Genomic DNA, 199,474 nt, shown 5'->3' with positions numbered 1-199,474 from the left:
CTTCTACCACTAACTTGGATACATATTCTTTGTACTCTTGTGAAAAGTGCTTCCCCATCTTGAACACGTCCTTTTAAATGATATTTATATTATAAATAAAATCTCATTTTCACGTGTCCACTTTTTAGACTAACTTTAAACCTCCGCTTATTTTATCGATCACTGGTTAATGACTTAAGATAGGAAAGAATGTTTTTATTTATCGGCCTCTCTGTATACCATTTACAGCATAAACGCCAAATCGTAGTTAAATATCATTTTTAACAAAATCCATAAAAATAAGCAGCCTAATTCAATTGGGAATAGAAAGGCTAATTGGTGTGCTAATTTAGCTTTTGTATTCGAAAACCGATCCCGTAGGTATGGGGGGCGGCCTTTTCTTCACATAAACCGGACTATTAAGGGGGATTATGTAACTAATACATTGCTTGAGGTGAAAATTTATGACAAGAACGTTAGAATCGGTAAGCGAATACTTGAAATCCCTTGTCTTCATGTTGGTGAAGTAATGAGCCTGTGGACAGCTTTGACTTCTTTCCAGGAAGCCAGGGGACTTTATCAGGCCGCCTTAAATACTACTGAGGATGCTGATCTGATTCATGCTTTAAAAAATGCTATTAAAGCATACAAAAATGACTACGACATGATAAAACAATTTATGATAAAAGAGGGTATCCCTCTTCCTGCAATAAATGAAGATAAACCAAAGTCTGACCCAATGGCAGTCCCTGAGGGAGTTAAACTGACAGATGACGAAATTGCTAACTTAATTTCCGTAAAGGTGGCCTTTGCAATCACTTTTTGTGCGCAATCCTTATCTCAGAGTGTTCGTAATGATGTCGGGATATTATTCTTTGAGATTCAAGTCCAACTAATGAAATTTGCCGCACCTCTTAAAAACCTAATGAATTCAAGGGGGTGGCTAAAATTACCTCCTCCCTATCTTCCTCCGGGTAAGCCTGAACAATAAGTCTGATATCACAACCTACTCTTACTTCCATAGGTTATCATTTATGAAAGCTGCTGTTTTTGCAAGCAGTTTTTTTGTTTTATGGTTATATCGGTACTCTATGATAGGTTAATTTCTTTAATCTATCTCTCAAAAACCATCTAAAATCAAAAACTCTACGTTTCTACTCTATTTCTGGAGGGTAGTTAGTAACTGTGAGCAAAAAAAGGAGGTTATATAAAATGGAAAAACGTATAATTGGTGGAGTATTTGAAAATGAAGAAAATGCTATTCGTGCAATTGAAGATTTAAGAAAAATGGGATATGACAAGGATTCAATTTCAGTTTTCGCTAAAAGTCATGATGATGTTGAAAACCTTGAGGATGCGACTGGTTCAGATGTTGAAACAGGTAACGACGCTGAACGCGGCAAAGCAGCAGGAAAAGGAGCCGCAATTGGCGCCGGATCAGGTGGAATCCTAGGTGGTATTGTCGGACTGATCGCCGAAGTCGGGCTTCTTGCTATCCCTGGCATCGGACCACTTGCAGCTGCAGGCCCGTTAGCAACTACACTTAGCGGTGCAGCAATTGGCGCTGGCGGTGGTGGTATCGTTGGTGCATTAACTGGAGCAGGAATTCCGGAGGATGACGCTAAAGAATACGAACGCTATATCAAAGAAGGAAATATCCTCTTACTAGTAGAAGCAGACGACACAAAAGAACGTGACGTTTACCAAACCTTCACTACCAACCGTACCCTTAACACAAATATGTATCCAACCCACTAAGATTGAGTAGGGTGACAGGCACCATCCATTTTTGGGATGGTGCTTTCTTCTTTTATACAAAAAGAAAAAACCCTTTCATTTTTGAAAGAGTTTCGTCCACTATAAAATAGTTCGTTTTTCTGTTTTCAATACATATTCCAAACCATCCTGTGTTGTCGATAAGGTTGGATAGTTAAATTGGTAATGCGCAAAGGCGATCGCTAGCTCAGGGGACATTCCCACAAAAATACACTCTGAACCAATGATTTTTAAACTATCGGCAAGCTTCTTTAAATAAGAGGCAGTTTCTTCCGTCCATTCTGTTAAGCCTGTGACATCAAGCAGGACATACTCCATACCCTGGTCCGTGCAATATTCGAGCACTTTCGTGAGGAGAAGCTCACCCCGATCGAGATCAAAACCTCCAAACAGCGGGATCGCAATTGTTTTATCCCATATTTTTAAAATTGGGACTGAAAGAGCCTCAATTAATTTTTCCCTCCGGCTCTCTTCTTCTGCTTTTGTTGTCACGTCCATTAGCATGACAACATATCCTTTTATTTCATTGCTATTATAAATGGGATTTATGATAATATCCGTTACAAACTCATCCTTAATATTAATACGGGCTCGGTGGCTTTTTTCTAACTGGCCCATAATACGATTCTGATGATCTGGGTTCTGATGAAAATGATTCATGTTCATACCGATAATCTCGCTGGCATTATTCATGCCAAATAAGGGAGCAATATTGGTTAATAGACTAGCTGCTGTTGGGTTTACCCAGGCTACATTATAGTCTTTATCTGCTACAATAATATTTTCGCCGATACTATTTATTATATTTAATTCAGGAATGCTAGCCGGAATTTTACCTATTGCGTCCATATTATCTTCCTCTCTTATCATGTTTTTCGTATTATAGCATAGTTCCCTTTCTTCATGGAGATATAACACCTTCAACTTATTTCCGTATATTAATCTTTAAAAAACAAAAGAATAAGGATTAGGAAAGGAATGATTACCGCTATGCCTTTAAAACGCCCTGATTTTATGAAAACTGCATACTTTGTTGACGAACCTGGCAACTGGCATCTGAAGCCTGGCGCTCCAAAAAAGCTTCAAGAAGAGTTCCAGCAATACATGGAAAGCCTTCAAGAAGACAAAACCGAACCAGGAACCATTCAAGGAGTACATATCTCATACCCTGAATAACCTAAAGGGTGACAGGCACCATCCAGTTTTCTGGATGGTGCCTGTCACCTTTTTAGCAATATGTTTCGCTATCTTCATTGGTGGATATATATATAAGACATGGAGAGTGTTGGAGTAAGCATACTATCTTTCACTACTATATAAACATGAAAAGAAAGGATTTTGTTTTATGGTTGAAGTAACAGTTGTTGTAAATTTTTCAGGAAGAAGTTATCGAACGAACGTGATAGCACCTAGGGAAGCATCTAAGGATGAAATTATGCGTCAGGCCCATCAGCAAGTGAGAAAACAATGGATTTCATATATCTGATTCACACACCAAAGCCGCTCTGGACATCCAGAACGGCTTTTTTAATTAATGGTTTTTCACAAAAAAATAAAAACCTCCAAAAAGGAGGTTTAAAAGTTTACTAGATTGGTTATATTAATAATAACTTATATTATAGTGCGGTTTTGGCGCCTAAATAACGTGGCTTCCAGTAAGAATTGTTCATGTCACTAATTTCTACTCCACGAGAAGATCCTGCATGGATAAATTTATTATCGCCAAGATAGATACCTGCATGAGATGGACCTGGTTTATATGTTTCAAAGAAAACGAGATCTCCTACTTTTGGAGAAGAAACTGATTTAGAAGCATTCCAGATATCAGAAACAGTTCTTGGAATAGAAACTCCAGCCTTGTTAAATACAAATTGTAAATAACCGCTGCAATCAAAGCCTGCAGTTGTGCTTCCGCCCCATACATATGGAGTACCAATGTGTTTTTTGGCTTCAGATACTAACGCACTCACCTTATTGGAAGTCGGATAAGTAGCCATGACTGTTGTTGAATTATTAGATACGTTTGTTGGTGCTGGTGCAGATGACGCTGTTCCAGTCACTTTTAAAACTTGTCCAGGATGAATAACATTTGAGTTTAATCCATTAAGAGATTTTAGGTTTGAAACCGATATTTTATGGCGACTAGCAATAACTGATAAAGAGTCTCCGCTTTTAACAGTATAACTTCCTGTGCTAGTATTGCTTACTGGTGCAGCCACAGCTTTAGTAGCTGTTCCTTTCACCTGTAATTTTTTCCCCGGATGGATAATGTCGGACTTTAATCCATTAAGAGACTTTAATGTATTAATAGTTACTCCGTAGCTTTTTGATATTCCCCATAAAGTATCGCCAGATTTCACTGTATAAGTTGTTGTGCCAGAAGCAGGTGCAGCAGCAGTAGTTGTCGAATGGCTATGTGGTGCAAGAACGGATAATTTCTGATTTACATATATAGTTGAGCCAGATAAACCGTTCCAAGATTGAATATTATTGATTGATACATTATATGATTTAGAAAGTGCCCATAAAGAATCACCAGATTTCACCGTGTGTACTTTATCATGTGCACTTGCAGCTCCGTTGAATGATGTGAAAAAGATACCGGCTGTTGCAGCCACTGTAAGTAATTGTTTTTTCATGTATGTTTGCAACTCCCTTTTTATTCGCTGTTTACAAGCTTAATAGTAGAGTTAATTTTACTAGAAGAAAATCTATAAAAAATGGGTATGAAGGTAATAGTTACCAGCATGTTTACGCTTACCCTGGAAAGAGAAAAAGCCTGAATCCCTACTGCTACAAGGGATTCAGGCCTTTTTTTTCGAAAAATTTGATTTTTGTGTAACACTCCTGAAATATAAGCTTAAACATGCTGTAACTTTGGAGCGAAACTGTAAAACTACCTACTCAAATTAGGTATATAGACTCTGTTCAGGATTGTCAGTTTGCTAACTTACTAGATATAAACCTGATTAAACATGGATTCTTTTATTTGTTGTATAAATGGCATACTTGAAATCCTCCACCAAACACAGTTCTTAATACCTATGTTTTTTTCAAAATCTCACGAAACTAATTCCTATATAAATCTTTTAACTTTCCCCATCATGCAGTTTTAAACTTTTATTCCTCTTAAATAAGTGTTCAGCAGATGCCTCAAACTTTCATTTACATCTAGAGTAAGGTTAAAACCTCCCCCCCATTGCTCTAAAGATGAAAATCCATGCACAATGCTTCTTAATCCTCTAACTGTGTGGAGTGCTTCTACTTCATTCAAGTTAAAAGGTTTTAAAACTTTAAGCAATAGATTAACAATATCTTCTCCTGCGGCTTTTATGTCACTGCTCGCATCGGGCCCAGCAGCCATTGCTGCTTCGTAAAGCCCTGGGTGCAACCGAACAAACTCCACATAACACTGCCCAATTTCCAGAATCGCTTCCTCTCCTTTACTGCCAACTGCTGCATCCGTCATTCTATCTCTTAGTTTTATCAGTCCATGTAATGCCAATCGATTTCGAAGGTGATCAAGACTTTCAATATGGTTATAGAGGGAAGGCGTTTTTATATTGAGCTTTTGTGCAAGACTTGCCATAGTGAGGCTCCTAAACCCAATTCGATCTATGATTTCAATTGCTGCCTGTAAAATCGCCAGTTGATCGAGACCACGTCTTGCCATCTAAACCACGCCCTCTTCTGTTTCCTTAATTGCTAATTCCATTGCCCGCTGTGGACTCACTAGAACATTTCCATGTCCAACCGCAAGAAGAGACGGCGACAAGTCTAACAGTTTTTTTGCGCTGAGGGCAGCATCCTTCCTGCTCCATGTTGCAAGAGCAGGAAACGGAAATAATAACTTCATTCTTCCTGACACCGCTACGCCTCCTCTCGTTTGGTACGCATCACCGGCAATAAGCGCTCTGCTTCGGCTATCTAAAAAAGACATTGATCCAGGTGTATGGCCAGGTGACAAAAAGGCTGTTAAAGATCCAATTTGGTCACCCTCTTTTACAAGGATATCAGGACGGGTGTGAACCTTTTTAGGAACCCCTCCCCTAATCGGCAGCTGTGTTTCTCCCGGCTCTAGGGTTTTGTCCCCCGCTAAAAGCTTTGCGTCACGGCTTGATATATATACCTTGGCCTCTGGCAGTACTACTTTCAAACGGTCTAACGCTCCTACATGATCATCATGTGCATGCGTTAAAAGGATTCGTGTAATTGGCTTTCCAATCATCGCTGCCGTCTTTAAAATTCCATTCATGCTATATGGCAAAGCCGCATCAATTAGTGTTAATTCACTGTCTTCTTCTATTAAATAGCAATTCACAGGAAAAAAATTAGCTAAAAAAGAAATCTGGTGTACCTGGCCATAGCTTTGAACTTTCATTATCATCCCTCCAGAAAACTAATACTATTAGTATTATAACTAATAACATTAGTTTTTACAACCACGTTTTTCCGATTTTTCCCATCAGACAAACAAATCGCAGCCATTTTATGTAAAGGAGATGTGTTTTTAGCATGCATAGCAGCTAAAATAACCTGAATGTGGGGACAGGCTGAAAGATTACCATTACTCCGGTACCAGAATCCTTGCATGATAAAGAACATAACCTTCTGCCCATTTTGCTCGTACTTCTATTGCATAGTCACCCGGGCTCACATTCCATTGTTCAAACTGTAATGTTCTTTCATTTAACCCGCCACTGTATACTACTTCACCAGTATCCATTTCCCACAAATAACAATCAATTGAGGCAGGCACAGAATCAAAGGTGAATTCGAGCGTGTCGGTTGTTTCAACAATCAGTGGCTCATTGTCTCGAACCACTCCAGTTGGATCACCCAAAAAATTAGCCGTTGCCGACCGCCCCCACCGCTCCCAAGAATAAGTGCCAGACTCCATCACTACTTTATCTTCCACGGTTGCCAACCGACCATTGGGGGGTTTAGGTGTATATTGATTGTACAGGCTCCAACTTAAGCCAAAAGCAGCCAACAAAAACAACCCTGCCCCAAAAACATGAGATTTTACCACCTGAGCACTCCCCCATTCGTTCATCCTATGTATCAAAGATTAATCAAGTGATCCTGTGTAATTAGACGATGCTCAGGCGATTTATGTTTCAGAATCGAAATTTTTTTCTGACTATTTAAATTAAAGAAGCTCCTGCATAGATAACCAGTCCTATCAATAGCACACTTGCTGGTAAACAACCGCAACCCATACATCCGATATCAAAAGGTAAGCTAGCCTTCAAAACTCCATCCACCTTGCTTTCAGTTTTGCTTCTTTTACTTTTCATTTTTCACCCCTCGATCAATCCTATCATCGCGGTTTAACGTCATAATATCGTCGGCCTTTTGTAGATTAATTGTAACATTCAAAGACTCCAGATCTGTCTTCTAATTTTATAATAAACCTATACAAACTAGTTAACAGCAGGATTGTTTGTATGTAAAAAACAAAAAGATTGGTGATGAAGATACAAATGCATCCACATGGAAATGGACACCCTCATACCGGAGGGCACCCTGGAAGTTTAATCGACTATAACGAAAATCCTTACATTGTGATTTGGGAAGTGACACGAGCTTGTCAGCTAAAATGTATACATTGCCGTGCAGATGCCCAAATATCACCTGATCCCCGCGAACTGACTCATGAAGAAGGCTTAACATTAATTGACCAGATTTACAAAATGAATAATCCCATGCTTGTTTTTACAGGTGGAGACTGCATGATGAGGGAAGATCTTTTTGAACTAGCAGACTATGCTGTAAAAAAAGGAATGCGGGTTTCAATGACACCTAGTGCAACAGAAAATGTGACAAAGGAACGAATGAAGAGAGCTAAACAAGCCGGCTTGTCACGATGGGCATTTAGCCTCGACGGCCCGACACCAGAAATTCATGATCATTTCCGGGGCACACCCGGATCATTCGATTTAACACTGGAAAAAGTTAAATATCTAAATGAACTAAACATGCCACTTCAGCTTAATACAGTCATTTCACGTTATAATTATCATCATCTTGAAGAAATGGCTGAGCTAATGAAGGAACTCAAGGTAGTCATGTGGTACATATTTCTGCTTGTGCCAACAGGCCGGGGACAAATGGATGATTGTTTAACACCTGCTGAGCATGAAAAAGTATTCCGCTGGCTATATAAGCTCAGCAAAACAGCTCCTTATGATATCAAAACAACGGCTGCCCAGCATTACCGCCGCGTCGTTTTTCAACAGAAGGCAAAAGAACACATTGTCGACCGCGGAGAAATTCGGTATGAGGACACCCTCACAAAGGATATGGCTTCAGTCATAGACGGTTTAAAGCGGGCCCCTAAAGGTGTTAACGACGGAAATGGGTTTATCTTTGTTTCACATGTGGGAGATGTTCTTCCAAGCGGTTTATTGCCAATCAAGGCTGGGAATGTCCGAGAAGCTTCCCTAGCTGAAATTTACCGTGAGGCTCCTGTTTTAAAAGAACTGCGTAACCCTAATCTTTATAAAGGAAAATGCGGAGTTTGCGAATATCGATTTGTATGCGGCGGCTCTCGTTCCCGCACTTATGCAGTAACTGGAGATTATTTAGAGAGCGAACCTTTCTGCGTTTACATACCGGAAGCAATGAGGAAAATAGAAGCAACGGTTTGAACAGATGTTTAAGCAGACCCCAAACGGCTCTGCTTTTTTTGTGTGATTTAAGCGAGAGTACTTTTGGCAATTTTATGACACTTTAAACCTGCTCCCCTTTTCTGTGATAACAAACACAGACAATTGCTTATGAAAAAATTAAACTTAAACTATGAAAGGGTGGTGCAATAAAATGATTTTAATAGAAAATAACGCATACAAATGGTTCGAAAATGAATTTCAATCGCAAAAGCCTTTTTATATCCGGTTATACCCGCAATATGCAGGTTTTGGTAAAAAAAATAAAGGTTACTCCCTCGCATTTTCAAAGGAAACTCCGCATGTATTAGGTGAAGAGCAGGAAATCGAAGGAATCACTTTTTATGTGGAATCCAATGATGCCTGGTTCTTTAATGATACCGATGTAGAAATCAAATACAGTACAGAAGCTCAAGAAATTTTCGCATTCTACAAGGAAAGCCAATAAGTAAGTCCAGACTTCCACGCTCTTGGGAAGCTATGCAATCCCGATCATTGGACAAACGGAGATCAGAAACTACTAATTAGTCATAAGAGATACCAGGTGTTAAATCGCCCGGTCTCTTTTTTCGTTTTTTCTTGTACGAGTTGTACTTGATCCTTCAGGCGTTGGAGAAAGTATTAGACTTAATTTAAATGATTTCAGATAAATTTATTGGCCATTAGATTACTGATTTGCATCTTTTTGAAAGGCTCTTTTCTAAAAGACTGTTGTTCTTGCATGAGTTTTGAAAACTAAAGTTGATTGGAGCGGAAGGTGCGAGACTCCAGCGGGAGCTGCGGGACAGGTGAGACCCCACAGACGCTAATGCGTCGAGGAGGCTCACCGCCCGCCCCGCGGAAAGCGAGCATCTGAAGCGGAAATCAACGACTGCATTTTTTAAATAGCAACAAAGTTCACGAAACCAGGCCTTTTTAAAACATCAGGTATTGTTTGAAGGAGCTCAAGCCTAGTTTATAATTATATTCCATAAAAAAACAATATATTCCTTAACGATAATTATTCTAAGTTGTACCATAACCAACCGCGTTAATCCTTTACGATGGTTGGTCCTCATCCAAAAACAATCCAAACCTCAAAGGAATAGCTAATCATAAACCCGTTCCTTAAGGGCACAATATGTAACAGTGAAAGGAGGGTGAATTCGATGGATTTCGATATTGAGCATCTCGTTGACGATATGCCGATTTTCAAAAATCATGAGGAAGCACAAAATTGGTTTAAAGATAGATACCATGACCGTTTTGTACGTATGACCACGAACGATGAAGAGGGTAAAATGGTTTATTTTTATCATTTAGTTAAAGACCCGGATGCCTATCAGAGCTATATAGCTAGCCTGGAGGACCCAGATACAGATATCACAACAACAGAGCCCTTTTACAGTTATTCAACCATTGAAATTAATGAAGATGGCGAAATTAGCGTAACGCTTTAGTTAATCCCTTAGATCGAGGTTCCCCAGGAGCCCGATTTTTTTGTCTTTTCACTGGGCTTCTTAAAAAGAGATCTCTTCAAAAAACATTTGGCTGCTAGCTGTTAGTGTTTCTATGTTTTTAACTATCTTAGTACTATAGGTATAGTCTCCATAGCAATACGGATAAAGATAACTTGTTTTATCTCCTCTGCAGTTATAGACCTCCGGCTTCTTTTGTACCTGTTTATGTGAATACTCTTTAGCGAGTTCCTCACTGTGCTTACCTCCATGCTGCTCAACATAATCTATGTAACCAATCCCCATATTGTAGGCCTGAATTACTGTTTGAAAATCCACCTGTTTTTTACTGCCATAGGTTACAGCATGTTCAAAATGCTTTACTCCCTGTCTAATACTTTGCTCTGGATCAGAAATACTGTTGGGAGCCAGTCCGAGAGATTCAGAGGACTGCATGGGATCACCTCCCTGGCCATTACTTTCTTGCTGCATGATCGCTGCTAACACAACAGTGTATTCCTCTAGCTGAACCTTTTGCAGTTCTCGCCGAATCGTCGGTGTATGTTTTTGAACCTCTTCAGATGTATTGTTGACCACGGAATGGCTGCCGCGTTCATGGAAAAAATGATCAGCTATTACAAAAGACACACAAAGAAAAAATAGCAGAATGGCGATATTAAAGTTTCGCTGGATTTTTTTCTTGCTTTGCTTGCGTCTCATATGGTCCCCCACTTTTATGCTTTTATCACATGGTTGTTTGACAAGAATATAATCTAATCTTCTATTACTATATCAGATTACGCATAAATAGTGGTCCTTCTCAACCGCATTCAAAATAGCGTGGGATGATTTTCATCTGTGTCCTGCCATTAAGACTCCGGGATTTACCCATCAAAAAAAAGCAGCACAACAAGACTATTTGCATCTCATTGTATTGCTTTTTTAAGATTAATTAGTTCTGCCAGATACGCTTATTTTCAATCCTCTTTGTAAAGCCTTTGGCATCGAGCCGCTCTAAAAATGGAATCATGTATTTTCGTGACAGGTCGAGAACTCCTTTGGCATCAGGCACTTCAAATTCAGTGCTTGTCCCTTTCCTGAGCTGAGCGACAGCAATATTGAAAACATCGCTATGCCAGTAATATTGATCATCAAGCGGTTCAATGAGGTTTTGTTCTTCTAAATAATGCTTTAGGTCGATTGCCAATGTGTCAGGTAAACCGGCGTTTTTAAAATAATCTTTAAGATATTGTACCTTCATGCCATCCTTTTTTAACGCTGCTAGCATATTTTCAGTCCGTTTTTCCCAGCTTTTAGGGACATGGGGATAAAAATCAGCAGATGCCACAAACTGGCCTCTTCTTGCAAGAAGCCCCGAATTGATCCCTTGTTCAACTGCATAATCAAGCAGCGAACGAGAGTATAATTCAGCTAAAGACTGCAGCAGCTCGGCTTTATTTAAGCCTTGCCTCATAGGCGTGTTTGAGTGGAAGCTTGCCAAGCGGCTGTTCATTTTATCAATTATTGCCTCAACGATTCCTGACAAAGAGTATTCTTTCCCGTTATAACAGACAAATGGATCATTCCCAAGAGCAGTTTTCAACGTGTTTTCGTCGAGAGCAGTGCGCTTAATCAGCTCATTCAAGGGAAGGCTTTTGGCCTCTTGGAGTGCAGCAATAATCCGCTCCTCAGGCGTCCCTTCCTTTTTCTTTTCAAGTTCGACTATGGTCTGTTTCCCAAACCGGTATTTATTAGCGCGCGGGTCAATGACCCAGCCGCCTCCGATTGTTTCCGCTGGGCTCGGCCTTCTGATAATAAAACGATCTCCTCGCTTTGTAACAATCTCCTCATCCAGCCGGAGCTGACACAGAATTTCTCCAGACTCTTCCTTCAGTTCATTCCGGTCAAAAAAGACAATCCGCCCCATAACTTCTGCGGTACCAATATGGCATTTAATTGGAGTCCGCTGCTTAACCAGGTAATCCAAATCCCCTGCAATCCGGATTGCGACATCTATTGTATTGGTAACGATAAAATGCTCAGACGATACTAAGACATCACCCCGCTCCAGATCTTCCTTTGATATTCCCGATATATTAATGGCAGCTCTTTGTCCCGCAAATGCCTGAGTCGCCTGCTTATGGTGTACCTGAAGCTGTCTGGCCCGGACTTCAATTCCTTCAGGCATGACCTTTAATGTCTGGCCTTCCTCAACCATCCCCTCATACACCGTACCGCGGACAACTGTTCCTTGGCCTTTCACTGTGAAAACCTGGTCAATCGGGAGCCGAAATGCCCCTTTGCTATCTCTGGTTTCCTGCTCTTTCAGCGTGTCGATAATCAAATTTTTAAGTTCATCAATACCCTTTTTCGATAAGCTGTCCACGACTACAAATGGAGAGTTCTCGAAAACAGTCCCATCTAACTCGCCAAGTATATCATCCTTTACAAGTTCGGCAAATTCCTCTTCGACCCGGTCGATCTTGGTTATGGCCACTATCCCATTTTTAATCCCGAGAAAACCCAAGATATCGAGGTGTTCACGTGTTTGCGGCATAACCCCTTCATCTGCTGCCACGACAAGAACGACTAGGTCAATCCCAGCCACCCCTGCAATCATTTGGCGAATAAATCGTTCATGTCCAGGAACATCAACAACAGAAATTTGCAGCTCGTCACTTTCGTATAACGGTGCAAACCCGAGTTCAATCGAGATTTGGCGTTCCTTTTCTTCTTTAAGCCGGTCAGTATCGACATTGGTTAACGCTTTTGTCAGCGTCGTTTTCCCATGGTCAATATGCCCAGCCATTCCAATAGTAAAATATCTCTTACTCAAAGCTGCCACCTACTTTATGGTATCTCTCTTTTTTACTGTAGCTCGAAAAAGGAAAATGATCAAGCAACACGAAATGCAGAGCCGACCGCTTAGAAACGAGCAAACTGCAAGCTTCGACTAAGAAGCGTTCCTTGCTTCTGCCGGAGGAGCTGAAGTTTGCCGAGTTTCTCGGAGGCAAAGCTGGACAATCGAATGCGGAGCCGACCGCTTGCTCTGGATATGAATCAAAGTGCTTAAGGGATTTTCCTATTACTTATCATCTAGCATCAGGGCACCGACAGCACCACTATACTCACCATTTGGAATAAAAATTGATTGAAGTCCAGTCATCTGGGCGAAATGCTTTAAAGCGTTTTTCATTGGAAGATTCGCAGACAGAGTGCTTCCAATAAAAGCCACATGTTTTGTTTTGTGAAGCGAAGCTGTCTGGACACCGAGCAAAATTAAAGTCTCTGCGATCATGTTGATTAAGGAAGCAGCCCGGTCACCTGCAGAACTGCCCTTAATATTACTATTCGCAAAATTAGCTGCTGTTAAGTTCCCGTCGATTGGCGGCTCTGCAGGGGTGTAAACATCTTTCACCAGCAAATCTGCGTTTCCCTTTTCACCGGCTGTTGCCAGCTGTACAAGCTTTGCAAACTCGCTTTCTCCCGTTAACAGGCATCCAAGACCCAAGAACGAGCCCCCTCCCAATCCACTTCCAAGAACCCGTTCATGCTTGTAGCCATCTACAATATAAAAGGATGTCCCTGTACCAATATTAACGAGCAAGTACTTACCTTCAATTAGAGCTTTCGATTGCTTTTGCAAAAAATCTGCACCAGTACACGAAGCAGCGAACTCAGGTACGACACGGGCGGACGAAAAAAAATGGCGTTTAAGCAATTCAGCTTTTCCCCCAGTCAGAGTTACGCTAGCATCTGGCTGGGACATTTTTATCCAAGTGACAGCGCCACCTGCCTCTACTGTTGGAAACTTTTTAAAATGAAGGCGTCCACCTTCCTCGTAAGCAATCTTGAGCAATGTGCCTCCAGCATCAATTCCTAGCTTTATTCTTGACATATAGAACCCCCTTTTACAAACCATGCTGTTTCTCTTTTCCCTTTAGGAAAAATGGTAAATACAGCAGATAAAAAAGTATTAACGCCATAACTTCAAGAACTAGAATATATGCCGGGTATGGTCCGAGATAATCGAGCAGAGATGGATTAACAGGCTTAAAGGCTAAAAACATGTAGTTGCCACCCGTCCATATGTTTACTAAATAGGCCATTCCGGCAAATAGATTTAACCATCCAAACGAAATCCATAGCCCTCTTTGTGTCGGCCGAAAGCCTTTGGCTGAGATGTAAAAAAGACTGGACCAAATGATAAGCATATGTGTTATAAAAAATTGCCAATAGCGAAAATGAGGAAAACCTAGAAACAATTCTGGTGTTATTAAAGCCTGAATTGCTCCCGAAATCCCTATAAAATATACCATTTGAAATAGAAGGTTTGAATTGCCGGCAAGCAAGGCCAACGCCAAAATCAGGCTTATCGAACAAAGTTGAAAAGGCAGGGAATACGCAAGCTCCCACGCTTCCCCTTGCAGGAGCCAGTAGTGATACAAGGCCTCCAATAAGAACAAGCCAAGAAAGAAGGAAACCCTGACCTGATTTTCGTAAAACTTAAAAGTTTTTTTCCAACGAAACAAGATGTAACAGACTAGCCCGAAAACAAATAGCATTAACATATGACCGAGCGAGAACAGCGTGAAAGGATATGCATTATAATTGTGTCCGAAAAATTCTCTTATGACAATCCCTCCCTTCAGCATTTTTACTTATGTACCAAGCACCCGCTTGTTAACTCCAGACGTTTTTCGTTCCCATGAGAAATTACATTACCCGTTTCGACCTCGATGCGTTTCCTGAACAAGGGCCCATCCATCACGAATGTGTGATATTCACCTGACTCTCCCAATGGACAAATTTCCAGCTTGCCAATGTTTCTGCTGAATTCAACATCGATCACCCGGCCTAGCCAGGAAAGATCCAATTTCTCCTCGTTTGCCTTGATCACCATTGCCTTGTAGCCTGACTCAATCAATTCATCTAAAGCAGCTTTTACCTGGCTCTTCGGCATCCATAAAGGGTAGAGGGGCACGAGACCTGCTATTTCTGCCACCCTTTCGCCCCAGTCACGATGCTCTTGAAGATATAAATCACCAAAGGCTATTCCTTCTATTCTTTCTTTCTCTTTCAAATCAGCCAGAGCCCCAACAAAACGTTCTGTATAATGCTTAAACTCACTTTCAACAAAGCGAACAGGAATTCCAAGAGCCTCTCCTTGAAGCTGTATAAACTCGACCTTTTCTTCATGAGCAAAGGTTTTCCCTTCATGTGAAGGTACAGTTGTTACAAGGAAAGCCACCTCATATCCTTGGCTCGTCAGTCGGTCAAGGGCAAGGCATGCATCCTTTCCCCCACTCCAGGACAGCGCAATCCTTTTCATCCGAACACCTCTCCCCTAAAATCTTAGTAATAACCATATCGTATCACAACACAGTTAGCTGGGTAATAAATTCGAAAGTTATGCTAGGCTAAAACCTTTAACACTGATCAAAAGCTTAATTGAAAGATATTCTATTATGATTGTAATGATGTTTTTATTAAACACAAAAACCACTCAAAACATCATTTGAATGGTTTATCCTTAGAATTTCCCTGTTGTGTATGTTACCTCTTATCAATTGGAATATGGACAGGAACCTCAAAAAACCAAAGCCAAAATATTGTCATTGGAACACTTAAAGCTAAGGTTAATAACGGCTTTTTATAATGGAGACGCAAAAAGGGAAACATGATGCAATCGAATAAGGCGGACCACCAAATACCCCAGCCGTATTTATATAGAATCGTACCTTGAAATTTTAAAATAATCTCAATTGCTACATACAATCCAATCCAAAAAAGGTAATGCCGAAAAATTCTCGAGACACTCTTTCCTTCCGGATATCGGGACAAAAACATTAGTGCTGTAAGCGGAAATGTTATAAACGTATATGACATTTCTAACAATGAATGATTGAACCAGTCTATATCAGGCGATAACTGCCAAAGCCAATGAGATGTACACAGAAAATTATAGGTGAGGTTTCCAAGGGCAACGTACTGCATTGTTGAATAATAAATGCGCCAATTTTTATAATCTCTTCTTACCCATACCGCTATGATGCTGATAAATGCTAGAAAAAGATGCATAATCCCTACCTCATGGTTTTTCTTTTTTCTCTTTAATATTGTAAAAAATTTCAATACAAGAGACTGTTAGTTTTCTACTTGTTTAATGAGACTATTCTCCTGGAACGAAATCTTCTACTTTCATTTATGCATTTGAATTTTAATTTCCAAATGCCTCTCCTCATCGACTCTTTCCAAACATATAAAAAAAACAGGCTAGAAGAAATAAGTCTCCTAGCCTGTCTTTACGAAAAATCTTTTATGCATTCAACAAGACAAATTGTGTTTTACTTCCAGTCTGGGTTGCGATAACCTCTAGCCGGGCATCAATTCGTTCTCTGAGTTCTGGTACGTGTGAAATGACTCCAACAAGGCGGCCGCTGCTTTGAATATCAATGAGTGCTTCAATAGCCTGATCTAAGGATTCTGGATCCAGAGTTCCGAACCCTTCGTCGATAAACATGGTTTCAAGGGATACCCCTCCAGCATAATTTTGGACAACATCAGCAAGGCCAAGCGCGAGTGAAAGGGCAGCTTTAAAGCTTTCGCCGCCCGACAGGGTTTTAACGTGTCGTTCCTGGCCAGTATACTGGTCAAACACCAGCAATTCCAGACCGCTTTGGACATTGCCCTTTGAACGGTCGGTTTTACGGTGCAGCCTATAGCGTCCGCCTGTCATTTTAGCCAAACGGACATTTGCTTCCATTAAAATTGCATCTAGAAAAGCAGCCAAGACGAAACGTTCAAATGTAATTCGATATGTGTTCTGTCCCTTGGATATCTCATACAAATGACCGATAAGCTTGTACCGTTCTTCAAGTTCCTTCATATCTGCATTCATATTTTCGACAGTGTCGATGATTTGCTTATTATCTCGCATTTTCATAAATAAATTTTGGTAGGCATCATCTTGATTTCTTATTTTTAGTTCAATTTCATTGAAAGCTTCACGAATGGATTTTAAGTCTGGCGTTTTCACTCCAGATAAGAGCTCAGTGAGCTCGGTAAAACGGTCAGTCACTGAGCGAAGCTCTTCACGGTAAAATCTTATCTGCTCATCGAGCTGCTGGATTTCTCGATCAGTCCGTTTCCCTTGCATGTATACTTGGTAAGTTTCAAAGCCTTGTTCATGCATACTCGTTTTAAATGCCTCTCGTTCTGCTCTCAGCTTCTCCTCCGTCACCTTGACCTGAGTTTCCACTGTTTCAAAGCGAGCTGTTTCAGTCCCAAGTTTTTCTCGTGTTTCCTGATATTTTTGCTGGGCCGTCTCCAGTTGCTTTTGCATTTCTGCCTGTTTCCCTAGAGCGAGCTGATAGTATTTTTCAAAGGATGCAATGGTTCGCAGCTGTTCAGGAATAGAAGCTTTCATTCTTTCAAAAGTCGTTTTCTTTTCTGTAAATGAAATAGTCAGTGCTGATTTTCGTTCCTCTTGCTTACGACTTTCAGCAACAAGCTTTTCCTTATCCTTTTCAAGTTTCATCAGCTGTTCTTTTATTGATTTAAGCTTAACCTGTTTCTGCTGAAGGCTTCTTTGTTCAGCATCTAGATGCTGTTTATCCGTTTTTAAAATGGATAGAACAGTATTCAGTTCCTTAGGATCAAACTCGTTATTGTATTTTTTTATATCCGTTAGCAGCTCCTCTTCTGTTTGGAACAGAGCGCGAACTGTTGTCTGGATTTCAATAAAACGTTTTTCTGCAGCTGTTTTTTCCTTTTCCAATGAGTTTAGCTGTTCACGGGCTGATTGAATATCCGCTTCAGATGGTATCTCTTCAACAGTAGAAAGAGCCGGCTTTGGATGATGATCAGAGCCGCATACAGGGCAGGCCTCGCCCTCTTTAAGGGCGGCTGATAAAACCGATGCTTGAGAATGCAGCCACTTCTGCTCAAGATTGCTAACCAATTCCTTGCCGTCCTCCAGCCATGATTCTGCTTTTTCCAGATTTTGTTTCTGTTTCTGTTCCTCTGTACCAGCTGATTTCAGGCGGCTGAGGTGCAGTTCGTACTTAACAAGCTTGTCCACCTGGTTATTAAGCATTTCAATCTTACGTTCGTTCTCATAGAAAGCAAGCTGGCTTGTTTCGATTTCTTCTTTCTCAAGAGAAAAAGCCTTTGTCTGTTCTTCCATGTTTTTAGAGAGAACCTCAGCCTCCTCTTTTAGCTTGACCGTCTTGTTAAGGTCTGATAAAAGGGCAGCCGTTTCTTTTTCAATGTCTTCAAAAGCATGAACATCTTCTTTTATATGAACGAGGCGGTTTACTTCCTCAGCAGCAGCTTTTCGCTCGGGCTCCCGCTCCTGTTCCTCCTTGAAGGCTTTTTCACTGGTCTTTAACGCCTCTGACAAATTTGCGATTTTATTTCCAAGCAGCTTCAACTGACCTGTGTATTCATCCAGATCCTTTTTCAGCCTGTGGCAGAGCTCTTCCTGGCGTGCAAGCAAGGCTGCTTTCTTTGCGAGAACAGCCGTCTCCTCTTTTGTTTTAAATAAATCTTTTTGGTTTTCCAACTGTTCTTTTTTCTGGCGGAGATCTTCTTTTGCTGACAGTTGTTTTAACACAGACTCAGCCTCGAAGATTTGTTGTTGGAGTTTGTCTCGTTCGGCCTGAAATGCTTCTTTCTCGTGAAGCATTACTTTCAGCTTAGCAGTCATAAATTCTATTTCATTATGGAGCAACGGCAGCAATATCGAGTCATTTACACTGCCAGCCTTAACGTATTCAATCAGTTCCTCATTATTAACGGCAGAAATCCTCTTGAGTGCCTGGCCTCGCTCTTCGACCTGCTTTTCGACAGCTTTCTTCAGCTCCACTGCATCTTCCTTGAGCTTCTCTTCAACTCGCTTATAAATCTCTGTATGGAAAAGCCGCTGCAAAATTAATTCTTTGTCCTTGCTGTCTGAAGTAAGCAGCTTTCTGAATTCACCCTGCGGGATCATCAAGATCTGACGAAATTGGTTGCTGTCGATAATCATAATTTCCTTAATCTTTTCATCTACATCACGAACATTTGAGGCTAGCAACAGCCTTTCACCGTCATCAGATAAGATATAAAGTTCAGCTTTGGCACCGATTGTTGTATATCCGTCTCCCCTAGCTTTCTTTTTATCCTGCTGAGGGGAGCGTGTAATAAAATAGGTTTTTTGGCGCAATGAAAATTCAAGTGAGATTTCAGTTACGATATCATCGTGCGCAAACTGGCTCCGCAGATCTGTCCCGTTTCGATCCTCACCACTTGCTTTGCCGTAGATGGCATAACTGATCCCGTCAAAGATCGTCGTTTTTCCGGCTCCTGTTTTTCCTGAAATAACAAACATCGTTCTGTGCCCAAGCTGGGTAAAATCAACCGTTTCCGTATTGGCATAAGGTCCGAACGCCTGCATCGTTAGTTTTAACGGCTTCATTTGCGGCTCTCCTCCTTTAACACCTTATCTATCACGCTGCTTATCACATCTCGTTTAGGTTTGGAAAATTCTGCAGTTGTCATTTCACTGTAAAATTGTTCAAACAGTTCGATTTCGGATTTCTTGTCATCACGAATGCTGGTGAAGTTTTGCTTTGCCTTCATGTCTGCTCTTTCAAGCTTTCGTTCAAGATGAAGGACATTCGGATAGATTTGGCGGAGCTTGCCGATCGGATCAATTAATCCGCCCTCGTCCAATAGCGTTACTTTCAAATAATCCATTGTGTTTTCTTTTTCATAAAAAGAAGGGTCCAGTAACTCTTCAATATGGCCTTCAAGTTCCCTTAAGTCCTGCTTAGGTATTAGTGAACGGTAACGGACCTCAAAGCTTCCATCCTCGTCCATTTCAATGATTGAAACGGACTTTCGCTGTTTAGCTTCCGAAAAAGAATATTTTAATAGGGACCCGGAATATTTTATAGTGTCATGCCGAATCGCATCCGGGCTATGAAGATGTCCGAGTGCAGTATAGGAAAAGGGCGCAAATAAGTCAGAGGTTACACAGCCTGAGCCACCCACAGATAACGTTCTTTCTGAATCGGATGTTTCCCCGCCAAGAACAAAGGCATGGCCTACAAACACATTGGGTTGATTTGGATTCAGATTTTCTTCCATTTTACCAACAATAGCTTTCATTGCATCCTGATGGGAGTGGATTGACGAATCATCAAGTAAATGACGGATCATTCCCGGTTCTGCAAAAGGAGCCAAATGAAAATTGACGCCTTTTATATGTACAGGCTTAAAATCATTAGTCAGCTTTCCAGTCAGGTAAAAATGGTTATGGCGATACCAGGAGGTCCCAAAGGACAAGCGTTCTGCACTGTCGTGATTCCCGGCAATAGCGACGATAGGTGTATTTTGCTCTACATTTATTTTATATAATACTTCATCCAACAGCTCGACCGCTTCTGTTGGGGGCACAGAACGATCATAAAGATCACCGGCAATAACAACAGCATCTGGCTGCTCCTCAGCCACAAGTTCTACAAACTGCCTTAAGGCCTCACGCTGGTCTTCGGTCATATACACACCATGAACAAGCTTTCCCAAATGCCAGTCAGCTGTATGAATAAATTTCATGCTTATCCCTCTTTCTTTAACGCTTATTCTATATATTGATAGTTTGAAATGATCATTTAAGATACTTAGCTAAGTTATAATTATAGCAGACATATTTCTAAACCGTTTCTCTCAATTTAAGGAAATTAAGAACATTTGTTCCTGTTTATTTTACCAATTAATAATGGAAACTTCTACCTTTAGTATTGGCATTCACAAAGTGTTCATAATCCACCTGGAATTTTATATGTAGATCCGAATACGGGATTACTCGGAGAATTAAGAGGAATTGACTTAGAAGAATTCGAACACAAAGGTTCCTTACAATATAATTAGCTGGAAATAGCAAAAAAATAATACAGCCTGACTCAAAGAGCCAGGCTGTTAATAGCAATCTATTATTTTTTTACGACGTTAGCAGCTTGAGGTCCGCGAGCACCTTCGACAACTTCGAATGAAACTTCTTGACCTTCATCAAGAGATTTGAAACCTTCAGATTGGATTGCAGAGTAATGAACGAATACGTCGTTTCCGTCTTCAGCTTCAATAAATCCGAAACCTTTTTCAGCATTAAACCATTTTACTTTACCGTTTGTCATAAAAGAAAATCCTCCTATTGGCTAACCAAGCCATGTGTAAAATTTAACCTATTTACAACGATCAGCTGCTTCAATTACTCATCCAATCTTTTGGTGCAGTAGCAGTTTGCACAAATCTACGATGCAAAAAGGCTTACTTAAATTTAGCATTGTTACCTAAAAATGTCAAGTGAAAGCGCTTACGTTAAGTTAGCTATTCATCCGTTCGGGCAGGCTGTGAATGGACTGTACGACCGTATCCAGCTTAGCTTCGATCCGGTGAAGAAGGTAAAGTGTGACCACGATCGGAAACCCAACATCGCTTATAAACGGAATGAGCTGTTCCATTTCCCAAACCTCCTTTTTTTAGTTATATGACTTTCAAAATGCCCCCTTTAATTTGCACTCAAACTAGTAAACTAGAATGAGCGTGGCCTGCATTAATTCAGTAGGTTTCGTATCTTAGTGCCAAGCTTTCGCTAATTATAGACTGCCCGCTTTCGCATAAAAAGCCGGCTTCCTAAGAAACCGGCTAGTCCCATTAAATCAATTCATATTCCACTACATTCCGTTCGACCACTCTAGCTCCTTTGGCACTAACAAGGTTTCCATTAACTGAATAGAATGCATTAGAGGCAATAACCTGCTCCATTGCCAGTTTTACATGAGCAGGGTCAATTGGTTCCTTCGGGCTGTCTACCGTTACATTTGCGGATTTTCCAGTATCTGTAATAAAGTTCAATTCCAGTGTTTTCGCCAATTTGTTCACCTCCTATCAATTATTTTTAAAAATATTTGCCATTAAGCGTTTCTAAGCTTAAATAATATCAAAGCTGTCATTTCGCTCAATGGAGCCTAACTGGTAGCTGCTTAGGCCTGCTAATGCTGTTGCAGCCTGATGAAACTGGTCAGCAGTCGCTTCTCTTTTCACATTGCTGTAGGTTTTCGCCTTGTAAATTGGCTGCCCCTTTTCGTCCAGCCCAATTTCAAAAAACATTCTTAGATTTGTACTTTTTATCATTGCTTGTGCCATTTTGTTTCACCCCCTTTCACCTTCTATATATAAGGTAAGGGATGAAAAGGACAGGCAGCAGAAAAAATTCTATTAAACACGAAAAAGAGCCCAGAGGAATTCTAGGCTCCATTTAAATAGTGAGTGGGCTCCGAGTTGTAAGCTCCTTATAAACTCCGTCCCATAAAGGTGCAAATATTTTCAAAGCCAAATTTCTTATACAAGGCTATTGCTTTTTCATTAAAGCTATAGACGTTTAAGCGTACTTCCGTATGGCCAAGCTGGCGAAGATCTTCTAAAGCTGCTTCCATAAGCCACGATGACAGACCTTGTCCGCGATAATCTTTCTTTACATAGACATCGTTGATCCAGCCAATCTCTTCTCCATTCAGCCAATCAAAGCTTTTATCAACCATAATCCACCCAAGCAAGCTGTCCCCTTCTTTTACACATAAAAAGTAGGCATCGTGCTTAAGAGAATGTTCATAAGCCTCAATCATGTTTATCCGGCTATCAGGTGAGGCGGTTCCAGTAGCTTCCTCCCGATTTATGCCTGCATAATCAAAAATTTCGTCTCTTTCTATTTCACCTGCTACTGCTATTTTTCTTTCCATAGAAAAACCTCCAATCCTTAAGCCGCTTTGATTGAGCTTATCGCTATTATGAATTTTTCACAAGACCTATATTGAACTCAAACTGCTCAGCAAAATCCTGAAGGTCTGCGAGCGTAGAAATATCGTGGTCCAGCAATGGCATATGAATTCTTTTCTTGCCGTTAAATATCTCAGAAATCCGCTCTAAATATCCTTTTTCGTTTTTCCGCCGTTTGGCCATAAAACTTCCGTCTGCCTGATCTGGGATAACTCTATTTACGACAATTGTCTCAACTTCTATACCATTGGAACTTAAATGTTTGAGAGCTTTTTCTGTTTCTAGTATTGGCAGTCTTTCTGGGTTAATAACGAAAAGGTAGCTTGTTGCTGTTTTGCTGAGGAGCAGTTCCCTGACTTTGCTGAAGCGCAATCTCCGCTCATTTAGCTTTTCATACAAAGGATCCTCAACTGGCTCTCCATCGTTCATCCAATTTGAATAATTTTCATTTGATTTCTTTCTCCTTTCAAGGAGCCCGTCCATCCAGGCTCCCATTAATTCGGGGAGAGTCAGCAGCCGTATCGTATGGCCGGTTGGGGCTGTATCAAATACAATTGACTGATAACGAGGTGATTCTTCCAGGATAATTTGGGTCATTCGATCAAACAAGGCGGCTTCCTCTGAACCAGGTGAAAAGGCAGCTAGATCGATCTGCCGGTGAACCTCTCCGAGCATCTCAGCCTTAACAAGGCCAGCCAGATTTTCCTTGACACTATTTATATAACGATTGGATTCTATTTCTGAATTAATCTCCAAAACATCAAGATTCGGTAAAACATTAGCGATCTTTCCATGATCAAGCTTTTTATGAAAAAGATCTCCCGTGTTATGAGCTGGATCGGTCGAAACCAGCAGCACTTTTTTTCCCTGTTTAGCCAGCACTAAGGCTAAGGCACTGGAAGTTGTACTTTTACCGACTCCACCCTTCCCGCCAATAAAATAAATCTTTTTATTTAAAAATTCCAATTTACTTTCCTCCTAACAGCACCTAAAACCAGTGAGCGGTGATTTTTCCATACCCATTCTTAAGTGCCAGTCATGGAATTTCTCAATAATAACTGGATAAAGTTCGAGTGTATAATAAAAGGCCGGGTTTGGCAGGCCGACAACTTCGGAAAAACAAAGAAGCATAAATAAATCATCTTCATCTCTTAACTCACGGGCAATCTCGGCCCGGTGAGGATTTTTTAAAATTTCATCATAAAGGTCTATTATTTTTTTCATTTTATCAAATAGAGACATTCCAGCCCTCCTCTCTCGAATAAAAGCACAAACGCCCGTTAGCAGGATATGGACTGGAGCACACCAACTGAGATAAAGGAAACACGAAGAGCAGGAGCGATTCGATGTTGACTTATCGTAGGGAGGTGGGCAAAGTACACTAGTCTCTGGGCGCTGGAGCTAGACGGGAGTCAATGTTCAAATATTATACTTATCTTTTTAAAAAGAGACCGGGAAAAAACCCGGCCTTCTCCTGCCTACATATCCTGTGAGATCGGCGGTGTTTCATCCCTGTTAAAGGCTGAAACTGCTTCTACAATTATCCAAAGCACGAACACTAGGATCACACCTCCAAATAAAAACAGAAGCACACTCGGATTTGTTCCTGAAAAAACGTTCCATTGAAAAACCACCTGTTGGACCATTGCCCACAAGGTCACGAAGAAGAGAAATACCATCGGAATAAAGGTGACCAGGTAATTTCTGCCCTGACGCTTCAGCCAAATCGATATTAACAAGAGGCTGACACCAGCTAACAGCTGATTGCTCGTTCCAAACAATGGCCACAGCAAGTAACCGCCTGATCCAAAGCCATTAGGACCTTTCGGGAGCAAGACTAGACAGGCACTTGCCACAACGGCCATGGAAGTTGCTACATGTGTTTTCGTTAACGGCTTAAGATTGTATTCGCTTCCAATTTCAGCAATGATATACCTCATTAATCGGACAGAAGTATCCAAAGTCGTAGCAGCAAAACTCACGACAATAACAGAAACAATGGTACTCGCGATATCAGCTGGAATCCATATTCCTGTTGCCAGCTGGGCTGCGCCGTTTATGAAGTTTCCAAGGCCTCCAGCACTAGCTGCCGCAAAACTTCCGTAGGCAGCAACGAACTCCCCTTTTGTAGCAAACAAGGTAACGACAGCAATAATAGCAATTAACGCTAAAATCCCTTCTCCCACAGCCCCTAAGTAGCCAACAAATCTTGCATCCGTTTCTTTATCCAATTGTTTGGAAGATGTTCCAGAAGAAACTAGCCCGTGGAAGCCTGAAATTGCTCCACATGCTATCGTAATAAACAACAGCGGGAACCATGACACATCAGAAGCTGCACCATTAAGAGCTGGAGCTGTAATTTTCGGCTGCAGGAAAACAAGTCCGGCATATAAGATGAATAGCCCGACAACAAGCTGGTGGGAGTTAATATAATCCCGCGGCTGCAGGAGCTTCCAAACCGGCAGAGTTGAAGCTATATAGCAATAAACCATCAAGATAATAATCCATACAAAGAAGGCCATCGAAACGCCGTTTAAACCAAACATCACCGTGCTATCTGCTCCCCCAAAGTACCTCACAAGATCAATTTGCAAGGCAGGCACCCTGCTGGCTAAAACGGCCGCTCCATACATTACTGCTAAAGCAATCAAGGACGGAAATAACATATTCGTTTTCCGTTTGTATACAGCGTATCCAATCCAGACTGCTAACGGAATCTGAATAAACACAGACAGAACACTTGCTGGAAACTTTACAAATAAATTGGCAATAACCCAGGCAAATACAGCGTTTACCATAAGGACGAGAATTAAGATTATGAATAAGAACATAATTTTTGCGCGTTTACCTATTAATTTGCTTGTGATCGTTCCTACAGACTGGCCTTTATTTCTTACTGATAAAACGAGAGTTCCGAAATCATGTACACCTGCTGCAAATACGGTCCCAAGAATTACCCACAAAAATGCAGGGAGCCATCCCCAATACACAGCGATAGCTGGACCAACAATTGGTGCAGCCCCTGCTACAGATGTAAAATGGTGGCCCCATAGAACATATTTGTTTGTCGGGACAAAATCTACACCATCTTTATACCTGTGAGCCGGTGTCACGTAATTCGGATCAAGCCTGTAAATTTTCTCAGCTACCCATTTCGAATAAAAGCGATAACCAATAGCAAATACACTCATTCCAATGACTGCAAGCCATATAGAATTCATCCTTTTCCCTCCTTTTTCAATTTAGGAACTGAGCATACACTTACACCACAATGCAAAGTTTTTACCGAGTTCCTCAAAAGTAGAGTGAGTTTGTCATTAAGTGAATTTTGGGAAGGTTTGTTGTTGAAATGGTTAGAACCAAAATTTACGCCTAGATAAGTGATTAAACTTTGGCTGGATCATCTTACTCCCTCTTAGAAAATTTCACTCCAAATAGAACCACACCTCCTTATTTAATGGCACTGTTAAAGAAAAAACATTGTTGATTTATAGCAGTGTTGATTAGAGTGATGGCGATCGACTCCGGCGGGAGCAGCGGTACAGGGGAAACCCCACAGGTGCTTCAGCGCCGAGGAGGTAACTTTTTCACGATAGGGAAAAAAATCCTTCCCGACCGCCCCGCGGAAAGCGAGTGTCTGAAACGAAAAAAATCAACAGCCAAGTTTAACAGAGCCTTTTTAAAAGATATTTTTGATTTTCTTCTCCAATGGCCATACTGTAAGAGCCGCGTAATGCCGCTGATGAACATGCTTAATTTGAGAAGGGGGATTCTAATGAGTGATAAGATTATTGAGTTCAAAAACACCAAACTAAAGTCAGGCCCTGAAGAGATTTCTTCCAAACTCCAGTTCACCAAAAACTTTCGTTCAGCCACTGCAGAAGAATGGTACATTTTTTTACCTGGCCTTTCTGAACCCGGGGCAATTGGAAAAGTGTTTGTTCATTATAATCTATATGGGAATCGGGACGTATTTATTAACACAACAATTATCTTTGATGATCCTGATCTCCACGACCCAGAGCAGGCTAAGCTTGTCCTAGCTATGGCAGATGAAATTATTAACCGCCTTGTAGGATTTGCAGATACACTTTTATCCGTGCATTCCGGGGAAAATTCCTACGATGCAGAGTACATAAATCGAGATACCGACTAAGTATAGGATAAGTAACTAAAACTGGAGCCAACACGAAGAATGAAAGCGATTCGATGCTGACTCATCTCAGGGAGGTGGGCAGATCATCCTAGTCGCTTTTGGCGTGGAGCTGGATGCGAACAACGCATGCGATTACAGTAGAATCTCTTTTCCTAACCAAAACAAAGGCGGAGTCATTCTCCGCCTTTGCTTATTTAGACTTTTCAAGTTCGCCTTTGATTTTGGCTGGCTGTGGCTGTTCATCTTCCGTTATTCCGCTAATAATTTGTCTATTAAATTTTGACTGGTCATCTCCCATCCCAGGAAGTGTATTGGCCATCGGCAGCTGCTCTAGCTCTTTGCCTCTAGGCATAACGAATCCCCCCTTTATCTTATTATTGGAAGTTTTAGCAAAGATAATTTCAAAAAATCGAACGCAGCTTTTTTGATTTATGGTATATTTGGAAAAACAAGGATAATTTCTTTAAAGGTTCACCTGCGAACCGATCTGAAACTTCAAATAAAGATAAGGAATCGAAGGGGGTTGGATAGTGAAGCGGAAATGGTTTTCACCTAAGACTGGAAACTTTATTCAGCTAGCTCTAATCATACTAATATTTATGGATGAGACTCTCTTAAACGATACAAACTGGATGCTTCCGTATACAGTAGGGATCTTGGTTACTGCAGTTTTCGTCAACTTACTAACAAGGAAACCGTCGAATATTGAAAAAGAAGATAATGATATCTTTTCCATAAGGTTCATATTTATAATCCTCGTAACTATGGTTTCGCACGGAAGCATTCAAGAGTTATACTTTTCGCATCCTCCTGTACCAATAGTAGAAGTAAATGGGGAAACTGCCCCTTCACAAACCGGCCGCTATAAATGGAATCAAAAGGTATCCACCCACCCCGCTCCAGTCACTGTGCACAGAAGCCGAACAGATGGGACACAAGTTCAGCATCCTGTAAACATTACCGTCAAATTCAAACATGAACCTGATGTGATAACCTTTGCTGTATGGAACCCTTCCTACTACCATCCGGAAATTCTCTCGAGCGGAAGTACCAGTTTCTTAAACCTGCCCGCTAAATACACGGGGGAGAAGATTATCTTGGTTACCGCAGAATGGGACAAAAATTCTGCAGAATATATTTTAAAGTTAGATATTACGGACTAAAGATCGCCTTTATAGCATTCCCAGACATTTAGTCTTCCAAATCCATGCCACTCTCTCTTAGGTAAAATGTTCATTCTTTCACACTTGTTTGTTATTTGTCGAATAAGGTAGTATAATTTTTATAACACTAGTTCAATTCTGACAATAGGATGATGAATTTGAAAGAGCGAAAGCAACAAGTCATCGAAAAAGCACATAGGCTATTTATTGATAAAGGATACCAGGCCACAAGCATTCAGGATATTTTAGATGCAAGTGCAATTTCTAAAGGTACGTTTTATAACTACTTCCCCTCTAAAAGTGAGCTCTTCAAGGCTGTGTTTACCTCCATTCGCAACAAGCATGAAGAAGGCCGCAATGAGTTATTAATTGGAGAGGACCTAGCAAACATTGAAATCTTTATAAAACAGATTGATTTAGTGATGGAATCTAATAAGAGAAATCAGCTGTTTACCTTAATTGAAGAAGCTTTTGCCTCAAACGACCCAGATCTAAAGAAGTTTGTAAAGAGGGCTCAAATTTTATTAATTCAGTGGATTAATCAACGCTTCATCGATTTATTTGGTGAGGACAAACGGCCTTACTTATTAGATTGTGCAATCCTCTTTCTTGGAATGCTTCAGCAAACAACCAACTTTCATTACACAGCAAAAGGACCAAACACCCATCAGCTTGAGATCATTCGGTACTGTGTAGAACGATTAAAGGTGATTGTAAATGATGTCAGTAAAACAGGAATCCAGCTGTTGCCTCCAGAGTTATTAAAAAGCTGGCTGCCAGAGACGACAGATTCCGATACTAGTTTTGTGAATGACCTTCTACACAAGTCATCCGACTTTAAGAAAATGATTGTTCAGACTCTTAAAAAAGAACCAGAACGAATGAAGTATCTGCAAACACTCGATTTTATTCAAGAGGAACTGTTGAACAATAAAACACCGCGTACCTTTTTGATAGAGAGTTCACTTCTTTCGTTAAAAATGTGTCCAGAGCTTCAGGGAACTGAGGAACTACGGGAATTTCAGATGCTTGTTACCAGTCATTTACAAAGAATAGCTAAACCTGTTTGAAAAACTCCTTGATTCTGGGGGTTTTTTATTTCGTTTTTTCATATAAGCCAAGTTATGGTATAATTATTCTGAATGTTATGACTTTAAAGGGGTTGAGAACAAGTGAATGGCTATGATGAAAAAACGAATCAAGTCTTAGAGGAAATTAGAGAATATTACGGTTCCATTCCCAAGACCTATTATGCAACAGCAGATGCTGGAGTATTGCCGAGGCTTTGGGCATTAGCAGGAGTTACTTTTAAAACCGGAGCAGCTGAACATGAGGATAAAAGGATCTGTGCATCAGTGCTTGCGCATACTCTTGGTATTCAGGAATTACTTGCAGCCCATTTAATGATTCTAAAACGCCATATGGGCTGGAACCGTGAACAATTTGAAGCCCTTTTACAGGAAAAATATCCTGATCGGATGAATGAGAGACAAATTCTATTTGCAAAGTTGGCCAAAACACTTGCTGCTAACCCAATGGATGTCGACAGAGATATACTGACGCAGCTAAAGGAACAAGGCACCTCAAAGGAAGCGATTGCAGAGGTGGTGGCCTTACATGGGTTTGTCCGCTACATGGCAACCTTTGTAAGTGTATATGATATAGCCTAATTTTGATTGGACTGGGCTTGATTGAATTTTTTTATTCAATTAAGCCTTTAGGCTATTTAATAAAACATTGAGCCTTTTACACCCCCCTCTTTTCTATAACCTCCCCTATACAAAAAAATCACGCCTGCTCTTTAAGCGGCGTGCTGCAAGGGACTCTACATTAAATTCCTACTTTTATTAAACTTTGATAATGTTTTGATGTTCGAACTTCGATGATAAGCGATCCTTTCCCCATTACTGCTTTTAACAATAACGGGACACCGACTGTATTCTGGAATCTAAAATCTTTTCCGCCATAAGATACAGTTGCATCTCTTCCCTTTGGCACATAGCCAACCGTTACTGAATGGTGGTGTTTTTCCACATAGGTTACACCTAATTGATCCACAGCATTAAAAAGCGTGGAAGAAGTCTGGCAAATTCCACCGCCAATTCCCATGACTAATTTCCCGTTAATTGCTTCTTCTGCGGGCTGATAACCGTGGGCTGCATCACTCGGACCGAGAGTTGTGTTAAAAGAAAAGTAGTCTCCTGTCCCAAGAATGATATTATTGATAGCTTCTGCTGAGAGTTCAATATTTTTCGTTCTGCCCGCAACACCACTATTAAAATAGGTTGTGTATGAAGCAACGACTACTTCATCCAAGTGGGATACATCCTCCATTTTATATCCGCTTGCTGTTACATACAAAGGCAACTCGATGGTTCCACCCTTTTCAGAAGCCTTCATCACCTTGTCAACCAGCTCGGCTTCCTCCAGAATGACACCTGGTTTCCCTTTAATCACTTGGCCATTGGAATCCAGCTTATCAAGAATCATTCTCTGATCATATCCTGGCGTGGTGTCCGTGCCCCTCGCTATATCTTTTGCCCACTTTTCAATTTGGGCTTTGTATTTTTCGTTATCTTTACCATAACCCATCTCTTTAGTATTGAATGTTGCTAGAACTTCCTTGGTCTCCGGGTCCAGAACATTAACAAAAACAGGTCTTAACTCTTCCAGTCTTTTTTGTTCCGCTTTCTTTCTCTCCTCTTCCTTCAATCTTTCTTCTTTTAAATCTTCTTCTTTTTTATGCTCAAGTTCTGCCACTTTTTTCTCCAGCTCTTCTTCCTTTGCTGTTTTGCCCGAACAGCCAGCCAGCACTGAAAAACTTAGTACTAGTAAAAAAACGAACCCCATTGTGCGTTTCCCCATTATCCCCAACCTTATCTTTTAATTATTTTACGTTCTTCATGGCACCAGCATGCAGAACCGTTTAGGAACTCTTTTCCAATTCCCATTGTATTCCTTGATAATCCCCTATATTCCTGCATAAAAGATAGATTTTTTATTTAGTTTTCAAGTGAAATCCTGTTCACTAATCTGACGATTGCGCCAGTGGTTTGGTTACAAAGATAAAATGTAAACACCTTGAAAGTACACAATTCGATGGGGGCAGAAACATTGCAAAACTCATAAAGGATATAAAAACCAGGTCCTGTCATGATAATTGGGTTCGGCTTTCGGATGCTTCTTTTTAAAAGAAGAAGAATTAACGACTTCATTATTTTGATGGACAAAAGTATTGTACAAATAGAAAAGAGGGACACAACTTCTGTCATTTGCAGCGACGTTAAAGCTGATGATTCCACCATCCAGGATCATGAGGGACTGCACTTTTCAGCTCGGGGATAAGGTTAAGCACCTGATTTGACTCCCGATCTAATAAATAGCCGGAAAAATTCCCCTTAATTATTAAATAGCTCTGAAAATAGGATTAAATAGACGGAGAAATTCCTCTTATTTGATTTGAAAAACGAGGGAATAGGTGATTTTACATAGTATAGGTGGAAAAACCCCCCCTATTTACCCCCAAACGAGCTCTAATCTGCATCTAACGGAAAAATATCCGCTTATTTTAATTTTGCTGATTACTCGATTAAGGACAAGACATTTTATTTAAAAGGGAATGCGTTTTATCTCAAAAAAGAGGACCCCATTTTCAAGCATTGCAGTGAACCGTATCACAAGTAAGTGAGGATTTATATAAATAAGGTTCCTGTTTTCCTAATTAAGAAACTCGCCAAAATACTATGGCGAATTTTACTTTTTACTAACTAAGACAGAAGGAGTCTAAAGACCTTTATTTTTCAAGAAAAACTCTGAATTTATTGAACATTCATTGAGAATCACTTTCATATTCAGCTTTTGAAATGATCCAATTTCAACCAAGCAATGCCTTAAGGCCCAGGTATCCAAAATACAAGCCGAAACCGATTAATGAGACACCTGAAAATATAGAAATGCTAATCAGGCTTTTAACATTTAGAACCCTTCGGAAACCCGATGTCATCGCTGCTACCAATATATCCCATAAAGTTAATCCGAGAAAAATCATACTGCTATAGATGAGGAGTGAGCCGGTTCCATTCGTCTGGGCAGTTTTAGCTAAAACGGATCCATAAATCCCCAGCCAAAAAAGAATCGACAATGGACTAGTAATTGACATTACAAATCCAGTAATAAAACATTTAAATAAGGATTCCCGGCCTCTCCCATATGTAAGTGTAACGGCATTCGCTTTTGCTATACTTTCTACCCCGGAATATATGAGAATAAATCCGCCAAAAAGCCATAAGAAAATTTGGACAATCGGAATTTCTAAAAAGTGGATCATCCCCAAATAAACCATCAGCATAAAACACGCATCTGCAATCATCGAGCCAGCCCCAACTATCCAGGCGTGCCAGAAACCATTCTTAAGACCTTTATCAAGCCGCGCTGAATTAACAGGACCAATTGGAGCTGCCAAAGTAAAGCCCAAAATTATATAACTGATTAAAATACTTATATTCAAGAACATCCTCTCCACTCATACGATAGTGATAACTTGTACATTCTATGTGGAAAGTTTCTGGCTAAGACTTTTTGTCCCAAAGTTTATAAATATGTCTAAGAGTGAGGAGTTTTCCGAAGGTATTTCGATTATCCGGGCATATATCTCCCCTGTTAATTTAATAGTTTGAGACACTTAAGCTCATTTGCCAGCATGTTGGAATAAATTTTATCGGAAAGGTCATTCTAAATATAAAGTGAAATGTTCTTGGAGGTGCCATCATGTCTATATATGTGTATCAGACGTTTGAGTTCAAGCAGGATAAATTCAAGGATGGAATTGAAAATTTGAAGAAAATGAAAGACTACCGGAATGAAAAATATGAGCATAAGGTCGAAATATTGGCTCCAATTTCAGGGCCTGACCATACCTATTCCCTTCTGGCAACTTACGATGGCCTCGCTGAAATGGAGATGCAAGACAAGAAAATGTTTGATGATGAGGAATTTAAGAAGCTTATCAGTGAATTCTTTCTTGAAATGATCGAGCAAGGAAGCATGTATACTCAGATTCTTCGGTCTATCAAATAGGGAAACTCCGTTAGATTCAAAAAACACGCCGCTACTCTACAACATTTAGGTTCGATTGGCGAGGAGAAATAGTCTTTTAAAAACATTATAAAAAGCCGTTGATTCGTATATGAATTACGGCTCTTTTTTTAGATCCATTTTATATATTGTGGCGTCATAGCAGCATTTATCTACATGTAGCGATTAAACTTGTATAAAACTGATATAACAATAAAAAGAAACGCGTTATGTTAAAAATTATAAAATCGGTGACAGCAGTCTTGATATTGACTCTTTAAAACGAATGAATTTTGGCCGTTGCTGATACTCTTCCAGGGTGAGCAGCTGGGACACCTTAATATCCTCTTTGAAGATATCGGTTAGCCGCTGAGAAAAACCTTCATCATATAAAAAGGCATTTACCTCGAAATTCAACCTAAAGCTTCTCACATCAATATTAGCTGTTCCTACAGAAGAGATCTCCTCATCTACTACAATTGTTTTTGCATGGAGAAAGCCATTATCATAAATATAGATATTCGCTCCAAGCTTCAGCATTTCACCAATGTGGGACATTGTTGCCCAATAAACGAAAAGATGATCTGGCTTATTGGGAATCATAATATTTACTTCAACGCCAGATAAACAGGCGATCCGAAGCGCATCAAGCAAGCTTGCATCCGGGATGAAATATGGAGTCTGTATATACACGGAACGCTTCGCTGAAGCAATCATTTTAATATAACCGTTTTTTATCTGTTCAAATTCCGAATCAGGTCCACTCGTAACAATCTGAATTCCGATTGTATCAGTCCCATGAACCTCTGGAAAAAGATTTGGTGCGTACGTGACATCATAATGTCTTGATGCCTGGTTCCAATCCAGAATAAACCGAGTTTGCAGCGCATAGACAGCGGTCCCCTGGATTCGAAGGTGGGTGTCTCGCCAATACCCGAACCTGGAATTCAGCCCCAGATATTCATCTCCAACATTAAATCCGCCCACATAACCAATTTTCCCATCAATAATCACCAGCTTACGATGATTGCGGTAGTTCATTCGAAGATTGATAAACCGAAACTTGGATGGAAAAAAAACTTCTACCTGACCGCCAGCTGCACGAAATTCTTTAAAAAAACCTTTCGTTAATTTTCGTGATCCTAGCTCGTCGTATAAAACTCTTACCTTTACTCCTTCTTTCGCTTTTTCCGTTAATGCCTCTACAAGCCTTCTGCCAAGTTTGTCCCGCTTAATTATGTAATACTGGATATGGATAAATTCCTTGGCCGCTTTGATATCTTCAAATAATCGATTAAATTTATCTTCTCCATCGGTAAATAAATCGATCGAATTATCCTCTGTTAAAATAGCCTGGTTGTTCATTAAATGCATATAAATTAAATCTCTGCTGTCTCTTGTCGCATGGTTCTTAAATTGAAATCGATCAGACCGAAGCTTCGTTAATTGAGTTTCCAGTCTCTCTTCAAGGCCAACCTTTTCAAAATCTTCCCATTGGAAAAGGCGATTTCTGCTTAAATTTTGACCCAAAAGCAAATACATAATAAACCCCAGAACAGGGATAAAAAACAACACTAGCAGCCACGCCCAGGTAGAGCCAATATCCCTTCGTTCCTGGAAGATGACAATAATGGCAAAAATGAAGTTTAAAATAAAAACTAAACTAAGTAAAACAGAGGTAATATTCATATTAAAATCCATAATAGAGCCCTCACTAATCCAAGATACTGTTGATTACGAAGCTAATGTTATCACTTTTTAGACATAATTGTAAAAGTTAAACTGACAAGGGACCCTTGCTGGTTTAACCAGATAATTTTGCGGTTATATATTGAAAGGGCTAGGACTTATAGATTATTCACTAGAATATATTGTGATATAGTGAACATAAAGGGAGCGATTGCTGTATGTATAAGAGACAAGAACGCAAATTAATTTGGTTAGCTTTTATCGTTGCCACGATTATGGGGCTGTCATTATTAGGCCGCGTTTTTTCTGGATGAAATAGGGGGTCGGTATTATGGGGAATGAAGAATCTGTATTTTTCAGCCGTGTACTAACAGAATTAACGTTATCTTTTCACATCATCTATGCAACAATAGGTGTCGGAATCCCGCTAATGATTATGATTGCCCAGTGGGTTGGTATTAAAAAGCAAGATGAACATTACATACTATTAGCTAGGCGGTGGGCACGCGGGTTTGTCATTACGGTAGCTATTGGTGTCGTCACCGGAACAGCAATAGGTCTTCAGCTCTCCCTGCTGTGGCCAAACTTTATGGAACTAGCCGGACAAGTGATTGCGTTGCCATTGTTTATGGAAACATTCGCTTTCTTTTTTGAAGCGATTTTTTTAGGTATCTATTTGTATACATGGGACAGATTTGAGAATCAGAAGAAACATTTGCTGCTCTTGATTCCTGTTGCAATCGGTGCCTCATTTTCAGCGATTTTCATTACAATTGTCAATGCTTTTATGAACGCACCTCAAGGCTTTGACTTAGTAAATGGAGAATTGATTAACATTAATCCCATTCTGGCAATGTTAAACCCTGCGATGCCCACAAAGGTCTCCCATGTGCTTGTCACAGCCTACATGACTTCAGCCTTTGTGCTCGCTTCAATCGCGGCTTACCGTCTGCTTAAAGGGTCTGATCATGTATATCACAAAAAAGCACTTTTCTTAACTATGAAACTCGGATTAATTTTTTCCATAGCAACAGCAGTGATTGGTGACTTTTCCGGTAAGTACCTGGCTGAATACCAGCCGGAAAAACTAGCCGCTGCTGAATGGCATTTTGAAACAGAAGAAGGAGCTCCACTGATTTTATACGGGGTTCTTGATAATGGTGAAGTTAAATACGCCATAAAAATCCCTTATGCTCTAAGCATTCTAGCCCACAGCAAACCCAATGCAGAGGTAATTGGTCTTGAGGAATTTCCAGCAGACGAGATACCACCTCTTTATATTCACTATCTGTTTGATATTATGGTCACAATTGGGATGTGGTTGACATTATTATCATTTGTTTACTGGATTGGGACGATGAGGAATTGGAGTTTCATCCAATCAAAATGGTATCGCTGGCTAATTGTGCTGGGCGGGCCGCTTGCGATTATTGCAATTGAGGCCGGCTGGTGGCTTGCAGAAGTTGGCAGACAGCCCTGGGTGCTGCGTGGAATCATGAAAACGCAGGATGCTGCAACAACTAGCGGACATGTTGACACAATGCTTGTCCTGTTTGCCGGATTATACCTTGCACTCGGAATTGGAAGTATTATCGTTTTAACTCGTATGTTCCGCAAAAATACAGTGGAGCAGGAATTAATAGACCGAGAGATCGAGAAGGCTGGTGACAAATTATGACCCTTGAACTAATCGGAATTTCAGTATTGTGGCTGTTTCTGTTTGGGTACTTGATTGTCGCATCCATTGATTTCGGAGCAGGTTTTTTTAACGCCTACAGTATCTTCAGAGGGAAGCAGCATATATTGAACAAGATTATTAAACGCTATTTGTCCCCTGTCTGGGAAGTGACGAATGTTTTCCTTGTCTTCTTTTTTGTAGGAATTGTCGGCTTTTTCCCGAAAACAGCATACTATTTCGGAACCACCTTGCTTATCCCTGGAAGTATCGCCATCATTTTGCTTGCGATTCGCGGCTCGTACTACGCATTTGCCACTTACGGTGAACTTAAGCAAAAGCGATTCGCGTTCCTTTATGGCATGTCAGGGCTGTTTATTCCGGCCTCGCTGTCCATTGTCCTGACAATTTCCGAAGGCGGCTTTGTCACTATGGAAGACACGGGCCCTGTGCTCCATTATTGGACTCTCTTCACAAGCCCTTTAACCTGGAGCATTGTTGTCCTTAGCTTAACGGCCGTCCTCTATATTTCAGCGGTATTTTTGACCTGGTACGCTTATAAAGCAAAGGATAAACCTGCAACAGAACTGATGCGCAAATATGCACTTATTTGGGCAGCTCCTTTAATAATCACAGCCGCAGGTATTATCGTTGAAATGCGGTATCATAACCCTGAGCATTTTGAGCGTTTAATTGATTTATGGTGGCTGTTTGGCCTTTCTTTTCTTCTGTTTGCCGGCACTGTCTATTTAATTTCCAAACGGAAGCGATACGGATTAGCATTTGGGTTATTATCAGGCCAGTTTTTCCTGGCTTTCTTCGCCTATGGCATGTCTCATCTACCTTATTTGCTCTATCCATTTCTGACTATTTATGACAGCTTTACAAATGAAGCGATGGCTATAGCTCTAATCATCGCCTTCATTGCAGGTCTCGGTTTGCTTATTCCATCACTATTTCTTCTGTTAAAACTGTTCTTGTTCAACAAGGACTATGTAGAAGGAAAACGAAATGATTTTGCATAGGAGGAAACACAATGAACGATTTCCTGATTTTTTACGCACCTATTCTCACAGTCATTGCCTCGATCGCAGCTGCCTTTTGGCTGGCACCAAAGGATAACTCTGTAAAATAACAGCTAGAGCACAAATTAGAGCCTCTTCCACTTGGAAGGGCTCTTTTTGATACTGATTAATTCTCTTCGTCTCTTTCATGATTACTGCTTCCCAATGCTTTCATAAAATAAGCTGACGGAAGCAAAACCCCAATAGCTGATTCCATAATAGCAAAGAATCTTACCCCGCCAACAGGTACATAATCTCCATATCCGATCGACAATAGCGTTACTCCGCTAAAATAAAGTAAATTTGAAACTGTTGGTTCCACAGGCTCTCCCGTAGGGGAACTTACTCTTAAGATAACATTGTTCAAAGACAGCAAATAATATAGAAACGCAAACCCTAAACCAATCCCAACTAAATTGATAAAGAGCTGTAAAAAAAGCGAAGAGTTAAAGCTGCTCTTCTTATAAGAACCATTCGTAAAAAAAGAATAAAGATTGGCCAAAATAAATAAAATAGTTAAAACAATTAATATCGTGGATATCATTCTAGTTTTGAGTACTCTCCCTTCCTCACTTCTTGTTGTCTCTTCCCCCTCCTTAAAAAGCTAACCGTAAAAAATTCTTCCACTTATTAGAAATCTTCCTGGTTTGCAGCGTCCTATGGTATGTTTGTCTGAAAAAAAGTCAAACTAATTAAAAAGGAGGTGAAGATGATGCGGCATCTGTTAGCATTTTCCGTAAAGCTTTTCTCTACATTTATTGTTTTAGGTTTCATTCTTGGGCTAATTTATAATTTTGGTTTCGCTGAGGTCCTGTTAATCACCGCCGTCTTAAGCATGCTTGGCTATGTAGTTGGTGATCTATTTATTTTGCCGAAAACGAATAATATGACTGCTTCCGCAGCTGACCTTGGATTAGCATTTTTAGTTATCTGGTTTATGGGCAGCAATCTAGCCTTTATTGATAATCTTTTCTCAGTTACCCTTCTTGGAGCAATAGGGATAACCGTGTTTGAAGCTTTGTATCATCCATTCGTTCGAGATACAAATCCTGTTGAAACAGGCTATCAGCAGCGCCAAAGACTTAGGCATGACTTCCTGACCGAACTTTCGGAAGAATTAAGGCCGGTCAAACCAGACGTTAGAAGTCCTAAAGACCATGAATAGATAGACGCTGAGCTACCCAAAAGAAAAATCACATATATAAATAAAAGGGAAAGCGCACATAAAATGTACGCTTTCTCTTTTTTACCGATACATATGATCTTTTAGTATGCTAAGCATTTAATTAACGTTAAGAGAAAATTCCTCGACTTGAATAACTCGATTATCGCTGGTAGAGGCTAATTGAACAAGGCTAATTATAAGAGGAGCCACGTTTGCAGGATCATCGCCTATCGTCGCTAAGTTGGTTTTCATAACTCCCGGATTAAACACATCCACTTTAATCCCATTTTTATGTTCTTCATCCTTTACACTAAATGATAAAGCTTCAATTGCGGCCTTACTTGCTGCATAAGCACCAAACCCAGCCGCACCTTCTCTGGCTAAACCAGAGGTTATATTAATGATATGACCAGATTTTTGCTTTCTCATAATCGGAAGACATTCCCTTATCATTAAAAATACGCTAGTGGCGTTATTATTGAATTGGTATTCCCATGAATCCAATGGACTGTCTATTAAGTTATATTGCTGAAAAACAGCTGCATTGTTAATTAAAAGATCAACTCTCTGGAATTTTGTAAAAGCAGTCTTGAAGATCATTTTGACGTCAGATTCTGTTGATACATCTGCACCAATGGAGAGAACCTGGACACCAAATTCACTTTTAATAATAGCTTCAACTGGTTCAAGGCTTTTATAAGATCGTTCGCATAAGACTAGACTCGCTCCTGCCTTTGCAAAAACCAAAGCCATTTCCTTCCCCAGTCCGCTTCCAGCCCCGGTAATAATGACTACCTTCTCTTTTACGATGCTCATCTATACTCCCCCTCCATCCTTATCTTGGGCTCCCTGCATCAACTGCTTCCTCATGCCCAGCTGATCGAGCTCTCGCCATTTTTCCAATTGGGCTTCAGCATCTAATCGATACTTTTCGTCTAGCAAACTCCCTATAAGTTCATTTTTTTTATCAAAGGGGATCTCTAGTTTCTTTATCCTATCTCGGCATCGGCTAAGGAATAACGTATAGGAATCCCACGATTCATCAAACTGTCTTTCAAGTTCAAGCTTTAGCTTTCGAGTCAGCTTTGGACTTGAAGCATTGGAAGTTATAGCAATTTGCAGATGTCCTCTGCGGACAGTCGCCGGAAATGTCACATTACCTTCTCCTGATTCATCCACGACACAGACAAGCTGATTATCTGGAAGTGCTTGGGCTAGCGTACCGTTTGCTGCACGGTCATTTGTTGCGAGAATAACGAGCATGGCGCTCGTAAAATCAGCTGGCTCTGCATACCGTTTTATAAGAATGTAACCTTTTTCCCGGGTCAGCTTGAGGACCTCTTCTGAGAATTCTGGAGCAACAAAAGTAATTTTAGCTTGTTCTGCTTCCAGTACTTTCGCTTTTCTGGCTGCAATCCGACCGCCGCCGGCAATAACCACCCTTTTTCCAGCTAGGTTAATTATGAGCGGCTGCATACTCGGCCTCCTTTTTGGTCACTCGCTGGATTAGAATATCTTCAAAGACTGTTTGCTCGCTGAGCGGTCCTGTATGAATAATTTCCTGACCCTGACTCTTGCGTTTTTGAACCATTTGGCTTACTTCATTTAAAAGAACGCCTGGAAATAACAAGTAAGGAATGACGATAACCCGATTAGCTGCTTTTTCTGAAATTTTTTCTAAACCTTCAGTGAGCTTTGGTTCTGCTGCTGCTAAATAGCAAACCGAAATATGTTCCATTCCCAGCCGGCTTTGGATGCCTTTAGCAATTTTTGCGAAGTCACGATGAATAGCTTGATCACTGCTTCCTCTCCCTACAATTAAAAGAGAATCCTTCAAGTTAAAACCCGCCGGATTACTCTGGACCATTTCGGTTAATCCATCAATAATTCTTTCATCGGTACCATATGGGTTTTCGACCGTTACTTTAATATGAGGATACCTTTTACAAACTGACTCCAGAATTCGCGGAATATCATGTTTTATATGGCCTGCGGCCAGCAGAAACAAAGGAATAACGGTAATCTCCAATGCTCCTTTTTTCACACATCTATTGAAGCCTTCCTCAATAAGCGGGTCGGCTAGTTCCAGAAAACTAAGCTCCTGGATTGGGACATCGATTCGTTTCTTGACTCTTTGGAAAAAGGATCTTGCCTCATTTGCACCCTTTTTCGAACGGCTACCATGGCCAATAAAAAGGACCGCTCTCATGTTGGACTCCCTCCTATTCAATTATCCATGGACAACTGGAAGCTGCGGGACAATTTCTTTATCAAACCAATTTAGCTTATGGTGCAGGCTTACAACCTCTCCGATTACAATCATACTAGGATTCGAAATGTTCGCTTTACGCACTATTGCTTCAATCGTTTCGAGCGTACCAACAACTGTTTTTTGCTCACTTAAGGTTCCCCACTGGACCAAAGCAATTGGTGTACTTGAAGGTTTGCCACTTTGAATTAAATTCTTCGTGATGTTTGGCAAATGAGACACTCCCATATAGACACAAATGGTATCAACCGCTTTAGCCAAATGGGCCCATTGATGATCAGCCGCTTCGTCGCCTGCCTGGTGTCCAGTTATAAAAGCAAAGCTCTTGCTCAACGTCCGGTGAGTAACTGGAATTCCAGCATAGGCGCTAGCCGCAATTCCAGCTGTGATTCCTGGGACAATTTCAAATGGGATATCGTGTTTAGCACACTCCTCAGCCTCTTCTCCCCCTCGTCCAAACACGAACGGGTCTCCACCTTTTAACCTGACGACCGTATGGCCCTTTTTTGCATATTTAACAAGGAAATGATTAATCGTTTCTTGCTTCATTGTGTGGTAATGGGGAAGCTTGCCGCAGTATACTAGCTGAGTGCCTTCTTTAGCGTGCTCCAACAGCTCTGGGTTGACCAGCCTATCATAAAGAATAACATCGGCTTGCTTCAAGTATCGTAATGCTTTTACTGTTATTAAATCTGGATCACCAGGACCTGCTCCTACCAAGTAGACTTTGCCAACCATTGCGCTACCACCCTTTCTCATCTTCATCAATGATAAATCCGCTATTTTTTACAACCCGCTTTTTCTCGCGTAAAGTTGTTTCTTTTATATCCGGCTTTTGGAGATAGAACTTTTCCAGTTCCACATCCAAATGATTGAAGGCTAAATCATCATTGTCCGCATAAACCACTGCTGTAATCTCCTTGTTAGTGAGAGTCACTTCAAATCTATATAGATACGCCATGTGCATCTCTTTCCAGAAAAGAATTCACAGCAATTTGAAGGGGTTCCAGCCCAGTACGCTCGACAAACTGAAAGAATGACTCTCCAGTTATTTTTTCAGCTTTAAAATAGACCAGTACGTTTTCAAGAATATCGGTCAGCCTTTCTGCTGGGATTTTCCCTTTCAACTTCTGATTGAACTGGCCTCCATTGTTCAATGTGCCGCCCACATAAATTTCATAAGCTTCAATCATTTCCTTATTTTTGTTTCGAACCTGAATCCCCTGTAAGCCGATGTCAGCAATTTGCCTCTGTCCGCAGGAATTTGGGCATCCGACCATATGCATGCGGACCGGCACATCCAAGCTAATTCTTTTATCAAGATCCTCGGCAATCACCCTCATCCGCTGTTTTGTTTCTACTAGGGCGAGATTGCAATATTCGATTCCTGTGCAGGACACCGCATGGCCAAGGAAGGAGTTAGGGTTAATAGTAATTCGCTCAAATATTGGCTCGAAGAGAAGTGCCTCAACATTTTCCTTAGGGACATTCGGGATGATAAGATTCTGAGAATTGCACGTTCGCAGCTCACCGTTTCCATATTTGGCCGAAATCCGAGCGAGTTCAAACACCTCATCAGCATCCAGCCGGCCAACTGGGACATTAAAGCCAAGGAAATTCAGCCCTGCTTGCTTTTGGTTATGAACACCGTAAAAGTAACCTGCATTCCATTCACCTTCTGGCTCTTCGCCTTTTGTGGGAAGAGTTCCAGTATATTCCTCAAGCTGTTCTTTGAACTTTTCTACACCCCAATCAGCGATAAGGAATTTAAGCCGTGCAAGATGCCGCTTTTCACGATACCCAAAATCCCGGAATATTGTTGTCACCGCAATAGCGATCTCCAATGTGCGTTCTGGCTCGATAAAAACATCAACTGTCTGGGCTAGGAAGGGACGAGCCGATAAACCGCCGCCAACCTTCAAATGAAATCCATTCTTTCGTTCTCCATCGATATTCTTTGTTGCAGGAGTAAACGAGACACAGTTTATCTCCGCATTGGAAGCATTATGAATATTAGCACTGATGGAAACCTTATATTTTCTTGGCAAATTTGAAAAGTCTTCATTTCTTTGAAAATAGTCGTACACCTCTTTCACGATAGGGGAGGTGTCGAACAATTCGTTTGGATCGAGACCAGCAATCGGGTTGCCGACGATTGTGCGGGTAATATCCCCACATGCCCCAGCACTAGAAAGCCCCACAGCTTCCAAGCGGTTAAAAATGTCAGGAATCTGGTGAATTTCAAGCCAATGGAACTGGATTGCCTGGCGGGTAGTAATGTCAAACACTCCGCGTCCATAATCCTTCGCGATACCAGCAAGAACTCTTACCTGCGGATTGGTTAAAATGCCGGATGGAATATTCACGCGCATCATAAAATAGCCAGCCTCTTTGGGCCGCTGCAGGTACAGTCCTGCCCATTTAAAAAGGTCCCATTGATCTTGTGGAATCGAGTCAAATCCGTGTTCAGCATAATATGGAATATCCTCGATAACACGAAGGCCATCTTTAACCAACTTCGCTTTTTCAGTTTTGTTCAGTTTCTCATTATTGGCCCAGTGCTTTACATATGCCATGTTAACCCCCCTAAATTATGTTTTTATTTCGAAGATACTCAAAAACCTTTTCGACTGCTTCTTCAACAGTCAGCAAATCAGTCTGAATGGTGATTTCCGGGCTTGTCGGCCGTTCATACGGTGAATCTATGCCTGTAAAATTTTTTATTTCACCGCGGCGAGCTTTTTGATAAAGCTGTTTTGGATCACGCCGTTCACATTCTTCGAGAGGGCAGCTGACGAATACTTCTATAAACTCCCCCTCTTCGAACAAGTCTCTCACCTTTTCTCGATCTGAGCTGAAAGGTGAGATAAACGCTGTAGTTATCACTTTACCGCTGTCGACAAACAGTTTGGCTACTTCTCCGATCCGCCGGATATTTTCAGTCCGCTCATATTCAGAAAAGCCCAGATCCCCATTTAAACCATGGCGGATGTTATCCCCGTCAAGTACATATTCGTTGATCCCCTGCCTATACAATTCATTTGAAACGGCATTTGCTATCGTCGATTTCCCCGAGCCAGACAAACCTGTAAACCATAGCGTGCAGCTTCCGTGTCCATTCTGCAAACGTCGGTCGAGCTTTGAAATTGTTGATTCATGCCAGGTAATATTGGCTTCTTTTGTCATACAACTTCCTCCTTCACAAATAATCCAAGTATGCTGCATGCTTCCTTCTATCAGGGAGTGCTTTCGCCCTTGATAACGTGGTTCTCGTTACCTACCTAATTCCTGGTGCCACTGTCTCCCGCACTCCTTCAATTAGTACTTCAACAACTTCCTTCCTGCTAAAGGTTGAAGGCGGCAGCTCACCTGCGCGCAGCAATTCTCTTACCTTTGTTCCTGACAGGATTACCCGGTCCGACTTGCCATGCGGGCAAGTTTTAGCAGAGGCCATTCCTTCACATTTATTGCAATAAAAGCTGTGTTCAAAAAACAGCGGCTTAATGCCCAGCTCCTCTTCGGTAAACTCGCTAAAAATGTATTGGGCATCGTAGGTTCCATAGTAGTTTCCAACACCTGCATGATCCCGGCCCACAATAAAATGAGTGCAGCCAAAGTTTTTCCGGGCAATCGCATGAAAGATGGCTTCTCTTGGTCCCGCATAGCGCATCGCTGCAGGATACACCCCAAGCTGCACATGTTCCGCAGGATAGTAGTTTTCCAGTAAAACCTGATAGCTTTTCAGCCTGACATCGGCAGGAATATCATCTGCCTTTGTTTCCCCAATAAGAGGGTTGACGAACAAACCATCCACAGTCTCCAAAGCTGCCTTTTGAATGTACTCATGGGCTCTGTGGATTGGATTTCGAGTTTGAAAACCAACGACTGTTTTCCAGCCCTTCGCCTCAAAAATAGACCGTGTTTTACTGGGCTCAAACCATACAGCTCCGAAAATTCCTTTTTCAGGTCTTTTTACAAGAGTTACTTCTCCAGCTACATAAACTGGCCCCCTCTCATAAAGCCGCTTCACCCCAGGATGAGCAAGATCTTGAGTTTTATAGACTTCAGCCGCTTCTTTATCCAGATCTGGTTCGTACCATTCCGAAACTGTGATCACCCCGTAAACCTGGTTCTTGTGGGCGAGCTTAATTTTCTCCCCTTTCCTAAGGCCCGCAGCGGTTTCAAATGAAACTGGCAGAGTCACAGGAATGGGCCATACTGTGTTATCCGATAAGCGCATGCTTGATACAACAGTCTCATAATCGGATTTTCCTAGAAATCCAGTCAGCGGGCTGAATAGTCCAACACCGATCAGTTCCAGATCGCTTAAAGCAATCGCATCAATTTCCAGCTCTTTTTCAATTTCGCTAATATCGTAAATAGGGTCAAAAGCGTTGATGAGCTTTCCTCCATGTGGAGCTGGTAAAAATGTCAACAGAATCAAACCTTTCTTTAATAAATTTTATTTAGTTTTTGCTGGTTCGGCCGGCATTGGAACCGCCGGTGCCTGCCTTTTCATCAATGACAGAACTCCGAAGGTAGAAACCAGGACGCCGGCCATAGCGACGATGGGGTATCCATTTTGTTCAACAAGCAAATGGATAAGCGTGTAAGACAGCACCATTGATAAAACCGGTGAAACAATCCAAACAGTAAGAAGCTGAATAACGATGTCTTTTTTCAATACCGATATGCCATTCTTGGCAAAGCCTAATCCAATAATCGATGAGGTCGTGATTTGCGTTAACGGAACAGGTATACCAAAAACAGACGCCAGCGTAACTATCCCTGCCCCTGTCCCCGAGATCACGCAACCTTCTTCGAGCTTGAAGCTAGTAATCTTCTTGCCGTTTGTTTCAAGCACACGCCCCCCCAGCATGATCGCCCCCAAAGCCACGAACAGACCGCCCCAGAAAATACCGGTTCCGGTTGAAACGATTCCTGCTCCAACAAGCGGACCAACAGCATTGGCGACATTGTTCATTCCAGCGGAAAAAGCTTCAAACACCCCCATAAGTACGACGAGTACCGACAAGACTGGCACTGCCTTTGGAGCATCAATAATGGCTTTAAGCTTTTTATTTTTTAAAAGCAGGGATGCACAAACCGCAATCCCAAAAGCAAGGATAGGAGTAATCAGCCAGAAAGCCATAATCCAGACGAGCTTACCTAGAAATACCGACTGATAAACGATCCCTGCTCCCACGACAGATCCAACAGCTACCTCACTGGTAGAAAGCGGGATGCCAAAGATATTGGCCAGAAATAATGACAATGCTGCAGCTGCCAGAACAATCAGAGCAATGGAAACAGTAAATGTACTGCTTGGAACAATGCCGCTGCCAATTGTTTTAACCACTTCCCCTCCGCCAAGCCAGGCGCCGAGGAATACGGCTATCCCGCACAGGAGTAAGGCCAGCCGTGCCTTAACTACACCAGACCCGTAGGCAATGCCCATCGAGGCAGCTGCACCGCTTGCCCCGATATTCATGGCAAAGAATAAACCAATTACAATTGCAGTGATTGTGAGCAAAAGAAATGCCTCCTTTAACGAGTATGCAGCCCACACTCCGTCTTGCTGCTTCCGGACCAGCGGCCTTCCCGAGAGTCTTTATTCCCCGCTGCAGGTTTCGTGCATGGTAAGCAGCCTATACTCGGATACTGCTGGTCATGGAGCCTGTTATATGGAAGGTCTCTTTCCTTGATGTACATCCAAACATCTTCCCAAGTCCAGTGAATAAGCGGACAAATTTTGATGTTTTTAAACTTCTCATCCTTGTTGATGAATTCAGTGTCTGCCCGAAGCGGGGACTGCTCCTTTCTTAGCCCAGAAATCCAAGCCTCCTTTGTGTTTAAGGCTTCCTGCAGCGGAATTACCTTTCTAATTTGGCAGCATCGGCTTGAATCTCTGTTCCATAAGACGGATCCATACTCTTTTGTCTGTTCATCTAAGCTGAGCTTAGGAACTATTCTCTCGATTTTAAGTGAATGGAATCTTGTTTCGATCTTGTCAATTACCTCGTACGTTTCAGGAAAATGTAGACCAGTATCGAGAAAAACGATGTGAGCGTCATGTTGAACCTCGTAAATTAGATCGATTAAAACGATAGCTTCAGCGCCAAAGCTTGATGCATAAACAAGTTTTTCGGATGGGTAATGGTGATATGCCCACTCCAACACTTTTCTCGCTCCCTTTGTCTGGTCATCGCAAGAAAAAGCTTCAGAGTTTGATTTCCAATACTGATACGTTACCGCAGTTGTCATAAAAACAACCTCCTTTCTTTAATGAGAAAAGCGCAAACGTCTAGAACCCTCCCTACATGCACTCGCTGACCTGGGTTAGCTGGAGTTAGGACGCTGTGCAATTCCAAGGCCTAGGTTAAGGAGTAAGCAGAAATAAGCGCAAACCCCTTGTGGTTTTTAGACAACAAAAAAGGCAGCCATCACCTTGTATTACAAGGGAAGACCGCCTCTAGTTTGTCTAGTCAGCGAAACTTATTAGGTTGAAGACGAACCTTTTCATTTTTCTCAATTTGAATGATTTTCCCATCTTGAACTACTAATGTGATGGATCCAAATTTCATAGTCTCGAGCATTTTCTCAAGATGTCCGACAATCTCTTGCCGTTCTGATGGATTCAGCTTGATTCGCCCCCTTTACACAAAAACGCCTTTCCGAATTAGGAAAGGCGTTAAAAAAATTCAACACCTTATCTCCCAAAATGATAATCATTTTGCTGGAATTGGCACCTTGCTGCGCAGGTTGCCGGGCTTCATCGGGCCAGTCCCTCAGCCGCTCTTGATAAGCGTTATGTGATTGATGAGATTAATCCTACCATACCAATAGGATTTGTCAATAAGTTAATTTAAAATTTTTAAAATTAACAGATTATTGATTTAATAAAAAATTCTTGTTTCTAATTTTCTATGATTTAGCCTTTCCTCTCTCTAATACCGACATAAGTATAAAATTTATTTCCCTCTTTCCTCAAAACTGATTGACAGCCACCTTGTAAATATTGTAAGGTTTAGAAAATTAAATAAAAATTTCTTATCCAGAGAGACAGAGGGGCTGGCCCGATGACGTCTCAGCAACCTTCAATTGTAATGATTGAAAAGGTGCTAATTCCAGCAAGTTTTTTAACTTGGCAGATAAGAAGAATGACTCCTGTCTGTCCAAAAGTCTTCTTCTTATAGAAGACTTTTTTTTATGTTCTAAACAACCTGGAATGTTAGAGCAATTCCAATTAAGGAGTGATCAGGATGGAAAAAGCAGCTACAAAACTAGCGCAAATTGGAAATCGAAGTGATACAACCACAGGAACGGTAAGTCCTCCTGTCTACTTAACAACTGCCTATAGACATGAAGGTATTGGCCAATCAACTGGCTACGATTATGTCAGAACTGGAAACCCGACACGTAATATTTTAGAGAAAGCCATTGCTGATCTCGAAGGAGGGGATCGAGGTTTCGCCTGCAGTTCTGGAATGGGAGCGATCTTTACAATCCTGTCGCTGTTTGAGTCTGGCGATGAATGGCTCGTCTCAAGGGACTTATACGGAGGAACCTATCGCCTCCTAGAGAGTGGCTTTAAAAAATGGGGACTTACCTGCCACTATATTGACATGTCCAATCTTGATGAAGTATCCGCCGCAATAAGCAGCCAGACAAAAGCTATTTTCATCGAAACTCCTACCAATCCGCTTATGGAACAAGCTGATATAGAAGCCATTGCTACTCTAATAAAAAATAAGAACATCTTGCTGGTTGTCGACAACACATTTTATACTCCCCTGCTCCAGCAGCCAATCCTCCTAGGTGCAGATATTGTTGTTCATAGTGCAACTAAATATCTTGGGGGACATAATGATGTGCTCGCAGGTTTAATTGTTTCACGAGGTGAGGTGCTGGGCCAGTCCTTAGCCTTTCACCATAATTCAGCAGGCGCAGTTTTAAGCCCGTTTGATTCCTGGCTCCTAATTCGCGGAATGAAAACTCTTGCCCTTAGAATGGAACGGCACGAACAGAATGCCTCCCGGCTGGCCGATTTCCTTAATGATAATGAGGCAGTTGAAACGGTTCTCTATCCGGGAAGAGGCGGGATGTTATCATTCCGGGTAAAGCGAGCAGAATGGGTCAATCCTTTTCTAAAGAGCTTAAAGTTGATTACCTTCGCAGAAAGCCTTGGCGGAGTTGAAAGCTTTATCACTTACCCAGCAACCCAAACACATGCGGATATCCCTGTAGAAATTCGCGAAGCAAACGGGATTTGTTCCAAGCTTCTCCGCTTCTCTGTCGGAATTGAGGATCCCAGTGATTTAATCGAAGATTTATCGCAGGCTTTTATTAAGGCCCAGAAGGAGGCGATCTAATGAGTGACCGTCCATTTTCTTTTGAAACAAGACTATTGCATAATAATCAGAAATTCGATCCGGTAACCGGAGGTGTCTCAGTACCGCTGCAGCATGCGTCCACCTTTCATCAAACATCCTCTGGGGAATTTGGCAAATATGATTACAGCCGCAGTTTAAATCCGACACGGGAAGCGCTAGAGGAAATTATTGCTGAAATGGAAAGTGGAACTCGGGGCTTCGCCTTTTCCTCCGGCATGGCTGCGATTTCCACTGCATTCTTGCTCCTTTCCCAAGGCGACCACGTCGTGATCAGCGAAGATGTTTATGGTGGAACCTACAGAATGGTAACGGAGGTGCTAAATCGGTTCGGGATAGAGCACACCTTTACGGATATGACGGATTTAAATGCAATCAAGCAGGCGATCCGCCCAAATACAAGGGTTTTCTATATTGAAACACCCTCCAATCCCTTATTGAAAGTGACCGATATTAGGGCAGTCAGCACGTTAGCAAAACAGCACGGAGCCTATACGTTCGTTGATAACACATTCATGACTCCCTACTTGCAGAAGCCGCTTCTGCTGGGAGCAGATGTCGTCCTGCACAGCGCCACTAAGTTTTTGTCCGGACATAGCGATACCCTTGCAGGCCTCGCCGTTGTAAAAAATAAAAAGCTTGCCGAAAAACTGTATTTCCTGCAAAACTCTTTCGGGGCTGTATTGGGAGTGCAGGATTGCTGGCTAGTTATGAGAGGCATCAAAACCTTATCAGTCAGGCTTAGGCAATCCCAATTAAATGCTGCTAGATTGGCAGATTACTTGTCCGGGCATCCCTCCGTAATAGCCGTTCACTATCCTGGTTTGAAAAGTCACCCTCAATACGATTTGCAGAACCAGCAAGCCGAGGGTGCTGGTGCAGTCCTGTCATTTGAACTGGAAAGTGAACAGCTGCTAAAAGATTTTATCCAGCATGTCAAAATTCCTGTATTTGCTGTAAGCCTTGGCGCAGTTGAATCGATTTTGTCTTATCCTGCAAAAATGTCCCATGCTGCTATGCCATCGGCGGAGCGAGAAAGCCGGGGTATTAGCAGCTGTTTGCTTCGTCTTTCAGCAGGACTTGAAGATCCTGAAGATTTAATCCAAGATTTTGCTGCAGCATTTGACTATGCACTTCTGCCTGTCCAGCAAGGAGGGTTAAAATGAGTTTCCTGGATAAAATGAAGAATGAAATTTTAATCGCTGATGGAGCAATCGGCACCCTCCTTTATTCATATGGAACCGACTGTTGTTTCGAGGAATTGAATCTTTCCCATCCTGAAGATATCAGTAAAATTCACCGAGCCTATATCCAAGCAGGTGCCGATATTATCCAGACCAATACTTATGCAGCCAATTATTTAAAATTACAGCGTTATGGGCTTGAGGATTCTGTCAAAGAGATTAATAGTCGCGCCGTCAAACTCGCACGCCAGGCGGCAGACACTAGCACGTATATACTCGGGACAATTGGCGGCAGCCGCGGAATTAATCCGAATAAAATTTCAATGGAAGAAATCAAACGGAGTTTTCGAGAGCAGCTCTACTGCCTTTTGCTTGAAGGTGTAGACGGCCTCCTATTAGAAACCTACTATGACCTCGAAGAAATCGAGACTATATTAGAGATCGCCCGCAAAGAAACTGATTTACCGATCGTTGCTCAAATATCTTTGCAGGAACCTGGAATTACCCAGGATCAGACTCCAGTGGATGAGGCATTGAAACGGCTGGAGGTGCTTGGCGCTAATGTGGTCGGACTTAACTGCCGCCTCGGACCCCACCATATGATCGCATCCCTTGAAGAAGTGGAACTGCCATCCAAGGCTTTCTTATCTGCTTACCCAAATGCTGGACTGCCCTCTTTTACAGATGGAAAATACCATTATGAAGGTTCCGCAGACTATTTTCGCAAATCTGCCCGAAGCTTTAGAGACCAGGGTATCCGGCTTATTGGAGGGTGCTGCGGGACCACACCGGAACATATACGTGCTTTTTCCAGTGTCCTTAAAGGAGCCGTTCCTGTCACAAGCAAAAAGGTGATATATAAAAAGCAAAGAATTCTTGCGGGCTCTTCTTCAGTCAAACGGATCGAACTTCCATTACAGGAGATTGTCAAGAAACGCCCGTCTATTATTGTGGAGCTTGACCCGCCTCGCAAGCTTGGTACAAACCGTTTTTTTGAAGGCGCTAAAGCTTTAAAGGCAGCGGGCATCGACGCTCTGACCCTTGCTGATAACTCCCTTGCCTCGCCGCGTATATCAAACTCGGCAATCGGCCATTTAGTCAAAACAGAAATCGGCATGCGCCCGCTCGTTCATATCACGTGTCGGGATCGTAATGTGATAGGTCTTCAATCGCATTTGATGGGTTTACATACTCTCGGGCTGCACGACATTCTTGCTATAACCGGGGATCCGGCCCGGGTCGGTGACTTCCCAGGGGCTTCATCGGTATTTGACGTCTCCTCTTTTGAGCTAATTGAAATGATTAAACAATTTAACGAGGGCTTATCTTATTCTGGAAAAGATTTAGGCCAGAAGGGAGTCTTTTCAGTCGGGGCGGCGTTTAATCCAAATGTGCGCTCACTGGAAAAAGCCGTAAAAAGAATGGAAAAGAAAATCAGCTGTGGTGCGGATTATTTTATAACCCAGCCAGTCTATTCTGAGAAACTTCTCCTTGAAATACATGAAGCAACAAAGCATATAAGTGCGCCGATCTATATTGGCCTCATGCCTTTGACTGGAAGCAGGAATGCGGAATTTCTTCATAATGAAGTACCAGGCATCAAGATCTCTCAAGATATCCTCGATCGGATGGAAACCCTGAAAGGTGATCCAGTCCAGTCCAAACGTGAAGGAATTGCGATTACAAAATCACTGATCGAAGCGGCAGCAAACCTTTTTAACGGTATCTACTTAATTACCCCTTTTATGAATTATGAGATGACAGTAGAACTTGCCAAATATGCCCGCATCTACAATGAACGCCTTTTGAGGAGGAAACAGCATGCCGAAATTATCATTAAATGAGCAGTTACACAAAAAAATTCTGATTATGGACGGAGCCATGGGCACCATGCTCCAGCAGGCCGACTTAACTGCTGAAGATTTTGGCGGAGAGGAATATGAAGGCTGCAATGAAATTCTTAACCATACTGCCCCGCATATTATCGAGCGTATTCACCATGAATACTTTAAAGCAGGTGCCGACATCGTCGAAACAAATACGTTCGGCGGAGCAAGCTTTGTTCTGGATGAGTACGGCCTTGGAAAAGACGCTTATGAAATCAATAAAGCTGGCGCCTTAATTGCCAGGAAAGCCGCCGATCAGGCCTCAACCCTAGAATGGCCGAGGTTTGTAGCGGGATCCCTCGGACCAACGACAAAAACGCTAAGCGTGACAGGGGGTGCCACATTCGATCAGCTGGCGGCAGCCTACGAGGAACAGGCACTTGGTCTACTTGATGGAGATGTCGACCTCCTCCTTCTCGAAACGAGTCAGGACCTCTTGAATGTAAAAGCAGGATACATTGGAATCCGTCAGGCATTTGTAAAACGAAATAAAGAAGTGCCACTTATGATTTCAGCGACCATTGAACCAATGGGCACGACATTGGCTGGCCAATCGATCGAAGCGTTTTATATTTCGATCAAGCATATGAACCCTATTGCTGTCGGGCTGAATTGTGCAACAGGACCTGAATTTATGCAGGATCATTTGCGTTCCCTTTCTAGCCTGGCTACTTGTGCTGTAAGCTGTTATCCCAATGCAGGACTTCCTGATGAAGAAGGAAACTATCATGAGACACCCGAGTCACTCGCCCAAAAACTTTCAGGCTTTGCAAATGAAGGCTGGCTGAACATTGTGGGCGGCTGCTGTGGGACTACTCCTGACCATATAAAGGCAATTACTGAAAAAATGAAGCACTTCACACCAAGGAAAACACAGCCAGAAACCCATCATATGGTTTCTGGAATTGAACCCTTTATCTATGATGATCCAACATTACGGCCGATTATGGTTGGTGAACGAACGAATGTAATCGGCTCAAGAAAATTCAAAAGGCTCATATCCGAAGCAAAATATGAGGAAGCAGCTGAAGTAGCAAGAGCTCAAGTGAAAAATGGAGCCCATGTCATCGATATTTGCCTTGCCGATCCAGACCGCGATGAATTGCAGGATATGGAAGAGTTTATAAAAGAGGCTGTTAAAAAAGTGAAAGTCCCGCTTGTCATAGATTCTACAGATGATGCCGTCATTGAAATAGCATTGAAATATTCCCAGGGCAAAGCGGTCATAAATTCTATCAATCTGGAAGATGGGGAAGCTAAATTCGAATCCGTTTCGCGGCTTATCCACCAGTATGGGGGTGCTATTGTTGTTGGAACGATAGATGAAATCGGGATGGGCGTCACTGCTGAACGAAAGCTGGAAGTCACTAAACGTTCGTATGAGCTGCTCGTGAATAAATACAAAATTCCGCCCCAGGACCTTATCTTTGACCCACTCGTTTTCCCAGTTGGGACTGGTGATGAACAGTACATCGGGTCAGCCAAGGCAACTGTGGAAGGAATCAAGCTGATCAAGAGAGCATTTCCTGAAACTCAGACAATTCTTGGAATTAGCAATGTTTCGTTCGGCCTCCCTCCTGTCGGCAGAGAAATTTTAAATTCTGTTTTCCTGTACCATTGCACGCTGGCTGGTCTGGATTATGCAATCGTAAATACAGAAAAGCTGGAACGGTTTGCCTCAATCTCAGCGGAAGAAGTCGCCATGGCGGAGAATCTCCTTTTTGATACAACAGATGCATCATTAGCTAAATTCACAGAGTTTTACCGCGGGAAAAAGAAAGAAGCAAAAAGCACGGGTCTCAATTTATCCCTTGAAGAGCGGCTCGCCTACTATGTTGTCGAGGGAACGAAAGAAGGACTCCTTCCAGACCTTGATCTAGCTTTGGCTAGTTATCCGGCCCCGCTTGATATTATTAATGGTCCGCTCATGACAGGAATGAAAGAAGTCGGCCGGCTTTTCAATGACAATCAGCTTATTGTTGCAGAGGTACTTCAAAGTGCAGAAGTTATGAAAGCAGCTGTTTCCCATCTCGAACCCCATATGCAGAAAAATGAAACGTCCTCTTCAAAAGGAAAAGTTCTGTTGGCAACTGTTAAGGGGGATGTCCACGATATCGGGAAAAACCTTGTTGAGATTATCCTAAGCAACAACGGCTATCAAGTTATCGACTTAGGAATCAAAGTCAATCCAATTAGTTTGATTGAAGCTGTTAAAAAGGAAAAGCCTGATATCGTTGGACTATCAGGACTACTGGTAAAGTCAGCACAGCAAATGGTCATTACAGCTCACGATATGAAACAGGCTGGAATTGAAATCCCTATTTTAGTCGGTGGTGCTGCCCTCACCCGGAAATTCACAGAAAATAAAATTGCCCAGGAATACAGCGGTTTAGTTTTATATGCGAAAGACGCCATGAACGGGTTGGATCTTGCCAACCAGCTTCGCGATCCTGTTCAACAGAAAAAAATCATTGCTGAGAAAAAGGAAAAACTGGCAGCCAGTATTGAGCTGCGTGAAGTTACCCCGCAGAGACGCAGTGCTACAGCTGTGCTTGAACGGCAGCGGACACCAGCGATTGCCTCTGTATATGTACCTGAAGATACAAAGCGCCATCTGTTAAAATCCTACTCGCTGGCACATATCGAACCTTATATTAACCAGCAAATGCTCATTGGGCACCATCTGGGGGTAAAAGGAAAAATCGATCGGCTTCTAGCAGAGGGAAATGAAAAAGCTATACAAGTCCATGAGACCGTACAATCTCTAATCAAGGAAGCCAAAGCTAACAAATGGATATCCCCTGCTGCCGTGTATCAGTTTTTCCCGGCAAAGTCACAGGGAAATACAATTTATATTTATGATCCTTGCGACCATGGAAAAGTTATCGAAACCTTTGACTTTCCCCGTCAAGAATCGAACCAGGGGCTTTGTCTCGCGGACTATTTACGTCCGGTCGAAGATGAACAAATAGACTATGTAGGATTGTTCGCAGTAACTGCTGGAAAGGGAGTTCGCCAAATTGCCGATCAGCTTAAAAAGGAAGGCCGTTTTCTTGAGAGTCACGCCTTGCAGGCACTTGCCCTGGAAACTGCTGAAGGTTTAGCAGAGCTTATACATCGCCAAATGCGCGACCGTTGGGGGTTTCCAGACCCTGTGAGCATGACAATGAAAGATCGTTTCTCTGCCAAATACATGGGACAGCGCTTTTCCTTTGGTTACCCGGCCTGTCCAGAGCTTGAAGATCAACAAAAGCTATTTCAGCTCATCGCTCCTGAAGACATCGGCATCCAGCTGACCGACGGATTCATGATGGAGCCTGAAGCATCCGTAACCGCAATCGTATTCTCCCACCCTGAAGCACGGTATTTCAACGTTTTGCAGAGTGAATAATACAAAAACACACTAGGCAATTGGACTAGTGTGTTTTTTATATTATGTAAAATCTCAATTAATGATGTAAGGAGAGCTTCGCCATAGACTCCCCATTAATAGTAAGTTGATTTCGGTCAATCACTGGCCTTCAAGTGTTATTTTACAATCATAACCGGGCAGTTCGCCCGCTTAGCTACTTTATGACTTACACTTCCTAACATAAGTTCCTGAAGCGAATTAAGCCCACGGCTACCAATTACAGCTACATCAAACTGATTTTTATTTGTGAATTCCACAATCGCGGGACCAGGTTCACCATGGAGAATTTTTATCTCAAACTGCACACCCGACTCTCTTGCTTGGGCCTCAATGTCCTTAAGGCGCTCTTTGCGCTTATCATTAATATTCGCAGAATTCCAATTGCTCAGTACATCTGATTTAGAACTGTCTCCGTCTACTGCATAAACAATGAAAATTTTTGAGCCTTCCTGGCACTTTGCCATTGTAATTGCATGTTCGGCTGCTCGCTTTGAATGGTCAGAGCCATCTGCTGCAAGAAGAATTTTTTTATACATTCCCAATCACCTCTTCATTAATGAGAACCTAATTTGTTGGCCAGTTTTGCAGAAAGCTCTGAGCTTTCCTCGTTCATTCCTGTTACAAGCACTTTTATTCCGTTCTCTTCAAATTTATTCACAATTTTATCAATAGCTGCGACAGCAGAATCATCCCAAAGATGCGACCGACTTAAATTTAATTCTACAGAATCAACTTCCTCTTTGTAATCAAATTTTTTCATCAATTCTGTGACAGATGCGAAAAACAGCTCGCCTCTCAGCTTATAGACACGTGTGTTATCAACCATCGTGCTCGTTACTTCAACTTGAGATATTTTTGACACAAAGAAAATGGCACTCAAGAGGATTCCGGTAAAAACTCCTATAGCTAAGTTATGGGTAAAAATAACAGTCAATACAGTTACTACCATAACAATTGCATCTGTTTTTGGCAATAGGTGGAGTGTTCTTATTGAGTTCCAGTCAAAGGTGCTGATCGATACCATAATCATAACCCCAGCAAGAACAGCCATTGGAATCTGAACCACGATATCACCAAACATCACAATCAACAACATTAAGAATACGCCAGCAACTAAAGCGGAAAGCCGTCTGCTTCCACCCGATTTTACGTTAATGACCGATTGGCCAATCATGGCACATCCGGCCATGCCGCCAAAAAATCCTGTTACAACATTGGCGATCCCTTGTCCTTTACTTTCCGTATCCTTATTGCTCTCTGAATCCGTCATATCATCGACGATCGTCGCTGTTAAAAGTGATTCAAGCAAACCGACCAGCGCTAGAGCAAGTGAATAAGGGAGAATAATTCCTATCGTCTCCAGTGTTAAAGGGATATCCGGAAGAAGAAAAATGGGAAGCGTTTGGCTTAAGTTCCCCATATCGCCAACTGTCATTACTCCAATGTTCATAAAGATTGCAATCCCAGTCATAAAAACAATCGCGATTAAAGTGGAAGGAACCGCCTTAGTTATGTAAGGAAACAGATAAATTATTGCTAATGTGACAGCCGCTAGTAAATACACATGCCACGTAGCCCCTGCGAAAACGCCCAGCTGTGAGGTAAATATTAGTATAGCTAGTGCATTAACAAACCCTACCATTACGGATCTAGGGATAAACTTCATATAACGGGCTAGCTTGAACACGCCAAATAGAATCTGCAGGACACCTGTTAAAATGGTTGCCGCTAACAGATACTCAAGTCCATGCCTGGCCACTAAATCAACAAAGAGAAGAGCCATTGCGCCGGTGGCAGCGGAAATCATCCCTGGCCTGCCTCCGACAAATGCAATAACGACTGAGATTGTAAATGATGCATATAAGCCAACCATCGGATCCACCCCGGCAATAATCGAAAACGCAATCGCTTCTGGGATTAAAGCAATAGCAACAACCAAACCTGAGAGGATGTCCCCTTTTATATTGCCAAACCATGATTCGGAATAAGTCATATCTTCCAAAATAGATCCCCCCTTTATAGGTTTAATGTGTACAGCTTAAGAAAAACCATGAATTTTTTCTTCAAGAAAACCAAACAATTCACCTTACCTCTTTAACTCGAAATTAAATCCCTAAACATCTTTTCAATAAAAAGACCGTATAATCCAGATTAGGCGAAAAAATACTCTATTTAACGAATCTTTACTATAGTACAGCAATATACATCTTTAAATGAGGTACCTAAAAAAACTCTAACTTCCCCGTATTAACGAACATATAATAAATCGGTGGATCCTCTTTAGCCCCTCGAATGACAGCTGTTTTTTCATTTATTGTAAAGCATTAATTGCTTCAAACGGATTAATTTCAGACATTTTTACCCCGTTTCTTCCCCATATTAGAAACGACAGATGGAGGGATAGAATGTCCTTTAAGTTAGTTTGCCTAAATTGCAAAGGGCTTGGTGAAATGCCTTTAATTAAAGGTTTGCGCTGGAATAAAAAATGCAAGAGATGCAGTGGAAAAGGCAATATCATGGAAGGCCGTTCCCAGCATTCTCTCCACCGCATCAGCAAGGATTTAAGATCTTAACCCCAATCACCAATTCCCGCAATCGTTTTGCAGACTAAAAGAGAGGCCCAGATGGATAAGATAACACTTAAATAGAAAGGATATAAAGTAACGGTTCTATTTTTGCTTCGGAGTAAACAGTAAGGAGGAGATAATATGTCTGCAGAACAAACATGTTCGAATTGCTCTGGAAAAGGATATTTGCTTATTCGTTTTCCTAATGTAAAAGAGGCTTGCTTCCACTGTCAGGGGAGCGGAATCATCAAGGGCAAAAGTCTTGACCAGGTCTAAGATTTAGCTATATTAAAAAGGTACTTCCCCGATTAAAATAATTAGACAACCGAAAAACCTTTTTGCTATGCTTAGCAGGGAGGTACGATCTATGAGAGCACAAGCACAAGCGGCAGTCCCGTTGCAGACACCCTTTTATTATGGGTGGGTTATCGTTTTTATTTCAGGTCTAGGAATGTTTTTTTCCGGCCCCGGACAGACCTATTCTGTCTCCGTCTTTATTGATTCCTATATTAAAGACTTTGGCTGGAGCCGTTCACAAGTTTCAGGTATTTATTCTGCCGCAACTCTTGCAGCAGGTCTATGCATGTTTTTTGTGGGCCGGTTTATCGACTTTCATGGCCAAAGAAAAATGGCTGTTTTTGTAGGCCTTGGCCTGGCTCTTGCCTGCTTCTGGAACAGCATTGTAACAAACATCGCTATGTTATTTATTGGATTTTTCTTACTTCGATTATTAGGCCAAGGCTCCATGACACTTATTCCCAATACACTTGTTCCTCAATGGTTTATCGTAAAACGGGGGAAAGCACTAAGCTTAATGGCGATCGGCGGATTTGCCAGCTCTGCGGCCTTCCCACCGCTGAATGCATGGCTGGTTACTGAATGGGGCTGGAGTTTCTCCTGGAGGCTTTGGGGAATATTGCTTCTTGTCATTTTCGTTCCATTAGCATTCTTCCTGATTCGCAACAAACCTGAAGACGTGGGACTGCTTCCAGATGGAGATCAAACACACCCAGCTGATACTCAGTTTCCTGGTTTTCAGCCAAAGGCTTTGGAAATTAACTGGACGCTTGAAGAAGCAAAAAAGACGAGCGCCTTTTGGCTCCTGCTTGTTTGTGTCAGCATTCCAGCATTAGTTAACACAGGGTTGACGTTTCACCTTATTTCAATATTTAAGGAAACCGGGTTAACGGCCGGAACAGCTGCAATTGTCCTTAGTTTGATGGCAATTGTAGGCTTCCCCATTTCCCTGGCGGCTGGATTTATTCTAGACCGTGTAAAAGTAAATTACATATTGGCAGGGATTTTTGCAGGCGAAATTATTTTTGTTGTATTTTTATTGTTTATAAACTCAACCTTTATGGCTATCATTTTCGGAATTCTTTGGGGAGTAAGCAATGGGTTTGAACGGATCGCCCTGAACTATGTTTGGCCCAGTTATTTTGGGAGAATGGCTCTAGGAAGTATAAAAGGAAGTGCTATGACAGTAATGGTACTTGGGTCAGCGTTAGGACCTCTTCCTTTTGGGTTTGCTTTTGATCTATTTGGAGGATATCAGGAAATTTTGCTTGCTACACTCCTGTTTCCGGCACTAGGAATCTTATGCTCGTTGCTTGCGAAGAAGCCTGTTAAAATAGAAAGCTAGTCTAACATCAACAGCCATAAGGCACCGGGATTATTCTCGGTGCCTTTTTTATTAATCAGGATAATTATATATTTACCTATCTACTAAAAAATCCGTTCTTGATTCTTCTGCGGAAAGCGTCCCCCTGTATGGAAAATCTAATTCCCTGTTCTTAACGTCTTATATTATTCAAAAAATGTTAATGTGTAGGAATTAGCCATTCAACATCTTATTAATAATTTCCATCTCAATAATTAGACCAGGGAGAAAGTTCTGAAAATAAGAGACTAATCCCATAATCCCCGCCATTTGAGAGGGAATAGCAGCTTTGGTTAGATTGCTGCTGAATTTGACAGGATAAGGCATCTGCTGATGGACTAGTGATACGGATTTATTTAGCAGATTTCTTTTAAGAATGATATATTCATCACTTTTAATATATACTTTCAAATACGACCATACGATTTCTAGAAACCTGGGATAACGCGCCAATGCCCGGTAATCACTGGCAACGTCATAAGAGTGATGTTCTTTTGCAATATCATAAAAGAGAGCTTTCAAATATAGAGGAGCATTGGGAACATGAATTAGCTCAATTGAAGGCATCTCCTCATAAACACCTGGACTAATCATTCCAAAGCTTTCTTTTTGCGGAATAATAGGCCGATTACCTAAACTTTCTCCCCATGTACTTGCAATAAGAAGTAATTTGGGATTAACATACCTGAACACAGCTAATATATTCTTAATGGACTGAAGTGTCTGTTGGCCATAGTCCCTGCTAAAATCAATTTTAGGGATGCTGGTATCTATATTTGGTGCACGTAAAAGCTGTGAGGCTGATTCCATATTAACCGTCAGCATATTTGGCCTAACCTGCTCCCATGCATACGCTAAGAACTGGGGATAATGAGCCAGTGCACGAAAAATAAAATTCACAACAGGTACCTTTAATACAAGCTTTATATCTTCATAAATTTCTTTAACGATTCCTTGAGCATCTTGCTCAAATATCTCTGGAATGCCGAATTGGTTCATAACTCCCCCTGCCTCTCCAAAAATAGAACCTCCAGCTGTATGTTACTTAACTACTATATTGGATCCTCGGGATGATTAATCCTTTTTAGGAAAAAAGATAAAAGGAATTTATCTGGCATTTCAAATCAAAATTTCCTATGTAGATCTTGAGGGGCATCTCTAATTTCGAATAATACTGTTCCGTTCACGTTATAGCTGCTCATCAATTCGGTTTAATGTCTCGCCAATCTGCTCTTGGATCACAATTGAATCATGATCAGAATCGTACGGTGTATCCCCCTTGTTTATAATGATAAGCGGGACCCCGTCTGTTTTGTAACTTGGGAACAGGGAGAATGGCGTGACCAGTAAACTCGTACCCAGTACTAGAATGCAATCAGCTTCGCGGATCATGGCAATAATGGACTGAAAGCCTTCTTCCGTAAACCAATCCCCTGCATCACCAAACAGGACCACATCTGGCTTAATGTACCGATCCCTCTCCCGTTCAGTATCACAGTGGCCGCACACATAGAAGTTTTCCATTGAGGCCATCCGCTTGACCATCTCCTCAGTCGAGTACACCTGACCACAATTCACACAGCTTGCTGTCCGAATCGTCCCATGAAACTCGATCACATTTCTGCTCCCTGCTTTGTTATGGAGAGCATCAATATTCTGCGTAATAATCGTCTGAACTTTTCCCTCTGCTTCCCACTTGGCAAGAATTTCATGGCCTCGATTCGGTTTAGCTTCTGGATGGTAAAGATTGTCCACTGCAAACTGATAAAATTCTTTTGGATACTCCAAAAAATACCCTAGTGACAAAATGTATTCCGGGGCCAATTTGTAAATACCTGTCCGTGATCTGAAGTCCATAATCCCAGACTCCGTACTAATTCCGGCTCCGGTAAGGACTAATATACGGCGTGAGCCTTTAATGATATTTGTACATTTGCCGATTGGTTCTTTTTCCATTAAAAATCCACCCTTCAATCCAAACTTCTCATTTCTTCCTAATATGCCCATGAAAAGCACGTAAGAATCAGCTTTCTGTCACCATAACAAAAGCGGCCATTCCACCCATGGAAGCCGCTTCTCCGTTTTCAGACTCAGTTTGCTGATCCCCCGTTTTCCGCCAGCCAATCTTTCAGTGCTTTTCTTTTATTAAGCTGGTTTTTATACTCTTCGCTTGCAATTCCTTTTAATAATTCGAGTTTTCGGGGTTGGCTGAGGCAGGATTGCAGAATCGCCAGGCGGGTTTGATATAAATACTCCGTGTATTCAACATAAGAGTCATTGTATTTTTCAGAAAGATCGTTGCGAATTTTGCGGGTAAGGGTGGGACTGGCACCGCCAGTTGATATACTGATCACAAGCCTCCCCCTTTTCAGATAAGCTGGAATATGAATGTTTCCAGCCTGATGGCCACTTGCAACATTGACCAGTTGGTGCGGCTTGGCATTTGCTGAAATCAACTGATTAACCTCAGTTGAGTTTGTCGCTGCAATAATGAGGAAGCTATCTTGAAAGTCGGCTGGATCTGCTTCTTTTAATATAATCTCCACTAATGATCTGTTCCCAAGCTCCAGTAGTTCATCGCAAACTTCTGGGCTGACAACCGCGACAGTTGCCCCGAAATCCAGTAGTGCCAACGTCTTCCGGCAGGCTACCTCCCCTCCCCCTATGACCACGCATTTCTTACCTTTTAACTGCACCATTACAGGAAACATGGGTGTTGCTTTATTCAGCAAGCTCCATCAGCCTCTCTTCCATAATCAATTGGATGGATGGGTGATATCCTAAGTAGTTGCATAGAATAAAGCTTTTATTTGTCTCCCGTGCCGCCCTGTTTATTGCCTTGCCAAGCGAATTCATTAAAATTCCTGTAAACAAAAGATACGGGATGATAAAGATAGTAGTTGCAGACGAAGTTTTTGAAAGCTCTAATTCTTCTTCAAAATAGGGCCCATTCCCTGTTAAATAACAATCCTTCACCCATACCGACTCAAGTTTCCGTTCAAGCATTTCGGCAATTTTCCCAAGATCGTTCTTTACATCAGGGTCACTGCTCCCTCTGCCGACCAAAAGCAACAGCGAATCCTTCGCTAACGTTTTTTCAGATTCGTTTATCCGTTCCTTTAAAATTTCAACCATTCCAGGATGAACCCCAATTGGGCGTCCGTACAGGATTTTAACGTACGGAAACTTCACTTTCATCTCAGCAAGCTTCTCCGGAATATCCTTTTTAGCGTGCGCGGCTGTAAGCAGCAACACTGGGATAACTTTTACTGTTTTAGCTCCGCGGCTAACGCAGCGCTTAAAAGCTTCTTCAATGGTTGGCTCCGAAAGTTCGAGAAACCCATACTCCTGGATGTTCGCATTATTGTTTCTCATGCATTTATTTATAAAATTAGCAGCCTCCTCACTTGCTTTAGGCAGCCTGCTTCCATGCCCAATAAAAAGAATAGCTTCCATATAACTCCTCCCATCAACGCAATTTCAGATGTCAATCCCTCGTAAGTGCGGAAATTCTTTTAAAATTCGGATAAGCTTCAAACGATTTGGAGCAGCAGGCATGATATCTGGCTCCATACCGTACTCTCTCAGCCGGCTTCTCGAACTTTTCCCCATACAGCAAATCTGAGCTTCTTTTAAAAGACCCATTCCCTTCGACCCTAGAAGTTCACCGTTTTGCATGATGATATCAACGGATCGGCTGCTAGGAAAAAGAACAGTATCTATCACTCCTTCTCCCAACATTTCCTCGAAACCATGATTTGATTTTTCATCAAGAATTGCTTCGCTTGTTTGAAAAAACTCGTATTCGCCGTAAAAATATTGGAAGGATTTTTCTTCGTTGACGCCCACGATCAACAGCTCACCGCGCAGGTCCATTTCTGCTGCCAGCGAGGTTTCCTGCCCCCTTCTGTTTACTGCTTTTTGTGACCTGACTGATAAGCTATAAAGGTCAGCCTGAATCTGAAATATATCCAAGTTTCTTTCTGCCAATAGCTCAAAGAAATCGTTCACACATTCAGGAGAGGCAAATAAGATCCTGGTGTACGAATAAATTCGTTCAAGTATGTCTTCCTTGACTGGCACATCCCTTTTAATCCACTTGGGAAATTCGATTACGTTGGCACCTTGCGCTTTTAAGGCGTTAGCTAGTTTACTTTTTTCTGTTCCAGTCCTGGCTAATAAAATCTGCCTGCCATGGAGCGGCTGTTTTTCAAACCAGTTCTGGGCTTTACAGCCTGGATTAGCTCCAACCTGATCTGCCATACCATTTTCCATTTCAGCTCCTCTCCTCCTTTTTTGCTAAGACTGTAACAGAGGCTCTTGTTTGGAAAGCTCGACAAGGGCACTGCCAATCCGTTCTTTCTCAGGGTAGACTACCCGTTCAATTCCTTCATCATACAAAACCTGGGCTGTTACCTTACCCACAGCGAGGGCAATCGTATTTTTAGAAAAGACGAGCTTTAGTTCCGCTACTGTTTCGTGTTTACGAGCGAAACCAAAGAGGTTCCGAACTTGTGGGGTACTTGTAAAAAAAACAGCATCAAATTCATCAGCGAGCAGCTCATTCAGCAATTGTTTCATAGCACCTTCTGCTGGAGGAGTATGGACATATGGCAATATTTCAGAGTGTTCGGCCTTCTGAACTCCCAGCCAATCTCTTAAGACTGGTGCAGGATCACCATGCAATTGAAGTGCAACAGTAAGGTTTTCGAGCGAGTGCTCTGACAGGACGCGAATGAGTCCTGCTGTGCTCCCATCATCATCACGTACGAGCGGCGTGAGGCCAAACTTTTTGAGCATATTCACAGTTTTATAGCCGCGAGCAGCTATTTTCATATTTTCAAGGGCAGATAGAAACTCGTTTCTTAGCCCTATTTTTAATGCTGTATCATACAGGGTTTCTACACCGACACCCGTAGTAAAAATGACCCAATCAAATTTTCGGTTTGCAATAGCTTCGACATCTTCATTTAGCTTTACATCATTTAATACAACCGTACCCTGTGCCGGCCTGCTGACAGCCGTCCCGCCAAGGTTTTCAACAAGCTTAGCCATGTCCTCTACCTTTCGCGAACCAAGTAAAGCAATCCGTTTACCTGAAAGCTTTTTCATCTAAAGACCTCCTGTTCATCAGTTTCGTGCAGTTAGGTTGCCTTAACATAATGATGGCAATATTCTGGTTAACGTAATCTCACCATCTATTATCATGCTAATCTAGACAACTAAACTTACCCTTTTACAAGTATTAATCCTTATAATCAAAAGAAGGCTTAAACTGATTCGACTCTAACTGAGCACAGCTTAAACCCAGGCATCCGGCACGCAGGATCAAGATCATCAGAGATTAGCTTATTGACATTTTGACCCTCTGCCCAATGAAACGGGACAAAAACGGTATCCTCCCTAATTTCCTCTGTCCATCTGCTGCGAACAATGATACTGCCTCTTTTTGACTCAATTTTGATGAGTGACTGATCCTCGATTCCATATCTTTGAGCAGCTTTTGGATGGATTTCCATAAACGATTCGAAGTTTCTTGCGGCAAGTACAGGACTGCGTCTCGTTTGTACTCCCGTTAAATAGTGAGACATCACTCTGCCTGTCGTTAAAAGTAAAGGATAGTCTTGATTCGGGATTTCTTTTGGCACTTCAGCATCATTCGAGACAGGAATCATTTCGGCTTTTTGATCCTTACGATGAAAGGAATTCTCAAATAATCTTTCAGTCCCAGGATGATTAAGGTCAGGACATGGCCAAAAAATGCCGGTCCCTTCACGCAAACGCTCATAAGTGATCCCATAATAATCTGCAGCACCTCCACGGCTCGCTACCCTAAGCTCATTAAAAATTTCTTCTGCCGAGGAGAACGAAAAAAATTGCCCTCTTCCTATTAAACTGGCAATCTCGCAAAGAACCTCCCAGTCATGCTTAGCTTCATCAGGGCGAGGCCTGCTTGCCTGGCGAAGCATAACTCTTCCTTCCAAATTGGTCATTGTCCCCTCATTTTCTAGATAGGAAGTAACAGGTAAAATCAAATCAGCCAATTTGGCTGTTTCTGAAATAAACATATCCGCTGTGACGAGAAATTCCAGCTTTTGAAAAGCCTGTTTCACGAAATCCGCATTCGGATTAGATACGATTGGGTTAGATCCCATTAAAAGCATTCCTTTAATTTCTCCGGTGTCTATTTTTTCAATCATTTCGTATGCAGAAACACCTTTACGAGGCAGTTCTTGTTCAGGTATTCCCCAAACGCTAGCTGTATGCCTCCGATGCTCTAGATTTTCAATTGACCGATAACCTGGAAGCTGGTCTGCCTTCAGGCCATGCTCTCTTCCACCCTGTCCGTTCCCTTGCCCGGTTACAGCACCATAACCACAGCTTGGTCTGCCAACTTTCCCGGTAATTAAAAGAATATTTAAAAAGTTCCGGACGGCTTTATATCCATCTGTCTGCTGCTCTACACCTCTTGCCGTAAAGATCATCCCTGTATTCGCTTTGCCAAACATCAAAGCCGCTTTACGAATTTGGGCAATCGGGACACCTGTTCGTTCTTCTATTTCTTCCATAGTAATAGAGGACAGATGAGCTTTTACCTCATCAAATCCATTTGTCCTGTTCTCCATAAACGGTTTATCAAGACAGTTTTCTTCAATCAACATCTTCAGCAGGCCGTTAGCCAGAGCAGCATCTGCTCCAGGTTTTACTTTAATATGAAGATCAGCCATTTTGGCAGTTGCAGTTTCTCTCGGATCGATCACAATAATATGAGAACCATTTTCCTTTGCCTGCTCAAAGTACGGCAGCATAGTCGGCTGGCACTCGGCTATATTTGTCCCCACAAGAATAATACACTGTGCTCCTGAAATTTCCGGCAGGCTATTTGTTAATCCGCGGTCAATTCCAAAAGTCTGATTTGCTGCTGATGCAGCAGACGACATGCAGAACCGTCCATTATAATCGATATATTTCGTTTTTAATCCGACTCTGGCAAACTTGCCAAGCAAGTAGGCAGCTTCATTTGTAAGCGAACCTCCACCATAGACAGACATTGCATCCGTTCCATAATCTGATTGAATCTTTCCTAGCTTTTGCTTTATAATCTCTAACGCTTCCTCCCAAGAAATCCGTTTAAATTCTCCATCTACTTTAAGGAGCGGATATTTGACCCGGTCAGGGTGGAATGCGTGCTGATGGGCATTCAACCCTTTAACACAAAGACGGCCCTGGGAGGTTGGGTTATCTCTTCCAACTGCTCTATATGTTTTTCTAGTGACAACTGATTGTTCAATTAGGCGCATTTTACACTGCATGCTGCAGAATGGGCATTGAGTATCATATAGTTTCTCAGTTTCAGCTTCCCGCTGTTTCGTGCGAAAATACTTTAGTAAAAGTTCTGTCATATCCATTCCTCTCCGTTACAACTATTATTGGACTGTGGTAATTTCTAAGATTACTGGACAGTTGTTCTGCCCAGCTGTTTCATCCGAGCGGTTTCTTCTGATGATCGCTGGTACAGCACCTTGCTCAGTTCACTGTCAAACAAGACTTCTCTAATGTGGATCAATCCTACTCTTTCTCCCCACTTCCAGACAGATTCTCGGTGCTTGGCGGTTTCACGATAATATTGAATGAATCCGCAAATGAGCTTGATTGCTTCCGTTGAAGAAGCAGCAACTGTAAGCAATTCTCCACCCTTTATGCCTGGAGCCCTGCTTCCGCCAACATAGACTTCCCAGCCCCTGCCTGATTTAAGGATTTCAATATCTTTATAGAATTCCGAATCCTTGTACCTGCATGGCGAAAGTCCAATTTCAACTTTGAAAGGAGCTCGAAGCAGTTCCATTGCTTGTTCAAGCTCGAAAGCTAGCTGTAAGTGATCTTGTGAGTCACATTGACAATCTTCATGATCATAGGCAAATACATTTATCCGGCTATTTGGCTGAAAAGGGATCAGCTTCATTTTCAAATCATTCCAAATGTCTGGCAGATGATCCTCACTTATTCCTGTTACCTGAATCCGCTGATCTTCTGTAATTATTATTTTTTCATAACGATATTTTTTAACTACTTCGGCAATTTTACCCAACTGCTCGGCATCGGTTATTCCTCCATACATTTGCGGAACCAAGGAGTATTTGCCATCTTTCTGTCTGAACGCATTCATTTTTTCACCGATAAATATCGACTCGCCTGCACCCGCAAATCCTGGATCAATCATCCCGAGGTAATAGTCCATGGCAGGCCTGCAAATTTTACAGCCTTCTGGGTTTTTCCACCCCAATGCCTTTCTCGCCTCCAGAGCTGACCTTATTTCTAGGTGTTGGATCCCATCTATTGCTTCATCTTCTGTCAGATCCGTACAGGAACAAAGTGCCTCTTTTATTGTTTCCCCGCTTAGTTTTCCACTCTTCAGTCCAGTTAGCAGTTCAATAAGCAGCGGTTTACAGCCGCCGCAGGAACTTGAGGCGCGGGTTCTTGTTCTTATTTGATCGACAGTTGTCAGGCCTTCGTTTGCAGCTGTTTCAATAATGTATTTTTTTGATACACCATTGCACTGGCAGACCATTGCACCAGCAGGCAGATCAGCAGCAGACTGGACTGCATCCTTTGATGAATCAAGCAGCTGGAGCTTTTCTGAATCGGTGAATTCCTTTTTCTTAGCTATCATATCCAGCAAGGTTAAATGCCGGCTAGTGTCTCCATATAAAAGTGCTCCGATGATTTTGTTATGCTGAAAAACCACTTTTTTATAGGCTTTCTCAGATTCATCATAAAGAGTTATCGCTTTTGTAAAAGGTCCGTTATCCAGTTTGCCTGCCGAAAACACATTCACACCAGATATTTTTAGCTTTGCAGATAAAACAGTACCCCTATAGCCATCCGAGTTTTTCCCGCAAATATGCTTTGCAAGCACCTTCCCCTGCTCATATAGTGGTTTGACTAAACCATATACAACACCCTTGTGTTCTGCACATTCCCCCACTGCATAAACTCCAGGCCAATTGGTTTGCATAAAATCATCGACAAGAATGGCCCTGTTAGTTTTAATACCACTTTCCAAAGCAAGTGAAGTATTGGGCCTGACTCCCACCGCCATAATCACTAGGTCTGCATCTGTCTCAGTTCCATCCTTAAAGAGGACTTTTTCAACACGGCCGCCCCCTGCCAATCGTTCAGTCTGTTTATTCAAGAGGAAGTTCATCCCCTGCTTTTCAAGTTCCTTTTGTAACAATGTTGACGAAATACTGTCCAGTTGCCTATCCATAATTTGGTTTGTATTATGGATGATTGTTGCTTCCATACCCGAATTGAGCAGGCCGCGAGCTGCTTCCAGTCCTAAAAGGCCGCCCCCTATTACAGCAGCTTTTTTATATTTTCTGGATACTTCGACAATCTTAAGGCAATCATCTATTGTCCTGAACCCGATTACTCCATTAAGCTCAGAACCTGGCACTGGCAGGATAAAAGGGGATGACCCTGTAGCCAAAATAATCTTGTCATAGGAGAGTTCCCTATTTTTATCTGTTGTAACTGTTTTAGCTGCAGGATCAAGCCGAACCACCGTTTCACCTGAACACAATTGAATATTATGCTCTTTATACCAATCAGGCCGGTGGATATGAATATCCTCAATGGAGGTTTCCCCTTGCAGCACAGAGGAGAGCAAGATTCGGTTGTAGGTTACATGCCGTTCACTCCCGATAACAGTAACTTCAAATTTATCGGCATCTTGCTTTAAGATTTCTTCAATGCATCTTCCGCCTGCCATTCCGTTTCCAACAACCACTAATTTTTCCTTCACTCAGTCTACCTCCTTTAGCGTGTTAGATAATCTGACATTACTTTCAAAAAATTCAGTGTTTTTTAATTTACGTTAGATTTTATCACATCGAAATCTAAAAAAACATCTTTTTCACTTAATAAATTTTTCTTTATAGCTTTTAACCAACGAAGCTAAAAAGAATTAAGTCTGCCAAAAGAACTATTTTTACTACTATTGTAAACGCTTAACCTATTATCCCTTATGTAACAGAGGTTTTTAGTTCACCCACTACCTGTGTTAGATAACCTTACAAACAAGTTACAAGAAGAAAAATAATATGTCATACTTTTTTAAAATATCTGTTTTTAAAATAGGAGGTTTTAACTTTGAAAGTTGCTGATCTTTTCAAGTACAAGGACGAACGGATGAAAGTGCTGCATTTCACCTGGCTGGCCTTTTTCATCTCATTCTTCACCTGGTATAACATGGCCCCAATGGCTTCAACTATGCTTCAGGATATGGACTGGCTCACTCCGCAGCATATCGCTGCCCTGGGAATCCTAAATGTAGCCTTAACTATTCCTGCCAGGATTATCATTGGGACCCTTCTTGACCGGTTCGGTCCTAGAATTGTCTATTCAGGACTTTTAATTATCATGTCCATACCCGCAATAGTGTTTGCTTTTGCTGATACATGGCTGCAGTTAATGATATCGCGTCTCATTTTGGGAAGCATCGGTGCAAGCTTCGTAATTGGTATCCGCATGGTTTCCGAATGGTTCCCTCCTAAAGATGTTGGCTTTGCCGAGGGAATTTATGGGGGCTGGGGAAATTTCGGTTCAGCAGCCGCTGCGATGATCTTACCCTATATGGGACTGACACTCTTTGGGGGAGAAGACGGCTGGAGATATGCAATTGCCCTGACAGGTGTCATATGTTTTTTGTATGGTTTTATTTATTATTTTGCAGTGAAAGACACACCGGAAGGAAAAACGCTAATCAAAGCAAAAGGTGCCGGGGCAATGGAGGTCAGCTCTTGGGGAGATATGTTCCGCCTGATTCTGTGGTCAATTCCGCTTGGTGGTGCACTCGCTGTCTGCGCCTGGAGAATTGAGAATCTTGGTTTTATTTCAGAAGGTGCCCTTTATGTAATCTGGACCATAATAGCAGCTGTTTTTATCATCCAGGTTTATAAGATACTTGAAGTTAATATACCTATATTAACAGCCGGCGTACCTGAGGAAGATAAATATAATTTTAAAAACGTGGCAGCATTGAATAGCACCTATTTTGCTAATTTTGGCGCTGAACTTGCGATCGTCTCAATGCTGCCCCTATTCTTTCAGCTTACCTTCTCACTTACACCAGCAACAGCAGGGCTGCTTGCAGCGTCCTTTGCATTTATTAACCTTATCGCTCGGCCTTTAGGCGGACTTTTATCCGACCGGATGGGAAGCAGAAAAAAAGTCATGCTCGTCTACATGTTTGGAATTTCACTCGGCCTTTTGGGGATGGGCTTTATCGATTCTAGCTGGCCGTTAATCGCTGCCCTTCTGGTCACTGTTATGACCTCAATGTTTATCCAGGGGGCAGAAGGTGCTACCTTCGCCGTCATACCGCTGATCAAAAAGCGGATTACTGGTCAAATTGCCGGAATGGCCGGAGCATATGGCAATGTTGGCGCAACCATCTACTTAACGTTGTACACATTTGTTACGCCACAGCAATTCTTCTTCGTCCTTGCAACTGGCGCCATCACTAGCTTTGTGATTTGCTGCTTCTGGATGGAAGAGCCAAAAAACTCTTTCAGCTCCGAATATTATTTAACTGACCAAGACAGGCAAGTATCCGGAGCACCATCTAAAAAAGTGCTGCCACGAACACAAAGTGTTGTCCGTGAAAGATAGTTACAGGATATAGGACAGACTACCGAGGATGGATTACAATCGCATAGGCGAAAATTGCTCGGAAAGCAACAAAGCGGCTGCCTAGAAACGGCAGCGGCTTTGTTATGCTCTACCCTTCAATCACCCATGCTCCTTCAGCCTGAACGATTCACGGTGGAAGGCTTGGATATCTCTGAAAAGCTGCTTCCCGTTTTGAAGCTTTTCTCTGTCTCCCCTAAGATTAAGCCACATTGCCTGATAAGGCTCAGGGACCCAGATATATTGGTGGACATAATCGTTGGCAAGCGTAAAGCCACAGCTCTCCCAAAAGCGTATTCTCTGCCGGTTGTGCTGATCGGGGTCACTTTCGACTTCAATAATGATCTTGCCATAATTACCATCAGCCGCAGCCAACTTCTTTATATAATTACAAAGTTCCTTCCCAATGCCCTGCTGTCTCATTTCCTGATGGACGGCCAAGTAATCAATTATAAGAGATCCCCGAACCGAACCAGTCAAAGCCATCGCAAAAACCTGATCACCAATTTTTGCTGTATGAAAAGAACACATATCTTTCGCAAACATATTACGGATAATTTTTTCAGGTTTGGCGCCATGTAAAAACGCCATTTTATAGATTCCCTTCACCTTATCCCATAAAGCTTCGTCCCAATGATCTGTTGTCGTAAATTCCATATTTGAGAGCCTCCTTCATCCTATAGACGGATAACCTGCCCAAGGCGGACTACTTAGATGTTAGCTTATCCACTTAAAGAAAAAAACAGTAAAGTAATCTTTCTCTCCCAACAATTCTCTTTGCCTCCCCCTCCCTTGTGAAGATGAACAGATTACTATTTTAAAAATATTTAATTTTCTAAAAAAATAGTATATAATTATTACATACCGAATGGTTAGTATGTGATTGAAATCTTACTAGTTATTAAGGAGGAAACGAGAACAAAAATGTAAGCGTGTACAACTTGATTATCCAAAACTTAGGAGGAAGCTATATGTTACCTGAAAAGCAGCTTGACGTTCACACAAAACTGACAGATTCAGTGAAACCTGGCCACAAAGAAATGTTGAATTACGGAATTGGTTTTTTTGGCATTATCTTAGTGTGGACATTGGTAGGAACCTTTCTAACATTCTATTATACCGATGTAGCTGGGATTTCAGCTGGCGTGGTTGGTACACTTATGCTTGTTGTCCGCCTTTTCGATGGTGTAACAGATATAGGGATGGGAACACTAGTTGACCGGACTAAATCCAAGCATGGCAAAGCACGGCCATGGATCCTTTGGATGGGAATTCCACTTGGCGTTACAACGATTTTGCTTTTTTCCGTTCCGGATATCGGAACAACAGGAAAAATCGTTTATGCCTATGTTACTTATATTATGCTGATATTGATATACACTGCAATGTCAATCCCGTTTAAAACACTCCTGGGGTTAATGACCCAAGATCCTCAGGGACGGTCATTAACCAATATTTACACCGGAATTTTCACAATGTTAAGCACCCTGCTCATAACCATATTTGCACAGCCGGTTGCGGGTGCAATTGGCGGGAAGATGGGCTGGACCGTTGTGGCTGTTTTTTGTGGTATTGTTATTTCTGTCACTAGCTTTCTAGCTTTTCGAGCTACTAAGGAAAGAGTCGGCACTTCTGCAGACGGCAAAGAGAAAAGGGACCTGCCCTTTAAAACTGGTTTAAAATCTTTATTTTCAAACAAGTATTGGCTTATCATTACTGGCTATTGTGTGATTGCTTATACTCTTAATGCTCTGCTTGCAGGAGCGGGACTCTATTATGCTACCTATATACTAGGTAACACATCTTATTTTTCACTGATTGGCTTGTTGCTATTCTTACCAACAATCATCGGGTTCTTCTTTATGGCGAAACTGGTAGGAAGGTTTGGAAAACGCAATATCGCTTTGTTTGTTTCCTTTTTGGGAATTTTCGGATCGATTATTAAAGTAATTGACCCATCAAGTCTCCCCATTTTCCTGATCGGAACAGTTACACAAGGATTTGGACTAATTCCTGTCATCATGTTTTTATATGCAATGATCAACGATACGGCCGAATATGGAGAATGGAAGTTCGGATTTCGAACAGAAGGTATGATCAATAGTGCTGCGAGCTTTGGAATGAAAGTGGGAGCTGGTCTTGGCGGAGCCCTAATTGGATGGATGCTTGCCTTTGGCGGCTACGTTGGTGCCGCAGAAGAACAAACGGCAGCTGCTACCACCATGATTTTAGCTTTGAATATCTACATTCCTTTCGTTCTATCTGTATTGCAAACGATTCTTATGTGGATGTATAAGCTTGATAAGCAATATCCGCAGATTTTAGCCGAGCTTAAACAAGGAAAAGTTTAAGTATTTATATAATCCCGAGAGGCGTCCTTATAGATGCCTTTCTTTTTTATGTCTATGTTATAAAATGCGGCACGGCATCAATGCATTTGCTAGAAACTATAAACCTCCCTTCCGACGGCAATTCTACTATCAGCAGCAAGTCCAAGAAAAAACTTCCCAGTACTTGCCCCCTACCTAGTCTAAAATTTTTCTATTGCTAGATTTTTCATACTATTTTATGATTTTAGTAACGATGAAATAAAGGAGACCTCTTATGCAATCTTACCTAGACCAACAAAATGGTGTTTTCCCCTCCGTCTGCTCATTGGATTGCCCGGATCAATGCGGTCTGCTTGTTCATAAGCAAGACGGAAAAATAGTAAGAATACAGGGTGATCCGAGCCATCCTGTTACAAAAGGCAATATATGCAATAAGGTTCGAAATATACCGGCACGGCTTTATGACCCTAAACGCCTGAAGTACCCAATGAAACGAATTGGTGCAAAAGGTGAAGGGCAATTTGAGCGAATCAGCTGGAGTGAAGCGATTGAGACGATCGCTTGCAAGTGGAAAGATCTCACCGAAACCTGCGGCCCAGAAAGCATCCTGCCCTATAGCTTTTATGGGAATATGGGGAACCTTAGTGCTGAAGGGATGGACCGCCGCTTTTTCCATCGCCTGGGTGCCACCCTGCTCGATCGGTCGATTTGTTCTTCAGCGGGTTCTGTTGGCTATAAGTATACGATGGGCGGCAGCTTTGGTATCGACCCGGAGGATACGATTCACTCAAAACTTATCATCTTTTGGGGAATTAATGCCGTCAGCACAAATATGCATCAGGTCGCCCTGGCGATGAAAGCACGAAAAAACGGGGCAAAAATTATTGTCATTGATGTACACAAAAACCAAACAAGCCGCATGGCCGACTGGTTTATTCCGATTCTGCCCGGGACGGATAGCGCCCTCGCGCTCGGAGTCATGCATATTTTATTCGCTGAAAATATGGCGGACTCCGCTTTTCTGAAAGAACATACTGTCGGTCATGAGGAACTGCAAGAACATGTAAAACAATACGATCCTGACACGGTTTCTGCCATAACTGGAGTACCTGTGGAAGACATTTTTAAACTAGCAAGGCTGTATGGAAAAACGTCCCCATCCTTTATTAGGATAGGAAATGGACCACAGCATCATGATAATGGAGGCATGTGTATCCGTACAATCTCCTGCCTTCCAGCCTTAACCGGACAATGGCTTAAAAAAGGCGGCGGGGCTATCAAGGGGAATGGCGGGTATCTCGCCCATAATTCTGTTAAATTGCAGCGGCCTGAGTTGCTGGAAAACAAAAACACCCGCATCATCAATATGAACCTGCTGGGCCAAGCCCTTCTTGAAGTTGATCGGCCAGTTCGTTCGCTATTTGTTTATGGAACTAACCCAGCTGTTGTTACTCCTGAAGGAAATAAGGTCAGAACAGGTTTGGCACGGGAGGATCTTTTTACAGTAGTGCATGATTTATTTTTAACCGAAACGGCGCAATACGCGGATATTGTTCTTCCTGCGGCAAGTTCATTTGAGAATACGGATTTCTACACATCTTACTGGCATCATTATCTCCAGATTCAGCAGCCAGTTATTGAAAAATATGGGGAATCCAAATCGAATGTAGAGGTATTCCGTCTGCTTGCAAAAGCCATGGACTTCAAGGAAGAAGCCCTATATGAAACAGAATCAGAAATGATTGACCAGGCACTCGACCATCCAAGATTAGAAGGCATGGATTATGAAAAATTGGCTGAACATCAATATTTAAAAGCGGAAGTAAGACCGCTGCTTTCTGAAAAACTTTCGACACCAAGCGGAAAAATTGAGCTATATTCAAAACAAATGGAACGGGACGGGTATCCCGCATTGCCGACTTATACACCGCTTGAGAATGATGGAGATCTTCCATTCCTGTTTGTGGCAGGCCCGAATCATAACTTTTTAAATTCTACTTTTTCAAATAATGAAAAGCATGTCACTCTTGAAAAAGAACCACGTTTGCATATGCATGCTAAGGACGCAGCAGCTCTTGGAATTATGGATGGAGATTGGATTCGGGTATGGAACCATAGGGGAGAATGCGAACTGAGAGCAGCTGTTGGAGAAAGTGTTCTTCCAGGAGTTGCCGTTACACAGGGGCTATATGCCGATATACCCGGAACCAAACAACTTATTAATTCGCTGACTCCTGATCGGATTGCCGACATGGGTGGTGGAGCAACATTTTTTTCAGGAAGGGTAAATGTGGAGCCTAGTGTGTCCTAACTAAAATTTCTTGCACTATTAACAAATTTAAACCGCACAGACGAAAAGTACTGTGCGGATGTTGGGAGTGCTACCTTCCTTTGCAGAACTCTTCCCCTTCATAAGGTTATTCTTTTACTGTGATCGGCTGCATTTTCATTTTCCGGCGAAAAACCACTTTCGACAAAATTACACTGCTTTCATATAGAAAAATCAACGGGATTATCACCAATACGTCTGATAGGAAGTCAGGTGGAGTAATGAGGACTGCAGTCAAAATTAAAACAAAGTAGGCATATTTTCTTATTTTCTTCAAACGATAGGGGTTTAGCACACCTAGACTTGTTAAAAACATGATAAGGACAGGAAGTTCAAACAAAAATCCAAATGGAAGAGTCATATGAATTAAAAACTGAAAATATTTTTCGGCTGTAAAAAACTCCATGAACATATCTCCAGTTAACGAGACCAGAAATTTAAATACAATAGGAAAAATGACGTAATAACCGAAACTAACTCCACAAATAAACAGCAAAAATAACGCTGGGATATAGGCCAGGGTAATCTTGCGCTCAGTTTCTTTTAAAGCAGGACAGATAAACAGCCAAATTTGGTATGCAGCAATGGGGATCGTCCCGGCAACCGCAATTACACTTGCCAAAATTAAATATACCCATAAGATATCACTGGGACCAAGAATCGCAAGCTTTACCGTTAAGTCCCTTACTATCCATTGATAAATATCCTGAACATAAACAAAGGATAAAATAAATAGGAAAATAAATGTACCCAGAATGTAAATAAGCCGCATTCGCAATTCTTCAAAGTGACCAATTAAGTCCATCTCAATTTTTTTCATAATAAGCTCCTTTATAAAAAGAAGGTGCAAGCGTCACACCTGCTTACACCTTTTAAATATTTCCCTGTCTAAATCCCCTTATCTTCTCTGTCATTCCCGTTTTTTTGTTCCTTGTCTGGCTCTTCAAACGAAACTAGTTCTCTAGTTGATTTCTTAAATTCCTTTAAGGTGGATCCGACTGCGCGTCCAAGTTCGGGCAATTTAGAAGGCCCAAAAATGATTAAAGCTATGACGAGAACAAGTATTAACCCTGGTATGCCTATATTTTGAAGCATCGAACTTAACCCCCTATTGATATCGGTTCTCTCTTCCTTTTTGGCTGAAAGGAGTAATTAAAAAGCTGGTAGATTGGCTTTTCACTGCAGATTTTACATAAATCCTTTTTTTCAATAATATCTTGCTCTGAGAGCGACTGAACATGAGGGAGATCGATTATCTTTAAAGCGGCCTTCACATGTTTTTGACAAACGAGAATCATGCAAATTGCTCCTTCCCTGCATATAATCAAAGGCGGAAAACAAGCTACACCTTTCGAACATAAGACGGCGTTATGATTTACTTACTAAAGCTACCGCCCTGTACTGCAACTAAACAAGAACGACCGAATTCATAGCCAGGGTAAGGATTCCATGTATCCGGATGCTGGACGTCCAAAAACAGGGTTCGCTCATCTGGAGTTAACCAAGGACCAGTCACTTCACAACCTTTGGGACCTGAAGCAAATTGGAAGGTTTCCCCGTAATTTTTGCCATCAGTTGGGATCATGAACACCCCGCAGTTTTTAAACGCTGCATACACATTATCTTCCGTTGCACCAAAATCCTCTACTACCCAAAGGTTTCCTTTACTGTCAAAGTGAAGGTTATCAGGGCACGTAATACCACTTTGCTGTCCCCCTGCAACAAACACTTCAAACGTAAATGAATCACTAGCATGGTCACCGTTTGCTGGCATAAACCTCACGATTTGACCATGAAAATTTCCGTGAGCTGAATTATTCGTTAATGCTAAGAATACACTCCCGTCGTGCGGATGGATTTCTACATCTTCTGGACGATCCAGTAAAGTTCCTCCAACAACACGTCCTGCATCGCGTGCATTAGTAAGTACATCAGCCTGGTCGGTAAATTTATTCTTCAAAGAAGAGTTGGATGCATAATCAAGGGCAACCCATTTTTGCTTGCCAAGATTTGCAACATATAATGTTCCCTCTTCCAAAAGTCCGAAATTTTGTTCGCGGCTATTTGGATTAAACTTTTTATTGCTGATAAATTTGTAAAAGCACTCATCCCTTTTATCGTCACCCATGTAAACGACCACTCTTCCGTCCTCTGTTAATCCCATAGCTGTATTTTCATGTGCGAATCGCCCTAGTGCTGTATGCTTTCGAACAGGTTTTTTTGGATCAAACACATCAACTTCAACCACCCAGCCGTAATGAGTATCGTCAAAATTTGGCCAACCATATGAGCTTCCATAGAAAGTATTTTCTTCACAGGATAGAGCGGTATTCCAGAGGGTTTGTCCACCACTGCAATTTCCTAAAGAGCCCTCGACAGTTACAGCACCATTGACTGCTTTGCTTCCGCGAGCAGGACCAGTTAACTCGATAGAAGTAGTTCCATCTACACGGCGGTTGTATGTATCATTCTTTACTAGCTGCCATTCTCCCTTTTCTTTTTTTACGTGGATTACTGAGCCGCCAACAGCTTCCTTTTGCATTTGCAGCAGCTTAGGGTAATTAGCAAGATTCTCTTTTTTAAAAGAGGCTTCGTTAATATCCAACAGTTTTAAGTAGTTTCCCGGTTCTGGAAATTCATGGTTAACCCAGATGAGTCCTTCTTCTGAATTATTACCGCCTTCTAAACTATCAATTGGGAAATATACAGTAAGATCAGCTGAATCTCCAAATATTTCGCCTTCTGAATTAATGACATCACCATATGAGGCAATAATGTTGTACTTGTAACCTTCAGGTAAAACTAATTCATTTTCCCAAGAACGCCCTACGGGTTTGAATGGAACAGTAAGTGGCTTTCCTTTGCCAGATGGTTGTCCATTCATTAAATGATTTGCTGTCATAGCTTTTCCTGTTAATGCTCCAATCCCTGATGATGCAGCAACTAATGCCGCTGTCGTGCTTCCTGCATAAGTTAAGAATAAACGACGATCCATTGATTGTTAGCTCCCTTACAAGTTTTATAGTAGAACAATTAGAGTATAATTAATTAAAGGGAAGAAATGAATTAAGCTAGTGTAAAAGATTGTAAAATGATTGTTAATAGTGTAAATTTTGTAAATTGATTAAGAAAGCAAATCAGCAAACCTTTTAGATTAAAAGAATCTTCTCCATGTTTAAAATGCTTATAATAATTATTATTGCTCTTATCCCCATCGCTATGATAACAACATAAGCCAAAAACCGCCTTTTAAACAGCGGCAGTATGCTGACACACCCGGAAGCAACCAGCTTGTTAAATCGCTTAATCACAATCGCATAGATATATGAGCGGCGGAGCTACCCTTTTCTTAGGAATGATAAATGTAGGGAGATTCCAGATTTAAAGTTTTAATTAAAGTAGCACAAAAAAAAACGATTTCCTTTTACTAAGGAAATCGTTCTTACCTTATATCTTTCTGAAAAACATAATATGCTGGAATCGAACATGATAGGCAACTTTGTCTATATTAAGCTGTAAATGATCAACTGCAACGCCTGCCAGCTTACCTTTTAGAGTGCCGTTTGTCAGAGTAACTTCGATGTCTTCTTCCAGGTGTATTAACAAATGGTCCATGAACACAGGTTCCGCCACAATAGAATAACTTGGAGACATGCTATTCATCATCGGCGGAAGCTTTTCTGAATGGGAATAATAGCCTGGAGGCACGGGGACCGGATAATTCCAATTAGCATGAGGATTAGTTGAATACAAATACTTTCCCTCCCTTTGCATTAATTGCTCCATCCTATTTCTATGCCTGAGAGTTCATTTTTAGACATACCCAGAAAGCGCTCACTTTCAAAACTTTTAAAGATCAGCCACAGAAAGGATTGAAATGAAATGATTGTATTTGAGCGGGAACAAGACTTTGTCATGGTAACTCAGCATGATCATGCAAATGTATCAGGTGAAGTGGCGGAGTACTGGAATGAAGAAGACTTTCCAGGTCTGCATCGGAAAAATGAAGTAGTTCTTGCTGTCCGGCAGCATGATCGTGGCTGGATTAATCTAGACGCATCCCCATTATGGAATTCCCATGATCGAAAACCATATTCTTTCATGGACTATCCGCTAGAGCCTAAAATCTCTTCTTATAAAAAAGGCATTGATGAGGTAGTCGAAATTAGTGGGTATGCAGGCCTTTTGTGCAGCTTACATTATGCGTCCTTTCTAGAAAACTCAACAGATCCTGCAGGCAAGCAATATTGGAAAGAAGAAATACAGCGCCAACAGATGCTCTTAAAAGAATTAGAGATAGAAGAAAATACAATTCAGAAAAAAGAACTCAATGAGCACCTAGATCTATTAAAATTTTGCGATAATATTAGTTTATATATTTGTCTTAACAAACCTGGAGTTGATAAAGCAAACGAACATCCCTTTTATCGCAACGGCTTTCCGCAGAAATTCGCTTTTGCTCAATTCCATCGCATAATCCCAGAGTGGACAAATCAAGAAACTATTAAACTTTCCACTTTCCCTTTAACAACTGATCTACATGTCTCCCTGCCCTTTAAAGCTGTACAAAAAGAGGAGATTATGAAACATGGACTGACACAAGCCTATCAAGAGGCCAAGGTAGAAACAAGACGGGTAAAGTTTGTATGAAACCCCCTGCAGACCTCTCCCACTTTTGGTCTACTGATTTGTATGCCAGCCTTTTCTTCGGTAGCTTCATCTGCTTTAAGCAACAGAAGGTATAAAAAGGGATTTGGGTTTAATTGTCGAAATAGTAAATAAATAAAAAATGGAGGTAGACCAATGCCAATAATAAGAACTCCTGAGGAGCGTTTTGCTAACCTTAAAGGATTTCCATTCAAACCCAATTTCCTAGAAATCAATGATACTCGGGTTCACTATATTGATGAAGGTGAAGGAGAAGTGATCCTTTGCCTTCATGGGGAACCTACATGGTCCTATTTATATCGTCATATGATTCCGCCTTTGTCTAAACAATTCAGGGTAATTGCACCCGATTTTATTGGGTTTGGCCGGTCTGATAAGTACACCGAACAGGATGAGTATTCCTTTGAAATGCATATGAATACTCTTAAAGAATTTATCAGCAGGTTGGATCTTGACCGTATAACGCTAGTTGTACAAGATTGGGGAGGACTAATCGGACTAGGAGTGCTCGCCGATTTGCCAGACCGTATTTCTCGTTTGGTGATTATGAATACAGGTTTGCCAACAGGTGAAACCCCTCCTACTAAAGGTTTTTTAACTTGGAGAAGGTATGCAGAGCGTACTCCTGACCTCCCCATAGGACAACTCATCGGCCGGAGCCTGGCACCTGGCAACCAACTTGATGCACAAGTGATTTCGGCCTATGAAGCGCCATTCCCATCCAAGGAATACAAGGCTGGTGTCCAAGTATGGCCGCTTCTCGTTCCAATGAGTTTCGACGATCCTGGAGCTGAGCAAATGAGAAAAGCTAAGGATGTCCTTAAAGACTGGAAAAAGCCAACACTTGTAGCCTTTTCTGATTCAGATCCCATTACACGTGGAGGAGATCGTTTCTTCCGAAAAATCATCCCTGCTGCTTCCAATGAACCTGAAATAACCATTGAAGGTGCAGGTCATTTTCTCCAAGAAGAAAAAGGTTCAGAAATCGCACAGCATATTATTGATTTTACTGGCAAGCATCCTCTTTAGTCCCAGACCCAAAAGTATACAGTACTATACTTTAAAAGGCTCCAGAATAATACTTCGGGAGCCTTTTGAATTATAGTAAACTGTTTTTATGAGACTCACTTAAAACTTATCTTTATTAAATTTATTAAGCAAATGCAGTTAGTCAATTTTAATTCCACCTAAAAACCCCCTGCTGTATACAGCAAGGGGATTAATTTTAACCTTGTAATTTAATTCCTTCTTCCGTCTTTCGTCAAGCTGCCTTGGCCTGTAAGCTTTTTAGGATCTGTCTTTACAAGCTCTTTCATTGAATTTAACTTTGAGCTAAGCTCAAAGAACCATTCTTTGTCTCCTGTTAATAAGGCCAGATCAACTAAGTAGAGGAGCTGTTCCTTATTGCTTACATTGGAATCAGGAATTACTTTTACCGCTCTATTGCCCATAAGAATTTTTTTACCAACCGTTTCTTCATTATCACTTTTAACAACAGACACTCTTACCGCTCCGTTTAAAATATCAAGTGATTCGATAAAGCCTATGATTAGTTCACCATTTTCTGACTTTCCCTTGACCCAATCCCCAGTTTTTAAGATGGAATTATTATCAGACTTCATTCGTTTTCACCTCTTTAAAAGTTTTTTTGCTCATAGAACCCTTTATTAAAATGATTATTGTATATTAATAAAAAGATAATTATTATAGAGGGACTATTCATCTATTCCCTCAATTCGTAAGAATATAGCCAAAATGATCAATTGATCTGTAATTAATTTTATTACAATTGGGTTAAGAAGCTGCCATTTTATTGTCCTTGTTTGATAAGGTCAGCCATTTCTTTAATGGTATATCCCTTTAAATACTCACCCAAGTGATTTTCTGCACCTAGAAATATTAAAAATAAAACCCTGTGCATATTTGCCCCGACAATACATTTTTCATTTGACACAGGACATTTAGGCTGCAGTGTCCCTTCAGAAGTAACCTTATATATCTCCCACAGACTAACCTCACCAGGATCTAATGCAAAAATAAATCCTCCGCCATTTCCTTCTTTGGATTTAATAATGCCGCTTCTTTTCAACAAGCTTAATACTTTCCTAATCCGAACTGGGTGAACCCCAGCGCTCTCTGAAATAGCATCACTTGTTGACATCCTGTCAGGCTGCAGTGCGAGCAGGGTTAAACTATGAATGGCAAGAGTAAAATCACTATTCATGGCTTGCCTCCTAAAGAATCATCATATCTACGTTTAAAAGGTGTTCTACTGTAATTATATCTATTACAGTATACTTTGTCAAACTATCACTCTTTCGATGTAGCCTGTTTCAATCATAATATGCTCAATAAAAAAAACCGCAACTATTGCGGTTTTTAAAAAATCCAACTGGCCAAGTGCCAGACTTATTTCACCTTCATATCTTCCAATATCGGAAATAACTCTTCAAGGTGTTTGATTTCGTAGGTTGGAATAACATCATTTGGTTCTTTATCATGCCTGTTTATCCAAACCGTCTTTATTCCAGCTCTGTTTGCACCAAGAATGTCAGTCATTAGATTGTCGCCAACCATGATAACTTCATCTTTGTTCATATTCATTAGTGATAATGCATGCTCAAAAATGGTTGGATCAGGTTTCCCTCTTCCAAAATCTCCAGATATGACAATCTTATCAAAGTAAGGGACTAATTCGGAGGTAATCTCCAGCTTTGTCTTTTGAAGGTCTGGTGAACCATTTGTTAAAAGCAACAGCTGATAGGTCTCCTTAAGGCCATCCAGCGTTTCAAACGTTTCTTCATAAACAAACGGAAGCTTTCTTCTTTCTTGCGGAAAGCGCTCAGCCAGCTCTGCTCCGAACACAGCATCATCAATGCCCAAAGTTTTTAGACCAGTTGTCCATGCTTCTTTACGGTATGTAGGTACAATCTCTTTCATCTTTTTAAAATCTTCCTGATCATCTAAAAAATTACCCCAAAGTCCTTCAAACGGGTTAATTCCAATCATTTGCGTAAATGGGTAGGTTTCGTATGAAGAGTACAAAGCTCTCGCAGCGTCCCTTACTGCTTCTTCAAGCTTTTCATGGTCAGTACCAACACGCTCTTCAGCTACCTTACATGTAGCAACAAATGCTTCCTTTACACTTTTTTGATCCCATAGAAGTGTATCATCTAAATCGAAAAAAACTGCTTTGATCATATTAGCCCCCACTTGTCTTCTTTTTCTATAGTTTATCATTTATTTGGAATTGAAAGAATATAAAATTGCATAGATAATTTTCTGCCATTTTAAATTAATCATTAGAACGCCGAAAAGTTTTTCAAGATCGACCTCATGTCTGTTCATAGCCATTCCTTCTTATATTTTATGGGCTTCCTAAGAATCCCCATTTGCAGCCCGATGGAACTGGAGCTATTCATAGACATTTTATACTGTTGGCTCACTTTGCTTGGGGTAGCCGCTCTTTTCAAGCGGGTAAGTATATGTTGTTGGCAAATTCCTTATGACTCTCTCAAAAGCTGCATAAAAAAGCTGCCTGAGAAGGTTCTCAGACAGCTTTCATACTTATTCCGCAGGAACAATTATCTCTGCATCTTCTAGAGGCTGATTAGACTCTTGTTGCTTTGGTTTACTGTAGTCATATTTTGAACGGTCAACTGGTGTGAAGTTTTCTGGTGTGTAGAATCGCAACAAATCACCATTAACAACTTTATCAGAGAGGGCCAGTTTTTGCTCGGCATTTTCTAAATACCTGTTCGCTTCAGGCAATCGTTCTTCCTCCAGAAGCTCCCCAGTTGATGAATCGTAAAATTTACCGCCAACATATGAAATATCTGAACTCATGAAGTCTCCGTTCCGGAAAGGAACCAGATCATCATGCTGTTCTGACAATAGATCTGTTCCAAAGTGAATATACTCGTCTGTTTCCATTCCTAACAAGTGAAGAAGCGTTGGGAATAAATCGATTTGTCCGCCATACTCATGAACCACTCCACCATTGATTCCTGGAACATGAATTAATAACGGAGTACGCTGTAAACCAGCACTTTCAAATGGTGTTACTTCTTTGCCAATTACTTCAGACATCGCTTTATTATGATTTTCAGAAATTCCGTAATGGTCTCCGTACATAATGACAATCGTATTATCATAGAGTCCGGATTCCTTTAGATAATCAAAGAACTGCTTCATTGCCTCATCTGCATAACGGGCAGTCTGGAAGTAATTATCCACCGTTTTATTGCCAGTAGTATGCGGTGCAATGGTCGCTTCGTCTTGATTCATCGTAAACGGAAAATGGTGTGTAACCGTGATGAAATTCGCGTAAAAAGGTTCAGGCAATGCTTCCAAATAAGGAATGGATTGCTCGAAAAACGGCTTATCCATTAACCCGTATTCAGCCATATCTTCCGTATTCAAATCATAATAATTAGCATCATAAAAATGGTCATAACCAAGTGATTTATAAATTTCGTTTCGGTTCCAGAAGCTTCCTGCGTTACCGTGGAATACCGCGGAAGTGTATCCGCCTTGCTGGCTCAAAATAGCGGGTGCAGCCTGATAGGTATTTAACCCTTTCGTTGTAAAAGCTGCCCCTTGAGGTAATCCGTACAATGAATTTGCCACCATATATTCAGCATCAGCCGTCTTGCCCTGTGCTGTTTGATGGAAGAAGTTATCAAAATACAGAGTATTCTTGTCTCTTGTCATGCTATTTAAAAACGGCATGACTTCTTCCCCGTGCAGCTCGTAATCAATCAGGAAGTTCTGAATAGATTCCATATGCATATAAACAACATTCATTCCTTCTCCTGCTCCAAAGTATTCTGGATTAGGATCAGCCTGATTGGATTTAGTATAGTTAATAACTTCAGTTAAATCACTGCCGTCCGCCATAACCCTTTGGACCGATGCCTTCGTGCTAAGAACAGCATCATATATCGTATAGTTATACATACCCAAATATTTAACAATATAATTTCGGTCAAATCCTCTTGTCAATAATTGCGGGCGATCCTTTTCAGCAATAGCTAAATTCAAGAATGAGACACCTAAAGCAAAGAACATTAACGCTGCCACGTAGCGGCGTTTCATATCAATTTTCTCAATTTTGACAGCTTTAAAAGAAAGTAAGCCAATCAAAATAAGCACATCAATAAAAAACAGAATATCATATGGCTTTAAAAGAGTCACAATACTGCCGCTGACATCGCCAAAGTTTTGAGTCTGAGTCAATGTAGGGAGTGTAATGAAATCATTGAAAAACCGGTGGTAGACCACATTAGCAAACACTAGGAATGATAAAAATAAATCTAGTACAATTAGGGCAATATATTTTCCTTTGCCTTTAAAAAACAGCGCAAGCCCTAAGAATAGGAGCGCAGATCCCAAGGGATTCATAAATACCAGTAAGGATTGTAGTGAATTATCAACACCCAGATTAAACTGAGTTACTTGAACAACATATGTTTTGATCCAAAGCATGAACACCGCAAAAAAGAAAAAGGCAATATATTTATTGGAAATCCCCTGCAATTTTTGAATTAGGTTATTCATTTTATGGCACCTCTCTCTAACTTCTTATTATAACACACTTCATTTATAAACGATATCAATCTACCATCCTAGCAATTCTATGCGATTTTCGCTGGTAGTAGAACAAGCTGTAAAAAAAGAATTATTTACCGCACAGATACATTATTATACTCCAAACCCGAAATAAATCAAGACACTTAAGACCTAATTTACGGCTGTAAACGCTGTCATCTCAACATAATTGATTGATACTCAATTAAGCATTTCATGGACAACAATAAAACCGGGCAAATGCAGCCCGGCTCATTTCATGGACATATTAACAATAATTCCAGCCTTCTAGTGGTTGATCTTACTCGTTTCATACCGTAGCAATAAATTTCTTGGAAATTGGTTATCTAGCATCCATTAATCCTGTCATTTATTCAATATTAATTTGTTATATTCCATAAAAATCGATTATATTTCATGACTAGAATTCTTCTTAATTAAACCACGCTGTTAAATATAGTAAAGAACAACAGGAACTCCATTAAGCCTTCAGAGCCATGCTAACCAATACAAAGCATAACGGCCAAAACGCAAGACAGGCCTGCTGCTTCTGTCTAGCGGCAAGCCTGTCCAGTTAGTATCCTTATTGCTCTTTGAAAAATTCGTCCATAATTCTTTCAGCTATTCTCTTATTGATCGAATGGGTATTGTCACTCAGCCAGGGAACAACTACTGAGAAAGCCACCTTTGGCTCATCATACGGAGCAAAGCCGATAAAGGAAAAATTAAACGTATTGTGCAAAGTATCTGTTTCTTTTTCTAAATAATAAGATTCGCCAGTACCTGTTTTACCTGCAGGAGCATAGCTTTTATTCCTAAAATTTTCCGAAGCAGTGCCATTTGGTGAGTCCATCACTCTTTTAAAGCCTCTCCGAACCCTTTCAAGCCAATCCTTTTCTATATCAATTGTGTTCAGTACTTTGGGCTGACTAACTTCTAGCACCGGCCCGACACCTTGATTAGTCGGCAGTCCCCTAATTTCTTTTAACAGTTGAGGCTCTATTCTTTTACCGCCGTTCGCGATCGACGATACGTATTGAACAAGCTGCATCGGCGTATACGTATCATATTGACCTATCGCAAGATCCAGCAGGAAGCCTGGATTATATTTGTTGCCTTCGTAGCCATCCGATTCGTTCGGTAAATCAATTCCTGTCTTTTGGCCCAAACCAAATTGTTCAAACAACCTGCGCATTTCATTAAAAGCTTCCGGCTTATATGGAAGAGACATATCTTTTTCATATTCGGCCCCAAGCATTCCAAGGGCAAGTTTAAACATATACACATTTGAAGACATCTCGATTGCCTCTAAATCATTAACAAGCCCCATATCTCTGTAAGATTTTTTTACAGGAGTATCCTTGAGGAACAGCGGTTCATCTATCAGTTTATCGCCTGGTTGTACCACCCCTGCTTCATAACCAGCTAACAGGGTTGCCCCTTTTACAACTGACCCTGCCACATAGGCCGAGGTCACTGTTCCTAAAGATATGTCCTTAAATTTCTGGCGTCCATCCTTTTCAACAATCTTTTTTCCAGCCATTGTAAGTATTTCTCCATTATTCGGGTCCATCATCACCACATAAGCACGATCTAAAAATTCTGTATCTGGCAGCTTCTTTGTTTTTTTCAACTCGTCCATTATGATTTGTTCGACCTTCTTTTGTAATTCTAAATCGATAGATAAGACAATATCATTGCCTCTTTTACCATCAAACGTATTAACAATATTTCTAATGCTTCCATTATCTTTAAGTGAATATTGGAAGATGGGGTTCTCTCCTTGAAGAACTTCCTCATACATAAGCTCCAATTGACTAAGGCCGACTCGATCACTCAATCCGTATCCTCTAGAAAGATAATGTTTCTTCTTCTCCTTAGGAAGACCTTGATCTGCTGAGGAAACACGGCCTAGGGCAGAACGAAAAATCTTGTCATTAGGATAAATTCGATCCCAATCAGCTCCGAGCATAATTCCTGGAAGTTTATCAAGCCGAGCACCAACTTTTGCAAACTCCTCCTCGGTCACTCCTCTTATTACAAAAGAAGGAGTTAGCATTGGCGCGCTATCAAGCTGCCCCTTAATGTGAATGACTTCTTTCTCATTAGCTGTGATACTGTTCAGTTCAGCTTCTGTTACTTTATCCATTTGAAGGAGAAGAAGGTCTTTTTCAGAAAGCTTCCCTTTCTTTACAGCCTGTACCTCTTCATGATTGAGTTTAGCCATTGCCTGCTCGGGTTTCTCCAAAACCAGGTATTCCTTGATCTGCTCCGGCTTTGGGTCTGGCACATCCAAATCGATTAATTTTGCCAGATTTTGAGCCAGCATTAGCCGTTCTTCTATTGTCGTCTTTGGAGTTTTCATATAAAGAAGCGAATCTTGCGGTTCATTGCCTATAATGGTTTGATGATTCCGATCCAAAATATGACCTCGCGGGGCAGACGGACCCGACACAGTTACCTCCTTTTTTACAACGATCTTTGCAAATACTTCACTGTTGAACAACTGAATATAAGCAAGACGAAACAGGAGTGTTAGGAAAACAGCAAAAATAACAATAAACAAAATGAGAATACGTTTTCTCGATGTTTTATGGTGTTCTTCTTTGGACATAGACTGGCTCCTTATAGATATTTTTTAACTAAGATGTTTATTGTGCTTTATGTAATACTTAAACTTTCAGTGTGTCAGCAGGTACTTAATTCACTTGCCCTGTTACAACGTAAATACCACCAAGAGGTTTAACGAAAACTTATTAGCAGTTTTTTGCACACACTTAGCAAAAAAAGAACAACTAAGTATGAAAATAGCTTCTTTCAGGGTTCCCAACTAGATTAAATTCTTTGGTTATACTATATTTTAGATAGGTTTTGATTTTTATATGAGGTGTCTCTAATGAAGAAATCATTGAATGATGAATTAGATAGGTTGAAAATTGAGAATGGAGTGCTAAAAGAGAGGCTCTCGCAGCTGTCTCAATCCTTTAACGACCAAAATTCAAGATATGGTCCTCCGGTGACAAAGCTAGAGTCAAAGTATTCCTCAGTTGAAAAAGCAGCTGGAGATAAATCCAATTTAGATGTTAAGGAATTATCAAGTTTTAATCTATCTGAAGCTCTTCTTGCTGAAATGATGGACCTCATTCCCCATCATATTGTTTCTATTAATAAAGATGGAATTATTACAATGTGCAATCTTCAGGCAGCTCAGGATTTATCAGTAAATCGAGATGATATAATCGGCAGGCATATCAGGGAGCTTTTACACCTGCCTGATGAAAAAATATTAATGCTTGATGCCATCAGGACGGGAAATGAAACAATTAACGAGGAAATTATGGACAAAAATTATGGGATTATAAGCACAAAAATCATCCGCGATGAAGAAGGTGTGATCAAAAGAGTCTTCGGAGTCTTTTATTTCTTAAACCGCTTTAAAGATTTTGAAAAGCAAGCACTGGCTGGCAGAATCGCAGCTGGGATCGCTCATGAAATACGAAATCCTCTGACGACCGTGAGAGGCTATCTTCAACTGCTCCAGAGCAGAGAGGACCATGATACTTCTGAGCTTTTTGGTTCCTTGTTGATTCCTGAGATTGACCGTGCAAATAAAATTATTACAGACTTTCTTAGATTAGCCAGACCTTCACAGGCGAGAGTTGAATACATTAAGGTTAGAGATTTCATCACAGAACAGCTTGGCAAGATCCTAAACAGCGAGTCTCTTCTATATAATATAGAAGTCGACTACGAGCTAAGTCCAGAGTCATCTGAAAGAATGATCGAAATCGACAGAGATGAGCTTATGCAAGTATTTATAAATCTATTCCGAAATTCACTGCAGGCCAGAGAGTCAATGGAGTTGACCATTAAAATTGCAACAGACATCAAGAATGATAAGCTTGAAATTAGATTCAGCGATAATGGTCCTGGTATAGCTTATTCAGTGCTCGAATACATCTTCGACCCATTTTTCACAACAAAAAGTGAAGGAACCGGACTTGGACTATCTGTTTCTAAGAAAATCATAGAAAACCATGGAGGAACAATGAAAGTCAGCACACACCCATCCGGAACCATATTCACCATTCTGCTGCCAATCGTCCACTAAACCCGAAAAGGTGACAGGCACCATCCAGTTTTCTGGATGGTGCCTGTCACCTTATTTTTTATGCTGGTGCATCGATTTCATCGTCTGCAATGCGTTTTTCTTGGAATTCAACGTCTTTGCGGGCGTTGAAACGGTCTGCTTTTTCAAGTGTTACAGTGATGTTGTAATCTGGAATGCCAGCAAATTTTTCGTAGCGGCCTCTAGGAAGCAAGAAGTTACCTTCTGGGAAGTGCACTTCTACATTTTCTCGTGCGATTTCAACGAACTTGGCTCTTCCCTGGAAGACGCCAAAGCCATTGTATAAGACAATGCCTTCTCCTTCAGCAATGCTTAACTTATGGGCATCCTCTGCATTCATCAATACATCATAACGTCCAGCTCCATTTAGCGGATCGACCTCGCTGTATACCATGGAGTTGAACTGTTTGCCACGGCGGGATGTCACAATAAACTGCCCTTCTTTTTTACCTAGATCGGGAATTTCGACAGGAATCAAATTTCCTTTACCATCCGGTGTTGGACAAATACCATCCTCGCATAACCAGGCACCGCCCCATTGGAAAACATCGCCGGCTTTCTTAAGGTCCTGAATTCCATCATAGTTTGGATTTGCTTTAGCTATTTCATCACGAATCTCCTGGCCATCTTTGAAATCAACCAAGTGAGCTGTTTCAGGCTTGACTCGTTTGGCCAGATCTACATAAATTTTCCACTCAGCACGAGCTTCTTCAACCATATTCTTGTTGCCTTCGATTTCAGGACTGAAGTAGACCATCCGCTCTGTAGAAGTCGATGTCCCGCCACCTTCTTGCTCATAGCGAGTTTTAGCAGGAAGAACGATAACGGCTTCTTTTGCATCAACAAGTGTTGATGTATTCAGGATGATATCCTGATGCACTCGAATTTCAAGCTCAGATAAAGCTTTTTCGATAAAGTCAGGATCTGGCATCGTTTCAAGAAAATTACCGCCTGACATGTAATACATTTTAATCTTTCGTTCGTGGTCTTCTGGCAGCACGATATTTTCCAAGGTAACTCCTACAATATCTCCTTGCCATTTTTCCAATTCAAATCCCCATAATTTTTCAATACGCTCGATATTCTCACCATAAAAATCCCCGCCTGGCAATACAAATGGGTCTGCACCCATCTCACCGCTTCCCTGAACAGAAGAGTGTCCGCGGAATGGCATAAGGCCGGCATGCTCTCTGCCAAGGTGTCCACGCAGCAAGGCAAGGTTGGCTACTTGAGAGATATTATCTGTTGCAAACGAATGCATGGTTAATCCCAAGGCCCAAGCGTAGACTGCATTTTTACTATTAGCGAGCAGCTCAGCCAGTTCAATAATTCGTTCCTTTGGCACGCCGGATGATTTTACAATATCTTCCCATGCTTGTTCCTGAACGGTAGCTTTTAGTTCATCATAGCCATTCACGTGTTCGTTCACAAACTGGTGATTGATTGCAGCTCCGTACTGCTTTTCTTCCATATCAAACCAGTGCTTCATAATTCCATGCATAAACGCAATGTCTCCACCAATATTAACCTGGTAAAAATCATCTGCTATCTTTGTCCCGAATAGGGCAGATTCTGGGTTTGATGGAATCCAATATTCATCCATTGCTGGCTCTTTATAAGGGTTTACAACGATGATTTTAGTTCCCTTTTTCTTCGCCTCAAGCATATATTTTGTGGAAACAGGAGAACTGTTGGATGCCACACTTCCCCAGAATAACAGGACATCTGTTCCAATCCAGTCCAGGTAGTTTGAGGTCGAAGCACCAACGCCAATTGAGCGCTTTAACGCTGTTTTAGAAGGTGAGTGGCAAATACGGCTCGCGTTATCGATATTATTTGTCCCAAGAAACCGGGCTACCTTGCCTGCTACATAGTAGGATTCATTTGTAATTCCCCGGCTAGTTAAGTAAAACGCGTACTGCTTTGGATCCAGCTTTTTCATTTTTTCAGCGATCATGTCCATCGCATCATCCCAAGTGATCCGAGAGAATTTACGCTCCCCTTTCCGGCGAATCATCGGGTAAGGAATACGTCCTAGCTTTCGCAGCTGGGTGCTGTCATATTTTCTCAGCTCGTCGATATCTGCATGGAGAATATCTGATTTTACTGCACCAGCTGTATTTAAACGAAGAACATTCATTCTTGTCGTACAAATATGCGGTCCAGTTAAAGTTTGGTCATAGAGTCCTGAAACACCAAGCGCACATCCATCACAAACACCTTTTGTAAGGATATTTGTCGCATATCCGATATTATCTTTGTTGTCCCAAAGTATTTTCATAGTGTCTCTTATATGTTTAGGCTTAACCTTTGTCAGTCCAAATGGAATTGGGCTAACCCAATGCTTTGGTGACGGCATAGCCGCTTTTTTCTGAGGTCCTGGATGTTTAGTTTTTCCCATAATAAACACTCCCAATTCAATCTGCTATTTTAATATATGATAGAAAAGCAAAAAACTACCGCTTTTCTTAAATGCCAATTTGATAAATAAAAGCGAAGCCGACCGTCTAGAAACGAGCAAACTGGAGGATCCGACAAAGAAGCGGTTTGTGCTTTTGAAGGAGGAACCGAAGTTTGCCGAGTTTCTGGGAGGCGCAGCTGGATAAAATAAAAGCGAAGCCGACCGTCTAGAAACGAGCAAACTGGAGGATCCGACAAAGAAGCGGTTTGTGCTTCTGAAGGAGGAACCGAAGTTTGCCGAGTTTCTGGGAGGCGCAGCAGGATAAAATAAAAGCGAAGCCGACTGTCTAGAAACGAGCAAACTGGAGGATCCGACAAAGAAGCGGTTTGTGCTTCTGAAGGAGGAACCGAAGTTTGCCGAGTTTCTGGGAGGCGCAGCTGGATAAATAAAAGCGAAGCCGACCGTCTAGAAACGAGCAAACTGGAGGATCCGGCAAAGAAGCGGTTTGTGCTTCTGCCGGAGGAGCCGAAGTTTGCCGAGTTTCTGGGAGGCGCAGCTGGATAAAAAAAGCGAAGCCGACCGCTTGTTAAGTAGCAATTAAGTTTAATAAACAAAAGAAAAACCACCGTTAACTCGTTCGCTTTAGCTGGTGAGTTTCATCGGTGGTTAGTCTTTTGCAGGGTCGCTACCAAGTGCCATACCTATTTATTAAACTTAGCTTGCAGGTCTTCGTCGAACACGAAGATCGACATTCCAAAATCACGGTCAATATCTATATCTACAAAAAGTTCCTTAAACTTACATCCTAAGAACTCTTCCATCTCTGTTGGCGGATGTTTTCGATACATATCTTTTACCATTTCTGTTCTGGCAGATCTCAGTGCCTGCTTGCCTTCAATGGCAGAAGCCATAAATTTCTCTACAGGAGAGAGGTTGCCTTCCATCTCACAAATAGCCCAATTTTTACAAAAGGTAGTTGTAATTTTGCTAGGACCTTTCCCCATGTGTTTTTTCCGAAAAGAACGTACTATATTACTAAATTCTGCTTCGTATTTATTCACGATATCTCCTGCCATCTATTGTGGTTATAACTTGATTGGTATTTTACCACACTAATGATAGATGAACAAAGTAATTAGCCAGCCAATTTTGTTTCATTCGCTGTATTCATTTTACGCAGCTTACTAATATCACGGCGAATCAGTAAGGAAACGATCAGCGCTATAACGAATAATCCAGCGAAGAAAGTTAAGCTTGATGCATAGCTTCCTGTAGTATCCTTCATCCAAGCTGCGAACATTGGACCTGCAAGTCCAGCAGCAGCCCAAGCAGTTAAAATGTAACCATGGATAGCACCTAACTGTTTTGTACCAAACATGTCACCGATAAAGGCAGGAATCGCGGCAAACCCTCCACCATACATTGTGTAAACAACCGCAAGCATAACCTGGAAAAGAATCGCTTCTTTTGTCATCGGCAATAATGTAAACAAAATAATTTGTGATGCAAAGAAGATCGTATACGTGTTTGGACGGCCAATATAGTCGGAAATTGACGCCCAGGCAATCCGGCCTAAACCGTTGAATAAACCTAACACACCAACAAGCGCAGCAGCTTCAGCAGTAGTAAGTCCAATACTTTCTTCCGCCAAAGGCTTTGCTGCAGATAGAATTGCAATTCCGCACGTTACGTTAATAAATAGCATAATCCATAAATAATAGAAGCGTGATGTTTTAATTGCTTCATTGGCAGTAAGTTGAGATAAGTCTTGCTTAACATTTACTTTGCCAGACTTGATTTTTTCCTTAAAGCCTTCTGGTGCCCAATCAGCCGGCGGCCTTTCGAGATAAAGGGATGATAATGTCATAATAATGAAATAAGCAGCACCTAAAATATAAAACGTATTAGCTGTACCAACAGATTTTATTAAAGTATCCATGATCGGACTGCTAATTGCTGCCGCGAACCCAAATCCCATAATCGCAAGCCCTGTAGCCAGGCCGCGGCGGTCAGGGAACCATTTAACCAAAGTTGAGACAGGAGCAATATAACCAACTCCTAAACCAATTCCGCCTAGAACCCCATAGGTAATATACAATAATGGCAATGATCCGAGGTTAACAGCTAGTCCAGAGCCTAAGATACCTGCTCCGAAAAAGGCTGCTGCGAGAAGGCCTGATTTTTTCGGTCCGTGTTTCTCAACAAAATGACCCATAAAAGCTGCAGATAATCCCAAAAATAATATTGCTAAACTGAACGTTAACTGAACTTGCTTTGAGCTCCAGCCGAATTCCTCGATAAGTGGGTTCGTGAAGTTACTCCAGGCATACACCGAACCAATGGAAATGTGAATTCCCACTGCCGACGCGGCAATAAGCCAGCGGTTTTTTGTCTTTTTCATTTGTCTTCCCCCTAAGTCATGGGTTCTGACTCAATACCTTGTTGCTTTTTAAGAATCCGATTGTTATTAAGCGCGCTGGATTCCAATCACAGACTATGCAACAGAACTGAAATCAAGAACCTTCTAAAAAGTTCTTTTTATTTTCCCGTCCTTTTGAAAGTTCCCTGGTATGTATAAATTTCTGGAAGCCTCACACGGATTCGGAATTGAAAAAAGAAACGAAAAACAGAAAACCGCCAATTTTTCTGTATCAGCCTAGACTTCGGGCTGCAGAGGAAAATTGACGGTTAGTATCAAGCAGGTTTCGCTACTATCGGACCAACAGTTAATCGCTTTCACTACAAGTTACACTTTAACCGACGACAGGATCGCTATCTCGAATCAAAATGTGACAGTTTTATGAACAAAAAAATAATATCACTTTATAAAAACATGTGCAACTACTTTTAAAAACTTTGTTATATCAATTTTACACTATCACCATGTAGTTTATTTTTCTTGTGAAAAGACTAAGAATGTGGTTAGCTTTTTATATTCTAAAAAACAGGTGATTACAATGCTAGAGAGTATGAGCGAAAAATACAAAATCAAAAAATATAACGAAGGTAAATTCACTGAAATTGAAGATGATATTGTAAACGAATTTCCTCTGACAGTTTATGTTAATGACCTCGAATTCGCAACAATGGTTTGTACACCAACCGACTTTGAGGAAATGGTGGTAGGCTTTCTGGCGTCTGAGGGTGTCATTCGTTTTTATAAAGACATTCATTCAATTAACATCGACGAAAGCCGCGGCTATGCTTATGTTATGTTAAAAGCAAACACAATTACGAGCCAAGAATACTATTCGAAACGGTTTATTGGATCCTGCTGTGGAAAAAGCCGGCAATTTTACTTTCACAATGACGCAAAGACGGCAAAAACATCTACATCTACAACAACAATCACTGCAGCTCAATGTATTGAGCTCATGAATCAAATGCAGAACAGTTCGCAGGTTTTTCAAGAAACAGGCGGAGTTCACAATGCCGCTCTATGCACTGCTGAAGAGACTATTGCAGTCCGTACTGACATCGGCCGCCATAATGCCTTGGATAAGCTACTAGGATTCAGTCTTTTGAATCGGGTGCCTGTCCGTGATAAGATAATAGTATTTAGTGGACGTATTTCTTCCGAAGTTTTGTTAAAAGCAGCGAAAATTGGTGTAGGGATCGTCCTGTCAAAATCAGCTCCGACTGACCTGGCCATCAAACTGGCCAGAGACCTAAACATCACAGCAGTCGGGTTTATCCGCGGAAAGTCATTTAATGTGTATTCATGTTCAGAAAGAATCACAGAATAGGATTTTAAAGGGAGGGAAACGCAATGACATCAGAAAAAACGGTATATGATTATTTTAACCGCCCTCTTCGCGATTTGAGAATTTCAGTTACAGATAAATGTAACTTTAGATGCACCTATTGCATGCCTGCTGAAATATTTGGTCCGGACTATCCCTTTTTGAAAAGAGATGAACTCCTCTCTTTCGAAGAAATAGAACGATTGACAAGGATTTCCGTCAATTCGCTAGGCGTCAAAAAAATCCGTATTACCGGCGGAGAGCCATTGATGCGGAGGAGTTTGCCCGAGCTTATTGAAAAGTTAAATAATATTAAGGGAGTAGAAGATATTGCCATGACAACAAACGGCTCCCTTCTTCCCAAATACGCCAAAGAGTTAAAAGCGGCTGGCTTGGAACGTGTTTCCATTAGCCTTGATTCGCTTAAGGACGAGATCTTTGGAAAAATTAATGGCCGAGGCGTCACTGTAAAAACCGTGCTCGACGGTATAGATGCAGCTAGTGAGGCTGGCTTGAAAGTGAAAATTAATATGGTTGTCAAACGAGGCATGAATGATTCTGAAATTTTGCCAATGGCCAGGTTTTTCCGGGAGAAAGGCCATATACTCCGTTTTATTGAATATATGGATGTAGGCAATACAAACGAGTGGAAACTTGACGATGTCTATCCTAAAAAGAAAATCGTAGAAGACATCCATCAAGTTATGGCACTTGAACCAGTTGATCCTAATTACACAGGCGAAGTCGCAAGCCGCTATCGCTATGTTGGTTCAAACGATGAAATTGGGGTCATTTCATCTGTCTCCGATGCGTTTTGTTCGTCATGTAACAGGGCTCGCCTGTCCGCAAGCGGGATGCTCTACACCTGCCTGTTCGCCTCTAAGGGCCATGACATCAAATCCCCGCTTCGGGGAAATTTGACAGATGACCAGCTGACCACCCTGCTTTCAGACATCTGGAACGGTCGCCGGGATCGATATTCTGAAGAACGAAGCACAGCTAGCACCACTAGGAAAAAGATTGAAATGAGCCATATTGGCGGATAAGCTTGTTTAACCCCCGTACTTTTTCGTGTGGGGGTTTTTTGATTGCCTGCTTGAGTTGTGGGATGAGGAATTACCCATTTGGAGAACCTGATAGCCCAATGAAAGACACCGGTTTAGAAAAATTAAAATTTAATGCTAATAAAATTAAGTTAATACCCAATTTAACTTTGGATAAATCATACTCTTTACTAGATACCTAAATTGAAAAATGTCCCAAAAGCTGTACTTTTGGGACATTTTTTGTAGTCTATTTAGTAAAAATGATTCTTTATCGCCTCTCCATGTTTATAGGAGTGATTTAACTCCACCCTGAGGATAAACTCCCGTATAGTACGTTTCACTCCTCTATAGGAGGCACTACACCAGATTGGGCTATATTTACACTAAACATAGCCTCATAGTCAGACTTTGAAGCTATGTTCCCACTTTACACCCAGCCCCTAAAACGAGAGGCTTCAGACATTTTCCTGACACCTACCATATAGGCGGCCAAGCGCATGTTCAACTTACGCGCCACCGCTGTGTCATAAACATTGTTAAACGATTTCACAATCACCTTGCGCAGCTTTTCGCTGACTTCTTCCTCACTCCAGTAATAGCCCTGGTTGTTTTGGACCCATTCAAAATAGGAAACAGTCACGCCGCCTGAACTTGCCAGCACGTCTGGAACGAGCAGGATACCTCGCTCGGACAGAATTTTGGTTGCTTCAAATGTGGTAGGCCCATTCGCCGCTTCGACGACAATCGATGCTTTGATATTATCCGCATTTTTGACGGTAATTTGGTTCGATATCGCAGCAGGAACAAGAATATCACAATCAAGCTCCAGAAGCTCCTGATTCGTTATTGTATGATCAAATAAGTTTGTTACCGTTCCGAAACTGTCACGTCGATCCAGTAAATAGTCAATATCAAGGCCGTCGGGGTCATGCAGTGCACCGTTGGCATCTGAAATACCGATTACTTTTGCACCGGCATCATGTAAGAATTTCGCCAGGAAGCTTCCTGCATTTCCAAACCCTTGAATTACAACACGGGCACCTTTAATTTCAATGCCCCGCTTCTTAGCTGCTTCCTCAATACAAATGACAACTCCTTCGGCGGTTGCCTTTTCCCGTCCGTGTGAACCTCCGAGAACAAGCGGTTTTCCGGTAATGAAGCCTGGCGAATCGTATTCACGCAGACGGCTGTACTCATCCATCATCCATGCCATTATTTGTGAGTTCGTATAGACATCCGGAGCTGGTATATCTTTAGTAGGTCCTACAATCTGGCTGATTGCCCTGACATAACCTCTGCTCAAGCGCTCCAGCTCACCAAGTGACATGTTGCGCGGATCGCAAATAATTCCGCCTTTTCCTCCCCCATAAGGAAGATCAACGATCCCGCATTTCAGGCTCATCCACATGGACAAAGCTTTTACTTCATTCTCGTCGACCTCCGGGTGGAAGCGGACGCCTCCTTTTGTGGGACCCACTGCATCATTATGCTGTGCCCGGTATCCGGTGAAAATCTCGACGTGACCATCGTCCATTCGGACCGGAATCCGAACAGTCAGCATCCTCAACGGTTCTTTTAAAAGTTCGTACATTTCCTCTTGATACCCTAACTTAGCTAAGGCTTCCTTAACGACTATCTGTGTTGAAGTCAGCATATTTAACGACTCTTCCACTTGCTGTTTAGCTTCTGCTGCAGCTATTCCCTGCGTTCCCATGCTTGGCACCTCATTCGTTCCCTAATGATTTTCAAAAGTTAGCTTTCTTTTATGCTAAAACTTGCTGGATCCGTTCAATCGCCCAGTCAAGTTCCTCTTTTGTAATGACAAGAGGCGGAGCAAAGCGGATAACAGTGTCATGTGTTTCTTTACAAAGTAAGCCTTTTCCCTTTAATGCCTCACAATATTTACGAGCAGGCTCGTTCAGCTCGACACCAATGAATAATCCGCGTCCCCGTACATCTTTTATAAGCGGGTTGTTGATTTCTTTCAGCTTGTTCATAAAATAGTTTCCAAGTTCAAGTGAACGCTCTGCCAGTTTTTCGTCAACAAGAACATCAAGAGCTGCAATGGAAACTGCACAAGCCATGGGATTGCCGCCAAACGTCGAGCCATGGGATCCTGGATTGAAAACACTTAAAACCTCTTTATTAGCTACTACGCATGAAATCGGGAAAACTCCTCCGCCGAGTGCCTTGCCAAGAATGTACATGTCAGGATCAACGTTCTCCCATTCACAGGCAAACATTTTACCTGAGCGAGCAAGACCTGCCTGAATTTCGTCTGCGATGAACAAAACATTCTGCTCCTTACAAAGCTCAGAAGCTTCTTTTAAGAAGCCTTCACGAGGTATGACAATCCCTGCTTCCCCTTGAATCGGTTCAAACAGGAATGCAGCTGTATTAGGAGTGATAGCCGCTTTTAAAGCCTCAATGTCTCCGTACGGTATAAGTTTAATTCCCGGAAGCATTGGTCCAAACCCGCGCTTATATTCTTCCTCTGAGGAAAGCGACACAGCGGTCATGGTGCGGCCGTGAAAGTTACCAATACAGGCAATGATTTCTGCCTGGTTTTCTTCGACACCTTTAATTTCATAGGCCCAGCGGCGTGCAGCTTTAACAGCCGTTTCCACAGCTTCCGCTCCTGTATTCATTGGCAGAGCCATATCTTTATTTGTTAGCTTACAAACTTTTTCATACCATGGTCCAAGCTGATCATTATGAAATGCTCTTGATGTTAACGTAACTTGATCGGCTTGATCTTTTAAAGCCTGAATGATTTTTGGATGGCGATGCCCTTGGTTTACAGCTGAGTAGGCACTGAGCATATCCATATACTTGCCGCCTTCAGGGTCCTCAACCCAAACTCCCTCAGCTTTTGAGATAACAATTGGCAGCGGATGATAGTTAGGTGCCCCATATTTTTCAGTTTTTTCAATCAAAGCTTCAGATGAAGTTAGATTTGTCGTCATGTGAGTTCCTCCTTGAGATGGTGTCAGGCACGAATTATAGCCTGGCTTTTATTTAAAAGATAAAGAATATATAAAATTCAGCGCCCAGCTACTCATGTACATCTGCCTCCTCCCTAGACAAGTCAACATCGAATCGTTCCGGTATTCGTGTTTCCTTTATCCTAGTCGGTGTCCTCCAGTCCATCCGTCGCTTAACGGGCGCTTATGCTTTTGTTCTTCCAGCTTCAGCGCCTAGCCCCTCGAGGTCGCTTCGGTCCAGCTGATGATGTCAAAGAACGACTTCACCTTCTGTCCTCCAGCGCTTGTCTGGGCTGTTCAAGGCGCTTGCGCTTATGTTCTTTAATACATTTCGGAGGTTGTTTTTGCTTGCATATGGAGCAGCAAGTAATCAGGGCCTCCTGCTTTCGAATCAGTTCCAGACATATTGAAGCCGCCGAATGGCTGATAGCCGACGATGGCACCTGTACAGTTACGGTTAAAATAAAGGTTTCCAACATGGAAGTTTTCACGAGCCTGCTGGATTTTGCGGCGATTTGTTGTAATAACAGCACCCGTAAGGCCGTATTCTGTGTTATTGGCAATTTCCAAGGCATGGTCAAAATCCTTAGCCTTGCTGAAGCCGACAACCGGCCCGAAAATTTCTTCTTGCATAATGCGAGATTTCGGATCAAGATCTGCAATTACGGTTGGCTGGATGAAATAGCCTTTTGAGCTATCCCCTTCTCCTCCGGCAACAAGCTTGCCTTCCTCTTTGCCAATTTCAATATAGTTCATAATTTTATTAAAAGCGCTCTGATCAATAACAGGGCCCATATTTATGTTTTGATCTTCAGGATTTCCGAGACTAAGCTTACCAGTCAGCTCAACAACGCGGTTTAAAACCTGGTCGTATACATCTTCAACTACTACAGCGCGGGAGCCTGCAGAACATTTTTGCCCTGAGAATCCGAAAGCGGAAGCAACAATCGATTGTGCTGCGAGCTCAAGGTCTGCCTCGCTGTCAACAACGATTGTATCTTTGCCGCCCATTTCAGCAATCACACGCTTCAGCCAAATTTGGCCTTCGTTCAGCTTAGATGCGCGTTCGAAAATGCGCAAGCCTACATCGCGTGAGCCGGTGAAAGAAATAAAACGAGTATCCTTGTGGTCAACAAGATAGTCGCCAACTTCTGCTCCGCTGCCTGGTACAAAGTTTAGCACGCCTTTTGGCAGGCCAGCCTGTTCCATCACTTCCACAAATTTCGCTGCGACGACTGGTGTTGTTGAAGCAGGCTTTAAAAGAACTGTATTACCCGAAACAATCGCTGCAACAGTAGTTCCAGCCATAATCGCTAGCGGGAAATTCCATGGAGAAATGATGATTCCAACTCCAAGCGGGATATAGTCATACCGATTAAATTCATTTGGACGGCTTTGTACCGGCACGCCATCTTTTAACGCAAGAGCCTGACGGGCGTAAAATTCCAAAAAGTCAATCGCTTCTGCTGTGTCAGCATCAGCTTCATTCCATGGCTTGCCTGCTTCTTTTGTTAAAAGTGCTGAAAACTCATGCTTGCGGCGGCGAATGATCGCTGCTGCCTTGAAAAGTACATCTGCACGGGTTTCCGGCTTCACTTTTCTCCATGTCTTAAATGCTTCAACAGCAGCCACCAAAGCTTTTTCAGCTAGATCCTGATTTGCTTTTGAAACGCGTCCGATCACTTCTTCTTTATTGGAAGGATTGTAGGAAACAATTTTTTCATCAGTTGCAATGCGTTCCCCATCAATCAATAAATCATAATCTTGGCCAAGGTAGCTTTCTACTGTTTTTAAACCGGTAATGTAATCTCTTTTGTTATCTTCTTCTTTAAAATTACTAAAAGGTTCGTGTTTGTATGGCTGTACCATGTAAATCCCTCCTGATTTATAAATCTCAATTTTACATATGCAACTTCCGTGCCAAGTTTATATATGTTGATAATAGTGGTTTTATAGAATGCAAACCGCAAAATATTTTTGCAGTTCACCCTTATTCGCCAAATTATTTTGCGCAAAAAACGTTTGCACTACTGTGAATCATTCATTAAAATAAAGCTGTATAAAGGAAGCAGGTGGTTTAATTGAAGGAAGCAGATTTAGAAGACATCCAACAACTGAATAAAATCTATCAACAAATTTTAGATAAAATAGAAGTAGGAATTCATGTAGTCAATCAAGAAGGAAAAACAATCATCTACAATCGGAAAATGAGAGACATGGAAGACATGAGTGTCGAGGATGTGCTCGATAAAAGTCTGCTGGACGTTTTCTCATTTGATACGAACGAAAACAGCACCTTATTGGAAGCTCTCCACCATGGGAAAGTCATTCAGAATGCAAAACAAACTTACTATAATAATAGAGGCCAAGAAATTACGACAATTAATAATACCTTCCCTCTATTAGAAAATGGCACTCGAATTGGGGCTATTGAAATGGCCCGCGACGTCACAAAGTACGAGCGCCTAATCCGTGAAAATCTCTTAAAAAAAGGCGATACCCGATATACCTTCGATAGCATTATTGGCAGCAGCTACCGGATCCAAGAAGTAATCGAAGCCAGCAAACGGGCAACTAGAACTGCTTCTTCCGTCCTTATCGTTGGTGAGACTGGAACTGGTAAAGAATTATTTGCCCAGAGCATCCATAACGGCAGCCCCCGTTCAGATAAACCGTTTATTTCTCAGAACTGTGCTGCTCTGCCTGATAGTTTAATAGAGGGACTTTTATTTGGAACAAATAAAGGGGCCTTCACAGGAGCAATTGAGCGGCCGGGCCTTTTTGAACAAGCCGAGGGAGGAACCCTGCTGCTGGACGAAATAAATTCCCTGGCCCCTTCTCTTCAGGCTAAGCTGCTTAGAGCTATCCAGGAAAAAACAATTCGCAGAGTCGGCGGGACCCGCGACCTCGCAGTAGATGTCCGGATTATCGCCACGATTAATGAAGACCCTGTTAACGCTATTTCAGACGGACGGCTGCGAAAGGATTTATTTTATCGATTAAGTGTTGTTTCGCTTTTTATTCCGCCTCTTAAAGAACGTAAACCCGATATTAAGGATTTAGCTTCCTTCTTTATTGAAAAATACAACAGCCTGTTTGGAATGAACGTCAAGAAACTAGACGATAAAGTTCTTGAACTGTTTTACTCATACGAATGGCCGGGAAATGTCCGGGAACTCGAACACATAATTGAGGGCTCTATGAACCTTATGGAGCAAGAAGAAACCCTAGATTATCCTCATCTGCCGATCCAGTTTAGAAACAAACCTCAGCTAAACAGTGAAAAAGCTTTAAATATTGAGGCAGACGAGCTTCTTATTCAAAAGGGCAGGCTAATAAAGCCGCTTGATGAGTACATCGAGGAAGCTGAAACCTACTATTTAAAAAAAGTACTCCACCACAACCGATTTAATATCACCAAAACCGCCGAAGCACTTGGAATAAGCCGGCAAAGCCTCCAGTACAGGCTGAAAAAATGGGACCTCAATAAAAATAATTAGGTGACAGGCACCATCCAGAAAATGGATGGTGCCTGTCACTTTTCACGTCACCTTTCACCAGCTTAGCACACCATACCCGAGTATTAGCACCGGGTCTATGATGAACACGTAAAGATGGGTACCTTCTTCTCGAACAAGCAAAACACCTGCTTCTCGCTTTTAACTAAACGGGCTGATAAATAACAAAAATCAAAGCAAAAAGGACTAGCAGAACAATGAGCTGATTCAACCCATTAGTCTGCTAGTTTTTTTATTTTTTAGGATGTGGTAAAGGTCATTGTTAATTTTTAAGTATGTTGATAGAAGTGAAAGTCGCGAGACTCCTCGAAAATGAAAAACGCATTTTCTCGTGCGTGGGCCCTTTTCGGGGAAGTCTTTCAGTGTCCTGCGGGATCAGCGTGGCTGGCGAGACCCCACAGGCGCATGCGCCGAGGAGGCTTGCCGCACGCCCCGCGGAAAGCGAGCGGCTGCAACGCAAATCAACAGTAAGTTTAACAGAGCTATTTTTTAAAAAACCTTGTTATATAATCTCACACTTCTCAAGTTATCTTGCCAGTTAGATAGTATAATAATAAAATTAAGAGGTAATAAATGCTTGTTTTATTATGCAAGTCATTAACCCATGGCAGAGCTAAACAGGCTCGTAGTTCGTCAAAGAGATCTTGCCGAATGGTTTTATCAAATTATGTTTTTTCAGACCTAAAATAATAAAAAAGCATTCAAAGCAGTCGGGCTAGGCCCTCTGCCTTGAATGCTTCTTATTCACTCAGTAGTCTTCAACACTATATGTTCGACTCACCTATTTAACTGTCTCAGTCACCGGAGCTGTTAAGCTTTTCTTTTTCAGGGCAACCAAGGTAATCATTTCAAAGGCAACAGCTGAGGCAAGTGCTGCTGTTATTTCACCATGGTCAAAGGCTGGAAGGACTTCAACTAAATCAAAGCCTACCGTGTTCAATCCTTTTAGCCCGCGAACATACTCGAGAGCTTCGTGGCTTGTAGGTCCAGCCACCTCAGGAGTACCTGTCCCAGGTGCATAAGCAGGATCCACAAAGTCAATATCAAAACTAACAAATACAGGGCGGTCATCTCCAACACGCTTATGGATGCGTTTCAAGACTTCCTCTTGGCCCAGTTTTCTCGCTTCACTCATCGGAATGACTTCAAAACCTAAATCACGGGCATCTTCAATATCCTCTGGACCATATAAGGGTCCACGCATTCCGACTTGAATGGAATGGTCAACATCCAATAGTCCTTCCTCTACTGCTCTTCTAAAAGGCGTTCCATGCATATACTTTTCACCATAATAATTATCCCATGTATCCCCGTGAGCATCGAAATGAACAAGGGAGATCGGACCGTATTTTTCATGGAATGCACGCAAGTTCCCCAGTGAAATGGAATGGTCTCCCCCGATAATAATGGGAGTTACATCATCTGCTAATATCGGCCTTAATCCTTCAACCATATTATGATATGTGCGATGGACATTTCCAGGAACGATATCAATATCCCCATAATCAACCCCAGAGCAATAATCAAAAATATTAATCTCCTGATCTGGGTTGTAAGGGCGCAATAGAACAGAAAAATTACGGACATGCTGCGGGCCGTAGCGAGCACCCACGCGATTTGAAGCTGCTGTATCAAACGGAACGCCGACTACGACGAAATCTACATTTTCAGTTGTTTGTATATTTTCCAGTCTCATAAAGGTTCTTACACCAGTGAAGCGCGGAGACTTAGATGAATCCTTTGGCTGGTACATTCATTGACCTCCTCATATTATAAAAGCTTAGTTTCTATTGAAAATGACTAGCTTCATTTCCGTCATTTCCTCAATTGCGTATTTAAGGCCTTCGCGCCCAGTTCCGCTTTCTTTTACTCCGCCATATGGCATATGATCCACTCTGAATGTCGGAATATCGTTGATGAGTACACCGCCAACATGAAGCTGGTCGGCTGCATCAAATGCTGTATGCACATTTTCTGTATAAATGCCGGCCTGCAAGCCGTAATCTGAGTCGTTCACATAATCGATTGCTTCTTTAATGGAAGAGACCTTATTAATGAGAACAATAGGAGCAAAAACTTCCTGGCAGGAAACCTTTGACTCGTTTGCTACATTCAATAAAACCGTGGGATGCAGGATATTACCAGTTGTTTCTCCTCCCGCAGCCAGTGTAGCCCCATTGCTTACCGCTTCTTGTATCCATTGTTTCGCACGATCAACATCACCTTCAGAAATCAAGGCAGACACATCTGTCTTTTCATCCAATGGATCACCGAGATTAAGCTTCTTCGTTCCATCAACGAATTTCTCAACAAACTCGTCATAAAGGTCTTCATGGACATAGATTCGCTGCAAGGAAATGCAAACCTGACCCTGATAGGCAAACGCCCCAGTGATACAGCGTGAAATAATTTTTTCAGTAGATACACCCTTATCGACGATTAAAGCGGAATTGGAGCCAAGCTCTAGGGTTGTTCTTTTAAGTCCGGCCTTATTTCGCAGCGCAATACCGACTGCTGGGCTGCCTGTAAAAGTAACCATTTTAACAAGCGGATGCTTAACAAGCGCATCTCCAATGATACTTCCTTTTCCGGTTACCACGTTCAGTGCCCCTTTAGGGAGTCCAGCCTCCTCTGCAATTTTAGCCAAAAAGAAAGCAGATAATGGTGTTTGTGAAGCTGGCTTCAGAACAACAGGATTTCCGGCTGCGATCGCAGGACCTACCTTATGGGCTACAAGATTCAACGGGAAGTTAAATGGGGTAATTGCAGCAACCACACCAATTGGTTCCCTGACTGTATAAGCAACCCGATTTTCTCCGCCTGGAGCCGCATTTAAAGGAATCGTTTCACCATGAATCCGTTTTGCCTCTTCAGCAGCAAACTTGTAAGTTGCAACGGTTCTTGCTACTTCCCCTTTTGCGGTAGTGAACGGTTTACCAGCTTCCAAGGCAAGGATTCTTGCTGCTTCTTCCGTCCGCTCTTCAAATAGTGATGCCATTTTTTCCAGAATCGCTGCCCGTTCGTGAGCAGGCAGTTTTCTTAAGGTTTCTCTGGCATTGTCAGCTTCCCGGACAGCTTTGTCGATCTCCTCCAACTGGGCTAATGGGATTTCACCCAAGGCTTCTCCACTATAAGGAGAGGTTAAAGTCGTATATTCAGACGCTTCTAACCATTCTCCGCCAATAAAGAGCTTTTCTTTTTTCACTTGTTTTGTGGTCATAGCAGTTTCACCTTCCAATCAATTTGTTAGTTCTGCAAAAACATCATCAATTACCGTTAATGCTTCCTCTAGCTGGGAATCTTCAATGACGAGCGGGCTAAGTATTCTGATGACATTTCCATAAATACCCGCACTCAAGATAATAACGCCTCTTTTATTGCATTCGGCGATAATTTTCCCTGTCAGCTCTTTATCAGGCTCTTTCGTAGACTGGTCTTTAACAAGCTCGATGGCACACATGGCACCCAAGCTCCGGATATCTCCGATCGCTGAGTATTTTTGCTGCATTTCTTGGAATTTAGTGGTGATGGTATTTCCAATTTTATTAGCCCGTTCAATTAATCCCTCTTCTTCGATCATCTTGATCACTTCAAGAGCAGCAACACATCCTAGCGGACTTCCGCCGTATGTTCCGCCAATCTCACCTGGAGCTGGAGCATCCATGATTTCTGCTCTTCCTGTTACAGCACTAATCGGGATCCCTGCAGCAATCGATTTTGACATGGTGATTAAATCCGGCTCTAATCCGAAATGCTCACTAGCAAACATTTTTCCGGTTCTGCCAAACCCTGTCTGCACCTCATCAGCAATCAGCAAAATGCCATATTTTTCACAAATCTCTTTAATTCCTTTTATGAAACGGGCTGAAGGGACAATGAATCCTCCCTCACCCTGCACGGGCTCTAAAATAAACGCAGCAATATCCTCCTGGGGTACTTCGCCAATAAAGAAATCATCAATCTGTTTTAGTAAATAATCATCTAAAACTTCGTCCGTCATTCCTTCAGGCTTCCGGTAGTAATATGGATAGCGCAGCTTGTAGGTTTCGGAAGCCAATGGCCCAAAACCATTCTTATACGGTTTTACTTTACTCGTTAATGACATGGTCAGAAGGGTACGGCCATGGTAGCCGCGGTCAAACGAAACGATCCCTCTTCTGCCTGTGTATTTTCTCGCTATTTTTACGGCATTTTCAACTGCTTCTGCCCCTGAATTTAAAAAGAATGTTTTCTTTTCGAAATTACCTGGTGTAATTTCGTTTAATTTCTCAGCCAGTTTAATGTACGACTCATACATTAGAACATTGAATCCTGGGTGGATAAATTTATCCAGCTGCGCCTTAATCGCCTCTACTACTCTAGCAGGACTGTGGCCAACATTTAGGGAACCAATCGCTCCCGCGAGGTCAATAATTTGATTTCCATCAACATCGGTGACGAGTGCTCCCTCTGCTTTATCTATGAAAGCAGGCGAAGTGTTAAATGGGCCTCTCGGTACATGTTTGTTCCGTAATTCCGTTAACTCTAGGGACTTTTCCCCCGGTAAACTCGTTTGTAAATGGATGCCGCCTTTTCCAGTAATCGTCATAAGTGACACAACCTTTCCTCTGTAAAATGTATCTGTATGTAGTATTGCAAGTTTTGTGCCAACTTTTAAAAACTAGCGACCAACCAGGATCAACAAGCACTAAAGACCAGACGGTGGAAGTCGATTTTTGACTCCAACACCTGGACAGAAGCAGTCATGCCGCTTTGGCTTATTAGATAGACAATAGCCAAGCTAAGATAAATTTATTTTTCTCCTTATCCAAACGCTGCGTAAAAACAAGGTTTTAAGGGCTAGGATTATTCATAAACGAATAACTTTATCTATTTTTAAATTAATTATCCAAAAGTGAATAACCTTCCCCTACCTAAACTTTACAGCCACAGCTCTAACAGAAGATCCATCCAATCCTTGGTAGGATAGTGGAAGCGTAATAATAAATGGATTTTCAAAATCAATTAAATCTAAGTTAGTATAGTTTTCACCGATAATTCCATTTACGGCTGTAATCAGCTCATGTCCTATAAAGGACGAGCCGTCTGGCGGGTCGATATTTAAAGCGTCAATTAAGAAAACCTTGATTCCTTTTTCAAGAAGATACCTGACTGCTTCTTCAGCTATATAGGGATGTTGAAAATATTTTTCGTCACCAGCATATTGGGACCATCCTGTATGAAATAAGACAATTTTATCTGGACCGAGTTTTTCTTCATAAAGTTCCACATCAGCCAGCACAATTGCTTCTCTTTCCAATTTATGCGAAACATCAATGATAATTCCCTCACCCATGAACTGCTCTAGCGGAACTTCTTCAATTTTAGATCCTTTTGGATTAAAGTGAAATGGAGCATCTACATGAGTACCGGTATGTGACCCCATTGACACAAGGCTAACATTATAGCCGTCCGCGTCAATGGTGGCTGCCGGCTTTATTTTCGGCTTAGGGTCTCCAGGATAAACCGGCGTTTCCTCTGTAATTGGCATTGATAAATCGACAACTTTCTCGATGATCATGAGCCGTCGCCCCCTTAGTAAATATCTAGTCTTCTTTCTTCTAACATTGAGAAAAATTCATCCTTTAGTTTCTGCCTGTTGTCTATCAAAATATCGGCGGTAATGATTTCATCCTTGTAAGCCTCTGCTCTTGCAAGAACCTCTCCATCAGGACCATAGATGGAGGATTGTCCAAAGAATTCAAGACTGCCTGATGACCCGATATGATTGCTTGAAGCAAGGTATACAGTATTATCGATCGCACGTGCCATACCGAAATTCAAAAACGGTTTGTTATAGGGATCTTCCCAGGCAGTCGGGGCCAGAAGCAAATCTGCTCCCTCGACTGCCAACATTCTGGCTAGTTCAGGAAAGGCAAGATCCCAGCAAATCATCAGTCCAATCCGTCCGAGGGACGTATCAACCACAACCGCCTTATCTCCAGCTTGGAAATAATCTCTTTCAAGAGGGGTAAGGTGTATTTTTCGATAGTTTGCTAATGACTTGCCATTTGGGTCAATCAATTGGACAGAATTATAGATATTTCCTGACTCCCCTTGTTCAACATATCCATAAACAAGGTAGATCTTATGCTTCTCTGCTAGTGCAGATAGTTTTTGAAACGAAAAGCCATCTTTTTTCTGAGCGACCTTCCTTAACGACGGTGATAAAAAATAGCCTGTTGCTGATAGTTCAGGGAATAGAATAATAGGAATGTTCGGAAACTTGCGGGCGCAAGATTCCGTCAGGTGTTCCATTTTTTCTAGATTTTGTTCAACCTGTTCAGGTTCGAAAGTCGACTGAACTACCGCTAACTTAAATGATTTCATAAACTAAGCTCCTATTGTTGTTGGTTTATCACTAGATGCAGTAGTTTGTTTTGTGAGAGTCATAATCCCCCAGTAGATCAATCCTGATACAAAGAAGGTTAAAATGGTTGAACCCATTGATAACGGTTTTACATAAGTGAAATAGTAAGCAAAAACAGCACCAAGAATGTAGGCTGCATAAGCTGATATATTGTACCCGGCCTGGTAATTATAAGTCTTTTTCACTCCTGCTGCGATTTCTTCAGAATCGTAGTTGCCTTTTTTCAAAATAAAATAGTCAACTAGAATGATTGAAAATACAGGGATAAACATGGTTGCAATTAACAAAATGAAATCAAAGAAGTTGGTCATTAATGTTTCCTTCAGCATCGCACCAATTGTTGTAATAATCCCTAAAATTAAGCCTGGCTTCCAAAATCCGAAATTTGGCATGATATTCATGAATGACATCGTTGCACTGTACAATGCCATTACGTTTGTAGATACAACTGAGAAGAAGACAACTATAGCAGCAACAAATCCAAATCCATACTGCGCCAGCAAAACTGTTGGATCATAAGTTTGTTCCATGCCGTTCAGGATACTAAAACCGCTTACAACAGCCCCCATACCCATTGCAATTACCGAGGCTACAATATAGCCAAAATATGTTCCAATCATTCCGCCCTTACCTGTTTTAGCATAGCGGTTAAAGTCACATACAGATGACATCCAAGAAAAGGCTGTTGCTACCACGATATCAAAAGCAATGATTGCCGTAATTCCAGGATTTTCACTTAGCTGCATGGTTACTAATGAACCTGCGTCAAACCTGGTAAATAAGCTGTAAAACACGACTGCCGATAAAATTAGCATCCCGACAGAAACATACTTTTCAATACTTTCAACCCCGCGGTGACCATAGATGGTGATCCCTACGACAAGTACTTGAGTCAAAATAACGAATAAATTAATATTGCTGTAGCCTGTTGCATATTCAATCGCATAATTCAAACTTAAACCTGCCATGTATGCCTGAATCCAACTCCAGCCGATCAATACGACCGTGTTAACAACTGCAGGAAGGACGGCTCCATTTTGACCAAACGCCCCTCTAGCCATAACCATTGTGGATAAACCAGTTTTCGTGCCGATCAACCCTGTCAAGGCTAGTGGTATCGCCCCCAGCGCAGACCCGATCACAATCGCTAGAATCGCCTCTTTGATCGATATATCAGGAATAAACATCATCCCTGTTAATACAGACGTGATAACCACGTTTGCAGCCAGCCATAAAGCAAAGGTTCCAAACAACCCCATCGTTCGATCCTTTTCTGTAACCGGCTTGATACTGTCCTGTCCAAACTGACTCATTAAATTTGACATATATTTCAGCTCCTAATTTTTAAATGTATACCAATTTAGCGGTTCTAAATGTTCTTTTTTATTAATATGCTTTGTCTCCATAAAACCATCTAACCCTTGCGGACCAAGTTCCCTGCCAATCCCGCTTTGCTTGTAGCCACCCCATGGGGCTTCTACATAAGGGGTATGGTAGCTGTTAATCCAAATCGTTCCCGCCTTGATTTGCGATGCAATTCTGTCTGCTTTTTCTGCATCCGCCGATAAAACACCAGCAGCCAAGCCGAATCTTGTTCCATTTGCCAATTCAATTGCTTCCTGTTCAGTATTAAACGTTTGAATGGTAACAACAGGACCAAAGATTTCTTCCTGAACGATTCTCATATTTTGGTTTACGTTGCTAAATATGACCGGTGTGATATAAAGCCCCTTACTGCCAACCCGTTCCCCGCCATACAGGCATTCGGCTCCTTCTGCTTTACCAATCTTTATATAATCCTCAATTTTTCTTAAGTGCTGTTCACTGATAACAGGGCCAAAATCAGTCTCTTCTTTAAGCGGGTCACCAATTTTCAGATTCTTGACCTTCTCAAGAAGCTCAGCTATAAATTCCTCATAAATATTTTCATGGACGAGCAAACGGGAAGAAGCTACACAAACCTCGCCTTGATTAAAGAACGATCCAAAGATTGCCCATTCTGCAGCAAGCTTAATATCTGCATCCTCTAACACAATTAAAGGTGATTTTCCACCTAGCTCGAGCGACACTCTTTTAAAGCTTCCCGCACACTCCTGATTTATTTTTCTGCCTGTTTCAGATCCGCCTGTAAAAGAAACCTTGTCAACCTTTTCACTGCTCACGAGCGTCTGGCCTATAGGGTCTCCCTCACCCAAAACGAGATTGAACACCCCTGCCGGAACTCCAGATTTTTCCAAAATTTCTGTGAATTTAAGCGCTGTTACTGGTGTGATCTCAGACGGTTTGTAAATCACTGTATTTCCAGCTGCAAGTGCGGGGGCGATTTTCCACATTCCGAGTAACAACGGAAAGTTCCATGGAACAATAAGAGAGCAAACACCGATTGGTTCCTTACGTACTTCACTGACAGTGCCATCTTCCATCTCTTTTTTCCAGAATTCCGCCTGAGACATTAAATCAGCGTAATACCTTAAGCATGCTGCTGAATCATAAATATCTAAGATGGCTTCCCTAATTGGTTTACCTGTGTTAAGTGTTTCAAGTCTCGCTACTTCGTCTGCAGATTCTTCAAGCAGTCCGGCCGCCGTCTTTAAAACTTTAATCCGTTTCTCTTTATTAACTGCCCAATCTGTTTGCTGAAATGCCTGAGCCGCATATGTAACCGCATCTTCTGCTTGTTCTTTCGATGCTTCTTTAATCGTTGTTAAGATCTCTTCTGTTGCAGGATTAATAATTTGTCTAGTTAGGCCTTCGCCGTTCACCCATTGTCCATTTAAATATAAGTGTTTATCTTGGTGCATTTCATTTCCTCTCCTTTTACATCTTGTCGCTTTCGCAAAACCTTTGGTCCAGCCACCCCCAGATCAAAAGCCTTTGTAATTACTAATGCAAGTTCCGTGCCAAGTTTACTTAATTTTGTATTTTTGCAGTTTTCTTACAACAGATGGCTGGCTGATTCCGAGGGCTTTTGCCATTTCGGTAGTTGTCTTATAATCTGCTTTGGCTTTATCAAAAACCTCACGTTCAACTCGCTCCATGATATCCTTTAATTTATGCTGGCCAGACACTAATTCACCGAGTTGTGATTCAGGCTGATAATATTTTTCAGGTAGGTTTTCCATTTTCACGATCGTTGAGGGCGTAGTTACAACAAGGCGCTCAATTAGGTTCATCAACTCTCTGACATTTCCTTTCCAATCATGGTTTAAGAGATGTTGCATAACGGATTCATCAATTTCACGTTTTCGGTTATACTTCTTATTAAAATCCTCTAGAAAATAAAGGATCAGCGGGATAATGTCAGCTGTTCGCTTCCTTAAAGAAGGAATCACAATTGGAACTACATTCAAGCGAAAGAATAAATCCTCCCGGAAAAGCTTTTCTTCAACCATCTTCTCCAGGTTTTGATTTGTAGCAGAAATCAGTCTAAAATCAAGCGTTCGCATCTTTGTGCCACCAACACGGTAAAAGGTTTTTTCCTGAATAAACTTAAGCAATTTAACTTGATGTTCAAGTGACAATTCCCCCACTTCATCGAGGAACAGCGTACCACCATCGGCTAATTCAACCAGCCCTACCTTCCCTTGTTTACTTGCACCTGTAAAAGAGCCAGGTTCATAGCCAAAAAACTCTGCTTCAAATAAGGAATCTGGAATCGCACCACAGTTAACTTCAATAAATGGCTTAGCCATTCGAGGACTCTCATTATGGATATATTTAGCGATGAGACTTTTGCCAACACCTGATTCGCCTAGCAGCAATACATTAACATCCACCTCAGATACCTGTTTGGCAATTGATATGCTTCTTTTCATTTCGGGATCATTTGCAATTAGCCCCTCCGAAATGAAAGTCTGTTCTCTTAAATTCTTAAGCTCCTTTTTTACGCGCTGCATTTCGTCTTCCATTTCGGACATATATGTCTGCATTTTTAAAAGATCGGTAATTTCATGTGAATAGCTTACGACCCGCCAAAGCTCGCCTTCCTCTGTAAACACCGGGACACCAGTAACAAGCAGTTTCTTACCATCTTTTGTGGTTTGAACAATCGTTGCCTTTTGTTGTGTTTTTATTACAATCGGCGTTACTATTGGCGTTAAAATCCCTTCCTTTTCTAGATCATAGATACTTCTGCCAACTAGTGTGTTTAAACTTAGCCCATAAATACTTTTTGTTGTTTCAGTTACCTTTAGAATCATACCGCTGACATCTGTAATTAATAAATCGTCCTTCAAGGAGCGAACAATCGCTTCCATTTCAATTAATTGCTTATTATTATTAATCAATGTTTACTCCTCCCTATTTACCAAACCGTCGTAAATATTCATTTTTGAATAACGAAGCACCCAGAAACCTTGATATATCAACGTTTTTAAATATTTAAACAATTATTTATATTTGAATAATCTGATTATAACACAAAAACCTAGGTATATAGGCGGAAAAAAACAAAAAAACCAGCTCTCCTTTAAAGGAATTGCTGGATTTATTTTTAAATACTTATTCATTTATTGATAATCGCTAAAGTAAATCCGGGCAGATAACCCTCTCAATTCCTTTGTATGAGTCCTTTTTTCCTAAAATAGGGCTAGCAATTTTCATAAAGAAGGAAAAGTTGCCAAGGCTTTTTACATATACTGTCATAGCGTTATTAAAATGAGGGGGCAGAATAATGAGACAAACCTCAACTCAGCCAATAATTGGGCATCCATGGACCGGTAAACATGTAATCCTCTTGCATTGCACACAAAACAACCAATTTATTCAATGGTATAAAAGCTACCACGCACCCATTGAACCACCGCGGCCCCATTGTGCCGAAACATTAGCTCAGCTGTTAAGCATTGGCTACACCCTTCAAGCAGTCACTTCTATTTACCCTAACCAGATCCAATACTTCTTGTTGCTTGAATAAGGAAAAACAGTGCTCCGACAGTATACATGCAACTTGCTGCCTCTTATCGGCTTGAAAGACTTTTGGCAAAAGGGCTAATTTTGATAAGTTCATTATAATCCAAACCCGTTTGGCAGCCCATTCGCGTGAGCATGTTTACCAGTTCCTCTGTCGCTACATTGCCTGTGGCTCCCGGAGAGTATGGACAGCCGCCAAGACCGCCGATTGAGCTGTCAAACTTGCTAATTCCTGCCTGCATAGCGGCATAAACATTAGCTAAGGCCAATTTTTCAGTATCATGAAAATGTCCGACAAAGGTTGTCTCGGGATATAAGTCTCTTAATCTTGAAATTCGCTCATAAACTATTTTTGGGTCTGCTTTACCGTTTGTATCTCCCAAGTCAATTTCATCTGCACCCAATTCTATAAAACGCTGACATACAGTATTGACTTCTTCAAATGAAACCTCACCTTGAAAGGGGCAGTTGAAAACCATCGATATATAAGCACGGATAAACATTCCACGTTTTTTTGCTTTGTCGAACATTGGTTCACATTCAATAAGTGACTCGGCCGTAGTTTTGTTTATATTCTTTAAATTAAATGTAGAACTCGCCCCAACAAATACAGCAATCTGCGGCACATTCGCTGCAATGGCCCGTTCCAATGCTTTAAAATTGGGAGTCAATGCAATGTAAGTAATGCCAAGCTCATTGCAGAATTGGGTAATTTCTTCCGAATCTGCCATTTGCGGCACCCACCTTGGATGAACGAAAGAAGCTGTCTCCATTCGTGAAAAGCCTGCTTTTGCAAGCTGAGTTATTAACTCCTTTTTCTTTTCAAGCGGAATGGCTGAAGGTTCATTCTGCAAACCATCCCGTGGTCCGACTTCGATGATTTCAATTTCATTAGGAAGAAACAATATGACCACTCCTTTTTATTTATCCAAACCCTCACCCATTCCAAATCTTTCTGCAGTTGTATTCATTTCCCAAAAGATAAAAAGAATCCCCGCACCATTGAGGTTTATGTATTACCTTGTAACTTCATTATTAAAAAATAAATAAGCTTAATGTAAACCCTTTAAATTTATATTATCAAACTTTTCTGAATTATCAAAGCGGTTTCAAGCAGCTCTTCACTTCATCCTTATGTTCTTAGGTAATTAATCTTTTATACACACGTAAAAACTCCCTCAGTTAATCCCGCAACAAAACCTGAGTGCTGGAACAAAAAACAGACAACCCTACTATTACCTTTACCTGGAACTTCCCTATGTTCCTAAACGACAGCAAAAACCCCAGCAGTTAGTCGCTGGGGTTTTTGTATTTAATCTTTTACTCTACTACTTTAGCATCCTTCGTCATTTCTTCTGTTAAAGTGATGCCCTCTAGTTCAGCTGCTGTTTTATTAATATAAAGCTGAAGGTTTTCTGGAACACCAACAGGAATTTCGCTTGGCTTTTTCTTGCCTTCAAGGATCTCTACTGCCATATTGCCTGTAGAATAGCCAAGATCTTTGTATTCAAATCCGTAGGAAGCAAATGTTCCGCGCTTAACAGAGTCACCTTCGCCAACAAAAGTTGGGATCTTGTGCTCGTTTGCTACCCCAATGACAGACTCAAGGGCAGATACAACCGTATTATCCTTAGGAATGTATAATACATCAGCTCGGCCCACTAATGATTCAGTTGCTTCTTTAACTTCAGTACTAGTAGATACGGACGTTTCAACATATTTTAAACCTGCTGCATCAAGTGCTTCTTTCGCTTTTTCTACGTTTACTACAGAGTTAGGCTCTCCTGCATTGTAAACCATTCCTACATTTTTAGCGTCTGGGAAAAACTCTTTTATTTTGTTAATAGTATTTTTAATTGCATCTGGATGTGTATCGCTCGTTCCAGTTACATTACCGCCTGGAGCCTCCATGCTTTCAACAAGCTCTGCACCAACAGGATCCGTTATGGCCGTGAACAGAACAGGAATATCTGATGTTGCCTGGGCAACCGCCTGAGCACTTGATGTAGCAATCGCTAAAATCAAATCAACTTCGTCACTGACGAACTTTTGTGCAATCGCCATGTTATTATTCATATCACCTTGAGCATTTTGATAATCGATCGTTAAATTTTTTCCATCTTCATAGCCAGCATCCTCTAAAGCTGAAATAAACCCTTCTCTTGCTGCATCGAGTGATGGATGCTCAACAAGCTGAATAATCCCAACTTTAAAATCTTCCTTTTCTTCCGCATTGGTAGCCGTTTCCTTGACGTCTGACCCGCAGGCAGTAAGCATTAACAACGCTCCGCATAGCAACGCACTCAATCTCTTTTTCATCTCTCTTTTCTCCCCTGTCTAATTAGCTTTGCCATCTCTATTTTTTTGCATAAGCAATAAATAAAGAGTCTATCATTTTACCAAACACCCGGGTTACAACGCTCACTTAATTGCATAACCGCGTTAAAGTAATTTAGTATGTAATTTCTGTAATCTTACCTATTAATTGAAAGTTTGTCAATTAATTTTTAGAAAATTTAGAAGAGATTAAAAAGTAGCTTCCTAATCGTATGCGTTGTCTCCGCCCAGCTCCAGCCCAGCGACTAGTGTACTCCGCCCAACTCCCTATGATAAGTGAAGCACGAATGCGCTTGCGCTTTGGGTCCACAAAAAAATCAGCAGTATAACCTGCTGATCTACCAATTACTTATTATTTCTATAAAATCTGTCCCTAACTCTTTTCAAGCGAGCGTGATATCTTAGAATATCCAAGCGTGCCTTCTCTGCTTCTGGGGCAATTGGCCTTAATTTTTCAAGTTCCCAATAATCAACAATAACATCAAGAACCTGATCAAAATATTCAAGCGGTCCATAATTTGCCTCTTTTGCGATAATCGACATTCGATCTTCAAAATCAGGCATGACCGTACCTGGCATTTGGAAGTTCATAATGACATTAGCTAAATGGTAGCAATAGTTTGGTTCCAACTGCAGATGAAATTTAATAACATCACGGTAAAAAGCATAATGCAAGGTTTCATCCTTTGCGAGACGGCGGAGCAGGCTGGACAAATCTTTGTCATGCTGGCCGGCTACTTTCGCGACATTATTATAAAACACCATCGTGGCCAACTCTTGCATAGAAGTATAAACCATCGTTTCAAAAGGCGTTTGATAGTCAGGATTCCAGCCATTTTCAACTGTGTCTTTATGCAGCTGGTGAAGCCTCTTTGGATCTACATTTCGGGTAAGTAAAAGGTACGTCTCAATTAGGTTAGAATGCTGATCTTCCTCGGCTGTCCATGTATGGACAAAATCTTTTATAACCGTTAATGAACCTTTAAAGGTCTGATCCAGGTGAGAAGTAAACCATGGTAAATTCACTTCAGTTAAAAGAGCTGTTTCCACCGCGGTGATAACGGCTGGCGGAAGTGTCACCTGACTTTTATCCCAAGGCACACGCCGAAAATCCATACCCTTGTCCCACGGCAAAAAGTCGTGATAGCCCCAGTCAATTTTTTCTGACCGTTTTTTATGCTCTTCATATAACTCTATAAGTTTTGGTTCCAGCCTAAAGTCTAAATCATTTGTTAACAAAGCCGCCCCTCCATTGATAAAAAAGTTTTTTCTTAAAGCTAATACCGTACACTAAACATGACGGATTATTTCATAGCTTGGTATTATGACCTGTTACTAAGGTTAGTATACCATATTTATCTTAACAATAATGAATATAAACTCTTATTAACACCATAAAAATACTATTTATGCTCATTTCTTTATTTAAAAAAGGAGCCTCTAGCCCTAAAATAAAGTGCTGACGCCCGTTAAACACGATGTTACTGATGTAGACCGACTGAGAGTAAACACTATGAGATAGACGTGGTTTTTGCAGTTATTTTCGAAGGGACAATAGAGAAGTACACTAAGGAATTAGATGCAGTTGATATAGTACGATTGTTGATAGCACCTTTTTTAAGAAAAACGAAAAAAAAGCCCCAAAAGAAACAATCTCCTGGGGCCTTTCTATGAAACTACTCTCGGTTTTCTGCTGTGTTTACGAGACGGTCACTTTGAGCTCCTGAGCTAAACGGTTCAGGAATATGCGGACGGTCTACTTCAAACGGAATGGCTGGTGCAACACTTGGCTGGCCAAGCTGCGACCACATTCTTAGCTTGCTTCCATCGAATGTTCCTGTTGAGACTGAACCCATTCCTCTTCCATTCAGTTCATACTGAGCATCAATCCAATAGACTGGCTCCTCGCCATCCTGATCTTCAGAGATTTTAACAAGATCTTGAGGATTTAGCTTGCCAGTCTTCTCATTTAAAAGATCAGTTGCACGCTCAAGCCGTTCTTCAGTTGAAATGTACCAGCTCCAACGTTCTCTTTCAGCAGGGTCATCATCCAATGCCTCGTACTGCTCCATCTCTGGAAGAATGTAATGGTTTGTATGAGCCATTGCTTCGTCAACAACCCACTTAACCGCATAAGCGGAATGGGTTGTTTCAAGGAATGCGCCTTCTTCTTTATCTGCTATCCCGTATACGGAACCAGATGATCTTGGTAAATCTTGAATATAGGATACAGCTTCCTGAGCATTTTCTGCATTTTCAAGAGCCATTCGGATAACCGTCAGATTTCCGTATCCCGATCCTCTATCCCATGTATGCAAAACATTATTCCCAACAGAAACGCCATGTTCATTAATACCCATCGCAATTCCGGAAGACCCTGCACTAGTAATCCCAAGGAACTTATTTCCATCTTCAGGAACAATTTGCAGGACAACCTGCTTGTACCCTCGGGAAGCATCACGGTTTTTATGATAGTAGGCCTTATCTCCCTGGGTAGCGGATCCTGTGGCAATAATCGTCGTACAGCCATCACCAACTACCTGTTCTTCCAGCACATTAAAGGCTAGTAGATCTTCCAGCTCAACACCAGAGCCTTCAGCCATTGCCTTATATTGTTCTAACAATTCCGGACTTTCTTCTAGTAAAAATGCTTGATAGTCAGCTGCCGTGCTTTCAAGGTCCTCTTTTGTAAAATCAGCTGCCTGTGCAGCCACCTTAAAAAGGTCAATATTTTGAGCAATAGCCCACTTAGCCTGTTCTCCGTACTGCTTTCCGATTTCGGCTGCAGTTCCTTCAGCATACACAGAAGCTTCACCTTGTTTTTCACTGGCATTTACTGGACCATTAAAAGAGCCTAAAGTTAAAACAGCAGCTATAACAGACAAACTTAAAATTTTTGTTATTCTCAATGTGCACTCTCCTTATATTTAGTTTTCAATCGAAAATACCCGTTAATAAACCTAAGTTCACAACGGGTATTCTGAGCGTTACCGCTTTTTATTCGTCAGCCTCTTCACCAGGCAGATTACTTTGCTCAGGAAGCGTATCCCAGAAAGTTGTATCAGCAGTTTCAATCGATCCATCAGAAATCGCTCTGACTGCAGAATCCAATGTAAGGACTGTTTGCTTAATTAAATAGCCATTGCTCTTTTGGCCCAGGGCATAAGACTCATAAAAATGGTCGGACATTCCGCGCATTTCAAAAAGAAGCGTTGAAATATCATAGCGTACAGCAGCCCCATTACGGCCGATATTTTCACCTGTTCCGCCGCGGTATTTACCGATATGTCCCCACCCAGTCGGCTCAAGAGTATTATAGACAATAGAGCCGAGCTTCTTGGAGCCTTCCAAAACCGCTGGATCCACATTTTCATTCGTTGGGTACAAAATCGATCCGGATACTAGTTCACCATCTGTCGCACTGCGCGTTCCCTGGTGATGCAGATCGATCATATAATCAATATCATATTTTTCAAAGACATTTTCATGAAGAGCTTTTGCTTCAGGCTCCATTTCAACAGTCGCTTTTGCATGTTCACGGTTTAAATCTACTTCGTTTGCATTGTAGCGAGTCAGGTGGCGGTCACCATCAGCCAGGTAGTTATCAAGAGAGAAATTCACATCGCCCATAGCACCATCAGCGTTTAACATCGGAATCACGAGTACATTGACATTATCGAGAACACCTTTTGTTTTTCCAGTGCCAAGATGCTTGATAAATTCAAGCGCACCTTCAGTTGTCAGCTGCTCATTGCCGTGCTGCTGAGTCAAGAATAAAATGGTTGGGTTTTCAGGATTTGAAATATACTTAGCCATGTAAATGTCACGGCCTTTAACTGTTTCGCCAATAACTTCAAGCTCTAATGCTTCCTGTTTCGCGTCTTGGACTTTAAGATAATCGACCAAGCTCTCGTATGTATGTAGCATTGATGTCTGGATGGATCCTGTCCCCGCATTTGGGCCATTCCCAACAGCACCTACCGGAAGAGAAACCGCTGTTACTGCTCCTAAAGCCATTAAGCCAGACAATGAAACAGAAAGTACTTTCTTTTTTACATTCATGAACATAACCTCCATTTTATTTTTGATCCCTTTAAAGGAACCTTCATCTATTATTCTAGTGGTACAATTCGATAGTGTTAATAGAGTAAGCTACCTATCATTTAGACAAATTTCGATAACCGAAATAAGTATTAAATAACTAGTTAAAAAACAAAAAACAGACCTTACTACGTAAAAGTAGGTCCTTCATAGCCTATTCCCTTAAAAATCTTAGGCTGCTAAACAACACAGCAGCCTATTACAATAGGAGAAAGGATACACATTTTTAAAGTGACTATAAAAACAACGAAAAAAAACGCCAAAAGAACTATCATAATGGCTATTTTCACAAAAACGCTGCTGAATGCTGCAATTTGTTTATCTCTGTCTATGCCATCTAACCTAGGCCTAAAATTTTTTCTCGCCATACTCCAAATATAGAGAGCAGAGTAATTACTTCACTTCCGTTGTAAGCCTTTTTATTGTCGAAGCAGACCGATTTACTTGCTTGGTATGCGCAACTTTTCATGGAATTCATATTAATCGGCAAATAATGTCATACTTCTTCCTCATATAGCCAATACTATTTTGTAATTCTGACAATAATTAATAGGTGGGGTAAGATGGAACAAACAAAGATTACATTTTCAATTGACAACAATGAAATCCAAGCAATTCCAGGGCAATCAATCTTTGAGGCTGCAAGAGACAGCGATTTTTTCCTGCCAGGCATATGCTCCACCCAGCCTGACTTGGGCGTGGGGGTTATTCAAACTTGCGACACATGCTATGTTGAAATTGATGGAGAGTTAAAACGCTCCTGTACCACCAAGGCTGCACCTGACATGAAGGTAAGCTCCGGCTCTGAAAAGGCAAAAGCAGCACAGCTTGAGGGAATGTCGCGAATACTTAAAAATCATGAATTATATTGCACCGTTTGCGATAATAACAATGGCAACTGTACGGTTCATAATACTGCAGAACACTTGCAGCTGAATCATCAAAAATATGAATTCACTCCAAAGCCATATCCACCAGACAACTCTCATCCGTTTTATCGGTATGAGCCTGACCAATGCATATTATGCGGCCTTTGTGTCGAGGCTTGCCAGGATCTCCAGGTTAGCGAAGTGTTGAGCATTGATTGGGAACGGCAACAGCCCAGAGTTATTTGGGATAATGATGTCCCCATTAATGAATCTTCATGTGTATCATGCGGACATTGTGTAACCGTCTGCCCCTGCAACGCTCTGATGGAAAAATCAATGCTTGGTAATGCAGGCTATTTGACTGGCATTCCAAAAAGTGTTCTTGAACCAATGATTGATCTAACAAAAGAAGTTGAGCCGGGCTTTAAAGAGATTTTCGCCATTTCAAATGTGGAAGCGGCCATGCGTGAAGCGCGTATTAACCGGACAAAAACGGTTTGTACTTATTGCGGGGTAGGCTGCACCTTTGAGGTTTGGACAAAGGATCGGGAAATTTTGAAAATCCAGCCACAAGCCGATGCACCTGTCAACGGAGTATCTACATGTGTGAAAGGTAAATTCGGTTGGGATTTTGTAAATAGCGAGGAGCGTTTAACAACACCTTTAATTAGAAAAGGCGAAAAGTTTGTAGAAGCAACATGGGAGGAAGCTCTCTCCCTAATCGGTGAAAAATTCCTCAGCATCAAAGAAAAAGACGGGGCTGATGCTCTCGGATTTATTGCATCCTCTAAATGTTCAAACGAGGAAAACTATCTGTTTCAAAAATTGGCGAGAACTGTCTTTAAAACGAATAACATTGATAACTGTTCAAGATACTGCCAGACCCCCGCTTCAGCCGGCCTGATGCGCACAGTCGGAATCGGAGGAGATTCAGGTACATTAGAGGATATTGCCAGCTCAGAATTAATCCTTGTCGTCGGCGCAAATCCGGCTGAGTCTCATCCTGTATTGGCTACAAGAGTGAAAAGGGCAAATAAATTAGCAGAGCAAAAACTAATTGTTGCAGACCTCAGAAAGAATGACCTGGCCGAAAGAGCTGATTTGCATATCCATCCCAAACCGGGAACAGATCTTGTCTGGCTGTCTGCAATAACCAAATATATTGTCGATCAAGGCTGGGAGGATCGTGAGTTTTTGAACAGCCGTGTGAACCGCGTGGAGGATTATATACAATCGCTAAATAAATTCACACTTGAATATGCGGAGGATATTACAGGCATATCCAAAGAGACATTAAAAACAATTGCCACTATGATCCATGAAGCTAAAGGAACCTGTATTCTATGGGCAATGGGCGTTACCCAGCATATGGGCGGTACTGATACAAGCACTGCAATTGGAAACCTCCTCCTTATTACAGGTAACTTTGCAAAGCCAGGTGCCGGTGCTTTTCCATTACGCGGACATAATAATGTACAGGGTGCAAGTGATTTCGGAACAATGCCTGCATGGCTTCCAGGTTATCAGCCAGTGGAAAATGATGAAGTCCGAGCTCGTTTTGAAAAAGCATGGGGAACGGATATCCCTAAACAACCCGGATTGAACAACCATCAAATTGTCGCGGCTATTCAAGCCGAAAAAGTAAAAGGCATGTACTTGTTTGGAGAAGAAATGGGCCTGGTGGATTCAAATATCAATTTCGTTCATGAAGCGTTTGAGAAACTAGAATTTTTTGTTGTTCAAGATATCTTTTTTTCAAAAACAGCTCAGTTTGCGGATGTAGTCCTTCCTGCAGCACCAAGCCTGGAAAAAGACGGGACGTTTACCAATACAGAACGGCGCATCCAAAGATTTTACAAAGTGTTTGATCCGCTTGGAGACAGCAAGCCTGACTGGGAAATCTTTCAGGATCTGGCAAATCACCTTGGAGCAAACTGGAACTATTCACATCCTGGTGAAATCATGGATGAGGCAGCCAAACTAGCCCCTCATTTTGCCGGAGTCAGCTACGAGCGACTGGAAGGCTGGGAAAGCCAAGTATGGCCGGTCGATATATCTGGAAAAGATACTCCATTATTATATAAAGACAAATTCCAGTTCCCAGATGGAAAAGCACGGCTTATTACTGTGGATTGGACGCCTCCGTTCGAGGCTGGCGCGGATTATGACCTGCACCTTAATAATGGCAGGATACTGGAGCATTTTCACGAAGGAAACATGACCTATAAATCTGAAGGCATCACTTCTAAAGTTCCTGAGTTATGGCTCGAAGTTTCACCTGAGCTCGCCGAAGAACGGAACATTCAGACAGGTTCACTTGTCCGCCTTACCTCCCCCTACGGCCATATCTCTGTCCGTGTATGGGTTACTGACCAAGTCAAAGGAAAAGAATTATATTTGCCGATGCATACAACTGAGGGGAAAGGCGCTGTAAACAAGCTGACCAGCAGTTATCATGACAAAATTACACATACCCCGAATTACAAAGAAATGCAAGTAAAAATGGACGTGCTTGAAAAAGATGGTGAATCACCGCTTCCGCACCATAATTTCCGGTTTGGAAATCCGCAGCCGCATATTGGCGTTGAAACGGAGAAAAAATGGAAACGGTCTGATTTTATCTCCATTCCAGAATTGGTTGAAAGGGAGGGACTGATTGATGGCGAAAGCAATCAGGCAAATTGAGAAGACTACACCAAGCTCTGAAGAATTACACGATCAAGATATTACCGCATTGCTGAAGCAAATTGTCGAAAACCGTCAAGCTATCTCAACGAGCCTTAATATTTTAAATGAACTCCAGCAGACAGGAGTGCTCGATACACTTAACGGGTTGCTAAAAACGAGGGTAAAGGTTGCGTCCATTGCGATGGAACAAGTCAATCAGCCAAGCATGCATAATATCATAAAAAACGGGTTCAATACAATTGAATTTCTAGGAGCCCTTGATCCGGAAAAATTGAAAGTCATTTTGAACGCTGTCAGTAAAGGGCTCGATGAAACATCAGAAAGAATCGGGCAAAATGAACCTATCGGCCTTTGGGGCATGATGAAAACAATCCGGGACCCTGATGTCAATACGGCTCTTTCCTCTATGTTAGGCTTTTTGAATGGCATGGGAAAGGAAATGGGAAAAGGAAGAACTCATTAATTCGGGACGGTGAACATGAATTGATTACACGGACAATTACGATCTCAGAAATGAGTAAAGCAGATGAGGAAAAAATCAATGAAGCCCTACATGATGTTTGGGGTGTTCGAAATATAAAGCTTAACCCTACTAAAGGAGAAGCAGTCATTTCATTTGACGAACAGGCAGCTTCCTTTATTGACTTTAAACAAGCAGTGATTGATTGTGGATTTCAAATAACTGAAACAGGAGAACAAAGCAGCTAAAGGAGGCAATCATATGTACAGAGTTTGTGAAGTTTGCGGCCGGCAGGAAGAGATCGAACAAGAAAATAATGAATTTGAGATTCTTGACGTGTGCCCGGAATGCTCTAACGACCGAATGGTAATACCAACCATAGAGCAATTATAGGCTACAAAGTAAAAAGCTCTTACATCTGCTGTATAGATGTAAGAGCTTTTTTAATCCAAAAGACATTTACTCTGTAGCCAGTTTTGAATGAGGAAGCCCTTTTTTCTCTTCTCTGACATTTTTTATGTTGCGTTTCATTAATAACGACACAAAAAGTGCCACTACGAGCATGACGGCAAAAATATAAAAAGTAGTCGTGTAGCTTAAGGTTGTCTCATAAATGTATGAAACAAGCATTGGTCCCACAACACCGGCCAATGACCAGGATGTCAGCAGATAGCCATGAATCGCACCCAATTGTTTTGTTCCAAATAAATCGCCAATGAAAGCTGGTAGGCAAGCAAATCCGCCGCCGTAGCAAGAAACAATAATAAACAGCAAAGCGGAAAACAGTATGACATTTGTTATAAACGGAAGCATGAAGAAGGTGATCAGCTGGATACCAAAAAAGGCTATATAGGTATTCGAGCGTCCCATATAGTCTGACCCTGTCGCCCACCCTATCCTTCCAAGGCCATTAAACAGTCCCATAAGACCGACGATATTAGCAGCAACAATTGCTGTCGCTCCAGTGATTTCTTGTGACATAGGAGAGGCCACAGATAAGATCATTATACCTGCCGATATATTGATAAACATCATAATCCAAAGGAGCCAAAAACGTGTCGTTTTTACCGCTTCATTTGCAGTAAGCTGTGCAAGATCCACCCTTCTCTTGTCTTCCTCTTTTTGTTCTTGCATGCCCTTGGGCGCCCATCCTTCTGGCGGCTTAGCAATATAAAGTGCTCCGGAAATCATTAAAATCAGGTAGGTAATCCCCAGAATATAAAAGGTGAGCGGGATGGATGTTGTTGCCATTAACTGTCCTGCCACAGGACTCGTAATTAGAGACCCTGCTCCAAAACCCATCACTGCCATTCCAGTTGCCAGCCCTCTGCGATCAGGAAACCATTTTACCAAGGTAGAGACAGGAGCAATATATCCGAACCCAAGACCCAAACCCCCGATTACACCATAAAAGAGCAAAAACAATAGGTAACTTGAGTTTTGTACCGCAAATCCAGCCCCAATGGTCCCTACCCCAAAGAAGGTTGCAGCAATTAAAGCCGATATGCGTGGCCCCCTCTTTTCAACAAACCGTCCAAAGAAAGCGGCAGCAATCCCTAGGATAAAGATTGCGATCGTAAACGCGAGCGACACGTCTGTTTTTTCCCACCCTAATGCGTTATACAGTGGGAGCTGGTAGACACTATAAGCATAAACAGATCCAATCGACAAGTGGATCGCAATCGCAGAAAGAGCAATTAGCCATCTATTTTTTTCAGCCATTATAAAATCTCCTTTCACAGATCTATCTTCTTATTAATGCCCCAAAAATCTACATTTTTCACTGTAAGTCTTTGCCTTTGGGAGAAAGAAGGTGAAGGTAAACAAATATTATGAATCAAAATAGCAAAACAATTATGATGGAAGTGTACTGGATATGAAGAAAAAAACCTTGGAGAGATATTTCCGGAGTCAAGTGAGCACGGTCGATATCAAGCAAAGTGTATTAAACGTCCATCTGAATGGTTAAGCCTGTGCCTTTGACTAACTATGAAGCATTTAAAAATGATAAAGCACATGAAGACTCCCCCCATAGTGGAAAAGACCGTTGCAATATTTCGAAGCAGTTATATGCCAAAAAATCAGAAGTAAAGGTCAAAAGCCACTCACTTTATAACGAGTGGCTTTGAAAACTAAATTGGAAGCAAAAATGATATTGTAATTCTTTTCCTGAAAATCCTCCCAACTAAATTTATTAGGCCATATGGGCACAACAAACCAGACTGTTCCTACAGCAAACCAGCATAAAGGATGGATGAATGAGAGAATCCTGCTTATACTATGATCATCACGTTTTATGCGGAGTAGTTTTATTTGGCTGAAAAAAATATAGCATCTGAACAGAAACCATTAACACGCAACCACTTGTTAGCGATGGAATGAACTAAGCTGGCAAATGAAAGAACAATACTAGCCTATATTCGTACAGCATTAACTGCTCTAGCTACCGCAGCCAGCCTGATCCAATTTTTTGAAAGTAAAGTCTTCAGAATAACGGGATACATTCTGGTGCCGATTGGGTTCATCCTTCTAGCAATCGGTTATTACAGTTTTTATAAAGTTAGAAAACAGATAAAGGATATAGTGGTTCAAAAGTAGAGATTAACCTGCAAGCCCATTTCAAGCGGCTTCAACAAGCGCAATCCCAGAATCAATTCCCTCTTTTTATCTAGTTCAAGAGTAGAGGAATCCTAACGAAAAGATCACAGCTGTAAACAAGCCTATAAGAAAGATCAAAATACGTTTAATGAGAGTTGGTGCGATTTTAAAGGTTATATCAAAAATTAATTCAACTATGCTGGATGAGAACCCTACATCAAACCCATCTACATCCTTCTTCTTTCCAAACAGAGCAAACCACATAACTGCATAACCCAGTAAAGCTAGTATTCCTAAAAAAATTTTGAGCCACATTCTATTATCCCCTCATGCGTTTTTTATTTAGATTTTATTCAAACAAGCATTTTTTAGCTATCGTTTAAAATCTTCCAATAAGATTTCTAGTCTGCCAAAATATGTGCCTTAGATAACCTTCAAGCCTCTATCGTAGGACAGCTCTCCTCTGCATACTATGTAAAAAAACTGTAACCATGGAGGAGAATAAAATGCAGATACACGTAGTGCAGCCTGGGGAATCCTTATGGCGCATAACACAAAGCTATAACACCGATATCAACCAAACTATATTATTGAATGAACTCGATAATCCAAATCTGCTTGTAGCCGGTCAAACACTGGTCATTCCGGAAATTAGCCGAGAGTATGTTATACAGCCAGGTGACAACCTTTGGTCCATTGCTTCACGTTATGGGGTAACCTTACAAGAGCTGGCGAGCTTTAATAATATCAATAATCCATCATTAATTTACGCAGGCCAAATGCTTGAAATGCCTTACTTCTCTTATACGATTCAAGCAGGAGAAAACCTTTGGTCGATCGCTTCACGCCATGGGGTAACAGTCAATCAGATTGTTCAAGCCAACAATATTGCCAACCCTGCTTTGATTTATTCCGGCCAGGTCATTCGGATTCCGGCAGCAAAGAAACCTCTGATTGAAGTCAATGCTTATATCACCAGAATGAATGAGCAAGGCAGACGGGAAGTTCTCACCAAGGGAAATCTTTTCACATATCTTTCCCCTTTTTCCTATGGCGTCGGCGAGGATGGCTCACTTTTATCCCTCCTCGATACCTTAGTACTCCAAGGAGCCCAAACCACCAACTCCTCACCATTGCTGACAATCACCAACACGGTCGCAGGAACGTTTAGTTCCGACAGGGCTGCAGCTGTACTGAGAGACACTGAGGCCCAGGAAACCTTGCTGACAAATATTTTAACTGTGATGCGTGAAAAAGGATATACAGGATTGAATATTGATTTCGAATATGTCTATCCTGAGGATCGTGAAAACTTCAATGCCTTTTTACGCAGAGCGGTTGCCAGTTTGCATCCCGAGGGGTATTCGGTTTCGACAGCTCTAGCTCCGAAAATAAGCGCTGACCAGCCAGGATTGCTTTATGAGGCACATGATTATGAAGCACACGGCGAAATTGTCGATTTTGTAGTTTTGATGACTTACGAATGGGGATGGTCGGGCGGCAGGCCATGGGCGATTGCACCAATAAGTGAGGTAAGGAAAGTGCTCGATTATGCTGTCACAGCTATTCCTCCAGAAAAAATCCTGATGGGTGTGCCGTTGTATGGAAGAGACTGGCGCATCCCGTGGGTACAGGGTACGACTGCACGAACAGTCAATCCGAAAGCGGCTATAAGCTTGGCTGCACAGTATGGAGTCTCTATTCAATATCATGAAACATATCAGTCCCCATTTTTCCGCTATACAGACGAGGAAGGCCAGCAGCATGAAGTATGGTTTGAGGATGCGCGAAGCGTGCAGGCGAAGTATGACACCGTTAAGGAATATGGGTTAAGAGGAGTAAGCTATTGGGTACTCGGAGTCCCATTTCCACAAAACTGGCCAGTACTGCAAAATAATTTTACAATCAGGAAGGATTAATCCATCTTCCCTGCAGGCCATCAGCTTGTGGGGTTTTCTTTTGACCATGCACTTTACTGGTATATAAATAGTGAGTTATACGTTTGTTTAGCCTTTCCATCTAAATAATGGAACCTTTCACCTATTTTATGAATAAAATACCTCCATTTCATTCAAAATAAGGAAAAAGTGCTCGAGGTGAAAAATGGGATTATTAAATGCATTTAACGAGTGGAGAGATTTGAGGATACAAAACCATGTGTCACGAATGAAGGATGAAAATAAATGCCCTGATTGCACCGGCAGAGGGTTTTCAATTTATCCAGGAAGTGAATTTGCTTATCATGCCAGTCACTTTGAGTGTCCAGGCTGTAATGGCACCGGCCTTTACACCGAATGGAATAGTCTTTCTTAATTTAACTCAATTGACCTATCATAACTAAGCTATAAAGGTAAAAGCTTGGGGCTCCCCCAAGCTTTTAATTTAGATGGATTTAGTTTAATTCCATATGCTTAGCAGGAAACCTAAGCTTCAACCTTTATCTTACCTCTGGCTACTCCCGTGTCTATTGCTGCTTTTGAGACAGCCTTTGCTACACTTGCAGCCACTCTTTTGTCAAATGGATGAGGGATTATATAATCAGGCTTTAATTCAGTTGCTAAAATCAAATCTGCAATTGCATACACGGCGGCTATCTTCATTTCCTCATTAATACAGCTTGCCTGAACGTCTAATGCACCTCGAAAAATACCCGGAAACGCCAAAACGTTATTAACTTGGTTTGGAAAATCTGAACGCCCTGTTCCCACTACTTTTGCTCCCGCTTCTAAGGCTTCTCCCGGCATAATTTCAGGTATCGGGTTGGCCATCGCAAAAATGATCGCATCCTCATTCATCGTTTTTACCATCTCTGAAGATAAAGCACCAGCAGCTGATACTCCAATAAATACATCAGCGTCATCGATAGCATCTGCTAAGCTTCCAGACTTAAGACCGTGATTTGTTATTTTGGCAATCTCCTCTTTAAGTGAATTCATTCCTTCACTTCTTCCTTCATAAATAATCCCTTTCGTATCACATAAAAGGATCTCTTTAACTCCGAGGTGAACCAATAATTTTATAATTGCTATTCCAGCTGCCCCTGCTCCATTCACTACAACCCGAATTGCTTCCATTGATTTACCGACTAATTTTAAGGCATTGACCAAACCTGCAGTTGTAACGATTGCTGTTCCATGCTGATCATCATGAAAAACGGGAATGCCGCACTCATTCTTCAATCTCTCTTCAATTTCAAAACAACGGGGAGATGATATATCCTCTAGGTTAACTCCTCCAAAATTAGGTTCCAGCAGCTTAACTGTTTCCACAATTTTATCTACATCTGTCGTATTAAGGCAGATAGGGAACGCATCTACGTCAGCAAACACTTTAAATAAAATTGCTTTCCCGTCCATTACCGGAATAGCTGCTTTTGGACCTATATCCCCCAGCCCCAACACTGCAGTACCGTCAGAAATAACAGCAACTAAATTTCCTTTATTGGTATAATCATAGACAGCCTTTTCATCATTATAAATTTCCATACACGGCTCCGCTACACCAGGAGAATACGCTAAACTTAAATCTTCAGCATTTTGTACGGGGACTTTTGAGTAAAAACCAAGCTTCCCTTTATTCTTTCTGTGTAAATCAAGCGATCTTTGTCGAATATCAGACATATATACTTCTCTCCTTAACTAGTCTTTTCACAGTATCGAAGTCCGCCCTGCCAAATACTGAATATTTAGATATATATCAATAAAACCAGGCCCATGAGCAGTGCCTGAGAATATATCGCTTCTATTTTATTGATTTAAGAGTCATATCTCTCTAGTAATTCAATGATAACCTTGAATGTTGAGACAGTATCCATATAAGCATATCTTCCTTTACCATTCCAGAAGTTTCCTGTTTGGATAACTGGATAACCCATATCCTCTAACAATTTAATCTTTTCTTCCATGTTCTCGATTACAAAAGATATATGATGAATACCTTCACCATGTTCCTCAAGGTGGGTTTTCCAAGTACTTGGAGAATCACCCGGCTCAATTAATTCAATTTGAACCAATGGTGTGTTAATAAACATGTACTTAGATTTTCCTTCAGTTGGTTTTCCTTCGTAAATCACATTAGTAAGTTCACTTGGACCAGACTGAATCACTGGAGGCTTTTCCATTCCCAACAAATTACAGTAGGCTTCTGCAGCAGCGTCTATATCCTTGACAACAATTGCAAGTTGTTCCAATTTATTTGTTCCCAGTAATGGGTTAAAAGTATCCACAGCTGGAGCAGTGTCTCTTGGCCCTGCACTTTCAAGAATCTCTACAAGAGTTTTTAAGGCGCCCTGCGTATCGGCATATACATATCGGCCATCACTCGAAGTGAACTCTCCGCTTTGAAGCAGAGGATAGCCACTTTCCTCAAAGGCTGGCATGCTTTCTTTTATAGAATCCACATCAAAGGCAATATGATGAATGCCTTCCCCTACAGTATCTAAAAACTCCCGCATAGTACCTGGTGCTTTGTCTGGCTCTATCAATTCAAATTGAACAGTCGGGGTGTTCATAAACACCAATTTGCTACGTGACGGGGTTGGCTTCCCACGAAATACTACCTTCGATACTTCCTGATCCCCGGTTAAAAACCAATCAGGCTTGGGAATTCCAAGAAGTTTGGCAAAGGCCTCAGAAGCTGCTTCTATATCATGGACAACAAATGCCAGCTGATTGATAACATTGTTGCCCGCCAGTGGTTTTTTTTCGGTAGAATTTTTAGTCAATGATATTCCTCCTCTAGGGTTTAAAAATTATGAAAGCCCTCTAACCCCTAATCCCCCATCGCTTGAGATAACTTCCCCTGTAATCGCACGAGATTTGTTTGATGCAAGGAGCGTATACGCTGCTACATGATCCTCAGAGCTCATGGCAATTCTAAGCGGGTTTCTTAATTTAATGCTGTTTGCTTTGGTCTCATTATCTACTGATTTTACAAAAGGCTGAAGAGGCGGAATCACGTTGAGCGCAGTTAATGTGCCTCCTGGAGCAACAGCATTCACCCTAATATCAGGTGCTAATTCAAAGGCCAGCTGGCGCATTAGCCCGATTTGGGCATGCTTGCTTGCTGTATACCATACTCCTCCACCGTCAGGATAAAAACCCGATCCAGATACTGTGAAAATCATATTTCCAGCCGTCTTTTTCAGTTCATCAACCGAAGCTTTAGCCCCATTGAAATAACCTTTTACATTAATATTAAATAACAGGTCATATGCGCTCGACATTGCTTCAGCTGTAACATGATTAAATTTTGCAAAACCGTCAAACACTCCTGCATTCGCAACGAAAACGTCAAGCTTTCCATATGTCTCGACAGCTTTATTTACCGCTTTTTCATGATCTTCATAATTAGTAACATCGCCTTCGATACACTGGACAGCTTCTCCAAACTGCTCCTTTAGCAGGTTCAGCCCATCAACTGATTTATCTAGGATTGTGATAACTGCACCTTCCTGTATAAACTCTTCGGCTACCGCTTTCCCAATACCCGAAGCGCCTCCGGTTAGATAAATCGATTTCCCGCTTAATTGTGCCATCATTGGTGCTCCTTCCTGCTCTTTTGGCATTTATACAAATATTGCTAAGTTCCTTGTATTAATGGTCGTCTGATCAACAATGAAAGACCGTTTCGAGAGCTTCCATACTCCATCTTCATAAAGGAACTCATCGCGGCGTTCGCCAGAAATTAAGTCGTGATGTATATCTGTGCTTCGGCTCCGGTAAATAAGTAAATAACTATTAACGGATGCTTTTTCATCAGGTACATAGTTTACTAATTTCACATTGCTCACATAACGGCGTGTACGCGAAGGTGGTATTTCAGCCCAGGCATAATCAGTCTTCAGCCGGTCAAGGCGAATTTTCAACAAATCTATATCATCATTAAATGAAAACATTTCCTCGGAATAATCAGGACGCTCGGTCCCTTCCTTATTCACACGAACAGGCATTTGATAGACCAGACTCTTATGCATAAGACCGAACCAGCCGTCGAAATCTATATCATCAAGCAACTGTGCTTCTCGATACAGCCATTGTTCAAACTCATAATTTGCTAACATCTTCTCCAAACTCATAAATAATCCCCTCCATTGCCGACTTCAATTACTCAAACAAGAATAAAAACCTCAGAAATTTTAAGCTTTCATCAGATCAAGCCAGTAACGGTAGAAATTCCTTTGGTTTGCTTCTGAAAATTTGTCATCATAGACTACTCCTGGTCCAGCAAAATCTTTTACTGGTTCACGGTGCATTCCCATTGTATAGTTATAAGTTAATTCCTTCATGTATGGCATCGGCCCTGAGGCAGCTGCAGTAATATCAGTAAACACTTCTGTGTCATCTTGCTCAAATATGCCAGAAGGGCTGAAAGTCAAGATATAGGAGTCTCTAGAGCGATTTTTCCAATCTTGCGAAGCATTCTTCTCTACAAGGAACCACGAGATAACCTCCATTTTGTCCACGCCTACAGGACGCCACATCCTCATTGTTGTGTTGGAGATCAGCTTGTCTTTCACCTTTGTATGAGAAATCAAGAAGCTTATGTTCGGAAATATATTGCCGATCATATTTTTGAGGTTGGATAATACATCAAACTGTTCTTCGGACAAATTGGACTTATACTCCGGAATAAGTTCCTCAGGGAATGCAAAATCAGGATTAGGTGTACCCAGGTTGAGTCCGTGTCCGTTTTCAGTATGAATTTGATATCCTTTTTTAGAATATGTAGCACTTGGAACCATGCCTAATTTAACGATTGAGCCATGGGTAACCATCGTGTGATAGGAGTCCCCAACAAAGTTATCTGCTCCTACTTTCCAGTTTGAGTGAATAATAAATCTTTGCGGTGGTCCGACTACTTCCATTTCAGCCCTGCCTACCAAAATATCTAAATACCATTTGAAATCACCCAAGAACTCGGTTAAAGGTTCTGCATCTTCGTTCCAAGTTCCAAATAGAAGCCCTTTATATGACTCAATCCTTACTTTATGCAATCCAAGGGTTGACTTATCCAAATCTGTACCGTAAATATCCTTCTGAAGAGGCACACCGACAAGGTCACCATTATTTTTAAAATTAAACCCATGATAGGGACAAGTAAACGAAGATTTATTCCCCTTGTCTGCACGGCACAGCTTCATGCCCCTGTGTGTGCACATATTGTAAAAGCCGCGTATTACACCATCCGCACTTCTTGTAATAATCACTGAATACCCGCCTAGATCTCTTAACATATAATCATTCTTATTTGGTATTTCTGACTCATGGCCGATAAATAACCATGTCTTTAAGAAAAGCTTTTTATGCTCAAGATCGTATACATTTGCATCTCCAAGAATATAAGCAGGAATTGATCCTTCTTCAGGTCTAACTGTCTCGTCCAAATATTCAATCATTTCAGTTTGAGACATTTCTTTCAAATCCTTGATCGTTTTGCCCACCATTTAAATATCCCCCTTATAGTAAAAATGGGTATCTTATATTTCCAAGGAGAACGCCCTAACCTTCTTTCAGAGTTTACTCCTGTTTATTCTAATTAAATAAAAGCTAAATTCATTGCTCAACCTACTTGAACCATCGCATCTCTATTTTTTAAAGCTGCTAGTACACTCAGCGCGGCTAAATAACTAGTTTTTGGATTATTGGGCATTGGAGCATTTTCCACTTTCAAGGTTAATTTCCCGAATGACCCTTTTGCTTCAATTAAGTGGCTGTTAGTTTTAACTGTTGGATCGGATATGATTTTTACAGATGTTTTATCTGGTCCCAAACCTGCTAATGACAAAATAATCGATACATTAATATTTTTAGGGAATAGCTTAATTGCCTCAGTAGCTGTTCCCTCAAACAATACGTGTTCTTTATCAAGTGGAGCACCAGGCAACGCCTGGGGTGGCTTTCTTGTAGTAATCGAAACGGCTTCAAGCTCCCCTGTTGATTTGGCTGCTTTTAAAACATCCAAGCCTCCTATTGCACCTGAAGGTAAATAGATTTTTGAAGAGTTCGACTTACAGATCCCTTCTATCCTCTTGTAAAAGTCCGATTCAGCCAAGGCTCCAACGCTGCTTAAAACTAAATCTTTCTGGCTTTCTAATATAGCAGCAGCGTGATCCTTGACCACTTGGACGGTGGCTGCTTCAATAACCATATCCGCATCGGATTCTATAATAGAGTGTATATCTTTAAAGACCTCTGCATCAAATTCTGCACCTAGCTGTTCTGCTGCCTGCTGGTTTCGTGTATAGATCGAGACAATTTTCGCTTCAGGTATGAGACCGTCAATATTGATGCTCTTAAGCAGGAATTTGCCAATGTTCCCGCCACCGATTAATGCTAATTTCATACGGAACCCTCCTTCCTAATCTGCAAAGCCATAAGAATCTGCAAAGAATTCCAGTCCGCAGTGTCTTGTTTCTCGGGATAGCCCGCTTTCTTTCAGGCCAGGAAAATCTAGATGAAGATCCTGGAAGACTGTATGGTTATTATGGAAGACTGCTCCCGCTTCCAGCCGGTCAGCAAGCTGCACAGCCACTGATTCATCTTCTGTCCATACCGAAGCCCTAAGTCCAAACTCGCTGTCATTCGCAAGCTTAACTGCTTCTTTCACGTCTGTAAACCTCAAAATCGGGATAACAGGTCCAAATTGTTCAGCTTGAACGATTTCACTTGATTGTCCTGCTCCAGTAATAATAGTTGGCAAAATATAAAATCCCTTATCCCAAGATTCTGGATCAAGCTGAATGCCTCCTGTAAACACCGTTGCACCAGTTTCTCCGGCCCGCTCGATAAGGCCTTTTACATAGTCATATTGAGATTTATTGTTTAAAGGTCCCATATCTACGTCTGGCTGAATTCCATTTCCTACCCGTAAATGTTGAAATTCCTTTTTAAGCTTTTGTACTAATTCCTCATATCTGGATTCATGAACATAGATTCGTTTGACTGCCGAGCAAACTTGGCCAGCTGCACGAAGAACTCCTAAACGAAGACGCTTAATGGCTTCTTCATCTAAGTTAGCATCTTCAAGTACAATTGCTGCATCATTCCCGCCAAGTTCCATATATATATTCTTTACGGTGCCTGATGCCGCCCGCATAATCTCTTTACCCGTTTGAGTGCTACCAACGAAAGCGATCGTCCGAACCGTAGGATTGGCACAAAGAGCATCCCCTATAATTTTGCCGGATCCGGTTACAACGTTTATAACCCCTTTAGGAAAGTAAGAAGCAACTACCTTTAAAAAGGTCATAATGGTTAATGGACAGCTTGTTGCTGGTTTTACCACAACTGTATTCCCAGCAAGAACGGCGGGAATAACCCGCTTAAACGTTAGGATCATTGGTGAGTTCCAGGGGGAAATGACTGCAGTTACTCCCCGAGACCGCTTGCGGATTTGAACCTTTTGATTACCAGGCAAAACTTCTGGCTTCCACCATTCGAGTAATTCATCCGCAGCTTCTCTCATTATATCCACACAGCGCAGCAGGTCTTTTTTTGCTTCTACTAACACTTTACCATTCTCACGAACTAGCAGAGTTACATTCTCTTCAACTAAGGTTTTTATTTCGTTAGCAGCCTGCCTCATTCGATCTGCCCGGTCTTTTATTTCACTTTGGGACCACTCTTCATATGCTAGAGCAGCCGTTTCAACGGCTTTGCTTATATGTTCTTTGGAGCATAAGGCCACTTCACCAACAACCTCATTATGGTCGGCTGGATTTATGACATTTGCAGTTTTATCAGCAGCAATCCAATCACCGCCAATTAAGTATTTCCCAGATACAAATGGATTTGTCGAAATCATTTTCATCCTCCTTATAACTTCTTTGGTTTAAACGCATCTGCAGCTCCTGGAGGTCCACCAAATGGCTTTGCCATTGGACCTACTGCATCCATGTCAACGACGATCATTGTCGGTTTGTTACTATCAACTGCTGTTTCCATGGCAGCTATGAACTCTTCTGGTGAACCTATGCGTGTTGCATCAAACCCCATGGACTGCCCAAGCTGAACAAAATCCGGGCTCAAAAGATCGACAGCAACTTGTCGGCCATAAGCAGCATCCTGGATGTTGCGAAGGACACCATAACCAGCATCGTCGAACAAAACAACAATCAAAGGAAGATTTTCTTGGGCAGCTGTCGCCATTTCGCCCACATTAACCATAAATCCACCATCCCCGGCCATTAACACTACTTTCCGGTCTTTGAAAGCCATTTGCGCCCCAATTGCTGTTGGCAAGCCTTGACCAATTCCTCCGCCTGATGCATGTATGGATGTTCTCGGTTCGTAAATTTCAAATAGCCGGCTTCCCCAAACATTTGCCTGAACGGTTACGTCCCGTACTAAAATCGCATTCCGTGGCAGCACTCTGCGCATCCCATCCATAATTTGCTCATATGGGCCAAGTGTTGCTCTTAGCTGCGTCCTGACTTCATCTCGTACGGACTTTACTTCTTCTAAGTACAGAGGATCAGCTTGAATTTGTTTTCTAACTAACCATTCATTAATCTTATTTAAAATTAATTTAGCGTCACCCACTAAGCCATAAGTAGCTTCATAGTTACGGTTGATTGCCTGCCAATCGGCATCAATGGATACATGTTCTTTTGGAACGGGTACTTTCCAATTCGCCGTTTCATTTCCTCTGAATCTTACACCAATACTAATAAGCAAATCTGAATCAGCCAATAACTTTTTTGTTGCTTCATACGCTGCAAAGTGCCCGATACACTGAGGATGGTCCTCAGGGATACTCCCTTTACCGGACTGGCTGGTAATAACGGCTGCACCAATTAATTCCGCAAGCTCTTGAACTTGTCTTGAGGCAGCTGAGGAAATGACACCGCCTCCTGCCCAAATGACTGGACGCTTGGCACTGCTGATTTTTGTTACTACCTCTTCAGGAAGGTATGGAATTGTATTATTTTCTGGAGCTAACATTCTGATTTCTTCTATAGAATGGTTAGGGATGATCGCAGATTGAAAATCAATGGGGATCTCAAGTGTTACTGGCCCTGAAGGTGCAGAGAAAGCATCCTGAATCGCCTGCCTGACAATCGCAGAGGTCTGTTCTGGCTTCCTTAAACGGATTGCTTTTTTACATGCCCCCTCCATCATCGAAAGCTGATCTTTACATTCGTGAATGTACCCTCTGCCAGTCCCTAAATATGGGGATGCTACCTCTCCAGTAAGATGCAATAGAGGAACACCGGCAGCCCAAGCCTCAATAAGCGAACCTGCTGCATTTCCGCTCCCTGTACCTGTGCTTGTTATGACTACTCCAAGGGTTCCTGTAGAACGAGCATATCCGTCTGCCATGTTAACAGCACCGCTTTCACCGCGTGAACAAACTAAATGAATGCTTCCTTCTCTTAAAATAGCATCGTAAATTGGCATATTATGAATGCTAACAACCCCAAATGCTACCTCTACACCAGCGCGGACTAACTCTTGTACAAGAGCATCTGCGGTGGTAAATTCCATTTCCATCTTATTTAATTCTGAAGGCTTTGTTTTTACTTGTTCTTGTTGGCTCATAGTTTATATTCCTGCCTTTATCTAGTATTAAAGCGCCTTGCCGAGCGCTCCCGCCGTTTCAATTGTGGAACCTGAGACATAACTTGCCTGACTTGATGCTAAAAACAGAATAACGCTCGCTACTTCCTCAGCTTCTCCAACACGCCCTAAAGGAATATTTCTCTTTTTTGCCAAATCTGCATAATATTCTTCAGGGTCCATTTCTGGTGCGTTCTTTTGTCTTCGACGCTCCCACTGGTCAGTACGGATCAACCCAAGACTAACTGAATTTACTAATATATTATCCGATGCTAGTTCTTGGGAGAGCGTCTTACTTAGATTCAGTAACCCTGCTCTAGTTGCTGCAGTAGCAATCATATGTCTTTCCGGCTCTTTGGCCAAGGTAGCATTGATATTAATAATTCTTCCGCTGCCTTGTTTAACGAGATGCTTGTGCACAGCACGCACAGCATAAATGATAGCAAAGTATTTCAGCTGAATCTGTTGCTCCCATTGTTCATCTGTAACATCAAAAAAGTGCCCCATTACACTTTGGCCAGCCGCATTTACCAGGATATCGATTTGATGGAAACGAGCCGCCGTTCCTTCTATAAATGCATTGACTTCTTCCTTATTCGTTACATCACATGTAGCGGCATAAATTGATTCAGCCTGCCCGTATTTTAAGAGGTGATCATTTGCTTTATTTTTACGTCCCTGGTCTCTTCCACACACAGCAACTTTAGCACCCTCCTGAAGGAACATCTCTGCTGTCTTTAAGCCAACTCCTGATGTTCCCCCCATAATGACTGCTACCTTGCCTTTTAGTCCTAAATCCATCTTGACACCCCCTCTTGTTAAGCCCTTTAAAGTATTGCTTTTACGTTAACCCAGCCTGGGTCTGCTGCCCCGCCCATTGCTGCGCGGGCTTCAGGTGTTGGCGGTCCTGCAATGCCCCACTGATCCATTAAATGAGGAACTCGCTTCCAAACTCTGGCTCTCCATTCATTTTCATCTTCAATTGTTTCGAGGTAACAAGTATATTCCATAACAAAATTTGACGGATCTTGAAAATAACAGAAAATGTTGTCTCCAGGTCCATGGCGTCCAGGTCCCCAAAGCTCTTTATAACCTGCTTTTCTTACATTGCTGATCCCTCTCATAACTTCATCAACCGTATCAACTTCATAGGCAATATGGTTAACCGAAGCATGAACATCTTGATTAAAGGCAATTGAATGATGTTTTCGATTACAGCGTAAGAACGACATTTGATGCTCGCTCCAATCAGTGACTTTAAACCCAAGAACGTTTGTATAAAAGTCAGTAATCATATCAATATCTTTTGTATTCATTACCACATGATTAAGCTTAACTGGATCAACATTTTTCTTATTCCAAAACGAAGTATGGATTTCCACCCATGCCGATAACTCAATACAGCGATTTTCAGGGTCAACAAATCGTAATCCGTATCCTTTTCCCTCTTCATCCAAATATCCTGGTGGTGAAACAATTTTCACACCCTTAGAAGCCAGTATTTCGGCTGCCCGATCTACAGCATTTTTATCAACCATTCCAAAGGCAATATGATGGAGCCCTCTTGTTTCCCCAGCATGTAGACTTAGAATATGGTTCTCAGGGCCTGCACCTCTAAAATAAACAGAATCATTATCTTGAGCAACTTTATCTAAACCCCAAATATTCTCATAAAATCTAGATTGCTCTTCTAATATAGGAGTGATCAAACTAATATGCCTTAGATGAGTTATTCCTAACATAGCTACACCTCCACTTTACTTTTAAAAGTAACAAGGATGATCCCGTGATCAATTAAGAGATCATCCCTGCCCAATCTCAAACATTTACCTTAGCTTCAAGCAGTCACCTTTGCGGATTATTTTCCGATAATAGCGTTTCTTTCTTTAGCCCGCTGGATACGAAGTTCTTCAAGTGCACTGCCTTCAGGGTACGTAGGCAAGTTCGGTTTAACAGCACCGAGCATAACAAGCATCAAAGCTTCTTCGTCTCCGTCGTTATGGATTCCACGGTGCACTCCTGGAGGGGAACTGATGCAATCTCTTTCATTTAACCGAATTTCATGAATCTCATCCTTGCCTACTTCTTGAATTAACGCTTTTACACTTCCCTTAAGAATAAAGAAAACTTCTTCAACGTCATCATGGAGATGAAGCGGTCCAACACACCCTGGAGGAAGTACCATTGTGCTTAATGTGAAGTGTTCAGCAGCAATAACATTTGAATCATTATTAGCCGTTGCACCGCGGCCAATATACCTCATTTGAGCTCTTTTGTATTTTGGATCCACTTCTTCCTGAAACTTTAAAACATTCCAATCAAGAGTACGATCTTGTAACCTAGCAACATATTTTTTTTCAAATGATTGTAAATCGAATTTTTCTTCTGACATGAAAATCACTCCCAATTTTTGTTTTGTTTTATATATAAAACAATGTTTTTCTTACATGTTAATTTTAATTCCCAATACTATAATTGTCAATTATAAATATTGAGAATATTTTAAAAACGACACATATTAAAGTTTAATAAGAAAATAAACCGGCCGCACAACCTTGCTTAGATCAGTTAAACACCAAGCTCCTCAAGGGGCGCTTTTCCAATGCGAATATCCCCTGCCTCTTTTTTTAGTGCGAATAAATAAGCAATAAACCCAAGACCTGCAGCAAATATCAGCATAATAATGGAGGGTCCAAAATCTCCTCCAGCTGTATCCCGCATCCATCCCATGATATAACTGGAAAAACCGCCGAGAATATTCGTAAAGCCCATTAAGCCTGCAGCACGTCCTGATGTTTCAGGTGTTGAGTATTTAACAATAAATAAATTACTTAAATGAAAGACTCCGCCCTGAGCACCCATAGCCAATCCCATGGAAATCCCTGCAATAACTGGATGCGGGACGACTATGGCAATAGCTAAAAACAATGCTGTCAGGCTAAATAAAATGGTGGCAAGCAAGCTTGGACGCTTTGTTTTATCTGCTAAAAATCCGCAAGCCAGTACAAATCCAAGTGCAAAAAGCCAGGATAAAGAAGTGATTCCAGTCATCGCTTCCCTTGAGAAACTCTTAGCTTCTACTAAATAAGTAGGCAGCCAAATGCTGATTCCAAAAAACAAAAACGAGGACATCAGCATACCAAACCAGACAATCCAATAGCGATAATCCTGGGTGAAATTTTGTTTTGGTTTAGCCTCGTCCTTGGGATCAATTTGACGGATATAAGCTAACTCCTGTTTATCCAGTCCTGAGTGTTCTTCAGGTGTATCTCGAGTCAGAAATAAAAACATAGGGAGCACAATAACAAGATTAAAAGCAGCAAGAGCAAAGAAAGCAGCTTCCCAGTGCACAGCAGCAATAATCAAAGTTAATAAAACAGCACCAATAGCAGGGCCTAAATAGTTTCCTGAGAGCCAAGAAGCTTGAGCTCTGCCAAGTTCACGATGGTTAAACCAGCTAGAGATAAATTTGCCGCAAACTGGAATCATCATTCCTTCGCCAAACCCTAGAATGACACGACTCACCACAAACATTTCATAGGTAGTTGATAATCCAGCTAGGATCATCGTACTCGTCCAAATGAACAGTCCGATAATTGCGGTCTTTCTAGCTCCAAGTTTGTCTATAATGTAACCCCAAAACAGATTAGAAATGGCGTAGGAAATTGTAAAGATAAAAGTTATAAAGCCAATTTTTGCGTTCTTATCTGCACCAGTTAAACCTAGGTCTGTCAAGAACCCCGGGTCGGTCTGGATAATCGAGATGCCCAGTTTGTCAATTTGTCCAAAAAACCAAAAGAAAAAAATAGGAACTGCTATATAAAGCCATCTTTTATTGTCTTTAAGCATACTCAGCCACCCCGTGTTTTTGTTTTATATGTACCCCTATGCTTAACTCTTCCTCCTTTTAATTTGTAGGGATGTTTTATATAAAAAACATATTTTCTAAAATTTTATAATCTTTAGATAACTACGTCAACACTAAAATTTTAATTTCACCTTACCTAGTTCTATCAATTCTTTCTTCTTTAGATAGAAGTTCGCACCTTACTATCTAATCGCTTCAACCGAGTTTCTTCTTTATGCAATGAAACATTTGAAAATTATCAGCCACTAACGATCTAATCGTTGAGTAAATGGCAAAAATAAAGAACACCCTGGATTTCTTACATCTACAGGCGGGTGTTCTTGTACTTAACTGTTAAATTAAAGTTTATATCTGATTTTATCTCCGATTAAAAGAGTGACCCATAAAACCAGAAAGTTTATTAGAGGTTTCTAATACTTTCGGAAGAGCAACATTTTCAATAAATTCCTGATGAAATGTTTCTTCTGTTGCCACGACATTAATAGCAGCCATCACTTTACCACTGCTGTCGAAAATAGGTGCAGCAACAGACTGGATGCCGTGGTGAAACTCACCTTTGGAAATCGAATATCCTTGTTCTCGGATAGTATTTAATTCTTCCAAAAAAGCAGCCATGTCGGTCTGTGTTTTTTCTGTATATGACTTTAATTGAGATCCATAAATAATATGATTTAATTTATCGACTGGCAGAAAAGCAAGCAATAGTTTACCGTTTGCTACAGCATGTGCAGGAATTCTAAGTCCAATATTCACATTTATTGCAGATACTCCTCTTACTGGAGCACTCCCAACATAGACCACTTCATGATCATCTAATATGGATAAGTGACATGATGCTCCAGTTATATCTCTTAATTCTTCTAGGTAAGGCTGCGTTATTTCTGGCAGTTTTAAGCTGCTCAAGAATGCAAAGCCCAATTCAAGAACCTTGGGAGTTAGATTATAACGCTTCGTGTCTTCATCCTGATGCAAGTATCCCATTGTTTGGAGAGTATATAATAACCGGTATGGAACGGTCCGGCTAACATCAAGTTCTTTTGCGATTTCTACTAATGATAATGTCGGTTTCTCTTCATTAAACAGTTTTAATATTTCTAATCCTCTTACAAGAGAGTTTGCATTATATCGTTCATTTTCAGCTTTTGCCAATGTTTACACGTCCTTACTGCTACTATCATCCACATTACAAATCTTATATTATTTTAGTATGATTTTCTATGCCTAAATAAAGTTTTCCTTCTTTTTATTCAAAATTATTCAGAAATTCTGTAATTGAGGAGTTAAAAGTAGCAGGGTCTTCCTGGTAGCACAAATGGCCAGTCTTTGGAATAACTACAAGCTGCGAATTAGGCAAATGCTCGTGAAAGATTTGTGACTCACTTACCGGTGTTGCCTTATCAAGCTCACCACAAATAATTAGAGTAGGTATTTTAATAGAAGAAAGAGAATTCATATTATCCAAATGGAACAGCGAATAAGCAACCGAGCGGTATCCCATTGGTCTTATCTGGGACATAATCCTTTCTGCTTCAGCCTTTACTTCAGCATCAGGATTCGGAGCAAGTAGTTCCTTTACTCTTAACTTTGCGATTTCTTCAGGTTTCAATGTCTCAATATTGTTCAAACGATTTCTTAGTTTTCTTTCATTTTCCTCATTACTATATCCAGCAGCCCCTCTAGTTGCATCTGCGATAATTAATGAATTCACCTTTTGCGGGTAACGGGAACAATAGTTTATAGCAATAGCAGAACCCATGGAGTGGCCCAATAGATTAACAGACTGATAGCCAAGCTGCTCTATAAACCCGTCTAAAACATCCGCAAATTGGCTAAAGTCCTTATACTCTTCCTTTGGGTCAGAACTATGGCCATATCCCGGGGCATCCCATGCAATTACTGTAAACTTACTTTTCAATCCTTCTAATTGTTTCTTCCATGATTGTGAGTTGTTCCCTAAGCCATGGAGTATGATAAGAGGCTTTCCTACCCCCTTGAGTTCGTAATAAATACTTAAGTCATTAACTTTGACAACTGGCATCTTCCCCCCCCTAACTTCTCTTTTTTATCGAAATAACATTTTAATACTACAACTTAATCGCCTAATACTGGCAGTTTTAAGGCACTTTCTCTATATCGGTAGCTGCAAAATATTTTACAGGTTAATCATTTCCAAAAAATAAACTTGTTTTGGATAAAGTCTAAAGAGCTACTAAGTATATATCCAACAATTCCTATTAACAAGACCATTGCCAAAACGTTCTCCTGAACAAGTGAGGAAGATAAATATACTAATTGGTACCCGATCCCCTCAGTAGAACTAATCATTTCAGTCAAAACAGCGATAATTAACGCTAATGGAATAGCCATTCGCAGCCCTGTGAAAATTGCAGGCGTTGTAGCTGGCAATAATACTTTCCAAAACATTTTACGATCGTTAGCCCCCATATTTTGAGAAGCCCAGATAAACAAATGATTAACTCGCATTGCCCCATAGTATGTACTTATAACAATAGGAAATAAGCATTCAAGAGTGATTAATAAAATCTTCGAGCCTGATCCGATTCCTAGTATAAAAACCAAAATAGGGTATAGAGCAACCCTTGGAATAGGATACCCAATCGAAAGCATTGGCTGGACCAATGTGTTCAAGAAATTGTATCTGCTCATCATTAACCCTAAAGGAACACCCAAAGCCGCAGCAATTAAAAAGCCAACAATTACTCGGTACATTGTAATTGATAGATTATCCCAAAAAATCGCTGAAACTACAATTTCAAGTAACACCCCAAACACGGAAAATAATGAAGGGAATAGCCTTTCAGGTAAAACTCCTACAAACGCAATAATTTCCCATAATAGAAAAAAAACTAAAATTGACTGATACTTGACCACTTTATCTACTACTTTTTTCAACATATTTTCACCTCTTTACTTTGGTGCTTAGGTAAGGAAACTAAGCCTGATTCAAATCCCACCACAATAATTTACTGCGAACTTTTAAGAGAATCCGGTCAAAAATAAAACCCAATACCGCGATAAAAGCTACTGCAGCAAACATGATATCTGTTCTGCCAACCAAATCAGCATTTAAGATTAAAAATCCAAGTCCAGCTCCATTAGATGCACCAATTATTTCTGAGGAAAACATCATAACAAACGTTAATCCGAGAGAAACTCTTAACCCATCAAAAATTTTGGGAAGTGTTCCTGGAAACACAACTTTATACAATAGTTGTAGCTGGGAGGCCCCCATGTTTTCGGCTGCCCATAAATGCACTTGTTTCATAGAACGTACTCCGTCTCTTGTTGCTACAAAAGTCGGGAAAAATGCTGTTAAGAAAATAATTAAAATTCGAGTCGTATCCGTCATCCCAAACCAGACCATTAAAATCGGCAGTAATGCAATTTTGGGAATGGGATTGATAGCATTTATGATAGGATCGAAGAAATTGCCAATTTTTTTGTAGTAACCCGCTAGAATACCCAGGCCTACCCCAATAATAATGACGACAACGAACCCGAACATTGATCGGTAAAGACTAGCTCCCATATGAGAAATAATCTCTCCGCTTTTTATTAAGTCCCACATAGCAGCTAAGATAATAGTTGGACTAGAAAGGTAAGTGGGAATCAATTGAAAATAGGCTAATCCTTCCCATAATAACATCACTACAATTATTTCGATGGCAGCTATTTTTTGAAATTTCTTATCCATTGACGACCTCCGACGTACTGGTTACTGGCTTATGGTGCTCCTCATGAAGAAGATCCCAAATATGATTTCGATAATCTCTAAATTGACTTGATTTATATAAACTCAAATCTCGTGGCCTATCAAACTTTATATCAATAATTTCAGTAATAGTTGCCGGCCTTCCGGAGAATACAATCACTCGATCACTTAAAAAGACAGCTTCCTCGATATCATGTGTGACAAACAAAACACTCTTTTGTGATTCACTCCAAATCCTTTGCAATTCGACTTGCATTTCCTCTCTAGTTTGAGCATCTAAAGCCCCGAACGGCTCATCCATTAATAATACATCTGGATTAAATGCCAGCACTCTTGCCAAGGAGACCCTTTGTCTCATACCACCCGATAATTGTGATGGTAGATGATTTCTAAATTCCCATAAACGCACTAGCTTTAAGAACCCCTCAACTATCTCTTTTCTTTTGGCTTTTGGAACTCCCTGAACCTCTAAGCCCCATGCCACATTATCAAACACGTTCTTCCATGGGAACAGAGCGGATTCTTGAAACATCATTCCCCGATCGGGACCGGGTTTTTCAACTTCTTTCCCTCTAATTCTTACAGTCCCAGCTGTTTTTTGAATAAAGCCTCCGACAATATGTAAAAAAGTACTCTTTCCACAACCACTTGGTCCGACAATGCTAACAAATTTCCCTTCTGGTATATCTAAACTAACATCTTGAATAGCCAGAACATCTTCATTTCCTGATGAATAAACTTTTCTGAGATTTTCAATTTGGATTGCAGGCATTTTGTTTTTCATATTAGTTAACCTCCTTGAAAGGATATATCAATTATTTATTTTTGGGAGGAAGCAGAGCTCCCTCCCAAAATTTTGTTTATTCAGCTGGCAGATAAGACTCATCCAGAAGTTCATTTAAATCAAGTTTAGACTTTAACCAGCCGTCTTCCACCATTATTTCTTGAATAGCTTTCCATCCCTCTTCATCTAAATAAGCAGAGTGGTTATAATCTGTCATCTCTACGTAAACCTCAGGTGTTGCTTGAATCTTTCCAGCATCGATTAGCTTTTGTCTAGCTTCTTCACCATTTTCTAAGTAGTAATCTACAGCAGCCTTATAATCAGCCAAGAAGTCTTTAACTGCCTTTTCATTAGCACTAATAAACTTAGGGTCCATGAATAAAACTAGAAAATCTTCATCTACTGGTACCCCAGTTTTTGAAGTGAAAACTGTAGTAAATTCCCCACTTGCTTCCGCTTCTGCAAAGAATGGCTGCGGGAACATCCCTACATCAATTCTTTTAGACTTAACTGCCTCTGTCATAGCGGGGATTGGAGTGATTGCAAACTTAACATCTTTATCTGGATCTAATCCTGCAGATCGTAAGGCATTTCTTGCCCATAAGTCAGCTGGTGCTTTGAAATCAGAAATACCAATCGTTTTCCCCTTAAGATCCTTTATATCCTTAATACCTGAATCCTTCAAAGCCATAAATGCAGTATTAAACCCTACATTTGGTGTGTCTTTTGTAACAACGGAAACAACCTTTAGGTCAATTCCTTGTTCGTGAGCTAGCATTGCAGCCCCTTGACCAAGAGATCCTGCATCAAGCTGTCCCGCTTGATATGCATTAAGTCGATCCGCATTTGCTCTAAATTGAGAAACATTTAATGTATAACTTTTTCCTTTGTTAGGAGCTATATTTTCATCTGCTATTTCAAGGAGCCAAAGTGTTTCTTCAGCCGCATATCCGCCGCCTAAGCGAATTTCAACAGGTCCTTCGCTGCCTCCACCTGATGAATCCTTTTCTTCTGTACTGCCTGATTGACTACAGGCTATTAAAAATCCGGAAATAAACAAAACTAGCAAACTTAACAGTGCATTTTTCCTCATAAAACATCATCCCCCATTATTCTGCAATTAATTTTTATTAAAGACTTGTTTTATCATGTGAGTAAAGGCCTATATTTGTTCGATCTGAACATAGTATCTTAGTCTAGTTTTAAAACAGCCTCCTTTAGTTATGTTTTGTATAGGTAACAGTGTTTCTTATATACATTGTAATTAAGTTGCATCAAAAAAGTCAACAGTACTTTTTAAATTTTTAAAAAATTAAGTTAAATTAATTTCTCATAGTTTGAGATTTTCATGATACTTAATGAGAATCTTTTTTACCTGTATAGGATCTGGTAATAAAACTACTAGATTAGTTATATCAATATAATAGCTTCATAAAACACACTTTAAATTTGATAAATAGAAACATTAGTAAGTATGATACTTTATTAAGCTCTTCTTTTGTTCCATAGATAAAAGCGCAAACGACTTCAGAACTAGAAAACCAGCTTGTTCGTGCGAAATATTTTTCTCATTATCGCCCTAAGTGTCCATAATGTAGTAAATTTTGATTGAGAAGCCGTCCTTTGACTTCATCCGTTTGGCACCATCCTAAATGGGTTCTTAGCAAGATAGTTACGGAAGTATTTTCTAGAAAAGACTAGCTTGGAAATGGGACTATACAGTAATCAATACTAAATTTTCATCTTTCTTATCCATAAAAAAAACACCCAGTCGGGTGCCTGAACCTATCCTTCTTCCTCTTCTAAAGCATCTGGATAAACAATTTCATTAAAAACCTCTCCCGATGCTGCATCCTCTACCAAGATTTTAACTTCTAAGCGATCTGGACTTGCTCCGTCAAAAAGCTGATAGAACATTCCTGAAAAGCCTAGCCCAAACGCAGCAAAGCCATCAAAGCTATTTTCATAAGCCGCTTTATCTACTACCAATCTAAATTCTGAAAAAGAATTATTATGCGTGATATTTTGAATTGATGTAAATTCCTCACTGTTTTTCATTTCTTCAACAGTTGTTTTGAGATCAGTTTCCATCTCCTGGAGCATTTGCTTGTGCTTGGATTTGGACATGTTATAGGTTAGTGAGCCATCATCATTCTTAGTTACCTCTATCCCATCTTCCTCTGCACTCGCAATGGTACTTTCGATATCTTCTCCCTCAAACATGGATGCTGGCAAAGTTACCTCTACACTCAACAGACCTTTATCTACCTCGATTGACTCACTGTTTTCTTCTTCAACATCAGTTTGACTTTTGGCAGGTTCTGCTTCACCCGAAGACGAGCATGCCGAAAGGGCCGTAATCATTAAGGATAAAAGCAGCAACGTAATGTTTTTAATAAGAAATCTCTCCCTTCTAATTTAATAGCCTGTTCCAATTATGGCATCCAATCCTTTAGCCAGCTCATCCTGGTCCCAGTTCAATAAAGAAGATGGTCATGCAAATCAGCTGTCTCTGTATCCGCTGGCGGTGCCTGAACATTAGCTGCAGTTTCAGGTGCTGGATCACTCTCGCAAGTGGTGATAATGATTAAAAGCAATACTATTAGCAGTTTACTTAAAAATTTACCTCTATTCACTAGATTATTATTCTCATAAAAAACTACAAAACAATATTCAAAAATAACTTTTTTTGCTTATGTATGGACCCTGTTAATATTACCATAAAATTTCCACTCTATATACACCGTTCCATGTTTCCCTTTGTCTTTAAACCGCCGAAGCCTAGATTATGTCCGAGCCTGTGTATTTATATGAAAAAATATATTGCAATTGAATTATTACTAGGCTATTTATTTTATATTACAAAATAAAAAGCCTTCAATGGTTTCAAAGGCCTTACCTGCTAATTTCCTGTACCTCCTAAAATTAGTCCTCCATAGTTACTTTAAACCCTTTCTGTTTCAGTACTTTAAAAAGCTGCTCAATGTGATCATGGTTCTTTGTTTCAACTGAAATAACAAGTTGCGCATATCCAGGATAAATATGCTTGCCAATGTGATGAAGATTGACGGATTGAATGTTTGCATCTAAGGCAGAAATTGAACCCAAAGCTTTTTCTAATTCGCCTGGTTTATCTTTTAAAGTGAAAGCGAAAACCGCATACCTTCCTGACTCGACCAGTCCACGCTCAATAATCCTCGAAATAAAATTCACATCCACGTTTCCGCCGGTTAAAACAGCTGCAACCTTTTTGCCTTTTAGCTTTAGTTTTTTATAAAGCAGTGCGGCAAGGGGGCTTGCACCCGATCCCTCCACCAAGAGCTTATTCCTCTCTAAAATCATCAGCATGGTCCGGGCAATTTCCATTTCATCAACACAATAAATATCATCAACATAATCTTTAATAATTTCAAAAGTTTTCAATCCGGGTTTTTTGACAGCAATTCCATCAGCCATCGTCGGCGCAGCCTCAATCATAACAGCTTTATTTTCTAATAAAGACTGTTTCATACTAGGGCACGCGATAGTTTGTACACCATATACTGAAATATGAGGGTTTTTTTCCTTAACAGCCATAGCAATTCCAGCAATGAGGCCTCCCCCTCCCACAGGACATATAATGGCCTCTACATCTGGGAGCTGATCCAAAATTTCTAATCCGACTGTTCCCTGTCCTGCAATAACAGCTTCATCATCAAATGCATGGATAAACGCCGCACCCATTTGATCCTTTAGCTTTAAAGCGTATGCTAGCGCCTCATCAAATACATTGCCTTCCAATATTACCTCTGCCCCATATTGCCTGGTTGCGAGCACTTTGCTTAAGGGTGCCCCCTTTGGCATGACAATCGTACATTGGATTCCAAGCATTTGACTGGAATACGCAACTCCCTGGGCATGGTTTCCGGCAGAAGCAGCGACAACTCCCTTTTTCAGCTCTTCCTCCGACAAATTAATAAGCTTATTATAAGACCCTCTGACCTTAAAAGACCCTGTCTTTTGAAGGTTTTCAAGTTTTAAATACACTTCATTTTGAGACAGATTACTAAATGTTTTTGAATAATCAAGAGGAGTCGTGTGAACAACTTCCTTCATCTTCTCTCGAGCAATAATAACTTCATCCAAGTTCACATTGACTCCTCCTGTATAAACTCATTTTGCTTTTAGGATATACAGTAGCAGGTAAACTATGTAAAAGTAGATTTAAACAAAGCAAAACTGTTTTGTGAGAGAAAGGTCTCTAGTAGGAATATATTACTAATACAAAATGATCCATATATAATGGAAAATAGGAACCAAAGGTGATATACAAGTAAGCAATCAAACAGTAACATGGAAAAGTACATAAAATTGCAACTAAACAGAATTAAAAGTTAGGAGAAAACATGAAGTATTTAGGAAGATTAACCGCAACACTGCCATTTTTAATTATGAGTGTATGGCATTTACAGCATATCTTTCAAGAAGAAACTGTGTCCAATATTGTCATTAGTCTTATTCTATCGATTCTAACCGTAATTGTAGCTTGGTTTATGGGCGGACAGTATGATCAAGCACAATTTTATTACAAAGAATTATTAAAAAACAAAAAAGATTTACAAGTAAAACAAGAAGAATTTAAGGATATTTTTGATAGTGTAGATGCGACCATTTGGTCAAATGACCTCATTAATGAACGGATTTACGTTTCTAAAGGAATTGAGAAGTTGTCTGGATATACCGTGAAGCAATTTTTCGATGATTTCTCGTTTTGGACTAAGATTTCCCACCCAGCGGATACCCCATTACTATTTAAATTTTATGAAAAGGTATTAGCTGGTGTGTCAGATAATTTTGAGGCTCGTTTCTTAGATGCACAGGGAGAACCCATTTGGGTCTATATGTCTGGGACACCTATTTTCGGGGAAAATAATGAGGTTATAAAAATAAATGGTGTAGTGGTCGATATTAGAGAAAGAAAAAAGACTGAGGCCATGCTACAGGAGAGCGAAAGCCGTTATCGTAATGTTGTCGAGCTTTCACCGAACATTATCCTGATTCACCAGAACGACAGGATCGTCTATGTTAACCCTGCAACAACAAATATGCTAGGCTTAAATGCTACAGAAATTCTAGGAAAAACAGTATTCGATTTTATTGATCCATCAGACAAAGAAACGATTATGTCTAGTAATAGAGAAATCTATGAGAAAAAAAGGCCTAATGAATACAGAGAATATAAGATCATCAAACCAGATGGCAGCTTTGTTTATCTGGAAATGCTAGGGAAAGAAATCAACTATAACGGAGTGCCAGCTATTATGGTTGTAGCGATTGACGTAACCGCTAAAAAGGCCTATCAAGAAAAAGTTCAATTTATGGCCTTTCACGATGCTCTAACCGGACTGCCGAACCGCCATATGTACAATGAATTCTTGGAAACAGCAATGGCACGCAGCAAAAAACATAATCAAGTATTGGCTGTTATGTTTCTAGACTTAGATCGATTTAAATTCATAAATGACACGATGGGTCATGAAGCCGGTGACGACTTGTTAAAAAAAGTTTCGGAACAGCTTCTTAAAAGTGTGCGCAAAGGAGATATGGTATCACGTCAAGGCGGAGATGAATTTGCGATAATATTGGAGGATGTTGACGAATTAATTGTCAGGGAAATTTCTGATAGAATCATCGAGGCCTTTTCAACCCCTTTCATGATTAAAAACAAAGAATTTTACACCTCAGCCAGTATCGGGATAAGCTTATATCCTTTAGATGGACAAGATAAAGAGACAATCAGCTCTAAAGCAGATACAGCTATGTATCTAGCAAAAAAAAGAGGTAAAAATAATTATCAATTTTTCATTCATGAACAGGGTGATATCCTTGATCGGAAAATCAAATTGGAACAAAATTTAAGAAGAGCACTTAAAAATAATGAGTTTTATCTTGAATATCAGCCAAAACTCGAACTTGAGACAGGAGAAATTTATGGAGTTGAGGCTTTAGTACGCTGGAAACATCCTGAACTGGGGATTATTGCTCCAACAGAGTTTATTCCTATTGTAGAAGAAAGCGGGCTGATTTCTAACTTTGGCAGTTGGATTCTTAATGAGGCATGTAAACAAAATAAAAAATGGCACGAATCTGGAATTCGAATAAAAATGGCTGTAAATGTTTCAGCTCTACAGTTTGAAGATGCAAACTTTGTTGAGACAGTCCGTCAGGTTCTTTCAAGACATCAATTGCCGCCACAATCTCTTGGGCTTGAAATAACGGAAAGTGTCATGCAAAATATCGAACGATCTTCCATCATTATTCATGAATTGAAGCTGTTGGGTGTCAAAATATCAGTTGATGATTTTGGGACTGGATATTCTTCATTAAGCGTACTAAGTAACTTGCCGATTGACTTAGTAAAAATTGATAAGTCGTTTATAAATGAAATTCTAATCAATGCAAACACAGCATCCTTGGTAAAAACCATGATAGAGATGGGGCAAAATTTAGGTTTTCAATTGGTTGCTGAAGGAATTGAGAAAAAGCAGCAAGCCGAATTTTTAATGAATCATGGCTGCCGTTTTGGACAGGGTTATTATTATAGTCCGCCACTTGCTGCAGCCGAAGTAGAAAAAATGCTCAAAGCACCCTTAGTCAAATCTTCCGAATTGGTACGACGATAATCTTATAATCATTCCCATATAAAAAATCCAGCTGTCAAAAACTAAGCTGGATTTTTTATTAGTTTGAAATCCTCAAGCAAAAAGTTATACATCCAGGTTTTACTCACTTAACTTTTATTTAACAGGTGATGAATCATTCTATCTTTATCATCAAAAAACTGTTGCATGATCCTGTAATGATTGGTTTCCTCCAGCTTTCTTTCCGATATTCCTTCTTCGCTGAATTCATAGATGAGTGCATCGGGATAAGCCATAATGATGGGTGAATGGGTAGCAATAATAAATTGCGAGTTTTCATTAACCAAATCATCAATCCTTGTCAGCATTGACATTTGCCTTAACGGGGAAAGTGCTGCTTCCGGCTCGTCCAATATGTAAATTCCATTCCCGCGGAATCGATGCAGGAATGTGGAAAAGAAGGCCTCTCCATGTGACTGTTCATGAAGAGACAATCCGCCAAAAGAATCAACCACCCGGGGTCCGCTACCTTCCTGATCCATCTCTTCTATATTAGAAGCCACATTGTAAAAACTCTCCGCCCTCAGGAAAAACCCATCCTTGGGCCTATCTGAACCCCTAATAAGCTTAATATACTCAGCAAGGGTGGAATGGGACTCAAAGGTAGAAAAATTAAAATTAAAAGAACCCCCTTCAGCATTAAATCCTAGAGCGATTGCTACGGCTTCCAGTAAAGTCGATTTCCCCATACCATTTTCACCTATAAGGAATGTGACCTTTGGATGAAAACTTAGTTTGTCTAATGTCTTTAAACTAGTAAGATTAAACGGGTATTCCTTAAATGAAGATATTTCGTCTCTTTTAAGACTCACTTTTCTTACATATTGTGTATTAAGCATACTCATATCAACTGCCTCAGATCGTTTCTTCTTATTTTAACACCTGTTGCGGAACCATTAAACAGCTGGTGCAATACCAATATCTTAATTTCAACCTTGTCTATCTTTAAATCCATTTTTCCTTAAAATCCTTAACATACTGTTGTATTTTTATAGGTTTCTTATTTGTAATTTTTTCAAAATCATATCTAATTCCCTTAGCGAGCCCTATCTTTGTCGGAAAATGAACACCGATAATAACATTAAAACGTTTACTATTTAATTATCCAACTCCCTCAAAATCGAACCAATCTTCTCTCCATTAATCACTAAGTCTGCCTCTGGATCCAGTGCTGTTTCTTCTTTATTAATAATAACTAGCTTAGCTCCATTCCTTTTTGCTTCAATCGGGAAATAGTTGGCTGGTGACACACTGAGAGATGATCCTAAAACAATGAACAAGTCTGCAGCTTCAGATTCCTCAGCTGCTTGATTTAATGCTTTTTCAGGCAGTGATTCTCCAAACAATACGACAGAAGGACGGATAAAGCCGCCGCAGCTGCATGTTAAATCTTCTCCCATAAATCGTTCAATAGGATAGCTTCTTCCACAATTATGACAATGGCAACTTCTAAGTGTGCCATGAAGTTCTTCTATTCTATGGTTTCCAGCAGTATGGTGAAACCCGTCAACATTCTGCGTAATAATTGATTGAATCTTTCCAGCTGCTTCCCATTTGGAAAGTATCCGATGTCCCGTGTGCGGCTGGCAAGATTGCAAACCTTCAACCCTATGGCGATAAAAGTCAATAAATTGCTGCCTGTTGTGTTCCATTGCTTCAGTGCTTGCCAGTTCGAGCGGGTTAATGTTATTCCACATACCGGAAGACGCAGAGCGAAAGTCTGGCAGGCCTGCCTCCGTACTCATTCCAGCCCCAGTGAAAATCACTGTCTGATCCGCTTGTTTCAACCACTTTTTTAAAAGATTAAGCTTCTCCTGTACTTTATTAGAAAATACGTTTTCCTGCTTTCGCCGTTTCATTTGGCGGTACTTTTGCTGGTGTAATTCTTTCCGTTTTTGTTTGGTGTACTCAAAATTTTCCAACTGGCTGAAAATAACCTGTGATTCAGCTAATAATTCCAAATCGTTATGTGCCTGTGCTTTTTCTGCCATACTGGAAGCCTGCATAAAGAGGAGTTCCTTTCCAGATTCGATATTACCTTCGTCAAATAACCGCATTGCTTCTTCAAGTTTTTGCGCCGACTTTGTTATTTCGATCTGTTTATCAACATGGGCATTAACATCAATCGAGAGCATATCCAGATCAGTAGTGATTTCAGCCGGTATATTCAGTGTTGATCTGCAATCCTTTACACCATTCTTCACATCAACAAAAGACCATTCGATGTCAAATAAATCATGCACTCCCGATGGCATTCCTGGAACCGTGAATTCAACTAGAATGGATTTCACCTCATTTGTGAACATGTCACCCAAAGAAATTTCGATACTATTATCACGGGTTTCAGTCATATATCCATACACTTTTTCAATACGCACACCCATTTTAGGATTTAGTTTAAAATTCACATCCTGGGCCACTACTGATAATAACCCTTCAAGCTCCTGTGCAAAGATGTCCGGGATCTGCTCAGCATCATTAATAAAATAGTAATTCCCTTTGCCATGCTCAGCGATGCCTTCCATCAGCTCTTCGTTAAAATGGTCACTGACCCCCATCGTACTGATCACAGCGCCTGCTGTTTGGTAATCGTCCACCACTTTCATAAGATGATCAAAATCAGTAACTCCCGCATTCGCTTGTCCATCAGACAATAGGATTACTCGGTTAACAAACAGATCTGTATTCTGGTTCAGAATGTGCTGGCAGCCTTTGATGAGCCCTCCAGACAAATTCGTGATCCCGCCTGTATCAATTTCATCAATTTTCTTTTTTAAGAGGTCCTTATGCTTTACTTCCTGAGGAGGCAGTATCGTTTTAATCTGATCATCAAAAACCACCACATTCAGCAGGTCTTTTTCCTGAAGCTGGTTGACGATGAACTTTGTTGCTTCTTTACAGTAATAGAGGGGCTTTCCGCTCATCGAGCCTGACCTGTCTAAAACGACTGATAAATTGATTGGTGATCGTTTTGATAACTCACCCTTTCCGTTAAGTTCAAACAGAATAAACGTTTTTTCCACACCAGCTGCAGGCAAGTATTTTTGTAAAAATGAGTACGATAACGAAATAAATTGGTCCATGCAATTCTCCCCTTTTCATTTGAGTTTCCATCGGTTGGCTGGAGGCAAACTGATGAGAGCCGTAACATCTATATAAATCTGATTATGATATAATTATAAATGAATTTATCCATATTTTGGTCGCCTTAAAAGCGACAATTTCGGGGGTAGCAGAATGTTAGATAAACAATTATTAGAAGAGCTGAAGGAGTTCGTCCAATTTCAGTTGAAAGACTTTGTATTTTATGCTGAAACTTCCGATAACATGGTATTAAACTCTAATATGATTATCGAACCAAGTGATCTCGATGAATTTATTAAAACAAACCTCAAACCAACACTTAAAGATGTACTGTTTAGTTTTATTGATGAAAAAGGATGCAGTGACGCAGAGATCTATAAAAGAGCAGCTATTGACCGCAGACACTTTTCAAAAATCCGTTCCAATCCAAGGTACCAGCCTAGAAAAACGACGATCGTTGCCCTAGCCCTAGCCCTCCAGCTGGATAGAAAAGAAACCGACAAGCTATTAAGCTCAGCCGGTTTCTCATTATCGAATAGTGATACTTACGATTTAGTTATTCAGTTCTGTATCGAAAGAAAAATCTATGATGTTAATCAAGTCAACCATGCATTAGATCATTTTAAATTGCGGCCGTTAACTGGAGCTTAATTACCGAAAAGCCTTACACCTAAATGCATAGGTTAAATGTCCCCATTTTTACATACCCTATTGTGCAGGAGGTGTCATTTATTATGGTGAGATTTTTTAATCCAGTAAAGAAAAGTGAAAGAAACAAAGTAGGAGCTGATAATCAATTGCATGGGGGAACATTAGAGCCTTTTGATCAGTTTTCTAATGCAATTTCTGAATCTGTCAGCAACGTAGGAGACGGCAATAATCAAGAGGGCCCAAAACAAGCTAAAAAGTAGCTCCTAACGCCATTTCGACGTTTGTGTGATCATATCCCACCCTAAGTGGATCTTCTTAGCCAAGTTTAAACAAAAAAGAGGAATCGGGAAATCCCTGACTCCTCTTGTCTTTACTATTATAATAACATTCCAGCAATTGCAGCACTTAACAGCGATGCTAACGCTCCTGCAGCAACAGCACGCATGCCCATTTTCGCAATATCCGGACGTCTGCTTGGAGCAAGCCTGCCCAATCCACCAAGCAGGATTGCTAATGAGCTAAGATTCGCAAACCCGCATAGTGCGAAGCTAACCACAATGTTTGTTTTTGCTGTTAAATTAGCCATTTCCGGGGCAAATGCCGCGTATGCAACAAATTCATTCAAAATAAGCTTTTGGCCGATGAAGCTTCCCGCCTGCAATGCTTCAGACCAAGGAACCCCAACCATAAAGGCAATTGGTGCAAACAGCCAGCCGAGCACTAGTTCAAGCGATAGAGCTTCAAAGCCAAACCAGCCGCCAATTCCGCCCAAGATTCCATTAACAAGAGCAATTAAGGCAATAAACGCTAAGAGCATCGCACCTACGTTAAGAGCAAGTCCTAAACCGTCGGAAGCTCCGCGGGCTGCAGCATCGACAACATTCTCAGGCTGTTCTTCTTCAATCACTTCTACTCCCTCAGAAACCGTTTTGGCCTCCTCAGTCTCTGGCACCATAATCTTTGCAATAATCAAACCAGCTGGTGCTGCCATGAAGCTCGCCGCCAACAGATACTCGAGCGGTACCCCTAGCAGCGAATAACCGATCAGGACCGAACCTGCGACAGAAGCAAGTCCGCCAGTCATAACAGCAAAGAGCTCTGACTTAGTCATTGAGGCAATATATGGCCGTATGACAAGAGGTGCTTCGGTTTGTCCAACGAAAATATTTGCTGCTGCTGACATCGATTCTGGCTGGCTTGTCCCAAGAAGTTTGGAAAGCCCCCCACCAATAATCTTGATAAACCACTGCATGACTCCAAGGTAATAAAGAACAGAAATGAGTGAAGAAAAGAAGATGATAACGGTTAATACCTGAAAAGCAAAAATAAAACCAATTTCTTCATTCCCAATTAAACCGCCAAATAAAAAGTCAATTCCCACATTCGTATAATTGATAATATCCTGGATTTTTAGAGATAACCATTCTAAAGCTGATTGCCCAACCTCCCATTTCAGGACGATAAAGGCAAAGAAAATTTGAATGGCAAGGCCGCCAATAACCGTTCGGATATTAATATGCTTTCTATTGTTTGATAATAATAAGGCTAACCCTAGAATAAAAACAATCCCCATTACTCCCCATAGAAAATTCATGATGATAACCCCCGTTAGTTTTTTTGCTGCGTAAGCCTTTTCATTTAAACATAAAAGATGGCTTCCACAACATTTTTTTAGAATAGTAATAAAGTAGGTTAATTGAAAACGGTTACCACTTAATGAGTAACTACTTAATAGATTACAATATCCTTTAGTTATCTGTCAAACAGATTATCAGGCTGGTAAGTTATACCTGAGAACTGCTTGGTCAAAACACACAATAAATTATTTTAAAATTAAAAAATCAATAATATTATTGGAATTATTGAACTTTTCATTTATTATTATGCTAAATATACTTTGTCAGAAAAAATCTTTTACTTACACGCAAGCTAGGAGGACGTCATGCTGCAGAAATTCGGTTTTTCACAATATGAAAGTAAAGTGTTTGAGGTTCTAGCTTCAAGTGAGGAACCCTTGGATGCATCAAGTATTGTTAAATATTCGGGTGTTCCAAAATCCAAAATATATGAAGTCATCACCCGCTTAACAGAAAAAGGTGTAGTATTGGATTCGGTTTCAGAAAAAAAGAAACGCTATACTGCCCTTCCTTTAGCGCTCGTGATTGAAAAATTAACAAATGAGTTCCAGGAGCATGTCAACGAGCTAAAAAGCAATAAATTTAAAAGAACATTTTATGATGAGCATGTTTGGAGTCTTAAGGTTGATTCATCCATCCGCGCCCAAAGTAAACACCTGATCCAAACAGCCAAGAAGTCTATTTTTGTTTCAGCCTGGAAGGACGATTTTATTGAATACCTTCCGTTGCTAAAGGAAAAAGAAGAGCACGGAGTCAGTGTAGAGGCCCTTGTTGTTGGTGATTTGGAAACAGGCTTGTCTAATGTTCATACCCTTATTCCTGCAAAGGAACATCAGTCTCTAGAACGATTCCGTTTACTAGTAGTCGATGATAAAGAGGTCATTTTTGCAGGAATGGAAAACCAATCCTGGCAAGCTTTAAAAACAATGTCTAAACCCTTCGTGAAAATTTTCACTGAGTTCTTCTACCATGATGTTGCATTAGCTAAGATAAATGAAAAACACTATGATTTACTGATGGATGATGAAGAGATACGAAACATTCTTATGAAGCTGCGCTATTAAATTCGGAGGCTGAACCAGAGCACAAGAGCCCGGAGAATTTTATGGTTTTTATGTCAAAAAAGGAGGCTGGCCAGGGTCAATTGCGACCTTGCCAGTCTCCTTTTTAAGTTTACCAAATCGTTTTTACCGTGTTGGCTTTAATGACGGAGAAGCGATAGATTTTGTATTTACTATTGAAATAAAGGCCGTCACCAAGGCTAAAAGAATAAATAACCCTCCAATGGTTGGGTTAACCTCAACAGATGCCCTTTCGATTACAATACCGCCAACCATTGACCCAAACGCGATCCCAAAATGAAGCGCTGAATTATTTAAGCTCTGCTGAATATCAGAAGATTCAGGAGCAGATTCAATAAGATAGCTTTGCAAAGCAGGTGTAATTGCCCAGCTCAGCATACTCCAGACTACCATTACCGTGATAAATAGCGGGAATGAAAAAGTCGTATATGGAATCAAAAAGATCGATACCCCAAATGCAATCACAACAGAAATAATCGTTGGCTTTGCGCCAAATCGATCGGCTAGTATGCCTCCTAGTCCCCCGCCTGCTACGGCTGCAATTCCGAAAATTAAATAAACGATACTAACCCATGTTCCATTTAAACCCATAGTTAATTTTAAGAATGGAGTTAAATAACCGTACAACGTTAAATGGCCAGCAAGAAACAAGAAAGATGTTAACTGAGTGAATAGGATTTTTCTATCTTTTAACGTACGAAGCTGTTTAAGCAGTGGGATTGGCGGTTTAGGCTCTAGTCTTCCCATAAAGAAATATACGCCTGCCATGGAAACAAGACTCAAGACAGAAATTAACATAAATGGTGCTCGCCAGCCAAGGGCATTTCCTAGCATCAGGCCAATAGGCACACCTAGTACAAGTGATGCACTGATCCCCATAAATACGATCCCGATAGCACGGGCACGGTATTCCTTCGATACAATATTTGAAGCCATTGTTATACATAGTACTACCAATAGGGACCCACTTGATGCAGTAATAATACGAGAGATTAAGAGAACGCTATAGGTTGGACTCATAAAAGCAAGAACGTTTCCTAAAAAGAATACAAATAAAGAAACAATCGTCAACCGTTTTCGTTCCATTCCAGAAGTCATCGTTAGTAAAAGAGGAGCTGAAATAGCAAAAACCACCGAGAAAATGGTAATAAGAAAGCCAACCTGTCCGAGAGTTACCCCCAGATCAGATGAAATAACATCCAATAACCCGCCGATAATTAATTCGACCATACCGACAACAAAAGAAACAATCGTTAATAAATAGACACGTTTATCCATGTAGTTCCCCTTCTTTTTCTTAAAAGTTACCTCTACAATGGTAACCTATTATCACTTATTAATCAATAACAAATTTCCCAAAAAGGAAGGGGTTATTAACCTAGACATCTTTTTTACACAGGCTTAGAAAGTTAATAAAACGGAACCAGCGGAAGGACTGATTCCGTTCTTATTTTTCTTTTTCTTTGATTTTCACACGAATACTTTCTAATTCTTCCAAACTCAGCTCACCCAGTGATTTTTTAATTTCCTCCTCAATCTGTTTTCTATTTGTTTCCCGGTATTGATCCCACCACTCTCGCAATCCCTCTGTATTAGTCAGAAGGTATTCGATATCAATTTCCTCTACTTCATCATCTGACAGATAATTCAATACAGCGGCTAGCAAGCGATTAAGTTTGCTTACCTCATCCTGGTTCTTGTCTGCTTTGGGTAATTCCACTACATTATCCGTTTCTCTACTAGCTGGGACAGGTTTTTTGGGCATTGAATGGCCTCCTAAAACTTTTTAAATATATTTTTAGTATTTCCAAAAAGATGAAAAGCACTATAGAAGAGAAAATTCCTGATCTCTCAACCCGAACAAATGCGCAAATACCAGTTAAGCGACGTATGTACTGGGGTAAACCGACTTGATATTAAGGAAACATGAAGAGCGAAGGCTATTTGAGGTTGTTTTATCGCAGGGAGACGGGCGAAGTACACGAGTGCTGGGCGCTGGGACTGAATGAAAATGGTCAACCATATAAATTCCGATAGTAAAAAAAGCACCCGGACATGGATGCCTTTAAGTACCCCATTTTATTTATAAATATCATCAGCATGCTCATAGCGAACCTTTTCAGAATTTAGTTTAGTATCTTTTCTATTCCTTTGTTCGGATGCAATTTCATTACAGTCATTACTAGTCTTTCTTTTTTCAGATGAATTATCATTAGACGACATTTTCTCACTCCTACTATTTTTGCGGTTATTTTGCCCGAATTTTTGCGAGGTCATCCCTTTTTGCAAACCCTTCTCATCAAAGAAACACTAATTAGGGTAATCTAAACCAACCAACCAAATTTTTCCTAACACGTATATAGGAAAACAGATGTACCCTTACCATAAGGTGGCTGTTTAGATACATCTATAAGATGTAACGGAAAGCATTTGTCCCGAATGCTTAAGCAAATTACTGTAACAACCCAAGGTGAAATAATCGCTGTTTACAATTCAATCGTATAAGATTAAATCGTACACAATATAAATGAGGCAATAATCAAATGAGGAGGAATGAAAGTGAAAACGATTTATGACTTTACTGTAAAAATGACAAATGGTGAGGAAAAGGCCTTAAAGGATTATGAAGGAAAGACCTTGTTAATTGTAAATACTGCGAGTAAATGTGGGTTAACTCCTCAGTTTGAAGGCCTGCAAAAATTATATGATGAATACAAAGACCAGGGTGTCGAAGTTCTTGGCTTCCCCTGCGATCAATTTAATCACCAAGAATTTGACAATATCGAAGAAACTACTGAATTTTGCCAAATAAATTATGGTGTGAAATTTCCTATTTTTGCAAAAATCGATGTGAACGGAGTAAATGAAGATCCACTCTTTACTTACCTAAAAGACCAAAAAATTGGTGTCCTCTCAAAAAAGATAAAGTGGAACTTCACTAAATTTCTGGTAGACAAAAACGGTCAAGTAGTTGAACGCTATGCTCCAACGACTGTACCAGATAAAATTAAGAATGATCTTCAACAAATTTTGTTATAGAAGAATGGAATGAATTCGAAAAGGGTGGACAGCTTGGAGGATTTTTTAACATTAGAAAACCAGCTTTGCTTTACAATCTATCAGACAGCAAGCGAGTTTAACAAACTATATACGGAGGCACTACAGCCATTTGGAATTACTTATCCTCAATATTTAGTCCTCTTAGCCTTATGGGAACACAAAGCAGTTACAGTAAAAGAGTTAGGAGAAATACTAAATCTGGGCACGGGGACATTAACCCCAATGATTAAAAGAATGGAAGCAAACGGCTGGGTGAAAAAGGAGCGATCCACAACAGACGAACGAAACGTTTGGATTACCTTACAACCAAAGGCTGTCGAACAAAAACAAGCAATAACAGAAAAAATCACTAAAGAAGTACAATCCTGCCACATTGGGTTAGAGGAATACCAGCTGCTTATGAAGCAATTGGATAGTCTGCGTCAGAAATTAAAAACAAGAAAATAATCCTGGTGCGCTGGCACTCTCAGTTGGTTTTACAGCCCTTATGATCGGGAGTGCCCCGTTCCAACCATGTCAGTGGAAAGTTACTCCTCTTGAACATCAAGGTTTTTATAGAAATCATCGACTATTGGGTGAATATCTGGTTTTGTATAATAATAATGATCATTTACTTCTGTTAGGCCAAAATGAAAGGCTGCTTCTCCCCCTTTAAAAAGAATAATGGAATATCGCCACCCATCCCTTTGCTCCTGGTTTACCTCTGGAATAAACCTTATATCTTTCAGCTCGGCCAAAAACCCCTCTATTACCCGAATATCTGTAATTGTTTTCTTATAGCCTGTACTTCCATCCACTATCGTTATCTTATTTACTTCATTAAAGTCTCCCTCAAAAAATTGAGATAATGTTTTTGCCTCTAAATTACATCCTGCCAAAGTAAACACAAATAGTATAAGCAGACCGCTTAGTCCTTTCATAATACATCACCCCCATATTTAGTTACAAACTCCTTTCTCTTCGTAAGGTTTTCACAATCCAAGGGATCCTCAGAAACATCCTTATACATTAATTTCGCTATCCCCTTTAAATCATCCTTGATTAATCTTGTTTTTTCAAGAAACCAAAACATAGAATCAAATTCTTCTTTTTGTACACTCCGTTCCTATACTACCTTTAGCCTATTGCAGATAGTAAGTTTATCGTATTTAATAACAATCGAAATATACGTATCATTATAATGTAAGCATTTACAGAATATTAGGAGGTAACTAGTATGCATTGGAGAAATTTTCGAGTTGTTATTTCACTTCTTATATTGGTCAGTCTATTGACAGATCTTGCTCTAGTTAATGCTGCCTCGGCAAAAAGCAACTCTAAGAAGCCCACAGTGGAGACGCAAGTCCAGGAATGGGAAGCAGCTGCCTATGAGCGTCCAGAACAGTACTCAAGCTATATCACCGAAAAAGATATCTTTATTACGATGAGAGACGGAGTCATTTTGGCGGCCGATGTACACAGGCCTGATGGACCAGGGCCGTTCCCTGTCATCCTGACTCAAACACCTTATAATAAAAACCAAAACGGCAGTGAGAACCTTAACGAATATTTTATTAAACGAGGGTATGCCCATATGGTCGTCGATGTGCGCGGAACCGGAACCTCTCAAGGAACCTGGGATTCATTTGGGGAAGCGGAACAGCGCGATGGCAAAGAGTTAGTTGAATGGGCCGCCAGGCAGCCTTGGAGTACTGGAAAGGTTGGATTGTACGGCTCTTCCTACCGGGCAATCAATCAGCTGTTTACAGCTGCCCAGCAGCCTGAAGGCTTGGAAGCCATATTTCCGGTTGTCCCAATGGCAGATGTATATCGGGATATCATTATGTCTGGAGGATTAGTCAATACTGGGTTTATTCCCCTTTGGCTAGGCCTGGTCACAGGAAGCGGTTTACTGCCTCCTACTTATACACTCTCAGAACCGATCATGGCAGCAAACGTATTGCTAAGCCACGCTGGGCAAACAACTGGCTATCAAACAAATACACTTAGTTCAGCTATTACAGGTGGAGACTTTGCCTACGATGGACCAGCTTCATGGCTTCGCTCCCCTATTACGGTCGCTGATGAAATTAACGTGCCAGCCTTCTTTTCAGGGGGATTGCATGATTTATTTCAAAGAGGTACTCCTCTCCTATATGAAAAATTAAAAGTAAACGGAGTCGAGGCTAAGCTTTTAATGGGCAACTGGACTCACGGCGATTACGGCAGCGGATTGCCTGCAAATAATGTCCCTGTACTCGACCAAATCGCGTTAAGATGGTTCGACCAATATTTAATGGGGATCGAAACAAACACAGAGAAGATTCCCGATGTTACCCAATTTGTGATTGGCCAAGATGAGTTTCAGGTACAGCCAGGCTGGCCGCACCAACAGGCCGAGGCAGACAGGTATTATCTTCGTGCTGGAAATCTGCTGACAAAGGAAACTCCATCAGCAATTGAGCCTTCAAAGACGATGCTCCAGCAGCCATTCAACGGGATATGCTCTGGCAGTACTAATCAATGGACCGCTGGCATCCCAAGTGCCCTTCCTTGTACAAAGGATAATCGTTTAACTGAAGCAACAGAAGTCACCTATACAACCGCACCAGTTAATTCTGATTTAAAAATATCGGGGCCAATAGCCGCTAAGATTTTTGCAAAAACAACAGCTAAAGAGCTTGTTCTATCCGTACGTATAACAGATGTTGCACCGGACGGAAGTTCTAGCGAGATTACCGCCGGCTGGCTCGCAGCTTCTCATCGGGCTATTGATGAGACGAAAAGCAGATACTTAAATGGGGAAAATATTCAGCCTTGGCACCCTTTCACAAAGGTTGCTGCAATGGATGTAATCCCAAATGAGGTAATGGAGTTAGATATTGAAATATTTCCTACTAATGTTGTCATAAAAGAGGGCCATAGACTGCGTGTGGCCATTGGTCCAAGCGACTTCCCGCACTCCATGTCGCCAGCCCCTCAGCTGCTGAATCAACTCGGAGGAATAGCAACTATTTTAAGCAACAAAGCTTATCCATCTTCTATCGTTTTACCAGTAGTAGAGAATTAACATGGAAAAAAACCGGACTGATGGCTTAGGGAAGTCCGAATAATTGCCTTGTTCGGCCAACTCTAGATGGACCTTGCTCCATGCTGTCTGAATAACAGGCTAATTCGAAACCCTATAACCAAAACCGAGGAATTCAGCCCTATAGTCCAAGGAATATGAACAGACCAAATCAAATATGATTTGGTCTGTTCTTTTAAGGCTATTATAGACTTCGAGAAACGGATCCATCAGTCCCTTTTCTTGTTTTTAAGATTGATCATCAAAACCCGTTAATGGAACGACAGCATCCTCGGGTACCCCGCCTTCCCGTTCCATCAAATGATTGACGGTAAGGCTTTGTTTCTCTGGGTGAAGGATCTCAGAAGACAGGACATTGCCAATCACAAGCAGAAAATCGCAGTTATCAATGATTTGTGCTACCTCACAGTCAAAATAGGCTTGTGAGTTTTTTAAAATTGGACATCCCGTTTCTTTATAAATAAACTCTTCTTCACCCATCGATGCTATATCCTGATCTCCTTTAAAGAAACGATCCATTAGAGGCTCTTGGTCCTCAGCAGTCATGCTAAGCGCAAATTTCCGTCCACGTGTGACTATTTCTGCACCCTCCATCTCCTTAGGGAAGCAAACAAGCATCTGCGGCGGCTCGTGTGAACATTGAGTCACCCAGCACCCATTATGGAAATGGGTTCTCTCTCCATCTCTGGTTGAAATAAAGAACCCGCCTCGTAATCGCCTATTATAGACTTCTTCTACAGGGTCTAATTTTGACTTTGTATCCATTTTTTAAAACCTCCATATATTTCAAGTTGATATTCCAAATCCAACAGGGTTCCCGTCAATCTTTCGGACATGTCCCCTCGTTCTCAAAATGACCGGAACGTTTGACTTTTGTCTGCAAATAGCTCGCGTTAAATTCAGAAACATCTCCCCAAAGCTGCACCCGGTCAGTAACTTCCAAACCAGAGTTTTTTAAGGCTTCGAGCTTCTTTGGATTATTTGTCATAAGAGTTACAGGCTTAGATCTTAATGCTTTTAAAACTTTAATTGCATCTTCATAGTTTCTTGAATCATCAACGAAACCGAGTCCCTCATTTGCTTCCACCGTATCAAAGCCGTTCTCCTGAAGCACGTAGGCCATTGCCTTGCTAAACAGGCCAATACCCCTTCCTTCATGGTTCGCCAAGTAAAATAGTGCACCTGTTCCGTGCTCTGTAATCATTTTCATAGACTGCTTTAACTGGTAGCCGCAATCGCACCGCTTGCTGCCAAATATATCACCGGTGTGGCAAATTGAATGCATCCTAATAATCGCTTCTTCTCCATATGAAAAATCACCATACGCAAGAACACTTGATTGCTGAAATTCAGCTAAGTTAGCAGACGACAATTTTTCAATAATTTCCCCTAGGTCATCGGTTTCTTCTTCACAATTCAGCCAGCAATACCATTGGAATTCAACCGTCTCACCATACAGGTTAACGGGCAGCCGGATCGGACCAACCAAATAAATTGCTCCATTATCGGTATCAATGTATTGAATTTTATCTTCCAGAACAGAAAGAACTTTTGAATCAAACCCTACTGATGTCATTTTGATTACCTCGTTTTTTCTTAGTTTGAATAGAAATGAAGTTTATTATTTGTTCTGGACAAAATTCCTTGGGAACACAACAAGTATAAAGGAATTAATGCTATTTTAAAAATAGGCAGCAAAGTGGAAGACAAAAGGTGAACTGGTGCTTTTTAAGCACCTAGATTACTCCCGGACTGCCCCGCCTGGAGAGAAATCAACCGGCAATTTTATAGAAGCGAAAAAAATAAAAAATTCCGCTTGGAACTTTCTTTGTTCAAATAAAATTCAAAATTTATATTTTGGCCGTAGCCTGGCAGGCGAGCCTTATGCCTTGTGTCTCTCTTCCAGCTAATTTTTGTTGTTCCTGAGCAGTTGGCCCCGATAACAATTGTCCCCCTGACAGAACGGCAAGTTCACAGCGTCCGCAGGTCCCTTTTTTGCATTTGAATTCAATTGGAATGTTTTCGCTCAAGGCTGAATCTAGAAGGGTACTGTGTTTAACCAGTTTTATATCAAATTTTTTTCCGTGTTGCTGTACTTTGATAACCGTTCCTGCAGCTTGGTTTTGAGCTACCTTCCGCTTCGATCCATCTACTCTAAGCTTGCCTTGTTCTGGCTCCATTATTGCCGGAGATTCACGACCAGGAATCAGCGAGCCGACAGTTAATTTCTTCATATTCTCCTCCCACTTTGAATAATAGACACAATTTTTTCAAGAGTTTTCTGTGAATTCACTTGAATTTTTAAACCAATCACTTTACAATGATAATGAGAATTATTTTCAATAACAGTTTCTTTCCAGGAGGTTAATCAGTATGGCACACCAAGTAAAAGGCTTAAAAGACATCTATGCGATTCTTGCGAATGAACGGAAATTGGGAGGCGTTATTGAGACTGCCTTTATTCGCTTGCGATCCGGGGAAGAGTATCCCAATGCCGTTATTACGAATGTTGATGTAATGGGCTCTGCCTTTTATTCAATTAGCTTTGTAAGTCAAGATGGTATGCATATGATTGTCAATGTTGCTGAAATAGGAATGATTTCTGCCCCTGTTCATAAAAAAATCGTTGATCTGGAAAACCAGGCTTATAGAAAAATAAGAACAGCTGAAAAACTTAGATACTTAATGCGTCTTTACGAAGTCAATGAAGGCAGCAAAAATCCATTTTTCCTTGAAGAAGCTAAAATGCTGATTCAAGATATAGGCACAGACGCTGCAAAACAAAAAGTCGATATCACTTATATAGAGGAATCCCCTAAACTATACTCAATCGCATAATCATAAAAAAGGGTCTGCATCACGCAGACCCTTTTATTTTTACTCATTTCCCTCAGGATCTTCTAAGGTACAGATCGCACTTGGGCGTTTAACCCGAAGTACTGCTGCTTCATAAACACGGAAAATAAAATTCATGTTTTCATCATCGAGAAAGGCTGTCTCAAAATCCTGGCCGATTGCAAGATCAAGATTTTGTCTGCCTGCATCAACAACAACCCCGCGCTTGCCCTGAATCATTGGTGACTGATACACTCCAGCAGCCATCAATTCTCGGACATGCTGAATTTCAAGGACATTCGTTCCCTGATGGACACGGTGCAGCAAAGCATACAGCTCTGGAGACAGGACAAGTGCATAAGGGCCTGTATGTCCCATCGTGAGCAGCTTGTTTCGCGCCTCAACTACATCTGCAAACGCATTCCCGGATTGCATCCAATCACTGCGAATGTGGGTTAGCTTACCTTTCGTATTCATGAGTCCCTCTAATCCGAATCGATCCGAACCATTAAAAATTAAGTCATCTTCCAACAATGCGCATTGCTGAGCTGCATTCGCAGCTGGTGAAAAGTCAATCGGGTTATCGAGTGCCCTGGCAAATTCAATATCCCGGCGGTACAGGATAAAATCCTTATACAAAAGTGGTACAGTCAGATTCACTCTCCTAGTTGGAGTAGACAGCTCCGTTTCCTCACCGTGAAGGCTAACTCCGCCTAGCTCTGGTTTTTCGTAAACATCATTAGTTACCGTTTGAACTCCTTCGCCTAGCGGACCGTATAAATCGATAAAACGGCGTCCAACAAGCTGTGAGGCTGCCGTTTTCACCACCATTTCATCCAGCTCGTTCCATTGCTGATGGCTAAGCGGTGCGTCATGATAAATCGTAGCTTTATTCATATTTTCCCCTTCCCTATATGTTTTTTAAGCTTCCAACTGTAAGTCCTCTCTTTGGGACTCTTGCAGAGCTCTCAAGCTCCTTTTGATTGGAATTTCTCTGATACTTATCAATTTTCAAATTGCCAGTCACATGTTCCTTTTCGTCGGTCGGAGTACCTGCACTGAGGTTAATGCCCTCATAATCATCATTTAGGTCCTGGACCATTTGTTTAATTTCCTGATAATCTGCATCAGTCATATTCCGCATTCCCTGTATGGCCTCTTCATGTTCTGTGTCTTTGAAACTGAATAACGACAAGTCCAAATGTTCTAAAAAGTTATGTAATCCAAACTTTTCAAGGCTGATATCCTGAAGCAGGCGGATAAACTCTCCCTGATTCGGATCAAGTGGCTCCTTCAGTGCCGCTTCAATTTTCGGAAGCAAAATATTTATCCGATCAAGCCGGTGTTCTTCTTCCTCGTATATATGGTGCCAGTAAAGGCGTTCATGGTCATCCTTTGAATTCTCGATAACAGGCGTTATAATCCCCATAAAATCATGGATACCCTGCCTCGTGCTTTCCAAAATTTTTTGCAGACCGGGAAATACATTTTCCAACCGATTCCCTCCCTTTTTTAAAATCCTGTTTATACCATAATATCCCACCCTGGACAGGTTAAACCTTTTTACAGGTTATTTTGTTAAAAAAGAGATTGGGAACGAAGAGAAGTAAACGAGAAGTTTCCATGAGTCCTTTCGATACCCTTTTTTAGCTTTCTTAGACGGCTAGCTCATAATGATTCTAATAGAGAGTAGGCTTACTGCGGTAATTTGACAATTTACCTGTTTTTATTACGTTTATTTCATTTTGTTTAAAAAGCATGTACCGCCCTCATAAAAATCAATTTCACCTCTAATAGTGTAAGTGAACAAACTAAAACTAACTTAAGGGTGATCAAAAATGTTATATGGTCTAACTACCAAGTCACGAGATAAACTGACAGAAGTTTATATCAATAACCTCACAGATACCACCATTATTATTGCGATACCGGAAATTCACTGGTCTATAATAATCTCAGCGGTAGAATCGGAGGCAATCCAATATGAAAGCATTCTGCGTTCTCTAGTGTTTCAGCTTTTTCAAGGAAATGCAGAAGAACTTACTAAGGAAATTACCTTGTTGTTAAAAGCAAGAAGATAAGCAGATCAGCCTTGCAGATATTTTAAGGTCTAGAGATGCTTTGTTAACTTTCATACGTTTAAAAGATTTGAAAGTGGTTGTAGCATAACTTTTTTATTTAAGGTTACTATTACTATTCCTTATAGAGAATCTAGTATATGTCAATTTGACACCATTCACCGTCAATTCAACTGACTTTGAGCACCGTATGGTCGTAATACAAATTAAGCTGCCAAATCGGCAGCTTGAATGGATTTATTAAACTTTAACTTGTTACCCTTTAAACTTATAAGCAGGAAGCCCTTTTACTCCAGGTTTGATTTTAAAAACTCCTCCTGTGTTTGGATAAATCGCAAGGTCTTTGTCTGCCAACCCGGTTCTGGCGGTTGTAATGTATAACTCACTTAAATCTGAACCGCCGAAGGTACAGGAGGTTACATTTAAGGCCGGGATAGGTATAACCGTTAATTGCTCTCCTGTTGACGGATTCCATCTCGAAACTCTGGCGCCGCCCCAATGAGCGATCCACAGCATTCCTTCTTCATCAATCGTCATGCCATCAGGGTTTCCTTCCCCTTTTGAAAAACGGACAATTTCTAAAGGATTCTCAATTCGTCCGGTTTCAAGACCATAGTTAAACCTGACTACTTTTTTAGTAGGTGTATCAATAAAATACATATATTTATGGTCCGGTGACCAGGCTAATCCATTTGAAATGCTGATATCAGTTAGTTTTTTAGATACGTTTAAATCTGTTTCCACACAGTATAATGCGCCCTTTTCTTTCTTGCCTGCTACATCCATTGTCCCAGCCCAAAAACGTCCAGAAGGATCACACTTTCCATCATTGAAACGATTTTCTTGCATATGTTCTTCTGGGTTGAAGATCGGGCTAACTTCTTCGGTGTCAAAGTTTAGAAAATGAAAGCCTTTTTCCAGCGCAACTACGGCACCGCCAGATTTTCTTGGCACAATCGCCCCTACAGATTGGTCCAAGGGAATGACACGATTATCACCGGTAGCTGGATTGTATAAGTTCACCTTTTTCTCTAAAATATCAACCCAGTATAAAAGTTGATTTGTATTATCCCAACAAGACCCCTCTCCTAAGGAAGCCTTTGCATCAATAACCAATTCTAAAGTTCTCAGCACTAAAAAAACCTCCTATTATTATCCAGATTATCCCCCTGAAAAATATTTGTCTATACTAATCTCACATTCTCGAAAAAACGTTTAAAATTAATGTCTCTGGATACAACTATGTACATTACACCGCTATAAGAAAGCCAAATTTAAGATAGAGCAGCTGCTAAATGGATATGTGCGAGATGATACGGCCATGCCAGGCATATATACCAATGTTTTCTCCTATCGAAACCTCACCTAAATCCGGGTGTGAAAATGTCCTTTCAAGATCGGCAGCACTTAAATTCCGAAAAAGATAGACCCAGCGTTTATGGAGCGATTCAAGAAGATCAATGCTAAGATCTATTGGCAATTTTGAATCTGAAAGTTCAGCCCATCTAGCCTCAGTATAGGGCTTTATTACAGGTTTGTGTTCTGTAAGAGCTAATTTAAAACGGACATAGGCATTCATATGACTATCCGCTAGATGATGGATTACTTGGCGAACAGTCCACCCCCCAGAACGGTATGGTATATCGAGATGTCCCTTATCAAGGTCTTTTACAGTATCTCTTAATAATCGAGGTAATTCCTCAATCTCATTTACCCATCTATTAATCACATTTTTCGTTATATCACCGTCAAATTGAAATTGGCCAATTGGATACTGTTTGTCCACCCCTATTCTCCTCCTTTAAAATACCATGATTTTACCCAAAGTTCTTTATAGCACTATCTCATTAGAAATTAAACTTATTATTTAGTTCTCGATATTTCATTTCAAGTCCTTTATAACCGTCAATTAATATAAATAAAAAACTCATGTAAAAACCTGTTTTCCAATATAAAAGGCCTTCCCCTCAAGTTTTGAGGGAAAGGCCTTTGGGTGTGAACTAATCAGTTTATTTTTTTCTTATTTTCATGATTTCGTCAGCAACGAATTGAACTTGTGTTCCGACAATAACCTGGATGTTCTTTTTACTTACAATGTTAATGCCCGGAACTCCAGTAGCTTTAATCTTTTTCTGATCTACTGCGTCCATATCTTTTACTTCGAGACGAAGTCGTGTTACACAATTATCAACAGAAACGACGTTGTCATCTCCGCCAAGTCCTTCGTATATCTGAGCTGCCATAATAGATACTTTGTCTTTACCAGTTACGACTGCTCCGTCACCGCCTAATGCCTCATCTTCTTCACGGCCTGGAGTTGTTAGATTAAATTTAGTAATTAAGAAACGGAATAAGAAGTAATAAATCACACCGAATACTAAACCTTGCACTAATAGCATATATGGCATGTTCGCAAGCGGAAGTCTTGAACTTAATACAAAGTCAATAAGACCTGCGCTGAAACCAAAACCAGCAGTCCAGTCAAACATTGAAGCAATTGCCAAGGATAGACCTGTTAATGCTGCGTGAACTACATATAGAGCTGGTGCTACAAACATAAATGCGAATTCAAGTGGCTCTGTAACCCCAGTAAGGAAGGAAGCAAAACCTGCAGCGAGCATTAATGAGGCTACTTGCTTTTTCTTTTTTGATTTAGCTGTGTGATACATAGCCAAACCTGCAGCAGGCAGACCGAACATCATGATTGGGAAGAATCCAGCTTGATACATGCCTGTTACTCCCTTTTCACCAGTTCCTGCCCAGAAGTTTCCGATATCATTAATTCCAGCTACATCAAACCAGAAAACAGAGTTAAGCGCGTGGTGCAATCCTGTTGGAATTAACAGTCTGTTAAAGAATCCGTACAGTCCAGCTCCAGCAGCACCTAAGCTGCTTATTCCTGTACCAAACGATACTAAACCAGAATAAACGAGCGGCCAAACGAAGAATAATACAACCGAAGCAACAATCATTGAAGCAGCAGTCATAATTGGAACAAGCCGTTTTCCACTAAAGAACGCGAGAGCATCCGGCAATTTCACATGGCTGAACCTGTTATACATCATAGAAGCAATAATACCGGAAAGAATACCAACGAAGGCATTTCCAATTTTTCCGAACGCAGGATCAACAGCATCCACTTCAACTCCCTGCAGCATCGCTACAGAACCCGGAGAAAGTAATGTTGTTGTTACCAAGAAAGCGACCAGACCACTGATTGCCGCAGAGCCGTCACGGTCTTTGGCCATCCCCAGAGCAACACCGACAGCAAAAAGGATTGGAATGTTGTCGATAATCGACGCACCCGCTTTTATTAAGAATGCAGCTGTCGCACTCTCAGCACCCCAGCCTGTAGGGTCAATCCAATAACCAATACCCATTAAAATGGCCGCTGCTGGCAATACAGCAACAGGCAACATTAATGAACGGCCAAGTCTCTGTAAATAATTCATCATTTTAACCCACTCCTATCAATTATGAATCTTGAGCAAAAGAAACAGAAAATAATTGCAAATCCAACCCGAACACAAAACTTCGGAGAAAGCCCTTTCATCCTCCTTAATACTAAAATCAAACAAGATGTAAACGTATTTTAGCATATGATCAATATAGATGTCTATACCAATTAATATATTTAAAGATTAAACTAAAACGCTTTCAATCCTATCTTGTTAACTATTAAACTTATTTTTTTGCTTTTAAGGCAGCAGTATCTACTCTATCAACTGGTATATATATGTATAGACAACCATACCGTATGGTGATATTCTAAACATATAATCCAAATGGTGGTGTGTGAACGATGAAAAAGAACATATTATTGCGAAACTCTTCTATATATACCGAAAACGGTGTCATTGAAAATGGTTACCTTAAAATCAGCGATCATATTATTTCTGAAGCTGGCTCTTTAGGAGAAAATCCTAGCAGCGAGAACTTTGAAATTATTGAGTTGACATCCAAGCACAAAATAATTCCTGGGATGATTGACGTCCATATTCATGGTGTTAATGGGGCTGATACGATGGATGCCACTCCAGAAGCACTAGAAACGATGGCCAGAGCTCTGCCTGGAGAGGGAACAACAAGTTTCCTGGCTACAACTATAACCCAAGAGCAAGCTGCGATTGAATCTGCACTCGAAAACGCGGGGCATTATATGAAAAATCAAAGACCCGGAATAGCTGAAGCAGTCGGCATTCATTTAGAAGGGCCTTTTATTAATGAGAATAAAGCAGGTGCACAGCCGCAGGGTCATATCATTGATCCTGATTTAGTCTTGTTCAAAAAATGGCAGGCCCTCAGTCATGATACGATCAGGCTGGTGACGTTAGCTCCAGAGCAGCCTGGCGGTGAGCAGCTGATTCAGCATTTGAAGGAACATAACATTATTCCATCAATTGGACATTCAGATGCAACATTCGCACAAGTTGAAGAAGCTATCAAAAACGGCTTGTCCCACGCAACCCATTTGTATAATCAGATGAGCAGCTTCCATCACCGAGAGCCAGGTGTTGTCGGAGCAGCCCTTTTGAAAGATGAATTAATGGTCGAAATTATCTCTGATGGGGTACACGCCAGGCCTGAGGCGGTAGAATTAGCTTTTCGTCAAAAAACAGCCAACAGACTTGTCTTGGTCACCGATTCAATGCGGGCAAAATGCCTGAAAAACGGCACATATGACTTGGGCGGACAAGAAGTAACCGTAACAGATGATAAAGCAGTATTAGCAGATGGAACCCTAGCAGGGAGTATCCTTCGTATGGGACAGGCCTTTAAAAATATTATTGAATTTACAGGATGCTCTGTAGCCGATGCTATTTCAATGTCTTCTACTAATTCTGCTAAAGAGTTAGGGCTGTTTGAGCGTAAAGGAAGCATTAAACCTGGAAAAGATGCTGATATTGTCGTCCTCGATGAGAATAATGAAATATATATGACCTTTTGCCGAGGCCAGCTTGCATTTAAGAAAGGAGAATAACCCATCATGAAGATTATACCAGCAGAAAGTTATTCCAATTTGAGTGAAATTGCTGCGCTTATTTTGACAGAAAAAATTAAAAATACAAATAAAGTTGTACTCGGAATGGCCACTGGTGGCACTCCTACTAAAACCTATCAGATTCTTGCTGATGATTATAAAAGAAATAAAACCTCCTATCGGCATGTTTCAACTTTTAACCTTGATGAGTACATTGGAATAGACCAAGCTGACCGGAATAGCTATTATTATTATATGGTTGAAAACTTATTTAAATATATTGATATTCCAAGGGAACAAACGCATATCCCTTCTGGCACAGCCGAAAATTTAGAGCAAGAATGTAAAAATTATGAGCAGAAAATAGCTGCTCATGGCGGAATCGATCTTCAGTTGCTTGGGCTTGGAAGCAATGGACATATCGGATTTAATGAACCTGGTACTGCCTTTGATACACTTACCCACGTTGTCGACTTAACGAAGGCCACACGGGAAGCAAATGCAAGATTTTTTAATGGCATTGACGAAGTTCCTACTCAGGCGATAACGATGGGAATTGCAAGCATTATGAAGAGTAAAGAAATTTTGCTGCTCGTAGCTGGAGAAAGCAAAAGCAAGGCACTGGATCAGCTTTTGAATGGTAAAATCGATCCTTCATTTCCTGCATCGATTTTAAGAAACCATCCGAATGTAACGATCGTTGCTGACCAATCTGCCATAAAGCACATCAATATTCCAGCTGAACTGTTAGGATAAAGCTGATAATCCCGTTTTTGATAAAGGAGAATCGAAATGATTGATAAACGTTCCCCCATACCCATTTATCACCAGCTGGAAGAATCGATTAAGCAATTAATTGAAAGCGGACAATTAAACCCTGGTGATGCTCTTCCTTCAGAACGTGAATACTCAGATAAATTTGGAATCAGCAGGATGACTGTCAGACAGGCAATTATAAACCTTGTTAATGACCGGTATCTCTACCGTGTAAAAGGCAAAGGCACGTTTGTCATGGAACAAAAATTCGAACAAAATCTCCATGGCCTGACCAGTTTTACTGAGGATATGAAAGCACGAGGAATGGAACCGAGCAGCAAGCTCATTAATTTCGAGATCATTCCAGCTAATGCAAAATTAGCCTCCCTCCTGCAAATACCTGAATATGGCCCAGTTTATGAGATCCAGCGTATCCGCTTAGCCGAAGATATTCCGATGGCCTTTGAACGGACCTATATTTCTGCAAACCTAGTGCAAGGACTTACAAGTGAAATTGTAAAAAACTCCTTATACAGTTACATTGAAGAAACGTTAAGCATGAAAATTGCCGGTGGAAGACAGGTTATCGAAGCCGCGATAGCCAATGCCGAGGAAGTTAAACTGCTGGAAATACCTGAACATATTCCGGTGTTAATTATGGAGAGAAGCTCAAGGCTTGAAGATAATCGAATTTTTGAAGTAGTAAAGTCAACCTACCGAGCTGACAGATATAAATTCATGATCGACCTTACAAGACCATAAATCCTATCTGGAGTGTGAAATATGGGCAACACGACTGAATCAGTTAACAAAAACAGCTTGAATATCGATGAATTATCATCTATCGACATCGTTAACCTGATGCTCGAAGAAGACCAGGCGATCCACCAGGCAGTAAAACACGCCTTGCCTTCTGTAGCGAAAGCGGTTGACTTAATCGTGAAGCAATGGGAAAAAGGCGGCAGGGTCTTTGTTGCTGGTGCTGGTACAAGCGGAAGGCTTGGTGTCCTGGATGCAGTCGAACTAGGGCCAACCTTCTCTGTTGAAGAGGGCCGCTGGATTGGTATGGTTGCCGGTGGCAAAGAAGCCATGTGGAGCCCTTTGGAACAGCACGAGGATGATGAATTAGTTGTAATAGATGAACTTAAAAGCTACTCATTTAATGAGAATGATATTGTTATCGGTGTTAGTGCAAGCGGCTCAACCCCCTATTCAGTATCCGCAATTAAATACGCGAAAGCATTAGGTGCAAAAGCCATCTCGCTAAGCTGCAATCATAATACCATATCTTCCAAATTGAGCGATTGCGGGATTGAAGTAGTCGTCGGCCCAGAAGTGATCAAAGGGTCCACACGCCTAAAAGCCGGGACAGCCCAAAAGATGGTCTTAAATATGCTTTCAACAGGAGCTATGGTCAAGCTCGGGAAAGTCTATCAAAATCAAATGGTCGACATGCAGTTGATTAACAAAAAACTAGTCAAACGCGCAGAGCATATTCTGATGGAGCTCACTGATATCTCTGAAACTGAAGCAAAACAGCTGATGGCTGAAAGCAATCATGATTTAAAAGCCTCCATCTTTGTCAGCATCACCCATACAAACCTTGATCAGGCCAGACATTTCCTTAAAAAACAAAATGGCCATTTGAAAAAGGCTATAAAAGATTACTTTGAGAGTAATTAAAAAAACCAAGACAGCCTGCTGGCAGTCTTGGCTTTTTACTTATCTTTAGAAAATCAACTAAATATAAAATTCAAATAATATTTCGCTTTTTGAGCTCCGTGATTTTTTCATTCGTAATTCCTAACCCTCGTAAAACTTCTATTGTATGTTCACCAGCCACGGGTGGATATTGAACCATTTTCACTTTTGTCCTCGAAAGCTTAATTGGAGAACCTACAAGATTGATTTTCCCTGCTTCCGGATGCTCCATTTGAATAAGCATACCCCTCTCAGTCACTTGCGGGTTTGTAAACACTTGATCCAAAGTGTTAATTGGACCACAGGGTATATTATGTTCAGAGAATAATTTAATCCAATGATCTCTAGTTTTTGTACGAAGAAAATGTTCTAGCACCTTTCTCAGTTCTTCACGATTTTTCACCCTAGCTTCGTTGATCGAGAACTTCTTGTCCAGTGCTAGCTCTTCAATCCTCAACACCTTACATAAAGATTGAAATTGACCATCATTTCCAATTGTTAGGATTAAATGGCCATCAGAGGTTTTAAATGTTGAATATGGAGCTATATTTGGATGATCGTTGCCTAGTCTTTCTGGAACTTCTTTTGTCATGAGATAACTACTAGCTACATTTGCGAGTGAACTAACCGCTGTATCTAGTAGTGCCATATCTATTTTTTGTCCTTGGCCTGATTTTTCTCGTTCTAATAAAGCTGCTTGAATTGCGATCGCCGAATACAAGCCTGTCAAGATGTCCACCATGGCTACTCCCACTTTTACAGGCCCGCTTTCTTTTGTGCCCGTGATGTCCATAAGTCCGCTCAATCCTTGCACAATAAAATCATACCCAGGCAAGTGACTGTATGGACCCGTTTCCCCAAAACCAGTAATTGAGCAAAAAATTAACTTTTCATTTAAAGCTTTCAAAGTAGGGTAGTCAAGACCCCAATTCTCCATCGAACCAGTCTTAAAATTATGAATAAGTACATCAGATTTTTCAACTAGCTGACGGATAATTCCTCTCCCTTCCTCTGTTTTTAAATTTACCGTTATACTTCGTTTATTCCGATTAGCGCATAAATAATAAGCACTAACTCCTTCCTGAAAAGGTGGTCCCCACCCTCTTGTCTCATCACTTTCTGGCGGGGCCTCCACCTTTATAACATCTGCTCCTAAGTCAGCCATAATCATTGTACAATGAGGACCCGCCAGAACTCTCGTTAAATCTAATATTTTTATACCATCTAATGCACCGTTCACTGATATATCTCCTTTCAGTAAGAGGTTATTCTTATCTACCAAACAGACTTTTGTCGCATAACAATGACTGGCTTAATTGTAATGTTTAATCGATTGATGAAGTCTAAAACCTAGGAACTTTGTTTCTAATATCATCATAAACTAACTTACTTACAAGTAGAATCTTAGTTAACCCGAATTTATAATAGTTTCGCGCACCTATCTCTTATATTTCATCCAAATAATCAAAACAATTATACAAACTTTATTAATTCACTGATATTTCACTCTAAAATCTCTTAGACTGTGTACGAACAGCCTAAGTACTTCTGTGCAAGTAAGTGGAATTCACGTAAAGTTTATAACATCTCTTTTTATAGATTAGGCAAATATAATACTATTTGAGGGAACAAAATTAGAATAAAAATGGTAAGTAGCAAAACACCAATAAATGGCAAGGAACCAACTATAATTTTTTGTACGGATACACCGGAATGTTGACTTGTGATGAATAAATTAATGCCTACTGGAGGAGTAACTAACCCGATCTCAAGCAATAAAACTATGATAACACCCAACCATATAGGATCGTAACCAAGACCTGTGAGCAAAGGATAAACTAAAGGTAATGTTAACAGTAAAGAACCAATTAAATCCAAAAACATTCCTAGAATTAGATAAGTTATAATTACCAATCCTAAAACCGACCACGCGGGTAAACCACTCTGTTCAATAGCATTGATAATTGTATTCCCAACCCTTGTGAGTGCTATGAAGTAAGAAAATAAATGTGCTCCAATAATAATCGTGAAAATCATTGATGTTGATTTAACTGTAAGTTGTAAAGCTTCGATAATTAAATTTACTTTTAACCTTTTCATTGCCAACCCTAAAACTAAAGCACCTGCTGCTCCAAAAGCTGCCGCTTCTGTTGTTGTTGTGATACCAAAAAAGATTAAAGACAACATAAAAATCACTAATACTGCTATTGGCCAAATATATTTTAAGGATGAAAATCTCTCTTTCCATGAATACCTTTCAGTTTTACTGTTATTTTTCACTGCTACAATCACTACTGTAATTGAGAGGAGAGCTGCTAATAATAACCCTGGGAAAATTCCGGCTATTAATAGTTTCCCTATAGAGTTTTCTGTTTGAATGGCATATACGACGAGCGGGATGCTGGGGGGGATCATAACAGCTAATGTACCAGTACAAGAGGCGATTAAACCGGCTGCAAAAGATTCTGAATATCTGGCCTTTACCATTTGGGGAACAGCAATTTGTGACATTATTGATGTTGCTGCAACACTAGACCCAGATAGTGCTCCAAATCCAGCGCTAGAAAATACAGTTGCTAAACCAGCACCACCTGGAGCATGACCAACCCATTTTAAAATGCAATCAAATAGATCCTCAGCTACTCTGCTTTTTGAAATAAAATGCGCCATTAAAATAAATAAAGGTACTGTGGTAAGGCTAAAACTATTAACACTTCGGTAAACAGCGGTTGATAACATTCCATTTAATGAATCAAATCCTGAAATTACAATAATTCCTCCAGACCCAACAATTAAAAGCACAAACCCTATTGGTAACCCGATTAACAAAAGGATGAGTAATAAAACCAAAAAGCTGAATGCAATCATAATATCACCTCTCTTTTTATTTAAATTCTTTCTTACCTTGTAAGATACTTATTGTTTCTAAAATAAGCCTTAGGGTTAGCAAAACTAATCCTAATGTTATTATCATTAATGCAGGGGCTAACGGATAGTTGAGCGTGCTGACAGTTCGAATATCTTCAGTAAAAAATTCTATTCCTTTATTGAAGTTTGCAAGTACAGTCATAATTAATACTGGAATAATAAATAGATTACAAATGACCTTTAAAATTCCATTTATTCTGTTTGAAAATTTACTCTGTAACAACTCAACATTGACATGCCCACCAATCTTATAGGTGTAGCTAATCGCGAGAAATACGATTAATACCATAAAATATTCTCCTGTAATTTCCATGGTTCCTGGTATAGGGCTATTAAAGAAGGCTCTAGCGACAACATCAGATACAATCCATATCATTAGCAAAAACAGTGCCAAACCAGCTATAATATTTAATAATTTATCTATCTTATCGAGAGATCTTTTTATCCATTCCACTTTTGTCCCTCCTTTAAATTTATCTAACTTTCAAAAAGAAAGTATTAGTCATGTTCCTTTAATGCTTCTTTAAACATTTCATATGCTTGGATAAATTCCTTACTGTCTTGTTCTTTTAACCAACTCTTATTAAACTCATTTGCAGCATCTTCCCAATGTTTCGATTCATCTTCTGTTAAGTGATGAATTGTTATTTCTTCAGATTCATCCCATTCTTTTATAACTCTTTCATTCTCTTTGTCACTATTGTTTTTTGAATACGTCCCCGTAATTTCATCTCCTGCTTGAATAATCGCTTTCTGTACATTTTCGGGAAGACCTTGATATACATCCTCGTTAATCACAAACCCCACTAAACCTCCGCCAAAACGCGCTCCTTCTGTTCCATAAGTTAGCAACTCCCCAAGCCCATACGAGTTGAGTGTCGATGCAAACATATGTAGGACATCAAGTATCCCTTGGTCAAAGGCTTCATACATGTCAGGAGTATTTACAAAAACAGGTGTAGCACCCAGATATTCTAGAAATTTATTTGTTACTCCTCCTGACGCTCTAACTTTTAAACCTTTCAAATCATTAGGCACATTAATTTCTTGACCTTTTGTCCAAAACTCTGCCTGTCTTACCATAGTTGTGATAATTGGACGAACATTATTGCTTAAGTAATCAGTTTCAAGTATGGGAGATTCATTAACAATACTGTGATAATTCACTGACCCTTGATGTCCAGTTTTATATAAACCCGGCATACCAGTCAACGCGCTACCTATTGGCATTTTACTTGGGTAAAAAAGAGGACCGTAGTAAGCAATATCTGTTGCACCATCTTTAGCTAGATCTAAAAGGTCTCCAGTTTTACCTAATTGCTCAGCAGGATAAAATTCAAATTGGACTTGACCATTTGTTAATTCAGTTACCCTATCCATAAAAGGTTCCATAACTCCTTTGGTATAAGGTGCATTGGCAGGAGATGAGGATGCAAATTTAAGGGTGATTTTTTCTTCTATTTCTGCCTTACTTGTACTTTTTGGGTTTTGTTTACTGTTTTCGCTAGTAACTTCATTTGTATTTGAATTACACCCTGAAACAACTAGAAATACAGCTAGAATGATACCAATAATACTAATAGACTTAGTTGTCATATTCCTATTCCTCCCTTTAACGACCATAACTGTAAAGAATTGAACATGTTAGGAGCCGAGTTATATTTGTAAGGATAAAAATTAAATTTCAAGTGTGTATTTTAAGTTCAGAACATCTCTGATAAGGATAATATAGCTAATTTATAGCCAACCTTACTTGTTAGCGCTTTCATAATATGTGATAAGGAGAATTACTGTTGAACATAAAATCCTATAACTCTAACATGTTCAACAGTAAAAAATTCTAATTTTCAACCTTGGTTATCTGACTTCTATTATCTATAGGGGGAGTTTTTATAATGGTTATTTCTCGTATTTCTTCAGAAGTTCTTTATACTTTTCAAGCGTCTGTATTAACTCCCTATTATCCTGTTTATCTAACCATGCTTCCTCAACCTTGGCAGCTGCATTTCTCCATGCTTCCTGTTCTGCTTCAGTTAATTCTACAAGATTCATATCTGCTTTTTTCCACTCCTCAATTATGTTTGAATTATCCTCATCACCATATGCAGAATAGTTATCTACAATTTCATCACCTGCTTGAATAATCGCCTCTTGGACATTTTTAGGTAATCCCTGATACACTTCCTCATTTATTACAAAGCCCACTGCAGAAGCTCCGAAATTTGCACCTTGAGTTCCATAGCCAATTAATTCATCTACCCCATAAGAATTAAGAGTGGATGGAAACATATGGAGAACCTCTATAATTCCTTGGTCAAATGCTTCATACATATCTGGTGTGTTGACTGCTACTGGTGTTGCACCTAATAATTCAAAAGTAAAATTGGAGATCCCGCCTGAGCTTCTAACTTTTTTGCCTTTTAGGTCATCTGGTGTCCTGATTTCTTTTCCTCCTGTAAAGAAATCATAAGGTCTTGTAACAGAAGTAATTACTGGCCTTACTCCATTATTTAAAAAATCAACTTCTAACATAGGACTTTGTTTTACAAGCTCATGTAAAGCCATCGAACCTTGATGTGACGTTTTGCTCAAGTACGGTATTCCAACCATCGAACTTCCAATTGGCATTTTACTTGGATAAAAAGGAGATCCATAATACGCTATATCTGTTGCTCCGTTTTTAACTAAATCTAATAAATCGGCAGCTTTTCCTAATTGTTCAGCAGGATAAAACTCAAACTGAACTTGATTATTAGTCAATTCAGTAACCCTTTCCATGAATGGTTCCATCGCCCCTACTGTGTATGGGGCATTGGCTGGAGATGCAGAAGCAAATTTCAATGTAATTGTATCCTTACTCTCATCCTTATTACTCGGTGTTTCCCCACCATTAGTATCATTACTAACCTCATTTGATCCACAACCAGAGATAATCAAAGCTATTAATAACATTAAAACACCCATCAAGATCTTTTTATAATTCATCTTTAGAAACCCTCCCTTTAACTTAGTTATTGACCCAAGTTTTGGATATGCGGTAATACTTCTCTCCCAAATAAGTCAATATTCTTCATCACTTTCCAATGAGGCATATTGCCTGTATGCATGGTTAAATTCAGTACACCAAATCCCATTTCCTCATGAAGCTCGGTAAGCCTTTGTCTCACCGTTTCAGGAGAACCGTATGTGATGTTTCCCTCTTCAAACATCTTTTCCATAGTTCTATCAGCTCGGCCTTCTCTTGACGCTAAAATTTTTTGCATCGAGTGATCAGCTAGATAACCTGGAGGAAAATGTAAATGTTTAGACTCTGTAAAGTGCTTATCAAAGAAAAATTTCACATGCTCTTCAAATTCTTGCCTTGCCTTTTCATCGGTCTCAGCAACATATACTTTGTTAGACCAGCAAAGTTGACTAGGTTGTGCAGTGTATCCAAATTTCTCCTCGGCAATTTGGCGATAATCATTAAAGGTTTTGACAGCTGAATCTTTACCTAGGGCAGTCATTGCGTATGTGTAACGATGTTCGGCTGCGAACTCAACAGTATCGATGCTTCCTGCAGATGGTGTCCAAATTGGGGGATGTGGATTCTGAATTGGTCTTGGCCAAATGTTTACATATGGAAAGTCGTAATATTTCCCTCTAAATTCAAAAGGTCCTGGCTCTGTCCATGCTCTTTTAATGAGATCGTGAGCTTCAAAAAATCTTGCCTTTGAGTCAGCGGGATTGACATTTCGAAAACTAAAATACTCAGCACCAACGCCTCTAACAAAACCAGAGATAATTCGACCTCCACTAATTACATCCAGCATTGCAATCTCTTCTGCCACTCTTTGTGGAATGTCATGTAGTGGTATAATATTTCCTAATATCGCTACCTTCGTGTTTGTTCCTTTTGTTGCTTGTGTTAAGATCGCTGCGATTAAATTAGGAGATGGCATGTTCCCGTACGCATTTTGGTGGTGTTCATTAACCGCAACCCCATCAAACCCCATACTTGCTGAATACTGAATTTGTTCTAAAAACTGATTATAATATTCATGACCTTTTTCCGGATTATAATATGAGTTTGGAAAGGTTACCCATGAAGTGTCGTAATTATCGCGAAAGTCATCTGGCATATCCATATATGGCATTAAGTGCATCGCAAAGACTTCAACCATAGTTTTTCCTCCTATTCTATAAATCTGCTCTTATATCAAACTGTTAAAAAGTTCTGTATAATCCCAATACACTGTTCTTCTTGCTCCACATGAGGTATATGTCCACATTTCTGTAATATATAGAGTTTTGCGTTTTGAATATGCTCTTCGAATACTTTCCCGTGTTCAACCGGAAGCACTTCATCATTTTCTCCCCATATAATGCAAGTAGGAGCAGTAACATAACGAAGTAAGAAAGGGAACTTTCTGTTATCGCTCTTTTCCCAAGTTAATCTAGCAAACATGGTTAAGTTCTTAACCTCAATACTTTTCTCTTCTTCACTTTTTTCCTTTCTTAACATGTCCTCTGCATATTTTGGGTTATAGAAGTAAAGTGCAGGTCTCTTTTCAGGTTGATGAATAAAAATATCTGTTCGCTTAACCCCTTCAATGTATAATCCAGAAGCAGAAATCAACACTAATTTATTGACACGATGCGGGTGACTTATTGCAAATTCTACTGCCATTCTTCCTCCTAGTGAATGCCCTACTAAGTGAACTTTATCAAGAGAATAATGATCTAAAAAGTCTCGATAAAAGTAATTATAATCAGTAAAATCAATGAAACGTTCTTCTTTCTTTTCTGATAAACCAAAACCCGGGTGATCAACTAAGTAGACTTTGTAATTCCTAGCTAGTTCTTCAAAGGTTTTAAGAATAGACGTTATTCCACCTGCTCCATGCATCCATAACAATGGCTCTCCTTCCCCAGCAGTATATACGTGAGTTTTCACACCGCTTATCTCGACTATTTCCTCAATAAAAGATACTGTTTCTTTCATATCCAAACCACCTCGCCAGTTTTTTCTCTTAATTTTAAGATTCGATCAATTTCGTATATGAACAGCAGTTTCATACTTAAAATTATTATAACACTTCAACAAGCATACAAACAGAATAAATATAGAATATTCAGAAAAATGTTTCGTCACAATATTATCTTTTTTTATAAAAAATGATAGGAAACTGTTTATTCCTAAGCTTTAGGAATTACGGGTAGAACAACATGACTAGCGTGCTTTTCATTATGGTATACCATTTGATTTGCTACTTTCATTTTACTCCCCTTAGAATGTTCTACTCCTGTATTCAAGTTACGGCTATAACATGGAAAATTACTAGATGAAATTTCTAAACGTATGCTGTGACCTTGCTTAAAGAGATTGCTTGTAGCTGCTAGATCTATTTCATATTCATATATTTCATTAGGTATTATAAAACATGGTGATTTATAGGAATTTCTAAAACTTGTTCGTATAATACCGTCTTGTAAATTTTGAGCAAACCCACCTGGATGTACATCAACTAATTTAGCCGTAAAATCTGTGTCCACCGAATCTGTGGAAGCCCATAAAATTACCTTTAGCGGTCCTGTAATCTCCAAGTCATTTAAAAGTGGCTCACTTGTATAAACCAATACATCTTCCCTCTCTTCCACTACTTTTTGATTTCGTGGACCAGGATTCATACCAAGCGGTAGAATACTCCCCCCCATAGATGGGACAGGTTTTTCAGGATTATAGATAAATCTATCTGGAAGTTCATATGATGGTTGCTCCATTGAAAGAACTCCATTGCCCCTAAGAGTATTAGCTTTACCTGAACTGTGGAGATACCACTTTATATATCTGGTCTCCTTTAGCGGCCATTTAGTTGTTTTTCGCCATTGGTTCTCACCCATGACAAAATATTGAACGGCTGGCTCATTTTCAATAGGGGCGGCTGAACCTTTTAGCCAATAATCAAACCACTGAAGATGAAGAGCGTTAAGCTTATCCCGATATTCTGCTTCATTTCCAAAATCTAATTCTCCAACCTTTTGGGAATACATTCCATGGCTCCATGGCCCCATAACTAAACGTTGATAAGCTACATTGTTAGAAAAACCCTGAAAATTTTCTAGTGTATGTTTTGTAAATAAGTCATACCACCCCCCAATGTGGAGCATAGGTATCTTAATTCGTTTGTAGTACTGAGTTATATCATACTTCTCCCAATAATCTCCATCCTTCCATAGCTTAAGCCAATCAAAAAAATATGCTGCAATTTTCTTTGGTATTGGAAGATTTTCTAAAGGTAAAGTTAGAAGGACTCTTTGCATGTTCTTTTGTAATTCATTAGTTTTTTCAAATATTACTTTGGAGTCAGAAAACCTAGAGAATGATATATGGTGTAATTCATCCAAGCCTTCTAAGACATCTAATATAGATCCTGGCAGCTCAATATTATTTTTTTTTGCTGTATCTTGTATCATCATTAATGTCCAACCTATATAACTAACTAGTCTAAAAACTCCTCCTTCATATACATATCCATCATACCGAAGTGAGTTTGTTATAGCTGGGCAAATAGTGATTAAATGGGGGGGTTGTGAGACAGCAGCAAGCAACTGTGTAATTCCTCCATAAGAACCCCCATACATTCCTATTTTACCTGTACACCAAGTTTGTTTTGCAGCCCACTCAACGGTATCATAGCCATCAAGAACATCATTATGATATAGATCAAATTCACCGTTAGAGGCAAATCTTCCTCTCGTATCCTGTACTAGGACTGCATATCCATTGGCGGCTGCCATTTCAGGTGGAAAAAGCTTTTTATAAACCTCTTCTTTATTATATGGTGTACGTTGGATGAGACAGGGATATTGGCATCTTTCATCACGGGGCAAATATAAATCTGCTCGTAACGTAACTTGATCCCGCATTGTTATTTCCACATTTCTTTTTATTACCGTATCGTTTCCTAACAAGCTAATTAACTCCTTACCTCTTTTAAAAGTTGTTTTAACTATTTTTATATTAGCTTTTGAATATGTGGTAACACATAACGACCGAATAATTCTGTATTTTTCATTACTTTCCAATGCGGCATATTCCCATTGTGCAAACCGATATTCAACACACCAAATCCCATTTCTTTATGAAGTTCTGTTAAACGTTGTCTTACTGTCTCAGGAGAACCAAATGTAATATTCCCCTCTTCGAACATCTGTTCCATCGATTTTCTAGCTCGATTTGCTCTCGAATTCATCATTTTCTTCATAGAACTATCATTTAAGTACCCAGGTGGGAAATGTAAGTGCAAAGAACCATTAAAAAAATGATCAAAAAAGAAGTTAATATGTTCTTCGAATTCTTCTCTTGCCTTCTTGTCGGTTTCGGCTACATACACTTTAGTAGACCAACACAATTGACTTGGTTCAGCCTTGTAACCAAACTTTTCTTCGGCTACTTGACGATATTCATTAAAAGTTTTTATAGCCTCCTCCTTCCCAAGTGAAGTCATCGCATAGGTGTAACGATGCTTGGCTGCAAACTCTACTGTATCACTACTTCCTGCGGAAGGTGTCCATATTGGTGGATGCGGATCTTGAATAGGTCTAGGCCAAATGTTTACGTATGGAAAGTCATAATATTTCCCCCTAAACTCAAACGGCCCTGGTTCCGTCCATGCTCGCTTAATTAAATCATGAGCTTCAAAAAACTTTTCTTTTGAATCACCTGGATTAACATTCCGGTAACTGAAATATTCTGCGCCGACTCCTCGAACAAATCCCGAAATAATTCTTCCCCCACTTATGACATCTAACATTGCAATCTCCTCTGCTACCCTTTGAGGTATATCATGAAGTGGTATTATATTTCCTAGTATAGCAACTTTTGTTTTCATACCCTTTGTCGCTTGAGTAAGTATGGCTGCAATTAAGTTAGGTGAAGGCATATTACCATATGCATTTTGGTGATGCTCATTAACTGCAATTCCATCAAAGCCTAATTTTGCGGAGTACTCAAGTTGTTCGATAAATTGTTTATAATAATCATGTCCCTGTATGGGGTCATAATAAGAATTCGGAAAGGTTACCCACGATGTATCATAATTGTCATGAAAATCATCAGGCATATCCATGTATGGCATCAAATGCATTGAGAATACTTCAACCATGTGCTCAACTCCTTATTTACTAGTTTGAGTTTTCTAAAAAGCTTTTTATGATTTGTGTACACTGTTCCTTTTGCTCAACTTGTGGAATATGTCCACAATTTTTAATCATATGAAGTTCAGCTTTTTGTATATACTTTTTAAATGCCTTCCCATGTTCCACCGGAAGTATTTGATCATTCTCCCCCCAAATCACACACGTTGGAGCAGTGATATAACGGAGGAGAAAGGGAAACTTTCTGTTATCATCTTTTTCCCACGTTAATCTAGCAAACATAGTTAAGTTTTTCACCTCTATACTTTGCTCTTCTTCACTTTTTTCTTGATTTAACATCTCCTCTGCATATTGTTTGTTATAGAAATAGAGTGAAGGTCGCTTTTCGGGTTGATGAATAAATATATCCGTACGTTTAACCCCTTCAATATAAAGTCCGGATGCTGATATTAGAATTAGTTTTTTGACACGATGTGAATGACTTATGGAAAACTCTAGTGCCATCCTTCCACCCATCGAATGACCTACTAGGTTAATCTTATCCAAAGAATAGTGATCTAGGAAATCACGATAAAAGTAATTATAGTCTGTAAATTCTGTAAAACGATCCTCCTTTTTTTCTGATTGACCAAAACCTGGGTGATCAATTAGGTAAATTTTGTATGCGCTTACAAGTTCGTTAAAGATTTCAGGAATTGTAGTAATTCCTCCTGCTCCATGAAACCATAATAATGGTTCACCCTCCCCTGCTGTATAAACATGGGTTTTCACATCACCAATTTCCACGATTTCATCTTTAAAATGTACAGTTTCATTCATTTTTGCACCTCCAATAATTTCAAAAGCATTAATAACATGGTAAGTACTTATTCTCCTAATTTTTGAATATGAGGTAAAACGTGTCTTCCAAATAAATCTATACTCTTTACTGTTTTCCAATGTGGCATATCTCCTGTATGCATAGAGAGATTTAGGACTCCGAAACCCATTTCTTGATGAAGTTCTGTTAGCCTTTTTTTCACAGTCTCAGGTGAGCCAAACACGATATTACCGTCATCAAACATTTGTTCCATCGTTCGTTTTGTTCTACTCGCTCTACTCCCCATCATTTTTTTTAATTGTTCCTCTTTTACATATCCCGGAGGAAAATGTAAGACTAAAGAACTGTTAAAAAATTGTTCGAAGAAAGAGGTTACATGACTTTCAAATTCGTCCCGAGCTTTTTCATCTGTCTCTGCAACATAAACCTTAGTTGACCAACACAGTTGACTTGGTTGTGCTCTATAACCAAACTTTTCCTCAGCTAGTTGTCGATATAAATTAAATGTTTCTATGGCATCCTCTTTACCTAATGCTGTCATTGCATATGTGTATCGATGCTTTGCTGCAAATTCAACAGTATCTTTACTCCCAGCAGAAGGTGTCCAAATTGGTGGTGGATCTTGGATTGGACGCGGCCAAATGTTAACGTACGGAAAATCGTAATATTTACCTCTAAATTCAAAAGGACCAGTTTCTGTCCAAGCACGTTTAATCAAATCATGAGCTTCAAAAAACCTTGCTTTTGAATCTGAGGGGTTTACATTTCGATAACTGAAGTATTCTGCTCCTACGCCTCTTACAAACCCAGAAATAATTCTTCCACCGCTTATAACGTCTAACATTGCAATCTCTTCTGCTACACGCTGAGGTATATCATGGAGTGGTATAATGTTTCCTAAAATGGCAATCTTGGTATCCATCCCCTGAGTTAAATTGGCTAGGATTGCTGCGATTAAATTGGGAGATGGCATATTGCCATAAGCATTTTGATGATGTTCATTCACCGCAACACCATCAAAGCCTATATCTGCGCAAAGTTTTAATTGTTCAATGAATTGATTATAAAAGCTATGTCCTTTCTGTGGATCGTAATAGGAATTTGGAAATGTAACCCATGATGTTTCATAATTTTCACTAAAATCCTCTGGCATGTCCATATATGGCATTAAATGCATTGCAAAAACTTCGACCATTTTTATACCTCCTACTTAATTGATATTTTTTAATCATGAAGTTACTAAGCTACTTATATAAGTCCTTTCAAGTTTCATATATGGTACTCAGTTCCTTACATAAAACTATAACACATTATATTAACTGTAGTCCAACAAAATACCAAATATTCAGATATATCTTATTACATTTAGCACTTTATCTAGTTTCTGGCCCATTGATTTATGTTGTTAAAGGGAACAATATAGTTTTTACTTGTGGGGTACGGAAGGTTAAAATCGGAGTTAGTGAAGATAAAATTTAAAGACAATAAAATAAAATAATTTACTAAAGTGGCAGCTTCGTTCTGTTCACAAAAAATTAGTTTTTAAAACGTCTTTTGGATCTTAAGGAGGAAAAATTCTAAAAGTTAAAATTTGTGCAGTAATAGAACAATATAAACAAAGAATCTAAATAACTTTTGAACTGGTATGGTTCTAAAAAACAAAGTAGACTTACCGATAGTTATAAACCATTATTAATATCTTACGATTTATATTCTTATCTACATTTTGATTGGAGGAAATTTTTTATTATTTATGTATTTCCTTTGGTTTTACCCACAATAAACAAACAATTTCCTCCAGCTGAAATGTTTAAGAGTTTTTTTATTTACTTTTCTAGAATTGTTTATCTTTATTTAGATCATTACTTATTGAAATTCACTAAACTCTTCAGCAACTCTTTTAACATGCGCTCCAACACTATTAATGTCGCTTTCATCCATTAGTGACGCAATCCCTATGCAAGCTATAACTAGTATTATTTCACCCTTGATATTAAAAACAGGTGCAGAAATGACATTTACACCTAAAATATACTCCTCGCGACTAACTGCATATCCTACTTTTTTTATCTTTTCTAAATTTTTTTTGTACTCTTCAGTATCAGTTATTGTAAATGGAGTTAGTTTTCTTAATTTGTTAATATAAATTTCCCTTTGCTGTTCATCGCCATAAGCCAAAAACCATTTCCCGTAGGATGTCTCTGTTATATAAAATTGTTTTCCAACTGTTACTGCTACCCTTATCCCCCCCTCCATTTGTTCCTTTTTTGCGATATTCATTAACCGATCATCACTAATTTTATTTACTAAAACACTTGTCAGTGATGTATGCTTTGCTAGTTCGTTTAAAAAGGTTTTCCCTCTGGAAATATAATCTATTTCTTCACTTGCTTGGTTTCCAAGAGCAACAAGAAATGGACCTAAGCTATATTCTTTTGAAGTTTCATCATAGGAAACAAACTTGGACTTTTCTAAAGTCTTTAAAATCCTCATACAAGAGCTCTTATTCATAGATAGATTTTGACTGATCTCAGACAAACTTCGATTTTCTTCATTATTGGATAAATATTTCAAAACCTCAATAGCTTGATTGACTGCAGGAACCTGATAATCATTTGTCATCTTTAATACTCCTTAACAATTAGTTATTCATATATAATAAAAACAAAAAATAACTGTGATAACTCTAATAAGTGGCTAAAAAAAGAGCAAACGATTAAAGAATCACAGATATTTACCTTTCCTTTATACGGCTTATTACTTTAATTTTGGATACACCGTGAGTATAGACCGTTTAAATTCACTTTGTTCTCGGAATGACTGGTAAAATAATATGACTAGGACGCGTCCAGTCATGATATATTTTCTGATGTGCAACCTTTATATTATGGCTCAAATGGTGCTCTGATCCTGTATTTAAATTTCTACTATAGTGTGGAAAGTTACTTGAGGAAATTTCTATTCTGATCCTGTGACCCTCTTTAAATAGATTACTAGTTGCACTAAGATTAATTTCATATTCATACACTTCGTGGGGCTTAATCAGTCTAGGATTCCGATTTGATTCTCTAAAACTAGTACGAATAATTCCATTTTGAATATTTTGCGCAAAACCATCAGGGTGAACATCAATGAGTTTGGCAGTAAAGTCTGTTTCAACTGCATCTGTTGAGGCCCACAACTTTACGAGTAAGGGACCAGTTATTTCTAAATTAACTTCTAACGGTTCACTTGTATATACTAAAACATCTTCTCTTTCCTCAATTTCTCGTTGGTCTCGAGCACCCGGGTTCATACCAAGTGGTAAAATATTACCACCCTTTGATGGAACAGGGTTAATTGGATTATAATCAAAAGAATCTTCAGGCTCAATAATGGGATGTGTTTTTGATAAGACCCCATTACCATTCATTGTATTTGCATTACCACTACTGTGAAGATACCATTTAACATATTCTGTCCGCTTTAACGGCCATTCATTTTCGTTTCGCCAACAGTTTTCTCCCATAACAAAAATTTGTATAGGTGCTTCTTGTTCAATTGAATGGTCCATATCTTTCAGCCAATATTCAAACCATCGCTGGTGAAGGTCAGCCAACTTCACTCTCCATTCTGCATTTGGACCAAAGTCAACTTCACCCACATTTTTAGAAAACATTCCATGGCTCCACGGTCCCATAACTAGTTTTTGATAAGCCGATCCTCCTGAAAATCCTTTAAAATTTTCGATGGTATGGCGATCAAACATATCATACCATCCACCTAAATGAATCATAGGTATACTTATCTCATTATAATACTTTGTTATATCTAGTTGTTTCCAATATTCATCATCTTTCCAATGTTGTATTCTTTCAAAGAAGTATTGTCCTAACTCTGTAGGTATAGGTATATCTTCTAATGGTAGTGTACGTAAGACTTGATCCATAATTTTTTGAACTTCATCTGTTTTCTTAAACACATCTTCAGGATCAGAATCGCTTGAAAAAGAAATATGATGCAATTCATCTAAGCCTTTGAAAACATTCAGTAAAGAGTCTGGTAATTGGATACCCTTTCGCTTTGCTGTATGCTGAATCATGACCAGTGTCCAGCCTAACAAATTTATTAATTTAAATGCACCTCCACTGTATGCCCAGCCATCAAAACGTAAAGAACTCGAAATTGTGGGGAAAATCGTCACTAGATGTGGAGGTTTTTCAGTGGCAGCAAGTAACTGTGTTGCACCTACATATGACCCACCATACATTCCAACCTTTCCATTGCACCACGGTTGTTGGGCAGCCCACTCTATAGTATCAAAACCATCTTTGGCATCATCTTGATATGGTTTAAATTCACCATCTGATTCAAAACGACCTCTGGTATCTTGCACTAATACAGCGAAACCTTTTGATGCAGCCATCATAGGAGGAAATGACTTTTTATAAACTTGACTTTTATCATAAGGAGTTCTTTGGATTAAACAGGGGAATGCCTCACTACTCCTATCAGGAATATATAAATCTGCACGTAACACTGTTTGGTCCCTCATTAGTATTTCAATATTTTTTTTCACCAGAATTTTATCATTCTGTAGTGATTTCAAAATGTTCCCTCCCTTGTTTATTAACTATAAATTAAATTTTCAATTTTTCAATCTGTAGTCTGTGTATATCATGGCTTTTATTACCAAGATTTCATTAACAATATTTTCAATTTTTTTTCTAAATCTTCAATAGATAATAAAAGGCTATGGTCTTTCATTTTTATTTCAGATAGAATATTTTTTAGGACCTTTTCCAGACTTTCCTTAGAAACATTAAAATCTCGTAATTGAGAGGGGATTTCTAACTGATTTACTAAATTCCGAACCAGTTGAGAGGAATGGGTGGCCTTTTTTTCATTGGAATTTATATTTCCCACGAGTCCTGCTTCATTTAATGTTTGAAAAATGGCTAACTGCTCTTTTTCACTATAAGGAAGCATAAAATCCATGACATTCGCCAACATAATAGCTGATGTTACTCCGTGAGGTATACCATAAAATGCCCCTAATTGGTGGCCAATCATATGAGATAAGCCCATTTTTGTGTTTACAACTGTAAAGAATGACATCCATGCCCCTAATTGGCATTGTAAGCGGTAATCTAGATTTGTAGGATTCTCCTTAACCATTGGCAAGTATTGAAATAAATAAGTAAGTGACTTTAAAGCCAAAGCATGATTTACTGGACTTTCAATTGGTGAATATACCGTTTCAACAGCATGATCAACGGATCTCATGCCTGTACTAATCCAAAAGTCAAGGGGTGTATCTATGCTAAAGGTGGGATCGAGAAAGATTTGGCTTGGCGTTATAGCTGTATTATATATACCATATTTCATTCCTTTTGTTTCATCACTAAAACCACCTACACCTGAAAATTCAGCTGCGGACAACGTGGTAGGAATGGCTAAATGAGGGAGTAAAGGATTCTGTTGCACTTGGGAGCGATTATTTATTGCATAATTTATTAATTCTTCTTTTGTATCTATTGCATAACCTAGCATCGCCGACATTATCTTTGCTGAATCAATAGAACTCCCTCCCCCAACGCTAATAATAAGATCTGGACTAAACAATTTTACTTCAGAAAACTTTCCCACTAATGTATCTATAGGGACATGTTGTTTGGATTTATATATATAGATAGAGTAATCACTACATAATTCTAGTAAATTATTAAAAGATTTAGTCCCTATTAGACTTTCTGTCGTGACAATGAGTATTTTTCTTGAGCAATATTTAATTATTTCGTCGACTAAGTTTTCGCAAACCACGCCTTCCCCATACCACACCTTCTCATATGGTAAGTTTTGATAAACCATATTATTCTCACTTCCTTTATGTTATGTCAATATACTCTCAAATCTAAGTATTTATTCCTGAAATCTAGGTCGTAAGGAAACGCTTTCATTTTTAAGATTTTCAATTTATTTTCTTTTGTTATCCCAATATAAATTCAACAATTTTGTTAATCCCCCTGGACCAAACTTTACTTTATTTGTTGCAATCATTCTTTGACCTACATAATTTAAGAACTCAAGTATTAGCCTTCTACGGTCCAAGACGTTTTCAATACCTTTTTCAAAAAAACACTTTTCAATCGTATTATAGACTCCTCTATTAATACCGAATTCCTTTTTACAGAACTCAGCAAACAATAAATCTGTTAAATTAATACTTTTATCGGTATCTTTCATAGTGCTACCCTATTATCAACTTTTTAGTTTCACAAATTTCAAACCTCTTTTGTACATTTTCGATATCCTTTTTAATTTGTTCGATCAAATGTTTAAAACTCGGGAACATTTTTTCTTCCCTTAAAAAGAAACAGACATTTACTGTCAGTTCATCCCCATAAATGCATTTATTAAAATCAAATATATGAATTTCATTTGTAATTTCACCATCATCCAAAAGTGTAGGTCTGGAACCCACATTCATTACACCATTATACTCGTTATTATTATGGTATACAGTAACGCCATAAACCCCTTTTTCTAAATATGATTTTTTAGGTAAAGATAAGTTCGCTGTGGGAAACCCCATTCCCCTTCCAATCTTTTTACCTTTTACAACTCTTCCTCTTATGGTACATATAATCTCCTCTTTTACTTTTAGAAGGTCGCTTATATATATAAGATTCAAATTATTTATTTTAGAAATTTCAACAGATTCTTCCGCATTGGCAAGATTACCATGTGTATTAAGAATTTGACACATATATGCAACTGGTTCACTAGAGCCGGCTTCTACAAGTTCAATAGCAGCATCAGTTAGGCTTATATTTTCTAATAATCTTCTATCCTTACAAACAATGGGGAAAATATGTCCAGGTCTTACAAAATCTTTAGTTACAACACCTTTGTCAACAAAAGCATAAATTGTATCGGAACGTTCCAATGAAGAAATTCCAGTTGTTGAAGAACAAAAATCCACAGAAACAGTAAATGGAATACGGCTTTGATACTGGCACTCCTTATTTACCATAAAGGACAGACTTAATTCTTTTGCTTTTTGTTGAGTAATACAAGCACAGACAAGCCCTTTTCCTAATTTAGTCATGCGATTTACATTATAGGAACTTACCTTCTCTGCTGTTCCTACTAATGCACTTCCTTTATGTTCTACGTCATCTACAACTACAATTAGCTTTCCGTGTTTTAGTG

At 40.5% G+C, this 199,474-nt stretch carries 183 protein-coding genes, 1 pseudogene and 2 riboswitches (1 of these 186 cut by a window edge); of the genes and pseudogenes, 52 read left to right on the top strand and 132 right to left on the bottom strand.

What is annotated here, in order from left to right:
* The first annotated feature begins 433 nt into the window (after positions 1–433).
* Together HRJ06_RS02215 and HRJ06_RS02210 are read left to right on the top strand one after the other, a co-directional pair.
* The gene (locus HRJ06_RS02215) at positions 434–970 is read left to right on the top strand and encodes a DUF3231 family protein (protein ID WP_338421043.1); all 537 of its coding nucleotides are present in this window, start codon (positions 434–436) and stop codon (positions 968–970) included.
* 221 nt (positions 971–1,191) lie between these two features.
* On the top strand, positions 1,192–1,737 hold the full coding sequence (locus tag HRJ06_RS02210) for a general stress protein (protein ID WP_174728051.1): 546 nt from the start codon (positions 1,192–1,194) through the stop codon (positions 1,735–1,737).
* A 99-nt stretch (positions 1,738–1,836) separates the two neighbouring features.
* Here the strand turns inward: HRJ06_RS02210 and HRJ06_RS02205 are convergent, their stop codons facing one another.
* On the bottom strand, positions 1,837–2,604 hold the full coding sequence (locus HRJ06_RS02205) for an STAS domain-containing protein (protein WP_174728048.1): 768 nt from the start codon (positions 2,602–2,604) through the stop codon (positions 1,837–1,839).
* A 129-nt stretch (positions 2,605–2,733) separates the two neighbouring features.
* Here HRJ06_RS02205 and HRJ06_RS02200 point away from each other — a divergent pair, with 129 nt between their 5' ends.
* Positions 2,734–2,931 (top strand): hypothetical protein, encoded by a 198-nt coding sequence (locus tag HRJ06_RS02200; RefSeq protein WP_242035105.1) that lies wholly within the window; start codon positions 2,734–2,736, stop codon positions 2,929–2,931.
* A 169-nt stretch (positions 2,932–3,100) separates the two neighbouring features.
* The gene (locus tag HRJ06_RS02195; RefSeq protein WP_174728031.1) at positions 3,101–3,241 is read left to right on the top strand and encodes a BA3454 family stress response protein; all 141 of its coding nucleotides are present in this window, start codon (positions 3,101–3,103) and stop codon (positions 3,239–3,241) included.
* Positions 3,242–3,371: 130 nt separating this feature from the next.
* Here the strand turns inward: HRJ06_RS02195 and HRJ06_RS02190 are convergent, their stop codons facing one another.
* The 5 genes from HRJ06_RS02190 to HRJ06_RS02170 all read right to left on the bottom strand — a co-directional run bounded on the left by HRJ06_RS02190 (position 3,372) and on the right by HRJ06_RS02170 (position 7,055).
* Positions 3,372–4,394: a C40 family peptidase gene (locus HRJ06_RS02190; RefSeq protein WP_174728028.1), complete on the bottom strand. Its 1,023-nt coding sequence runs from the start codon at positions 4,392–4,394 to the stop codon at positions 3,372–3,374.
* A 473-nt stretch (positions 4,395–4,867) separates the two neighbouring features.
* Entirely contained in the window at positions 4,868–5,428 is a 561-nt protein-coding gene (locus HRJ06_RS02185) for a TetR/AcrR family transcriptional regulator (protein WP_174728025.1), read from the bottom strand.
* Positions 5,429–6,136 (bottom strand): MBL fold metallo-hydrolase, encoded by a 708-nt coding sequence (locus HRJ06_RS02180; protein ID WP_174728023.1) that lies wholly within the window; start codon positions 6,134–6,136, stop codon positions 5,429–5,431.
* A 186-nt stretch (positions 6,137–6,322) separates the two neighbouring features.
* Positions 6,323–6,787 (bottom strand): hypothetical protein, encoded by a 465-nt coding sequence (locus tag HRJ06_RS02175; RefSeq protein ID WP_174728021.1) that lies wholly within the window; start codon positions 6,785–6,787, stop codon positions 6,323–6,325.
* Positions 6,788–6,902: 115 nt separating this feature from the next.
* Positions 6,903–7,055, bottom strand: coding sequence for a hypothetical protein (locus HRJ06_RS02170; protein WP_174728019.1), 153 nt, complete (start codon positions 7,053–7,055; stop codon positions 6,903–6,905).
* A 186-nt stretch (positions 7,056–7,241) separates the two neighbouring features.
* On the opposite strand from HRJ06_RS02170, the gene HRJ06_RS02165 reads away from it, so the two are divergent.
* The 3 genes from HRJ06_RS02165 to HRJ06_RS02155 all read left to right on the top strand — a co-directional run bounded on the left by HRJ06_RS02165 (position 7,242) and on the right by HRJ06_RS02155 (position 9,865).
* Complete coding sequence (locus tag HRJ06_RS02165; protein ID WP_174728162.1) at positions 7,242–8,408, top strand: TIGR04053 family radical SAM/SPASM domain-containing protein; 1,167 nt, start codon at positions 7,242–7,244, stop codon at positions 8,406–8,408.
* A gap of 172 nt (positions 8,409–8,580) precedes the next feature.
* The gene (locus HRJ06_RS02160; RefSeq protein ID WP_174728017.1) at positions 8,581–8,874 is read left to right on the top strand and encodes a HesB/YadR/YfhF family protein; all 294 of its coding nucleotides are present in this window, start codon (positions 8,581–8,583) and stop codon (positions 8,872–8,874) included.
* Between the two features lie 700 nt (positions 8,875–9,574).
* Positions 9,575–9,865 carry a hypothetical protein gene (locus tag HRJ06_RS02155; RefSeq protein WP_174728015.1) on the top strand — a complete coding sequence of 97 codons (291 nt, stop codon included), beginning with the start codon at positions 9,575–9,577 and terminating at the stop codon, positions 9,863–9,865.
* A gap of 60 nt (positions 9,866–9,925) precedes the next feature.
* Here the strand turns inward: HRJ06_RS02155 and HRJ06_RS02150 are convergent, their stop codons facing one another.
* The 16 genes from HRJ06_RS02150 to HRJ06_RS02075 all read right to left on the bottom strand — a co-directional run bounded on the left by HRJ06_RS02150 (position 9,926) and on the right by HRJ06_RS02075 (position 25,905).
* Positions 9,926–10,582, bottom strand: a complete 657-nt coding sequence (locus tag HRJ06_RS02150) for a lysozyme family protein (protein WP_174728013.1) — start codon at positions 10,580–10,582, stop codon at positions 9,926–9,928.
* A gap of 232 nt (positions 10,583–10,814) precedes the next feature.
* The gene (selB, locus tag HRJ06_RS02145; RefSeq protein ID WP_174728011.1) at positions 10,815–12,698 is read right to left on the bottom strand and encodes a selenocysteine-specific translation elongation factor; all 1,884 of its coding nucleotides are present in this window, start codon (positions 12,696–12,698) and stop codon (positions 10,815–10,817) included.
* Positions 12,699–12,947: 249 nt separating this feature from the next.
* Positions 12,948–13,760 carry an acetate and sugar kinases/Hsc70/actin family protein gene (locus HRJ06_RS02140; protein ID WP_174728009.1) on the bottom strand — a complete coding sequence of 271 codons (813 nt, stop codon included), beginning with the start codon at positions 13,758–13,760 and terminating at the stop codon, positions 12,948–12,950.
* A 13-nt stretch (positions 13,761–13,773) separates the two neighbouring features.
* Positions 13,774–14,517: a YwaF family protein gene (locus HRJ06_RS02135; protein WP_197969803.1), complete on the bottom strand. Its 744-nt coding sequence runs from the start codon at positions 14,515–14,517 to the stop codon at positions 13,774–13,776.
* A 2-nt stretch (positions 14,518–14,519) separates the two neighbouring features.
* Positions 14,520–15,194: a Dph6-related ATP pyrophosphatase gene (locus tag HRJ06_RS02130; RefSeq protein WP_174728006.1), complete on the bottom strand. Its 675-nt coding sequence runs from the start codon at positions 15,192–15,194 to the stop codon at positions 14,520–14,522.
* Between the two features lie 224 nt (positions 15,195–15,418).
* Positions 15,419–15,943, bottom strand: a complete 525-nt coding sequence (locus HRJ06_RS02125; protein WP_174728003.1) for a CBO0543 family protein — start codon at positions 15,941–15,943, stop codon at positions 15,419–15,421.
* Between the two features lie 238 nt (positions 15,944–16,181).
* Positions 16,182–19,322: an AAA family ATPase gene (locus HRJ06_RS02120; RefSeq protein WP_174728000.1), complete on the bottom strand. Its 3,141-nt coding sequence runs from the start codon at positions 19,320–19,322 to the stop codon at positions 16,182–16,184.
* Complete coding sequence (locus tag HRJ06_RS02115; RefSeq protein ID WP_174727997.1) at positions 19,319–20,464, bottom strand: exonuclease SbcCD subunit D; 1,146 nt, start codon at positions 20,462–20,464, stop codon at positions 19,319–19,321. Before HRJ06_RS02115 ends, HRJ06_RS02120 begins: the two co-directional genes overlap by 4 nt.
* Positions 20,465–20,841: 377 nt before the next feature.
* Positions 20,842–21,042 (bottom strand): cold-shock protein, encoded by a 201-nt coding sequence (locus tag HRJ06_RS02110; protein ID WP_174727994.1) that lies wholly within the window; start codon positions 21,040–21,042, stop codon positions 20,842–20,844.
* 189 nt (positions 21,043–21,231) lie between these two features.
* Positions 21,232–21,369, bottom strand: coding sequence for a YvrJ family protein (locus tag HRJ06_RS02105; RefSeq protein ID WP_174727991.1), 138 nt, complete (start codon positions 21,367–21,369; stop codon positions 21,232–21,234).
* Positions 21,370–21,562: 193 nt separating this feature from the next.
* Positions 21,563–21,781: a DUF2922 domain-containing protein gene (locus tag HRJ06_RS02100; protein WP_174727988.1), complete on the bottom strand. Its 219-nt coding sequence runs from the start codon at positions 21,779–21,781 to the stop codon at positions 21,563–21,565.
* A gap of 57 nt (positions 21,782–21,838) precedes the next feature.
* On the bottom strand, positions 21,839–22,054 hold the full coding sequence (locus HRJ06_RS02095) for a DUF1659 domain-containing protein (protein ID WP_174727985.1): 216 nt from the start codon (positions 22,052–22,054) through the stop codon (positions 21,839–21,841).
* 146 nt (positions 22,055–22,200) lie between these two features.
* Complete coding sequence (locus tag HRJ06_RS02090; protein ID WP_174727982.1) at positions 22,201–22,647, bottom strand: GNAT family N-acetyltransferase; 447 nt, start codon at positions 22,645–22,647, stop codon at positions 22,201–22,203.
* A gap of 46 nt (positions 22,648–22,693) precedes the next feature.
* On the bottom strand, positions 22,694–23,650 hold the full coding sequence (locus HRJ06_RS02085; RefSeq protein ID WP_174727979.1) for an ArsA family ATPase: 957 nt from the start codon (positions 23,648–23,650) through the stop codon (positions 22,694–22,696).
* A gap of 12 nt (positions 23,651–23,662) precedes the next feature.
* On the bottom strand, positions 23,663–23,926 hold the full coding sequence (locus HRJ06_RS02080; protein ID WP_174727975.1) for a cory-CC-star protein: 264 nt from the start codon (positions 23,924–23,926) through the stop codon (positions 23,663–23,665).
* A 236-nt stretch (positions 23,927–24,162) separates the two neighbouring features.
* Positions 24,163–25,905: a carbon starvation CstA family protein gene (locus HRJ06_RS02075; protein WP_174727972.1), complete on the bottom strand. Its 1,743-nt coding sequence runs from the start codon at positions 25,903–25,905 to the stop codon at positions 24,163–24,165.
* Positions 25,906–26,459: 554 nt separating this feature from the next.
* Here HRJ06_RS02075 and HRJ06_RS02070 point away from each other — a divergent pair.
* Entirely contained in the window at positions 26,460–26,840 is a 381-nt protein-coding gene (locus tag HRJ06_RS02070; RefSeq protein WP_174727969.1) for a hypothetical protein, read from the top strand.
* Positions 26,841–27,030: 190 nt separating this feature from the next.
* On the opposite strand, the gene HRJ06_RS02065 is transcribed toward HRJ06_RS02070, so the two are convergent.
* The gene (locus tag HRJ06_RS02065; protein ID WP_174727966.1) at positions 27,031–27,192 is read right to left on the bottom strand and encodes a hypothetical protein; all 162 of its coding nucleotides are present in this window, start codon (positions 27,190–27,192) and stop codon (positions 27,031–27,033) included.
* Between the two features lie 178 nt (positions 27,193–27,370).
* On the opposite strand from HRJ06_RS02065, the gene HRJ06_RS02060 reads away from it, so the two are divergent.
* From HRJ06_RS02060 to HRJ06_RS02050, 3 genes are all read left to right on the top strand, one after another.
* On the top strand, positions 27,371–28,003 hold the full coding sequence (locus HRJ06_RS02060; protein WP_174727962.1) for a hypothetical protein: 633 nt from the start codon (positions 27,371–27,373) through the stop codon (positions 28,001–28,003).
* 158 nt (positions 28,004–28,161) lie between these two features.
* Positions 28,162–29,073, top strand: a complete 912-nt coding sequence (locus HRJ06_RS02055; protein WP_422392707.1) for a TetR/AcrR family transcriptional regulator — start codon at positions 28,162–28,164, stop codon at positions 29,071–29,073.
* Positions 29,074–29,175: 102 nt separating this feature from the next.
* The gene (locus tag HRJ06_RS02050; protein ID WP_174727956.1) at positions 29,176–29,673 is read left to right on the top strand and encodes a hypothetical protein; all 498 of its coding nucleotides are present in this window, start codon (positions 29,176–29,178) and stop codon (positions 29,671–29,673) included.
* 160 nt (positions 29,674–29,833) lie between these two features.
* Here HRJ06_RS02050 and HRJ06_RS02045 read toward each other — a convergent pair whose 3' ends face one another.
* Positions 29,834–30,868 (bottom strand): VanW family protein, encoded by a 1,035-nt coding sequence (locus HRJ06_RS02045; RefSeq protein ID WP_174727953.1) that lies wholly within the window; start codon positions 30,866–30,868, stop codon positions 29,834–29,836.
* A 1,009-nt stretch (positions 30,869–31,877) separates the two neighbouring features.
* Positions 31,878–32,510: a LysE family transporter gene (locus HRJ06_RS02040; protein WP_174727950.1), complete on the bottom strand. Its 633-nt coding sequence runs from the start codon at positions 32,508–32,510 to the stop codon at positions 31,878–31,880.
* A 260-nt stretch (positions 32,511–32,770) separates the two neighbouring features.
* Here HRJ06_RS02040 and HRJ06_RS02035 point away from each other — a divergent pair, with 260 nt between their 5' ends.
* Positions 32,771–33,079: a hypothetical protein gene (locus HRJ06_RS02035; RefSeq protein WP_174727947.1), complete on the top strand. Its 309-nt coding sequence runs from the start codon at positions 32,771–32,773 to the stop codon at positions 33,077–33,079.
* A gap of 237 nt (positions 33,080–33,316) precedes the next feature.
* Here HRJ06_RS02035 and cls read toward each other — a convergent pair whose 3' ends face one another.
* The gene (gene cls / locus HRJ06_RS02030) at positions 33,317–34,765 is read right to left on the bottom strand and encodes a cardiolipin synthase (RefSeq protein ID WP_174728156.1); all 1,449 of its coding nucleotides are present in this window, start codon (positions 34,763–34,765) and stop codon (positions 33,317–33,319) included.
* Positions 34,766–35,096: 331 nt separating this feature from the next.
* Here cls and HRJ06_RS02025 point away from each other — a divergent pair, with 331 nt between their 5' ends.
* From HRJ06_RS02025 to cydS, 3 genes are read left to right on the top strand one after another with little or no spacing between them, the layout of a single operon-like run.
* The gene (locus HRJ06_RS02025; RefSeq protein WP_174727944.1) at positions 35,097–36,443 is read left to right on the top strand and encodes a cytochrome ubiquinol oxidase subunit I; all 1,347 of its coding nucleotides are present in this window, start codon (positions 35,097–35,099) and stop codon (positions 36,441–36,443) included.
* Positions 36,440–37,465: a cytochrome d ubiquinol oxidase subunit II gene (locus HRJ06_RS02020; protein ID WP_174727941.1), complete on the top strand. Its 1,026-nt coding sequence runs from the start codon at positions 36,440–36,442 to the stop codon at positions 37,463–37,465. Before HRJ06_RS02025 ends, HRJ06_RS02020 begins: the two co-directional genes overlap by 4 nt.
* Before the next feature lie 11 nt (positions 37,466–37,476).
* A complete protein-coding gene (cydS, locus tag HRJ06_RS23650; protein WP_422392706.1) occupies positions 37,477–37,575 on the top strand; it encodes a cytochrome bd oxidase small subunit CydS family protein in 99 nt (32 codons plus the stop codon).
* A gap of 56 nt (positions 37,576–37,631) precedes the next feature.
* On the opposite strand, the gene HRJ06_RS02015 is transcribed toward cydS, so the two are convergent.
* Positions 37,632–38,048 (bottom strand): potassium channel family protein, encoded by a 417-nt coding sequence (locus HRJ06_RS02015; RefSeq protein ID WP_174727938.1) that lies wholly within the window; start codon positions 38,046–38,048, stop codon positions 37,632–37,634.
* A 165-nt stretch (positions 38,049–38,213) separates the two neighbouring features.
* Between HRJ06_RS02015 and HRJ06_RS02010 the strand changes: the two genes are divergently transcribed.
* Positions 38,214–38,669 (top strand): YndM family protein, encoded by a 456-nt coding sequence (locus HRJ06_RS02010; RefSeq protein ID WP_174727935.1) that lies wholly within the window; start codon positions 38,214–38,216, stop codon positions 38,667–38,669.
* Positions 38,670–38,786: 117 nt separating this feature from the next.
* Here the strand turns inward: HRJ06_RS02010 and HRJ06_RS02005 are convergent, their stop codons facing one another.
* From HRJ06_RS02005 to HRJ06_RS01955, 11 genes are all read right to left on the bottom strand, one after another.
* Positions 38,787–39,485, bottom strand: a complete 699-nt coding sequence (locus HRJ06_RS02005) for an SDR family NAD(P)-dependent oxidoreductase (RefSeq protein WP_174727933.1) — start codon at positions 39,483–39,485, stop codon at positions 38,787–38,789.
* Positions 39,486–40,145: an NAD(P)-dependent oxidoreductase gene (locus tag HRJ06_RS02000; protein ID WP_174727930.1), complete on the bottom strand. Its 660-nt coding sequence runs from the start codon at positions 40,143–40,145 to the stop codon at positions 39,486–39,488.
* On the bottom strand, positions 40,126–40,878 hold the full coding sequence (locus HRJ06_RS01995; protein ID WP_174727926.1) for a sirohydrochlorin chelatase: 753 nt from the start codon (positions 40,876–40,878) through the stop codon (positions 40,126–40,128). Before HRJ06_RS01995 ends, HRJ06_RS02000 begins: the two co-directional genes overlap by 20 nt.
* 21 nt (positions 40,879–40,899) lie before the next feature.
* The gene (cobA, locus tag HRJ06_RS01990; RefSeq protein ID WP_174727923.1) at positions 40,900–41,676 is read right to left on the bottom strand and encodes a uroporphyrinogen-III C-methyltransferase; all 777 of its coding nucleotides are present in this window, start codon (positions 41,674–41,676) and stop codon (positions 40,900–40,902) included.
* Between the two features lie 4 nt (positions 41,677–41,680).
* Entirely contained in the window at positions 41,681–41,899 is a 219-nt protein-coding gene (locus tag HRJ06_RS01985) for a DUF3906 family protein (RefSeq protein ID WP_174727920.1), read from the bottom strand.
* The gene (locus HRJ06_RS01980; protein ID WP_174727917.1) at positions 41,883–43,514 is read right to left on the bottom strand and encodes a nitrite/sulfite reductase; all 1,632 of its coding nucleotides are present in this window, start codon (positions 43,512–43,514) and stop codon (positions 41,883–41,885) included. The genes HRJ06_RS01985 and HRJ06_RS01980 overlap by 17 nt, the downstream gene beginning before the upstream one ends.
* Before the next feature lie 10 nt (positions 43,515–43,524).
* The gene (gene cysC / locus HRJ06_RS01975) at positions 43,525–44,124 is read right to left on the bottom strand and encodes an adenylyl-sulfate kinase (protein ID WP_174727914.1); all 600 of its coding nucleotides are present in this window, start codon (positions 44,122–44,124) and stop codon (positions 43,525–43,527) included.
* A gap of 91 nt (positions 44,125–44,215) precedes the next feature.
* Entirely contained in the window at positions 44,216–45,373 is a 1,158-nt protein-coding gene (gene sat / locus HRJ06_RS01970; protein ID WP_174727911.1) for a sulfate adenylyltransferase, read from the bottom strand.
* A gap of 27 nt (positions 45,374–45,400) precedes the next feature.
* The gene (locus HRJ06_RS01965) at positions 45,401–46,471 is read right to left on the bottom strand and encodes an inorganic phosphate transporter (protein WP_277874647.1); all 1,071 of its coding nucleotides are present in this window, start codon (positions 46,469–46,471) and stop codon (positions 45,401–45,403) included.
* 14 nt (positions 46,472–46,485) lie between these two features.
* Positions 46,486–47,202 carry a phosphoadenylyl-sulfate reductase gene (locus tag HRJ06_RS01960; RefSeq protein WP_174727908.1) on the bottom strand — a complete coding sequence of 239 codons (717 nt, stop codon included), beginning with the start codon at positions 47,200–47,202 and terminating at the stop codon, positions 46,486–46,488.
* A gap of 221 nt (positions 47,203–47,423) precedes the next feature.
* Positions 47,424–47,534: a YezD family protein gene (locus HRJ06_RS01955; RefSeq protein WP_174727905.1), complete on the bottom strand. Its 111-nt coding sequence runs from the start codon at positions 47,532–47,534 to the stop codon at positions 47,424–47,426.
* A 110-nt stretch (positions 47,535–47,644) separates the two neighbouring features.
* Positions 47,645–47,746, bottom strand: a riboswitch (SAM riboswitch).
* 239 nt (positions 47,747–47,985) lie between these two features.
* Positions 47,986–48,096: riboswitch (SAM riboswitch) on the top strand.
* Positions 48,097–48,200: 104 nt separating this feature from the next.
* On the opposite strand from HRJ06_RS01955, the gene HRJ06_RS01950 reads away from it, so the two are divergent.
* The 4 genes from HRJ06_RS01950 to metH are packed head-to-tail and all read left to right on the top strand — an operon-like array spanning position 48,201 to position 55,789.
* Complete coding sequence (locus HRJ06_RS01950) at positions 48,201–49,310, top strand: methionine biosynthesis PLP-dependent protein (RefSeq protein WP_174727902.1); 1,110 nt, start codon at positions 48,201–48,203, stop codon at positions 49,308–49,310.
* A complete protein-coding gene (metC, locus tag HRJ06_RS01945; RefSeq protein WP_174727900.1) occupies positions 49,310–50,494 on the top strand; it encodes a cystathionine beta-lyase in 1,185 nt (394 codons plus the stop codon). The genes HRJ06_RS01950 and metC overlap by 1 nt, the downstream gene beginning before the upstream one ends.
* Positions 50,491–52,356, top strand: a complete 1,866-nt coding sequence (locus tag HRJ06_RS01940) for a bifunctional homocysteine S-methyltransferase/methylenetetrahydrofolate reductase (RefSeq protein WP_174727897.1) — start codon at positions 50,491–50,493, stop codon at positions 52,354–52,356. Before metC ends, HRJ06_RS01940 begins: the two co-directional genes overlap by 4 nt.
* Entirely contained in the window at positions 52,334–55,789 is a 3,456-nt protein-coding gene (gene metH, locus HRJ06_RS01935) for a methionine synthase (protein WP_174727892.1), read from the top strand. Before HRJ06_RS01940 ends, metH begins: the two co-directional genes overlap by 23 nt.
* A gap of 137 nt (positions 55,790–55,926) precedes the next feature.
* On the opposite strand, the gene HRJ06_RS01930 is transcribed toward metH, so the two are convergent.
* Positions 55,927–56,346 (bottom strand): universal stress protein, encoded by a 420-nt coding sequence (locus tag HRJ06_RS01930; protein WP_174727889.1) that lies wholly within the window; start codon positions 56,344–56,346, stop codon positions 55,927–55,929.
* 17 nt (positions 56,347–56,363) lie between these two features.
* Positions 56,364–57,803: a SulP family inorganic anion transporter gene (locus HRJ06_RS01925; protein ID WP_174728150.1), complete on the bottom strand. Its 1,440-nt coding sequence runs from the start codon at positions 57,801–57,803 to the stop codon at positions 56,364–56,366.
* Positions 57,804–58,518: 715 nt separating this feature from the next.
* On the opposite strand from HRJ06_RS01925, the gene HRJ06_RS23425 reads away from it, so the two are divergent.
* Positions 58,519–58,653, top strand: coding sequence for a hypothetical protein (locus HRJ06_RS23425; protein ID WP_277874646.1), 135 nt, complete (start codon positions 58,519–58,521; stop codon positions 58,651–58,653).
* 91 nt (positions 58,654–58,744) lie between these two features.
* Complete coding sequence (locus HRJ06_RS01920) at positions 58,745–60,019, top strand: MFS transporter (RefSeq protein ID WP_174727886.1); 1,275 nt, start codon at positions 58,745–58,747, stop codon at positions 60,017–60,019.
* Between the two features lie 192 nt (positions 60,020–60,211).
* Here HRJ06_RS01920 and HRJ06_RS01915 read toward each other — a convergent pair whose 3' ends face one another.
* The 8 genes from HRJ06_RS01915 to nirB form a co-directional block, all read right to left on the bottom strand.
* Positions 60,212–61,036: a halocarboxylic acid dehydrogenase DehI family protein gene (locus tag HRJ06_RS01915; RefSeq protein WP_174727882.1), complete on the bottom strand. Its 825-nt coding sequence runs from the start codon at positions 61,034–61,036 to the stop codon at positions 60,212–60,214.
* A gap of 189 nt (positions 61,037–61,225) precedes the next feature.
* Complete coding sequence (locus tag HRJ06_RS01910; RefSeq protein WP_174727879.1) at positions 61,226–61,993, bottom strand: NAD-dependent protein deacylase; 768 nt, start codon at positions 61,991–61,993, stop codon at positions 61,226–61,228.
* Between the two features lie 134 nt (positions 61,994–62,127).
* Positions 62,128–62,769: a precorrin-2 dehydrogenase/sirohydrochlorin ferrochelatase family protein gene (locus HRJ06_RS01905; RefSeq protein WP_242035103.1), complete on the bottom strand. Its 642-nt coding sequence runs from the start codon at positions 62,767–62,769 to the stop codon at positions 62,128–62,130.
* Positions 62,759–63,493: a sirohydrochlorin chelatase gene (locus tag HRJ06_RS01900; protein WP_174727877.1), complete on the bottom strand. Its 735-nt coding sequence runs from the start codon at positions 63,491–63,493 to the stop codon at positions 62,759–62,761. Before HRJ06_RS01900 ends, HRJ06_RS01905 begins: the two co-directional genes overlap by 11 nt.
* Before the next feature lie 24 nt (positions 63,494–63,517).
* On the bottom strand, positions 63,518–64,312 hold the full coding sequence (locus HRJ06_RS01895) for a uroporphyrinogen-III synthase (protein ID WP_174727874.1): 795 nt from the start codon (positions 64,310–64,312) through the stop codon (positions 63,518–63,520).
* 24 nt (positions 64,313–64,336) lie between these two features.
* Positions 64,337–65,149: a uroporphyrinogen-III synthase gene (locus tag HRJ06_RS01890; protein ID WP_174727871.1), complete on the bottom strand. Its 813-nt coding sequence runs from the start codon at positions 65,147–65,149 to the stop codon at positions 64,337–64,339.
* 158 nt (positions 65,150–65,307) lie between these two features.
* On the bottom strand, positions 65,308–67,440 hold the full coding sequence (nasC, locus tag HRJ06_RS01885; protein WP_174727869.1) for an assimilatory nitrate reductase catalytic subunit NasC: 2,133 nt from the start codon (positions 67,438–67,440) through the stop codon (positions 65,308–65,310).
* 50 nt (positions 67,441–67,490) lie between these two features.
* The gene (gene nirB, locus HRJ06_RS01880) at positions 67,491–69,842 is read right to left on the bottom strand and encodes a nitrite reductase large subunit NirB (RefSeq protein ID WP_338421040.1); all 2,352 of its coding nucleotides are present in this window, start codon (positions 69,840–69,842) and stop codon (positions 67,491–67,493) included.
* Positions 69,843–70,189: 347 nt separating this feature from the next.
* Here nirB and HRJ06_RS01875 point away from each other — a divergent pair, with 347 nt between their 5' ends.
* Complete coding sequence (locus tag HRJ06_RS01875) at positions 70,190–71,710, top strand: NarK family nitrate/nitrite MFS transporter (RefSeq protein WP_174727866.1); 1,521 nt, start codon at positions 70,190–70,192, stop codon at positions 71,708–71,710.
* Between the two features lie 120 nt (positions 71,711–71,830).
* Here HRJ06_RS01875 and HRJ06_RS01870 read toward each other — a convergent pair whose 3' ends face one another.
* Positions 71,831–72,385, bottom strand: coding sequence for a GNAT family N-acetyltransferase (locus HRJ06_RS01870; protein WP_174727863.1), 555 nt, complete (start codon positions 72,383–72,385; stop codon positions 71,831–71,833).
* Positions 72,386–72,699: 314 nt separating this feature from the next.
* On the opposite strand from HRJ06_RS01870, the gene HRJ06_RS01865 reads away from it, so the two are divergent.
* Both HRJ06_RS01865 and HRJ06_RS01860 read left to right on the top strand, forming a co-directional pair.
* A complete protein-coding gene (locus HRJ06_RS01865) occupies positions 72,700–74,079 on the top strand; it encodes an MFS transporter (RefSeq protein ID WP_174727860.1) in 1,380 nt (459 codons plus the stop codon).
* 253 nt (positions 74,080–74,332) lie between these two features.
* Positions 74,333–76,369 (top strand): molybdopterin-containing oxidoreductase family protein, encoded by a 2,037-nt coding sequence (locus HRJ06_RS01860; RefSeq protein WP_174727858.1) that lies wholly within the window; start codon positions 74,333–74,335, stop codon positions 76,367–76,369.
* 106 nt (positions 76,370–76,475) lie between these two features.
* On the opposite strand, the gene tatC is transcribed toward HRJ06_RS01860, so the two are convergent.
* From tatC to HRJ06_RS01840, 4 genes are all read right to left on the bottom strand, one after another.
* On the bottom strand, positions 76,476–77,207 hold the full coding sequence (gene tatC, locus HRJ06_RS01855; protein ID WP_174727854.1) for a twin-arginine translocase subunit TatC: 732 nt from the start codon (positions 77,205–77,207) through the stop codon (positions 76,476–76,478).
* A gap of 68 nt (positions 77,208–77,275) precedes the next feature.
* A complete protein-coding gene (locus HRJ06_RS01850; protein ID WP_174727851.1) occupies positions 77,276–77,482 on the bottom strand; it encodes a twin-arginine translocase TatA/TatE family subunit in 207 nt (68 codons plus the stop codon).
* Positions 77,483–77,762: 280 nt separating this feature from the next.
* Positions 77,763–79,382, bottom strand: coding sequence for a PhoX family protein (locus HRJ06_RS01845; RefSeq protein ID WP_174727848.1), 1,620 nt, complete (start codon positions 79,380–79,382; stop codon positions 77,763–77,765).
* A 452-nt stretch (positions 79,383–79,834) separates the two neighbouring features.
* Positions 79,835–80,140 (bottom strand): DUF2642 domain-containing protein, encoded by a 306-nt coding sequence (locus tag HRJ06_RS01840; protein ID WP_174727845.1) that lies wholly within the window; start codon positions 80,138–80,140, stop codon positions 79,835–79,837.
* A 129-nt stretch (positions 80,141–80,269) separates the two neighbouring features.
* On the opposite strand from HRJ06_RS01840, the gene HRJ06_RS01835 reads away from it, so the two are divergent.
* Together HRJ06_RS01835 and HRJ06_RS01830 are read left to right on the top strand one after the other, a co-directional pair.
* Positions 80,270–81,037: a DUF3891 family protein gene (locus HRJ06_RS01835; RefSeq protein WP_174727842.1), complete on the top strand. Its 768-nt coding sequence runs from the start codon at positions 80,270–80,272 to the stop codon at positions 81,035–81,037.
* Positions 81,038–81,190: 153 nt separating this feature from the next.
* The gene (locus HRJ06_RS01830) at positions 81,191–82,084 is read left to right on the top strand and encodes a haloalkane dehalogenase (RefSeq protein ID WP_174727839.1); all 894 of its coding nucleotides are present in this window, start codon (positions 81,191–81,193) and stop codon (positions 82,082–82,084) included.
* 209 nt (positions 82,085–82,293) lie between these two features.
* On the opposite strand, the gene HRJ06_RS01825 is transcribed toward HRJ06_RS01830, so the two are convergent.
* From HRJ06_RS01825 to HRJ06_RS01805, 5 genes are all read right to left on the bottom strand, one after another.
* Positions 82,294–82,677, bottom strand: coding sequence for an IDEAL domain-containing protein (locus tag HRJ06_RS01825; RefSeq protein ID WP_174727836.1), 384 nt, complete (start codon positions 82,675–82,677; stop codon positions 82,294–82,296).
* Positions 82,678–82,865: 188 nt separating this feature from the next.
* Positions 82,866–83,279 (bottom strand): RrF2 family transcriptional regulator, encoded by a 414-nt coding sequence (locus tag HRJ06_RS01820; protein WP_174727833.1) that lies wholly within the window; start codon positions 83,277–83,279, stop codon positions 82,866–82,868.
* A 185-nt stretch (positions 83,280–83,464) separates the two neighbouring features.
* Complete coding sequence (locus HRJ06_RS01815) at positions 83,465–84,256, bottom strand: HAD family hydrolase (RefSeq protein ID WP_174727830.1); 792 nt, start codon at positions 84,254–84,256, stop codon at positions 83,465–83,467.
* Positions 84,257–84,622: 366 nt separating this feature from the next.
* The gene (ltaS, locus tag HRJ06_RS01810; protein ID WP_174727827.1) at positions 84,623–86,614 is read right to left on the bottom strand and encodes a lipoteichoic acid synthase; all 1,992 of its coding nucleotides are present in this window, start codon (positions 86,612–86,614) and stop codon (positions 84,623–84,625) included.
* 613 nt (positions 86,615–87,227) lie between these two features.
* Entirely contained in the window at positions 87,228–89,258 is a 2,031-nt protein-coding gene (locus HRJ06_RS01805; protein ID WP_174727824.1) for a peptidoglycan D,D-transpeptidase FtsI family protein, read from the bottom strand.
* Positions 89,259–89,540: 282 nt separating this feature from the next.
* On the opposite strand from HRJ06_RS01805, the gene HRJ06_RS01800 reads away from it, so the two are divergent.
* On the top strand, positions 89,541–90,755 hold the full coding sequence (locus tag HRJ06_RS01800; protein ID WP_174727821.1) for a two-component system sensor histidine kinase NtrB: 1,215 nt from the start codon (positions 89,541–89,543) through the stop codon (positions 90,753–90,755).
* 58 nt (positions 90,756–90,813) lie between these two features.
* Here the strand turns inward: HRJ06_RS01800 and HRJ06_RS01795 are convergent, their stop codons facing one another.
* The 3 genes from HRJ06_RS01795 to HRJ06_RS01785 all read right to left on the bottom strand — a co-directional run bounded on the left by HRJ06_RS01795 (position 90,814) and on the right by HRJ06_RS01785 (position 95,575).
* Positions 90,814–93,174 carry an FdhF/YdeP family oxidoreductase gene (locus tag HRJ06_RS01795; RefSeq protein WP_174727818.1) on the bottom strand — a complete coding sequence of 787 codons (2,361 nt, stop codon included), beginning with the start codon at positions 93,172–93,174 and terminating at the stop codon, positions 90,814–90,816.
* Between the two features lie 701 nt (positions 93,175–93,875).
* A complete protein-coding gene (locus HRJ06_RS01790) occupies positions 93,876–94,235 on the bottom strand; it encodes a Na-translocating system protein MpsC family protein (protein WP_174727816.1) in 360 nt (119 codons plus the stop codon).
* A gap of 74 nt (positions 94,236–94,309) precedes the next feature.
* On the bottom strand, positions 94,310–95,575 hold the full coding sequence (locus HRJ06_RS01785; protein ID WP_174727813.1) for an L-lactate MFS transporter: 1,266 nt from the start codon (positions 95,573–95,575) through the stop codon (positions 94,310–94,312).
* 556 nt (positions 95,576–96,131) lie between these two features.
* Here HRJ06_RS01785 and fdhD point away from each other — a divergent pair.
* Entirely contained in the window at positions 96,132–96,920 is a 789-nt protein-coding gene (gene fdhD / locus HRJ06_RS01780; protein WP_174727810.1) for a formate dehydrogenase accessory sulfurtransferase FdhD, read from the top strand.
* A gap of 23 nt (positions 96,921–96,943) precedes the next feature.
* Entirely contained in the window at positions 96,944–97,963 is a 1,020-nt protein-coding gene (gene moaA / locus HRJ06_RS01775; protein WP_174727807.1) for a GTP 3',8-cyclase MoaA, read from the top strand.
* Between the two features lie 427 nt (positions 97,964–98,390).
* On the opposite strand, the gene HRJ06_RS01770 is transcribed toward moaA, so the two are convergent.
* The 3 genes from HRJ06_RS01770 to pruA form a co-directional block, all read right to left on the bottom strand.
* Complete coding sequence (locus HRJ06_RS01770) at positions 98,391–99,677, bottom strand: Glu/Leu/Phe/Val family dehydrogenase (protein ID WP_174727804.1); 1,287 nt, start codon at positions 99,675–99,677, stop codon at positions 98,391–98,393.
* Between the two features lie 49 nt (positions 99,678–99,726).
* A complete protein-coding gene (locus HRJ06_RS01765; RefSeq protein ID WP_174727801.1) occupies positions 99,727–100,929 on the bottom strand; it encodes an ornithine--oxo-acid transaminase in 1,203 nt (400 codons plus the stop codon).
* A 339-nt stretch (positions 100,930–101,268) separates the two neighbouring features.
* Complete coding sequence (gene pruA, locus HRJ06_RS01760; RefSeq protein ID WP_174727798.1) at positions 101,269–102,816, bottom strand: L-glutamate gamma-semialdehyde dehydrogenase; 1,548 nt, start codon at positions 102,814–102,816, stop codon at positions 101,269–101,271.
* A 212-nt stretch (positions 102,817–103,028) separates the two neighbouring features.
* Here pruA and HRJ06_RS01755 point away from each other — a divergent pair, with 212 nt between their 5' ends.
* Positions 103,029–104,447: a sigma-54 interaction domain-containing protein gene (locus HRJ06_RS01755; RefSeq protein WP_174727795.1), complete on the top strand. Its 1,419-nt coding sequence runs from the start codon at positions 103,029–103,031 to the stop codon at positions 104,445–104,447.
* 799 nt (positions 104,448–105,246) lie between these two features.
* Here the strand turns inward: HRJ06_RS01755 and speB are convergent.
* From speB to HRJ06_RS01715, 8 genes are all read right to left on the bottom strand, one after another.
* Positions 105,247–106,218 carry an agmatinase gene (gene speB, locus HRJ06_RS01750; RefSeq protein WP_174727792.1) on the bottom strand — a complete coding sequence of 324 codons (972 nt, stop codon included), beginning with the start codon at positions 106,216–106,218 and terminating at the stop codon, positions 105,247–105,249.
* A gap of 27 nt (positions 106,219–106,245) precedes the next feature.
* Entirely contained in the window at positions 106,246–107,685 is a 1,440-nt protein-coding gene (locus tag HRJ06_RS01745) for an aldehyde dehydrogenase family protein (protein WP_174727788.1), read from the bottom strand.
* An 18-nt stretch (positions 107,686–107,703) separates the two neighbouring features.
* Positions 107,704–109,053, bottom strand: coding sequence for a 4-aminobutyrate--2-oxoglutarate transaminase (gene gabT, locus HRJ06_RS01740; RefSeq protein WP_174727785.1), 1,350 nt, complete (start codon positions 109,051–109,053; stop codon positions 107,704–107,706).
* 321 nt (positions 109,054–109,374) lie between these two features.
* Entirely contained in the window at positions 109,375–110,025 is a 651-nt protein-coding gene (locus tag HRJ06_RS01735; RefSeq protein ID WP_174727782.1) for a cyclase family protein, read from the bottom strand.
* Positions 110,026–110,039: 14 nt separating this feature from the next.
* Positions 110,040–110,834 carry a carbon-nitrogen hydrolase family protein gene (locus HRJ06_RS01730; RefSeq protein WP_174727779.1) on the bottom strand — a complete coding sequence of 265 codons (795 nt, stop codon included), beginning with the start codon at positions 110,832–110,834 and terminating at the stop codon, positions 110,040–110,042.
* Positions 110,835–110,837: 3 nt separating this feature from the next.
* Entirely contained in the window at positions 110,838–112,199 is a 1,362-nt protein-coding gene (locus HRJ06_RS01725) for a purine-cytosine permease family protein (protein WP_174727776.1), read from the bottom strand.
* A gap of 12 nt (positions 112,200–112,211) precedes the next feature.
* The gene (locus HRJ06_RS01720; protein ID WP_174727773.1) at positions 112,212–113,675 is read right to left on the bottom strand and encodes an aldehyde dehydrogenase family protein; all 1,464 of its coding nucleotides are present in this window, start codon (positions 113,673–113,675) and stop codon (positions 112,212–112,214) included.
* Between the two features lie 105 nt (positions 113,676–113,780).
* Positions 113,781–115,130 carry a sigma-54 interaction domain-containing protein gene (locus HRJ06_RS01715; protein WP_174728141.1) on the bottom strand — a complete coding sequence of 450 codons (1,350 nt, stop codon included), beginning with the start codon at positions 115,128–115,130 and terminating at the stop codon, positions 113,781–113,783.
* 416 nt (positions 115,131–115,546) lie between these two features.
* Between HRJ06_RS01715 and HRJ06_RS01710 the strand changes: the two genes are divergently transcribed.
* Positions 115,547–115,789 carry a hypothetical protein gene (locus HRJ06_RS01710; protein WP_174727771.1) on the top strand — a complete coding sequence of 81 codons (243 nt, stop codon included), beginning with the start codon at positions 115,547–115,549 and terminating at the stop codon, positions 115,787–115,789.
* A gap of 43 nt (positions 115,790–115,832) precedes the next feature.
* Here the strand turns inward: HRJ06_RS01710 and HRJ06_RS01705 are convergent, their stop codons facing one another.
* The 5 genes from HRJ06_RS01705 to HRJ06_RS01685 all read right to left on the bottom strand — a co-directional run bounded on the left by HRJ06_RS01705 (position 115,833) and on the right by HRJ06_RS01685 (position 122,184).
* Positions 115,833–116,690: a hydroxymethylglutaryl-CoA lyase gene (locus HRJ06_RS01705; RefSeq protein ID WP_174727768.1), complete on the bottom strand. Its 858-nt coding sequence runs from the start codon at positions 116,688–116,690 to the stop codon at positions 115,833–115,835.
* A gap of 415 nt (positions 116,691–117,105) precedes the next feature.
* Positions 117,106–118,104 carry an ABC transporter substrate-binding protein gene (locus HRJ06_RS01700; RefSeq protein WP_174727765.1) on the bottom strand — a complete coding sequence of 333 codons (999 nt, stop codon included), beginning with the start codon at positions 118,102–118,104 and terminating at the stop codon, positions 117,106–117,108.
* Between the two features lie 363 nt (positions 118,105–118,467).
* Entirely contained in the window at positions 118,468–119,361 is an 894-nt protein-coding gene (locus HRJ06_RS01695) for an acyl-ACP desaturase (protein WP_174727762.1), read from the bottom strand.
* Positions 119,362–119,798: 437 nt separating this feature from the next.
* Entirely contained in the window at positions 119,799–121,031 is a 1,233-nt protein-coding gene (locus HRJ06_RS01690) for a C45 family autoproteolytic acyltransferase/hydrolase (protein WP_174727759.1), read from the bottom strand.
* Positions 121,032–121,119: 88 nt separating this feature from the next.
* Positions 121,120–122,184, bottom strand: a complete 1,065-nt coding sequence (locus tag HRJ06_RS01685) for a M14 family zinc carboxypeptidase (RefSeq protein WP_174727756.1) — start codon at positions 122,182–122,184, stop codon at positions 121,120–121,122.
* Between the two features lie 602 nt (positions 122,185–122,786).
* On the opposite strand from HRJ06_RS01685, the gene fdhF reads away from it, so the two are divergent.
* Genes fdhF through HRJ06_RS23420 form a run of 4 tightly spaced genes read left to right on the top strand, consistent with a single transcriptional unit; the run spans position 122,787 to position 126,633 of the window.
* Positions 122,787–125,777, top strand: coding sequence for a formate dehydrogenase subunit alpha (gene fdhF, locus HRJ06_RS01680; protein WP_174727754.1), 2,991 nt, complete (start codon positions 122,787–122,789; stop codon positions 125,775–125,777).
* Complete coding sequence (locus HRJ06_RS01675) at positions 125,752–126,243, top strand: helical membrane plugin domain-containing protein (RefSeq protein WP_174727751.1); 492 nt, start codon at positions 125,752–125,754, stop codon at positions 126,241–126,243. The genes fdhF and HRJ06_RS01675 overlap by 26 nt, the downstream gene beginning before the upstream one ends.
* Positions 126,244–126,263: 20 nt before the next feature.
* A complete protein-coding gene (locus HRJ06_RS01670; protein WP_174727748.1) occupies positions 126,264–126,488 on the top strand; it encodes a heavy-metal-associated domain-containing protein in 225 nt (74 codons plus the stop codon).
* A gap of 13 nt (positions 126,489–126,501) precedes the next feature.
* Positions 126,502–126,633 (top strand): hypothetical protein, encoded by a 132-nt coding sequence (locus HRJ06_RS23420; protein ID WP_277874645.1) that lies wholly within the window; start codon positions 126,502–126,504, stop codon positions 126,631–126,633.
* A 66-nt stretch (positions 126,634–126,699) separates the two neighbouring features.
* Here HRJ06_RS23420 and HRJ06_RS01665 read toward each other — a convergent pair whose 3' ends face one another.
* Complete coding sequence (locus tag HRJ06_RS01665) at positions 126,700–127,962, bottom strand: L-lactate MFS transporter (protein WP_174727745.1); 1,263 nt, start codon at positions 127,960–127,962, stop codon at positions 126,700–126,702.
* A gap of 666 nt (positions 127,963–128,628) precedes the next feature.
* On the opposite strand from HRJ06_RS01665, the gene HRJ06_RS23645 reads away from it, so the two are divergent.
* The gene (locus HRJ06_RS23645; RefSeq protein WP_174728138.1) at positions 128,629–128,838 is read left to right on the top strand and encodes a DUF202 domain-containing protein; all 210 of its coding nucleotides are present in this window, start codon (positions 128,629–128,631) and stop codon (positions 128,836–128,838) included.
* 75 nt (positions 128,839–128,913) lie between these two features.
* On the opposite strand, the gene HRJ06_RS01655 is transcribed toward HRJ06_RS23645, so the two are convergent.
* Positions 128,914–129,153, bottom strand: a complete 240-nt coding sequence (locus tag HRJ06_RS01655; RefSeq protein WP_174727742.1) for a hypothetical protein — start codon at positions 129,151–129,153, stop codon at positions 128,914–128,916.
* Between the two features lie 191 nt (positions 129,154–129,344).
* On the opposite strand from HRJ06_RS01655, the gene HRJ06_RS01650 reads away from it, so the two are divergent.
* Positions 129,345–130,757: a glycoside hydrolase family 18 protein gene (locus HRJ06_RS01650; protein WP_174727739.1), complete on the top strand. Its 1,413-nt coding sequence runs from the start codon at positions 129,345–129,347 to the stop codon at positions 130,755–130,757.
* A 254-nt stretch (positions 130,758–131,011) separates the two neighbouring features.
* On the top strand, positions 131,012–131,179 hold the full coding sequence (locus tag HRJ06_RS01645; protein ID WP_174727736.1) for a hypothetical protein: 168 nt from the start codon (positions 131,012–131,014) through the stop codon (positions 131,177–131,179).
* Between the two features lie 82 nt (positions 131,180–131,261).
* Here HRJ06_RS01645 and ystJ read toward each other — a convergent pair whose 3' ends face one another.
* From ystJ to ilvA, 21 genes are all read right to left on the bottom strand, one after another.
* Positions 131,262–132,458, bottom strand: a complete 1,197-nt coding sequence (ystJ, locus tag HRJ06_RS01640) for an NADP-dependent malic enzyme (RefSeq protein ID WP_174727733.1) — start codon at positions 132,456–132,458, stop codon at positions 131,262–131,264.
* Positions 132,459–132,592: 134 nt separating this feature from the next.
* Positions 132,593–133,561 carry a VOC family protein gene (locus tag HRJ06_RS01635; protein WP_174727729.1) on the bottom strand — a complete coding sequence of 323 codons (969 nt, stop codon included), beginning with the start codon at positions 133,559–133,561 and terminating at the stop codon, positions 132,593–132,595.
* Between the two features lie 27 nt (positions 133,562–133,588).
* The gene (locus tag HRJ06_RS01630; RefSeq protein WP_242035102.1) at positions 133,589–134,377 is read right to left on the bottom strand and encodes an SDR family NAD(P)-dependent oxidoreductase; all 789 of its coding nucleotides are present in this window, start codon (positions 134,375–134,377) and stop codon (positions 133,589–133,591) included.
* A gap of 27 nt (positions 134,378–134,404) precedes the next feature.
* On the bottom strand, positions 134,405–134,914 hold the full coding sequence (locus HRJ06_RS01625; protein ID WP_174727726.1) for an aromatic-ring-hydroxylating dioxygenase subunit beta: 510 nt from the start codon (positions 134,912–134,914) through the stop codon (positions 134,405–134,407).
* A gap of 60 nt (positions 134,915–134,974) precedes the next feature.
* Positions 134,975–136,282 (bottom strand): aromatic ring-hydroxylating dioxygenase subunit alpha, encoded by a 1,308-nt coding sequence (locus tag HRJ06_RS01620; RefSeq protein ID WP_174727723.1) that lies wholly within the window; start codon positions 136,280–136,282, stop codon positions 134,975–134,977.
* 116 nt (positions 136,283–136,398) lie between these two features.
* Positions 136,399–137,181: an aspartate dehydrogenase gene (gene nadX, locus HRJ06_RS01615; RefSeq protein WP_174727720.1), complete on the bottom strand. Its 783-nt coding sequence runs from the start codon at positions 137,179–137,181 to the stop codon at positions 136,399–136,401.
* 15 nt (positions 137,182–137,196) lie between these two features.
* The gene (locus HRJ06_RS01610) at positions 137,197–138,642 is read right to left on the bottom strand and encodes an aldehyde dehydrogenase family protein (RefSeq protein ID WP_174727717.1); all 1,446 of its coding nucleotides are present in this window, start codon (positions 138,640–138,642) and stop codon (positions 137,197–137,199) included.
* An 11-nt stretch (positions 138,643–138,653) separates the two neighbouring features.
* Positions 138,654–140,378 carry a thiamine pyrophosphate-binding protein gene (locus HRJ06_RS01605; protein WP_174727714.1) on the bottom strand — a complete coding sequence of 575 codons (1,725 nt, stop codon included), beginning with the start codon at positions 140,376–140,378 and terminating at the stop codon, positions 138,654–138,656.
* A gap of 27 nt (positions 140,379–140,405) precedes the next feature.
* Positions 140,406–141,197, bottom strand: coding sequence for an SDR family oxidoreductase (locus HRJ06_RS01600; protein ID WP_174727711.1), 792 nt, complete (start codon positions 141,195–141,197; stop codon positions 140,406–140,408).
* A gap of 26 nt (positions 141,198–141,223) precedes the next feature.
* Entirely contained in the window at positions 141,224–142,138 is a 915-nt protein-coding gene (locus HRJ06_RS01595; protein ID WP_174727708.1) for a VOC family protein, read from the bottom strand.
* Positions 142,139–142,254: 116 nt separating this feature from the next.
* A complete protein-coding gene (locus HRJ06_RS01590) occupies positions 142,255–142,788 on the bottom strand; it encodes a cupin domain-containing protein (RefSeq protein ID WP_174727705.1) in 534 nt (177 codons plus the stop codon).
* Between the two features lie 176 nt (positions 142,789–142,964).
* Positions 142,965–144,245, bottom strand: coding sequence for an MFS transporter (locus tag HRJ06_RS01585; RefSeq protein WP_174727703.1), 1,281 nt, complete (start codon positions 144,243–144,245; stop codon positions 142,965–142,967).
* 376 nt (positions 144,246–144,621) lie between these two features.
* Positions 144,622–145,413, bottom strand: coding sequence for an IclR family transcriptional regulator (locus HRJ06_RS01580; RefSeq protein ID WP_174727701.1), 792 nt, complete (start codon positions 145,411–145,413; stop codon positions 144,622–144,624).
* A 94-nt stretch (positions 145,414–145,507) separates the two neighbouring features.
* Positions 145,508–146,302 (bottom strand): alpha/beta fold hydrolase, encoded by a 795-nt coding sequence (locus HRJ06_RS01575; RefSeq protein ID WP_174727699.1) that lies wholly within the window; start codon positions 146,300–146,302, stop codon positions 145,508–145,510.
* Between the two features lie 125 nt (positions 146,303–146,427).
* Complete coding sequence (locus HRJ06_RS01570) at positions 146,428–147,180, bottom strand: ABC transporter permease (protein ID WP_174727697.1); 753 nt, start codon at positions 147,178–147,180, stop codon at positions 146,428–146,430.
* A 37-nt stretch (positions 147,181–147,217) separates the two neighbouring features.
* Positions 147,218–147,979, bottom strand: coding sequence for an ABC transporter permease (locus HRJ06_RS01565; RefSeq protein ID WP_174727695.1), 762 nt, complete (start codon positions 147,977–147,979; stop codon positions 147,218–147,220).
* The gene (locus HRJ06_RS01560; RefSeq protein WP_174727693.1) at positions 147,972–148,781 is read right to left on the bottom strand and encodes an ABC transporter ATP-binding protein; all 810 of its coding nucleotides are present in this window, start codon (positions 148,779–148,781) and stop codon (positions 147,972–147,974) included. The genes HRJ06_RS01565 and HRJ06_RS01560 overlap by 8 nt, the downstream gene beginning before the upstream one ends.
* 76 nt (positions 148,782–148,857) lie before the next feature.
* A complete protein-coding gene (locus HRJ06_RS01555) occupies positions 148,858–149,874 on the bottom strand; it encodes an ABC transporter substrate-binding protein (RefSeq protein ID WP_174727691.1) in 1,017 nt (338 codons plus the stop codon).
* A 692-nt stretch (positions 149,875–150,566) separates the two neighbouring features.
* A complete protein-coding gene (locus HRJ06_RS01550) occupies positions 150,567–151,145 on the bottom strand; it encodes a hypothetical protein (RefSeq protein ID WP_174727688.1) in 579 nt (192 codons plus the stop codon).
* Positions 151,146–151,258: 113 nt separating this feature from the next.
* Positions 151,259–151,417 carry a hypothetical protein gene (locus HRJ06_RS01545; protein WP_174727686.1) on the bottom strand — a complete coding sequence of 53 codons (159 nt, stop codon included), beginning with the start codon at positions 151,415–151,417 and terminating at the stop codon, positions 151,259–151,261.
* A 289-nt stretch (positions 151,418–151,706) separates the two neighbouring features.
* Positions 151,707–152,876 carry a threonine ammonia-lyase gene (gene ilvA, locus HRJ06_RS01540; protein WP_174728132.1) on the bottom strand — a complete coding sequence of 390 codons (1,170 nt, stop codon included), beginning with the start codon at positions 152,874–152,876 and terminating at the stop codon, positions 151,707–151,709.
* 290 nt (positions 152,877–153,166) lie between these two features.
* Here ilvA and HRJ06_RS01535 point away from each other — a divergent pair, with 290 nt between their 5' ends.
* A complete protein-coding gene (locus HRJ06_RS01535; protein ID WP_174727683.1) occupies positions 153,167–155,443 on the top strand; it encodes a bifunctional diguanylate cyclase/phosphodiesterase in 2,277 nt (758 codons plus the stop codon).
* 107 nt (positions 155,444–155,550) lie between these two features.
* Here HRJ06_RS01535 and HRJ06_RS01530 read toward each other — a convergent pair whose 3' ends face one another.
* From HRJ06_RS01530 to HRJ06_RS23150, 3 genes and pseudogenes are all read right to left on the bottom strand, one after another.
* A complete protein-coding gene (locus HRJ06_RS01530) occupies positions 155,551–156,300 on the bottom strand; it encodes an AAA family ATPase (protein ID WP_174728129.1) in 750 nt (249 codons plus the stop codon).
* A 258-nt stretch (positions 156,301–156,558) separates the two neighbouring features.
* Positions 156,559–157,320: an NAD-dependent deacylase gene (locus HRJ06_RS23155; RefSeq protein WP_277874648.1), complete on the bottom strand. Its 762-nt coding sequence runs from the start codon at positions 157,318–157,320 to the stop codon at positions 156,559–156,561.
* Between the two features lie 597 nt (positions 157,321–157,917).
* Positions 157,918–158,544, bottom strand: a pseudogene (locus HRJ06_RS23150) (vWA domain-containing protein); the annotation flags it as partial.
* Between the two features lie 154 nt (positions 158,545–158,698).
* Between HRJ06_RS23150 and HRJ06_RS01520 the strand changes: the two are divergent.
* Positions 158,699–159,196: a hypothetical protein gene (locus HRJ06_RS01520; RefSeq protein ID WP_174727677.1), complete on the top strand. Its 498-nt coding sequence runs from the start codon at positions 158,699–158,701 to the stop codon at positions 159,194–159,196.
* A gap of 83 nt (positions 159,197–159,279) precedes the next feature.
* Complete coding sequence (locus HRJ06_RS01515; protein WP_174727674.1) at positions 159,280–159,456, top strand: hypothetical protein; 177 nt, start codon at positions 159,280–159,282, stop codon at positions 159,454–159,456.
* Positions 159,457–159,572: 116 nt separating this feature from the next.
* On the opposite strand, the gene HRJ06_RS01510 is transcribed toward HRJ06_RS01515, so the two are convergent.
* Positions 159,573–160,790 (bottom strand): NupC/NupG family nucleoside CNT transporter, encoded by a 1,218-nt coding sequence (locus HRJ06_RS01510; RefSeq protein ID WP_174727671.1) that lies wholly within the window; start codon positions 160,788–160,790, stop codon positions 159,573–159,575.
* Positions 160,791–161,138: 348 nt separating this feature from the next.
* Here HRJ06_RS01510 and HRJ06_RS01505 point away from each other — a divergent pair, with 348 nt between their 5' ends.
* Entirely contained in the window at positions 161,139–161,897 is a 759-nt protein-coding gene (locus tag HRJ06_RS01505; protein ID WP_174727668.1) for a TrmB family transcriptional regulator, read from the top strand.
* A gap of 123 nt (positions 161,898–162,020) precedes the next feature.
* On the opposite strand, the gene HRJ06_RS01500 is transcribed toward HRJ06_RS01505, so the two are convergent.
* From HRJ06_RS01500 to HRJ06_RS01490, 3 genes are all read right to left on the bottom strand, one after another.
* On the bottom strand, positions 162,021–163,193 hold the full coding sequence (locus tag HRJ06_RS01500) for an MFS transporter (RefSeq protein WP_174727665.1): 1,173 nt from the start codon (positions 163,191–163,193) through the stop codon (positions 162,021–162,023).
* Between the two features lie 169 nt (positions 163,194–163,362).
* On the bottom strand, positions 163,363–163,680 hold the full coding sequence (locus tag HRJ06_RS01495) for a hypothetical protein (RefSeq protein ID WP_174727664.1): 318 nt from the start codon (positions 163,678–163,680) through the stop codon (positions 163,363–163,365).
* Between the two features lie 314 nt (positions 163,681–163,994).
* Entirely contained in the window at positions 163,995–164,138 is a 144-nt protein-coding gene (locus HRJ06_RS01490; RefSeq protein ID WP_174727661.1) for a hypothetical protein, read from the bottom strand.
* Positions 164,139–164,474: 336 nt separating this feature from the next.
* Between HRJ06_RS01490 and HRJ06_RS01485 the strand changes: the two genes are divergently transcribed.
* Positions 164,475–164,954 (top strand): glutathione peroxidase, encoded by a 480-nt coding sequence (locus HRJ06_RS01485; RefSeq protein ID WP_338421039.1) that lies wholly within the window; start codon positions 164,475–164,477, stop codon positions 164,952–164,954.
* 33 nt (positions 164,955–164,987) lie between these two features.
* On the top strand, positions 164,988–165,422 hold the full coding sequence (locus HRJ06_RS01480) for a MarR family winged helix-turn-helix transcriptional regulator (protein ID WP_174727655.1): 435 nt from the start codon (positions 164,988–164,990) through the stop codon (positions 165,420–165,422).
* An 80-nt stretch (positions 165,423–165,502) separates the two neighbouring features.
* On the opposite strand, the gene HRJ06_RS01475 is transcribed toward HRJ06_RS01480, so the two are convergent.
* Positions 165,503–165,895 carry a hypothetical protein gene (locus HRJ06_RS01475; protein ID WP_174727652.1) on the bottom strand — a complete coding sequence of 131 codons (393 nt, stop codon included), beginning with the start codon at positions 165,893–165,895 and terminating at the stop codon, positions 165,503–165,505.
* 296 nt (positions 165,896–166,191) lie between these two features.
* Here HRJ06_RS01475 and HRJ06_RS01470 point away from each other — a divergent pair, with 296 nt between their 5' ends.
* On the top strand, positions 166,192–168,024 hold the full coding sequence (locus tag HRJ06_RS01470) for a CocE/NonD family hydrolase (RefSeq protein WP_174727649.1): 1,833 nt from the start codon (positions 166,192–166,194) through the stop codon (positions 168,022–168,024).
* Positions 168,025–168,270: 246 nt separating this feature from the next.
* Here the strand turns inward: HRJ06_RS01470 and HRJ06_RS01465 are convergent, their stop codons facing one another.
* From HRJ06_RS01465 to HRJ06_RS01455, 3 genes are all read right to left on the bottom strand, one after another.
* On the bottom strand, positions 168,271–168,807 hold the full coding sequence (locus tag HRJ06_RS01465) for a flavin reductase family protein (protein WP_174727646.1): 537 nt from the start codon (positions 168,805–168,807) through the stop codon (positions 168,271–168,273).
* Between the two features lie 55 nt (positions 168,808–168,862).
* A complete protein-coding gene (locus tag HRJ06_RS01460) occupies positions 168,863–169,618 on the bottom strand; it encodes a GTP cyclohydrolase II (protein WP_174727644.1) in 756 nt (251 codons plus the stop codon).
* A 274-nt stretch (positions 169,619–169,892) separates the two neighbouring features.
* Positions 169,893–170,276 carry a 2Fe-2S iron-sulfur cluster-binding protein gene (locus HRJ06_RS01455; protein WP_174727641.1) on the bottom strand — a complete coding sequence of 128 codons (384 nt, stop codon included), beginning with the start codon at positions 170,274–170,276 and terminating at the stop codon, positions 169,893–169,895.
* A gap of 139 nt (positions 170,277–170,415) precedes the next feature.
* On the opposite strand from HRJ06_RS01455, the gene HRJ06_RS01450 reads away from it, so the two are divergent.
* A complete protein-coding gene (locus HRJ06_RS01450) occupies positions 170,416–170,880 on the top strand; it encodes a hypothetical protein (protein ID WP_174727638.1) in 465 nt (154 codons plus the stop codon).
* 39 nt (positions 170,881–170,919) lie between these two features.
* On the opposite strand, the gene HRJ06_RS01445 is transcribed toward HRJ06_RS01450, so the two are convergent.
* On the bottom strand, positions 170,920–171,774 hold the full coding sequence (locus HRJ06_RS01445; RefSeq protein ID WP_174727635.1) for a family 1 encapsulin nanocompartment shell protein: 855 nt from the start codon (positions 171,772–171,774) through the stop codon (positions 170,920–170,922).
* A 13-nt stretch (positions 171,775–171,787) separates the two neighbouring features.
* A complete protein-coding gene (locus HRJ06_RS01440) occupies positions 171,788–172,372 on the bottom strand; it encodes an IMEF encapsulin system ferritin-like cargo protein (RefSeq protein WP_242035100.1) in 585 nt (194 codons plus the stop codon).
* A gap of 343 nt (positions 172,373–172,715) precedes the next feature.
* On the opposite strand from HRJ06_RS01440, the gene HRJ06_RS01435 reads away from it, so the two are divergent.
* A complete protein-coding gene (locus tag HRJ06_RS01435) occupies positions 172,716–172,958 on the top strand; it encodes a YueH family protein (protein WP_174727632.1) in 243 nt (80 codons plus the stop codon).
* Positions 172,959–173,210: 252 nt separating this feature from the next.
* Here the strand turns inward: HRJ06_RS01435 and HRJ06_RS01430 are convergent, their stop codons facing one another.
* The 3 genes from HRJ06_RS01430 to nagE form a co-directional block, all read right to left on the bottom strand.
* Positions 173,211–174,089, bottom strand: coding sequence for an SMP-30/gluconolactonase/LRE family protein (locus HRJ06_RS01430; protein ID WP_174727629.1), 879 nt, complete (start codon positions 174,087–174,089; stop codon positions 173,211–173,213).
* Between the two features lie 157 nt (positions 174,090–174,246).
* Positions 174,247–174,741: a YfiT family bacillithiol transferase gene (locus HRJ06_RS01425; protein WP_174727626.1), complete on the bottom strand. Its 495-nt coding sequence runs from the start codon at positions 174,739–174,741 to the stop codon at positions 174,247–174,249.
* A 223-nt stretch (positions 174,742–174,964) separates the two neighbouring features.
* Entirely contained in the window at positions 174,965–176,410 is a 1,446-nt protein-coding gene (gene nagE / locus HRJ06_RS01420; RefSeq protein ID WP_174727623.1) for an N-acetylglucosamine-specific PTS transporter subunit IIBC, read from the bottom strand.
* A 347-nt stretch (positions 176,411–176,757) separates the two neighbouring features.
* Here nagE and nagA point away from each other — a divergent pair, with 347 nt between their 5' ends.
* Genes nagA through murQ form a run of 4 tightly spaced genes read left to right on the top strand, consistent with a single transcriptional unit; the run spans position 176,758 to position 180,375 of the window.
* Complete coding sequence (nagA, locus tag HRJ06_RS01415; RefSeq protein WP_174727620.1) at positions 176,758–177,936, top strand: N-acetylglucosamine-6-phosphate deacetylase; 1,179 nt, start codon at positions 176,758–176,760, stop codon at positions 177,934–177,936.
* 6 nt (positions 177,937–177,942) lie between these two features.
* On the top strand, positions 177,943–178,692 hold the full coding sequence (nagB, locus tag HRJ06_RS01410) for a glucosamine-6-phosphate deaminase (RefSeq protein WP_174727617.1): 750 nt from the start codon (positions 177,943–177,945) through the stop codon (positions 178,690–178,692).
* A gap of 36 nt (positions 178,693–178,728) precedes the next feature.
* Positions 178,729–179,454, top strand: coding sequence for a GntR family transcriptional regulator (locus tag HRJ06_RS01405; RefSeq protein WP_174727614.1), 726 nt, complete (start codon positions 178,729–178,731; stop codon positions 179,452–179,454).
* Between the two features lie 21 nt (positions 179,455–179,475).
* Positions 179,476–180,375 carry an N-acetylmuramic acid 6-phosphate etherase gene (gene murQ / locus HRJ06_RS01400; protein ID WP_174727611.1) on the top strand — a complete coding sequence of 300 codons (900 nt, stop codon included), beginning with the start codon at positions 179,476–179,478 and terminating at the stop codon, positions 180,373–180,375.
* Positions 180,376–180,445: 70 nt separating this feature from the next.
* Here murQ and HRJ06_RS01395 read toward each other — a convergent pair whose 3' ends face one another.
* From HRJ06_RS01395 to HRJ06_RS01320, 16 genes are all read right to left on the bottom strand, one after another.
* Positions 180,446–181,633, bottom strand: coding sequence for a CoA transferase (locus HRJ06_RS01395; protein WP_174727608.1), 1,188 nt, complete (start codon positions 181,631–181,633; stop codon positions 180,446–180,448).
* Positions 181,634–181,986: 353 nt separating this feature from the next.
* On the bottom strand, positions 181,987–183,261 hold the full coding sequence (locus HRJ06_RS01390; RefSeq protein ID WP_174727605.1) for a TRAP transporter large permease: 1,275 nt from the start codon (positions 183,259–183,261) through the stop codon (positions 181,987–181,989).
* Between the two features lie 16 nt (positions 183,262–183,277).
* A complete protein-coding gene (locus HRJ06_RS01385; RefSeq protein WP_174727603.1) occupies positions 183,278–183,775 on the bottom strand; it encodes a TRAP transporter small permease subunit in 498 nt (165 codons plus the stop codon).
* 44 nt (positions 183,776–183,819) lie between these two features.
* Positions 183,820–184,917 (bottom strand): TRAP transporter substrate-binding protein DctP, encoded by a 1,098-nt coding sequence (gene dctP / locus HRJ06_RS01380; protein WP_174727600.1) that lies wholly within the window; start codon positions 184,915–184,917, stop codon positions 183,820–183,822.
* 303 nt (positions 184,918–185,220) lie between these two features.
* On the bottom strand, positions 185,221–186,306 hold the full coding sequence (locus HRJ06_RS01375) for a TRAP transporter substrate-binding protein (protein WP_174727597.1): 1,086 nt from the start codon (positions 186,304–186,306) through the stop codon (positions 185,221–185,223).
* Positions 186,307–186,332: 26 nt separating this feature from the next.
* Positions 186,333–187,484, bottom strand: a complete 1,152-nt coding sequence (locus tag HRJ06_RS01370; RefSeq protein ID WP_174727594.1) for an LLM class flavin-dependent oxidoreductase — start codon at positions 187,482–187,484, stop codon at positions 186,333–186,335.
* Between the two features lie 35 nt (positions 187,485–187,519).
* Positions 187,520–188,305, bottom strand: a complete 786-nt coding sequence (locus HRJ06_RS01365; RefSeq protein ID WP_174727591.1) for an alpha/beta fold hydrolase — start codon at positions 188,303–188,305, stop codon at positions 187,520–187,522.
* Positions 188,306–188,499: 194 nt separating this feature from the next.
* Positions 188,500–190,389, bottom strand: coding sequence for a CocE/NonD family hydrolase (locus HRJ06_RS01360; RefSeq protein ID WP_174727588.1), 1,890 nt, complete (start codon positions 190,387–190,389; stop codon positions 188,500–188,502).
* Positions 190,320–191,468: an LLM class flavin-dependent oxidoreductase gene (locus HRJ06_RS01355; protein WP_174727585.1), complete on the bottom strand. Its 1,149-nt coding sequence runs from the start codon at positions 191,466–191,468 to the stop codon at positions 190,320–190,322. Before HRJ06_RS01355 ends, HRJ06_RS01360 begins: the two co-directional genes overlap by 70 nt.
* Before the next feature lie 19 nt (positions 191,469–191,487).
* Positions 191,488–192,399 carry an alpha/beta fold hydrolase gene (locus tag HRJ06_RS01350; protein WP_174727582.1) on the bottom strand — a complete coding sequence of 304 codons (912 nt, stop codon included), beginning with the start codon at positions 192,397–192,399 and terminating at the stop codon, positions 191,488–191,490.
* A complete protein-coding gene (locus HRJ06_RS01345; RefSeq protein WP_174727579.1) occupies positions 192,327–193,475 on the bottom strand; it encodes an LLM class flavin-dependent oxidoreductase in 1,149 nt (382 codons plus the stop codon). Before HRJ06_RS01345 ends, HRJ06_RS01350 begins: the two co-directional genes overlap by 73 nt.
* Before the next feature lie 671 nt (positions 193,476–194,146).
* Positions 194,147–194,902 carry an IclR family transcriptional regulator gene (locus HRJ06_RS01340; protein ID WP_174727577.1) on the bottom strand — a complete coding sequence of 252 codons (756 nt, stop codon included), beginning with the start codon at positions 194,900–194,902 and terminating at the stop codon, positions 194,147–194,149.
* 178 nt (positions 194,903–195,080) lie between these two features.
* Positions 195,081–196,868: a CocE/NonD family hydrolase gene (locus HRJ06_RS01335; RefSeq protein ID WP_174727574.1), complete on the bottom strand. Its 1,788-nt coding sequence runs from the start codon at positions 196,866–196,868 to the stop codon at positions 195,081–195,083.
* An 80-nt stretch (positions 196,869–196,948) separates the two neighbouring features.
* A complete protein-coding gene (locus HRJ06_RS01330; RefSeq protein WP_174727571.1) occupies positions 196,949–198,130 on the bottom strand; it encodes an iron-containing alcohol dehydrogenase in 1,182 nt (393 codons plus the stop codon).
* A gap of 105 nt (positions 198,131–198,235) precedes the next feature.
* Positions 198,236–198,505 carry a hypothetical protein gene (locus HRJ06_RS01325; RefSeq protein WP_174727568.1) on the bottom strand — a complete coding sequence of 90 codons (270 nt, stop codon included), beginning with the start codon at positions 198,503–198,505 and terminating at the stop codon, positions 198,236–198,238.
* Positions 198,506–198,509: 4 nt separating this feature from the next.
* Positions 198,510–199,474, bottom strand: the 3' portion of a protein-coding gene (locus HRJ06_RS01320) for a 3,4-dihydroxy-2-butanone-4-phosphate synthase (RefSeq protein ID WP_174727565.1). The gene runs 34 nt beyond the window's last position; only the last 965 of its 999 coding nucleotides appear in the window; its start codon lies off the right edge, out of view — the gene reads right to left on this strand; the stop codon is at positions 198,510–198,512.

The organism is Mesobacillus harenae, from assembly GCF_013343715.1.
Classification (GTDB): domain Bacteria; phylum Bacillota; class Bacilli; order Bacillales; family Cytobacillaceae; genus Mesobacillus_A; species Mesobacillus_A harenae.
Note: the sequence above shows the minus strand (reverse complement) of the source record. Positions and strands in the feature narration are given on the sequence as shown.

Bases quoted from the DNA above. Each gene is read 5' to 3' on its own strand.
- HRJ06_RS02210 (WP_174728051.1), top strand. From the start codon at position 1,192: ATGGAAAAACGTATAATTGGTGGAGTATTTGAAAATGAAGAAAATGCT.
- HRJ06_RS02205 (WP_174728048.1), bottom strand. From the start codon at position 2,604: ATGGACGCAATAGGTAAAATTCCGGCTAGCATTCCTGAATTAAATATA.
- HRJ06_RS02200 (WP_242035105.1), top strand. From the start codon at position 2,734: ATGATTACCGCTATGCCTTTAAAACGCCCTGATTTTATGAAAACTGCA.
- HRJ06_RS02195 (WP_174728031.1), top strand. From the start codon at position 3,101: ATGGTTGAAGTAACAGTTGTTGTAAATTTTTCAGGAAGAAGTTATCGA.
- HRJ06_RS02190 (WP_174728028.1), bottom strand. From the start codon at position 4,394: ATGAAAAAACAATTACTTACAGTGGCTGCAACAGCCGGTATCTTTTTC.
- HRJ06_RS02185 (WP_174728025.1), bottom strand. From the start codon at position 5,428: ATGGCAAGACGTGGTCTCGATCAACTGGCGATTTTACAGGCAGCAATT.
- HRJ06_RS02180 (WP_174728023.1), bottom strand. From the start codon at position 6,136: ATGAAAGTTCAAAGCTATGGCCAGGTACACCAGATTTCTTTTTTAGCT.
- HRJ06_RS02170 (WP_174728019.1), bottom strand. From the start codon at position 7,055: ATGAAAAGTAAAAGAAGCAAAACTGAAAGCAAGGTGGATGGAGTTTTG.
- HRJ06_RS02165 (WP_174728162.1), top strand. From the start codon at position 7,242: ATGCATCCACATGGAAATGGACACCCTCATACCGGAGGGCACCCTGGA.
- HRJ06_RS02160 (WP_174728017.1), top strand. From the start codon at position 8,581: ATGATTTTAATAGAAAATAACGCATACAAATGGTTCGAAAATGAATTT.
- HRJ06_RS02155 (WP_174728015.1), top strand. From the start codon at position 9,575: ATGGATTTCGATATTGAGCATCTCGTTGACGATATGCCGATTTTCAAA.
- HRJ06_RS02150 (WP_174728013.1), bottom strand. From the start codon at position 10,582: ATGAGACGCAAGCAAAGCAAGAAAAAAATCCAGCGAAACTTTAATATC.
- HRJ06_RS02140 (WP_174728009.1), bottom strand. From the start codon at position 13,760: ATGTCAAGAATAAAGCTAGGAATTGATGCTGGAGGCACATTGCTCAAG.
- HRJ06_RS02135 (WP_197969803.1), bottom strand. From the start codon at position 14,517: ATGCTGAAGGGAGGGATTGTCATAAGAGAATTTTTCGGACACAATTAT.
- HRJ06_RS02130 (WP_174728006.1), bottom strand. From the start codon at position 15,194: ATGAAAAGGATTGCGCTGTCCTGGAGTGGGGGAAAGGATGCATGCCTT.
- HRJ06_RS02125 (WP_174728003.1), bottom strand. From the start codon at position 15,943: ATGCATCTTTTTCTAGCATTTATCAGCATCATAGCGGTATGGGTAAGA.
- HRJ06_RS02120 (WP_174728000.1), bottom strand. From the start codon at position 19,322: ATGAAGCCGTTAAAACTAACGATGCAGGCGTTCGGACCTTATGCCAAT.
- HRJ06_RS02115 (WP_174727997.1), bottom strand. From the start codon at position 20,464: ATGAAATTTATTCATACAGCTGACTGGCATTTGGGAAAGCTTGTTCAT.
- HRJ06_RS02110 (WP_174727994.1), bottom strand. From the start codon at position 21,042: ATGACAAACGGTAAAGTAAAATGGTTTAATGCTGAAAAAGGTTTCGGA.
- HRJ06_RS02105 (WP_174727991.1), bottom strand. From the start codon at position 21,369: ATGGAACAGCTCATTCCGTTTATAAGCGATGTTGGGTTTCCGATCGTG.
- HRJ06_RS02095 (WP_174727985.1), bottom strand. From the start codon at position 22,054: ATGGCACAAGCAATGATAAAAAGTACAAATCTAAGAATGTTTTTTGAA.
- HRJ06_RS02090 (WP_174727982.1), bottom strand. From the start codon at position 22,647: ATGGAAAGAAAAATAGCAGTAGCAGGTGAAATAGAAAGAGACGAAATT.
- HRJ06_RS02080 (WP_174727975.1), bottom strand. From the start codon at position 23,926: ATGTCTCTATTTGATAAAATGAAAAAAATAATAGACCTTTATGATGAA.
- HRJ06_RS02075 (WP_174727972.1), bottom strand. From the start codon at position 25,905: ATGAATTCTATATGGCTTGCAGTCATTGGAATGAGTGTATTTGCTATT.
- HRJ06_RS02070 (WP_174727969.1), top strand. From the start codon at position 26,460: ATGAGTGATAAGATTATTGAGTTCAAAAACACCAAACTAAAGTCAGGC.
- HRJ06_RS02065 (WP_174727966.1), bottom strand. From the start codon at position 27,192: ATGCCTAGAGGCAAAGAGCTAGAGCAGCTGCCGATGGCCAATACACTT.
- HRJ06_RS02045 (WP_174727953.1), bottom strand. From the start codon at position 30,868: ATGGGGAAACGCACAATGGGGTTCGTTTTTTTACTAGTACTAAGTTTT.
- HRJ06_RS02035 (WP_174727947.1), top strand. From the start codon at position 32,771: ATGTCTATATATGTGTATCAGACGTTTGAGTTCAAGCAGGATAAATTC.
- cls (WP_174728156.1), bottom strand. From the start codon at position 34,765: ATGAATATTACCTCTGTTTTACTTAGTTTAGTTTTTATTTTAAACTTC.
- HRJ06_RS02025 (WP_174727944.1), top strand. From the start codon at position 35,097: ATGGGGAATGAAGAATCTGTATTTTTCAGCCGTGTACTAACAGAATTA.
- HRJ06_RS02020 (WP_174727941.1), top strand. From the start codon at position 36,440: ATGACCCTTGAACTAATCGGAATTTCAGTATTGTGGCTGTTTCTGTTT.
- cydS (WP_422392706.1), top strand. From the start codon at position 37,477: ATGAACGATTTCCTGATTTTTTACGCACCTATTCTCACAGTCATTGCC.
- HRJ06_RS02015 (WP_174727938.1), bottom strand. From the start codon at position 38,048: ATGATATCCACGATATTAATTGTTTTAACTATTTTATTTATTTTGGCC.
- HRJ06_RS02010 (WP_174727935.1), top strand. From the start codon at position 38,214: ATGATGCGGCATCTGTTAGCATTTTCCGTAAAGCTTTTCTCTACATTT.
- HRJ06_RS02005 (WP_174727933.1), bottom strand. From the start codon at position 39,485: ATGAGCATCGTAAAAGAGAAGGTAGTCATTATTACCGGGGCTGGAAGC.
- HRJ06_RS02000 (WP_174727930.1), bottom strand. From the start codon at position 40,145: ATGCAGCCGCTCATAATTAACCTAGCTGGAAAAAGGGTGGTTATTGCC.
- HRJ06_RS01995 (WP_174727926.1), bottom strand. From the start codon at position 40,878: ATGAGAGCGGTCCTTTTTATTGGCCATGGTAGCCGTTCGAAAAAGGGT.
- cobA (WP_174727923.1), bottom strand. From the start codon at position 41,676: ATGGTTGGCAAAGTCTACTTGGTAGGAGCAGGTCCTGGTGATCCAGAT.
- HRJ06_RS01985 (WP_174727920.1), bottom strand. From the start codon at position 41,899: ATGGCGTATCTATATAGATTTGAAGTGACTCTCACTAACAAGGAGATT.
- HRJ06_RS01980 (WP_174727917.1), bottom strand. From the start codon at position 43,514: ATGGCATATGTAAAGCACTGGGCCAATAATGAGAAACTGAACAAAACT.
- cysC (WP_174727914.1), bottom strand. From the start codon at position 44,124: ATGACAAAAGAAGCCAATATTACCTGGCATGAATCAACAATTTCAAAG.
- HRJ06_RS01960 (WP_174727908.1), bottom strand. From the start codon at position 47,202: ATGACAACTGCGGTAACGTATCAGTATTGGAAATCAAACTCTGAAGCT.
- HRJ06_RS01955 (WP_174727905.1), bottom strand. From the start codon at position 47,534: ATGCTCGAGACTATGAAATTTGGATCCATCACATTAGTAGTTCAAGAT.
- HRJ06_RS01950 (WP_174727902.1), top strand. From the start codon at position 48,201: ATGGAAAAAGCAGCTACAAAACTAGCGCAAATTGGAAATCGAAGTGAT.
- metC (WP_174727900.1), top strand. From the start codon at position 49,310: ATGAGTGACCGTCCATTTTCTTTTGAAACAAGACTATTGCATAATAAT.
- HRJ06_RS01940 (WP_174727897.1), top strand. From the start codon at position 50,491: ATGAGTTTCCTGGATAAAATGAAGAATGAAATTTTAATCGCTGATGGA.
- metH (WP_174727892.1), top strand. From the start codon at position 52,334: ATGCCGAAATTATCATTAAATGAGCAGTTACACAAAAAAATTCTGATT.
- HRJ06_RS01930 (WP_174727889.1), bottom strand. From the start codon at position 56,346: ATGTATAAAAAAATTCTTCTTGCAGCAGATGGCTCTGACCATTCAAAG.
- HRJ06_RS01925 (WP_174728150.1), bottom strand. From the start codon at position 57,803: ATGACTTATTCCGAATCATGGTTTGGCAATATAAAAGGGGACATCCTC.
- HRJ06_RS23425 (WP_277874646.1), top strand. From the start codon at position 58,519: ATGTCTGCAGAACAAACATGTTCGAATTGCTCTGGAAAAGGATATTTG.
- HRJ06_RS01920 (WP_174727886.1), top strand. From the start codon at position 58,745: ATGAGAGCACAAGCACAAGCGGCAGTCCCGTTGCAGACACCCTTTTAT.
- HRJ06_RS01915 (WP_174727882.1), bottom strand. From the start codon at position 61,036: ATGAACCAATTCGGCATTCCAGAGATATTTGAGCAAGATGCTCAAGGA.
- HRJ06_RS01910 (WP_174727879.1), bottom strand. From the start codon at position 61,993: ATGGAAAAAGAACCAATCGGCAAATGTACAAATATCATTAAAGGCTCA.
- HRJ06_RS01900 (WP_174727877.1), bottom strand. From the start codon at position 63,493: ATGGAAGCTATTCTTTTTATTGGGCATGGAAGCAGGCTGCCTAAAGCA.
- HRJ06_RS01895 (WP_174727874.1), bottom strand. From the start codon at position 64,312: ATGGAAAATGGTATGGCAGATCAGGTTGGAGCTAATCCAGGCTGTAAA.
- HRJ06_RS01890 (WP_174727871.1), bottom strand. From the start codon at position 65,149: ATGAAAAAGCTTTCAGGTAAACGGATTGCTTTACTTGGTTCGCGAAAG.
- nasC (WP_174727869.1), bottom strand. From the start codon at position 67,440: ATGACAGAACTTTTACTAAAGTATTTTCGCACGAAACAGCGGGAAGCT.
- HRJ06_RS01870 (WP_174727863.1), bottom strand. From the start codon at position 72,385: ATGGAATTTACGACAACAGATCATTGGGACGAAGCTTTATGGGATAAG.
- HRJ06_RS01865 (WP_174727860.1), top strand. From the start codon at position 72,700: ATGTTACCTGAAAAGCAGCTTGACGTTCACACAAAACTGACAGATTCA.
- HRJ06_RS01860 (WP_174727858.1), top strand. From the start codon at position 74,333: ATGCAATCTTACCTAGACCAACAAAATGGTGTTTTCCCCTCCGTCTGC.
- tatC (WP_174727854.1), bottom strand. From the start codon at position 77,207: ATGAAAAAAATTGAGATGGACTTAATTGGTCACTTTGAAGAATTGCGA.
- HRJ06_RS01850 (WP_174727851.1), bottom strand. From the start codon at position 77,482: ATGCTTCAAAATATAGGCATACCAGGGTTAATACTTGTTCTCGTCATA.
- HRJ06_RS01845 (WP_174727848.1), bottom strand. From the start codon at position 79,382: ATGGATCGTCGTTTATTCTTAACTTATGCAGGAAGCACGACAGCGGCA.
- HRJ06_RS01835 (WP_174727842.1), top strand. From the start codon at position 80,270: ATGATTGTATTTGAGCGGGAACAAGACTTTGTCATGGTAACTCAGCAT.
- HRJ06_RS01830 (WP_174727839.1), top strand. From the start codon at position 81,191: ATGCCAATAATAAGAACTCCTGAGGAGCGTTTTGCTAACCTTAAAGGA.
- HRJ06_RS01825 (WP_174727836.1), bottom strand. From the start codon at position 82,677: ATGAAGTCTGATAATAATTCCATCTTAAAAACTGGGGATTGGGTCAAG.
- HRJ06_RS01820 (WP_174727833.1), bottom strand. From the start codon at position 83,279: ATGAATAGTGATTTTACTCTTGCCATTCATAGTTTAACCCTGCTCGCA.
- HRJ06_RS01815 (WP_174727830.1), bottom strand. From the start codon at position 84,256: ATGATCAAAGCAGTTTTTTTCGATTTAGATGATACACTTCTATGGGAT.
- ltaS (WP_174727827.1), bottom strand. From the start codon at position 86,614: ATGAATAACCTAATTCAAAAATTGCAGGGGATTTCCAATAAATATATT.
- HRJ06_RS01805 (WP_174727824.1), bottom strand. From the start codon at position 89,258: ATGTCCAAAGAAGAACACCATAAAACATCGAGAAAACGTATTCTCATT.
- HRJ06_RS01800 (WP_174727821.1), top strand. From the start codon at position 89,541: ATGAAGAAATCATTGAATGATGAATTAGATAGGTTGAAAATTGAGAAT.
- HRJ06_RS01795 (WP_174727818.1), bottom strand. From the start codon at position 93,174: ATGGGAAAAACTAAACATCCAGGACCTCAGAAAAAAGCGGCTATGCCG.
- HRJ06_RS01785 (WP_174727813.1), bottom strand. From the start codon at position 95,575: ATGAAAAAGACAAAAAACCGCTGGCTTATTGCCGCGTCGGCAGTGGGA.
- fdhD (WP_174727810.1), top strand. From the start codon at position 96,132: ATGCTAGAGAGTATGAGCGAAAAATACAAAATCAAAAAATATAACGAA.
- moaA (WP_174727807.1), top strand. From the start codon at position 96,944: ATGACATCAGAAAAAACGGTATATGATTATTTTAACCGCCCTCTTCGC.
- HRJ06_RS01770 (WP_174727804.1), bottom strand. From the start codon at position 99,677: ATGGGAACGCAGGGAATAGCTGCAGCAGAAGCTAAACAGCAAGTGGAA.
- HRJ06_RS01765 (WP_174727801.1), bottom strand. From the start codon at position 100,929: ATGACGACAAATCTAACTTCATCTGAAGCTTTGATTGAAAAAACTGAA.
- pruA (WP_174727798.1), bottom strand. From the start codon at position 102,816: ATGGTACAGCCATACAAACACGAACCTTTTAGTAATTTTAAAGAAGAA.
- speB (WP_174727792.1), bottom strand. From the start codon at position 106,218: ATGTACCAGCCAAAGGATTCATCTAAGTCTCCGCGCTTCACTGGTGTA.
- HRJ06_RS01745 (WP_174727788.1), bottom strand. From the start codon at position 107,685: ATGACCACAAAACAAGTGAAAAAAGAAAAGCTCTTTATTGGCGGAGAA.
- gabT (WP_174727785.1), bottom strand. From the start codon at position 109,053: ATGACGATTACTGGAAAAGGCGGCATCCATTTACAAACGAGTTTACCG.
- HRJ06_RS01735 (WP_174727782.1), bottom strand. From the start codon at position 110,025: ATGATCATCGAGAAAGTTGTCGATTTATCAATGCCAATTACAGAGGAA.
- HRJ06_RS01730 (WP_174727779.1), bottom strand. From the start codon at position 110,834: ATGAAATCATTTAAGTTAGCGGTAGTTCAGTCGACTTTCGAACCTGAA.
- HRJ06_RS01725 (WP_174727776.1), bottom strand. From the start codon at position 112,199: ATGTCAAATTTAATGAGTCAGTTTGGACAGGACAGTATCAAGCCGGTT.
- HRJ06_RS01720 (WP_174727773.1), bottom strand. From the start codon at position 113,675: ATGCACCAAGATAAACACTTATATTTAAATGGACAATGGGTGAACGGC.
- HRJ06_RS01715 (WP_174728141.1), bottom strand. From the start codon at position 115,130: ATGGAAGCGATTGTTCGCTCCTTGAAGGACGATTTATTAATTACAGAT.
- HRJ06_RS01710 (WP_174727771.1), top strand. From the start codon at position 115,547: ATGAGACAAACCTCAACTCAGCCAATAATTGGGCATCCATGGACCGGT.
- HRJ06_RS01700 (WP_174727765.1), bottom strand. From the start codon at position 118,104: ATGAAAAAGAGATTGAGTGCGTTGCTATGCGGAGCGTTGTTAATGCTT.
- HRJ06_RS01685 (WP_174727756.1), bottom strand. From the start codon at position 122,184: ATGAATGTAAAAAAGAAAGTACTTTCTGTTTCATTGTCTGGCTTAATG.
- fdhF (WP_174727754.1), top strand. From the start codon at position 122,787: ATGGAACAAACAAAGATTACATTTTCAATTGACAACAATGAAATCCAA.
- HRJ06_RS01675 (WP_174727751.1), top strand. From the start codon at position 125,752: ATGGCGAAAGCAATCAGGCAAATTGAGAAGACTACACCAAGCTCTGAA.
- HRJ06_RS23420 (WP_277874645.1), top strand. From the start codon at position 126,502: ATGTACAGAGTTTGTGAAGTTTGCGGCCGGCAGGAAGAGATCGAACAA.
- HRJ06_RS01665 (WP_174727745.1), bottom strand. From the start codon at position 127,962: ATGGCTGAAAAAAATAGATGGCTAATTGCTCTTTCTGCGATTGCGATC.
- HRJ06_RS01655 (WP_174727742.1), bottom strand. From the start codon at position 129,153: ATGTGGCTCAAAATTTTTTTAGGAATACTAGCTTTACTGGGTTATGCA.
- HRJ06_RS01650 (WP_174727739.1), top strand. From the start codon at position 129,345: ATGCAGATACACGTAGTGCAGCCTGGGGAATCCTTATGGCGCATAACA.
- HRJ06_RS01645 (WP_174727736.1), top strand. From the start codon at position 131,012: ATGAAAATAAATGCCCTGATTGCACCGGCAGAGGGTTTTCAATTTATC.
- ystJ (WP_174727733.1), bottom strand. From the start codon at position 132,458: ATGTCTGATATTCGACAAAGATCGCTTGATTTACACAGAAAGAATAAA.
- HRJ06_RS01630 (WP_242035102.1), bottom strand. From the start codon at position 134,377: ATGATGGCACAATTAAGCGGGAAATCGATTTATCTAACCGGAGGCGCT.
- HRJ06_RS01625 (WP_174727726.1), bottom strand. From the start codon at position 134,914: ATGAGTTTGGAGAAGATGTTAGCAAATTATGAGTTTGAACAATGGCTG.
- HRJ06_RS01620 (WP_174727723.1), bottom strand. From the start codon at position 136,282: ATGGTGGGCAAAACGATCAAGGATTTGAAAGAAATGTCTCAAACTGAA.
- nadX (WP_174727720.1), bottom strand. From the start codon at position 137,181: ATGAAATTAGCATTAATCGGTGGCGGGAACATTGGCAAATTCCTGCTT.
- HRJ06_RS01610 (WP_174727717.1), bottom strand. From the start codon at position 138,642: ATGATTTCGACAAATCCATTTGTATCTGGGAAATACTTAATTGGCGGT.
- HRJ06_RS01605 (WP_174727714.1), bottom strand. From the start codon at position 140,378: ATGAGCCAACAAGAACAAGTAAAAACAAAGCCTTCAGAATTAAATAAG.
- HRJ06_RS01600 (WP_174727711.1), bottom strand. From the start codon at position 141,197: ATGGATTTAGGACTAAAAGGCAAGGTAGCAGTCATTATGGGGGGAACA.
- HRJ06_RS01595 (WP_174727708.1), bottom strand. From the start codon at position 142,138: ATGTTAGGAATAACTCATCTAAGGCATATTAGTTTGATCACTCCTATA.
- HRJ06_RS01590 (WP_174727705.1), bottom strand. From the start codon at position 142,788: ATGTCAGAAGAAAAATTCGATTTACAATCATTTGAAAAAAAATATGTT.
- HRJ06_RS01585 (WP_174727703.1), bottom strand. From the start codon at position 144,245: ATGCTTAAAGACAATAAAAGATGGCTTTATATAGCAGTTCCTATTTTT.
- HRJ06_RS01575 (WP_174727699.1), bottom strand. From the start codon at position 146,302: ATGCCAGTTGTCAAAGTTAATGACTTAAGTATTTATTACGAACTCAAG.
- HRJ06_RS01570 (WP_174727697.1), bottom strand. From the start codon at position 147,180: ATGTTGAAAAAAGTAGTAGATAAAGTGGTCAAGTATCAGTCAATTTTA.
- HRJ06_RS01565 (WP_174727695.1), bottom strand. From the start codon at position 147,979: ATGGATAAGAAATTTCAAAAAATAGCTGCCATCGAAATAATTGTAGTG.
- HRJ06_RS01560 (WP_174727693.1), bottom strand. From the start codon at position 148,781: ATGAAAAACAAAATGCCTGCAATCCAAATTGAAAATCTCAGAAAAGTT.
- HRJ06_RS01555 (WP_174727691.1), bottom strand. From the start codon at position 149,874: ATGAGGAAAAATGCACTGTTAAGTTTGCTAGTTTTGTTTATTTCCGGA.
- HRJ06_RS01550 (WP_174727688.1), bottom strand. From the start codon at position 151,145: ATGATTACGGCCCTTTCGGCATGCTCGTCTTCGGGTGAAGCAGAACCT.
- ilvA (WP_174728132.1), bottom strand. From the start codon at position 152,876: ATGAAGGAAGTTGTTCACACGACTCCTCTTGATTATTCAAAAACATTT.
- HRJ06_RS01535 (WP_174727683.1), top strand. From the start codon at position 153,167: ATGAAGTATTTAGGAAGATTAACCGCAACACTGCCATTTTTAATTATG.
- HRJ06_RS01530 (WP_174728129.1), bottom strand. From the start codon at position 156,300: ATGCTTAATACACAATATGTAAGAAAAGTGAGTCTTAAAAGAGACGAA.
- HRJ06_RS23155 (WP_277874648.1), bottom strand. From the start codon at position 157,320: ATGAAACGGCGAAAGCAGGAAAACGTATTTTCTAATAAAGTACAGGAG.
- HRJ06_RS01520 (WP_174727677.1), top strand. From the start codon at position 158,699: ATGTTAGATAAACAATTATTAGAAGAGCTGAAGGAGTTCGTCCAATTT.
- HRJ06_RS01515 (WP_174727674.1), top strand. From the start codon at position 159,280: ATGGTGAGATTTTTTAATCCAGTAAAGAAAAGTGAAAGAAACAAAGTA.
- HRJ06_RS01510 (WP_174727671.1), bottom strand. From the start codon at position 160,790: ATGAATTTTCTATGGGGAGTAATGGGGATTGTTTTTATTCTAGGGTTA.
- HRJ06_RS01505 (WP_174727668.1), top strand. From the start codon at position 161,139: ATGCTGCAGAAATTCGGTTTTTCACAATATGAAAGTAAAGTGTTTGAG.
- HRJ06_RS01500 (WP_174727665.1), bottom strand. From the start codon at position 163,193: ATGGATAAACGTGTCTATTTATTAACGATTGTTTCTTTTGTTGTCGGT.
- HRJ06_RS01495 (WP_174727664.1), bottom strand. From the start codon at position 163,680: ATGCCCAAAAAACCTGTCCCAGCTAGTAGAGAAACGGATAATGTAGTG.
- HRJ06_RS01490 (WP_174727661.1), bottom strand. From the start codon at position 164,138: ATGTCGTCTAATGATAATTCATCTGAAAAAAGAAAGACTAGTAATGAC.
- HRJ06_RS01475 (WP_174727652.1), bottom strand. From the start codon at position 165,895: ATGAAAGGACTAAGCGGTCTGCTTATACTATTTGTGTTTACTTTGGCA.
- HRJ06_RS01470 (WP_174727649.1), top strand. From the start codon at position 166,192: ATGCATTGGAGAAATTTTCGAGTTGTTATTTCACTTCTTATATTGGTC.
- HRJ06_RS01465 (WP_174727646.1), bottom strand. From the start codon at position 168,807: ATGGATACAAAGTCAAAATTAGACCCTGTAGAAGAAGTCTATAATAGG.
- HRJ06_RS01460 (WP_174727644.1), bottom strand. From the start codon at position 169,618: ATGACATCAGTAGGGTTTGATTCAAAAGTTCTTTCTGTTCTGGAAGAT.
- HRJ06_RS01455 (WP_174727641.1), bottom strand. From the start codon at position 170,276: ATGAAGAAATTAACTGTCGGCTCGCTGATTCCTGGTCGTGAATCTCCG.
- HRJ06_RS01450 (WP_174727638.1), top strand. From the start codon at position 170,416: ATGGCACACCAAGTAAAAGGCTTAAAAGACATCTATGCGATTCTTGCG.
- HRJ06_RS01445 (WP_174727635.1), bottom strand. From the start codon at position 171,774: ATGAATAAAGCTACGATTTATCATGACGCACCGCTTAGCCATCAGCAA.
- HRJ06_RS01435 (WP_174727632.1), top strand. From the start codon at position 172,716: ATGTTATATGGTCTAACTACCAAGTCACGAGATAAACTGACAGAAGTT.
- nagE (WP_174727623.1), bottom strand. From the start codon at position 176,410: ATGATGAATTATTTACAGAGACTTGGCCGTTCATTAATGTTGCCTGTT.
- nagA (WP_174727620.1), top strand. From the start codon at position 176,758: ATGAAAAAGAACATATTATTGCGAAACTCTTCTATATATACCGAAAAC.
- nagB (WP_174727617.1), top strand. From the start codon at position 177,943: ATGAAGATTATACCAGCAGAAAGTTATTCCAATTTGAGTGAAATTGCT.
- HRJ06_RS01405 (WP_174727614.1), top strand. From the start codon at position 178,729: ATGATTGATAAACGTTCCCCCATACCCATTTATCACCAGCTGGAAGAA.
- murQ (WP_174727611.1), top strand. From the start codon at position 179,476: ATGGGCAACACGACTGAATCAGTTAACAAAAACAGCTTGAATATCGAT.
- HRJ06_RS01390 (WP_174727605.1), bottom strand. From the start codon at position 183,261: ATGATTGCATTCAGCTTTTTGGTTTTATTACTCATCCTTTTGTTAATC.
- dctP (WP_174727600.1), bottom strand. From the start codon at position 184,917: ATGACAACTAAGTCTATTAGTATTATTGGTATCATTCTAGCTGTATTT.
- HRJ06_RS01375 (WP_174727597.1), bottom strand. From the start codon at position 186,306: ATGAATTATAAAAAGATCTTGATGGGTGTTTTAATGTTATTAATAGCT.
- HRJ06_RS01370 (WP_174727594.1), bottom strand. From the start codon at position 187,484: ATGGTTGAAGTCTTTGCGATGCACTTAATGCCATATATGGATATGCCA.
- HRJ06_RS01365 (WP_174727591.1), bottom strand. From the start codon at position 188,305: ATGAAAGAAACAGTATCTTTTATTGAGGAAATAGTCGAGATAAGCGGT.
- HRJ06_RS01355 (WP_174727585.1), bottom strand. From the start codon at position 191,468: ATGGTTGAAGTATTCTCAATGCATTTGATGCCATACATGGATATGCCT.
- HRJ06_RS01345 (WP_174727579.1), bottom strand. From the start codon at position 193,475: ATGGTCGAAGTTTTTGCAATGCATTTAATGCCATATATGGACATGCCA.
- HRJ06_RS01340 (WP_174727577.1), bottom strand. From the start codon at position 194,902: ATGACAAATGATTATCAGGTTCCTGCAGTCAATCAAGCTATTGAGGTT.
- HRJ06_RS01330 (WP_174727571.1), bottom strand. From the start codon at position 198,130: ATGGTTTATCAAAACTTACCATATGAGAAGGTGTGGTATGGGGAAGGC.
- HRJ06_RS01325 (WP_174727568.1), bottom strand. From the start codon at position 198,505: ATGAAAGATACCGATAAAAGTATTAATTTAACAGATTTATTGTTTGCT.